The sequence below is a fragment of the Streptomyces curacoi genome, from assembly GCF_001513975.1.
GTDB classification, from domain to species: Bacteria; Actinomycetota; Actinomycetes; order Streptomycetales; family Streptomycetaceae; genus Streptomyces; species Streptomyces curacoi.
In genome coordinates this window covers 56,601-234,563 of the sequence record NZ_KQ947994.1, presented here as the reverse complement: position 1 = coordinate 234,563, position 177,963 = coordinate 56,601, and the positions used below count along the sequence as shown (strand labels likewise).

The 177,963-nt window shown below is 71.4% G+C and carries 158 protein-coding genes, 1 tRNA gene and 3 pseudogenes (1 of these 162 cut by a window edge); 92 read left to right on the top strand and 70 right to left on the bottom strand.

Annotated elements, in window-relative coordinates:
• Both AQI70_RS32500 and aroA (AQI70_RS32495) read right to left on the bottom strand, forming a co-directional pair.
• Positions 1-305: chorismate synthase (locus tag AQI70_RS32500; RefSeq protein WP_159042721.1), on the bottom strand; the 305-nt coding region annotated here is incomplete at its 3' end.
• Positions 302-1,564, bottom strand: a complete 1,263-nt coding sequence (gene aroA, locus AQI70_RS32495) for a 3-phosphoshikimate 1-carboxyvinyltransferase (RefSeq protein WP_062156029.1) — start codon at positions 1,562-1,564, stop codon at positions 302-304. The genes AQI70_RS32500 and aroA (AQI70_RS32495), both read right to left, overlap by 4 nt.
• A gap of 242 nt (positions 1,565-1,806) precedes the next feature.
• On the opposite strand from aroA (AQI70_RS32495), the gene AQI70_RS32490 reads away from it, so the two are divergent.
• From AQI70_RS32490 to AQI70_RS32465, 6 genes are all read left to right on the top strand, one after another.
• Entirely contained in the window at positions 1,807-2,082 is a 276-nt protein-coding gene (locus tag AQI70_RS32490) for a hypothetical protein (protein ID WP_062156028.1), read from the top strand.
• Between the two features lie 81 nt (positions 2,083-2,163).
• Complete coding sequence (locus AQI70_RS32485) at positions 2,164-3,654, top strand: multicopper oxidase family protein (RefSeq protein ID WP_062156027.1); 1,491 nt, start codon at positions 2,164-2,166, stop codon at positions 3,652-3,654.
• 123 nt (positions 3,655-3,777) lie between these two features.
• Complete coding sequence (gene wrbA, locus AQI70_RS32480; RefSeq protein ID WP_062156026.1) at positions 3,778-4,392, top strand: NAD(P)H:quinone oxidoreductase; 615 nt, start codon at positions 3,778-3,780, stop codon at positions 4,390-4,392.
• 7 nt (positions 4,393-4,399) lie between these two features.
• On the top strand, positions 4,400-5,485 hold the full coding sequence (locus tag AQI70_RS32475) for a DUF6081 family protein (protein ID WP_062156025.1): 1,086 nt from the start codon (positions 4,400-4,402) through the stop codon (positions 5,483-5,485).
• Positions 5,486-5,690: 205 nt separating this feature from the next.
• Complete coding sequence (locus AQI70_RS32470) at positions 5,691-6,908, top strand: 3-hydroxybenzoate 6-monooxygenase (protein WP_062156024.1); 1,218 nt, start codon at positions 5,691-5,693, stop codon at positions 6,906-6,908.
• 86 nt (positions 6,909-6,994) lie between these two features.
• Positions 6,995-8,050 carry a ketoacyl-ACP synthase III family protein gene (locus AQI70_RS32465; protein WP_062156023.1) on the top strand — a complete coding sequence of 352 codons (1,056 nt, stop codon included), beginning with the start codon at positions 6,995-6,997 and terminating at the stop codon, positions 8,048-8,050.
• Between the two features lie 63 nt (positions 8,051-8,113).
• Here the strand turns inward: AQI70_RS32465 and AQI70_RS32460 are convergent, their stop codons facing one another.
• Together AQI70_RS32460 and AQI70_RS32455 are read right to left on the bottom strand one after the other, a co-directional pair.
• Positions 8,114-9,058 carry an oxidoreductase gene (locus AQI70_RS32460; RefSeq protein ID WP_062156022.1) on the bottom strand — a complete coding sequence of 315 codons (945 nt, stop codon included), beginning with the start codon at positions 9,056-9,058 and terminating at the stop codon, positions 8,114-8,116.
• A gap of 55 nt (positions 9,059-9,113) precedes the next feature.
• Positions 9,114-10,556: an MFS transporter gene (locus tag AQI70_RS32455; RefSeq protein WP_062156056.1), complete on the bottom strand. Its 1,443-nt coding sequence runs from the start codon at positions 10,554-10,556 to the stop codon at positions 9,114-9,116.
• 214 nt (positions 10,557-10,770) lie between these two features.
• Here AQI70_RS32455 and AQI70_RS32450 point away from each other — a divergent pair, with 214 nt between their 5' ends.
• From AQI70_RS32450 to AQI70_RS39295, 6 genes are all read left to right on the top strand, one after another.
• Positions 10,771-11,511 (top strand): DsbA family oxidoreductase, encoded by a 741-nt coding sequence (locus AQI70_RS32450; protein ID WP_062156021.1) that lies wholly within the window; start codon positions 10,771-10,773, stop codon positions 11,509-11,511.
• Between the two features lie 32 nt (positions 11,512-11,543).
• Complete coding sequence (locus tag AQI70_RS32445; RefSeq protein WP_062156020.1) at positions 11,544-12,641, top strand: acyl-CoA synthetase family protein; 1,098 nt, start codon at positions 11,544-11,546, stop codon at positions 12,639-12,641.
• Positions 12,641-14,041, top strand: coding sequence for an aldehyde dehydrogenase family protein (locus AQI70_RS32440; protein ID WP_167358929.1), 1,401 nt, complete (start codon positions 12,641-12,643; stop codon positions 14,039-14,041). Before AQI70_RS32445 ends, AQI70_RS32440 begins: the two co-directional genes overlap by 1 nt.
• Positions 14,042-14,061: 20 nt before the next feature.
• A complete protein-coding gene (locus AQI70_RS32435) occupies positions 14,062-15,072 on the top strand; it encodes a beta-ketoacyl-ACP synthase III (RefSeq protein ID WP_062156019.1) in 1,011 nt (336 codons plus the stop codon).
• Between the two features lie 45 nt (positions 15,073-15,117).
• A complete protein-coding gene (locus tag AQI70_RS32430; protein WP_062156018.1) occupies positions 15,118-15,375 on the top strand; it encodes an acyl carrier protein in 258 nt (85 codons plus the stop codon).
• Positions 15,376-15,589: 214 nt separating this feature from the next.
• Positions 15,590-15,736 carry a hypothetical protein gene (locus tag AQI70_RS39295; RefSeq protein ID WP_159042715.1) on the top strand — a complete coding sequence of 49 codons (147 nt, stop codon included), beginning with the start codon at positions 15,590-15,592 and terminating at the stop codon, positions 15,734-15,736.
• 412 nt (positions 15,737-16,148) lie between these two features.
• Here the strand turns inward: AQI70_RS39295 and AQI70_RS32425 are convergent, their stop codons facing one another.
• Positions 16,149-16,841 (bottom strand): SDR family NAD(P)-dependent oxidoreductase, encoded by a 693-nt coding sequence (locus tag AQI70_RS32425; RefSeq protein WP_004001150.1) that lies wholly within the window; start codon positions 16,839-16,841, stop codon positions 16,149-16,151.
• 216 nt (positions 16,842-17,057) lie between these two features.
• Here AQI70_RS32425 and AQI70_RS32420 point away from each other — a divergent pair, with 216 nt between their 5' ends.
• Positions 17,058-17,540: an AtaL-like protein gene (locus AQI70_RS32420; RefSeq protein WP_062156017.1), complete on the top strand. Its 483-nt coding sequence runs from the start codon at positions 17,058-17,060 to the stop codon at positions 17,538-17,540.
• A 55-nt stretch (positions 17,541-17,595) separates the two neighbouring features.
• Here the strand turns inward: AQI70_RS32420 and AQI70_RS32415 are convergent, their stop codons facing one another.
• The 5 genes from AQI70_RS32415 to AQI70_RS32395 form a co-directional block, all read right to left on the bottom strand.
• Entirely contained in the window at positions 17,596-17,976 is a 381-nt protein-coding gene (locus tag AQI70_RS32415; RefSeq protein ID WP_062156016.1) for a hypothetical protein, read from the bottom strand.
• Positions 17,973-19,895 (bottom strand): anthranilate synthase family protein, encoded by a 1,923-nt coding sequence (locus AQI70_RS32410; RefSeq protein WP_062156015.1) that lies wholly within the window; start codon positions 19,893-19,895, stop codon positions 17,973-17,975. The genes AQI70_RS32415 and AQI70_RS32410 overlap by 4 nt, the downstream gene beginning before the upstream one ends.
• The gene (locus AQI70_RS32405; protein WP_062156014.1) at positions 19,895-20,575 is read right to left on the bottom strand and encodes an isochorismatase family protein; all 681 of its coding nucleotides are present in this window, start codon (positions 20,573-20,575) and stop codon (positions 19,895-19,897) included. The genes AQI70_RS32410 and AQI70_RS32405 overlap by 1 nt, the downstream gene beginning before the upstream one ends.
• 63 nt (positions 20,576-20,638) lie before the next feature.
• A complete protein-coding gene (locus tag AQI70_RS32400; RefSeq protein WP_004001145.1) occupies positions 20,639-21,409 on the bottom strand; it encodes a 2,3-dihydro-2,3-dihydroxybenzoate dehydrogenase in 771 nt (256 codons plus the stop codon).
• A gap of 41 nt (positions 21,410-21,450) precedes the next feature.
• Positions 21,451-22,656 (bottom strand): 3-deoxy-7-phosphoheptulonate synthase, encoded by a 1,206-nt coding sequence (locus AQI70_RS32395; RefSeq protein ID WP_079051562.1) that lies wholly within the window; start codon positions 22,654-22,656, stop codon positions 21,451-21,453.
• A gap of 265 nt (positions 22,657-22,921) precedes the next feature.
• Here AQI70_RS32395 and AQI70_RS32390 point away from each other — a divergent pair, with 265 nt between their 5' ends.
• Positions 22,922-23,863, top strand: coding sequence for a transaldolase family protein (locus AQI70_RS32390; RefSeq protein WP_159042714.1), 942 nt, complete (start codon positions 22,922-22,924; stop codon positions 23,861-23,863).
• Between the two features lie 82 nt (positions 23,864-23,945).
• Here the strand turns inward: AQI70_RS32390 and pabB are convergent, their stop codons facing one another.
• Both pabB and AQI70_RS32380 read right to left on the bottom strand, forming a co-directional pair.
• On the bottom strand, positions 23,946-26,075 hold the full coding sequence (gene pabB / locus AQI70_RS32385; protein WP_062156011.1) for an aminodeoxychorismate synthase component I: 2,130 nt from the start codon (positions 26,073-26,075) through the stop codon (positions 23,946-23,948).
• A gap of 42 nt (positions 26,076-26,117) precedes the next feature.
• The gene (locus AQI70_RS32380; RefSeq protein ID WP_062156010.1) at positions 26,118-26,900 is read right to left on the bottom strand and encodes a methyltransferase domain-containing protein; all 783 of its coding nucleotides are present in this window, start codon (positions 26,898-26,900) and stop codon (positions 26,118-26,120) included.
• 309 nt (positions 26,901-27,209) lie between these two features.
• On the opposite strand from AQI70_RS32380, the gene AQI70_RS32375 reads away from it, so the two are divergent.
• A complete protein-coding gene (locus tag AQI70_RS32375) occupies positions 27,210-29,117 on the top strand; it encodes a helix-turn-helix domain-containing protein (RefSeq protein WP_062156009.1) in 1,908 nt (635 codons plus the stop codon).
• Positions 29,118-29,155: 38 nt separating this feature from the next.
• On the opposite strand, the gene AQI70_RS32370 is transcribed toward AQI70_RS32375, so the two are convergent.
• The 3 genes from AQI70_RS32370 to AQI70_RS32360 all read right to left on the bottom strand — a co-directional run bounded on the left by AQI70_RS32370 (position 29,156) and on the right by AQI70_RS32360 (position 32,331).
• Positions 29,156-30,343 (bottom strand): IS701 family transposase, encoded by a 1,188-nt coding sequence (locus AQI70_RS32370; protein ID WP_062156008.1) that lies wholly within the window; start codon positions 30,341-30,343, stop codon positions 29,156-29,158.
• 170 nt (positions 30,344-30,513) lie between these two features.
• A complete protein-coding gene (locus AQI70_RS32365; protein WP_062156007.1) occupies positions 30,514-31,302 on the bottom strand; it encodes an SDR family oxidoreductase in 789 nt (262 codons plus the stop codon).
• A 60-nt stretch (positions 31,303-31,362) separates the two neighbouring features.
• A complete protein-coding gene (locus AQI70_RS32360) occupies positions 31,363-32,331 on the bottom strand; it encodes an NAD-dependent epimerase/dehydratase family protein (RefSeq protein ID WP_062156006.1) in 969 nt (322 codons plus the stop codon).
• A 272-nt stretch (positions 32,332-32,603) separates the two neighbouring features.
• Between AQI70_RS32360 and AQI70_RS32355 the strand changes: the two genes are divergently transcribed.
• On the top strand, positions 32,604-33,563 hold the full coding sequence (locus tag AQI70_RS32355; RefSeq protein ID WP_062156005.1) for a D-2-hydroxyacid dehydrogenase family protein: 960 nt from the start codon (positions 32,604-32,606) through the stop codon (positions 33,561-33,563).
• Positions 33,564-33,572: 9 nt separating this feature from the next.
• On the opposite strand, the gene AQI70_RS32350 is transcribed toward AQI70_RS32355, so the two are convergent.
• From AQI70_RS32350 to AQI70_RS32330, 5 genes are all read right to left on the bottom strand, one after another.
• On the bottom strand, positions 33,573-34,163 hold the full coding sequence (locus AQI70_RS32350; RefSeq protein ID WP_062156004.1) for a DUF2087 domain-containing protein: 591 nt from the start codon (positions 34,161-34,163) through the stop codon (positions 33,573-33,575).
• 61 nt (positions 34,164-34,224) lie between these two features.
• Positions 34,225-35,085 carry a tyrosinase family protein gene (locus tag AQI70_RS32345; RefSeq protein WP_062156003.1) on the bottom strand — a complete coding sequence of 287 codons (861 nt, stop codon included), beginning with the start codon at positions 35,083-35,085 and terminating at the stop codon, positions 34,225-34,227.
• A complete protein-coding gene (locus tag AQI70_RS32340) occupies positions 35,069-35,566 on the bottom strand; it encodes a tyrosinase family oxidase copper chaperone (RefSeq protein WP_062156002.1) in 498 nt (165 codons plus the stop codon). Before AQI70_RS32340 ends, AQI70_RS32345 begins: the two co-directional genes overlap by 17 nt.
• A gap of 90 nt (positions 35,567-35,656) precedes the next feature.
• Positions 35,657-36,259 carry a vitamin K epoxide reductase family protein gene (locus AQI70_RS32335; protein ID WP_062156001.1) on the bottom strand — a complete coding sequence of 201 codons (603 nt, stop codon included), beginning with the start codon at positions 36,257-36,259 and terminating at the stop codon, positions 35,657-35,659.
• On the bottom strand, positions 36,256-36,966 hold the full coding sequence (locus AQI70_RS32330) for a glycoside hydrolase family 16 protein (RefSeq protein WP_062156000.1): 711 nt from the start codon (positions 36,964-36,966) through the stop codon (positions 36,256-36,258). The genes AQI70_RS32335 and AQI70_RS32330 overlap by 4 nt, the downstream gene beginning before the upstream one ends.
• A 248-nt stretch (positions 36,967-37,214) precedes the next feature.
• Between AQI70_RS32330 and AQI70_RS32325 the strand changes: the two genes are divergently transcribed.
• The 4 genes from AQI70_RS32325 (at position 37,215) to AQI70_RS32310 (ending at position 39,159) form a co-directional block, all read left to right on the top strand.
• Positions 37,215-37,604: a hypothetical protein gene (locus tag AQI70_RS32325; RefSeq protein ID WP_244181921.1), complete on the top strand. Its 390-nt coding sequence runs from the start codon at positions 37,215-37,217 to the stop codon at positions 37,602-37,604.
• A gap of 459 nt (positions 37,605-38,063) precedes the next feature.
• Positions 38,064-38,399 (top strand): hypothetical protein, encoded by a 336-nt coding sequence (locus AQI70_RS32320; RefSeq protein WP_004001127.1) that lies wholly within the window; start codon positions 38,064-38,066, stop codon positions 38,397-38,399.
• Positions 38,400-38,459: 60 nt separating this feature from the next.
• Positions 38,460-38,780 carry a hypothetical protein gene (locus AQI70_RS32315; RefSeq protein WP_062155998.1) on the top strand — a complete coding sequence of 107 codons (321 nt, stop codon included), beginning with the start codon at positions 38,460-38,462 and terminating at the stop codon, positions 38,778-38,780.
• A 58-nt stretch (positions 38,781-38,838) separates the two neighbouring features.
• Positions 38,839-39,159, top strand: a complete 321-nt coding sequence (locus tag AQI70_RS32310; protein ID WP_062155997.1) for a hypothetical protein — start codon at positions 38,839-38,841, stop codon at positions 39,157-39,159.
• A 385-nt stretch (positions 39,160-39,544) separates the two neighbouring features.
• Here AQI70_RS32310 and AQI70_RS32305 read toward each other — a convergent pair whose 3' ends face one another.
• On the bottom strand, positions 39,545-39,862 hold the full coding sequence (locus AQI70_RS32305) for a hypothetical protein (RefSeq protein ID WP_004001124.1): 318 nt from the start codon (positions 39,860-39,862) through the stop codon (positions 39,545-39,547).
• 621 nt (positions 39,863-40,483) lie between these two features.
• Here AQI70_RS32305 and AQI70_RS32300 point away from each other — a divergent pair.
• From AQI70_RS32300 to AQI70_RS32265, 8 genes are read left to right on the top strand one after another with little or no spacing between them, the layout of a single operon-like run.
• Positions 40,484-41,623, top strand: a complete 1,140-nt coding sequence (locus AQI70_RS32300; RefSeq protein WP_107117125.1) for a glycosyltransferase — start codon at positions 40,484-40,486, stop codon at positions 41,621-41,623.
• Positions 41,620-43,089 (top strand): exopolysaccharide biosynthesis polyprenyl glycosylphosphotransferase, encoded by a 1,470-nt coding sequence (locus AQI70_RS32295; protein WP_062155995.1) that lies wholly within the window; start codon positions 41,620-41,622, stop codon positions 43,087-43,089. The genes AQI70_RS32300 and AQI70_RS32295 overlap by 4 nt, the downstream gene beginning before the upstream one ends.
• Before the next feature lie 39 nt (positions 43,090-43,128).
• Positions 43,129-44,442, top strand: coding sequence for an O-antigen ligase family protein (locus tag AQI70_RS32290; RefSeq protein WP_062156054.1), 1,314 nt, complete (start codon positions 43,129-43,131; stop codon positions 44,440-44,442).
• Positions 44,439-46,160, top strand: coding sequence for a murein biosynthesis integral membrane protein MurJ (gene murJ, locus AQI70_RS32285; protein WP_062155994.1), 1,722 nt, complete (start codon positions 44,439-44,441; stop codon positions 46,158-46,160). The genes AQI70_RS32290 and murJ overlap by 4 nt, the downstream gene beginning before the upstream one ends.
• Positions 46,150-46,941 carry a polysaccharide deacetylase family protein gene (locus tag AQI70_RS32280; protein ID WP_062155993.1) on the top strand — a complete coding sequence of 264 codons (792 nt, stop codon included), beginning with the start codon at positions 46,150-46,152 and terminating at the stop codon, positions 46,939-46,941. Before murJ ends, AQI70_RS32280 begins: the two co-directional genes overlap by 11 nt.
• Positions 46,938-48,095 (top strand): glycosyltransferase, encoded by a 1,158-nt coding sequence (locus AQI70_RS32275; RefSeq protein ID WP_062155992.1) that lies wholly within the window; start codon positions 46,938-46,940, stop codon positions 48,093-48,095. The genes AQI70_RS32280 and AQI70_RS32275 overlap by 4 nt, the downstream gene beginning before the upstream one ends.
• Positions 48,076-48,750: a YveK family protein gene (locus tag AQI70_RS32270; protein WP_062155991.1), complete on the top strand. Its 675-nt coding sequence runs from the start codon at positions 48,076-48,078 to the stop codon at positions 48,748-48,750. Before AQI70_RS32275 ends, AQI70_RS32270 begins: the two co-directional genes overlap by 20 nt.
• A complete protein-coding gene (locus tag AQI70_RS32265) occupies positions 48,747-49,859 on the top strand; it encodes a GNAT family N-acetyltransferase (RefSeq protein WP_062155990.1) in 1,113 nt (370 codons plus the stop codon). Before AQI70_RS32270 ends, AQI70_RS32265 begins: the two co-directional genes overlap by 4 nt.
• Here AQI70_RS32265 and AQI70_RS32260 read toward each other — a convergent pair.
• The 11 genes from AQI70_RS32260 to iolC all read right to left on the bottom strand — a co-directional run bounded on the left by AQI70_RS32260 (position 49,856) and on the right by iolC (position 66,243).
• On the bottom strand, positions 49,856-51,166 hold the full coding sequence (locus AQI70_RS32260) for a glycoside hydrolase family 26 protein (protein WP_062155989.1): 1,311 nt from the start codon (positions 51,164-51,166) through the stop codon (positions 49,856-49,858). The genes AQI70_RS32265 and AQI70_RS32260 overlap by 4 nt on opposite strands.
• A 121-nt stretch (positions 51,167-51,287) precedes the next feature.
• Positions 51,288-53,207: an AMP-dependent synthetase/ligase gene (locus AQI70_RS32255; RefSeq protein ID WP_062155988.1), complete on the bottom strand. Its 1,920-nt coding sequence runs from the start codon at positions 53,205-53,207 to the stop codon at positions 51,288-51,290.
• 456 nt (positions 53,208-53,663) lie between these two features.
• A complete protein-coding gene (locus tag AQI70_RS32250) occupies positions 53,664-55,208 on the bottom strand; it encodes a vWA domain-containing protein (protein ID WP_062156053.1) in 1,545 nt (514 codons plus the stop codon).
• 147 nt (positions 55,209-55,355) lie between these two features.
• Entirely contained in the window at positions 55,356-56,222 is an 867-nt protein-coding gene (locus AQI70_RS32245; RefSeq protein WP_062155987.1) for an ABC transporter permease, read from the bottom strand.
• Positions 56,219-58,873 carry a CocE/NonD family hydrolase gene (locus tag AQI70_RS32240; RefSeq protein WP_062155986.1) on the bottom strand — a complete coding sequence of 885 codons (2,655 nt, stop codon included), beginning with the start codon at positions 58,871-58,873 and terminating at the stop codon, positions 56,219-56,221. Before AQI70_RS32240 ends, AQI70_RS32245 begins: the two co-directional genes overlap by 4 nt.
• Before the next feature lie 130 nt (positions 58,874-59,003).
• A complete protein-coding gene (locus AQI70_RS32235; protein WP_062155985.1) occupies positions 59,004-60,392 on the bottom strand; it encodes an APC family permease in 1,389 nt (462 codons plus the stop codon).
• Between the two features lie 193 nt (positions 60,393-60,585).
• A complete protein-coding gene (gene mmsA / locus AQI70_RS32230; RefSeq protein ID WP_062155984.1) occupies positions 60,586-62,088 on the bottom strand; it encodes a CoA-acylating methylmalonate-semialdehyde dehydrogenase in 1,503 nt (500 codons plus the stop codon).
• A 14-nt stretch (positions 62,089-62,102) separates the two neighbouring features.
• Complete coding sequence (iolD, locus tag AQI70_RS32225) at positions 62,103-63,995, bottom strand: 3D-(3,5/4)-trihydroxycyclohexane-1,2-dione acylhydrolase (decyclizing) (RefSeq protein WP_062155983.1); 1,893 nt, start codon at positions 63,993-63,995, stop codon at positions 62,103-62,105.
• A 73-nt stretch (positions 63,996-64,068) separates the two neighbouring features.
• Complete coding sequence (locus tag AQI70_RS37985; RefSeq protein WP_425264647.1) at positions 64,069-64,407, bottom strand: 5-deoxy-glucuronate isomerase; 339 nt, start codon at positions 64,405-64,407, stop codon at positions 64,069-64,071.
• A 7-nt stretch (positions 64,408-64,414) separates the two neighbouring features.
• Complete coding sequence (locus tag AQI70_RS32220; RefSeq protein WP_062155982.1) at positions 64,415-65,296, bottom strand: Cgl0159 family (beta/alpha)8-fold protein; 882 nt, start codon at positions 65,294-65,296, stop codon at positions 64,415-64,417.
• Positions 65,293-66,243 (bottom strand): 5-dehydro-2-deoxygluconokinase, encoded by a 951-nt coding sequence (gene iolC, locus AQI70_RS32215; RefSeq protein ID WP_062155981.1) that lies wholly within the window; start codon positions 66,241-66,243, stop codon positions 65,293-65,295. Before iolC ends, AQI70_RS32220 begins: the two co-directional genes overlap by 4 nt.
• A gap of 124 nt (positions 66,244-66,367) precedes the next feature.
• Here iolC and AQI70_RS32210 point away from each other — a divergent pair, with 124 nt between their 5' ends.
• The 4 genes from AQI70_RS32210 to AQI70_RS32195 all read left to right on the top strand — a co-directional run bounded on the left by AQI70_RS32210 (position 66,368) and on the right by AQI70_RS32195 (position 69,849).
• On the top strand, positions 66,368-67,285 hold the full coding sequence (locus AQI70_RS32210) for a sugar phosphate isomerase/epimerase family protein (RefSeq protein WP_037888725.1): 918 nt from the start codon (positions 66,368-66,370) through the stop codon (positions 67,283-67,285).
• A gap of 106 nt (positions 67,286-67,391) precedes the next feature.
• Positions 67,392-68,327 (top strand): helix-turn-helix domain-containing protein, encoded by a 936-nt coding sequence (locus AQI70_RS32205; protein ID WP_079051560.1) that lies wholly within the window; start codon positions 67,392-67,394, stop codon positions 68,325-68,327.
• A 674-nt stretch (positions 68,328-69,001) separates the two neighbouring features.
• A complete protein-coding gene (locus AQI70_RS32200; protein WP_062155980.1) occupies positions 69,002-69,202 on the top strand; it encodes a helix-turn-helix transcriptional regulator in 201 nt (66 codons plus the stop codon).
• A 53-nt stretch (positions 69,203-69,255) separates the two neighbouring features.
• Positions 69,256-69,849: a GNAT family N-acetyltransferase gene (locus AQI70_RS32195; RefSeq protein WP_062155979.1), complete on the top strand. Its 594-nt coding sequence runs from the start codon at positions 69,256-69,258 to the stop codon at positions 69,847-69,849.
• Here AQI70_RS32195 and AQI70_RS32190 read toward each other — a convergent pair.
• Positions 69,830-70,873: a zinc-dependent alcohol dehydrogenase family protein gene (locus AQI70_RS32190; RefSeq protein WP_062155978.1), complete on the bottom strand. Its 1,044-nt coding sequence runs from the start codon at positions 70,871-70,873 to the stop codon at positions 69,830-69,832. The two genes, AQI70_RS32195 and AQI70_RS32190, sit on opposite strands and share 20 nt — an antisense overlap.
• Before the next feature lie 104 nt (positions 70,874-70,977).
• On the bottom strand, positions 70,978-73,203 hold the full coding sequence (locus tag AQI70_RS32185; protein ID WP_062155977.1) for an MMPL family transporter: 2,226 nt from the start codon (positions 73,201-73,203) through the stop codon (positions 70,978-70,980).
• A 161-nt stretch (positions 73,204-73,364) separates the two neighbouring features.
• Here AQI70_RS32185 and AQI70_RS32180 point away from each other — a divergent pair, with 161 nt between their 5' ends.
• The 3 genes from AQI70_RS32180 to AQI70_RS32170 all read left to right on the top strand — a co-directional run bounded on the left by AQI70_RS32180 (position 73,365) and on the right by AQI70_RS32170 (position 76,804).
• On the top strand, positions 73,365-74,015 hold the full coding sequence (locus AQI70_RS32180; RefSeq protein ID WP_062155976.1) for a TetR family transcriptional regulator: 651 nt from the start codon (positions 73,365-73,367) through the stop codon (positions 74,013-74,015).
• Positions 74,016-74,147: 132 nt separating this feature from the next.
• Positions 74,148-74,387 carry a heavy-metal-associated domain-containing protein gene (locus AQI70_RS32175; protein WP_037888722.1) on the top strand — a complete coding sequence of 80 codons (240 nt, stop codon included), beginning with the start codon at positions 74,148-74,150 and terminating at the stop codon, positions 74,385-74,387.
• A gap of 8 nt (positions 74,388-74,395) precedes the next feature.
• Positions 74,396-76,804 carry a heavy metal translocating P-type ATPase gene (locus AQI70_RS32170; RefSeq protein WP_062155975.1) on the top strand — a complete coding sequence of 803 codons (2,409 nt, stop codon included), beginning with the start codon at positions 74,396-74,398 and terminating at the stop codon, positions 76,802-76,804.
• Between the two features lie 677 nt (positions 76,805-77,481).
• Here AQI70_RS32170 and AQI70_RS32165 read toward each other — a convergent pair.
• Complete coding sequence (locus AQI70_RS32165) at positions 77,482-78,771, bottom strand: citrate synthase (protein ID WP_004001096.1); 1,290 nt, start codon at positions 78,769-78,771, stop codon at positions 77,482-77,484.
• A gap of 265 nt (positions 78,772-79,036) precedes the next feature.
• Positions 79,037-81,298, bottom strand: a complete 2,262-nt coding sequence (gene recD2, locus AQI70_RS32160; RefSeq protein WP_062155974.1) for an SF1B family DNA helicase RecD2 — start codon at positions 81,296-81,298, stop codon at positions 79,037-79,039.
• A 69-nt stretch (positions 81,299-81,367) separates the two neighbouring features.
• Between recD2 and AQI70_RS32155 the strand changes: the two genes are divergently transcribed.
• On the top strand, positions 81,368-81,802 hold the full coding sequence (locus AQI70_RS32155; RefSeq protein WP_063801633.1) for a hypothetical protein: 435 nt from the start codon (positions 81,368-81,370) through the stop codon (positions 81,800-81,802).
• On the opposite strand, the gene AQI70_RS32150 is transcribed toward AQI70_RS32155, so the two are convergent.
• A complete protein-coding gene (locus tag AQI70_RS32150; protein WP_037888683.1) occupies positions 81,771-82,136 on the bottom strand; it encodes a cupin domain-containing protein in 366 nt (121 codons plus the stop codon). The two genes, AQI70_RS32155 and AQI70_RS32150, sit on opposite strands and share 32 nt — an antisense overlap.
• A 223-nt stretch (positions 82,137-82,359) precedes the next feature.
• Between AQI70_RS32150 and AQI70_RS32145 the strand changes: the two genes are divergently transcribed.
• The 16 genes from AQI70_RS32145 to AQI70_RS32070 all read left to right on the top strand — a co-directional run bounded on the left by AQI70_RS32145 (position 82,360) and on the right by AQI70_RS32070 (position 94,804).
• On the top strand, positions 82,360-83,427 hold the full coding sequence (locus AQI70_RS32145) for a LacI family DNA-binding transcriptional regulator (protein ID WP_062155973.1): 1,068 nt from the start codon (positions 82,360-82,362) through the stop codon (positions 83,425-83,427).
• A complete protein-coding gene (locus tag AQI70_RS32140; protein ID WP_062155972.1) occupies positions 83,424-84,968 on the top strand; it encodes a sugar ABC transporter ATP-binding protein in 1,545 nt (514 codons plus the stop codon). Before AQI70_RS32145 ends, AQI70_RS32140 begins: the two co-directional genes overlap by 4 nt.
• Positions 84,958-86,913, top strand: coding sequence for an ABC transporter permease/substrate-binding protein (locus AQI70_RS32135; protein ID WP_062155971.1), 1,956 nt, complete (start codon positions 84,958-84,960; stop codon positions 86,911-86,913). Before AQI70_RS32140 ends, AQI70_RS32135 begins: the two co-directional genes overlap by 11 nt.
• 115 nt (positions 86,914-87,028) lie before the next feature.
• Complete coding sequence (locus tag AQI70_RS32130; protein ID WP_062156051.1) at positions 87,029-87,931, top strand: ribokinase; 903 nt, start codon at positions 87,029-87,031, stop codon at positions 87,929-87,931.
• Positions 87,928-88,317, top strand: a complete 390-nt coding sequence (gene rbsD, locus AQI70_RS32125; protein WP_062155970.1) for a D-ribose pyranase — start codon at positions 87,928-87,930, stop codon at positions 88,315-88,317. Before AQI70_RS32130 ends, rbsD begins: the two co-directional genes overlap by 4 nt.
• Positions 88,318-88,575: 258 nt before the next feature.
• Positions 88,576-88,962 carry a DUF937 domain-containing protein gene (locus tag AQI70_RS32120; RefSeq protein WP_062155969.1) on the top strand — a complete coding sequence of 129 codons (387 nt, stop codon included), beginning with the start codon at positions 88,576-88,578 and terminating at the stop codon, positions 88,960-88,962.
• Between the two features lie 73 nt (positions 88,963-89,035).
• Positions 89,036-89,368, top strand: a complete 333-nt coding sequence (locus AQI70_RS32115; protein WP_107117122.1) for a gas vesicle protein GvpO — start codon at positions 89,036-89,038, stop codon at positions 89,366-89,368.
• Between the two features lie 51 nt (positions 89,369-89,419).
• Positions 89,420-89,887, top strand: coding sequence for a gas vesicle protein GvpJ (gene gvpJ, locus AQI70_RS32110; protein ID WP_107117121.1), 468 nt, complete (start codon positions 89,420-89,422; stop codon positions 89,885-89,887).
• An 8-nt stretch (positions 89,888-89,895) separates the two neighbouring features.
• A complete protein-coding gene (locus tag AQI70_RS32105) occupies positions 89,896-90,609 on the top strand; it encodes a GvpL/GvpF family gas vesicle protein (protein ID WP_063801631.1) in 714 nt (237 codons plus the stop codon).
• A 48-nt stretch (positions 90,610-90,657) separates the two neighbouring features.
• A complete protein-coding gene (locus AQI70_RS32100) occupies positions 90,658-90,921 on the top strand; it encodes a gas vesicle protein GvpG (protein WP_062155966.1) in 264 nt (87 codons plus the stop codon).
• A 26-nt stretch (positions 90,922-90,947) separates the two neighbouring features.
• Positions 90,948-91,544: a hypothetical protein gene (locus AQI70_RS32095; RefSeq protein ID WP_062155965.1), complete on the top strand. Its 597-nt coding sequence runs from the start codon at positions 90,948-90,950 to the stop codon at positions 91,542-91,544.
• Positions 91,537-92,757: an SRPBCC family protein gene (locus tag AQI70_RS32090; RefSeq protein WP_062155964.1), complete on the top strand. Its 1,221-nt coding sequence runs from the start codon at positions 91,537-91,539 to the stop codon at positions 92,755-92,757. The genes AQI70_RS32095 and AQI70_RS32090 overlap by 8 nt, the downstream gene beginning before the upstream one ends.
• On the top strand, positions 92,754-93,257 hold the full coding sequence (locus tag AQI70_RS32085; RefSeq protein ID WP_062155963.1) for a gas vesicle protein: 504 nt from the start codon (positions 92,754-92,756) through the stop codon (positions 93,255-93,257). Before AQI70_RS32090 ends, AQI70_RS32085 begins: the two co-directional genes overlap by 4 nt.
• Positions 93,254-94,090 carry a GvpL/GvpF family gas vesicle protein gene (locus tag AQI70_RS32080; protein WP_062155962.1) on the top strand — a complete coding sequence of 279 codons (837 nt, stop codon included), beginning with the start codon at positions 93,254-93,256 and terminating at the stop codon, positions 94,088-94,090. Before AQI70_RS32085 ends, AQI70_RS32080 begins: the two co-directional genes overlap by 4 nt.
• Positions 94,087-94,422, top strand: a complete 336-nt coding sequence (locus AQI70_RS32075) for a gas vesicle protein (protein WP_079051559.1) — start codon at positions 94,087-94,089, stop codon at positions 94,420-94,422. Before AQI70_RS32080 ends, AQI70_RS32075 begins: the two co-directional genes overlap by 4 nt.
• Complete coding sequence (locus AQI70_RS32070; RefSeq protein WP_062155961.1) at positions 94,406-94,804, top strand: gas vesicle protein K; 399 nt, start codon at positions 94,406-94,408, stop codon at positions 94,802-94,804. The genes AQI70_RS32075 and AQI70_RS32070 overlap by 17 nt, the downstream gene beginning before the upstream one ends.
• A gap of 29 nt (positions 94,805-94,833) precedes the next feature.
• Here the strand turns inward: AQI70_RS32070 and AQI70_RS32065 are convergent, their stop codons facing one another.
• The gene (locus AQI70_RS32065; protein ID WP_244181919.1) at positions 94,834-96,258 is read right to left on the bottom strand and encodes a hypothetical protein; all 1,425 of its coding nucleotides are present in this window, start codon (positions 96,256-96,258) and stop codon (positions 94,834-94,836) included.
• A gap of 50 nt (positions 96,259-96,308) precedes the next feature.
• Complete coding sequence (locus AQI70_RS32060) at positions 96,309-96,779, bottom strand: GtrA family protein (RefSeq protein WP_244181918.1); 471 nt, start codon at positions 96,777-96,779, stop codon at positions 96,309-96,311.
• A 107-nt stretch (positions 96,780-96,886) separates the two neighbouring features.
• Between AQI70_RS32060 and AQI70_RS32055 the strand changes: the two genes are divergently transcribed.
• Positions 96,887-97,858: a glycosyltransferase family 2 protein gene (locus tag AQI70_RS32055; RefSeq protein ID WP_062155959.1), complete on the top strand. Its 972-nt coding sequence runs from the start codon at positions 96,887-96,889 to the stop codon at positions 97,856-97,858.
• 84 nt (positions 97,859-97,942) lie between these two features.
• Here the strand turns inward: AQI70_RS32055 and AQI70_RS32050 are convergent, their stop codons facing one another.
• From AQI70_RS32050 to AQI70_RS32040, 3 genes are read right to left on the bottom strand one after another with little or no spacing between them, the layout of a single operon-like run.
• Positions 97,943-98,740, bottom strand: coding sequence for a sugar phosphate isomerase/epimerase family protein (locus tag AQI70_RS32050; RefSeq protein ID WP_062156048.1), 798 nt, complete (start codon positions 98,738-98,740; stop codon positions 97,943-97,945).
• A 32-nt stretch (positions 98,741-98,772) separates the two neighbouring features.
• Positions 98,773-99,924, bottom strand: a complete 1,152-nt coding sequence (locus AQI70_RS32045) for a dihydrodipicolinate synthase family protein (protein WP_062155958.1) — start codon at positions 99,922-99,924, stop codon at positions 98,773-98,775.
• Positions 99,921-101,078 (bottom strand): Gfo/Idh/MocA family protein, encoded by a 1,158-nt coding sequence (locus AQI70_RS32040; protein WP_062155957.1) that lies wholly within the window; start codon positions 101,076-101,078, stop codon positions 99,921-99,923. Before AQI70_RS32040 ends, AQI70_RS32045 begins: the two co-directional genes overlap by 4 nt.
• 271 nt (positions 101,079-101,349) lie before the next feature.
• Between AQI70_RS32040 and AQI70_RS32035 the strand changes: the two genes are divergently transcribed.
• Complete coding sequence (locus tag AQI70_RS32035) at positions 101,350-102,399, top strand: LacI family DNA-binding transcriptional regulator (protein ID WP_062155956.1); 1,050 nt, start codon at positions 101,350-101,352, stop codon at positions 102,397-102,399.
• A 360-nt stretch (positions 102,400-102,759) separates the two neighbouring features.
• Here AQI70_RS32035 and AQI70_RS32030 read toward each other — a convergent pair whose 3' ends face one another.
• A complete protein-coding gene (locus AQI70_RS32030) occupies positions 102,760-103,359 on the bottom strand; it encodes a DinB family protein (RefSeq protein ID WP_062155955.1) in 600 nt (199 codons plus the stop codon).
• Between the two features lie 238 nt (positions 103,360-103,597).
• Between AQI70_RS32030 and AQI70_RS32025 the strand changes: the two genes are divergently transcribed.
• The 4 genes from AQI70_RS32025 to AQI70_RS32010 all read left to right on the top strand — a co-directional run bounded on the left by AQI70_RS32025 (position 103,598) and on the right by AQI70_RS32010 (position 107,521).
• Positions 103,598-104,194, top strand: coding sequence for a dihydrofolate reductase family protein (locus AQI70_RS32025; protein WP_004001079.1), 597 nt, complete (start codon positions 103,598-103,600; stop codon positions 104,192-104,194).
• Positions 104,195-104,282: 88 nt separating this feature from the next.
• Positions 104,283-105,215 (top strand): bifunctional helix-turn-helix transcriptional regulator/GNAT family N-acetyltransferase, encoded by a 933-nt coding sequence (locus tag AQI70_RS32020; RefSeq protein WP_062155954.1) that lies wholly within the window; start codon positions 104,283-104,285, stop codon positions 105,213-105,215.
• 148 nt (positions 105,216-105,363) lie between these two features.
• Positions 105,364-106,164: a sugar phosphate isomerase/epimerase family protein gene (locus AQI70_RS32015; RefSeq protein ID WP_062155953.1), complete on the top strand. Its 801-nt coding sequence runs from the start codon at positions 105,364-105,366 to the stop codon at positions 106,162-106,164.
• A 118-nt stretch (positions 106,165-106,282) separates the two neighbouring features.
• Complete coding sequence (locus AQI70_RS32010; RefSeq protein WP_062155952.1) at positions 106,283-107,521, top strand: MFS transporter; 1,239 nt, start codon at positions 106,283-106,285, stop codon at positions 107,519-107,521.
• On the opposite strand, the gene AQI70_RS40965 is transcribed toward AQI70_RS32010, so the two are convergent.
• Together AQI70_RS40965 and aroA (AQI70_RS32000) are read right to left on the bottom strand one after the other, a co-directional pair.
• On the bottom strand, positions 107,486-107,872 hold the full coding sequence (locus AQI70_RS40965) for a GNAT family N-acetyltransferase (RefSeq protein ID WP_063801628.1): 387 nt from the start codon (positions 107,870-107,872) through the stop codon (positions 107,486-107,488). The two genes, AQI70_RS32010 and AQI70_RS40965, sit on opposite strands and share 36 nt — an antisense overlap.
• Before the next feature lie 289 nt (positions 107,873-108,161).
• Positions 108,162-109,397 (bottom strand): 3-phosphoshikimate 1-carboxyvinyltransferase, encoded by a 1,236-nt coding sequence (aroA, locus tag AQI70_RS32000; protein WP_062155951.1) that lies wholly within the window; start codon positions 109,395-109,397, stop codon positions 108,162-108,164.
• 406 nt (positions 109,398-109,803) lie between these two features.
• Here aroA (AQI70_RS32000) and AQI70_RS31995 point away from each other — a divergent pair, with 406 nt between their 5' ends.
• From AQI70_RS31995 to AQI70_RS40835, 3 genes and pseudogenes are all read left to right on the top strand, one after another.
• A complete protein-coding gene (locus AQI70_RS31995) occupies positions 109,804-111,666 on the top strand; it encodes a glycoside hydrolase family 3 protein (protein WP_062155950.1) in 1,863 nt (620 codons plus the stop codon).
• Between the two features lie 149 nt (positions 111,667-111,815).
• Positions 111,816-112,478: a hypothetical protein gene (locus AQI70_RS31990; protein ID WP_062155949.1), complete on the top strand. Its 663-nt coding sequence runs from the start codon at positions 111,816-111,818 to the stop codon at positions 112,476-112,478.
• A gap of 395 nt (positions 112,479-112,873) precedes the next feature.
• Positions 112,874-113,103: pseudogene (locus AQI70_RS40835) on the top strand (nSTAND1 domain-containing NTPase); the annotation flags it as partial.
• A 166-nt stretch (positions 113,104-113,269) separates the two neighbouring features.
• On the opposite strand, the gene AQI70_RS31985 reads toward AQI70_RS40835, so the two are convergent.
• The 5 genes from AQI70_RS31985 to AQI70_RS31965 form a co-directional block, all read right to left on the bottom strand.
• Positions 113,270-114,676 carry a S28 family serine protease gene (locus tag AQI70_RS31985; protein WP_062156047.1) on the bottom strand — a complete coding sequence of 469 codons (1,407 nt, stop codon included), beginning with the start codon at positions 114,674-114,676 and terminating at the stop codon, positions 113,270-113,272.
• Positions 114,677-114,798: 122 nt separating this feature from the next.
• A complete protein-coding gene (locus AQI70_RS31980) occupies positions 114,799-115,191 on the bottom strand; it encodes a cupredoxin domain-containing protein (RefSeq protein WP_062155948.1) in 393 nt (130 codons plus the stop codon).
• Between the two features lie 93 nt (positions 115,192-115,284).
• Entirely contained in the window at positions 115,285-119,013 is a 3,729-nt protein-coding gene (locus AQI70_RS31975) for an ABC transporter ATP-binding protein (protein WP_062155947.1), read from the bottom strand.
• A gap of 154 nt (positions 119,014-119,167) precedes the next feature.
• The gene (locus tag AQI70_RS31970) at positions 119,168-120,199 is read right to left on the bottom strand and encodes an esterase-like activity of phytase family protein (protein WP_062155946.1); all 1,032 of its coding nucleotides are present in this window, start codon (positions 120,197-120,199) and stop codon (positions 119,168-119,170) included.
• A 53-nt stretch (positions 120,200-120,252) separates the two neighbouring features.
• A complete protein-coding gene (locus tag AQI70_RS31965; RefSeq protein ID WP_062155945.1) occupies positions 120,253-121,134 on the bottom strand; it encodes a serine hydrolase in 882 nt (293 codons plus the stop codon).
• A 51-nt stretch (positions 121,135-121,185) separates the two neighbouring features.
• On the opposite strand from AQI70_RS31965, the gene AQI70_RS31960 reads away from it, so the two are divergent.
• Positions 121,186-121,677 (top strand): nucleotidyltransferase domain-containing protein, encoded by a 492-nt coding sequence (locus tag AQI70_RS31960; protein ID WP_062156046.1) that lies wholly within the window; start codon positions 121,186-121,188, stop codon positions 121,675-121,677.
• A 19-nt stretch (positions 121,678-121,696) separates the two neighbouring features.
• On the opposite strand, the gene AQI70_RS31955 is transcribed toward AQI70_RS31960, so the two are convergent.
• Together AQI70_RS31955 and AQI70_RS31950 are read right to left on the bottom strand one after the other, a co-directional pair.
• Positions 121,697-121,993, bottom strand: a complete 297-nt coding sequence (locus AQI70_RS31955) for a hypothetical protein (protein ID WP_062155944.1) — start codon at positions 121,991-121,993, stop codon at positions 121,697-121,699.
• Positions 121,990-122,199, bottom strand: coding sequence for a hypothetical protein (locus tag AQI70_RS31950; RefSeq protein WP_062155943.1), 210 nt, complete (start codon positions 122,197-122,199; stop codon positions 121,990-121,992). Before AQI70_RS31950 ends, AQI70_RS31955 begins: the two co-directional genes overlap by 4 nt.
• 162 nt (positions 122,200-122,361) lie before the next feature.
• Between AQI70_RS31950 and AQI70_RS31945 the strand changes: the two are divergent.
• The 5 genes and pseudogenes from AQI70_RS31945 to AQI70_RS31925 all read left to right on the top strand — a co-directional run bounded on the left by AQI70_RS31945 (position 122,362) and on the right by AQI70_RS31925 (position 127,638).
• Positions 122,362-123,156, top strand: a pseudogene (locus AQI70_RS31945) (helix-turn-helix domain-containing protein).
• Positions 123,149-123,364 (top strand): DUF397 domain-containing protein, encoded by a 216-nt coding sequence (locus tag AQI70_RS31940; protein WP_062155942.1) that lies wholly within the window; start codon positions 123,149-123,151, stop codon positions 123,362-123,364. The pseudogene AQI70_RS31945 and the gene AQI70_RS31940 overlap by 8 nt, the downstream one beginning before the upstream one ends.
• Before the next feature lie 680 nt (positions 123,365-124,044).
• Positions 124,045-126,267 (top strand): ArnT family glycosyltransferase, encoded by a 2,223-nt coding sequence (locus AQI70_RS31935; protein WP_062155941.1) that lies wholly within the window; start codon positions 124,045-124,047, stop codon positions 126,265-126,267.
• A 197-nt stretch (positions 126,268-126,464) separates the two neighbouring features.
• Positions 126,465-127,271 carry an endonuclease I family protein gene (locus tag AQI70_RS31930; protein ID WP_062155940.1) on the top strand — a complete coding sequence of 269 codons (807 nt, stop codon included), beginning with the start codon at positions 126,465-126,467 and terminating at the stop codon, positions 127,269-127,271.
• Between the two features lie 121 nt (positions 127,272-127,392).
• A complete protein-coding gene (locus tag AQI70_RS31925) occupies positions 127,393-127,638 on the top strand; it encodes a hypothetical protein (RefSeq protein WP_062155939.1) in 246 nt (81 codons plus the stop codon).
• A 130-nt stretch (positions 127,639-127,768) separates the two neighbouring features.
• Here the strand turns inward: AQI70_RS31925 and AQI70_RS31920 are convergent, their stop codons facing one another.
• The 4 genes from AQI70_RS31920 to AQI70_RS31905 form a co-directional block, all read right to left on the bottom strand.
• Positions 127,769-129,193 carry a Gfo/Idh/MocA family protein gene (locus AQI70_RS31920; protein WP_062155938.1) on the bottom strand — a complete coding sequence of 475 codons (1,425 nt, stop codon included), beginning with the start codon at positions 129,191-129,193 and terminating at the stop codon, positions 127,769-127,771.
• A gap of 319 nt (positions 129,194-129,512) precedes the next feature.
• The gene (locus tag AQI70_RS31915; protein ID WP_062155937.1) at positions 129,513-131,201 is read right to left on the bottom strand and encodes a thiamine pyrophosphate-binding protein; all 1,689 of its coding nucleotides are present in this window, start codon (positions 131,199-131,201) and stop codon (positions 129,513-129,515) included.
• Complete coding sequence (gene speB, locus AQI70_RS31910; protein WP_004001058.1) at positions 131,198-132,178, bottom strand: agmatinase; 981 nt, start codon at positions 132,176-132,178, stop codon at positions 131,198-131,200. Before speB ends, AQI70_RS31915 begins: the two co-directional genes overlap by 4 nt.
• Positions 132,179-132,235: 57 nt before the next feature.
• On the bottom strand, positions 132,236-132,448 hold the full coding sequence (locus AQI70_RS31905) for a hypothetical protein (RefSeq protein ID WP_062155936.1): 213 nt from the start codon (positions 132,446-132,448) through the stop codon (positions 132,236-132,238).
• Between the two features lie 120 nt (positions 132,449-132,568).
• Here AQI70_RS31905 and AQI70_RS31900 point away from each other — a divergent pair, with 120 nt between their 5' ends.
• Entirely contained in the window at positions 132,569-134,026 is a 1,458-nt protein-coding gene (locus AQI70_RS31900) for a PucR family transcriptional regulator (protein ID WP_062155935.1), read from the top strand.
• A 74-nt stretch (positions 134,027-134,100) separates the two neighbouring features.
• Positions 134,101-134,889 carry a phosphatase gene (locus AQI70_RS31895; RefSeq protein ID WP_037888706.1) on the top strand — a complete coding sequence of 263 codons (789 nt, stop codon included), beginning with the start codon at positions 134,101-134,103 and terminating at the stop codon, positions 134,887-134,889.
• A gap of 16 nt (positions 134,890-134,905) precedes the next feature.
• Here the strand turns inward: AQI70_RS31895 and AQI70_RS31890 are convergent.
• Positions 134,906-135,265: pseudogene (locus tag AQI70_RS31890) on the bottom strand (response regulator transcription factor); the annotation flags it as partial.
• Between the two features lie 739 nt (positions 135,266-136,004).
• On the opposite strand from AQI70_RS31890, the gene AQI70_RS31880 reads away from it, so the two are divergent.
• Entirely contained in the window at positions 136,005-136,610 is a 606-nt protein-coding gene (locus tag AQI70_RS31880; RefSeq protein WP_062155934.1) for a DedA family protein, read from the top strand.
• A 31-nt stretch (positions 136,611-136,641) separates the two neighbouring features.
• On the opposite strand, the gene AQI70_RS31875 is transcribed toward AQI70_RS31880, so the two are convergent.
• The 4 genes from AQI70_RS31875 to AQI70_RS31860 all read right to left on the bottom strand — a co-directional run bounded on the left by AQI70_RS31875 (position 136,642) and on the right by AQI70_RS31860 (position 140,021).
• Positions 136,642-137,508: an acyl-CoA thioesterase gene (locus AQI70_RS31875; RefSeq protein ID WP_062155933.1), complete on the bottom strand. Its 867-nt coding sequence runs from the start codon at positions 137,506-137,508 to the stop codon at positions 136,642-136,644.
• Positions 137,509-137,540: 32 nt separating this feature from the next.
• Complete coding sequence (locus tag AQI70_RS31870; RefSeq protein WP_062156045.1) at positions 137,541-138,698, bottom strand: acyl-CoA dehydrogenase family protein; 1,158 nt, start codon at positions 138,696-138,698, stop codon at positions 137,541-137,543.
• Between the two features lie 97 nt (positions 138,699-138,795).
• Positions 138,796-139,371 carry a Uma2 family endonuclease gene (locus AQI70_RS31865; protein ID WP_079051556.1) on the bottom strand — a complete coding sequence of 192 codons (576 nt, stop codon included), beginning with the start codon at positions 139,369-139,371 and terminating at the stop codon, positions 138,796-138,798.
• 56 nt (positions 139,372-139,427) lie between these two features.
• The gene (locus tag AQI70_RS31860; RefSeq protein ID WP_062155931.1) at positions 139,428-140,021 is read right to left on the bottom strand and encodes an SACE_7040 family transcriptional regulator; all 594 of its coding nucleotides are present in this window, start codon (positions 140,019-140,021) and stop codon (positions 139,428-139,430) included.
• Positions 140,022-140,107: 86 nt separating this feature from the next.
• Here AQI70_RS31860 and AQI70_RS31855 point away from each other — a divergent pair, with 86 nt between their 5' ends.
• The 10 genes from AQI70_RS31855 (at position 140,108) to AQI70_RS31810 (ending at position 153,028) form a co-directional block, all read left to right on the top strand.
• Positions 140,108-141,724 carry a carboxyl transferase domain-containing protein gene (locus tag AQI70_RS31855; RefSeq protein WP_062155930.1) on the top strand — a complete coding sequence of 539 codons (1,617 nt, stop codon included), beginning with the start codon at positions 140,108-140,110 and terminating at the stop codon, positions 141,722-141,724.
• A 14-nt stretch (positions 141,725-141,738) separates the two neighbouring features.
• Positions 141,739-143,670 carry an acetyl/propionyl/methylcrotonyl-CoA carboxylase subunit alpha gene (locus AQI70_RS31850; protein WP_062155929.1) on the top strand — a complete coding sequence of 644 codons (1,932 nt, stop codon included), beginning with the start codon at positions 141,739-141,741 and terminating at the stop codon, positions 143,668-143,670.
• Positions 143,667-144,599, top strand: a complete 933-nt coding sequence (locus AQI70_RS31845; protein ID WP_062155928.1) for a hydroxymethylglutaryl-CoA lyase — start codon at positions 143,667-143,669, stop codon at positions 144,597-144,599. Before AQI70_RS31850 ends, AQI70_RS31845 begins: the two co-directional genes overlap by 4 nt.
• A 6-nt stretch (positions 144,600-144,605) precedes the next feature.
• Positions 144,606-145,766 carry an acyl-CoA dehydrogenase family protein gene (locus AQI70_RS31840; protein ID WP_062155927.1) on the top strand — a complete coding sequence of 387 codons (1,161 nt, stop codon included), beginning with the start codon at positions 144,606-144,608 and terminating at the stop codon, positions 145,764-145,766.
• Positions 145,767-145,898: 132 nt separating this feature from the next.
• Positions 145,899-146,945: an ABC transporter substrate-binding protein gene (locus tag AQI70_RS31835; protein WP_062155926.1), complete on the top strand. Its 1,047-nt coding sequence runs from the start codon at positions 145,899-145,901 to the stop codon at positions 146,943-146,945.
• Positions 146,946-147,005: 60 nt separating this feature from the next.
• Positions 147,006-147,860 (top strand): siderophore-interacting protein, encoded by an 855-nt coding sequence (locus AQI70_RS31830; RefSeq protein WP_062155925.1) that lies wholly within the window; start codon positions 147,006-147,008, stop codon positions 147,858-147,860.
• A 150-nt stretch (positions 147,861-148,010) separates the two neighbouring features.
• Complete coding sequence (gene desA / locus AQI70_RS31825; RefSeq protein ID WP_062155924.1) at positions 148,011-149,453, top strand: lysine decarboxylase DesA; 1,443 nt, start codon at positions 148,011-148,013, stop codon at positions 149,451-149,453.
• Complete coding sequence (locus AQI70_RS31820) at positions 149,437-150,714, top strand: lysine N(6)-hydroxylase/L-ornithine N(5)-oxygenase family protein (RefSeq protein WP_062155923.1); 1,278 nt, start codon at positions 149,437-149,439, stop codon at positions 150,712-150,714. The genes desA and AQI70_RS31820 overlap by 17 nt, the downstream gene beginning before the upstream one ends.
• Complete coding sequence (locus tag AQI70_RS31815; RefSeq protein WP_062155922.1) at positions 150,711-151,259, top strand: GNAT family N-acetyltransferase; 549 nt, start codon at positions 150,711-150,713, stop codon at positions 151,257-151,259. Before AQI70_RS31820 ends, AQI70_RS31815 begins: the two co-directional genes overlap by 4 nt.
• A complete protein-coding gene (locus AQI70_RS31810; protein WP_062155921.1) occupies positions 151,256-153,028 on the top strand; it encodes an IucA/IucC family protein in 1,773 nt (590 codons plus the stop codon). Before AQI70_RS31815 ends, AQI70_RS31810 begins: the two co-directional genes overlap by 4 nt.
• A 65-nt stretch (positions 153,029-153,093) precedes the next feature.
• On the opposite strand, the gene AQI70_RS31805 is transcribed toward AQI70_RS31810, so the two are convergent.
• A complete protein-coding gene (locus tag AQI70_RS31805; protein WP_425264648.1) occupies positions 153,094-154,626 on the bottom strand; it encodes a beta-N-acetylhexosaminidase in 1,533 nt (510 codons plus the stop codon).
• Between the two features lie 125 nt (positions 154,627-154,751).
• Between AQI70_RS31805 and AQI70_RS31800 the strand changes: the two genes are divergently transcribed.
• Positions 154,752-155,636 carry a DUF4429 domain-containing protein gene (locus tag AQI70_RS31800; RefSeq protein WP_062155919.1) on the top strand — a complete coding sequence of 295 codons (885 nt, stop codon included), beginning with the start codon at positions 154,752-154,754 and terminating at the stop codon, positions 155,634-155,636.
• 14 nt (positions 155,637-155,650) lie between these two features.
• Here the strand turns inward: AQI70_RS31800 and AQI70_RS31795 are convergent, their stop codons facing one another.
• A complete protein-coding gene (locus AQI70_RS31795; protein ID WP_062155918.1) occupies positions 155,651-157,216 on the bottom strand; it encodes a purple acid phosphatase family protein in 1,566 nt (521 codons plus the stop codon).
• A gap of 185 nt (positions 157,217-157,401) precedes the next feature.
• Between AQI70_RS31795 and AQI70_RS31790 the strand changes: the two genes are divergently transcribed.
• Positions 157,402-157,659 (top strand): hypothetical protein, encoded by a 258-nt coding sequence (locus tag AQI70_RS31790; RefSeq protein WP_062155917.1) that lies wholly within the window; start codon positions 157,402-157,404, stop codon positions 157,657-157,659.
• A gap of 13 nt (positions 157,660-157,672) precedes the next feature.
• Positions 157,673-159,490 (top strand): glutamine--fructose-6-phosphate transaminase (isomerizing), encoded by a 1,818-nt coding sequence (glmS, locus tag AQI70_RS31785; protein ID WP_004001033.1) that lies wholly within the window; start codon positions 157,673-157,675, stop codon positions 159,488-159,490.
• A 149-nt stretch (positions 159,491-159,639) separates the two neighbouring features.
• On the opposite strand, the gene AQI70_RS31780 is transcribed toward glmS, so the two are convergent.
• Both AQI70_RS31780 and AQI70_RS31775 read right to left on the bottom strand, forming a co-directional pair.
• Positions 159,640-160,206 (bottom strand): GPR1/FUN34/YaaH family transporter, encoded by a 567-nt coding sequence (locus tag AQI70_RS31780; RefSeq protein ID WP_062155916.1) that lies wholly within the window; start codon positions 160,204-160,206, stop codon positions 159,640-159,642.
• Between the two features lie 150 nt (positions 160,207-160,356).
• Positions 160,357-160,884 carry a universal stress protein gene (locus tag AQI70_RS31775; RefSeq protein WP_062155915.1) on the bottom strand — a complete coding sequence of 176 codons (528 nt, stop codon included), beginning with the start codon at positions 160,882-160,884 and terminating at the stop codon, positions 160,357-160,359.
• Between the two features lie 320 nt (positions 160,885-161,204).
• Here AQI70_RS31775 and AQI70_RS40435 point away from each other — a divergent pair, with 320 nt between their 5' ends.
• The 5 genes from AQI70_RS40435 to AQI70_RS31750 all read left to right on the top strand — a co-directional run bounded on the left by AQI70_RS40435 (position 161,205) and on the right by AQI70_RS31750 (position 164,865).
• The gene (locus tag AQI70_RS40435; RefSeq protein ID WP_004001030.1) at positions 161,205-161,522 is read left to right on the top strand and encodes a hypothetical protein; all 318 of its coding nucleotides are present in this window, start codon (positions 161,205-161,207) and stop codon (positions 161,520-161,522) included.
• Positions 161,523-161,899: 377 nt separating this feature from the next.
• Positions 161,900-163,144, top strand: coding sequence for a helix-turn-helix domain-containing protein (locus AQI70_RS31765; RefSeq protein ID WP_062155914.1), 1,245 nt, complete (start codon positions 161,900-161,902; stop codon positions 163,142-163,144).
• A 338-nt stretch (positions 163,145-163,482) separates the two neighbouring features.
• Positions 163,483-164,085 carry an oligoribonuclease gene (orn, locus tag AQI70_RS31760; protein ID WP_004001028.1) on the top strand — a complete coding sequence of 201 codons (603 nt, stop codon included), beginning with the start codon at positions 163,483-163,485 and terminating at the stop codon, positions 164,083-164,085.
• A gap of 116 nt (positions 164,086-164,201) precedes the next feature.
• A tRNA-His gene (locus tag AQI70_RS31755) sits at positions 164,202-164,274 on the top strand.
• A 66-nt stretch (positions 164,275-164,340) separates the two neighbouring features.
• Positions 164,341-164,865, top strand: a complete 525-nt coding sequence (locus tag AQI70_RS31750; protein ID WP_244181916.1) for a GNAT family N-acetyltransferase — start codon at positions 164,341-164,343, stop codon at positions 164,863-164,865.
• Positions 164,866-165,130: 265 nt separating this feature from the next.
• Here AQI70_RS31750 and AQI70_RS31745 read toward each other — a convergent pair whose 3' ends face one another.
• On the bottom strand, positions 165,131-166,186 hold the full coding sequence (locus tag AQI70_RS31745; RefSeq protein WP_062155913.1) for a LacI family DNA-binding transcriptional regulator: 1,056 nt from the start codon (positions 166,184-166,186) through the stop codon (positions 165,131-165,133).
• Positions 166,187-166,565: 379 nt separating this feature from the next.
• On the opposite strand from AQI70_RS31745, the gene AQI70_RS31740 reads away from it, so the two are divergent.
• The 4 genes from AQI70_RS31740 (at position 166,566) to AQI70_RS31725 (ending at position 171,407) form a co-directional block, all read left to right on the top strand.
• A complete protein-coding gene (locus AQI70_RS31740; protein ID WP_062155912.1) occupies positions 166,566-167,891 on the top strand; it encodes an ABC transporter substrate-binding protein in 1,326 nt (441 codons plus the stop codon).
• On the top strand, positions 167,888-168,916 hold the full coding sequence (locus tag AQI70_RS31735; protein ID WP_062155911.1) for a carbohydrate ABC transporter permease: 1,029 nt from the start codon (positions 167,888-167,890) through the stop codon (positions 168,914-168,916). The genes AQI70_RS31740 and AQI70_RS31735 overlap by 4 nt, the downstream gene beginning before the upstream one ends.
• Positions 168,913-169,806 (top strand): carbohydrate ABC transporter permease, encoded by an 894-nt coding sequence (locus AQI70_RS31730; protein ID WP_208607487.1) that lies wholly within the window; start codon positions 168,913-168,915, stop codon positions 169,804-169,806. Before AQI70_RS31735 ends, AQI70_RS31730 begins: the two co-directional genes overlap by 4 nt.
• 182 nt (positions 169,807-169,988) lie before the next feature.
• Complete coding sequence (locus AQI70_RS31725) at positions 169,989-171,407, top strand: GH1 family beta-glucosidase (protein WP_063801626.1); 1,419 nt, start codon at positions 169,989-169,991, stop codon at positions 171,405-171,407.
• Positions 171,408-171,597: 190 nt separating this feature from the next.
• Here AQI70_RS31725 and AQI70_RS31720 read toward each other — a convergent pair whose 3' ends face one another.
• The 4 genes from AQI70_RS31720 to AQI70_RS31705 all read right to left on the bottom strand — a co-directional run.
• On the bottom strand, positions 171,598-175,755 hold the full coding sequence (locus tag AQI70_RS31720) for a trypsin-like peptidase domain-containing protein (RefSeq protein WP_062155908.1): 4,158 nt from the start codon (positions 175,753-175,755) through the stop codon (positions 171,598-171,600).
• On the bottom strand, positions 175,739-176,050 hold the full coding sequence (locus tag AQI70_RS31715) for a trypco2 family protein (RefSeq protein WP_062155907.1): 312 nt from the start codon (positions 176,048-176,050) through the stop codon (positions 175,739-175,741). The genes AQI70_RS31720 and AQI70_RS31715 overlap by 17 nt, the downstream gene beginning before the upstream one ends.
• An 82-nt stretch (positions 176,051-176,132) precedes the next feature.
• On the bottom strand, positions 176,133-177,599 hold the full coding sequence (locus tag AQI70_RS31710) for a glycoside hydrolase family 18 protein (protein WP_062155906.1): 1,467 nt from the start codon (positions 177,597-177,599) through the stop codon (positions 176,133-176,135).
• Positions 177,600-177,720: 121 nt separating this feature from the next.
• Positions 177,721-177,963 carry the end of a sensor histidine kinase gene (locus AQI70_RS31705; RefSeq protein ID WP_062155905.1) on the bottom strand. It continues 1,161 nt past the right edge of the window, so only the last 243 of its 1,404 coding nucleotides appear in the window; its start codon lies off the right edge, out of view; its stop codon occupies positions 177,721-177,723.

Sequence of the window (177,963 nt, the reverse complement as noted above, 5' to 3'; positions counted from 1 at the left end):
GCCAGGACGTCCTCATCCACCGGGTCGGCGGCCATGACCTGCTCCCACTTCGGCCACTCCGTGTTGCCGACCATGATCGCGACCGGTGAGCCGAGCGTCAGACCGTGCCGGACGCCGCCGAGGAAGGTGACCTCGTCGCCCTCGAACTTCATCCGCGCACCGCGTCCATAACCGAGCCGGCGCCGGGCCAGGTGGTCCGCCACCATCTCCGTGGTGACCGGGACTCCGGCGGGAAGGCCCTCCAGCGTCGCGACGAGTGCGGGGCCGTGGGACTCCCCCGCGGTCAGCCAGCGCAACCTGCTCAACGGTGCTCCTCAAAGTCATCGGTAGGGGCGAACGGGGTCGGAAAGAGCCTGCTCAGCTCGGCGTGGAAGCCGGGGAAGGTCTTGGCGACGCAGTCGGGGTCGTCGAGGGTGATGCCGGGGGCGCGCAGGCCGAGGACGGAGAACGCCATCGCGATGCGGTGGTCGCGGTGGCAGGCGATCCGTGCGGGCCGGGTGGGGCCGGGGACGACGGTGATGCGGTCGGGGCCGACCTCCGTCGTGACACCCAGCTCCCCCAGGTTCTCGGCGACCGCGGCGATGCGGTCGGACTCCTTCAGGCGGGCGTGGGCGATGCCCCGGATCGTGATGGGCGCGTCGGCGAGCGGGGCGATGGCTGCGAGGGTCATGAACGTGTCGGAGATGTTCCCCATGTCGACGTCGAAGCCGCCGCGCAGCGCCGGGCCGCCGATGACGGTGGTCTCGTCGTCGGTCACGCGTACCGTCGCGCCGGCCTTGCGGAGGACGTCGACGAAGCCGAGGTCGCCCTGGAGGCTGCCGAGTCCCAGGCCGGGGACGGTGATCTCACGGACCGTGACCGCCGCGGCCGCGAAGAAGTACGAGGCGGTGGACGCGTCCGGTTCCACGGCGAGGTCGGTCGCCCGGTAGGGCGCCGGGTCCACCGAGAGGTCGTTGCCGGATTCTTCGGTGCGCGCCCCGAAGCGGGTCATCAGCGCGAGTGTCATGTCGATGTAGGGGCGGCTGACGAGGTCGTGGACCCGCACCCGCAGCGGAGCCCGCATCAGGGGTGCCGCCATCAGCAGGCCGGACAGGAACTGGCTCGACAGCCCCGAGGGCAGGGCGAGTTCACCGCCCGTCAGTCCGTCGGCGTCGACGGTCAGGGGGAGCGCGGCAGCCGGGTCGGCGGTGATCCGGGCGCCCAGGCGGGTGAGTGCCCGGGTGAGGGGGTGCAGGGGGCGGGCCTTGAGCTGGTCGGTGCCGTCGAAGACGTAGCTGCCCTCGCCGGTCGCCACGAAGGGCGGGAGGAAGCGCGCGGCCGTGCCGGCGTCCGCGCACCAGATACGGCCGCCGCCGCGCGGTCCGCGCCCGAGGCCGGTCACCGTCCAGCTCGCGTCGTCGGCAGCCGTCGTCACCCGCACGCCGAGCGCGGTCAGCGCCTCGCGGAAGGCGACGGTGTCGTCACTGACGAGCGGTGCGGTCAGCCGGCTCGTACCGTGCGCGGAGGCGGCGAGGACGAGGGCCCGGTTGGTGATGCTCTTCGACCCCGGGATGCGTGCCTTCATCGGAGTCCTCTCGTGCGGCGATTCCTGCGGTGGGCCCAGGACGGCCCGGGCTCCGACAGGCTGACCGCCGTCGGGAGCGGGGGACAACCGACGCCCGGCCACTGTGTCAGTTCCGGCCGGGCTGCGATGCGGGCGGTTGACGTAGTCCCGGTGACCTGACACAGACGGCACCGGCCCCGGCTCCCCTCCCCCGCGCGCTGCCTAGCGTCGACAGATCCCGAAAGGAACGGAAGGAGTCGATCGTGCCCCACGCGTCCTTCATCCACGCCCATCACGACGTCGCCGAGCCCCCGCCGCACGGCAGCGGGAAGGGGAACGGCGGAGACGGCAAAGAGGGCGGGAGCACCCTGCTCGCCCACATCCCCCGTTCCACCCCGGAAGTGATGGAGAGCATCGCCGTCGCCCTGATCTCGCTGACCGCGCCGGGGGTGTGTCTGCGCGCCGGAAGCGGAATCCAGCCAGAGCTCTCGGGCGCACCCCACGAGTCCTCGCAGGTGGGGCTCGACGTGACAGAGTAAACCGATTGAATCGGCCAGATTTCCCTTACTGCGTCTTTGATGTGCCGCGCACGGCCAGACGCGTATCTCTTGGGGGGAATCGTGATAGCACGCCGTTCGTTTCTCGTGTCCGGTGCCGCCGTCAGCGGCGGCCTCGGACTGGCGGGGCTCGGAATCTCGGCCCTGCGCCCGGCGACCGCCGACGCGGTCGAGGGGGGTGGGGCGGCCGTCGAGGGAGGGACGGCCGACCTGGATCCGGGCAGCATCGCCAAGTTCGCGGTCCGGATGCCGCTTCCGCCGGTGCTGGCGCCGTACTCGGTGTCGGGCACGACCAGTTACTACCGGATGACCATGAAGGAGGTCGCCGCGGCGATCCTGCCCGGCATGCCCACCACCAAGGTGCGGACGTACAACGGCAAGTTCCCGGGCCCGCTCATCAAGGCGAGATCCGGCCAGCGGGTGGTCGTCGAGCAGACCAACGGCCTCGGTCAGCCGGTCTCCGTGCATCTGCACGGCGCGCATGTCCCCGAGTCCAGTGACGGCGGGCCGATGGACCTGATCCAGCCCGGCGGCTCGAAGACGTACACGTACCCGAACCAGCAGCCGCACGCCAACCTGTGGTTCCACGACCACGCCCACCACCAGGAGTCCGAGCACGTCTACCGCGGACTGTCCGGCTACTACCTGCTCACCGACGACACCGAGCAGCAACTCCCGCTGCCGTCCGGGCAGTTCGATGTCTCGATCGCGTTGCGCGAGGCCCGCTTCGACCAGGCGGGGCAGCTCGTGTACGCCATGGACGACTGGCCCAACCGCAATGTCATCCTCGTCAACGGCAAGCCCTGGCCGTACTTCGAGGTCGCCGCCCGCAAGTACCGGCTGCGGGTCTTCAACCAGAGCAACGGGCGCTTCTTCGACCTGAAGCTGTCCGACGGCTCGGAGTTCACGCTGATCGGCGGTGACGGCGGGCTGCTCGCCAAGCCCTACCGGGCGACGGTGGTGCGGCTGTCGCCCGGCGAACGGGCCGATATCGTCGTCGACTTCTCACGGTATCCGGTGGGCAGCAAGGTGGTGCTGGAGAACGGGCTGGGTCCCGGGCCGGTCGAGCATGTCGGCAAGGTCATGCGCTTCGACGTCACCCGCACCGCCACCGACAACAGCTCCGTGCCGAGCACCCTGCGCACCCTGCCGGACCTGCCGCCGGCCACGGTGAACCGCCGCTTCGACCTGAGCATGGACGAGGACGGCAGGCCCGACCCGGTGGGCTACATCAACGGCCGGACGTACGACCACCACCGCGTCGACACCGAGATCGCCTACGGCTCCACCGAGGTCTGGACGGTCACCAACACCAACCAGCTCGCCCCGCACAACTTCCATATGCACCTGGTGATGTTCCGGGTCCTGGAACGCAACGGACAGCCGGTCACCGAGGGGTTCGAGACGGGCCTCAAGGACACCGTGAGCATCCTGGCCGGCGAGACCGTGAAACTCCAGGCCACCTTCACCGGGTACCGGGGCACCTACGTCTACCACTGCCATCTCTTCGACCACTCGGCGATGGGCATGATGGGCAATTTCCGCGTCTCCTGACGGCCGTATCTGACGGAGTCCCGGCACATCTGACGAAGTAACCCGGCCTCGATTGCCGCCTTTCCGGTGACTGCGGAAATGTTTTCCGCGGTCACCGGATCCATACCAGAAAGGGACGCTCGAATGACGAACGTCGCCGTCATCTACTACTCCTCCACCGGCCATGTCCACACCCTGGCCGCGGCCGCCGCCGAGGCCGCGAAGAAGGCCGATGCCGAGGTCCGTCTGCGCAAGGTGGCCGAGCTGGCTCCGCAGGCCGCCATCGACTCCAACCCGGCGTGGGCCGCGCACCACGCGGAGACCAAGGACAACGAGGTCGCCTCGCTGGACGACCTGGACTGGGCCGATGTCATCCTGTTCGGCACGCCGACCCGCTTCGGTCTGCCGGCCGCGCAGCTCAAGCAGTTCATCGACACCGCGGGCGGCCTGTGGGCGCAGGGCAAGCTGGCGAACAAGGTCGTCACCTCGTTCACGTCCACGTCGCAGACGCACGGCGGCCAGGAGAGCACGCTGCTCGCCCTGAACAACACCTTCTACCACTGGGGCGCGATCATCGTGCCGCCCGGCTACACCGACGCCGTCCAGTTCCACATCAAGACCGGCAACCCGTACGGCACCGGTCATGTCTCGTACGACAACGCGACCGCCGACGAGGCCACCCTCGCCTCGATCGAGCACCAGACGCGCCGCGCCGTCGAGATCGCCGGGGCGCTCAAGCGCGGCTTCACGGTGGCGTGAGCCTGCCATGCGGCGTTCCGCGATGCGCAGACGCTCGGTCCTCCTCGGGCTGCTGGCGGCCGCGTCCGTGCCGGGAACACCGGTGACGGCGGCGGCCGCGTCCGGCGCCGCCGGCCCGGTCGCCGCCGATGGCGACCGGGTCGTCTGGGACGACTTCCAAGGCGGCTTCGACCACAGCGGGGACGGGTCCAAGTGGACCCTCACCCCGGCCGGTGACGCGCTGCCGGACGGCGACGGCATCGCCACCACCTCGGCCGCCGGGCTGCGGGTGGTGCCCACCGGCGTCAACCCGCGCACCGGTGAGCCGGCCTTCGCCTTCACCACCGGCAGGGAGAGCGAGGGCGGCGGCGGGGCGGCCGACCATCTGAAGTTCTTCGCGCTGGCCCGGCACACCTCGAAGGCCGGCATCCTCGGCTTCGACGCCGAGCCGGGCCGGGTGCTCACCATCGACGTGACGATGTCCGCCCGGACCTTCGGCACCGAGCGGCACCCGTTCGGCGCCGCGGTCGCCAACCCGCGCACCGACCTCAGGCTCGCGGCGGGCGCGATGAACACGGCCGATCCCGAGACGTTGATGGTCTTCGACTTCTTCGTCACCAACGGCTTCATCTACGCCTTCTACGAGCGGCTGCCCCGGCCCGGCGCCGACTACGCCGCCTTCTCCTACGCGCTGCCAGTGGCCCGCCGGGCCACGGTCGACCAGGTGAACAACCTGGCGGTCGCGTACGACAGGTCGGCGGGCACCGTGGAGTGGAAGCTCGACGGCCGTACGGTCCTGTCCGTCGACCGGATCGGGTACAAGCCGGCCGACCGCAAGCATCTGATCCTCGATCTCGGCGGCCGTGAGGAACTGGTCCAGCCCCGGCAACTCGCCGGCGGCTTCGGCATGTTCACACTGCTGGACGCCGAGATGCCGGGCGCGGAGGGCGGCCTGGTCCGCCTCAGCGACGACCTGCGGTACTACGACCCGGATCGCGGCGCACCGGCCCAGCAGGGGTTCGCCGACCCGGCGGGCCTTCCGCAGCACCGGCTGTGGGGCCAGGGCGCGCGGCTCGACGTCTGCCAGATCGGCGTGACGTCGGCCCCACGCTGACCTCACGGACCACAACCAGCGGCTCCGGCCCGGACGTTCACCCCCCGCCCGTCCGGCCGGAGCCGCTTCATTTCTTTTTCCGGTTCTTTTTTCGACCCTTTCTCTTTTTCGGCCAGCTGACGAAGTCAACCGCCTTTCATTGCCCCTCGGCATACCGCGCCGACACATTTGTTGGGTCTCCCGACAACAGGAAAGGGACTCGGAAATGCCGAAGACAGCAATCGCCGGCGGCGGAATAGGCGGCCTGGCGACCGCGCTGAGCCTCGCCCGGCGCGGGCACGACGTGGTGGTGCTCGAACGCCGGGACTGCTTCACCGAGATCGGCGCCGGGATCCAGCTGGGGCCGAACGCCTTCCAGGCGCTGGACCGGCTGGGCGTCGGCGACCCGGTCCGGGACCGCGCGGTGCACATCGACGAGCTCCGCTTCATGGACGGCACGACCGACGAGAAGGTCGTCTCGATGCCGCTCACCGGCACCTACCGGGCCCGCTTCGGCAACCCGTACGCCGTGGTGCACCGCATCGACCTGTACGAGCCGCTGCTTCAGGCCTGCCGGGCCGAGCCGTCCGTGGAGCTGCGCGTCGACTGCTCGGTGGAGCGCTACGAGCAGGACGCCGACGGGGTGACCGTGCAGCTGGCCAATGGCGAGCGGGTCCGCGCGGACGCGCTGATCGGCGCCGACGGCATCAACTCCTTCGTCCGCAAGCAGCTCGTGGGCGACGGCTACCCGAAGGTGTCCGGGCACACCATCTACCGCTCGGTGATCCCCATGGAGGAGGTCCCCGAGGAGCTGCGCTGGAACACCGTCACGCTGTGGGCGGGGCCCAAGTGGCACTTCGTGCACTACCCGATCGGCAGCGGGGAGTTCCTGAACCTCGCCGCCACCCGCGACGACGGCGCCACCGAGGCGGTGCTCGGCCTGCCGGTGGAGCGCGCGCACGTCCTCGGCGAGTTCCCCGGCCTCGGCGGCACCGCCCGGCGCCTGCTGGAGCTGGGCCGGGACTGGAAGTCCTGGGTGCTGTGCGACCGCGACCCGGTGGACCGCTGGACCGACGGCCGGGTCGTCCTGGTCGGCGACGCCGCCCACCCGATGCTCCAGTACGCCGCCCAGGGCGCCTGCCAGGCCCTGGAGGACGCCGTGGTGCTCGGTGAGCTGATCGGCACCGAGCCGGCCGACTTCGCCCAGCGCTTCGAGAAGTTCAACGCGGAGCGCCGTGAGCGCACCGCCGCCACCCAGCTGCTGGCCCGCGAGATGGGGCGTCAGCTGTACCACCCGGCGGGCGAGGCGGCCAACGCCCGTAACGCCATGCTGCGGTCGCTGTCGGAGGAGGACCTCTACGAGAAGGTCCAGTGGCTGCACGGCGGCGAGGTCGGCACCGGCCGCGCCCCCGCCCCGGTCCCGGACATCCGGCGCACGGTCTGACTTTGCCGCGGGCCTGCCCCGGTGATTCCCGCACGCCCTTGTGACCGCGATTCCCGCATGCCCATGTGAGAGGAGTACGTCCACCCATGCGTCACGACAACCTGTACATAGCGGGCGTGGGGGCCTGGTACCCCAAGCCGCTCCCCGTCGACGAGGCCATCGAGGCCGGCTGGTACGACGACGACACCCAGCGCCGCACCGGCCAGCTGAGCGTGTCCGTCGCCGGCGACGACGACAACCCGCCGGAGATGGCGGCGCGCGCCGGATCCCTGGCGGTGCGCCACTCCGGCCTGGACCCGGCCGAGTTCGGGCTGCTGCTGCACGCCACCGGCGGGTTCTGCGGCCTGGACGGCTGGAACGTCGGCTCCTACCTCCAGCACCACGTGCTGGCCGGCAACGGGCTGTCCTTCGAGGTGAAGCAGCAGTCCAACGGCGCCATGGCGGCGATCGAACTGGCCGCCGCCTTCCTCGCCGCGGGCACGGACCGGCAGGCGGCCCTGATCACCGCCGCCGACCGCTTCGTGATGCCGGTGTGGAACCGCTGGCGTACCCATCCGGGCCTGGTGTTCGGCGACGGCGCGAGCGCCGCGGTGCTCTCCCGCACCGGCGGGTTCGCCCGCGTGGTGTCCGTCGTCACCGAGAGCCGGCCCGAGCTGGAGGGCGCCCAGCGCGCCGGGCTGTCGTTCATGGGGTACGCCGACACCTCCGATGCCGAGGCGTATCCGATCGACCTCATCAAGCGGATGCAGGCCTTCGCCGACGAGCAGCACGGCGGCCGGATCACCGAGATCTTCAAGGTCATGAACCAGGCCCTGATCCGGTCGGTCGAGGGTGCCGCCGAGGAGGCCGGGATCCGGCCCGCCGACGCCGACCACCTCGTCTTCCCCAACTTCGGCCGCACGATGCTGCGTCAGGAGGTGCTGACGCCGCTGCGGCTGGGCCCGGAGAAGACGGTGTTCGACTGGGCCCGGGAGACCGGCCACGTCGGCGCCACCGACCAGTTCGGCGGCCTGGAGTACCTGGTGCGCGAGGGCCGTCTGGAGCCGGGCCGGCGGGTGCTGCTGACCGGCATCGGGCTGGGCTTCAACTGGACGACGGCGGTCCTGGAGATCACCGAGCGGCCGGTTCCCGTGGCGGACTGAGACGGCCGTACGACAGCGAAGGGCCCGGACGCCGAAGCGTCCGGGCCCTTGGCCGTCCGGGGATCAGGCGGCGCGCATGGTGTCCAGCTCCGCGAGGTCCTCCTCGGTCAGCCGCAGCCCGGCCGCGGCGATGTTCTCCTCCAGGTGCGCCACCGACGACGTACCGGGAATGCACACCAGGTTGGGCGAGCGGTGCAGCAGCCAGGCGAGGGCGACCTGGTACGCGGTGACACCGTGCCGCTCGGCCACCAGGTCGACGGGCTTGGCCTCCAGCGGCACGTTCAGCGGGACCTTGGCGTCCTTGCCCGGCGTCTTCTCGGCGCCCAGCAGCGTGTACGTGCCGAGCGGGAAGAAGGACATGTAGGCGATGCCGGCCTCCTCGCAGGCCCGCAGGGTGGCCTCGTCGTCGCGGCGGACGACGTTGTACTCGTTCTGCACGCACACCACGGGCGCGATGGACCGTGCCTCGGCGAACTGCGCCGGGGTGACGTTGCTGACGCCCAGGTGCCGGATCAGGCCCTGCTCGCGCAGCTCGGCGAGCGCGCCGAAGGGTTCGGCGATCGACTCGTCGGGGCCGATGCCGCCGGCCTCGGCGACGATGCGGAGGTTGACGACGTCGAGGTGGTCGCGGCCGAGGTGGCGCAGGTTGGAGTGGACGGCGTCGCGCAGTTCCTGCGGGGACAGGGCGGCCGGCCACTCCTTGTCCGGGGTGCGCTTGGCGCCGACCTTGGTGACGATCACCAGGTCGTCGTCGTAGGGGTGCAGGGCCTCGCGGATGAGCTCGTTCACCACGTAGGGGCCGTAGTAGTCGCTGGTGTCGATGTGGTTGACCCCGAGCTCGCGCGCCCGGCGCAGGACGGCGAGGGCCCTCGCGCGGTCCTTCGGGGGGCCGTAGACGCCCGGGCCCGCCAGCTGCATCGCGCCGTATCCCATGCGGTGGATGGTGAGGTCGCCGCCGAGGGTGAGGGAGCCCGCGGCGTCGGCGCGGACGGCGGAGTGCGTGGTCATGAGTGAACTCTCCTTATGGGGACGGGGGTTTATCAGGGACCGGACGGGACTTGGCTCAGGCCCGGCGCAGGGCCCGGCCGAGGCAGATCCAGACGAGCGCGGCGGCGGCCACGGTGATGAGCGTGTCGACGCCGAGGGCGAGACGGACTCCGGACAGGACGGCGTCGGCGTACTCGCCGTCCGCGGCGACCGCGTGGATGCGGCTGCTGGCGACGGCGCTCAGCACGGGGGTGCCCACGGCGAGCGCCACCTGCTGGGTCATGGTGGCGAGGCCGGTGGCCAGGCCCTGTTCGTCGTCGGGCAGGCCGTCGGTCGCGGTGACCATGTACGCCACCACGCCCATGACATGGCCGAAGGCGCCCACGGTGAGCGCGGCCAGCACGAGGGCGATCCCGCCGCCGCCCCCGGTGAACAGGAACACCCCGAGCGGGCCGACGAGTTGCAGCACCAGACCGGCGACCAGGGTGCGCAGATTGCCGTACCGGCCGATGACGCGGGGCGCGAAGGCGCCGCCGAGGAAGGCGGAGACGCCCAGCACCGAGAAGGCGACCCCGGTGGCGAGCGCCGAGTAGCCGTGCACCTCCTGGAGGTACAGGGTGACCAGGAAGATCACAGCGGTCTGCATGGTGATCAGGGCGAAGCCGCCCAGGTTGCCCCAGCGCACGCTCGGCCTGCGCAGGATCCCGACCGAGGCGAGCGGCGTCTCGGTGCGCAGCTCGATGCGGTAGAACGCGGCGAGCAGTACGGCGCCGGCGAGGACGCAGCCGAGCACCAGCGGGCTGTCCCAGCCCAGGTCGGGGCTGCGGGAGACGCCGTAGACCAGGGCGACCAGGCCCGCGCTCACCGTGATGGCGCCGGGGACGTCCATGCGGGGGCGGTCGGCGGACCGGCTCTCCTTCAGGAACACGGGCGAGAAGGCGATGATGGCGAGGCCGATCGGCACATTGATCAGGAACGACCAGCGCCAGCTGAGCAGGCCGGTGAGCAGGCCGCCGGCCACCGCGCCGACGGTGAAGCCGAGCGAGATCATCGTGCCGTTGACGCCCAGCGCCCGGGCGCGCAGCGGGCCTTCCGGGAACGACGTGGTGAGCAGGGCGAGCGCGGCCGGGGTGGCCATCGCGGTGGCGATGCCCTGGGCGACCCGGGCGGCGATCAGCACCGACGGGCTCTGGGCGATCGCGCCCAGCACGGACGAGGCGACCAGGAGCCCGATACCGCCCACGAACACCAGGCGGCGCCCGTAGAGGTCTGCGACGCGTCCGAACAGCAGCGTGAAACCCGCGGAGGTGAGGGCGAACGCGGTGGTGATCCAGTGCAGGTCCCCGACCGCGAAGCCGAGGCCCGAACCGATCACCGGGATCGCGACGTTGAGCAGCGGAAGGTCCGCGGCCAACAGGAACGTCGAGCTGAGCAGCAGCACCAGCACGGCCCGCTGGTGCGAGGTCATTCGGGGCGGGGCCGCGGAATCCGCGGCGTTTTCCGCGTCCAGCACGGACATCATGAAATCCCTTTCGTGCGAGTGTGAGTCATGCTCCGGCAGGACACAAAGGGCCGTCGATCGGCGGCGGTTCACTTCGTCAGGTAGCGGAAATCCGTCTGACGAAGTCCGTGGTGCCTGACAAAGTCCTCCGCGCGCCCTGCGGACGATCACGCGGCCGTGCCCAGAATTCGGCCAGATCCGTCCCGTACGCGCAGCCCGGAGGAACGTCGTGATGACCCAGCAGGCCGACCCGGAATCCCTGTACTCGTCCGACCCGGCCGTCGTGACCGTCTGGTCGGACATCGGCTGCCCGTGGGCGACCCTGGCCCTGCACACCCTGCACGCCGCCGCCCGTGAGCGCGGCCGGGACGTCCTGGTCGACCACCGGGTCTTCCCGCTGGAGCTGTTCAACTCCGAGCCCACGCCGAAGCCGATCATCGACGCCGAGACGGTGGCGATCGGCGCCAAGGTGCCGGAGCTGGGCTGGCGCATGTGGCCGGGCCCGGACTGGCGTTACCCGGTCACCACCCTGCCGGCGATGGAGGCGGTGCAGGCGGCGAAGGCGGAGGCGGTCGGCGGGCTGCCCGCGAGCGACCAGCTGGACGGCGCGCTGCGGCACGCCTTCTACGGGCAGGGCCGTTGCATCAGCATCACCTCGGAGATCCTCGCCGTCGCCGCCGAGTGCCCGCTGGTCGACGAGGCGGCGCTGGCCGCGGCCCTGGAGCGCGGCACCGCACGCGCGGCGATCCACCGCGACCTCGCCGTGGCCCGCGGGCCCCGGGTACAGGGCAGCCCGCACCTGTTCACCGCCGCCGGCACCGATGTGCACAACCCGGGAGCCGTCTTCCGGTGGACGGGCAATCCCTACGAGGGCGGATTCCCGAACTTCCTTTCCTATTCACGGGACTGGGCCGGGGAACTTCTCGACGTCCTCGACAAGGTGGCACCCGGCGCCGCTACCCAGGCCGGCTGATCCGTTTCGCATTCCCTGAAGGGAGCCCTCAGTTGTCCGCCACAGACCCGATTCTCGAACTTCCCTACGGTGTCACGCCGGACCCCGACGAATTCCTCCGTGCCGCGATCCGCTGGCACTTCTCCGAGGAGACCGGAGCGCCGTTCTGGCTGGAACGCGCCGACCGGCTGGAATTCGACCCGCTGGCCGACGTCCGCACCTTCGACGACCTGAAGCTCTTCCCGAACCTCGCCAACGAGCTCAGGGACGTGCGCGCCGAGGACCTGATCCCGCGCGGCTACGGGCCCCGCCCGAAGGTCGTCGGCGTCTTCGACAGCGGCGGCACCACCGGCGCGCCCAAGCGTGTCGTCATGCTCCAGGAGTGGCTCGACCTGCTGCTGGCCCACAGCAACGCCCAGCTCGACGCGCACGGGGTGCCGCGCGACGTGAACTGGCTGATGGCCATCCCGTCCGGGCCGCACATGGTCGGCGCGTCCTTCCAGCAGCTGGTGGCCGAGCGCGGCGGGCTGTCCTTCACGGTGGACGTCGACCCGCGCTGGGTGAAGAAGATCATCGCCCGGGGTGAGCAGACCGAGGCCGACCTGTACACCGAGCACCTCATCGACCAGCTCCAGCACCCGCTGCGCTCCCAGGACATCGGCGTCCTGATGCTCACGCCGCCGGTCCTGGAGCGGCTGTGCCGCCGGGACGAACTGGTCGACCTGGTGCGCAAGAAGGTCCGCGCGATCATGTGGGTGGGCACCCAGCTCGACCCGGACACCCGCAACCTCTACCGCACCGAGCTGTTCCCGGACGCCGTGCTGTGCAGCGGCTTCGGCAACACCATGACGCTCGGCCACGTCAGCGAGCGCCCCGGCCTCACCGACGACGAGCCGTGCGTCTACGACCCCTTCTCGCCGTACATGACGTACAACGTCATCGACCTGAAGGAGCGCAGGCCCGTCGAGTACGGCGAGCGCGGCCGGGTCGTCATGCACTACGTCGGCAAGAGCCTGTTCCTGCCGAACAACCTGGAGCGGGACTTCGCCACCCGCATCCGCCCGCTGCCGGGCCAGGTCGGCGACGCGGTCGCGGACATCGCGCCGGTGCCGGAGTTCGACGACGAGAAGGTCATCGAGGGGGTCTACTGATGACCGAGCGGATGACCGAGCCTCATCTCCTGGACGCGCTGGGGCCGTCGGGCCCGTACCGCGCCCGCAAGCGCGAGACCGTCACCGACACCACCGGCGCCCCGGTCGCCGAACTCAGCCTGACTCCCCGGCTGTTCGTCACCCGGGCGCTGGCAGCCCTGCACAAGGCGGCCCCGCTGCCGCTGGAGCGGCGGCTCGCCGCCCTCGCCGAGGCCGGGCGGGTGTTCCGCGAGGAGACCGTGGAGGGCCTGTCGTACGAGGAGTACGAGCGGACCGTGGCGCGGGTCTCCGGCATCCCGCTGCCGGCCGTACGATCCGCCGCCGACGAGATCGCCGACTCCGCGCGGCGCGCGCTGGCCGGCGCGTACGGCGCGCTGCCCGGCGGCGCGGTGCTCGACTGGCGGGACGCGCGCACCCGTACCGGCGCCGCGGTGTGGACCCGGCGCGGCGAGGTCCTCGCCGTGAACGCGGCGGGCAACCACCCCGCCCCGCACGCCCTGTGGCTGGAGGCGCTCGCCCTCGGCCACCGGGTCGCGATCCGGCCCTCGCGCCGGGAGCCGTTCACCCCGCACCGCCTGGTGGCGGCACTGCGCGCGACCGGGTTCGGCGACGACCACGTGGTGCTGCTGCCGACCGACCACGCGGTGGCCGACGAGGTGCTGCGGGGCGCCGACCTGTCCCTCGTCTACGGCGGTGACGACGTCGTACGCAAGTACGCCGCCGACCCGACCGTGCTGGTCCAGGGGCCCGGCCGGACGAAGGTCCTGGTCACGGAGGGCGCCGACTGGCGTGCGCACCTCGACCTGATCGTGGACTCGATCGCCCACCACGGCGGCGTCAAGTGCGTCGACGCGACCGCGGTCCTCGTCGAGGGCGACCCGGCGCCGCTGGCCCGCGCCCTCGCCGAGCGACTGGGCGCGCTGCCGAGCCTGCCCGCCGACGACGAGAAGGCCGCCCTGCCGGTCCAGCCGGTGGAGCGGGCGCGGGCGCTGGAGCGGCATCTGCTGGAGCGGGCCAAGGGCGCCACCGCCCACCTCGGCGGCGACGGCGTGGTGGAGGAACTCCCGGGCGGCGGCGCGGTGTTGCGTCCGGCCGTGTTCGAGGCGCCCGACCTGAAGGGCGGCTGGCACACCGCCGAACTGCCCTTCCCCTGTGTGTGGGTGGCGCCCTGGAGCCGCACGTCCGACGGGACGGCTCCGCTGGGCGACACCCTCGTCCTCGGCGTCCTCAGCGGCGACGAGGACCGGGACGCGGGCCTGGTGGACACGCTGGTCGCCGACCCGACCGTCGCCAACGTGTACCTCGGCGAGCACCCGACCCACTGGATGGACCGCGGTGTGCCGCACGACGGCTACCTCGGCGAGTTCCTGATGCGGACCAAGACCGTCATACGCGGCTGAGCGAAAGGCCAGGCATCGCCATGACCGACCCCCAGCGAACCGAAGCCGACGCGCGGCCCGCCGCCGTCCTCAAGGGCCTCGGCACCTATCTGCCGCCGCGCGCGGTCAGCAACGACGAGCTGTCCGAGCGGCTCGACACCAGCGACGAGTGGATCCGCACCCGCACCGGGATCCGGCAGCGGTTCTGGGCCGACCCCGGCACCGCCACCGGTGACCTCGCCGTGGAGGCGGGCGCCCGGGCGCTGAAGTCGGCGGGCGTGGACGGCGTGGACGCGGTCGTCCTCGCCACCACCACGCCGGACCACCCCTGCCCGGGGACCGCGCCCTGGGTGGCGGCCCGGCTGGGCCTGGGCCCGGTGCCCGCGTACGACGTGGCCGCCGTGTGCGCCGGGTTCGTGTACGCCCTGGCCAGCGCGGCGGGGCTGATCCTCACCGGGGTCGCCGAGCGGGTGCTCGTGATCGGCGCCGAGACCTACTCCGGCATCCTCGACCCGGCGGACCGCAACACCGCGGTGATCTTCGGGGACGGGGCCGGCGCCGTCGTCCTGGAGGCGGGACGCGCCGACGAGCCCGGCGCGCTGCTCGGCTTCGACCTGGGCAGCGACGGCGAGCAGCACGACCTGATCGCCATCCCGGGCGGCGGCTCCCGGCAGCGGGCCGCGAGCCCGTACTTCACCATGCAGGGCAAGAAGGTCTTCGCCCAGGCGGTGACCCGTATGGGCCAGTCGTCCACCGCCCTGCTGGAGCGGCTGGGCTGGCCCAAGTCGTCCGTCGACCGGCTGGTCGGCCACCAGGCCAACGTCCGCATCCTGCACGCCGTCGCCGACCTGCTCGACATCGACCGCGAGCGGGCCGTGGTGAACCTGGACCGCGTCGGCAACACCTCCGCCGCGTCCATCCCCCTCGCCCTCGCCGACGCGGCCGGCTCCGGTGAACTCCGGCCGGGTGAGCGCGTGGTGCTCACCGCGTTCGGGGGCGGGCTGGCCTGGGGCTCGACGGCGCTGGTGTGGCCGGACGTCACCCCCAACTGACCTCACCCACCTGTGTACCAACCCTTCGAACGAAAGGCAGAGCCCATGACCGCCCTCGCCGAGAGCGCCGTCACCGAGCGCATCACCGAGATCATGGCCGAGAAGTTCTCGGTGCCCGCGAGCGACATCGACGTCACCGCCGAGTTCAGCACGATGAAGCTCGACTCCCTCGACCTCGTCGAACTCGCCGTGATCCTCTCCGACCAGTACGGAGTCGCCCTGGAGGACGAGGAGATAGTCGAGGCCGGAAACATCGAGAACACCGTCGCGCTGCTGCGGGACAAGGGCGTCCCGATCGCCTGAGCCGAGGCGACGGCCGCCGAAGGGCCCGGGACGCGGACGGCGCGCCCCGGGCCCTTCCGCATGCCGTCGCACGGCCGACCGGAACGGACGTACGCCACCGCGCACCCCGAACACGCCGACCGACGGGTCGCTCCGACATGTGTCGTCCGCCGCCGGGACCACACCGAAGACCCCCGCACCACCACCGCCCACCACACGCCTCCGGCGCGCGCCGATGACGACGAAGACCACCACCGCCCCGGCCGCACATCCGCGCCACACCACCCCCGACGAGTTCCCGGCCGCCCCCAGGCCCGGGCAGGACCACATCGAAGACCCCCGCACCACCACCGCCCACCACACGACTCCGGCGCGACGATGACGACGAGGCCACCACCACCCCGGTGACACGCCCGCGCGCCACACCAGCCCGACGAGTTCTCGGCCGCCGCCAGGTCCGGGCGGGACCACACCGAAAACCCCCGCGCCACCACCGCCCACCACACGGCTCCGGCGCGGCAGTGACGGCGAAGGCCACCACCACCCCGGTGACACGCCCGCGCGCCACACCACCCCCGACAAGTTCCCGGCGACACACCCCCGCGCCACCACCCTCGGCGAGTTCCCGGCCGCCGCTATCTGCCGGCGGCACGGGGCAGGGCCGCCGAGTTGGCGCGCGGCCCGGGCGCCACCGGACGGGAGGGTGCCGTCCGCTGTCGGGCCCGGGGCGTTCGCGTACACATGCCAGTGCCCCGGCCTCCATCTGGCCGGGGCACTGGGGGACGTGCGCGCGCTCATACCGTCGTCTTGCGGTCCAGGACGAGGTCGTGGCCCACGATGTACGACGCCTCCTCGGACGCCAGCCAGACGACCGTGTCGGCGATCTGCTCGACGCTCGCCCCGCGGCCCAGCGGGCAGGGGCTGATGGCGTTGATGCGGATGCCGCGGTCGGCGTACTCGCGGGCGGCGGTCTGGGTGAGCGCGCTGACCGCGGCCTTGGACGCGGCGTACGCGCCGAGCCCGGGCAGCATGCCCTGCGCGCCGATGTTGCTGGCCGTGTTGACGATGACGCCGCGGCCCGCCTTCTCCATGTGCGCTATCTCGTGCTTCATGGCCAGCCAGACGCCGGTGAGATTGGCGGTGAGGGTCTCGGCCCATACCTTTTCGCAGATTTCCCCGACGGGCTGGTTCGGGCCGAGTTCGGTCACATTGTTGAAGGCCACGTCCAGCGCGCCGTGCCGCCGTACGGTCTCCGCGACGATGTATTCCGCGCCGTCGTCGCCCAGGCCCGACGGGTCGGCCACGACAAGGTCGGCCTTTCCGCCCCGACGGGCGATCAGTTCACAGGTGCTGTCCAGGGTTTCCAGGTGTCGTCCGGCCACCACCACGGTGGCGCCCTCACCGGCGAAGGCGACGGACGCGGCCCGCCCGATCCCCTCTCCGCCTCCCGTGACGAGGACGATCTGGCCGGCGAATCGTGCCGACATCGACGTTCACCTCTCTATTGCTCTCGACTTTTTTTCGCTCCGTCGCCTTTCGCACCCGAGCCTGCCGTCGAAGTCCCGCACCGGCAACGAAACGCGATGTTTCCTGTCAGGTCACCCTGTGCATGTGACGAAGTTCTACCGGCCCGATTGCCACTCGTCGTAAAGCTCTTCGACACTCCCTTTCGGCAGGTACCGCGCAGACCGAAGGGAATTCCATTGCTGACGATTTCATGGACCCGGGTCATCGACGGGGTGGACGAGGAGGCGCGCCGGGCCCCGACCCGGGACGGGCTGTGGCAGGCCATGCTGCACAAGGCGGAGAACCCCGTCCTGTACGTGCCCGCCATCACGTCCTCCCGGATCGTGGAGCGGTACCCCGACGGCTTCCTGCGCGAGTCGCACCGCGGCGAGCGCTTCCTCGTCCAGCGGGTCACCCCCGACGAGGCGGCCGGCGTCATCACGTTCCGCAACCAGGACGAGACGGACCTCTCGCTGATCCGCAACGAGATCGGCACCGACGACGAGGGCCGGCTCACCCTCACCCTGAGCATCACGCTGGACGAGGGCCCGACGGAGACCGCCCTGTCGCAGAGCGAGTATCTGCGCGACCTGGACTGCGACTTCTGCGGCACGCTCAAGGCCATGACCGCGGTCCTGCGCCGTACGGCACTGCACGGCCGCCCCGTCGCCCACCACTGACAACCGCCCGGCAGGCCCACGACGGTGGGGGCCTGCCGGGCGGTCGGCGTGGGGGTCACGGCGCCGGGGACTCCAGGGGCTCCAGGGCCAGTCCGTGCCCGGCCAGGCCAGGCAGCGTGTGCAGGCCCTCGACGGTCGCCTCGACGTCGAAGAGCGTCCGCTGCACCGGCGGCCCCCCGATCAGCTCGGCGGCTCGCGCGGGCAGCGGTGCGGCGGCGGCCTCGGCCGACTCCCACAGCAGCACCGCGCCCCACCGCTCGGTGGCGGGATCCGAGATCCAGAACTTCAGCCGGAGCCCCTCGACCTGGGCGAACCGGTCGACGGCCTCCTCGCGCAGGAACTCCCGCAGCGACTCGATCGTCCGGCCCGTCCCGGCCAGATCCCACCAGACCACGGCCGCCTTGAGCCCCGTACCCGCGACCGGAACCGCGCTCATACGGCCTGCTCCAGCCGGCCCTGCCGCCCGAGGAGACCGGACCGCTCCTCGACCAGCCCGCCCAGCGCCTCGCCGAGGATGCGCACCCCGTCCTCGGTGAGCACCGACTCCGCGTGGAACTGCATGGAGCGGAATCCGGGCCCGCGCAGGGCGTGCACCTCCCGGGTGACCGGGTCGCGGCTGACCTCGACGGTGCCGATGCCGGCGACGTCGAACCGGGCCTCGGCGCTGCGGGCCGCGAACGTGTTGTAGAAGCCGACCCGCTCCCGGCGCCCGAACAGGTCGATCTCCCGCTGCACGCCCTGGTTCGGCTGGTCGCGGCGCACCAGCGGCAGCCCGAGCCGCAGGCTGAGCACCTGGTGGCTCAGGCACACCGCCGCGAACGGCCGCCGCTCGGCCAGCAAGGTGTCGATCGCTGTCCGCAGGTGTGCGATCTTCGGGTGGTCGGTCTCCCGCGGATCGCCCGGACCCGGTCCCATCACGACCAGGTCGTGCGCGTCGAAGGCGTACGGCTGGTCGAACCGACGCACCGTCACCTCCGCGCCCAGCGCCCGCAGCTGATGCCCGATCATCGCCGTGAACGTGTCCTCGGCGTCGACCACGAGCACCCGCCGCCCGTCGAGCAGCCCCGCACCGCGCTGCCGTTCGGCGTCCGGCGCCAGCCAGAAGCCGGCGAGACCGGAGTTGCGCCCGTCCAGCGCCGCCCGCACCGAGGGATGGGAGCCGAACCTACGGGGTCCCGTCTCGCCGAGCACGGCCAGCAGACCGGCCGCCTTGGCGCGGGTCTCGGCGACCTCGGACAGCGGGTCGGAGTGGCGTACCAGGGTCGCCCCGACGCCGATGCGCATCCGGCCGCCGGCGTCGATGTCGGCGGTGCGGATGAGGATCGCCGAGTCGAGGGTGCGCCCGCCCTGTTCGTCGTGGCCGATGAGCGCCAGGACGCCGCTGTAGTAGCCGCGGCCCTCGGGCTCGTACCGCTCAATCACCTTGCAGGCGCTCTCCAGCGGGGAGCCGGTGACGGTCGGCGCGAACAGGGTCTCGTGCAGCACCTCGCGCGGGTCGCGGGTGGTGTGGCCCTCGATGAAGTACTCGGTGTGCGCGAGCCGCGCCATCTCCTTCAGGTACGGGCCGACGACGCTGCCGCCGTTCTCACAGACCCGCGCCATCATCTTCAGTTCCTCGTCGACGACCATGTACAGCTCGTCGGCCTCCTTGCGGTCGGCGAGGAAGTCCATGACGCCGGGCAGCGTCGGCCCCGAGTCGGGGTAGCGGTAGGTGCCGCTGATGGGGTTCATCACGGCCCGGCCGCCGGCCACGCTCACATGCCGCTCGGGCGAGGCCCCGACGAGCGTGCGCTCCCCGGTGTGCACGATGAACGTCCAGTACGCGCCCGACTCGCGCTCCAGCAGCCGCCGGAACAGGCGCAGCGCGGCACCGACCGAGTACTCGCCGATGTCGGCGACGAACGTCCGCTTCACGACGAAGTTGGCGCCCTCGCCGGTGCCGATCTCGTCCTTGATGATCCGCCGCACGATCTCGGCGTAGGCGTCGTCGTCGACGTCGAAGGCACCGCCCGCGGCGAGCCGCACGGGCGCGTCGGGTATGCGGCGCCGCACCTCGTCGACGTCCACCACTTCCTGGGCCTCGACGGTCATCGCGAGCAGCGGCGTCCCGTCGTCGCGGGCCGCGTAGCCGCGCTCGGCGATCTGCCGGTACGGGACGAGCGCCAGCACCTCCTGGTGCGGCCCGTCACCGGCCGGAGCGGTGTCGTCGAGGGGGATGTCGGCCAGCGCGCCGATCTCGCCGACCGCGCCGAGCAGGACGTCGAGGCGGTCCGGGCCGGTGGTGTCGGGGCGGTGCAGCAGGGCGAACGGGCCGGGCTCGGGGGCGAGGACGAGGGCGAGCAGGTCGTCCGCCATCACAGCTCACCTCCCGAGTACGCCAGTTCCCGCCCGGCGGGCAGGGGCAGCGCGGCCAGCAAGTCGTCCGTGACGGTCAGGGAGGCGCAGCGCGCGGCGGCGTACTCCAGGGTCATCCGGTGGTGGCGGCGGCCGAAGTCGGCGATCGCGTCGGCCACCACGAAGGGCTGGATGTCGTGGCTGAACGCGTCCAGGGCGGTCATCAGGACGCCGACGTGTGCGTACACCCCGCAGATGATCAGCTGGTCGCGGCCGCTGGCGCGCATCCGCTGGAGCAGCTCGGTGTTGTGGAAGGCGCTGTAGCGCCACTTGGTGAACACCCAGTCGCCCGCCACGGGCGCCACCGGCTCGACGACCTGGCGGTCCTCGGGGCTGGTCGTCATGCCGGGGCCCCAGATGTCCTTGAGCAGCCCGCGCTGGCCCTCGGTCATCCCGCCGGGCTGTGCGGTGTAGGCGACGGGCACGCCGAGGGCGGCGAGGCGCTCGCGCAGCCGGGCGGCGTTGCGCACCAGCGACTCGACGGGCTCCTGGCCGGCCGGGAACGGGGCGAGGAAGTACTTCTGCAGATCGTGCACGAGCAGCACGGCACGCTCGGGATCGACCGTCCAGCTCACCGTGTTGGCGGGCAGGTCGGCGGCGGTGGGCAGCGGATAGGGGCGGATGGGCGGTATGCCTGGCACAGGTGTGCTCCTTACTGGGACTGGGGGTTTCGGGCGTACGGGCCGCGGGGCGGACCGCAGGGCTCAGACACCGAGGGCCGCACCCCCGTCCACCGTCAGGTCGTGCATGGTGATGTGGGACGCCTTGTCGGACAGCAGGAACGCCACCGCGTTGGCGACGTCCGTGGGCCGGGCGAGCTTGCCCAGCGGAATGCCCACCCGGTACGCCTCCGGGACGCCCTCGATGGAGGCCCGCGCGCTGCCCTGGTCGGTCCACATGGCCGTGAGCATCGGGGTGTCGGTGGAGCCGGGGGCGACGATGTTGGCGCGGATGCCGAACTTCGCCACCTCCAGGCCCAGGCACTTGGTGAACATCGTCGCGGCGGCCTTGGACGCGGCGTACGCCGACATCTCGGTGCGTGCCGTGCCCGCCGAGTTGGAGGCGATGGTGACGATCGCGCCCCGGCGCCGGGCGACCATACGGTTCACCACGGCGCGGGAGACGAAGAAGACGCCGGTGGTGTTGACGGCGAAGGTGACGCTCCACTCCTCGTCGGTCAGGGCGCGTGCCTCGGCGAGCCGGAGCACGCCGGCGGCGTTTACCAGGAAGTCGATCGGCCCCAGCCGCTCCTCGACGTCGCCCACCAGCTCCTCGACCAGCGCGCTGGACGTCACGTCCCCGACGAACGCCTCGACGTCCTCGTCCCGCTCGGCGGCCTCCTTGACGAGGACGTCCAGCAGGTCGCCGTCCCGGTCGACGGCGGCCACCGTGATCCCCTGGCCCGCGAGCGTCTCCACCACCGCCGCTCCTATGCCACCGGCCGCGCCGGTGACCAGGGCTATTTTCTTCTGCATGACGGTTGGCTCCTTATTCGGCCGCTGTCACGGCCGGTCGTTCAGGCACGCCAGGCGGAAACGACGTCGACCGCCTGTCGTGGATTCAGCCGGGGATCGCAGTAACTGGTGTACTTCTCCCCGATCTCACCGACCCCGGAGGCGTCGTTCACGCATTCGTGGACCTCGTCCGGGGTGGTCTCCAAATGCAGCCCAGCGGCCACACCGCCGTTCTCCAGAACCGCCGTCTGGAATTCCTCGACCTCGCGTACGACAGTTTCGACGTACCGCGTCTTGAATCCCTGCGGAGTGGACACGGTGTTGCCGTGCATCGGGTCGCACAGCCAGAGCACCGGATGCCGCGCCTCGCGGACCGCGCGCACCAGGGCGGGCAGCCGCTCGGCCGCCTTGCCGGCGCCCATGCGGGAGATGAGCGTGAGCCTCCCCGCCTCCCGCTCCGGGTCCAGCTGCCCGCACAGCGCGAGGAGTTCCTCGGGCGTCATGGTGGGCCCGACCTTGACCGCGACCGGGTTGGCGAGCGCGGCGAAGAAGGCCACGTGCGCCCCGTCGAGGCGCCGGGTGCGCTCGCCGATCCACGGCCAGTGCGTCGAGGTCAGCAGCAGCGAGCCGTCCGGTTCGGGGCGCAGCATGGCCGCCTCGTAGTCGAGCAGCAGCGCCTCGTGGCTGGTCCACACGGGGGCCTCGACGGGCGGCGGGCCGGCGTCACCGAACCAGCCGAGCAGTTCCACCACGTCGGCGGCGGCCCGGTAGCCGGTGACCAGCCGCTTGGGGTCGGGGCGGCGCAACTCCGGGTCGGGCTCGGGCGAGTTGACCATGTGCCCCCGGTACACCGGCAGTTCCACACCGTCGACGACCTCGGTGGGGCTGGAGCGGGGCTTGCCGAACTGTCCGGCGAGCCGACCCACCCGGATGACGGGTTTGTGCGAGCGGGCCTTCATCACCCCCGCGAGGACGTCGAGGAGCGCCGTCTTGCGCGCCACGTGACCGGCCGTCGCCTCGGCCGGGTCCTCGGCGCAGTCACCCGTCTGTATCACCTGCAGTTCGCCCGCCGCGGCGCGGCCGAGCAGTGTGCGCAGCGAACGCACGTCGGCCCCGCGCACCAGGGCCGGGGATTCCCTCAATTCCTCGTGGACCTGCCGCAGAACCTGCTTGTCCGGCCAGGCCGGCTGTTGGTCGGCAGGCCGCGATTTCCATTGCGCGACTTTATGCACGTGGCACCTCCAGTGCTCTCGTGGTCGCCCGGGCATGGCTGCGCCGTCGAGTCTGCGAAAGCGTGAACACCGCGCTCCATCGACATATCCGAACTTCGTCAGGTGGCGCTTTTTCAGTCAGGTTTTCCCGGGAATTACGCCAGCACGTGACGAAGTACCGGAAACGGAAAGGCGGGAGGGAATAGGTGGGCCGCTGGATGACAGAGCCGGGCGGTCGACCGGTTCGGTACAAGGGGCAACTTGACAGATTCGAATCATGGGATATGCACAGAGTCGCCTGGTCGCCCTAGGCTTGACTCTTATGATCAGCCGGTCAGCCAGTGCCATGCTTCAGCAGCTGGCAGCCGAGGGAGTCGCCCCATGGCTGTCGGCGGACACCACCGCGGACTTCGACGTCGATGTCCTCAGCCATCTGGGCCGTCGTGAGCTCGTCGCGGGCGCCGTGCTCACCGGGGGGCCGCCCGCCGCTCTGCACCGGGTCTGCGACGCCCTGCTCCCGGTGTTCCTGGCGAGCGAGGGGCGGGCCGGACATGTGTCGCTGGCCCTCACCCACGGGCGTGGGACGAGCGCCGAGGACCTGCTGGAGGAGGCCCGCGCCCTGCACGAGCGGGTGGGCCGCGCCAACTTCCTGGTGCGGCTGCCGGTGGACGCGGGCGGCCTCATGGCGCTGCGCGACTGTCTCGCCCAGGGCATCGGGGTGCAGGCCGGCCCGGTGTACTCGGAGCAGCGCTACGGCCAGCTCCTCGACGCCTTCTTCGCCGGCATGGAACGGGCGCTCGCGTCCGGGCTGCCGCTGCACGAGATCACCCTGGTCGCCGGGGTCCCGGTCGGCACGCTGGACGACGCGGTCAACGCGCGGCTGGACGCGGTGCCCGGCCCACGGGCCGCCGCCGCCCGCGACACCGCGGCCGTCGCGCTGGCCCGCACTCTCTACGGGCTGCGCGAGGACCGGCTCAGCAGCGACTGGTGGCGGGTCATCAGGACCGGCGGGGCCCAGCTCCCGCTGCTGCTGTGGGCCGACCCGACCCCGCCGCAGGTGGCCGCCCTGGTGGGCGCCAACACCGCGCACATCCTGACCGTGGAGCGGCTGGAAAAGGCCGCGGCGGAGGCGGAGTTGGCGGGCGAGGCGCTGATGGGCGCGGCCTCCGCGGGCAGACGGGCGCTGAAGGAACTGGCCGAGCTGGGCGTCGACATGGAGGCCGTGGCCTGTGAGCTGGAGCGGTCGGGGCAAGGGGACGGGTAGAGGCGGCTGTCCGGCCGCGTGGGGCGGTGCGCCGACAGACGTACGGCGGTGCCCCGCCACCGGGACACCGCCGTACGGACTCTCAGAGCTTGACGCCGTCCTGCTGCCGCTCCGGGAACGCGGCCCCCGTCAGCTGCAGCAGCGGCGCGGCCTTCACCGCCGTCTCCTCGAACTCGGCGGCCGGGTCGGACAAGGCGATGACGGCGCCGCCGATGCCGTAGCGCACCCGGTCCTCGGTGACCAGCGCCGTGCGGATGACGATGCTGAAGTCCGCGGCACCGGTCAGCGAGAGGTAGCCGATGGCGCCCGAGTAGACGCCGCGTGCCCCGCCCTCCAGACGGTCGATGATCTTCATGGTGCGCACCTTGGGCGCTCCCGTCATCGAACCCCCGGGAAAGGCCGCGCGGACACAGTCCACCGCGCCGAGGCCGGGCCGCAGCCGCGCCCGCACGGTGCTCACCAGCTGGTGGACCGTCGCGTAGGTCTCCACTCGGAAGATGTCGTCGGCCTCGACCGACCCGGGCACGGCGCACCGCCCCAGGTCGTTGCGGACCAGGTCGACGATCATCAGGTTCTCGGCGCGGTCCTTCTCCTCGCTGCGCAGCCCGGCGACCAGGGCCGCGTCCTCGGCCGGGCTCGCGCCCCGCGGCCGGGTGCCCTTGATCGGCTCGGACTCGATCACCCCGTCCGCGCCGACCCGCAGGAACCGCTCCGGCGAGGTGCTCAGTACGTGCAGCCCGCCGAACTGCAGCAGGGCGGCGAAGGGTGCGGGGTGCTCGCGGCGCAGCCGCAGATAGCTCTGCCAGGGGTCGTAACGGCCGCGTACTTCGGCCATGTTGGTCAGGCAGACCTCGTACGTCTCCCCCGCGGCGATCTCCTCCTGGCAGGCCTCGACCAGCGCCAGGTACGCCGCCCGGTCGTGCCGCAGTGTGACCGTGCCCTCCGCCCCTGCGGGCGGGGCGGCACTCCGGGGCCCGGCGCCGGAGGCCGGCTCGGGGCGGCACCCCGCCGCCTCCCGCTCCAGCCGCCCGCGCGCCCGTCCGAGCCACGCGTGCGCCGCCTCGGTGCTGAACGCGGCGCCGTCCTCGGCCAGCGCCAGCAGATAGGTGGTCCCGGTGGCGTGGTCGAGGACCAGGCCCCGGCCCGCGAACACCATCGTGGCGTCCGGGTCCGGCGAGCGGTGCACGGCGTCGCCGCCGCACTCGGCCTTGAGTTCGTAGCCGAGGTAGCCGACCCAGCCGAGCGCGAAGTCGAAGGGCAGCGGCGGCACTTCGGTGCGCATGCCGCGCAGGTCCCGGTCGAGCCAGTCGAGGAAGGGGCCCGCGGACATCTCGGTGCCGGTCGCCGACCGCACGCTCACGGTCGCGCTGGAGACGTCGGCCGTGGCCACCCGGCCCAGCGGCCCGGAGGCGTCCCCCATCACGGAGAACCGTCCGCGCCGTTCGTCGGGCCTGCTGCTGTCCAGCCAGAAGGCGTGGTCGCCGCCCTTGAACAGCACGGCGTACGCGGCCTCGTCCGTCCAGCGCGTCGGCATCCGCTCGACCAGCACCCGCAGCCGCCGGGCCGGCCGGTCCGGGGCGGGCCGCACCGGCGGCGCGGTCTGGGACCGGCGCCGGCGCAGCGGGTGCCGCTTGCGGTAGGGGCGGCTCAACTCGGCGAAGTTGCGCAGGAGTTGCGTGCCGTCCCGGGTGCAGATGGACTCCGGGTGGAACTGGATCCCCCACATCGGGCGCAGCCGGTGCCGCAGCCCCATCAGTACGCCGTCCGGCGTCCAGGCGGTGGCCTCCAGCTCCGGGGGCAGCGCGCTCACCGCGAGCGAGTGGTAGCGGACCACCTCCATCGGGGAGGGCACCCGGCAGAACAGGCCCGTGCCGGAGTGCAGCACGGGCGAGGTCCGTCCGTGCCGCGGCTCGGGCGCCCGGTGCACCTCGGCGCCGTGCAGCAGCCCGATCGCCTGGTGCCCGAGGCACACGCCGAGCAGCGGCAGCCGGCCCTGCGCCACGACCTCGCGGGAGATGCCCAGGTCACTGGCGCGGTGCGGGGTGCCGGGCCCGGGCGATACCACCACGTTGTCGAAGTCGTCGAGCAGTTCCGCCCGCCATGCCGGGTCGTCGTTCCTGACGACCTCCGGCTCCCGGCCGTTCACCTCGGTCAGCTGGTGGAAGAGGTTGTACGTGAACGAGTCGTAGTTGTCGATGAGAAGCGTGCGCACGTCGGTCCTCGGGTTCCTCGTCGGCAGCCGTGTCGATGCGTGTCAGGCGGTCCGCGGCACGATCTCGAACAGCAGGTGCTCGACCATGTCGTCGCCGTACTCGCACTCGCGGACCCGGTGGGCGTCCACCAGACGCAGCTCGCGTCCGCACTCGTCCGCGATCCGGTACAGCGCCGGCACGTCGCCGCGGTCGCTGAAATGCAGCAGGGCGGAGCCGGTCGGGGTGACCCGCAGCGGGGCTTCGGTCAGGTACCGGCGGTGCGTGCGGTAGCCGGGGTCGACGTAGGCCTGCTCGTGCGGGGAGCGGTAGCTGTAGTCGGCGGGGGCGAGTACGTAGTTGGAGCTCCAGAAGACGACGTCGAACCGCTCGCCGGGCTCCAGGCCCGCGAACAGGTCGCTGTGCACGGCGCGCAACCGGTCTCCGAGGCCGTGCCGTTCGGCGTTGGCCGCCGCGTTCGCCACCGCCATCCGGTTGATGTCCGAGGCCACCACGCGGTCGTAGCCGGCGAACACGGCCATCGCGGCCACCAGGCCGGTGCCGCAGCCCATTTCGAGGAACGAGCCGCCGTCGTGGGTACCGGGCCGGGCGAGGTCCAGGAAGTCGACCGCGACTTGGGTCGACGGCGAGTAGACCGGCGCGAACACCTCCGGGAACAGGTCCCATTCGTGGCCGAACATCGTGAAGACGCGGGGCCGGTCCTTGCGCATGAGCGACTCACGGCTGCGCCCCAGCGACCGCTCGTAGCTGCTGAGCCGGCCGGCTTCCGGTGCGGCCGCGCCCCGCGGCCTGGGCGCGACAACCGGTTCCAGCTGTGCCTGCGACATCTCTCTCCCCCATCTCGTCGGCTGCTGCCGCCTCACGCGGCCCGCGGTGCCACGGCCGTGGCACTGAGCGTCAGCCTTGCTGGTGGAGCGTGTTCATCAGAAGGTGCTCAGGCGACACCATCGGTGACGGGGGGTGGTGGCCGGCCCACCGCCCGTGGTGTTCACCTGCACCTTGGGCTCGGGTTCCGGTTGACCACTGGCTCCGGGCCAACCTAGATTTTGCGGGCGGGTGTGCTCGTATCTATGGGGGGAACGAACACGGTGGGGGATTTCGCAGCAGCAGGTGAATCGCGTTCGAGTGCGCTCGACATGCTCGAACTGCTGGTGGCGGAAGCCCCCGCGGACCGGTACGAGAAGGTCGTCAGCGACGCCCGAGCCGACGGCGCCGGCCCGGAGCGACTGGCCGAACTGGAGCGGGCCCGGGATCTCAGCCTGCGCATCCGGGACCTCTTCGAGCGCCGCCGGCAGCGCGAGGCGGGGCTGGTGGCACTGGTCGACACCGTGCGCGACCTGACGCTGCCGTACACGCTCGACACCCTGCTGAAGGTGATCGTCCGCCGCACCAGGCTGCTGTTCGGCGTCGACATGTCCTGGGTCGCGCTGTACGACCCCCAGCAGGACGGCTCGGTGGTGCGCGCGGCGGACGGCCAGGCATCGGCCATCACCGTCGGCTTCCGGGTGCCCATGGTGGGCGGGCTGGGGCTGCGCGCGATGAAGGAGGCCGGGCCCTTCTCGACGTCCGACTATCTGGTCGATGAAACGTTCACTCACTCCGAGGAGATCGACGCGGTCGTCCGCGCCGAGGGTCTGCGCTCCATGATGGCGGTGCCGCTCCAGCGCGACAACGAGGTCTCGGGTGTCCTGTACGCGGCCGGCCGCTCCGTACGGCATTTCGGGCCCGACGAGATCTCGCTGATGGTGTCGCTCGCGGACCTGGTCTCCGTCGCCATCGAGAAGGCCCGCCTGCTCGACGGCACCCGCCGGGAGATCGCCGAACTGGCCGAGGACACCCTGCGCGAGCGGGGCTCCTCACAGCTGGCCCAGCAGCTGCGCAGCATCCACAGCCGGCTGATCGACCTGGTGCTGGCGGGCAGCGACCTTCAGGTGCTCACCGCCGAGGCGGCCGAGCTCCTCGGCGGCCCGCTGAGCGTACGGGACCCGGCCGGCCGGGAGTTGGCGGCGGCGGGTGTGTTACCGCAGTCGACGGTCGCGGACGACGTCGCCGCCGCCGCGCTCGACGCGCACGCCGAACGGCGCCCGGTGCGCGCGGCCGGCGGACTGTGGGTGGCCCCGGCGGCCGCCGGCGAGGAGATGCTCGGCACGCTGGTGCTGGCTCCGCCCGAGGAGACCGAGGAGCACCATGTCCAGCTGCTCGGCATGGTCGCGCAGTGCATCGCCATCCTGCTGCTGATGCAGCGCAGCGCGGCCGTCGCCGACGGTCAGGCCCGCGACGAGCTGCTGCGGGACCTGATCACCGGCTCGCCGTCGGCCCTGGAGCAGGTCGCCGAGCGCGCCCGCCGGCTCTCCCTCGACCTGGACGAACCCCATGTCGTGGTGGCCGTGCGGCCCGAGGGCGGCATCCAGGGCCGGGCCCTGGTGTGGGCGTCGGCGTACGCGCACCGGCACCGCGGTCTGCGGACCCTGGCCGGGGACTGCCTGGTGTTCCTGCTGCCCGGCACCGACCCGGGCGCCGCCTCGGCCGCCCTGTCGAAGGAGCTGTCGTCGGTGCTGGGCCGCCGGGTGACGGCGGGCAGTTCGGGCCCGGCCGAGTGCCCGGCGGCCGTCGTCACCACGTACCAGGAGGCCAGACGCTGTCTGGACGCCGTGGTCGCGCTGGGCGGCATCGGCAGCACCGCCTCGCCGCAGGAACTCGGTTTCCTCGGGCTGCTGTTGTCGGAGAACCCCAACACGGGCGACTTCATCAGCCACACCATCGGCGCGGTGCTCGACTACGACAACCTCCAACGCACCGAACTGGCGAGAACACTGGAGGAGTACTTCGCCTCCGGCGGCAGCCCCACCTACGCGGCGGAGCGGCTCCACGTCCACCCCAACACCGTGTCACGGCGGCTGGAACGCATCACCGAACTCCTCGGCGAGAAGTGGCAGGAACCGGCCCAGGCGCTGGAGGTCCAGCTGGCCCTCCAGCTGCACCGCACCCGCCGCGTCCTGCAACGCGGCCCGGACCGCCGCCGGGCGGACCGCACGAGCGGCTGACGGCGACGGTGTCCGGGGACGGGCGCGGCCCACCCGGGTCAGGCGGTCCGCAGGCCGCTGTCGTCGTGTGCCGGTTCGTTCATCCCCGGGGCCGCCGTGAGAGCGCGTACGGCGTGGGCGGCCGAGGCCAGGGTGATGTGCCGGTGCCAGCCGTTGAAGGAACGGCCCTCGAAGTCGACGAGTCCGACCGGCACCGAGATCCGGTTGAAGTCGGTCTCGGCACGCAGCGCCAGCTTCGTCAGCCGCAGCAGCGCACCCGCGGGACCCGCGGTCAGATTGCTGATCCAGTACCGCTGCGGCCAGCCGTGCGGATCGCTCCACTCGCCGATCAGCAGCACCCGCTCCGACGACGGCGCCAGGGTGACCTGGACGGTGGCCACCAGGCTCGTACGGGTCACGCCGTGCTCCGGGTCCCGCCAGCTGACCGGCCGGCGCATGGCCCGGATCATCTTCAGCAGCTGCTGCGCGGAGACCTCCCGGTCGGTGTCGCCGGGCAGTCGGCCGCGATCGGCGATCGTCACCCGGGTGGCTCCGCTGACGGCGGCCAGCAGCGGCATCCGCTCCTCGGCGAAGAGGCGTACGAGAGCACGCGGATCGCAGTCCGGAAGGTCCACCACAACGGGGCGGGGTGTGCCCAGACCCCACTCGCGCACCTCCAGAGCGGTGGCCGCGACACACTCCGCGTCCGTGACCGTGGGATGTTCGGCGCCGGCCCGCAGCCGCCCGAGGACGGTGCCGGCACTGCGGCGCTCCTCGTGGCACATCAGCCGCCAGTGCACCGGCGCGCTCCCCTCCTCATGGACGGCCCAGATGCCCAGCGCCTCCTGGCTGTTGACGACCTGCCCGAGGCTGGGCACGAACCGCCGGGCCACACCGACCGAGTGCCGTCCCGCCTTCGGGATGACGAGCGGCCGGGCCACGAAGGCGCGTGGCCGCAGCACCCGCTCCAGATACCGGCACAGCGCGGCCCGCACGGGCATCCAGTCCCAGGTGGACGCGGACACGAAGTGATGCAGGCTCTGCTCGGCCGAACCGCCCCCGACATGGGCGGCGATGTTGCGCACGGTCTTGCGTCCGTCGGCCGTCAGCAGGCCGTACAGATACTGCGCCCCCTTCTCCCGCTGGTCCGCACGCGGCAGCAGGGCGAACAGTTCGGCGCACAGCTCGGCGACGGTGGCGTCCGGCACCTCCGGTTGAAGGCGTCGTACGGCGTTCACGGCAGTCATCTCCAGGACCCCCTAACTCGGCACCCCCGCTGTTCTCCAGAGCGGAGGGGGTGCTTTCACGGTGCGGTCGGGGGGTCCGCCGACAACAGGTGAGCCGGCCACACACATCCGCCCGGCCACGCTGGTCCGACCACCGCGCACCGGCCGGGGCAGGAGAAACGCCGGTCAGGTCACAGGTCCGTGCCCCCGCTGACGTCGAGGTACTGGCCGGTGACCCAGCGGGCGTCGTCGGAGGCGAGGAACGCCACCACGTCGGCCACGTCGGAAGGCCTGCCGATGCGGTCGAAGACGGAGCGCGCGGCCAGCGCGGCGCGCGCCTCGGGGGTCGCCCTGCGCCGGGCGTTCATGTCCGTCTCGATGAAGCCGGGCGCGACCGTGTTGACGGTGATGCCACGGGCGCCGAGTTCCTTCGCCAGGCACAGCGTCATCGTGTCCAGCGCCCCTTTGGACATGGCGTACGCGAGGGACTCGGGGAACGCGTGCCGTGAGGCGAGCGAGGAGATGTTGATGATGCGCCCGCCGTCCCGCATCCGCGGCAGCGCGCTCTGCACCAGGAAGAACGGGGCCTTGGCGTTGACGGCGATCATCCGGTCGAAGACCTCGGGAACCGCCTCCCCCACCGGCCCCGAGCCGCTCACCCCCGCGTTGTTCACCAGGATGTCGAGCGAGCCCTCGGCGTCCGCCGCCGCGTCCGTCCGCTCGCCCAGACCGGCGTCGAAGGCCTCGAAGACCGCGGCGGCGTCGCCGGGCACCCCGAGCTCCGCTCCCACGGGGAAGGCCCGCCCACCGTTCTTCCGTATCTCCGCCACCACCTCATGGGCGGCGGCCTCGCTGCGGCCGTAGTGGACGGCGACCAGAGCCCCGTCCCGGGCGAGCCGCGCCGCGATGGCTCTGCCGATGCCCCGCCCGGCCCCGGTGACCAGTGCGACCTTGCCCGTCAATGCGCGTTGGGTATCCATGACACTGCTGTATCACCTCGCCACCGCGTCACCGCATCACCTCGTCACCGCATCACCTCGTCACCGCTGCCCGAGGAACTCCCGGTACCACGCGGCGTGTTCAGCCAGCGACTTTGCGAACCCCGCCCCGGGACCGACCCCGACACCGCTCCAGAAGCCGTCGTCCGCGAACCAGTGGTCCACGGCGAGCATGCCGAGGTGATGCAGCCCCCGCGGCTGCCCGGCGAGCCGTGCGCGGGCCTCGTCGACGGTCGGCGGCGCACCCGGCAGACGCAGGCCGAGCAGGTCGGCCACGGTGTCGAGCAGCTCCGAAGTGCCCACCGGATCCGGGTGGTTGACGTGATGCGCGCCCGCGAGGTCCCGGTCCGAGAGCCCCGCGGCGACCACCGCGCGCCCCAACGCCCGGACGTCGACGACGGAGTGCCGGGCGGTGCCTCCCCTCAGACCCGCCGAGAGCAGCCCCAGCAGGGTGACCAGGCCGGGCACCACCCACCGGTCCCCCGGCCCGAGCACCAGGTGCGGGCGCAGGACGACCCCGCCCGCGTCCAGCACATGCCGCTCGGCGGCGGCGCGGGAGCGGCTGGTCGGTGACGCCGGAGCGGGCGGCAACCGGTCCGGGAGCGCGGCGCGGAACGGCCCTCTCCCGTAGACCGCGGCCGTGCTCACATAGACCACGCGTCCCACACCCGCGCGCGCCGCCTCCGCCACGAGGGCACGCGTCCCGTGATCGTTGACGGTGACGGCGGCGCGTTCGTCGCCGCCGATGTACGAGGCACAGTGCAGGACGACGTCGACGCCGTCGCAGATCCCGCGCAGGGACCCGGGATCGGCCAGGTCGCCCCGCACGACGTCCACCGCGCGGGAGCCGGCGCCGGGACCGCTGCCCCAAGTCCCCGCCCCCGCATCGGGGTTGCGCAGCATGAGGCGGATCGAGGACGGCGTGGCGCCATCGAGGGTCCCGAGGGCCGCGGCGGCCGTATGGCCCCCGATGAAACCACTGGCCCCGGTGATGAGGATGCGCGGTGACAAGGCGGGTCCCTCCCTCTCGGCCGGCGGTCCGCAGCGAGGCGACGCCGCCCGCGAGTAAGTTACGTGCGATCCACAAGGGTTCTCAACACGCGACGTGAGGGTGCGCGCACCCGGCAGAGGAAGCTCTCTGACCAGGCAGGACAGCACGTCTTCCGCGAGTACGCGGTGAACGCCTCCGCGACCACCTCGCCCCGCATCTCGCCGCCCGGCATCCCGTCCGGCCCGGCGCGTTGGCGACAATGCCCCTGACACCCCACGAAAGGACCCCCACCGTGCGGCTGCGCTGTGCTGTGCTCGACGACTTCCAGAACGTGGCGACCGAGGTCGCCGACTGGTCCCCGCTCGCGGACGACGTGGAGGTCGTCCCCTTCACCACCCACTTCCCCGACGAGGACACCCTGGCCGCGGCCCTCGCCGACTTCGACATCGTCGTCACCCTGCGCGAACGCGTCCCCTTCCCCGCCTCCCTGATCGCCCGTCTGCCCCGGCTGAAGCTGCTGATCGCCTCCGGCATGCGCAACTCGGTCATCGACTACGCCGCCGCCGAGGCGCACGGCGTCACCGTCTGCGGTACGGCCAGCTCCTCGACCCCGCCCGTCGAACTCACCTGGGCCCTGCTGCTGGGCCTCGCCCGCGGCATCGTCCAGGAGAACGGCGCCCTGCGCTCCGGCGGTCCTTGGCAGAGCACGGTAGGCGCCGATCTGCACGGCCGCCGCCTCGGGCTGCTGGGCCTGGGCAAGATCGGCAGCCGGGTGGCCCAGGTCGGCCTCGCCTTCGGCATGCACGTCAGCGCCTGGAGCCAGAACCTCACCAAGGAGTACGCCGACGAGGTCGGCGTCCACCTGGCCGCCTCCAAGGAGGAGCTGCTCGCCGAGAGCGACTTCGTCTCCGTCCACCTGGCCCTCAGCGACCGCACCCGCGGCCTGCTCGGCGCGCCCGAACTCGCCCTCCTCAAGCCGGCGGCGTATCTGATCAACACCTCACGCGCGGCGATCGTCGACCAGGACGCCCTGCTCGCCGCCTTGCACGAGGGCCGCATCGCCGGCGCCGGCATCGACGTCTTCGACGTCGAGCCCCTCCCCACCGACCACCCGATGCGCACCGCCCCCCGCCTGCTCGCCACACCCCACCTGGGCTATGTCTCCCAGGCCAACTACGCCACGTACTACGGTCAGGCCGTCGAGGACATCCAGGCCTACCTGGCGGGCACACCGGTACGCCGGCTGCCCTGACGGCGGCGGTCAGGCGATACCGGCGGACTCGGTCTCCCCGCCCGGCCGTCGGTAGACGCCCTCGCTCCGGTGCAGATGGTGCAGGTCCACCAGGTAGCGCCGGAGTGTCACATGGTCTATGTCGTCGCTGTCCTCGCACCAGGCGCGCAGCTTGTCGTCGACGGTCCGCTCCGGGTACTCGACGCCCGGCTCGAAGGTCCGATCGGCGATGTACCGCAGTACCAGCTTCTTGCGGGCCCACTGCGCGGGCAGCCGGACCAGCCGGCCGTCCCGGACGAAGGTCCGTACGACCATGTCGGTCCGCTCGTCCCCGGAGGCGGGGCTCTCGGCGGCCTCGGAGTCGTTCTCCCGTTGCGCCGCCGATCGCGCGTACTGCTTGAACAGGCCGTAGGCGACGCCCAGCTCCCCGTCGTCCGCCGCCGTCACCACGCCCTGCTCCCGCAGCCGCCGCAGCGCCGTCGCGGTCTCCTTCGGCGACAGCCCCGCCGCCCGGGCGACCTGCTCGGCACTGCCCGCGCCCAGCGCGACCGCGGCGAAGGCGCGCACCCGGCTCTCCTCGGCGAACAGCCGGACCAGTTGTTCCGTCGGATCGGTTGCCATGCCGGGAGGCTAGTGGACGCCCGCCGCGGGGCTGAGGGATTTTTTTTCCGCGCGCCGGGTCTCAGGCGTACCGGTAGATCTCGGACATGTCCTCCAGCTCGTCCGGGGTCACGTCCCACGGCGGCAGCGGCTCGTGCCGGGCGACGATCCGGCCGTAGTGGCGGCTGCCCCGGCCGGGCGGCTTGGCGGGCAGATAGCGGTGTTTGCGGTGGCGCCGCTGCCAGCGGGTCCACTGCATGTCCATGAAGGAGTGGACCAGCCAGAAGACGGGATCGTTGACGGACGCGCCGCCGAGCATGACGCCCCCGACCCAGCGATGCACCCGGTTGTGGTTGCGCCAGGGGTTGCTGTCGCTGCCCCACCCCTCCATCTTGTTGCGGAAGCCCTTGGTGACCGTGGAGTTCCAGGGGGCGACGTCGTACACCGGGTCCTTCAGCGCCCAGTTCAGATCGGCCCGGGTGGGCAGGTCGATCGGGTTACGGGAGCGGCCCAGGTCCCGGGTGAGGTACTCGACGTTGGTGATGTTCTCCGTGATGGTCCAGTTGCCCGTCACGTAGGCGAACGGCCCGGTCATCACCTGCCGGTCCCGCGGCCGCCCGTTGCCGCCGAGCAGATCGTCGGTCCACGGCACGGCGGTGGTCGAACGGTCCCGGGTCCAGTCCCAGTACGGCACCGTCACCGAGTCGTCGACACTCTGCAGGGCGCTCTCCAGGTCCAGCACGAACCTGCGGTGCCAGGGCAGGAAGGAGGGCGTCATATGGGCCGCGCGCAGACCCGTGTCACCGTCCCCGCGGAAGAAGGCGATGTGCAGCCGTACGAACTCGTCGTACTCACCGCGCCGCTTGAGTTCGAGCAGCGCCTCGACGAACCGCCGCCTCTCACTGCGCGTCAGCTTCCGCACGTTCTTACGCACGTACACCATGTGCTGCCTCCCTGTGCGCGTGCCCGCCGCCGAACGGCCCGGGGGCCAGGTCGCGCAGCCGCCGGCTGGGCCCGAGTTCGTCGACGGCCGCGCGGGTCGCCTCCAGCGGGGTCCGGTACCAGCTGTAGTGGTCGATCATGCTCAGCCAGGTGCCGTCGGCCCGGCGCATCAGGTGCAGCGGGCGGCCGTCCACGGTGACGCGCCATTCGAGCCCGAGCACACTGAGACCCGCGGCGGGAAGCGGGAAGCCCTGGATCCGGCGGCCGCGGTAGGTCTCGTCGAAGGCGGTGCCGGTGTCCCGCTGTTCGTCCGCGGACCGCGAGGGCCGGGAGGCGGCGAGCACCGGCGTGCACGCCACGGCGGCGGAGCCGAGCAGCAGCCGCGCCACCTCCCGCCGTGTCCGCCCCGCCGGCGCGCCGCTCGCCCGGGGACCCGCCCCCTGCACCGCACCCACCGACACTCCGTCTGCACTGACGGCCATCGCTCACTCCTCGTACGGTTCGGCTGTTCGTACGAGTAACCGACGGGGACGCTCCACGGTCACCACCGAAGCGCCCATACGGTGCAATGGTCAGCTCGTCCAGAAGTCCCACCAGCGGGTCAGGATCAGCATCCCGACGATGCCGATGTGCAGCAGCGGAGGCACCCAGCCGAACTCCGCGAGGAAGTTCCGCACCGGGCCCGGTGCGGGCAGCAGGCCGTGCCGCACGAGGAAGGACGTCAGGGACCAGAACAGCAGGATGGTCGCGAGCCAGGCCAGGCAGCACCACAGGCACAGGGCGTTGATCCGGTACAGGGACTCGAACTGCAGCCAGGAGACGAACCCGATGCCGAACAGGCATCCGGCCTCGAAGGCCAGCCAGTACCAGCGCGGGAAGGCGGCTCCGGCGAGCAGGCTCGCGCCGACGCAGATCACGATGCCGTAGGCGACCAGGCCCAGCATCGGGTTGGGGAACCCGAAGGCCGAGGCTTGTTCGCTCTTCATCACGCTGCCGCAGGTCAGCACCGGGTTCAGGCTGCAGCCGGGGGTGAAGTCCGGGTCCTGAAGCAGCTTGAACTTGTCGAGGGTGATGACCCAGGAGGCCAGCAGCCCGGCCGCCCCGGTGAGCACCAGCAGCACGGCGAACGCACGGCCGCCGCCCACGGTCCGTCGCGGGCCCGGAGCGGAGGTCACCGCGCGGCCTCGCGGTAGACGCGCAGGTAGTCGACGGCGAAGGTGAGGGGAGCCGGGCCGCAGGGGGCCGGGTGGTACCGGCCGGCGCACACCGACAGGTTCAGGATGAGATACGCCGACCAGTCGGCGCCGACACCGGCGCCGTCGCAGAAGACGCTCTCGCCGTTGACGTACCACTCGACGGAACGCGCGCCGTAGCGGGTGCCGATGGTCACCCACCGGTCCGGGGCGACCGCGTCGGGGTCGGTGTGGTACGTCGACGCACCGTTGACCTGGTTGGACAGCTCCAGCAGGTGCGGGTTGTCCGGGTGGTACTCGAAGGAGTCGACCTCGTTCTCGCCGTCCTTCCAGGTCCACAGCGCCGGCCAGGCTCCGGCCCCGTGGGGCAGTCTGACCCGGGTCTCGATCTGGTCGCCGGTGCGCACCTGGAAGCCCTCGTCGGAGTATTCGGTGGTGAGCAGGCCGGTGTGCCAGGCCTGCAGACCGTTCTCCAGGGTGCGGCCGGCCGGTGCCGCGGTGAAGGTGGCCACACCGTCGCGGACGGTCACACAGCCGGGGTCGAGCCAGTCGAGCTTGTTGTCGTCGGGGTTGTGATCGCCGTAGCGGTAGGCGCTCGATCTGTCGCCGACCCATTTGGCGCCCCAGGCGATCGGGCGGTCGAACTCCTCGGACCAGGTCGGCGTGAACGTGGCGGTGTCGATGGTCATGGCGGCGAGGGTAGGCCACCTGCCCCTTTTCCCATTCCACGTCGCGCAGGCGCTCGAATTAGGCCGGACGCACCATAGGATCAATCGATTCGCCGACCAGATGCCCATCCCTCCGAATGCCTCTGTGCATTCCATTCTTCACCCCTGCGACTTTCACGCGTATGGAGCAACGCGTCGCTTTTGCACGGCCGCTGGACTGCTATGTTCTCCAACCGTCGGATCAGAGGTACTTTCTAGCGAGGTGAATCATGAAGAAGGCAGTTTTCACCACTGCGGCGTTGGCCATCGGTGCGGGTCTTGTGGGTGGCTCCGCCGCCGCGGCAGCGGCCGCCGGGGGCTCGGGAATCTCCACCAGCCCGCTCGGGCTCATGTCCCCGACCAAGGTGACCCCGGCGGTCGTGCCCGCGGCCGACGTCGTGACGCGGCTGGCTCGTGACGGCGGGATCGCGAAGGGCAGCGCGTTCGACAAGAAGAAGAACTCGGTGGGAATGTCCGGCGTTTACCTGGACGGAATGGACCCGGAGGCTGCCAAGCGGCCCACGATTCCGGTGAAGAACCCGGCCGGAAGCGGCTCTGTACAGGTCCGCCCGCTGCAGGCACCGACCGCCTCGGGGCTCGGCACCCTCCTTCCCAAGTGACAATCGGCGGGACAGAGCTGGGCCCGGAATTCTGAGACTCTGATCCGGTTCTCGGCGGCTGGAAACCGCAGCCAGGCCCAGGCGCTGGATCCGGACCCACAGCTCCACCTCCGCATATGGCGGGCCCGAAAGCCCACTGACCCGCGAACCGTCTGTCCGGCCCACCGGCCCGCACCTTGCCGGTGGGCCGGACGCACGTCCGCGTCCGGCCGGGCCGGCTCATTCGGCTCAACCGCCCCTAAATTTCCCGGAAGACCGCACGGATTCCACCTCCGCGTCCGCCTTCGGCAGGGCGTTCCGCATGAGTGAACGTAAAGCCGGAGGCACCTGCGAGCCCGCTTGGTTGCGCCATCCGATGGAATCTGCCCACGTTTGAATGTTCCCACCGTGACTTATGCGTGCATATACGGGTTTCCTTTTCGTAAGCGTGCGCAACCGTGAATTCAGGAAGGAACCGAGTTGCCCAAGAAGTTCGCGGTCATCACGGCCCTCGCCCTCAGCACTGTCGTCGCCGGAGCCGGCGTTGCCACCGCTGGTGAATACGACGGCAACGGCAAGAACACCACTGTCAAGGGGGGTAGTGGCTTCTCGTCGTCCCCTGTCGTCGTGAACGCGCCCCAGCAGGGCGTTCTCATCGTCAACGGCACCCTCGTCGACGGTCGTTGCCTTGCCCCGTGGTCCAACGGAGCCGTACTCGGTGGTGTCGTCCCGCCGAACTCGCATTACGCCGCCTGCAACACGGCCAAGGTGGACCAGACGCAGAACGCCCCGTACGCGGGCGGCCTGCTGTTCTGACCCCTGTCCCGAGCGATTCGGAGCAGGTACTCCCACACGCAGCCCGGAAAGGCTCAAATCATGCGTAACAAGGTTACGGCCATTTCCGCCGTGGCAGCAGGCATCGTCCTTGCGACCGGCGGCACCGCCACGGCCGACAGCGACACCACCACCGTCAAGGGCGGTAGTGGTTTCTCGGCTTCCCCGGTCGTCGTCAACGCGCCTCAGCAGGGTATTGCCGTCGTCAACGGCAGCGTCGTCGATCTCCGCTGTGCCGTGCCGTGGTCGAACGGAGCCGTCCTCGGCGGCGTAGTCGCACCGAACTCGCACTATGCCGCCTGCAACACGGCCCCGATCGACCAGTCGCAGAACGCCGCCTACAGGGGCGGTCTGCTGTTCTGACCCCTGCTCCGAGCAATTCGGAGCAGGTAAACCCACACGCAGCCCGGAGGCTCAACTCATGCGTAACAAGGTTACGGCCATTTCCGCCATCGCGGCAGGCATCGTCCTTGCGACCGGCGGCACCGCCACGGCCGACAGCGACACCACCACTGTCAAGGGCGGTAGCGGATTCTCGGCTTCCCCGGTCGTCGTCAACGAACCGCAGCAGGGTGTCGCTGTAGTGAACGGCACTCTTATCGACGCTCGCTGCCTTGCCCCGTGGTCCAACGGAGCCGTCCTCGGTGGCGTCGCCGCGCCGAACTCGCACTACGCCGCCTGCAACACGGCGAGGATCAACCAGGCGCAGAACGCCCCGTACGTGGGCGGCCTGCTGTTCTGAGCAGTCCTTCGCCCGATGGCGGTCCGCCGGAAGCCGGTGGACCGCCATCGGCATTTTCGCGCCCTCGGCGAGTTCCCGCCGGAGCAGTGGGTTCCCCACCAAACCCGTGGGCCCTGTCCGCGTCGTAACGCAGACAGGGCCCACGGTCAGGAGGCGACCGGCAAAAACGCCGACAGGCGGATCACCGGTCCATGAGGGAGCGCCAGCAAGGAGGAAGAGCGCCCATTCAGTTGGTCCAACGAAGCTGTTGTGCCAGGGGTCACCCTGAATCGTCCGTTCGGCCCAACGGGGCGATAGGACAATTGCACTTCGCCCCACATGCCGAAGGGCCGGCTCCGAAGGACTCGGAGCCGGCCCGGAACATCGAGCCGAGGAACGAAATCGCCTACTTGATCGCCGGCTTGCCGACCGGAAGTCCACCGAGCAGCTGGCCGTCGATGGGGTTCGGCAGGGTGCCGCCGAAGACGGGGGTCTTCACCACGCTCGAGTTCCGCACGCCCTGCTTCACGCCGTCCGCCGTGCGCTTCACGTTGTTGCCCACGTAGCCCGTCGGCAGCTTGGCGGCCGCGGGGAGGCTGCGGGCGACCGTCTTCCCGTTGTCGACAAGGCCGGGCGCCGACAGGTCCACCGCGGCGGCGGGCCCAGCGGTACCGGCAACGGCGAGGGAGCCGACGACAACGGCAGCAGCCTTCAGGTTCTTCATCGTGTTCCTTTCCTGGAAACTTGTCTTCCGTAACTCGCGCTCCCCGCAGGGGATTTCATCGCTCAGGCGTCGCGAGTGACTCGGTCTCAGTTCTCCTGGGCTAACGACAGGGGGCCCCTCGGGAAACTCTGCTGCCGACAAGTTCCAGGTAACTCATACGAAAAGACCCGTCGTGCCGACCGTGATCGGCACAACGGGTCTGGAGGATCGGCGGCTGCTTCGCCTCAGGCGCCGGTCCTGCATCAGAGAGCCGGACAATCGTGTGATCACCGTTAAACCGGTCCGCCGCGTCCGCAACCGGTGGCCCCCGGCCATGTGACGAACTGTCAGGGGTGAACGGCCCGTCCGCCCTGATGAGAGGCCTTTTTCGCGCCGGCCACCCCGGGGCTCCAAATGGGTGGTCCCGCACGGGAAACAACTCGGAAAACGCTGCCGTTCCCACCTGGCCGACCGCTTCTCAGATAAGTATGGATAAGTGGCTGGTGCTGCTCACCCTCGGAATCCAGGAAGCCGATTGAACCACAGACCCTCTCGAACAGGTGCGGGATCTTATATCGGGAACGCGGGCCGCACATCGTGTTGCTGGTTGGGACTCATTTCTTCGGAAGGGCAGCATCGGTCATGCGCATCTCCCCGCACATCCTGCATGTCGCCCAGCCCGTCGACGGCGGTGTCGCGCGGGTCGTGACGGACCTGGTGGCGGCACAGCTCGCCGCCGGGCTGCGGGTGACCGTGGCCTGTCCCGAGGGCGGCATGCTGGCCGACGCCCTGCGCGCGCTGGGCTGCACCGTGCGCCGCTGGGACGCGACCCGCTCACCGGGGCACCGGCTCCCCGCGGAAGTACGGCAGTTGGCGCGGCTGGTCGGGGATGTGGGACCGGACCTGGTGCACGCGCACAGCGCGAAGGCCGGGCTCGCGGCCAGGCTCGCGGTGCACGGCCGGCTGCCGACCGTCTTCCAGCCGCACGCCTGGTCGTTCGAGGCCGTGGGCGGAGCCGTCGCGCGGCTGGCGCTGGCCTGGGAGCGGTTCGGGGCGCGGTGGGCGACGCGGGTGCTGTGCGTGAGCGAGGCCGAGCGGCGGACCGGGGAGCGGTGCGCGATCCCCGCCGTGTGGGGTGTCGTCCCCAACGGTGTCGACACCGACAGGTTCCGGCCGGACGGGGACAGCGCGCGGTCCGGGGCGGGTCCGCTCGTCGTGTGCGTGGGCCGGCTGTGCCGCCAGAAGGGGCAGGACGTGCTCCTTCGGGCCTGGCCCGAGGTGGTGCGGCGGGTGCCCGGCGCGCGGCTGGTGCTGGTCGGCGACGGACCGGACGCGGACCGGCTGCGCGCCGGGGCGCCGGAGTCGGTGGAGTTCGCGGGCGGCGTGCCCGACACCGCCCCCTGGTACCGGGCCGCCGACGTCGTGGTCCTGCCGTCCCGTTGGGAGGGTATGGCGCTCGCCCCGCTGGAGGCCATGGCCTGCGCCCGGCCGGTCGTCGTCACGGACGTGGACGGGGCCCGCGAGAGCCTGCCGCAGGGCCATCCGCCGTCCTGCCTGGTGCCGCCGGAGGACCCCGACGCGCTGGCCCGGGCGCTCACGGCGCTGCTGCGGGACGAGCCGCTGCGCACCTCGCTGGGCGCACTGGGCCGCGCGCATGTGCTCGTCGCCCACGACCTGCGGCACGCCACGGCCGCGGTGACCGATGTGTACCGCGAACTGCTCGGCACCGCCGCCACGCCGGTCGTCGGACCCAACGAGGGCAGGAAGTGCATCACCACATGACCGCGGAAAGCACCGTCGCCTCGCCCGCGGGGAAGCAGCGGGAGCCAGAGGGCGCCCTCTATGTCCTTCCCCCGGGCGGCAGCGCCGCCGGACGCCGGGTGCCCGCCGGGCGGGGAGCACGCCGGCCCCGGCGGGACTCCCCGGTGTTCCTGTGGCTCGTGGACGGCGGCGCCGCCCTGCTGGGCGCCCTGGTCCTGCCCGCCGCCCACCGGTACCCCCTGGTCGTCGCCGTGCTGGCTCTCGCCGTGATCGGTCTGAACCGGCGGGCCGCGCTGTACGACACGTTCGCCGTCCCCCGCGTACTGGACGAACTGCCCGCCGTCTGCGGACGGATCGCCGTCGTCTGGGCGGCTGCCGCGGCGCTCTCCCCGCTGCGGTCGCTCCCGCCGGCCGTGCTGGCCGGCGTCGTCGCCGTGCACTGTGCGGCGGCCTGCGCGGGCCGCGCGGCGGTGCACGCCGGCCGGCGGCGGGCACTGCGGCGCCGGCCGCGTCCCGCCCTGGTGGTCGGCCCGGTCTCGGTGGCCCGGCGGGTCGCGGCGGCGTTGCTGCGCCAACCGGGCTGCGAAGTACGGCCCGTGGGTCTCGTCGCCGACGGCCTGGAAGTCCTCGGCGACACCGACGAGGAGCCCGGACTGCCGGTGCTCACCACGGCGCAGGACGCGTGTCGGGCGCTCATCCAGAACGGGGTGGAGACGGTGCTCGTCGTGGGGGCCGCCACCCGGGTGGAGAAGGCCGCCGTGCTGCGGGGGTTGGCCGGATACGGCTGTGTGCTGTGGGAGCTGGACGCGGACCCGCCGTCGTACGGGCTCGGCGGGTGCTGCTGGAGCGACGCGGGGCATCTGGCCGGTTTCTCGCGCAGGCTGCTGTGGCCGGCGTGCGCACGGCGGCGTGGCAGCGTGGGCAAGCGGGTGCTCGACGTGGTGCTCTCGGGTTCGCTGCTGGTGCTGGCCGGGCCGGTTCTGCTCGGGTGCGCGCTGGTGCTGTGGGCCATGGACGGGCCGGGCGTGGTGTTCCGGCAGGAGCGGATCGGCAGGGACGGACGGCCGTTCACGATGCTGAAGCTGCGCACCCACCGGCCCGCCAGCGCGCACGAGGCGGCGACCCGCTGGAGCGTGGCGAACGAGCAGGACATGAGCCGCTTCTGCCAGTTTTTGCGCCGTACCTCGCTGGACGAGCTGCTGCAGCTGTGGAACGTCTTCCGCGGCGACATGAGCCTGGTCGGACCCCGGCCCGAACGGCCCTACTTCGTCGCCCGGTTCAGCCGGGCCCATCCGGGCTATCCGGCGCGCCACCGGATGCGCACCGGGATCACCGGGCTCGCCCAGATCCACGGGCTGCGCGGCGACACCTCGATCGAGGACCGGTGCCGCTACGACAACGCCTACATCGACAACTGGTCGCTGTGGCAGGACGTCTGCATCCTGCTGCGCACAGCGGCCCAGTTCGTACGGCCGACGGGGAGCTGAGCACCGGTGACCGCTCCCTCGGTGGCCTCGCCCCCGCTCGTGCGGGCGCAGCCCGCGCCGCGCCGGGCCGGCTCCGCCCTGTCGGTTCTGTCCGTACTGCCCGTCGTGGCGGTCGTCGTCCTGCTGGGGCTGCCGGTCGCACCGGACAGCGGCGCCACGCCCGCCGACGCGGCCTCCGCGGTCCTGGTGCTGTGGGCCGTCGTGGACAGCGCACGGCGGGCGCGGCGCCCGCTGACACGGACGGCGGCGGGCGTGCTCGGGCTGCCGGTGGTGGGCATCGCGGTCGCCGCGGCGGGGGCGGCGACCACCAGCGACGCGATCACCGGGCTGGCACGGTACCTGCAGGTGTTCGTGCTCGTCCCGGTCGCCGTGGTGCTGCTGGTGCGGGACCGGAGGAGGGCCCGGCTGGTGCTGTGGTCCCTGGTCGGCCTCGCGCTGTGGCAGGGCGCGATCGGCGTGCACCAGAACCTCACCGGGACCGGGGCCCTGTATCAGGGGGCCGACATCCGGGCGGTGGGCACGTTCGGGCCGTCCGATGTGATGGGGATGGCGTCCGTCGTCGCGTACGGGGTGGTGGCCGCGACCGGTCTCGCGCTCGGGGCGCGGGCGCGCCGGCAGCGGGTCGTGGCGGCCGGATGTGCGCTGGCCCTGCTGGTGCCGCTCGCGCTGTCCTTCAGCCGGGGCGCCTGGATCGCCACGGCGGTGGCGTGCGGGGCGCAGTTGCTGCTGGTCGGGGTGCGGCGGGCGGTGCAGGTGTGCGCGGCGGCGGCCGCGGCCTGCGTGGTGCTGGTGGGCGGGCTCGGCGTGGGCGCCGCGGCGGTGCAGGCGCGGCTGACCAGCATCACCCAGGTCGCCGACGCGCCGGACCAGTCGGTCGTGGACCGATACACCATGTGGGCGGCCGCGGCCGGTATGTGGCGCGAGCATCCGGTGACGGGCGTGGGACTGAAGGCCTTTCCGGCACACCGGGACGGCCATGCCTCGCTCGCCCTGTCGTCGGGCAGCGACACGGCGGGAGCGGGCCAGGCCTTCCGGCGCCAGCCGCTGCTCTCCCCGCACAACATGTACCTGCTGCTGCTGAGCGAACAGGGCCTGCTGGGCCTGCTCACGGTGGCGGGCAGCTGGCTGGCGCTGCTGGTGTGCGCACTGCGCCGGCTGCGACGGGGCGGAGGCGTCCGCGACTGCGCGCTGCCGGCCTGCGGACTGCTGCTGTGGCAGCTCGTGAACTTCCTGTACGCCGACATCGGCGGCCCCTCCACCGTCCTGACGGCCCTCTGCTTCGGCCTCGCCGCCTGGTGGGCGCTGGGACACGACGAGGCGTCGGCCCCGGCGGCGGAATCGGGCCCGCGATGAGCTCCCGGCCGGCGACGACCGGCGACGCCCCCGAGCACACGCCCGGCAGAGACGGCCCACCGCTCATCGAAAGCGTGCCCGCGGCGGGCCCTCTCCCCGGCCCGGCGTCCACCCGGCGGCCGGGTGCTCCCTCGCGGCGCTTTCTCGCCAGGGCGACGTTGCTGACCGCCGCGCTGTCCATGGCCGGGGCGCTCCTCGGGCTCGGCCGGGACCAGGCGCTCGCGCACCTCTTCGGGGCCGGGGCGGCCAGCGACGCGTTCCTGGTGGCCTGGACGGTGCCCGAGATGGCGTCGACGCTGCTGATCGAGGACGGCATGGCGTTCCTGCTCGTGCCCGCGTTCAGCGTGGCGCTGGCCCGGCGGGCGAACGGGTCCGGCACCCCCGACCCCGTGCACGCCCTGGTCGCCGCCACGCTGCCGCGGCTGTGCCTCGCCCTCGCCGCGACGGCCGCCGTGCTCGCGGCCGGGGCGCCGCTGCTGGTCTCCGTCCTCGCGCCCGGCCTGCCCGACCCGTCCCTGGCCGTGTCCTGCACCCGGCTGACCGCGACCTGCGTGCTGAGCTTCGGGCTGGCCGGGTACTGCGGTGCGGCGCTGCGGGCCCACGGCAGCTATCTCGCGCCGGGCACCATCTACATCGCGTACAACGCCGCGATCATCGCCGCGATGCTCGTTCTCAGCGAGCACTGGGGCGTACGGTCCGCGGCTCTCGGCGTCGCCGTGGGCGGGTGCCTCATGGCCGCCGTACAGGCACCGTCCCTGTGGCGGCGGATCGCCGGGCGGCCCGGCCGGCCGGCTGCGGCGTACGAGGGGGGCGGGGGCGAGGGGGACGGCGGCCGGACGCTCGCGCTGGGCCTCGTCTGCGCGGTCCTGCTGTTCACCCTGTGCCGGCAGTCGCAGGTCCTCATCGAGCGGTACTTCGCGTCCGGGCTGCCCTCCGGTGCCATCTCGCATCTCAACTACGCCCAGAAGGTCGCCCAGTTGCCGATGTCGCTGGCGCTGATGGTGTGTGTCGTCACCTTCCCGGTGGTGGCGCGGGCCATCGCCGAGGGCGACACGCGGCGGGCCAGGGACCGGGTCGAGCGGGACCTGGTGCTGACGGCCTGTCTGGTCCTGCTCGGCGCCGCCGTGGTCGTGGCCTGCGCGCCGCAGATCGTCCAGCTGCTGTTCCAGCGCGGCGCGTTCACGGCCGAGGACACCGCCGCGACCGCCGCCGTGATGCGGGTGTACGCGGCGGGACTGCTCGGGCACACGCTGGTGGGGGCGCTCGTGCAGTCGTACTTCTCGGCCGGCCGGACCACCTGGTTCCCGCTGGGCGCGATGGGCGTGGGCACGCTGGCCACCGTCGTCGTCAGCGCCTGGGCCGTGGGTCCCTGGGGCGCGCGCGGCATCGCCGCGGCCAACGCGGCCGGGATCACCCTCACGGCACTGCTCCTGCTGCACGGGCTGGGGCCGCGCACCGTGCCCGTGCGCGTCCGCCGGGTCGTCGCCGGACTGGCCGGGCCGGTGTACGCGGCCGTGTGCGCCACCGGAGCCGGGCTGGTCTGTGCGGGGCTGTTCGCCTCGCCCCTGGCGGCCGTCGCCGCCTGCTGCGGGTGCGTGAGCGCCGTCTTCCTGCTGCTGGTCCGGATCCTCGACGCGGCGGACGCCCGGTCCCTGCTGCTCTCCGTCGCGCACTCCCTCAGTCGCTCCGTCACACGAAAGCCTCGCCATGGTCGCTGACACCTCCGCCGCGCCGAGCACGGCCGAACCCGATCCCCGACCGGCCGCGGCGGGACGCCCGAAGCGGCGTTCCCCCGCCTGGGTGGCCATGTACCACTCCGTCTCCGACTGCCCGGACGACCCGTACAACGTCACCGTCACGCCCGCGCGCCTCGACCGGCAGCTCGCCTGGCTGGCCGGCCGCGGTCTGCGCGGGGTGAGCGTGCGGGAGCTGCTCGCGGCGCGGGCCCGGGGCGCGGAGCGCGGCCTGGTCGGGCTCACCTTCGACGACGGGTACACCGACTTCGTCACCACCGCGCTGCCGGTGCTGCGCCGCCGGGGTTTCACGGCGACCGTGTTCGTGCTGCCCGGGCTGCTCGGCGGCGAGAACACATGGGAGCCGACCGGCCCGCGCAAGCCGCTGCTCGACGTGGACGGCATCCGCCGTGCCGTGGCCGCGGGCATGGAGGTCGCCTCGCACGGCCTGACCCACCTCGATCTGACCCGGGCCACGGACCAGGTGCTGCACACCGAGGTCGACGACAGCCGGCACCGGCTCGCCGGGATCACCGGCGGCGACGTCGAGGGCTTCTGCTACCCGTACGGCCGTCTCGACGAGCGCGCGGCCGACGCCGTGCGCCGGGCCGGTTACCGCTACGCGTGCGCGATCGGCCCCGGCCCGGTCGGCGCCGGCGACTTCGCGCTGCCCCGCATCCACCTCGGGAGGGCGGACACCTCGGTGCGGCTGGAGCTGAAGCGACGGCTGGCCCGGGTCTGGGGCCGTGCCGTGGAGGCCGTGTGAGGGCCCTGCACATCATCACCGGGCTCGGTGTCGGCGGAGCGGAACAGCAGCTCCGGCTGCTGCTGCGCCACCTCGCCGCGGAGTGCGACGTGGTGGCCCTGACCAACCCCGGCCCGGTCGCCGCGGGCCTGGCCGCCGACGGTGTCCGCGTCATCCACCTCGGGATGGGCGGCAACCGCGACCTCGGCGCGCTGCCGCGCCTCACCCGGCTGATCCGCGCCGGCCGCTACGACCTGGTGCACACCCACCTGTACCGGGCCTGCCTCTACGGCCGGATCGCGGCGCGGCTCGCGGGAGTCGGGGCCGTCGTGGCCACCGAGCACTCCATCGGCGTCGACCGGCTGGAGGGCCGGCCGCTGACCGCGGGTGTCCGCGCGCTGTACCTGGCCGGTGAGCGCCTGGGCCGCGCCACGGTCGCCGTCTCGCCGACGGTGGCCGCCCGGCTGCGGCGGTGGGGCGTGCCCGGGCAGCGCATCCGGGTCATCCCGAACGGCATCGACGCGCCCCGGTTCCGCTTCGACGAGGCGCGCCGCACCCGGGCCCGGGCGTTCTTCGGGCTGCCGCAGGACGCGTACGTCGTCGGCGGTGTGGGGCGCCTCGCCCCTGGCAAGCGCTTCGGCCTGCTCGTGCGGGCCTTGGCCGAACTGCCCGGCGACGTACGCCTGTTGCTGGTCGGCGGCGGCCCCGAGGAGGCGGCGCTGCGGCGCACCGCCCGGGCGCTGGGCGTCGCGGACCGGGTGGTGCTGACGGGCGAGCGGCCGTATCCGCCCGTCCCCTGCGACGACGCACCCGATCTGGCCGCCCTGCTGTCCGCGATGGACGTGCTCGCCTCGCCGTCGGCACAGGAGTCCTTCGGCCTGGCCGTGGTGGAGGCGCTGGCGGCGGGCCTGCCCGTGCTCTACACGAGCTGCCCCGCCGTCGAGGACCTGCCGCCGGGCGCGGCACCCGGTGCCCGGCGCGTCACGGGCGGCGCCGCGGCGTACGCGCGCGAACTGCTGCGGCTGCGTACGGCGGGACCGGGCGAGCGGACCGTCCCGGACATCATCCACCGCTACGACATCGCGTGCACCGCCCGGCAGCTGATGGACCTGTACACGGCCGCTCTGTCCGGCTCGACCCTGGAAGTGAGTTCTCATGACAGACAATCCCGCTGAGCGTGACCGGCTGTTCGGCCCCGCGCCGCGCGCACGCACGAAGCGGCTGCCCTCGTGGTGGCTGCTGCCCGCCGGCGCGCTGCTCGGTGCCGTGGCCGGCGGCGCCTACGGCCAGCTGAAGCCGCCGGAGTACACGGCGACGAGTTCCGTCGTCGCCGTGCCGACCGGCGAGACCGACGCCGACTGCACCGACGCGCTCGGCTTCGCGCAGGCGTACGGCCGTGTCGCCCCGCAGCTCGCGGTGCTCGGGGACGCGCAGGTGTGGGCGGGCGTGCCGGTCGCGACGCTGCGCGAGAGCGTGCAGGTGGCGACCTCGCCGGACGCGCCGATGGTCGCGGTCTCGGCGACCGCGTCGAGCCCCGGCCAGGCCGTCGACATCGCCAACGCCGTGTCCCACGCGCTGATCACACAGGCCGACCACACCAAGGACCGGACCGGCGTCCGGCTCGAACGCCTCGCCCGTGCCCTGAAACCGACGGAACCGTCGTCCGCGTCACCGGCGCTGGCCGCGCTCGTGGGTGCGAGCGCCGGAGGTCTGCTGGGCGGGCTCGCCCTGCTGGCCCGGCCGCGGCGGACCGCGGACGACGACGAGCGCAGCCGGGCCTCGGTACCCGGCCCGGCAGGCGCCGCCGACGCCCGCGGGACCCGGGGATGACCGCGTCCGGCCGCGCGCTGTCGGTGGAGGTGTGCACCGACGAGCGCGCCTTCGCCGAGCTGGCCGGGGAGTGGGAACGCCTGTACGGGGCGTGCCGGTCGGCGACGCCCTTCCAGAGCCATGCCTGGCTGCACTCGTGGTGGCTGTCCTACGGCGGGCCGGGCCGGCTGCGGCTCGTCCTGGTGCGCAGGGGCGGGGAACTGGTGGCGGCGGCGCCGCTGATGCGGGTGCGCCACCCGCTGCCGGCGCTGGTGCCGATCGGCGGCGCCATCACCGACTTCTGCGATGTGCTCATCGACGAGGCGGTGGCCGCGCCGGGTGCCGGGGCGCTGGCGGACGCCCTGGCGGACCTGGGCCGCACCGCCCTGGTCGACTTCCGTGAGGTGCGGCCGGGCGGCGCGATGGAGCGGGTGTATCTCTGCTGGCGGGGCCCGCGTCACCGGGTCCGTGACTCCATGTGCCTGCAGTTGCCCGCCGTGCCCATGGACGAGTTGGTCGGGCGGCTGTCGTCGCGGCACGCCCAGCGGGTCCGCAACAAGGTGAAGCGGCTCGCCCGGCTCGGCGTCGAGTGGCGGGTGGTGCGCCACGACGAGACGGAGGCCGCACTGCGCCGGCTCCTCGAACTGCACCGGCTGCAGTGGCAGGGCAGGAAGATGTCGGCGGAGCACGTACGGCCGCGGTTCCTGGAGCATCTGGTCCGGTCGGTGGTGCCCATGGCCCGGTCCGGCCAGGCCGCGGTGATGGAGTTCCTGCTCGACGGGACGGTGGTGGCGGTCAATCTCAACCTGCTGTCGGGAGGGATGGCGGGCACGTATCTGTACGGCTTCCACCCGCGGCTGCGGGAGCGGAAGGTGGACGTGGCGGCGATGCTGCTGCACGCCTCCACCGAGCACCTGGCGCCCGGCGGCGGGCCCCGGGTGCTGAGCCTGCTGCGCGGCGACGAGCCGTACAAGTACCGCTGGCACCCCGACACGGTCGCCAACCAGCGTTTCCTGCTGGCCCGGCGCCGCACCGTCCCGCTCCTGGCCGCCGCGGCCGGCGAGGCGGCGGCGCGTCGTACGGCCAAGAAGATCCTGCGCGGGAGCCCGGGAGCTGCGGATCACCGCTAGCGCTTCTCCTGGTGGAGGCAGAGGGAGAGCTCGTCGCCGACCCGGTGCTCGAACCATGGCGGGAGGTCCAGTGCCGTGCAGTCGGGCAGCTCGGACGGCAGGGCCGTCGGTGTCCGTGTCGATGCCGGCAGCGGTGTCGCGTCCGGCTCGGCGGCGGCCGTCGGTGCGGTCGGGGCGGGGACCGACGGCCCCGGTTTCGGCCGCGGCAGCAGGGGCGTGGACAGCAGCAGGCGGTACAGGGCGGAGGCACGGGGGTTGTCGGGGCACAGCCACACGCCGTGCGGGCAGTAGTCGGTGATGGTGTTGTACAGCGGCTGGTGCTCGTCCATCCAGGCGAGCATCCGCAGCATCCACCTGATGTTGTCGCCGTTGCGGAACAGACCCCATTCCGGATACGAGATCGGCTTGCCGTGCGCCCGCGCGAAGTCCACGTGGTGCTGCAGGCCGTAGGGCTCGGACACCTGCTCGTCGAAGCTCAGGCCCCGCGGCTGGTCGTACGCGTCCATGCCGACGATGTCGACGAAGTCGTCGCCGGGATAGCACTCCGGCCAGGGGATCGCGTCCATGCCGCGGCTCGGGGCGAAGTCGAACCTGAACCTCTGGCCGGGAACCTTGCGCATGACGGTGACGATGCGCCTCCAGTACCGCTTCCAGCTCTCCGGGTCGGGGGCGCAGCGATGGGTGTAGGTGACGCCGTTCATCTCCCAGCCGAGCACGATGACCGTGTCCGGCACCCCCAGGTCGACCAGCCGCTCGGCCAGCACCTCGAAGTGGTCGTCGAACGCGCCGTCCTCGGCACGTCGCAGCAGCTGTCTGACCTCTGCGTCGGGGACGTTCTCCTCGTTGCGTTCCATCATCGGCACGTTGAGGACGAACAGCCGGTCGGCCCTGGCCCGCCGCCACTCGGCCCAGCTGTCGAGGAAGCCGTGCCCGCCCTCGATGTTGCGCCACAGGTCGCCCGGCAGATACGTGTGCCCCACGCGCGGTTCCTGGCCGCCCAGCCAGCGGGTGAGCTCCTTCATGCGCCGCACTCCGGCCGGCCCGTAGTGCAGGAACGCGCCGAACGCGGGCCCGCTCGCGGCGATTCCCGTGGGCGCGTGCGTGCCGCCGGTGGGAGAGGGGGACGAGGCCGGGGGTTCCGGGCGGGGGTGGGGTTCGGCCCCCGGTGCCGAGTGCTGCGGGCCGGGACGGGATGCGGCGTCGGCCGAGAAGGCCGGGCCCGGAACGAGAGCCGCCGACACGACGACTCCGGCGGTCAGGAGCGCCAGTCCCCTAGGGGTGGACCGGCGGTGTTCAGGGGCGGCCATGCATCCTCCTTCTGGGCGACACCTCCCGCTTGGTGATACATGGTCATATATGCGCTTATTGCCCCAATTGAGTCACAGGGTCTGACAGGGATCGCCCGCACGAGTGACCTCGCACGGGCCCTCACCTGCGGTACAGCGCCTCGATCTCCTGCGCGTACGCCGTCGTCACCGCGTGCCGCTTGACCTTCAGGGACGGGGTGAGCATGCCGTTGTCCTCGTTGAACTCGCCCTCGACCAGGACGAACGCGCGGATCGACTCGGCCCGGGAGACGGCCTCGTTGGCGTAGTCCACGGCCTTCTGGACGTCGGCGCGCATCCGGGGGTCCCGGACCACCTCGGACATCGGGGTGTCGGCGGACAGTTTCCGTACGGCGAGCCAGTGGGCCACCGCGTCGGGGTCGAGGGTGATCAGAGCGCCGACGAAGGGGCGGTTGTCGCCGACGACGAGGCACTGACCGATCGGCGGGCGGCTGCGCAGGCGGTCCTCCAGGACGGCCGGGGAGACGTTCTTGCCGCCGGAGGTGACGATGATGTCCTTCTTGCGGCCGGTGATGGTGAGGTAGCCGTCCTCGTCGAGGGAGCCGAGGTCACCGGTGGCGAACCAGTCGTCCCGGAGTACGGCGTCGGTGGCGGCCGGGTTGTTCCAGTACGAGCCGAAGACGATGCCGCCCCTGATGAGGACCTCGCCGTCGTCGGCGATGCGGACCGCGGTGCCGGGGACGGGCTGGCCGACCGTGCCCGGGCGGGGTTTCAGGGGCGGCACGATGGTGGCGGCGGCCGTCGTCTCCGTCAGGCCGTAGCCCTCGTAGACGATGATTCCGGCGGCGTAGAAGAACAGGTTGAGGTCGCGGTCGAGCGGGGAGCCGCCGCTGATGGCGTAGCGCATGCGGCCGCCGAGTTCCTTGCGGACACGGCGGTAGACCAGCAGGTCGTACAGGGCCCAGGCGGCGTAGAGGGCGGGGCCGGGCCCCTTGCCCTGGTTCAGGAACTTGTTCAGATACGCCTCGCCGAAGCGGACGGCGATGCGGTGGGCGCGGTCGAAGGACGCGCCGCGGCCCATCTTCTCGGCCGTCGCGCGGCCGGTGTCGTGGATCTTCTCGAAGAGGTACGGGACGCCGACGAGGAAGGTCGGGCGGAACTCCTTGAGGGCCGGGCGGAGTTCGTCGGGCTTGATGCTGGGGCAGTGGCCGATCTCTATGCGGGCCATCAGGCAGGCGATCTGGAGGGTGCGGCCGAGGATGTGGGCGAGGGGGAGGAAGAGGAGGGTGGAGGCTGTCTGGCGGGTGACCTCCTTGAAGATGGGGTGGAGCAGTTCGACCGTGTTGGCGGCCTCGGCGTGGAGGTTGGCGTGGGTGAGGACGCAGCCCTTCGGTTTGCCGGTGGTGCCCGAGGTGTAGCAGACGGTGGCCACGGTGTCGGGGGTGAGGGCCGTGCGGCGCTTGGTGACCTCGTCGTCGGGGATGTCCTGGCCGAGGGCGGTGAGGGTGGTCAGGGCGTCGGCGTCCAACTGCCATACGTGCGGCGGCTGTCGGTGACCGGCCGTGCCTGACGTCACCGTTTCGGTGTTCTCCTCCGTCTCGGTCACGACGTGGCGGGCGCCCGAGTCACGGACGATCCACTCCACCTGTTCCGCGGAGGAGGTGGCGTAGACGGGGACGGTCTGGCCGCCCGCGGCCCAGATCGCCAAGTCGAGGACCGTCCACTCGTAACGGGTGCGGGACATCACGGCCACGCGGCCGCCCGGTTCCAGGCCCGCCGCTATCAGCCCCTTGGCGACGGCCGTGACTTCCCGCGCGAAGGCCGCGGTGGTCACCGGGTGCCAGGTGCCGTTCTGTTTGCGCCGCAGGGCCACCGCGTCGGGGGCCTCGGCGGCGTTGGTGAAGGGCAGGTCGGCGATGCTGCCGGTGGTGGCCTGCGGTGCGAGGGGTGGGGTGCGGGCCTCGCGGACCACACCCTCGGCGTCCCTGACGACCTCGACCCTGGTGCGGTCCATCAGGTCGGTGCGCTGCTTCGCCCGCTTCAGATCCTTGCGTACGCCCATGACCGCTCCCGATGCCAGTCGGACTTACCGGAGAGTCAACTTACTCGCGCGTAGCTGTAGGTCAATGCCTGCGGCGGCCTGTGGGGGCAGGGTGGGGGTGCGCGTAGCGCCTTGGGTTGCGTCGTGGGTCGGGGCCGCGCCGGGGGGTGTCCGTCCTCGGACCGGCGGCCCCCTTAGGCCAAGAGGTGCCGCGTGTTGACGCCGGCCACTGCGGGCGGACACCCCCCGACACGTCCCCTTCCCGCCGTACGCGACTGCGGCGCCACGGGGGTACGCCGCCGCCCCTCTGCACGCCGGTCGTGTCTTTCAGCCCGTCCGGCGTTTGAGGACGAGGCCCGTTCAGGGCCGAAGCGGGGGTCCAGGGGGCGGCAGCCCCCTGGTGGGGTCGAAGGGGCGGAGCCCCTGGAGGTGGGACGGGTAGGGGCGGCGGGGGCGAGGAAAGGCCGGGGGCCGGCGTCAGGCTGACAGGCGGTCGGCCCAGCCGATGGCCTCGGCCAGCTGCCACACCTCCCGGTCCTCCGTCTCCTTCGCCAGGTCCTCGGCGATCTCCTGGAGGTCGTCGAGGGCCGGGGCACCGGGCAGGGAGTTCCAGCGGTCGTCCCCGTCGCGCAGGGCGTCGGCGAAGTAGGCGGCGGTCGCCGCCACCTGCAACCGCGGCGAGGCGTCGTCCAGGGAGTCGTGCAGGGCGTCGGCCTCCAGGCGCCCCGACTCCTCGTGCGGCGCACGCGTCTTCGGGTCGAGCCAGCGGACGCTCGCCGTGGCCAGATGCCCCTCGGCGCCGGGCCTGGTGCGGACGGCGTAGAGGGCGGTGACGGTGTGGCCGGGGCCGATCTCGCCACCGTCGACGCTGTCGTCGCGGAAGTCCTCGTCGGCGACCTGCCGGTTGTCGTAGCCGATGAGGCGGAAGTCGGAGACCGTCGCCGGATCGAAGGCGACCTGGGCCTTCGCGTCACGGGCGGTCAGGTCGATGTTGCGGGGAAGGTCGTCGCAGAAGACCTTCCGGGCGTCGTCGGCGTCGGAGACGTACGCCGTGTGGCCGTCGCCCTTGTCGGCCAGGCGCTCCATCAGGGCGTCGCCGTAGTCGCTGCCGACGCCCACGCCGAAGAGGGTGATCCCGTGTTCGCGGCGTTCGGAGGAGATGCGTTCGAGGATGGTGTCCGCGTCGGTGTCGCCCGTGTTGGCCAGGGCGTCGGAGACCAGGACGACGCGGTTGGTGGCGCCCTCGCGGAGGCCTTCCACGGCCGTTTCGTAGCCGGTCTCCACGCCCGCTGCGAGGTTGGTGGAGTCGGTGGGCTCCAGGCTGTCGATCGCGTCGTGGACGTCCTCGCGGTTGCCGTCGAGGCGGGTCATCGGCAGGACCGTCTCGGCCTCGTCGCTGAAGGTGACGATGGCCACCGAGTCGTCGTCGCGCAGCCGGTTCGTCATGACGCCGAGGGAGTCCTTGGCGAGGTCGAGGCGGCCCGGTTCGGCCATGGAGCCGGAGATGTCGATGACGAAGGTGAGGGCGGCGGGCGGACGCTCGCCGGCGTCGGGGGCGGGGCGGGTGGCCAGGCCCACGCGGACCAGGGACCAGTCCTCGCGGTCGGTGCGGGCGCCGTCGACGGTGACCGTGAAGCCGTTGCCGTCGGGGCGGTCGTAGTCCTGGCGGAAGCTGTTGACGAACTCCTCGGGGCGGACCGTCGACGGGTCGGGCAGCCGGCCCTCGTCGAGGGTGCGGCGGGCGTACCCGTAGGAGGCGGTGTCGACGTCGAGGGCGAAGGTGGAGAGGTGGTCGGGGGCGGGCGCGAACTCGCGGGAGTCGGAGTCGCCGGTGCCGCCCTGCTCGCCCGTTCCGCCGCCGTGCCGGGAGTCGGGGGCCGGGAAGCGGTCGCCGTTCTTGCCGCCGTCCGCGGTGCTGCTGCCCTGGCTCTCCCCGCCGCTGCATCCGGTGAGCAGCAGGCCGCCCGCCGCGGTGAGTGCGAGGAGGGCGGCGCTCAGCCGTCGTGTGCGGTACCGCTCCATCATCCGTTCCCCCTGGGTCCGTTGACGTCGACTTCTGTGACTGTGACGGGCCAGGGGGCCGGAACGTGCGCTACGGAGCGTTGCGGATGAGTCTCGAAGAGGGCACGAAGGCCGCTTGCCGAGACCGGTGGGTGATCCTCCGTTGACCTACGACACGATGTCCTTGCGGGCGAAACCGCGGAAGGCCAGGGCGAACAGCACGACGGCGTACGTTACCGACAGCGACGTGCCCTGGATCATGTCGGACCACTCCAGTTGTGGCCGTACGGCGTCGAGCCAGGCGTACTGCCAGTGCGCGGGCAGGAAGTGGCGCCAGTCGCCGAGGGCGGTCACCTCGTCGAGGACGTTGCCGATGATGGTCAGGAACACCGCGCCGCCGACCGCGCCGAGCGGTGCGTCCGTCCGGGTCGACAGCCAGAACGCGAGGGCCGCGGTGACCAGTTGGGACACCATGATGTACGCCACGACGATCAGCAGGCGCTGAGCCGCCGTACCGGTGTCCAGGGCGCCGCCGGTGGGCAACTGGAGCGGGCCCCAGCCGTAGGCCGCCGTGCCGACGGCGAGGGCGACCACCGGGAGCAGGACGAGCGCGGCCAGGCTGAGGCTCAGTCCGACGGCGAGCTTGGACCACAGCAGCCGGCCCCGGGGCACGGGCGCCGCGAGCAGATAGCGCAGGGACGACCAGCTCGCCTCCGAGGCGACCGTGTCCCCGCAGAACAGCGCCACGGGGATGACGAGCAGGAAGCCCGCGGAGGCGAACAGGTTGACGGCCGCGAAGTTGGCCCCGGACACGGTGGCCGTGTCCATGAGGTTCATGCGGTCGTTGGCCTCGCCCGGCTCGCCGCCCACCTGGAAGGCGACGAGCAGCACGATCGGCAGGGCGAACAGGATGCCGCCCATGACGAGCGTGCGGCGCCGCTTCAGCTGCCGGACCAGCTCGACCCGGAAGGGCAGGGTGCGGCCCGCGCGGTAGCCGTCGGCGACCTCGACGGGCGGCTCGGCGAGCTTGCTCATGCTTCGGCTCCGATCAGGGTGAGGAAGGCGTCCTCCAGGCGGCGGTGCGGGCCGACCGACTGCACGGGCACGTCCAGTCGTACGAGTTCGGCGACCAGGCGCTGCGGGGTGCCGTCGGCGTCGAGCTGGACCAGCAGGCCCTCGTCGGCGCGTACGGCCGAGGCGACGCCCGGCAGGGCGGCGACCTTCTCGACGACGGGCTCGTCCACGGGCGTGGCCGTGCCCACCAGGAGGGTGTCGCCCGAGCCGACGATGTCCTCGACCGGGCCCGCCTGGACGAGCTGCCCGTGGTCCATGACCACCAGGTGGGTGCAGGTCTGCTCGACCTCCGCGAGGAGGTGGCTGGAGACGATGACCGTGCGCCCGGCGGCGGCGTAGCGGATCATCACCTCGCGCATCTCGCGGATCTGGGGCGGGTCGAGGCCGTTGGTCGGTTCGTCGAGGATGAGCAGGTCCGGCAGGCCGAGCATGGCCTGGGCGATGGCGAGGCGCTGGCGCATGCCCTGGGAGTAGGTGCGCACCGCCCGGGCGAGCGCGTCGCCGAGCCCCGCGATCTGCAGGGCCTCGTCCATGTGGGCGTCCTCGGGCGGGCGCCCGGTGGCGCGCCAGTACAGCTCCAGGTTCTCCCGGCCGGACAGGTGCGGCAGGAAGCCCGCGCCCTCGACGAAGGCGCCGACGCGGGAGAGCACGGGGGCGCCCGGCGCGATGGCGTGGCCGAAGACGCGGATCTCGCCGCCGTCCGGCTTGATCAGGCCCATCAGCATGCGCAGGGTCGTGGTCTTGCCCGCGCCGTTCGGACCGAGCAGACCGAGCACCTGGCCCTTCTCCACCCGGAAGGACAGGTCCTTGACGGCGTAACGGTCGGCGGACTTCGCGTAGCGCTTGCTCAGGTCCGTGATCTGGAGCGGCACTTCGGCAAGGGCGGGGTCGGGGGCGGCGGGTGCCGCCGTACGGCGCCGTCCGGTCACCACCAGCGCGAGCGCGACCAGCGCGCCGGCGAGCGGCAGCCACCACACCCAGGCGGGCAGCGACGGCGGTGCGTTCGTGTCACCGAGCGCCGTCGGCACCTTGAGGTCGCCCTTCAGGGAGACGGTGTACGTCGCGGGGGCCGTCGGGGAGGCGTAGCCGAGGTCGGTGGAGGCGAGGACCAGGCGCAGGCGGTGGCCGTCGTCGATCTCGTGGTCGATCGCCGGGAGGGTGATCGTGACGTCCTTGCCGGCCTTCGCGCCCTCGACCCTGAGGGGCTCGATCAGCTGCGAGGGCAGCACCTGGCCGGTCGCGCCGCCCGGGCCGACGTCGTACAGCTTGGCGAAGAGCACGGCGTCGTCGCTCGTGGCCTTCACATGGACGGTGACCTTCGGCGACCCGGTGATCTGGAGGTCGTCCCGGACGAGGGCCGACTCGAACGCGGCGTACTGTCCCGGGAAGTCGAGGGACACACCGACCCCGAGCGAGGACAGCTGGGCGAGGCCCCCGGCGTTGCCCAGGCCGGGCAGCGCGGACACGGCGGGCGGGTTGGCGCCGGCCGGGTTGGCGAAGCTCTGCTCCCGCCCGGTGAGGGCGATCGAGCGCTGGTCGCCCTCCAGGCCGGGGTACTTGTCCGCGCTGACACCGCTCAGCCGGGGTTCGCCGTCCCCGGTGCCGGTGCCGAGGGTGCGGGTGACGCGGAACGCGGAGCCGGTGTCGGCGCTCTTGTCGTCCTTGAGGTAGCGGTCGAACCAGGACCGCACGCGCTCCTGGATCCGGCCCGTCTCCATGTCGCCGCCGTCATGGCCGCCCGCGATCCAGTCGACATCGACGGGCGCCCCGTTGGCGCGGATCGCCTTCGCGGCGGCGTCGGCCTGGTCCAGCGGGAACAGGGAGTCGGACTGGCCCTGCACCAGCAGCGTGGGCACCTTGATGCGGTCGCCGACCGCGGACGGCGAGCGCTCCTCCAGCATGGCGCGGGCCTGCGCGTCCGGGGTGCCGGACTCGGCGACCCGGTCGTACATCGCGCAGATCTGCTTCTCGAACCTGCCGCAGCCGCCGCCGGTGTTGACGAAGATGCCGGCCCAGAGCTTCTTGAACACGCCGTTCGGGAACAGGGCGTCGGCGAGGTTCCAGTACGTGATCGCCGGGGCGATGGCGTCCACCCGGTCGTCGTACCCGGCGGCGAGCAGGGCGATGGCTCCGCCGTAGGAGCCGCCCGCCATGCCGACCCGCGGGTCACCGGCCTTGTCGAGCTCGACCTGGGGCTGCTTCGCCAGCCAGTCGAGCAGCTTGGAGACGTCGGCGACCTCGCCCTTCGGGTCGTTCAGCCCGATCTTGCCGGTCGACCTGCCGAAGCCGCGGGCCGACCAGGTCAGGACGGCGTAACCGTCCCGGGCGAGGTCCTCGGCCTGCTGGCGGACGTCGTTCTTGCTGCCGCCGAAGCCGTGTCCCAGCAGGACGGCCGGCCGGCGTCCCGAGGTGCCGGAGGTGAAGTACGAGGTGTCGATGCGTACCCCGTCGCCCATGTCCACGACCCGGTCGGCGCGCCGTACCGAAGGCGCGTCGTCGTCGGCGACGGCCGTCCATGTTCCGGCACCGGCGATGACGACGACAGCGGCCGCGGCGGCCATGAGCCGCCGCGGCCTCCGTAGCCCACCCAGTCCGGGCAGTCGAAGATTCATGCGTCAACGGTACGGGGCCAACCTGTCGGCAAGTTATCGACCGAAGGCCGAATCCCGGCCCCTTCCGTGGAGGTACAGGGCCGCTCTCGTGTACCGCGTTCGTGGTACGGCGGGCGCCCCTGCGGGGCGCTCACGCCTCCGGGATCGACACCAGCCAGCGGGTTTCCCTGCGGGGGCGCAGGTACAGCGCCCAGTACAGGGTCGCCACCGCCGTGATGCCGCCCGTCCACAGCAGGTGTCCCGTCTCCTGCTGGCTGAGGATGTACACGAGGACCACGATCAGCAGGACCGGCATCGCGGGCCACAGCGGCATCCGCCAGGCCGGCGTGTGCTGGTGGGCGCCGCGGCGGGCCAGCAGCGCGGCGATCGCGACGAGGAGGTACATGCCGGTCACCGAGACGCCCGTGACGCCGTACAGGGTGTCGAGGTCGACGAAGCACAGGGCGGCGCCGGGCACGCCCACCGCCAGGGTCGCGACCCACGGGGAGCCGAAGCGGCCGAGCTTGGCGAGGACGTGGTTCACCGGCTCGGGCCAGGCCTTGTCACGGGCCGAGGCGAACAGGACGCGGGAGTTCTGGATGACCATGACGATGCCCGCGTTGATGATCGCGAGGGCCACGCAGAGGCTGACGAAGGTGCCGACGGCGGAGTTGGACCAGGCGGTGACCATGGTGCTCAGATCGCCGCCGGTCAGTGCCTCGATGTCCGATGCGCCCAGAGTGATGGCGACGACCGGGACCAGGATGATCGCGGCGGAGATGCCGAGGGTGGCCAGGACCGTGCGGGCGACGTTGCGGCGGGGGTTCTCCATCTCCTCGGAGAGGTAGACGGCGGTCGAGAAGCCCTGGGTGACGAAGAGGGCGATCGCGAGCCCGGAGACGATCAGGATGGCCGTCACCGTGTCGGTGCCGCCGTCGGCGCCGGCCACCCGCATCGACAGCAGGCTGTCGGGGCCGCGCTCGGCGTGGGCGAAGCCCAGCACCGCCACCACGGCCGCGGCGACGACCTCCAGGACCAGGAAGACGCCGGTGATCCAGGCGTTGGCGCGCAGGTCGAGCAGGCCGGCGAGGGTGGCGAGCAGCATGACCCCGGCGGCGGTCATGGACGGGTCGAGGTCGGCGATCGGGGCGAGGTAGTCGGCCGTGCCCATCGCGATCACCGGCGGGACGACCATGACGACCAGGAGTGACAGTACGAAGACCAGCCAGCCCGCCAGCCGGCCGGCCAGCGTGGACACCATCGCGTACTCGCCGCCCGCGCTGGGGATGAGGGTGCCCAGCTCCGAGTAGCAGAACGCCACGGCGATGCAGAGGAGCGAGCCGATGGCGATCGTGAGCGCGGTGGCCGTGCCGAGCGAGCCGAACAGGTCGGGGACGACCACGAAGAGGGTCGAGGCGGGCGTCACGCAGGAGATGGTCAGCAGGGTGCCGCCGACGACCCCGATGGAGCGCTTGAGCTTCTGGGGGCTGTCGGGCGCCTCGACGACGGCGGTCTCGACAGGGCGGAGCGTGTCGGTCATACGGCGGTTCCGATCGACTCGGGCAGCGGATTGGCTGCATGGAACCCCGACGAAAACCGTCACGTCAATGTCTGTTTACCTACGGAATCCGTAGCTACGGAGTGCTCTGGCTGATCATCTGAGCATCACAGGTCAGTCAGAAGAGGTTTCTTGGCGCCCTACGGGAACCGCAGGGCGCCGAGCGAAAAAACCCTCAGTGGTTGCGCGGGAAGCCCAGGTCGACGCCGGACGGGGCGTCGGCCGGGTCGGGCCAGCGGGTGGTGACGACCTTGCCGCGGGTGTAGAAGTGCGTGCCGTCGTTGCCGTAGATGTGGTGGTCGCCGAAGAGGGAGTCCTTCCAGCCGCCGAAGCTGTGGTAGCCGACGGGGACCGGGATCGGGACGTTCACGCCGACCATGCCGGCCTCGATCTCCAGCTGGAAGCGGCGGGCGGCGCCGCCGTCCCGGGTGAAGATCGCGGTGCCGTTGCCGAACGGCGAGGCGTTGATGAGAGCCACGCCCTCCTCGTACGTCTCGGCGCGCAGCACGCACAGGACCGGGCCGAAGATCTCGTCCTGGTAGGCCTTCGCGCTGGTCGGCACCTTGTCCAGCAGCGAGATGCCGATCCAGTGGCCGTCCTCGAAGCCCTCGACCGTGTAGCCGGTGCCGTCCAGGACCACCTCGGCGCCCTCGGCCGCGGCGCCCGTCACGTAGGAGGCCACCTTGTCGCGGTGCGCGGCGGTGATCAGGGGGCCCATCTCGGAGGTCGGGTCGTTGCCGGGCCCGATCTTGATCTTCTCGGCGCGCTCGCGGATCTTCTCCACCAGCTCGTCGCCGATCGAGCCGACCGCGACGACGGCGGAGATGGCCATGCAGCGCTCGCCCGCGGAGCCGTACGCCGCTGAGACGGCCGCGTCCGCCGCCGCGTCCAGGTCGGCGTCCGGCAGGACCAGCATGTGGTTCTTGGCGCCGCCGAGAGCCTGGACGCGCTTGCCGTTGGCGGAGGCGGTGGTGTGGATGTAGCGGGCGATCGGGGTCGAGCCGACGAAGGAGACGGCCTTGACGTCCGGGTGCTCCAGGAGGCGGTCGACGGCCACCTTGTCGCCGTGGACGACGTTGAAGACGCCGTCCGGCAGACCCGCCTCGGCGAGCAGCTCGGCGATCTTCAGCGATGCCGACGGGTCCTTCTCCGACGGCTTCAGCACGAAGGTGTTGCCGCACGCGATGGCGATGGGGAACATCCACATCGGCACCATCGCCGGGAAGTTGAACGGCGTGATGCCCGCGACGACACCGAGCGGCTGCCGGATCGAGGCCACGTCGACACGGCTCGCGACCTGCGTGGACAGCTCGCCCTTCAGCTGCACGTTGATACCGCACGCGAGGTCGACGATCTCCAGACCGCGCGCCACCTCACCGAGGGCGTCGGAGTGCACCTTGCCGTGCTCGGCGGTGATCAGCCCGGCGATCTCGTCGCGGTGGGCGTCCAGCAGCGCCCGGAACTTGAACAGGATCGAGGTCCGCTGGGCCAGCGAGGACTGGCCCCAGGTCACGAAGGCCTCCTTGGCGGCCGCGACCGCCGCGTCCACCTCGTCCACCGTGGCGAACGCGACCTTCGTGGTGACCGCGCCGGTGGCCGGGTCGGTGACCGGCCCGAACGTGCCCGACGCGCCTTCGACGGTCTTGCCGCCGATCCAGTGGTTGACGATCTTCGTCATGCCCAGTTACTCCTTCACAGATGGCGGCGTCGGGTCGAGACGTGCCGTTCGTACAGCTCACGTGCCTTGACCGCCGACGGCCGTGTCGCGGTCTCGGCCACAGGAACATCCCACCAGGCCTGCGCGGGCGGCGCGCCCGACACTGTGTCTGCCGTTTCGGTCTCGACGTAGACACATGTGGGAGTGTCGGCCGCGCGGGCCTCGGCGAGCGCCTCGCGCAGGTCCCGTACGGTCTTCGCGCGCAGCACCCGCATCCCGAGGCTCGCGGCGTTGGCGGCGAGATCCACCGGCAGCGGCGCGCCGGTGTGCGTACCGTCGTCCGACGGGAACCGGTACGCCGTGCCGAACCGCTCGCCGCCCACCGTCTCCGACAGGCCACCGATGGACGCGTACCCGTGGTTCTGCACGAGTACCACCTTGATCGCGACGCCCTCCTGCACGGCGGTCACGAGCTCCGTCGGCATCATCAGATAGGTGCCGTCACCGACCAGCGCCCACACGGGCCGGTCCGGGGCCGCCAGCTTCACGCCGATCGCGGCCGGGATCTCGTAGCCCATGCAGGAGTAGCCGTACTCCACGTGGTACTGGTCGCGCGAGCGCGCCCGCCACAGCTTGTGCAGATCGCCGGGGAGGGAGCCGGCCGCGTTGATGATCACGTCCGACTCGTCGACGATCGCGTCCAGCGCGCCCAGCACCTGCGGCTGCGTCGGCCGTACGTCCGGCTCGTCGGCCTCGTAGCAGGCGTCGACGCGCTGCTCCCAGCGCTCCTTGTCCTCGGTGTACTCGGTGACGTACGACGGCGCGACCCGGTGTTGGTGCATCTCCAGCCTCTCGGTCAGCTCCTCCAGGCCGGTGCGGGCGTCCGCGATCAGCGGCATCCCGGCGAGCTTGTGGCCGTCGAAGGGCGCGATGTTGAGGTTGAGGAAGCGGACGCCCGCGCCGGCGAAGAGGGTGCCGGAGGCGGTGGTGAAGTCGGTGTAGCGGGTGCCGACGCCGATCACCAGGTCGGCGGTGCGGGCGAGTTCGTCGGCGGTGGCGGTGCCGGTGTGGCCGACTCCGCCGACGTCCTGGGGGTGGTCCCAGCGCAGGGAGCCCTTGCCGGCCTGGGTGGCGGCGACCGGGATGCGGGTGACCTCCGCGAACTCCGCGAGGGCCGCCTCGGCGCGGCTGTGGTGGACGCCGCCGCCCGCGACGACCAGGGGCCTCTTCGCTGCCCGGATCGCCCGCACGGCCTCGGCGAGTTCGGTCGGGTCGGCGCCCGGGCGGCGGACCACCCAGGTGCGCTCGGCGAAGAAGTCGTCGGGCCAGTCGTAGGCCTCGGCCTGCACGTCCTGCGGAAGCGCCAGCGTCACGGCGCCGGTCTCGACGGGGTCCGTCAGCACCCGCATGGCGTTGAGGGCGGAGGGGATCAGGGCCTGCGGCCGGGTGATCCGGTCGAAGTACTTCGACACCGGGCGCAGACAGTCGTTGACCGAGACATCGCCGGCGTACGGCACCTCCAGCTGCTGGAGGACCGGGTCGGCGGGGCGGGTGGCGAAGATGTCGCCGGGGAGGAGCAGCACCGGGAGGTGGTTGACGGTGGCGAGGGCGGCGCCGGTGACGAGGTTGGTGGCGCCCGGGCCGATGGAGGTGGTCACCGCATGGGTGGACAGGCGGTTCGACTGCCTGGCGTAACCGACCGCCGCGTGCACCATCGCCTGTTCGTTGCGGCCCTGGTGGTACGGCATGACGTCGGCGTGCTCGATGAGCGCCTGGCCGATCCCGGCCACGTTGCCATGGCCGAAGATGCCCCAGGTGGCGCCGATCAGGCGCTGCCGTACGCCGTCGCGCTCGGTGTACTGGGCGGACAGGAAGCGGACGAGCGCCTGCGCGACCGTGAGCCTCGTCGTCGAGGTCTGCACCGTCATCGGTAACCCTCCGTACGGTCCGGCTGGAAACAGATCCGCCACTCCCGAGTCTCCCCCGGGCCGGGCATCACGTTCAGGGGGATCTCCGCCGGCTGGGATTCCTCGCCGGGCGGACGACGGGGGTACCCCCGCGCGAGTTTGTTCGAGCGTGGGGGCGTGTGCGGGTGCCGCTGCCACGCTGTTCGACGGGGACCTCCGGCGCGGGGCCGTAGCGGGCGGGGAGTCTTCGCTCGCACTTCGCTCCTGCCAAAGCAAAGCGGCCACCCGCGCCGGAGGCGATCTGAGCCCGGGCGTCCCGGGGAACGTACGCGAAGTCGGTGACTCCACTGAATACGTTTTCCCGGCCCAGGAGTTGGAACTCTTCGTTCCCGTTGTCGTGCTGGACGTGAACTGTGCGTCCGTTGCTGGTCATACGGCCCTCACAGCAGTCCTACGGCGGTGTCGACAGCGGCGGCCACGTCCCCGTCCGCCGGATAGAGCAACGAGCGGCCCACCACCAGGCCCCGCACGGTGGGCAGCTGGAGCGCGCCCCGCCACTTCTCGTACGCCCCGTCCTGGTCGTCCCCGACCTCGCCGCCGAGCAGCACGGCGGGCAGCGTGGAGGTCGCCATGACCTCGGCCATGTCGTCGGGGTTGTCGGTGACCGGCACCTTCAGCCAGGTGTAGGCCGACGTACCGCCCAGACCGGAGGCGATGGCGATGGACTTGGTGACGGCCTCGGCGGACAGGTCGTTGCCGACCTTGCCCTCGGGGGTGCGGTGGCTGAGGAACGGCTCGACGAAGACGGGGAGTTGCCGCGCCGCCATCTCGTCGATGGCGCGGGCGGTGGACTCCATGGTGGTGAGGGAGCCCGGGTCGTCGTAGTCGATACGAAGGAGCAGCTTGCCGGCGTCGAAGCCGAGGCGCTGGATGTCCTCGGGGCGGTGGCCGGTGAAGCGGTCGTCGAGTTCGAAGCCGGCGCCCTGGAGGCCGCCGCGGTTCATCGAGCCCATGACGACCTTGCCGTCGAGAGCCCCGAGGAGGAGCAGGTCGTCGAGGATGTCGGCGGTGGCGAGGACGCCGTCGACGCCGGGGCGGGACAGCGCCAGGCAGAGGCGTTCGAGGAGGTCGGCGCGGTTGGCCATGGCCATCTTGCGGTCGCCGACGCCGAGCGCGCCGCGGGCCGGGTGGTCGGCGGCGACGATCATCAGCCGGCCGGAGTCGCCGAGGAGGGGCCGGCGCTCGCGCCGGGCGGCGGCCTCCGCGATCGCCTCGGGGCGCAGGGTGCGCAGGCGGACGAGTTCCGCGATGTCGACGGTCACTTGACGGCCCCCGCGGCGATCGCGGCGTCGATCTCGTCCGGCGTCGGCATGGCGGAGGAGCACTCCAGGCGGGAGGCGACGATGGCGCCGGCGGCGTTGGCGTGCCGCATGATCTTCTCCAGGTCCCAGCCGGCGAGCAGGCCGTGGCAGAGGGAGCCGCCGAAGGCGTCACCGGCGCCGAGGCCGTTGAGGACGTTCACCGGGAGGGGCGGGACCTCGGCCTGGTCGCCCTTGCTGTTGACGGCGAGGACGCCCTTCGGGCCCTGCTTGACGACCGCGATCTCGACACCGGCGTCCAGGAGCGCGCGGGCGGCTTCGTGCGGGTCGCGGACGCCGGTCGCGACCTCCACCTCGTCGAGGTTGCCGACGGCGACGGTGGCGTGCTTGAGGGCCTCGGCGTAGAAGGGGCGGGCCGCGGCCGGGTCCTTCCAGAACATGGGGCGCCAGTCGAGGTCGAAGACCGTCGTGCCGGCCTTCGCGCGATGGGCGAGGGCCGCGAGCGTCGCCGTACGGCTCGGCTCCTCGCTCAGACCGGTGCCGGTGATCCAGAAGATACGGGCGTCGCGGATGGCGTCGAGGTCGAGCTCGTGGGCGTCGATCTCCAGGTCGGGGGCCTTGGGCTGCCGGTAGAAGTACAGCGGGAAATCGTCCGGCGGGAAGACCTCGCAGAAGGTGACCGGGGTGGGCAGGCCCGGGACAGGGGTGACCCAGCGGTCGTCGACGCCGAAGCCCTGGAGGGCCTCGTGGAGGTAGGCGCCGAAGGGGTCGTCGCCGGTGCGGGTGATCACCGCGGTGCGCCGTCCCAGCCGGGCCGCGGCGACCGCGACGTTCGTCGCCGAGCCGCCGAGGAACTTGCCGAAGGACGTGACCTGCGGCAGCGGGACGCCGGTCTGCAGCGGGTAGAGGTCCACTCCGATCCGCCCCATGGTGATCAGGTCGTGCGCCATCGCGTTCCCTTCGTATCGGCTCTCCCGGCTTTGTAGTCCGCCGCACGCGGCCCTGTCAATGTTTTGTCCAGACATTCGGACCAGACCTTGACAGCGCTTGCCGTGCGCGCTGAAGCTGACCGCCATGGCGTCGTTGTCACCTCAGTCCTCACTGTCCCGCATCCGCATCGGGTCGGCTCCCGACTCGTGGGGTGTGTGGTTCCCCGACGATCCTCAGCAGGTCCCCTGGCAGCGCTTCCTCGACGAGGTCGCCGAGTCCGGTTACGAGTGGATCGAGCTGGGGCCGTACGGGTATCTGCCGACCGATCCCGCCGTCCTCACCGAGGAGACCTCGCGGCGTGGCCTGAAGGTGTCCGCGGGCACGGTCTTCACCGGGCTGCACCATGGCGAGGCGGTGTGGGAGAAGACGTGGGCGCACGTCGCGGACAACGCGGTGCTCGCGCAGGCGATGGGGGCGAAGCACCTGGTCGTCATCCCGTCCTTCTGGCGGGACGACAAGACCGGCGAGGTGCTGGAGCCGGACACCCTGACGCCGGAGCAGTGGCGGAATCTGACCTCGCTCACCGAGCGGCTGGGCAGCCGGGTGCGGGAGGAGTACGGGCTCCGGATCGTCGTCCACCCGCATGCCGACACGCACATCGACAGCGAGGAGAACGTCGTCCGGTTCCTCGACGGCACGGACTCCGACCTGGTGTCGCTGTGCCTGGACACCGGGCACTACGCGTACTGCGGCGGGGACAGCGTCAAGCTGATCGAGACGTACGGCGAGCGCATCGGGTACCTGCATCTGAAGCAGGTCGATCCCGAGATCTTGGCCGACGTGCGGGCCAAGGGGACGCCGTTCGGGCCGGCCGTGGCGCAGGGAGTGATGTGCGAGCCGCCGGGCGGCGTGCCTGCGCTGGGGCCGGTGCTGGAGGCCGCGGGGAAGCTGGATGTGGAGCTGTTCGCGATTGTCGAGCAGGACATGTATCCCTGCGCACCGGACGCTCCGCTGCCGATTGCGCGGCGGACGCGGGCGTTTCTGCGAAGCTGCGGGGCGTGACGGGCGCCTACTCGTCTGCCGGGTTCTCCTGTTCCGCGGGTGCGGGTCGTGTGTGGCTTGGCACGCAGTTCCCCGCGCCCCTTGGGGGGCGTTGCACCATGGGTGGATGACAAGTGCCGTGCGTGTTCGGTCGGGGCAAGGGCCCAGCGGCTCCTGGGAGACCGCCCTCGCCCTTCCCCATCCGCGGCTCCGGCCCGGCGTGATCAGTTACCGCGGGATGCGGCTTGCGCTGGATCGGCCGCGGCGGCGGCTGGAGGCGCCGATCGGGGCGGCGACGCTGCTGCTGGGGTTCGATCAGCCCATACGGATCTCGCGTGCGGGTCGGCCGACCGACACCCTCGTCTCCGTCTACTGCGGGCCCACGACCACCCCCGCCGTCGGGGAGCACAGTGGTCGACTGGCCGGGATCGAGGTGCTGTTGATGCCCTGGGCGGCGTTCACGCTGTTCGGGACGCCGCAGCACGAACTCGCCAATCGCACCGTCGACCCCGACGACCTGCCGCACTCCCTCCACACCCGCATCGGTGAACTCGCCGCCGCCCTGGCCGCGTTACCGACCTGGGCGGACCGGTTCGGGCTGCTCGACGACGTGTTCGCGCGGTGGTCGGACGCCGGTACGCCGTGTTCGGCCCGGGTGGTGCGGGCCTGGGCGGAGCTGGTGCGCACGGGAGGCGCCATGCCGGTACGGCGGCTCGCCGACGAGGTGGGGTGGAGCGTACGGCACCTGGAGAACCGTTTCCGGGAGCAGATCGGGCTGGGGCCGAAGGCGGCGGCCCGCGTACTGCGGCTGCAACGGGCGCGCAGGCTGCTCGCGGCGGGGCGGGGGCAGGCCGAGACGGCGGCGGCGTGCGGGTTCTACGACCAGGCGCATCTGAGCGGCGAGTTCAAGGCGATGACGGGGTTTACTCCGCGGGAGTTCACGGCGGCGCGACGGGCACCGGTCGGGACGCCGGCGTCGGACCGGCTGGCGGGTGAGGCGACGAGTCTCGTCCTCGCCTCCGACCGCAGTGCGCTTTTCTCCAAGACCCGCGAGCTTGGCTGAATGCAGTCTGTGGCCCGCGGCAACTGAGCCGCGGCAGGCGGGGGAACTGGTGGGCCGGGCCCGGCGCAGCGGGTCCGGCCCACCGTCTGCCGACGACTTGGGCCTTCGGCTGGTGGCGGTGGGGATCCCGGCTGATTGCGGTGGGGCTCCCGGCTGGTGGCGGTCGGCGGGTGGCTGGTGTGGGCAGCGGCAGGACTGGCCAGCGGTCGGCGTACGGTTGGTCTGCGGTCGGCGTGCGGCCGGTGTGGCCAACGGTCGGCGTCGGACCGGTGCGGCCAACAGCCGGCGTCCGGCCCAGCCGGCCAGCGCTCAGTACTCGGCGCTCGGCGCTCGGCACTCGGCACTCGGCACTCGGCACTCGGCGCTCGGCGGTGATGGTCGGCACTCGGCACTCGGCGCTCGGCGCTCGGCGGTGATGGTCGGCGCACGATGGTCAACGCGCCGCGCCCTTGTGACCGCGTGCGTCTTTGCCGCACCTGTGTCACAAAGTCACCTTTCCTGTCACACATGTCGCATGTACGCCGCTCCTGCGTCACACCCGGCGCACAGGCCCTGCCCCCTGCTCACTCTGCGTCGTTCACGGAGCACAGGCTGTGTGATCGCCAGCGCAGCGCGCGGTACCCCCGACGACCGCTCCCGGTCGCCACCGCGGCGCGCGCAGGGAGGTGCAACTGATGACCGACCGAGAGCTCTGGTCGTACAAGGAGATCGCGGCGCACATCAAGGTGCAGCCGGACACCGTGCGGTCGTACCGCAAGCACGGGCTGCTGCCCCCGCCCGACCAGGTGGAGGGCGGCAAGCCCTTCTGGTATCCCGACACCGTCCGGGCCTGGGTGGCGTCCCGTCCGGGGAATCGGGGGCGCAGGCCGGAGTGACCTCCCGGGAAAACCACCTGTGCCCCGCCGGTCGTGTGGGGCACAGTCGCTCCATGAGCGACTTCTCCGTCAAACCCACTCTCACCGGCGACAAGACCGTGCTCCGGCCGTTCACCGCGGCCGACGCCGACCTGATGTGGGAGATCATCGAGGACCCCGAGGTCGAGCGCTTCACCTACGCCCCGGACAACGAACTCACCCTGGAGCGGGTGCGTTCCTGGTACGCCTCGCTGTCCGACCGGCCCGACCGCCTCGACCTCGCCGTCACCGACCGGGTCACCGGTGAACTGGTCGGCGAGGTCGTCCTGTACGAGTGGGAGCGGCATGCCCGCAGCTGCACCTTCCGCACGCTGATCGGCCCGCGCGGCCGTGACCGCGGTATAGGCACCGAGGCCACCCGGCTCATCGTCGGCTACGGCTTCGAGCAACTCGGACTGCACCGGATCCAGTTGGAGGCCTACCGCCACAACCACCGGGCCCTGCGCGTGTACGAGAAGGTCGGGTTCGTGACAGAAGGGATCCGCAGGGAGGCCCAGTCGAGGGACGGTGAGTGGCTGGACGAGGTGATCATGGCTATCCTCGACCGCGAGTGGGCAATCCATCACGGCCGCCCCGACCCCACCACTCTCACCTCCACGGCTCGATGACCGTCACCCCCGCCCCCGGCGCCGTCCCCATCGCCTCCAGCGCGGCCGGCACCGCGTCCAGCCCGATCGTCGACGTCACCAGCAGATCCGGCCGCAGCACACCCGCCCGTACCAGCTCCAGCATCGGCGGGTAGGTGTGCGCCGCCATGCCGTGGCTGCCGAGGAGTTCGAGCTCCAGGGCGATCGCGCGGGCCATGGGGACCGGGGTGGTGCCGGAGGCAGAGGGCAGCAGGCCGACCTGGATGTGCCGGCCGCGGCGGCGCAGGCTGTCGACGGAGGCGGCGCAGGTGGCGGGGGAACCCAGGGCGTCCAGGGAGAGGTGGGCGCCGCCGCCGGTCAGCTGGTGGATCGCCGCCGCGGTGTCCGGTGTGCTCGACGCGTCCACGCACTCCGCCGCCCCGAACTTCCGCGCCAGCCCCAGGGCCTGCGGTGAGACGTCCACCGCGACGACCCGCGCGCCCGACGCCGCCGCGATCATCACCGCCGACAGACCCACCCCGCCGCAGCCGTGCACCGCGACCCACTCCCCCGCGGCCACCCTGCCCTGCTGCACCACCGCCCGGAACGCCGTGGCGAACCGGCAGCCGAGCGAGGCCGCCGTCGCGAAGGACATCTCCTCGGGTACGGCGACGAGATTGACGTCGGCGTGGTCCAGCGCCACGTACTGGGCGAAGGAGCCCCAGTGGGTGAAGCCGGGCTGGGTCTGGCGTTCGCACACCTGCTGGTCGCCCGCCGCGCACGCCCCGCAGCTGCCGCAGGCGCACACGAACGGAACGGTGACCCGGTCCCCGGGACGCCAGCCGGTCACCCGGTCGCCCACGGCCTCGACGACACCGGCGAGTTCATGGCCCGGTACATGCGGCAGCGCGATGTCCGGGTCGTGGCCCTGCCAGCCGTGCCAGTCGCTGCGGCACAGCCCCGTCGCCTCGACGCGCACCGTCACTCCGTCAGGGGTGGGGTGCGGGTCGGGCACCTCACGCACCTCGGCCGCTTCCCCGTACCGCTCGAACACCACAGCCCGCATCCCCGTCTCCTTTCGGCCGCGCCCCTTGCACGGAGATCATCGCGAACGCTAGACGCTCCGCCGGCGTCGCTGCAGGGCACCCCCGTCCGCTCGGCCGGCCGGGGTCAGCCGTGCGCGCTCACCTTGTCCCGCTCCCGCGCGGGCTCGGTCGCCGGGGCCGCCGTCGGCTCCCCCTCGCTCAGCCCGAACCGCTCGTGGAAGCGCCTCAGCGCCCCTGGTGCCCACCAGGTCGCCCGCCCCGTGAGCCGCATGACCGCCGGGACCAGGAGGCTGCGGACGATCATCGCGTCCATCAGCACCGCCAGGGCGATGCCGAGGCCGAGCATCTTGGTGTTGGTCACCCGGGAGGTGCCTATCGCGACCATCACCACCGCGAGGATGACGGCGGCCGCGGTGATCAGCCCGCCCGTGCGCTGAAGGCCGTGCAGAACCGCCTGGTCGTGGTCGCCCGTCTCGTCGTACTCCTCCTTGATCCGGGACAGCAGGAACACGCCGTAGTCCATGGACAGGCCGAAGGCGACGCAGAACATCAGCACCGGCAGGGTCGTCTCGATCGAGCCGGGGCTGGTGAAGCCGAGCAGCCCGGACAGATGGCCGTCCTGGAAGACCCAGACCACCGCGCCGAACATCGCCGTCAGGCTGAGCGCGTTGAGCACCACCGCCTGGACGGGGATCAGCACGCTGCCCGTCAGCAGGAACACCAGCAGCAGGGTGACGACGGCGATGAACGCGGCCGCCAGAGGCAGGCGTTCGGCTATCGCGTCCTTGGAGTCGACCAGGACCGCCGCGGCTCCGGTCACCTTGGTGTCGAACGGTGCCTGTGTGGCGCGCAGTTCGTCCACCAGCCGCTGGGCCGGGTCGTCCACCGCCTCGCCCTTCGGCAGCACCGTGAAGTAGGCCGACTCGCCCTTCACCAGAGGTCCGTCGACCCGCAGCACCTCCGGCAGACCGGCGATCCGCTCCTTGTACGCGGCGTACTGCGCCGGTGTCGCCCGTCCCTCGGCGAGCACCTCCAGACCGCCGCCGGGGCTGCCGGGGAAGCCGTCGCGGATGTGCTGCTGCACGACATGGGACTCGGCGCTCGACGGCAGCTGGCGGTCGTCGGCGGTGCCGAACTTCACGCCCAGGAAGGGCAGTCCGAGCAGGACCAGGACGGCGGTGGTGCCCAGTGCGAAGAAGGGGGCGCGGCGCATGACGAGGTTCGCCGTGCGGGTCCAGGCTCCGCCCGTCGCCGTACCGGTTGCCTGACCGGACGCCTCGGGCCGTCCGCGCCTGAGCAGCCGGCGCAGGTCCAGGGAGTCGACCCGGTGGCCGAGCAGGACCAGTGCCGCCGGGAGCAGGATCAGCGCGGCCGCCGCGGCCAGCAGCACCACCGCGATCCCGGCGTAGGCGAAGGAGCGCAGGAAGTACTGCGGGAAGAGCAGCATCGCCGCCAGGGACACCGCGACCGTGAGGGCGGAGAAGAGGACGGTGCGCCCGGCCGTGCGCAGGGTGGTGCCGACCGCCGTCAAGGGCTCGGCCCCGGCGGCGAGCTCCTCGCGGAAGCGGCGGACGATGAACAGGGCGTAGTCGATGGCCAGGCCCAGCCCCAGGGCTGTCGTGAGGTTCATCGCGAAGACCGAGACATCGGTGAACTCGGTCAGGCCCCGCAACACCGCGTTGGTGCCGAGGATCGCGACGATGCCGATACCGAGCGGCAGCAGGGCGGCGACCGCGCTGCCGAAGACCATCACCAGCAGCACCAGGGTGACCGGCAGGGCGATCACCTCTGCACGGAGCAGGTCCTCCTGGATGATCGTCTGCATCTCGTGCCGCACGGCGACCGGACCGCCGACGCTCACCTCCACCGGGCCGTGCGCGCCCCGGAACTCGGGGGCGATACGGTCCAGGGTCTCCCCCGCCTCTTTCTCCTCGCCCGTGATGCGGGCGGCGATCAGCGCCTCATGGCCGTCCTCCGCGCGCAGGGCGGGCGAGGGCGACTGCCAGTAGGAGCCGACTCCGGTGACGCCCTTCTCGGCGGCCAGGCGGGCGGCGAGGCGCCGGGCCTCGGCGGCGACCCCGGGATCGTCCACGGAGGCGCTGCCCGCGTCCACGAGGAGCAGGAGGTTGGGCTGGGAGGCGGGGAACTCGCGCTCCAGCGCCCTGGTCGCATAGGTCGACTCGGCGTCCGGGTCCTCCCAGCCGCCGCTGCCCAGCCGGTCGGCGACCCCGCTGCCGGCCAGCACGGCGAGCGCGGTGAGCACCAAGGCCACGAGCAGGGACAACCGAGGCCGGGCCGTGACGAAGCGGGTCCAGCCTCGGACGCGGGGCGGCCTGTTGACTTCGGTCATTGTGCGGTGTCCCCTTCACCCTGATCCATGCTGTGTGCAGCCAGGCAGCATGGAGCCGTCACTGCCATAGACTGGCAAACACGAGAGATCGCTCGCGTTTCTCCAGAATGCGAGCGACCGCTCGCGTTTGTCAATCGCGTTCGGAGAACTGGGGATAACGCGTGTCCGCCAACCAGGAGAAGGAACAGCCGCGCCGCCGTCAGGCCCGCGGCGAGCGCCGTATCGCCCAGCTGCTCGAGGCCGCGGCCACCGTCTTCACCACCACGGGCTACACGGCGGCCAGCACCAACGCCATCGCCCGCGAGGCGGGCGTCTCACCGGGCACGCTGTACCAGTTCTTCCCCAACAAGGAGGCGATCGCCATCGAGCTGGGCGACCGGCTCATGCACGAGATGCGCGAGACGTACGGCGAGGCACTCGCCCCGGTCGATCCCGCGACCCCGCTGGAGGAGGCCGTCGGGGCGGCCGTCGACCGGTTCATCGCCTTCAACTGCGAGCACCCGGTGTTCTTCGCGCTGATGCACGGCCCCGACATCCCCGGCCGCATCGCCGAGGAACACGACGCCCTGCACGCGACCCTGCTGTCCCGGATCGAGGGCCTGCTCTCCTCGCTCCTGCCCGACACCGCTCCGGCCGACCTCACCCGGACCGCCCACATGTGCCTGGGGCTGTACAAGGCGGGCCTGGAGCTGGTCCTCGCCCACGAGGCAGCCGAGCGCGACGCCTACATTCAGGAGCTGAAGAACGCCCTGGTGCGCTACCTCGATCCGCTGGTGGGCGCCACGCTCGGCCACCACAAGCCGAGGCCGTGAAGCCGGAAAAGCGCCCCGCGGCGCGTCGCCGCCCCTTGGAGAAATACCCCATAGGGGTATACCGTGGAGAGGGAGGGGCCCCGTGGGTCCCCTCAGCCCCCTCAACCCCACAGCCTCGATGAGGAGAACGACATGACCGCCCAGACCGACAGCCCGGGCTCCGTCACCGCCGTCTACAAGGTGAGCGGAATGAGCTGTGGACACTGCGAGGGAGCCGTTTCCGGCGAGATCTCCGAGCTCCCCGGCGTCAGCTCGGTGAAGGCCGTCGCCTCGACCGGCGAGGTCACCGTGGTCTCCGCGGCACCGCTGGACGAGGAGGCCGTACGCGCGGCCGTCGACGAGGCGGGCTTCGAACTGGTCGGCAAGGCCTGAGTCTGGCCATGCCCCGCACCACGGACCAGCCGCCGATAGCCGGACCGGACGACACCACCGGACCCACCGGACCGGCCGGCACCACCGGCACGGCCGCCACGCCAGACACCAGCGGCACGGCCGCCACCCCAGACACCGCTGCCACGGCCGCCACGCCAGACACGGCTGCCACGCCCGCCACCCGCGAGGTAGAGCTGCTCATCGGCGGTATGACCTGCGCCTCCTGCGCGGCCCGCGTCGAGAAGAAGCTCAACCGTATGGACGGGGTCACCGCCACGGTGAACTTCGCGACGGAGAAGGCGAAGGTCAGCTGTCCGGCGGGCATCGAGGTCGCCGACCTGATCGCCACCGTCGAGAGAACGGGGTACACGGCCGAGGAGCCGGCTCCCCCGGAACCCGAACCCGCGCCCCAGGAAGCACCGGAAGCGGGGGCACCGGGAGCGGGGGCACCGGAAGACCCCGAACTGGCCTCCTACCGCCACCGCTTCACCGTCTCCGCACTGCTCGCCGCCCCGGTCGTCCTGCTGTCGATGATCCCGGCCCTGCAGTTCGACAACTGGCAGTGGCTCGCGCTCACCCTCGCCTCACCGGTGGTCGTCTGGGGCGCGCTGCCCTTCCACCGGGCCGCGTTCACCAACGCCCGGCACGGCGCCGCCACCATGGACACGCTGGTCTCCCTGGGCACACTGGCCGCCTTCGCCTGGTCGCTGTGGGCGCTGTTCTTCGGTGACGCCGGCATGCCCGGCATGCGCCACGACTTCGAGTTCACCGTCGCCCGCGTCGACGGCGCCTCGCAGATCTACCTCGAAGTGGCCTCCGGGGTCGTCGCCTTCATCCTCCTCGGCCGCTATCTGGAGGCGCGCTCCAAGCGCCGTGCGGGGGCGGCGCTGCGCGCCCTGATGCAGCTCGGCGCGAAGGACGTCGCCGTACTGCGCGACGGGCGCGAGGTCCGCGTCCCGGTCGACCGGCTGGCCGTCGGCGACCGGTTCGTCGTACGGCCCGGCGAGAAGATCGCCACCGACGGCACCGTCGTCGAGGGCGCCTCCGCCGTGGACGCCGCCATGCTGACCGGCGAGTCGGTGCCGGTGGACGTGACGGTCGGCGACGCGGTCACCGGTGCGACGGTCAACGCGGGCGGGCGGCTCGTCGTCGAGGCGACCCGGGTCGGCGCCGACACTCAGCTCGCGCGGATGGCGAAGCTGGTGGAGGACGCGCAGAACGGCAAGGCCGAGGTGCAGCGGCTCGCCGACCGGATCTCCGCGGTCTTCGTACCGGCGGTCATCGTCCTCGCGGTCGCCACCTTCGGAGCGTGGCTCGGCGTCACCGACGACACGGTGGCCGCCTTCACCGCGGCCGTCGCGGTGCTGATCATCGCCTGCCCGTGCGCCCTGGGACTGGCCACTCCCACGGCCCTCATGGTCGGCACCGGCCGCGGGGCGCAGCTCGGCATCCTCATCAAGGGCCCCGAGGTGCTGGAGTCCACGCGCCGGGTCGACACCGTCGTCCTGGACAAGACCGGCACGGTCACCACCGGCCGGATGACCCTGCAGCGGGTGTACGCCGCCGCAGGCGTCGACGAGGAGCGGGTGCTGCGGCTCGCGGGCGCCGTGGAGCACGCCTCCGAGCACCCCGTCGCCCGGGCGGTGGCCCTGGGGGCCGAGGAGCGCCTCGGACGGCTGCCGGAGGTCGAAGGGTTCCAGAACGTGCCCGGACGGGGCGTACGGGGGCGTGTGGAGGGCCACGACGTGGTCGTGGGGCGGCTCGCCGAGCACACCGCCGCGCTGCCTACCGAGCTAGTCCGCGCCAGAGAAGAGGCCGAGCGGGACGGTCGTACGGCCGTCGTGGTCGGGTGGGACGGGGCGGCACGCGGTGTCGTCGCCGTCGCGGACGCGGTGAAGGAGACCAGCGCCGAGGCGGTGCGCGAGCTGCGGGCGCTGGGACTCACGCCGGTGCTGCTGACCGGGGACAACCGGGCGGTCGCGCAGGCGGTGGGGCGCGCGGTCGGTATCGATCGGGTGATCGCGGAGGTCCTGCCCGAGGAGAAGGTCGAAGCCGTACGACGGCTGCAGCGCGAGGGCCGGTGCGTCGCCATGGTCGGCGACGGCGTCAACGACGCGGCCGCGCTTGCCACCGCCGATCTGGGTCTTGCCATGGGGACGGGGACGGACGCGGCGATCGAGGCGGGCGATCTGACGCTGGTGCGCGGGGATCTGCGGGTGGCGGCGGACGCGATCCGGCTGTCCCGGAAGACGCTGGGCACCATCAAGGGCAACCTGGTGTGGGCCTTCGGGTACAACGTCGCCGCGTTGCCGCTGGCCGCGGCGGGGTTGCTGAACCCGATGATCGCCGGGGCCGCGATGGCGTTCTCGTCGGTGTTCGTGGTGACCAACAGTCTGCGACTGCGGACTTTCCGGTGAAGTCGGAGTAAGAACCCCTCTAGAGTCCGGCGCCCGGCTCACATAAGCTCTTCACAAGGCTCGCGCATCATCCTTACGCTTGGGTCCCGATCGACGTATCGGGCCTCTTGCGCATCTAACGGACATATGCAAGAGACGCAGATCACAGTGATGTGAAGGTAACCATCGAAGGGGTTCGAAGGTCTAAGTTGACGATGTCAGGCAGCGTCTTGGGGGGCGCTTACTGGCATCTGGGGATGTCTTGGGGGACTTCCTCAGAGTTGCGTTGCCGGGGCACGCACTTCGGGAAGCTTTGAGCGGCCCTCCCGAGCGTGCGCTGTCCCGGCAGACCGCACACCACATCAGTACGGCGAGTTCTGCTCGTTCAGCTCAACAGCGATTCAGGCGCTGTCCTCACAGACGCCCGGCCGGATCCCGTGGGGGGAATCCGCACCGGGACATGGGAAGGCGCCCTGGTCGTCGGCCCGTGGGGGGACCGACGCCGGGGCGCCTTCTGCTTTTCGTTTTCTGGAGCACACGCTCAGCTCTGGGCCGACGGCGCGGCCGCCCACTGAAGGGGCGCGGGGAACTGCGCGACCGACCACAACGGCCCGCAGTCGCTCCCCGCTCTTTCAGTGGCAAGCACTTGGGCCCCGTCGTAACAGGGCCTAGGCGAACGGCACCCCCACCGGCAGGTGTCAGCGCTCCTCGACCGGCACGAAGTCGCGCTCCACGACGCCCGTGTAGATCTGGCGCGGGCGGCCGATGCGGGAGCCCGGCTCCTTGATCATCTCGTGCCACTGGGCGATCCAGCCCGGCAGGCGGCCGAGGGCGAACAGGACCGTGAACATCTCGGTCGGGAAGCCCATGGCGCGGTAGATCAGGCCGGTGTAGAAGTCGACGTTCGGGTAGAGGCTGCGCGAGACGAAGTAGTCGTCGGAGAGCGCGTGCTCCTCCAGCTTCAGCGCGATGTCCAGCAGCTCGTCGGACTTGCCGAGGGCCGAGAGGACGTCGTGCGCGGCGGCCTTGATGATCTTGGCGCGCGGGTCGAAGTTCTTGTAGACCCGGTGGCCGAAGCCCATCAGACGGACGCCGTCCTCCTTGTTCTTCACCTTGCGGATGAAGGAGTCGACGTCGCCGCCCGCGTCGCGGATGCCTTCCAGCATCTCCAGCACGGACTGGTTGGCACCGCCGTGCAGCGGGCCCCACAGGGCGTTGATGCCGGCCGAGATCGACGCGAACATGTTGGCCTGGGAGGACCCCACCAGGCGGACCGTCGACGTCGAACAGTTCTGCTCGTGGTCCGCGTGCAGGATCAGGAGCTTGTCCAGCGCGGAGACGACGATCGGGTCGAGCTCGTACTCCTGCGCGGGCACCGAGAAGGTCATGCGCAGGAAGTTCTCGACGTAGCCGAGGTCGTTGCGCGGGTAGACGAACGGGTGGCCGATCGACTTCTTGTACGCGTACGCCGCGATCGTCGGAAGCTTGGCGAGCAGGCGGATCGTCGAGAGGTTGCGCTGCGTCTCGTCGAACGGGTTGTGGCTGTCCTGGTAGAAGGTGGACAGCGCGGAGACGACCGAGGACAGCATGGCCATCGGGTGGGCGTCGCGCGGAAAGCCCTTGTAGAAGTTCTTGACGTCCTCGTGCAGCAGGGTGTGCTGCGTGATGTCGTTCTTGAACGTCGAGAGCTCGTCGACGGTCGGCAGCTCACCGTTGATCAGCAGGTAGGCCACCTCCAGGAAGGTGGAGCGCTCGGCCAGCTGCTCGATCGGGTAGCCGCGGTACCGGAGGATGCCCGCCTCGCCGTCGAGGTAGGTGATGGCGGATTTATAGGCGGCGGTGTTGCCGTAACCGCTGTCCAGCGTCACCAGACCGGTCTGGGCGCGGAGTTTGCCGATGTCGAAGCCCTTGTCGCCGACGGTGCTGTCAATCACCGGGTAGGTGTACTCGCCGTCGCCGTACCGCAGTACTACAGAGTTGTCGCTCACGTCTTCCCTCACCGACGTTGTGCCTCATCTTCGAGGTTGCCCTGACTGTCTCTACCCTCCCCCATTTGGCTCAGGAGAGTGCACTCGGGGTCGACCATTGGGCCTATCGGCGGCACTCAGTGCCGCCAACCTGCCATCCTGCCCCCTGTTTTCCCCATCTGGAAGTGCTCTGTGACCTTCACGACTCGTTTGATCGATCATTTTTTTCGATGCCTCACGAAAGGCCAGGTCAGGAGGCGGGCCCAGTGCGAACCGGAAAGCGGTTTCAGGAGCCCGCCAGCCGGAAGTCGAGCGCGGTGCAGCGCCGCCCGGCCGACACGGTGCGCACCGCCTGGCCGATCGCCTTGCGTGAGCCCACGAGCACGACCAGTTGCTTGGCGCGGGTCACCGCCGTGTACAGCAGGTTCCGCTGGAGCATCATCCATGCTCCGGTGGTGACGGGGATCACCACAGCGGGATATTCACTGCCCTGTGAACGGTGGATGGTCACCGCGTACGCGTGGGCCAGTTCGTCCAGTTCGTCGAATTCGTACGGCACCTCCTCGTCCTCGTCCGTCAGCACCGTCAGGCGCTGGTCGACCGGGTCGAGCGAGGTCACCACGCCCACGGTGCCGTTGAAGACGCCGTTCTTCCCCTTCTCGTAATTGTTGCGAATCTGGGTGACCTTGTCGCCGACGCGGAAGACCCGGCCGCCGAACCGCTTCTCCGGCAGATCGGGCCGCCCGGGCGTGATGGCCTGCTGGAGCAGGCCGTTCAGGGTGCCCGCGCCGGCGGGGCCGCGGTGCATGGGGGCCAGGACCTGGACGTCCCGGCGCGGGTCGAGGCCGAACTTGGCCGGGATGCGGCGGGCCGCCACATCCACCGTGAGCCGCCCGGCCGCCTCCGTGTCGTCCTCGACGAAGAGGAAGAAGTCCTTCATGCCGTCCGTGACGGGGTGTTGCCCGGCGTTGATCCGGTGCGCGTTGGTCACCACGCCGGACTGCTGGGCCTGCCGGAAGACCCGGGTCAGCCGCACGGCCGGGATCGGACTGCCGTCCGCCAGAAGGTCCCTGAGCACCTCCCCCGCGCCGACGCTCGGCAGCTGGTCGACGTCCCCGACGAAGAGCAGATGGGCGCCCGGCGGTACGGCCTTCACCAGCTTGTTGGCGAGCAACAGGTCCAGCATGGACGCCTCGTCGACCACCACCAGGTCGGCCTGGAGCGGGCGGTCCTTGTCGTACGCCGCGTCGCCGCCGGGCTTGAGCTCCAGGAGGCGGTGAACGGTGGAGGCCTCGGCGCCGGTGAGCTCGGCGAGGCGCTTGGCGGCCCGGCCGGTGGGGGCGGCCAGCACGACCCTGGCCTTCTTGGCGCGGGCCAGCTCCACGATCGAGCGCACGGTGAAGGACTTGCCGCAGCCGGGACCCCCGGTGAGGACGGCGACCTTCTCCGTCAGCGCCAGCTTGACGGCGGCCTCCTGCTCGGGGGCGAGGTCCACGCCCGTACGGCCCTTGAGCCAGCCGAGGGCCTTGTCCCAGGCCACGTCGGCGAAGCCCGGCATCCGGTCCTCGTCGGTGCGCAGGAGGCGCAACAGCTGGGCGGAGAGGGAGAGTTCGGCGCGATGGAAGGGGACGAGGTAGACGGCGGTGACGGGATCGCCCGAGCCGCCGTCGGGACCGGGGACCTTCTCCCGTACGACACCGGGGTCGCCGCCGTCCTCCGGGACCTGCGCCAGCTCCGCGAGGCACTCGATGACGAGCCCGGTGTCGACCTGGAGGAGCTTCACCGCGTCCGCGATCAGCCGCTCCTCGGGGAGGTAGCAGTTGCCCTGGTCGGTGGCCTGCGACAGCGCGTACTGCAGGCCCGCCTTCACGCGCTCCGGGCTGTCGTGCGGGATGCCGACGGACTGGGCGATCTTGTCGGCGGTGAGGAAGCCGATGCCCCAGACGTCGGCCGCCAGCCGGTACGGCTGGTTCTTGACGACCGAGATCGAGGCGTCGCCGTACTTCTTGTAGATGCGCACCGCGATCGACGTCGACACCTCGACCGTCTGGAGGAAGAGCATGACCTCCTTGATCGCCTTCTGCTCCTCCCAGGCGTCGGCGATCTTCTTGGTGCGCTTGGGGCCGAGGCCGGGCACCTCGATGAGCCGCTTGGGCTCGTCCTCGATGATCTTCAGGGTGTCCAGGCCGAAGTGCTGGGTGATGCGGTCGGCGAAGACCGGGCCGATGCCCTTGACCAGGCCGGAGCCGAGGTAGCGGCGGATGCCCTGGACGGTCGCGGGCAGGACGGTGGTGTAGTTCTCCACCGTGAACTGCTTGCCGTACTGCGGGTGGGAGCCCCAGCGGCCCTCCATCCGCAGCGACTCGCCGACCTGGGCGCCCAGCAGCGCGCCGACGACCGTGAGGAGGTCGCCGCCGCCTCGGCCCGTGTCGACGCGGGCGACCGTGTAGCCGTTCTCCTCGTTGGCGTACGTGATGCGTTCGAGCACGCCTTCCAGCGTGGCCAGTCGTCGCTCGCCCGTCTGGGAGGCCCCCGCCTGATCGGTCATGATCCGACGGTACCGCCCGGCACCGACAAGCCCCCGGGTCTCTGTCGTCGGCGGGCGTAAGGTGGCCAGGTGTTCGATCGACTTGAGATCGGGGTGCTGCCTCCGGGGCCCCGGTGGGGTGCCCAGCTTCGGTTCTGGGTCAACGGCGAGGACGTGGTGGCGGCCGCGACCGGACCAGAGGGCCGCGGCGGGCCGCTCGTGGCGGACGTGCTGTCCGCCGGCGCTCCCAGCCCCCTGCGGGGGGCTGGCAGGGCCGTCCGTGTGGAGCTGGGCGAACCCGAGTGCACAGGTGGCTGCTGCGGCTTCCTGTCCGTGGTCGTACAGCGCGTCGGGGACACCGTGCAGTGGACGGACTGGCAGGTTCCGCACCGGGAGACCGCTCCGCCCGAGTTTCTCTTCGAAGCCCGCCAGTACGACGCCGAACTGGCGCGCGTGGAGAGGGCTCAGGGCGGGCGCAGCCACCCGTCGGCCGTCACCTCGCCTGCGCCGCCACGTGGTCGATGACCTTCTGGAAGTCCTCCGTCGGCGAGAACTCCACGAACTCGCAGTCCTCCAGGGCGACGGGCACATGGCCGGGCGCCCAGTAGTAGGCCTGTCCCGCCTCGTACGTGTGCTCGCCCTCGGCCGTGTGCATCACCAGCCGCCCTTTGAGCAGATAGCCCCAGTGCGGGCACTGGCACGCGTCGTCGGGCATGCCCTTCAGGGCCGGGCCCATGTCCGTGCCCTGCGGCAGGCGTATGTAACCGACCGACATCCCGCCGCCGATGGGCTTGATGCGCAACTCCACGCCGTCGCCTTCCATCGCGACAGGGACGTCATTCCGAGCCGCCGCCGTCATGGCTCCTCCGCTCCGGCCCGCAAGGGCCCCGAGGAAACGACCCCCCGCACTTCCAGACTGGACCGCCCCGGGCCGCCCCGCGACATCACGATCCGGTCTCGGGATGTGGTTGAGGGCTTGATTAACGGCCGTGTAATCGATTCCAATCCTCCGTACACGTCGATGTAATCGATTCCACGAGCATCGGTCCCCCCTGCACGATCCACGAGGAGGTGGAGCGGCGATGGCGAGCATCAAGGACGTCGCTGCCGAGGCGGGCGTCTCCGTCGCCACGGTCTCACGCGTCCTGAACGACCATCCGTCGGTCAGCGCCGAGGCACGCACGCGCGTGCTGGCCGCCGTCGAGACCCTGGGCTACCGCCCGAACGCCGTCGCCCGCTCCCTGCGCACCGACCAGACCCACACCCTCGGCCTGGTCATCAGCGACGTGCTGAACCCCTACTTCACCGAGCTGGCCCGCTCGGTCGAGGAGGAGGCCCGCGCGCTCGGCTACAGCGTCATCATCGGCAACGCCGACGAGCGGCCCGACCTCCAGGACCACCACGTACGGAATCTGCTGGACCGCCGTATCGACGGCCTGCTGGTCTCCCCCACCGACGGCGGCTCGCCGCTGATGCTGGACGCCGCGCGCGCGGGAACGCCGATGGTCTTCGTGGACCGGTGGATCCCGGGCGTGGAGGTGCCGGTGGTGCGGGCGGACGGTCGGGGCGCCGTACGGGATCTCGTGGCGCATCTGCACGGGCTGGGGCATCGCAGGCTCGCCATCATCGCGGGCCCCGCGGCCACCACGACCGGACGGGAGCGTGTCGAGGCCTTCCGGGAGGCGCTCGGCGCGTACGGCCTCGAACTCCCCGACGCCTACATAGGGCAGGGCGACTTCCAGGCCGACAGTGGGCGCCGGGTCACCGAGGGCTTCCTCGACCTGCCCGAGCCGCCCGAGGTGGTCTTCGCGGCCGACAACCTGATGGCGCTCGGCGCGCTGGACGCCGTACGCGCGCGTGGGCTGCGCGTGCCGGACGACCTCGCGCTGGCCGCGTTCGACGACATCCGGTGGTTCGTGCACACCGATCCGCCGATCACCGCGATCGCCCAGCCCACGGGCGAGCTGGGCCGGGCCGCCGTACGGGCCCTGGTGGACCGTATCGAGGGACGGCCCGGCGAGTCCGTCACCCTCCCCGCACGTCTCGTCGTACGCCGCTCGTGCGGCGAGCCGGTACCGGCTTCCCCGGAGCCGGACCCTGCACAGGCCCCCGCTGTGCAGCCCCCCGTAACGAACAGGAGCCATTCGTGAGCAACCAGGACGAGTTGCTGCGCATCGAGGGCATACGGAAGACCTTCCCGGGCGTGGTCGCGCTGGACGGCGTCGACTTCGATCTGCGCCGGGGCGAGGTGCATGTGCTGCTCGGTGAGAACGGCGCGGGCAAGAGCACCCTCATCAAGATGCTCTCCGGTGCCTACACGCCCGACGCCGGGCGGATCCTGGTCGGCGGCGAGGAGACGCGCATCCAGGGTGCGCAGGACTCCGAGCGCCTCGGGATCGCCACCATCTACCAGGAGTTCAACCTCGTCCCCGATCTGACGGTCGCCGAGAACATCTTCCTGGGGCGCCAGCCGCGCCGCTTCGGGATGATCGACCGGAAGCGGATGGAGGCGGACGCCGAGGTCCTGCTGAAGCGCGTCGGCGTCCAGGTGTCCCCACGCGCGCGTGTCCGTGAACTCGGCATCGCGCGCCTGCAGATGGTGGAGATCGCGAAGGCGCTCAGCCTGAACGCGCGCGTGCTGATCATGGACGAGCCGACGGCCGTGCTCACCTCCGAGGAGGTCGACAAGCTCTTCGCGATCGTGCGCAAGCTGCGCGAGGACGGCGTCGGGATCGTCTTCATCACGCATCACCTGGAGGAGATCGCCGCCCTCGGGGACCGGGTCACGGTCATCCGGGACGGAAAGAGCGTCGGGCAGGTCCCCGCCTCCACGCCCGAGGACGAGCTCGTGCGGCTCATGGTGGGGCGCTCCATCGAGCAGCAGTACCCGCGCGAACGGGCCGATCGCGGTGCCGCGTTGCTGTCCGTCGAGGGCCTGACCCGGGACGGTGTCTTCCACGACGTCAGCTTCGAGGTGCACGCCGGTGAGGTGGTCGGCATCGCGGGGCTGGTCGGCGCCGGGCGTACGGAGGTCGTGCGGGCGGTCTTCGGGGCCGATCCGTACGACAAGGGCAGCGTGAAGGTCGCCGGCAGCTCGGTCGCCAGGTACGACGTCAACGCGGCGATGACCGCGGGCATCGGCCTGATCCCCGAGGACCGCAAGGGCCAGGGCCTAGCGCTGGACGCATCGGTGGAGGAGAACCTCGGGCTGGTGACGCTGCGGTCGGCCACGCGCGCGGGGCTCGTCGATCTGAAGGGACAGCGTGAGGCCGCCGCGCGGATCGCCGGGCAGCTCGGCGTGCGGATGGCGGGCCTCGGGCAGCACGTGCGCACGCTCTCCGGCGGCAACCAGCAGAAGGTCGTCATCGGCAAGTGGCTGCTCGCCGACACCAAGGTCCTGATTCTCGACGAGCCCACACGCGGCATCGATGTCGGCGCCAAGGTCGAGATCTACCAGCTGATCAACGAACTCACCGCTCAGGGCGCCGCCGTGCTCATGATCTCCAGCGATCTGCCGGAGGTCCTCGGCATGAGCGACCGGGTCCTGGTGATGGCCCAGGGCCGGATCGCGGGTGAACTCGCGGCCGACGAGGCGACGCAGGACGCCGTGATGGCACTCGCCGTCAGCACCCCCACCACCGGAACCACGACCGAAACCACGACCGAAGTGGAGGCCACCCGTGGCCACTGACACGCTCAAGAGCTCGACGGGCGCGGGTGGCGCCTCGGGCGGCCTGCGCCGCCTCCTGCTCGACAACGGCGCGCTCACCGCGCTGATCGTCCTCGTCATCGCGATGTCGGCGCTGTCCGGCGACTTCCTGACGGCCGACAACCTCCTCAACGTCGGCGTCCAGGCGGCCGTGACCGCCATCCTCGCCTTCGGCGTCACCTTCGTCATCGTCTCGGCGGGCATCGACCTGTCGGTCGGCTCGGTCGCCGCCCTGTCGGCCACCGTCCTCGCCTGGAGCGCCACTTCGGAGGGCGTGCCGGTCTTCCTCGCCGTACTGCTCGCCATCGCCACCGGCATAGCGTGCGGCCTGGTCAACGGCTTTCTGATCTCGTACGGCAAACTGCCGCCGTTCATCGCGACGCTCGCCATGCTGTCGGTGGGCCGCGGCCTGTCCCTGGTCATCTCGCAGGGCTCCCCCATCGCCTTCCCGGACTCGGTCTCGCAGCTCGGTGACGCGCTCGGCGGGTGGCTGCCGGTGCCGGTGCTGGTGATGGTCGTCATGGGGCTCATCACGGCGTTCGTGCTGGGCCGGACGTACATCGGCCGCTCCATGTACGCCATCGGCGGCAACGAGGAGGCGGCCCGCCTCTCCGGCCTCCGGGTGAAGAGGCAGAAGCTCGCCATCTACGCACTGTCGGGCCTGTTCGCGGCGGCCGCGGGCATCGTGCTCGCCGCCCGCCTGTCCTCCGCGCAGCCGCAGGCCGCGCAGGGCTACGAGCTCGACGCCATCGCGGCGGTCGTCATCGGCGGCGCCTCGCTCGCGGGCGGCACCGGCAAGGCGTCCGGCACGCTGATCGGCGCGCTGATCCTGGCGGTGCTCAGGAACGGCCTCAACCTCCTGTCCGTCTCCGCCTTCTGGCAGCAGGTCGTGATCGGCGTCGTCATCGCGCTGGCGGTGCTGCTGGACACGGTGCGCCGCAAGGCGGGGGCCACTGCGGCGCCGGCGGGTGCCGGTGCGCCGGGCAACCGGGGCAGGCAGGCGGCGACGTACGTCCTCGCGGCCGTGGTCGCGGCGGCGATCGTGGGTGCCACGTCCTTCCTGCACGGCGGCTCGTCGTCGGCGACGACGCAGAAGGTCGGTCTGTCGCTGTCGACCCTCAACAACCCGTTCTTCGTGCAGATCCGGGCCGGCGCGGAGGCGGAGGCGAAGAAGCTGGGCGTCGACCTGACGGTCACCGACGCGCAGAACGACGCCTCCCAGCAGGCCAACCAGCTGCAGAACTTCACGTCCGAGGGCGTCGGTTCGATCATCGTCAACCCGGTCGACTCGGACGCGGCGGGCCCGTCGGTGCGGGCCGCGAACAAGGCCGACATCCCCGTCGTGGGCGTCGACCGGGGCGTGAACGAGGCCGACACGGCGGCTCTGGTCGCCTCCGACAACGTCGAGGGCGGCAAGCTGGGCGCCCAGGCGCTCGCCGAGAAGCTGGGCGGCAAGGGCACCATCGTGATCCTGCAGGGCCAGGCCGGCACGTCCGCCAGCCGGGAGCGCGGCGCGGGCTTCGCCGAGGGCCTCAAGGCCTACCCGGGCATCAAGGTCGTCGCCAAGCAGCCGGCCGACTTCGACCGCACCAAGGGCCTCGACGTCATGACCAACCTCCTGCAGGCCCACCCGGACATCGACGGCGTCTTCGCCGAGAACGACGAGATGGCGCTGGGCGCGATCAAGGCGCTCGGCGCCAAGGCCGGAAAGTCCGTCCAGGTCGTCGGCTTCGACGGCACCCCGGACGGTCTGAAGGCGGTCGAGGCGGGCACGCTGTACGCGTCCGTCGCGCAGCAGCCCAAGGAGCTCGGCAAGATCGCGGTCGACAACGCGGTGCGCGCGGCCGAGGGCAAGAAGACCGAGGAGATGGTGAAGGTGCCGGTGAAGGTGGTCACGAAGGAGAACGTGGCCGGCTTCGGCGGCTGAGATCGGCGAACGGCGGACGGGCGGGCGGTCGTTGCAGGAGCATGGGGCCGCCCGCCGCCCGCCGCCCATCATCACGGGGAACGTCACCACGGGGATCTATCAGGGGAGCAACCTCATGTACGACTACGACCTCCTGGTCGTAGGGTCGGCCAACGCCGACCTGGTGATCGGTGTCGAGCGCCGGCCGGGTGCCGGCGAGACCGTGCTCGGCTCCGATCTGGCCGTCCACCCGGGCGGCAAGGGCGCGAACCAGGCGGTCGCCGCCGCCCGGCTCGGAGCCCGTACGGCCCTGCTGGCCCGGGTCGGCGACGACGCCCACGGCCGGCTGCTGCTCGACTCGCAGCGGGCGGCCGGCGTCGACACGGTGGGCGTCCTGGTGGGCGGCGCGCCGACCGGCGTCGCGCTGATCACGGTGGACCCGTCGGGGGACAACAGCATCGTGGTCTCGCCGGGGGCCAATGGACGGCTCACTCCACAGGACGTACGGGCCGCCGCGAGCCTCTTCCAGGCGTCGCGGGTGGTGTCGGCCCAGCTGGAGATCCCGCTGGAGACGGTCGTGGAGGTCGTCCGCAGCCTGGCGGGCGGCAGCCGCTTCGTCCTGAACCCCTCCCCGCCCCGCCCGCTGCCGGGCGAGGTGCTGGCGGCCTGCGACCCGCTGATCGTGAACGAGCACGAGGCCAGGGTGATCCTCGGCGAGTCCGCGGTGGGCGACAGCCCCGAGGACTGGGCGCGGGTCCTGCTGGCCAAGGGCCCGCGCTCGGTGGTCGTGACCCTGGGTGCTCAGGGGGCGCTGGTGGCCTCGGCGGAGGGCATGGCCCGGGTTTCGTCCGTGAAGGTGGCGGCGGTCGACACCACGGGTGCGGGCGACGCGTTCACCGCCGCACTGGCCTGGAAGCTCGGCACCGGCTCATCCCTGGCCGACGCGGCGGCGTACGCGGCCCGGGTCGGGGCGGCGGCCGTCACGAAGGAGGGCGCGCAGGAGTCCTTCCCGACGGCGGCGGAGGTCGAGGAGCTGTGAAGAAGGCGGGAATCCTGAACCGTCATCTCTCCGGCGCGCTCGCCGAGCTGGGCCACGGTGACGGGGTGCTGGTGTGCGACGCGGGCATGCCGATACCCGACGGGCCGCGGGTGGTGGACCTGGCGTTCCGGGCCGGGGTGCCGTCGTTCGCCGAGGTGCTGGACGGACTGCTGGCGGAGCTGGTGGTGGAGGGCGCGACGGCGGCGCGGGAGGTGCGCGCGGCCAATCCGGCGGCGGCCGCGCTGCTGGACGACCGCTTCCCCGAGCTGGGCCTCGTCTCCCACGACGAGCTGAAGGCCCGGTCGGCAGGCGCGCGTCTGGTCGTACGGACCGGGGAGGCACGGCCGTACGCGAATGTGCTGCTGCGCTGCGGAGTGTTCTTCTGACCGCAAGGTCTGACCGCAAGATCTGACGGCATGTTCTGACCGCATGTTTCGAGGGGCCCGGTCCGTCGACCGGGCCCCTCGCGTTTCCCCTCCCATCAGAACCCCCGCGATCCCCCCAGATCCCCCTCCAAGAGTCCTGATGCCAAGTACGACCCACCGGGTGCGGGAAGGGTTGCACGGTCTCCGCGGATTTTTTTCGGCTCTTCGCGGCGGGCGTTCGGCGTGCCGGGGAATCGGGGCGGACGTAGCGTTTCAGACATGTCAGAGGTAGACGAGAACCCCCTCACGTCCCTCCAGGACGATGTGCTGGACGAGCTCGGCGATGACCGGATCGGTGACATCGCGGGGCTGCTGGGCACGGACGAGGCAGGTGCCCGGCAGATGGTCGGTACGACGGTGGCGGCGCTGTCCGGCGAGGCGGAGGCCGTCGCCACTCCGCACGACGCCCCGCTCACGGGCGTGGCCACGCTGGGCGGCTTCGCGACGGGCGGCCTCATGGCCGGGCTGCTGGCCGAGGAGGCCAGGCCGGTCGCGGACGCGGTGGCCCGCAAGACGGGGCTGCCGCCGGGTGCCGTGTCCCGGGTGGTGGAGATGGTGATCCCGGTGGTGCTGGCGGTGCTCACGAAACGGGCGGCCCGGAAATAGCGGTCCGTCGCGCCCGGTGCGGTGGCGGGAGCTGTGCGAGAGGTCGATGATTGAGGGAAGAACAAGAAGGTGAATGATCACGAGCGATCGTGAGCCGCGCAAGGCACATCCCTCAGAACGGCAGACGCCCGCCGGGTCGCGGGTGTCCGCCACGGATGCGCTGCGGTCCGCGATCGAGCAGCTCAGTGAGCTGCTGGGGAGGGCTCCGGAGTCGGTTTCCTCACTGAGGCCGACGGATCAGGGCTGGGAAGCCGAGGTCGAAGTCGTGGAGCTGGAACGCATTCCCGAGACGACCAGCGTGATGGCCAGCTACCAGGTGGTTCTGGACCCGGAGGGGAAGCTGCTGGCGTACGAGCGCGGGCGTCGTTACACGCGCGCGCAGGTGGACAGGAGGGACGGCCGGTAGGCCGGCTCACCTTTCGCCGGGCCGGGATGTCGGGCCGGAAGGGAAGTCACCGTGACTGTGGTGCCACAGGGCAACGGTGGTGTTGGTGGTGTCCCCGCGCCCGCGGGCGGTTCGGGGAATCTTTACGACGTGCTGGAGCTCGTCCTCGACCGGGGCCTGGTCATCGACGCGTTCGCGCGGGTGTCCCTGGTGGGCATCGAGCTGGTGAAGATCGACGCGCGGGTGGTCGTGGCCAGCGTGGACACGTATCTGCGCTTCGCCGAGGCGGCCAACCGGCTGGATCTGGAGTCGGGCCGCAAGGCGCCCGCACAGCTGTCCGACATCGTCGAGGGATCCGTCGAGAGCGGCGCCAAGGGCAAGAGCAAAGGGGCGCTGACCGGCGCGGTCGAGGCGGTCACCGAGTCGTTCAAGGGACGCCGCGGCGAGGAGGACGACGAGCGTGAGCGCACGCGCGAGAAACGGCGCGAGCGCACAGAACACGGCTCGGAACGCCGCTCCGCACGGGACCGGGAGGAGTGAGCGAGCCGATGTCCGTGTATGTGTACGCGATCACCAAGGACTCGCATCCACTGGACTTGGGCGGCACCAAGGGCGTGGGCGAGCCGCCGGGCGAGGTGCGCGTGGTGCGCGGCGACTCCCTGTGCGCCGTCGTCAGCGAGGCCCCCGACGATCTCTCGGTGGCCCGCCGGGACCTGGAGGCCCACCACCAGGTCCAGGAGCGGTTGTGGGCCGAGGGCCCCACGCTGCCGATCGGCTTCGGGTTCGTCGCCGCCGACGAGGACGCCGTGCGCGCTGTCCTGGCGGAGCGGGCCCAGCTGTTCGCGCAGCGCCTGGACGAGCTGGCCGGGCGGGCCGAGTTCAACGTCAAGGGAGTCCTCGACGAGGAGGCGGCGGTGCGGGCCGTCCTGGAGCAGAACACGCAGGCCCGTGAGCTGAACGAGCGGACCCGTGAGGGCGTCGGGACGTACGAGGACCGGCTGGCGCTGGGGCAGCTGATCTCCCAGGAGGTGCAGGGCCGCCAGGAGGCGCTGGCCGCGGAGGTCCTCACCGCGCTGCGGCCGCTCGCCGTGGCCGAGAAGGTCGCGCCGCCGTCGCACCAGTACTTCGTGAGCGCCTCGTTCCTCGTGGACGAGGACCGGTCCGAGGAGTTCGGCCGGACCGGGCAGGAGCTGGCCGAAGGCTACGGCGAGGGCGTGGAGTTGCGGCTGCGGGGGCCCCTGCCGCCGTACAGCTTCGCCTGAACGGGGCCGGGACGGGCCGGGGCCGCCCGGCGAGCGTGAGGAGGTGCTGTGGGACTTGTCACCGGGATTCTGACGCTGCCGTTCGCTCCCGTCCGGGGCATCGGCTGGGTGCTCGACAAGGTCGTCCGGACCGCCGAGGAGGAGTTCTACGATCCCGCTCCCGTGCAGGAGGCGCTCGTGAACCTGGAGCGGGCGCGGGACGAGGGCCGCGTCGACGACGAGGAGTTCGCGCGGCAGGAGGAGTCGCTGCTGCACCGACTTGAGGAGATCAGGGCCTACCAGCTGCGCCGGGGCGGACAGCGTGGGCTGTGAGGCGTGAGGGAGGAAGAAGACAGGTCATGAACAACGCCAAGATCGGCGCGGCCCTGCTGGGCGGCTATGTACTGGGCCGGACGAAGAAGGCGAAGGCCGCCATCGGCCTCGGCGCGCTGCTGGCCGGATCACGGATCAAGCCCGGGCAGGTCGGCAAGACCCTCCAGCAGTCCCCGTTCGTGCACACCCTCACCGACCAGGTGCGTACCGAACTGGCGGACGCGGGGAAGGCCGCGGCGACCTCCGTCCTGACGGCGAAGGCCGACAGCCTGGCCGACGCCCTGCACGAACGCACCGCCGGACTGCGCGAGAAGGCGCACGGACGGCCCGAGCGGGACACGGGGCGGAGCGAGGAGTCGGAGGACGAGCCCGAAGAGGAGGAGGTGACGGACGAGGACGTGACGGACGAGGAGCAGCCGGACAAGGGTGAGAAGGACAAGGCTGAGACGGACGAGGACGAGGAGCCCCGGGAGGAAGCGCCCCGGAGGGCTGGGCGTGCCCGGGCGCGGGGCGGCAGGTCCGGGCCGGACGAGGAGCAGCCCCGCAAGAGGAAGACCTCCACCTCACAGAGCCGGTCGCGCGGCACCGGCGCCACGCGGTCGAGGAGGCAGGACGATGGCTGAGCGCAAAGCGGCGGGACACGGCTCGGGCGGCGCCGGGACGCTGGCGAAGGCCGGTGAGCGGGTGCCGGGCGCGGACCGGCTGAAGGAGGAGCTGGAGAGCTATGTCCAGGCCCGGCTCCAGCTGATGCTGGAGGGCATGGGCCACCGGATGGGCGAGGGCGCGCGCCGGCTGGCCGAGACCCGCCTCGGTCCGCGCGGGCTGGCCACCGCCGTGGCCCGGCGCGGCAAGAGGCTCGGTCAGCACCTGCCGTCCGGGGCGGAGGCGCTGACCTCGACGGCCTCGCACGCGAAGGAGACCGCCTCGCACACCAAGGACCGGGTGCTGAGCGCCAAGGACACGGTCCTGGACAAGGCCAGGGACGTCGCCGCGAAACGGCCGGGGCAGGGCCACGACGAAGGCCGCGACGAGAGCCACGCCAAGAGCTCCGACCTGCGCCCGGACAGCCTGGGCAAGGGGCTGACCATCATCGAGGACATCGACGTCGGCGTGCCCGTGCGCGAGGCGTACGACCAGTGGACGCAGTTCCAGGACTTCGACCGGTTCGCCAAGGGCGTGGTCGGCATCGAGCAGGAGGACGACACCACCACCAAGTGGCATGTGAAGATCGCCAAGGCGAAGCGGCGCTGGCGGGGCATCATCACCGAGCAGGTGCCCGACGAGCGGATCGCCTGGACGTCCGAGGGCGACCACGCCACCACCAGGGGCGTCGTGACCTTCCATCCGCTCGCGGAGAACCTCACCAAAGTGCTGCTCGTCCTGCGGTACTTCCCGAAGGGGCCGGTCGAGCGGGTCGGCAGCCTGGTGCGGGCCCAGGGCCGCCGCGCCCGGCTCGACCTGAAGAACTTCCGCACCTTCGTGATGATGCGCGGCGAGGCCACCGGGGGCTGGCGCGGGGAGATCCGCGAGGGCGAGGTGGTCCGCACACCGGAGGAGGCCGAGAAGGCGGAGAAGGCCGAGAAGGCCCGGGCCGAGCACGAAGAGGAGGAGGACGAGGGGCGGCAGGAGCGGTACGACGAGGACGAGGGGCCCGAGGAGCAGTACGACGACGAGGACGAGGAGCCCGAGGAGCGGTACGAGGACGAAGGGCCCGAGGAGCGCTACGACGAGGAGGAGGACGACGACGAGGACGACTGGGCGGGCGAGGACGAGGACCGAGGGCCTGACGACCGCTACGACGACACCGAGGAGGAACCGAGGTCGAGTTCGCCGTGACCGAGCCCGTCCCCACCGGCTCCACGCCGTCACGGTCGCTGTATCCGTACGGCGAGCAGTCCGGCGCGAACCTCGCCGACATCCTTGAACGCGTGCTCGACAAGGGCATCGTCATCGTCGGCGACATCAAGATCAATCTGCTCGACATCGAACTGCTCACCATCAAACTCCGTCTCCTGGTGGCCTCGGTCGACAAGGCGAAGGAGATCGGCATCGACTGGTGGGAGCACGACCCCGCCCTGTCCTCGCGCGCCGATCACCGCCACTCCCTGGAGGAGCAGAACGAACGGCTGCGCGCCGAGGTGAGGGAGCTGCGCCGGCGGGTCGAGCAGGCCGAGAAGGTCGAGCGGGGCGAACGGACGGCGTCCGCGGGCGAGCTGCCCGCACGCGGCTCGGGCACGCGCCGCCGGTCGCCCGAGACGGAGCGCGAGCCCGGCGCGGAGCCGCGGCGTCCCCGGCGCAAGAGGGACGACGCCGAGGACCGGGGCCGAGAGCCATGAACGCGCGGCGGTTGAGCTACGCGTACGCAGTCGTCAGGTCGTCCGACGCGGTGACACAGGCGGCGCGGGAGGCACTGGCCGACATCCGCGGTGTGGCGGGAGCACCCGTCACCCTCGTCCGCTCGGGCCCGGTGGCCGCCGCGGTCAGCGCGGTGCCCGGGGAGGAGTTCTCGGAGGCCGCCCTGAGAGCGCGGCTGGAGGACCTCGCCTGGCTGGAGTCGACGGCCCGGGCCCATCACCTCGTCATCGAGACGCTGGCCGCCCGCACCACCGTCCTGCCCCTGCGGCTGGCCACCGTGTACCTCGACGAGAGCCGGGTGGAGCGGATGCTGGGCGAGCGGCAGGAGGCCTTCGCCGCGCTGCTGGACCGGTTCGACGACCACGTGGAGTGGGGCGTGAAGGTCTACGCCGAGCTCCCGACCGTATCCGAGCCCTCACCCGCACCCGCACCCACGCCCTCACCCGCAGCGCACGCCGCCTCCCCCGCCGAACCGGACCCCGGACGCGCGTATCTGCGCCGCCGCAGGCAGCACCACCAGGCCCGCGAGGACACCCGGCGGGCCGCGGAGGAGGCCGTGCGGCGCACGGAGGAACGGGCGCGCGGACTGGCGGTGGAGCGCGCCCGGCACCGCCCCCAGCAGGGCACCCTGGCCCGCGTCCCCGGCGAGAACGTCGCCAACGACGCCTACCTCGTACCGCGCGCCCTGGCCGAGGAGTTCCGCGCCCGCATGCTGCACGCCGCGGACGACCTGCCCGGCGTACGGGTGGAGGTCACCGGCCCCTGGGCGCCGTACTCCTTCACCGCACCCCCGGAAGGGGCGCGACCACGGTGACCGCATACGACGCGTACGGCGCGTACGACGACGACCGCCCCCTCAGCGGGACCCAGGTCGCGCTGGTCGACCTGCTCGACCGGCTGCTGAGCGGCGGCGTGGTGCTCACCGGCGATCTCGTCCTGTCGGTCGCCGACATCGACCTGGTGCGGATCTCGCTGCGCGCGGTGGTGGTCGCCATCCGCGAGCAGATGGAGGAGCAGTGGGCACCCATCCTGCCGGAGCGAACGCCCACGGGGCCGGACCGAACGCCCACGGGGCCGGACCGGACACCCACAGGACCGCACCAAACACCCACGGGATACGGCGGCTACGGTGACGACCCCGGCTGACCGCCCACCCCCCGACCGGCTGCGGGAGGTCGCCCAGGCCGCACACCGCGCGTTCTCCCTGCTGCCCGCCCGGCCCGACGACATGGCCCCGCCGGCCCCCGGGCGGGCCGCCGCACGCCGGCTGCGCACCGACCCCGACACCGTGGAGCGGGATCTGGTCCGGCTGGTCCTCACCGTCGTCGAGCTGCTGCGCCAGCTGATGGAACGGCAGGCCCTGCACCGTGTCGACCAGGGCGATCTGACCGAGGAGCAGGAGGAACGGCTCGGGCTGACCCTGATGATCCTGCACGACCGCATGGCCGAGCTGTGCGACCGCTACGGGCTCACCCTGGAGGACCTCAACCTGGACCTGGGGCCGCTGGGGACGCTGCTGCCGCCGTGATGCCGGGCGGACGTCGTCCGTGACCGCCGTCAGACGAGGGGCGCGTCGGTGGCCGAACCGGATGTGGCCTCGTACGGCCGGTGGCCGGTGGTGAGACGGCCGCTCGTGGTGGCGGCGCTGCCCGGTGGCCGGGGCGTGCCGCGGCCCAGCCAGGACAGGAGGAGGCCGAGCGTGCCGGCGAGGGCCGGCCAGTAGAGGTAGCGGAAGTCCGTCGTCGGCATGATCGGCAGGTAACCGAGCACGTAGGCCACCGAACTGACCCCCAGTGCGCGCACGGGCAGGGAAAAGCTCCCCCGGCCGGGCCGCACGGCGAGAAGGAGCCCGACGGTGAGCCAGAACCACCCTGCGAAGAGGAACGGCAGATCGTGGACCGCGCCCTTGACGTATGTGCCGAGGGCGGCCTCCAGTCGGGGGTGCGAGGTCCGGAGGCCGAGGGTGTTGGTGATGATCCCGCTCTGGTACTGGTAGCTGCCCTTGAACAACAGCCCCGAGAACAGCTGCAGTCGGTACTGCGCGTAGCCGGACAGGTGGTCCGGCATCTCACGGGCCCACAGGGAGGTGAGCTGGTCCGCGTAGGCGTTCAGGTCGTTGGCGCCGCGGTCCCAGCAGGTGAAGTACGAGTTCGACAGGGACCCGGTGCGCCGGCACTCCCGCGCCGCGGTGGCGAGGCGGTCGCGAAGCTCCGGTGACACGGGCGCCGACCGCAGTTCACGCTCGCTCACGACGTGGAGGAGGTCGTCCAGCACGATCTGCGCGTGTTGGCTCGTCGGTACCGGTCGCGCCAGGGAGGAGATGGCGACGCCGGGGACGAGGAGGGCGACGACGAGGGCGGCCGTGGAGACGAGCCAGATCCGGCGTCCGGGCCTGGGCCACAGCGCGAGGACGAGCATCACGAAGACCGGGACCGCCGCGAAGACCGCGTTCTTGCGGACCAGGATGGCGTAGCCGAGGAAGAGCAGACCGAGCCCCAGGAGGGCCCACCGCAGGGCGGAGCGGCCGGTTCCCAGGCGTCGGCCGATCAGCGCGAGCGCGGTGGTGGCGAGGAGGGCGAACGCCATGTGGACGTCCTTCCACACCACTCCCACGAACGTCAGGACGTGCGGGGCCAGTCCCAGACCGAGGACGGCGAGGGACCCGGCGCGGCTGGCGGTCCGTTCCCAGACGCACCAGGCGATCACCCAGAGCGCCGCCCACAGCACGGCGGCCTGCAGGACGGCCATCGTCGCGGGGGTGCCGGTCGCGGCGAGGAGGGCACGCCATACGAGGCTCATGACGGGCGGGTGCCAGTCGGTCAGCGGTTCCTCGCCCCTGGCCTGCTTGAGCTGGGTGACCGAGTCGGCGCTCAGGTACCCGGGGGAGAAGACGACGGTGGTGGCCAGGCAGCAGGCGGCGGCCATGGCGGCCAGTCCCCAGATCCAGCCCGACTCTCCCCGAAACCACCGGAAATCTCTCATATGCCGGGATGCTAACAGCGTGGCACGGCGAGCCGGCGCCCCTCGCCGGGTCAGGACGGGACGAAGACGTAGCGCCGGTAGGTGAAGAAGCGGAAGAGCGTGGCGACGGCCCAGCCGGAGATGCGGGCCGCGTTGTCACTGAGGGCCGAGTCGAGTCCGAACAGATGCCGCGACAGGAAGACACTGCCCGCCGTGATGGCCATGCCGATGACATTGACGAAGGCGAACAGGGCCAGCTCCCGGACCGCCTCCTTGCGATGCCGACGGCGGTAGACCCAGTAGCGGTTTCCCACCCAGCTGAAGCCCATGGCGAAACCCGTGGCGACGACGGACGCCTGGACGGGCGTCGAGTGCATCGGCCCGACGCCCGCACCGGGGAGGCCGAAGACCAGCAGGGTGTAGCCGCCGTTGTCCAGCACGAAGGCGAGTGCGCCGACGACTCCGAACCTGGCGGCCTCGCGCCAGACACCCCTGACGGCCTCCCGCATACGCAGCGTCAGATGCGCGATGAGGAACGACACGACGCAGAGAGTACCGGTCCGGCACGCCTTCACCGCATATGAGATGTGTGTCGCATCATGTAGTCATATGTTCCGCTTGGGACGAGTTCACCGGCTGAGGAGAGGCTGTGGAACCGACGATCGCCTGCGTCGTGCCGTGTCACAACGAGGAAGCAGCGGTCGGCAAGGTGGTGCGCGATCTGAGGTCGGCGCTCCCGGAGGCCGACATCTACGTCTACGACAACGCGTCGACCGACCGCACGGTGGAGGTCGCCCGCGAGGCGGGCGCCATCATCCGGCAGGAGCCCCACAAGGGAAAGGGCAACGTGATCCGGCGCGCCTTCGCCGATGTCGACGCCGATGCCCTGCTCATCATCGACGGTGACGACACCTACGACGCGTCCCGGGCGCGGGACATGGTGGACCTGCTGTTCGAGGGCCCCTACGACCAGGTCGTCGGCGCCCGCCACGAAACGGCCGACGGCGCCTACCGGGCCGGGCACGCCGTCGGCAACAAGGTGCTCAGCGGGGCCGTACGGTGCCTCTTCGGCAAGGAGGTGACCGACATGCTGAGCGGTTACCGCGTGTTCTCCCGGCGCTTCGTCAAATCCTTCCCGGCACTCTCCCGTCAGTTCGAGACCGAGACCGAGATGACGGTCCACGCGCTCAACCTGCGGCTCCCCACCGCGGAGATCCCGGTCGCCTACCGAACCCGGCCGGCCGGAAGCCAGAGCAAACTGCGCACCTACCGCGACGGCTGGCGCATCCTCGGAGTCATCCTCGATCTCGCGCGCCGCGAACGCCCTTCACTCGTGCACACCGTGGTGGCGGGCCTGCTCGCCGTCATCGCTCTCGTGCTCGGGGTCCCCGTCATCGTCGAGTTCGTCCGGACGGGCACCGTCCCGCGCTTCCCCACGGCGATCCTCGCGGCGGCGATCATGACCATCGCGGCCCTGGTGCTCCTCGTGGGCTATCTCCTCGAATCACTCATGCACATGCGCCAGGAACAGTCCCGGCTCGTCCACCTCACCTACCCGCCGCCGCTGCGCTCCCCGCGCCGCGCCGTCTCCGGGACCGCCGACTCCCTGACGACTCCCTGAGCGGGGTCCCGGCTCCGGCTCGTTCCGCAGAAAGAACCCGACAGAAAGAACCCGACCCGGGACCCGTCACCGCCTGGGTGGCCGTCAGGCCGCGTGCTCCACGAACCGCCGCGCGGTCTCGGCCAGCACCTCCCGACCGTCCCGAGCCCACAACTGCGCGTTGAACAGCTCGACTTCGATGGCCCCGGTGTATCCGGCCGCCTCCACGTAGCCCTTCCACTCCCGCATGTCGATCGCCCCGTCCCCGATCTGCCCGCGCCCCGTGAGCACGCCCTCCGGCAACGGCGTCGTCCAGTCGGCGAGCTGGAAGGTGTGGATACGGCCGCCCGCACCCGCCCGGGCGATCTGCTCCGGCGCGGTGTCGTCCCACCAGATGTGGTACGTGTCCACCGTGACGCCGACCTGCTGGGCCGGGAAGCGCTCCGCGAGGTCCAGGGCCTGGCCGAGGGTCGACACCACACAGCGGTCGGAGGCGTACATCGGGTGCAGCGGCTCGATGGCCAGCTTCACTCCGCGCTCCTCGGCGTAGGGGCCCAGCTCGCCCAGCGCGTCGGCGATCCGCTCCCGCGCCCCGTGCAGGTCCTTCGAGCCGGCCGGCAGCCCGCCCGACACCAGCACCAGCACGTCCGTGCCCAGCGTCGCCGCCTCGTCGACCGCCCGGCGGTTGTCGTCCAGCGCCTGCGCCCGCTCCTTCGGGTCGATCGCGGTGAAGAAGCCGCCGCGGCACAGGGTGGTCACGGTCAGGCCGGCGTCGCGGACCAGCTTGGCCGTCGCCTCCAGGCCGTGGGACTGGACGGGCTCGCGCCACAGGCCGACGTTGGTGATGCCCAACTGGCCGCAGGCGTCCGCCAGTTCCGGCAGCGACAGCTGCTTGACCGTCATCTGGTTGATGGAGAAGCGTTCGAGTCCGGTGCTCACTGGGCCACTCCGTACAGGGCGAGCAGGTTCTTCATCCGCTCCTCGGCCAGCTTCGGGTCCGGGAACAGGCCGAGCCCGTCGGCGAGTTCGTAGGCGCGGGCGAAGTGGGGCAGGGAGCGGGCCGACTGCAGGCCGCCGACCATGGTGAAGTGCGACTGGTGGCCGGCCAGCCAGGCCAGGAAGACCACGCCCGTCTTGTAGAAGCGGGTCGGCGCCTGGAAGAGGTGGCGGGACAGCTCGACCGTGGGATCGAGCAGGTCACGGAAGCCGGGCACGTTCCCCGTGTCCAGCACCCGCACCGCCTCCGCCGCCAGCGGGCCCAGCGGGTCGAAGATGCCGAGCAGGGCGTGGCTGAAGCCCTGCTCGTCGCCCGCGATCAGCTCGGGGTAGTTGAAGTCGTCACCCGTGTAGCAGCGCACGCCCTGCGGCAGGCGGCGGCGCAGGTCGATCTCGCGCTGGGCGTCCAGCAGCGACACCTTGATGCCGTCGACCTTGTCCGGGTGGGCCGCGATCACCTCCAGGAAGGTGTCCGTGGCCGCGTCCAGGTCGCTCGACCCCCAGTAGCCCTCCAGCGCCGGGTCGAACATGGGGCCCAGCCAGTGCAGGATCACCGGCTCGGCGGCCTGGCGCAGGAGGTGGCCGTAGACCTCCAGGTAGTCCTCGGGGCCCTTGGCCGCGGCGGCCAGGGCGCGCGAGGCCATCAGGATCGCCTGCGCCCCGCTCTCCTCGACGACGGCGAGCTGCTCCTCGTAGGCCGCGCGGACCTCGGCGAGCAAACCGGCGGTGATCTGGTCGGTGCCCACACCGCAGGCGATACGGCCGCCGACCGATTCGGCCTCGGCGGCGGACCGGCGGATCAGCTCCGCCGCGCCCGCCCAGTCCAGGCCCATCCCGCGCTGGGCGGTGTCCATGGCCTCCGCGACGCCGAGCCCGTGGGACCACAGGTGACGGCGGAAGGCGAGGGTGGCGTCCCAGTCGACGGCGGCGGGCGAGTCGGGCGACACATCGGCGTACGGGTCGGCGACGACATGCGCCGCCGAGAAGACCGTACGGGAGGTCAGGGGCGCGCCCGGGGTGAGGGCGAGGGGCTCCTGGCGAGGCTCGTACGCCCGCAGGCCGCCCTTGAAGTCGGGCAGTCGGATCGTCACAGGGAGATCTCCGGAACGTCGAGACGGCGGCCCTCCGCCGAGGACTTCAGGCCCAGCTCGGCGAGCTGGACACCGCGGGCGCCGGCGAGGAGGTCCCAGTGGTAGGGGGCGTCGGCGTAGACGTGCTTGAGGAACAGCTCCCACTGGGCCTTGAAGCCGTTGTCGAACTCGTCGTTGTCCGGGACCTCCTGCCACTGGTCGCGGAAGGAGTAGGTGGCCGGGATGTCCGGGTTCCAGACCGGCTTGGGGGTGAGGGAGCGGTGCTGGACGCGGCAGTTGCGCAGACCGGCGACGGCGGAGCCCTCCGTGCCGTCGACCTGGAACTCGACCAGCTCGTCCCGGTTGACGCGCACGGCCCACGACGAGTTGATCTGGGCGATGGCGCCGCCGTCGAGCTCGAAGATGCCGTAGGCGGCGTCGTCGGCGGTGGCGTCGTAGGGCTTGCCGTTCTCGTCCCAGCGCTGCGGGATGTGGGTGGTGGCGATGGCCTGGACGGACTTCACGCGGCCGAACAGCTCGTGCAGCACGTACTCCCAGTGCGGGAACATGTCGACAACGATGCCACCGCCGTCCTCGGCCCGGTAGTTCCAGGACGGGCGCTGCGCGGCCTGCCAGTCGCCCTCGAAGACCCAGTAGCCGAACTCGCCGCGGATCGACAGGATGCGGCCGAAGAAGCCGCCGTCGATGAGCCGCTTCAGCTTGAGCAGCCCGGGGAGGAAGAGCTTGTCCTGGACGACGCCGTGCTTGATGCCGGCCTCGTTCGCCAGGCGGGCGAGCTCCAGTGCGCCCTCCAGGCCCGTGGCCGTCGGCTTCTCGGTGTAGATGTGCTTGCCCGCGGCGATCGCCTTCTTGATCGCCTCCTCGCGGGCGGAGGTGACCTGGGCGTCGAAGTAGATGTCCACGGTCGGGTCGGCGAGGACCGCGTCGACGTCGGTCGAGATGTTCTCCGGGGCCAGGCCGTGCTGCTCGGCGAGCGCCTTCAGGGCGTGCTCGCGGCGGCCGACCAGGACCGGCTCCGGCCACAGCACGGTGCCGTCGCCGAGGTCGAGGCCGCCCTGCTCACGGAGGGCCAGGATGGAGCGGACCAGGTGCTGGCGATAGCCCATGCGCCCGGTGACACCGTTCATGGCGATACGCACCGTCTTGCGTGTCACGTCGTTCCTTTCGTACGCGGGGTCTGCGCCGCGTACGCCCTGTCTTTCACTGGTGAGCGTCACAGCAAGCGCTTTCTATGAGATAAGAAGCTAGCCTCTGAGCAGCGGTCCGGACAAGACCGTGACGAGGTTGAGTTGTTCGAGGGGACGAACAACGGGGGTTTCTGGCCGTAAGGTCTGCTCGACACATTCGGAACCAACAGCCGCGGGCGGCCTGTCTACGAGCACGTATGCGGTGGTACGACGAGATGCGCGACCGGAGGACGACGACATGACGGTGACCCTGGCGGACGTGGCGGCCCGCGCCCAGGTCTCCCCCGCGACGGTGTCGCGCGTACTGAACGGGAACTACCCCGTGGCCGCCTCCACCCGGGAGCGGGTGCTGCGGGCGGTGGACGAGCTGGACTACGTGCTGAACGGCCCCGCGAGCTCGCTGGCCGCGGCCACGTCCGACCTGGTCGGCATCCTGGTCAACGACATCGCCGACCCCTTCTTCGGGATCATGGCGAGCGCGATCCAGTCCGAGATCGGGGGCCCGGGCGGCCGGGCGGGCGGTGAGCGCCTGGCGGTGGTGTGCAACACGGGCGGCTCCCCGGAGCGTGAGCTGACCTACCTGACCCTGCTCCAGCGGCAGCGGGCCGCCGCGGTCGTGCTGACCGGCGGCGCCGTCGAGGACGAGCCGCACGCGGCGGCCGTGGCGTCGAAGCTGCGCAAGCTGGCGGACGCCGGGACCCGGGTGGTCCTGTGCGGCCGTCCCCCCGCGTCGGACACCGGCGCGATCGCGCTGACCTTCGACAACCGCGGGGGCGGGCGTGAGCTGACCGAGCACCTGATCGGCCTGGGGCACCGGCGGCTCGGTTACATCGCGGGCCCGGAGGAGCGGACCACGACCCGGCACCGGCTGGAGGGCCACCGGGCCGCGCTGGAGGCGCACGGCATCGAGGAGGACGAGCGCTGGACCGTCCACGGCCGCTACGACCGGCAGTCCGGTTACGAGGCGACCCTGGAGCTGCTGCGGCGCGATCCGTCCCTGACCGCCGTGGTCGCCGCGAACGACTCCGTGGCGCTCGGGGCGTGCGCGGCGCTGCGGGATTCCGGGCTGCGGATCCCGGACGACGTCTCGGTGGCCGGGTTCGACGATCTGCCGTTCAGCATCGATGCGGTGCCCTCTCTCACGACGGTGAGGCTGCCGCTGGCGGAGGCGGGAGCGCGGGCCGGACGGATCGCGATGGGCCGGGAGGAGCCGCCGCCCGGGGGGATCGCGACGATCCGGGGGGAGCTGATGGTCCGGGGGTCCTCCGGGGGGCCTCGGGCGTCCTGAGACCCGAGGCGAGTACAAAACCGTGCTCGCCGTAAAGGAACCCGTACGCCGATGCCGCGCAGCTCGGCAACGTTGCGCTCGAACCGGCGGTGCTGCGGACCTCTCCTGGCACACGCGGGCAGGTTAGACCGGTGGAGGGCGAAGCCGGCCATGCCCCGCAGGCTGCGCGCGCCGGTGTCGGCGCCGGCCCCGCGTGGGCGCGGGACGGGCGCGGGACGGGCGCGGGACGGGCGCGGGACGGGCGCGGGACGGGCGCGGGACGGGCGCGGGACGGGCGCGGGACGGGCGCGGGACGGGCGCGGGACGGGCGCGGGACGGCGACAGGGCCGACAGGGCCCACAGGGCCCCGGCCCGGAGAACCTAGGCGTCCCGCGTGTTCCCCGCAGCCGCGCGAGCGGCCTGCTCCACGCGCTCCCGGTGCTGCTCCCACCAGCCCGCGTCACCCGGCGCCATATTGGCGTCCTTGGTACGCAAACCCGCGGCCCCGTCGACGAGTTCGCGCACGATGTCCGCGTGGCCGGCGTGCCGATGCGTCTCGCCGATCAGATGGGCGAGGACACGGTGGAGGGTGATGTCGACCGGCGGGTCCCCGGGGATCCGGCCGACCGCGTCGAGGGGCAGGGCCGCGATCGTCGCGTCGGCGTGGGCGCAGACCCGGCGGTAGTCGTCGACGATCCGCTCGCGTGTCTCGTCGGCGGTCGCCCACAGGTCGGCGTTCGGCTCGGCGGCGTCGCCGGTGATCCAGAGCGGGGGTGCCGGGCAGGGACGCCCGAAGGTCTCGCCCAGGTAGAACGCCTCCGCGCCGGTCAGATGCTTGACCAGGCCGAGCAGGTTGGTGCCGGTCGGCGTCATCGGGCGGCGGATGTCGTACTCCGAGAGCCCGTCGAGCTTCCACAGGAGGGCGTCGCGGGCGTCCTGGAGGCAGCGGCGGAGGTCTTCCCTGGGGTCGGTGGCGGTCATCGGGGCAGTCTGTCAGGCGCGTGATCTCCGGGCACCGGGGTTTTCCCGGTGGGACGCACCCGGTGGAACGCTCCCGGTGGGAAGCACCCGGTGGGCCGCACCCGGTGGGAAGTACCCGGTGGGCCGCAGCCCCTACTGAATCCCTCGTTCCGCGCATAGGACTCACCCAACGATGAGTTTCCGGTCGCGTTCCGGTCTCTCATGCCGTCACACCCGAGCAAGCAACAGGAGTACCTCCATGCGCATCGTCATCACCGAGTTCATCAGCCTCGACGGCGTCGTCCAGGCCCCCGGCGGCCCCGAGGAGGACACCGACGGCGGCTTCGCGCACGGTGGCTGGTCGAACCCGTACTTCGACCCGGAGGTGCTCGGCCCCGCGTTCACCGAGGGGCTGGAGAAGGCCGAGGCACTGCTGTACGGGCGTCGTACGTATCTGACGATGGCCGGTGCCTGGCCCGAGCGGGCCGGGGACCCCTTCGCCGACCGGCTGAACTCCCTCAAGAAGTACGTCGTCACCGACACGCTCGGCGACGACGAGCTGACCTGGAACAACACCACCCGCATCCCGGGCAGCGAGGCCGTCGCCCGGATCCGTGAGCTGCGTGAGCGCGAGGGCGGCGACCTGGCGATGATGGGCAGCCCGACCCTGGTCCGCACCCTCATCCAGGAGGGGCTGGTCGACGAGCTCCAGCTCGTCGTCATGCCGGTGCTGCTCGGCGGCGGCAAGTCGATCTTCCCGGAGGACGGCGGGAAGCGGCCGTTCGAGCTCGTGTCGACAGCCACCGGGAAGACGGGCGTGCAGGTGTGCGTCTACCGGCCGGCCGTCGAGGGGTAGCCGCGGGGGCGCGGACGTCCTAGGCTCGACCCGACGGCATCTCTGACTGAGTCAACAATCCGAGGCAGCCACCCGGGGGTCGACGATCATGACCGTCCAGGACATCCGCGCCTTCAACCGCTTCTACACGAACGTCATCGGCGCCCTCGACTACAGCCGCCACCTCTACGCCCCGTACACCCTCACCGAGTCCCGCGTCCTGTACGAGCTCGCCCATTCCCCGCGCACCGACGCGGCCGATCTGCGGGCCGAACTCTCCCTGGACGCGGGGTACTTGAGCCGTATCCTGAACAAGTTCGAGCAGGACGGGCTCATCGAGCGCACGGCCTCCCGGCGCGACCCCCGCCGCCGGAGCGTCACGCTCACCGCGCGTGGCCGCGAGACCGGCAAGCTGCTGGAGGAGCGGTCGAACGAAGCGGTCGGCGCACTGCTGTCGACCGTGCCGGCCGCCGAACGGCCACGCCTGGCCGAGGCGATGACGACCGTCCGCACGATCCTGTCCCACGGCCGCCCTCCCCGCCGCGAGGACGTGCTGCTGCGCGAGCCGGGCCCCGGCGACCTGGGCTGGATCGTGCAGCGCAACGCCGCCGTGTACGCCGCCGAGTACGGCTGGAACGCCGACTACGAGGGGCTGGTGGCGAGGATCGTCGCGGACTTCGCGCAGGACCACGATCCGCATCTGGAGCGGGTGTGGATCGCCGAGTTGGACGGACGGCCGGTGGGGTGCGTGATGTGCGTACGGGACGAGGCCCCCGCCACCGCCCGGCTGCGCCTGCTCCTCGTCGAGCCCGACGCCCGCGGCCTCGGCATCGGCGGCCGACTGGTCACCTCGGTCATCGACTTCGCGCGCGGCGCCGGGTACCGCGACCTCGTCCTGTGGACCAACGACGTCCTGGCCGACGCCCGCCGCGTCTACCGGCGCCAGGGCTTCGTGCTGGTCGCGGAGCGACCCCACCGCTCCTTCGGCAAGGACCTGATCGGGCAGGACTGGCGCCTGGATCTGCACGGCACGCCGGAGTGAGGCGCCAAGTGCGGGGCGCCCGGGCCCGCCTCGGGGCTCCGGGCCCGCGTCGCGGCTCCGGGCCTGCCTCGGGGCTCCCGGCCCGCCTCGGGCTCCGGGCCCGACTGCCGGATGTGCGCCGGGTGGATTCCCTGGCAAGGTGGGAGGCATGAAACTGGCGTTCTCCACCCTCGGCGTCCCCGGTCTCCCCCTCCCCGACGTGCTGCGGCTCGCGACCGCGCACGGCTATCACGGTGTCGAACTGCGCACGCACCCGGAGGAGCCGGTGCACCCGGGCCTCGGCCCCGACGAACGGGCGGACGTGGCGGCCGAGTTCAAGGCCGCCGGCATCGAGCTCCTGGGCCTGGCGGGGTATGCCCGGGTCGCCGCGCCCGGTGACGACGGGCCCGTGATCGAGGAGATCCGTACCCTCCTGGACCTCGCCCACGACCTCGGCGCCGGATTCGTCCGGGTGTTCCCCGGCGCCGACCCGGAGCAGAGCCGGGAGAGCGCGGACGCGATCGCCGCGCGGCGCCTGGGCACGGCCGCCCAGCACGCCGCCGATCTGGGCGTACGGATCCTGCTGGAGACCCACGACTCGCACCGCACCGGCGCCGACGCGATCCGCGTCCTCGGCCTGGTCGGCCACCGCCACGTCGGCTCGCTGTGGGACGTGATGCACACCTGGCTCGGCGGCGAGCAGCCCTCGGAGACCTACGCGGCCCTCGCCCCGTATCTCGGCTACGTCCAGGTCAAGGACATCGCCTCCGCCGACGACACGACCCCGCTGCCGCTCGGCGCCGGGGTGCTGCCGCTCGCCGAGTGCGTGGAGGTCCTCTCCCGGCACGGCTGGGACGGGTGGCTGTGCTGGGAGTACGAGAAGCGGTGGTACGAGTCCGCCGCCCCGCTCCCGGAGCTGCTCGGCGCGGGCCGGGACCACCTGTCGCGGCTGCTGAACGAGTCGGCCTAGGCGGGGCCTGGGCATTGGCCCAGCCAGGGCCTAGGAGAAATTCGGTGGCCCGGCGCCGAGGCCGCCGTATAGCGTCACCCCTCGTGCCCGAAACCGCCCCGCGCCCCGCCATGCCCTCATGAGCCTCGCCCGTACGTTGATCGACGTACGGCCGCTGCGCACCTCGCCCGTCTTCCGGCGGCTGCTGATCGGGCGGACGGTGTCCGTGCTCGGCAGCTTCATGACCATGGTGACCGTCATGTACCAGGTCTGGGACATGACGCACAGCACGGTCTGGAGCGGTGCGGTCGGTCTCGCGCAGGCGCTGCCCATGGTGTGTGTGGGCCTGTTCGCCGGGTCGTGGGTGGACCGGGGCGACCGGCGGCGGATATTCCTGGTCGCCACCGTCGGACAGGCGGTCTGCGTGCTGCTCCTCGCGGTGCAGGGCTTCACCGGAGGTGTGCCGGTGGCCGGGATCCTCGCCCTGGTGGCGGCCGGCTCCTGCTTCGGCGCGGTCGGCGGCCCGGCGGCGGGGGTGTTCGTACCGCGGCTGCTGCCCAAGGAACAGGTGGCGGCCGGGCTGGCCCTCAACCAGGTCACCGGCCAGGCGATGATGCTTCTCGGCCCGGCGCTGGGCGGTGTGTTCCTCGGCCTGTTCGGCATCGGCGTCTGCTATCTGCTGGACGCCCTGAGCTTCGGCCTCGCCTTCTACGGCGCCTTCGGCCTGCCCGCGCTGCCGCCCGAGGGCGAGCCGTCGCGGGCCGGCCTGCACGGCGTCCTGGACGGCCTGTGCTTCCTGGCCGGCCACCGGGTGGTGCGCGGCGCACTCATCACCGACCTCGCCGCGACCGTCCTCTCCATGCCGGTCAGCCTCTTCCCACTGATCAACGCCGAGCGCTTCGGCGACGACCCGCGCACCCTCGGCCTGTTCCTGTCGGCCCTCGCGGTGGGCGGCGTCACGGCCACGGCCCTGTCGGGTTCGGTCACCCGCCTGGGCCGCCCCGGCCTGGTGATGCTGTGCGGGGCGGGGGCCTGGGGCGCGGCGCTGGGGTTGTTCGGCCTGATGACCAACCCCTGGGCCGGGCTGGGGCTGTTGGTGGTGGCCGGTGCCGCCGACGCCCTGTCCGTCGTCTCCCGCAGCACGATCGTCCAGACCTGCACCCCTGACGCCCTGCTCGGCCGGGTGACGGCCGCCGAGCAGATCGTCGGCCAGGCCGGCCCGCACCTCGGCAATATGCGCGGCGGCCTGGTCGCCGGCTGGTCGTCCGGCGCGACCGCCCTGGTCACGGGCGGGCTGCTGTGTGTGCTGGCAGTGGCCTACGTCGGCACGAGCACGCCGGAACTACGGGACGGCGCGGTTGTGCCGGACGAGGCGTAACTTCCCGAGCCGGGCGGGGTCCCCGAGATGACCGTACGCACCCACGAACCCCGCCCCGGCCTGCCCCCTCCGCCCCGGCGCCGAGAGCTCTCCCCCCGGCGGCACCGGCTGGGCCACCGCCCGCGCCCGCGACAAGAACCCCGCCACCCGCTCCTCCAACCGCCCCCGCACCGGGGGCCACTCGCCCGCCGTGATCGAAAAGACCGCGGAGTCACGCAACCGCCTCTCCTCCCCCGGCACCCAGGAGCGGGACCAGTTCCTCAGCACCCCCTCGAAGCGGGCGCCGACGCTCGCGATGGCCGCGCGGGAGCGCTCGTCGCGGGCGTCCGTCTTCAGCTCCACCCGGGACACGCCCCACTCCTCGGAGGCGTGTACGAGGTGGCGCCGACCGCCCGGCCCGAGGCGACCGAGACCTGCGCTTACGGCGCCAGCCGCCCGGGCGACCTGCGCGTCGATGTAGTCGCCGACCTCCTGCGCCCGCGGCGCCCACGTGAACGCGTAGGACCCGCGGTCCTGGGCTCGGCCGCCACCGCCGGATCGGCCGCATGCCGATGCTCCAGCGGCTCCGGACGCACCAGCGCGCCCTCCAGCACCGGTCCTGCCAGCTTCAAGCCCACCCGTCGACCCCTGTCGACCCCCGTCACAGCCTCGCGCGCAGCGCCCCGAACTCCTCGTGGAAGCCGGGGAAGGTCTTCCGTACGCATCCGGGGTCGTCGAACGAGATTCCCGGCACCCGAAGCCCGGTCACCGCGAAGGACATGACGATGCGGTGGTCGCCGTACGACTTGATCTCCGTACCGTCCGCGACCGGCACACCCGGCTGGATCTCGATCCAGTCCGGCCCGGTGGTCACCCCCACCCCCAGCCGCCGCAGATTCTCCGCACACGCCTCCAGCCGGTCGCACTCCTTCACCCGCGTGTTCGCCACGTCCTCGATCCGCACCGGCCCGGAGGCGAACGGCGCGAGGGCCGCGAGGGTCGGCATGGTGTCGGAGATGTCCCGCATGTTGACCGTGACGCCGCGCAGTTCGCCGGTGCCACGGACCGTCGTCGCCCGCGCGCCCACCGACACCCGCGCGCCCATCCGCCGCAGTACGTCGACGAAGCCGAGGTCGCCCTGGAGCGCCCCCTCGCCCAGCCCCGGGACGGTCACCTCACCGCCCGTGACGGCCGCCGCCGCGAAGAAGTAGCTCGCGGTCGACGCGTCGGGCTCCACCGCGTACGTCGTGGCACGGTAGCCGCCGGGCGGGACGACGAAGACGTCCCCCTCCCGCCGTACCTCCACCCCGAAGGCCCGCATCATCGCGATCGTGATCTCGACGTACGGCACCGAGACCAGGTCGGTCACGGTGATCCGCAGACCCTTGCCGGTCAGCGGCCCGAGCAGCAGCAGCGCCGTCAGGTACTGCGACGACTGGCCCGCGTCCAGCGTCACCTCCCCACCCGCCACGCCGGCCGCCGTCACGGTCAGCGGATGGTGGCCCTCCCGCTCCTCGTGCCGCAGGTCCACGCCCAGGTCGCGCAGGGCCCGGGTCAGCGGCAGCAGGGGGCGGCGGCGCATCTGGGGCGAGGCGTCGAAGCGGTAGGTGCCGTGGCCCGCGGCGGCCAGGGTGGGCAGGAAGCGGGCCGTGGTGGCGCCGTCGCGGCAGTAGACGTCCGCCTCGGTGACCGCCGGGCCCTGCGGGCGGCCGTCGACCTGCCAGGTGTCCGGTGTCCGGCCCACCCGGTACCCGAGCCGGGTCAGCCCCTCGGCAAAGCCCTCGGTGTCGTCCGAGCGGAGCGGCCGTACGAGGGTGGTGACACCGTCGGCCGCCGCCGCCAGGAAGAGGGCACGGGCGGTGATGGACTTGGAACCGGGGATGTCGACTACGGGCATGGCCTCATGATCGCCCGACCGGCTGCTGCGCCGCCGGGACGTCCATGGGATGGACCCCGGCCCGACCACCGCACGTCGCCCACACGTCACGTCCGCCCCCGCCTTACCGACTTCGCGGATTCCGGCCATCGCCGGGAACCCGGCCCCTCCCCCACTCGTCCAACCCGCAAGCTGCCGGAGAGTCACCGTGGTGCGGTGTCGGCCCTCGCTGCTGGCTGCGATCGCTGACCACCCTCTCCGCCGTACCGCGGCCGGCAGCACGCCGTCATCGGCGCGCCCCCCTCCAACTGCGCCGATGGCGGCCCCTCTTGGATTACGGTTCGTTCCCTTGACCGGCAGAAACCTTCCGGTTATTGGTGACTTCTCGGAAGTTTCCTTCAGTGCACCACCTCCGGAAGGAGCGCACGTGCCCGACAGCAGCCCGGGAAGCACGGGAAACACCGCACCACCTTCAAGACGTACGGTCCTCGCGGCCACCGCCGGCCTCACCGCCGCCCTGGCCGCAGGCGGCACCGCCCACGCCGGCACCCCCGACGACCGCAGACTGCGCGCCCTCATCGCCCGGATGACGCTGCCGGAGAAGGTCGGCCAGCTCTTCGTCATGCGGGTCTACGGCCACTCCGCCACCGCCCCCGACCAGGCCGACATCGACGCCAACCTCAAGGAGATCGGCGTCCGCACGGCGGCCGAGCTGATCGCCAAGTACCGCGTGGGCGGCATCATCTACTTCACCTGGGCCCACAACACCCGCAACCCGCACCAGATCGCCGACCTGTCGAACGGTATCCAGAAAGCGTCCCTCGGCCGGCCCCGCGGCCTGCCCGTCCTGATCTCCACCGACCAGGAGCATGGCATCGTCTGCCGCGTCGGCAAGCCCGCCACCCTCTTCCCGGGCGCCATGGCCATCGGCGCCGGCGGCTCACGCGCCGACGCCCGCACGCTCGGCCGCCTCGCGGGCCAGGAACTGCGCGCGATGGGCATCCGGCAGAACTACTCCCCCGTGGCCGACGTGAACGTCAACCCGGCCAACCCGGTCATCGGCGTCCGCTCCTTCGGCGCCGAACCGGCCGCGGTGGCCGGCCTGGTCGCCGCCGAGGTGGCCGGATACCAGCGGCAGCGGCAAGTGGCCGCCACCGCCAAGCACTTCCCCGGGCACGGTGACACGGCCGTCGACAGCCACTACGGCTTCCCGGTCATCACCCACACCCGCGAGCAGTGGGAGACCCTGGACGCACCGCCCTTCCGGGCCGCCGTCCGCGCCGGCATCGACTCCATCATGACCGCCCACATCATGGTCCCGGCCCTCGACGACTCCGGCGACCCGGCCACCCTCTCCCGCCCGATCCTCACCGGCATCCTGCGCGAGGAACTGGGCTACGACGGCGTGGTGGTCACGGACTCCCTCGGGATGGAGGGCGTCCGGACGAAGTACGGCGACGACCGCGTCCCCGTCCTCGCCCTCAAGGCGGGCGTGGACCAGCTCCTCAACCCGCCCTCGCTGGAGGTGGCCTGGAACGCGGTCCTGAAGGCCGTCCGCGACGGCGAGTTGACCGAGGCCCGGCTCGACGAGTCGATCCTGCGGATCCTGCGGCTGAAGGCGAAACTGCGCCTGTTCGACGAGCCGTACGTCAGCCAGGGCGGCGTCGACCGGAACGTCGGCACCCCGTCCCACCTCGCGACGGCCGACCGCATCGCCGAGCGCACGACGACCCTGCTCGTCAACGAAGGGGCCCTGCTCCCCCTCTCCCACCGCACCCACCCCAGGCTGCTCGTCGTCGGCGCGGACCCGGCCTCCCCCTCCGGCACGACCGGCCCGCCGACCGGCGTGCTCGCCGCCGCCCTCACCGAGCTGGGCTTCACGGCGACCGCCCTGTCGACCGGTACGGCGCCCTCCGCCACCACGGTCGCCAGGGCGGTCGCGGCGGCGCGGGAGGCGGACGCGGTGGTGGTCGGGACGTACAACGTCACGGCGAGCAGTACACAGAAAACCCTGGTCGAACAGCTCCTCGCGACGGGAAAGCCGGTGGCGGCGGTCGCGATCCGCAACCCGTACGACGTGTCCCATCTGCCCGCCGTCCCCGCCTACCTGGCGTCCTACTCCTGGACCGACGTAGAACTGCGGGCGGCGGCACGGGTGATCGCCGGGCGGGTGGATCCGCGCGGGCGGCTGCCGGTGCCGGTGCAGCGGGCGGACGATCCGACGCGGGTGCTGTATCCGGTCGGCCACGGGTTGTCGTACGGGAGCGGCCAGTACGGCAGCGACCAGTAAGCCGTAGCCCCGTACATAGCACCCGTACGTAGCACCCGTACGCCATATACCACCCACACTCACCCCCAACCGGCGCAAACGACCCCACACATCTGGCGTGCGCCCGCCGCGGCGGGCCACGCTGGACGGGGGTATCCGGGGGGAGTGCGATGCGTGGGAGAAGTGCGGTGGGGGTGGCCTGTGCGCTGCTCGTGCTGCTCACGGCTCTGCTGACGGGATGTCAGAGTTCCTCGGGGGCGGCGGACGAGGCGGCGGAAGGCCGGCTCGGCGAGACCGAGACCGAGAGCACGAGCGAACAGCGGTTGCCGCCGACACGGCCCGCCGGATACGGGGCGGTCTTCCTCGGCGTCGACGAGTGCAGCTCCTTCGGGACGACGAGCTTCACCGAGGTGCCGTGCACCAGTGAACGTGCGGCGGCGCGGGTCGTGGCACGACACGACGGCAAGGTGGGCGAGGGACCGCTGTGCCCCGGCACCACGGACTTCGTCCTGCACATCAGCGAACAGAGCCGGACATCCGACGAGGACGGCGACGGCGCCGTCCCGCAGGGCTACGCCTGCATGCGCAACCTGACCCCGCCCCACCCCGGCGACCCCGGCGGCGGAGGCGGCCCCCGCACGATCGTCGGCGACTGCGTCTACGGCTCCGGCGACGGGCAGGTCCGCGAGACACCGTGCGACGGCGAGGGGAAGGAACAGCCGCAGTACAAGGTGACCAAGGCCGTGGACAAGAGGGCGAAGTGCCCGGTGTCGACGGCGCTCTACGTCCATCTGGGCGGGGAGAAGGCGGTGGGGTGTGCGCGGCCGGTGTGAGGCGTACGGCCCATTCCGACGTGCCGTCCTGGCCGGCTGAGGTGATGCCGGCCAGGGCGACGGCTGGAGGAGACGCCTTGGCCACCTGTGACCCGGATTCCGCTGGAAGGCGGTGGCTGCGTCCTGGTCGAGGCACCGGCCTCGTTCGACGGCCCGGTGAAGGCCGGCCGCGTCGGTGACGCCGTCCGCGAGATACCGGTGACCCTGCAAGGAGCTCTGGAACCGGTCCCGGAGGCGGCGCAGGCCACCCTCGTCCAGCTGCGCAAGGCTCGCCCCGACGAGATCACACTGACCGACGCCAACGACCTCACCACGGGGTTCAGCGGGGCCTGTCCTCGACGAGGTGACCGGCCTCGTCATCGGCATGCTCACCGAGATCACCGCACCTGCGGGAAGTGTGCCCCTATCGGGGGCTGGAGCCGTTCACCGCGGAGCAGGCCCGGTGGTTCAACGGCCGACAGGACGCGGTGCAGCAGGTGCTGTCGAACCTGGCCCGGCAGCGGCGGCTGACGCTGCTGCTCGGGCCGTCGGGTCGGGCAAGTCGTCGCTGATCCAGGCGGGCGTGCTGCAAGCGCTGGCGGAAGGGGAGTTGCGCGGAAGTGACCGGTGGCTGCCCATCCTCGCCCGTCCTCGGCAGGACATGCTGGCGGAGCTCGAGCGGGCCGGGCTGCCGGGGGCGAGCACGGACGGCATCACGACGGCGGTCAACCGCAGGCTGGCAGCCGATTTCCGACGAACTGACCTGACGGCGGGCCATCCCGCACCCGCCGTCAGTCACCTCTCAACGGACATCACGGACGCAGCACCAACCCCCGCTCCCCACCCCGCACATCCAGCTCCGCATCGAAAGCGGCCAACGGCTTCGGCCGGCCCGCGGCCGAGGCGACGCCCGCCCACTCCAGGATGCGGGCCGTGGCCAGCGTCCTGTCGGTGTCCCCAAGCCCGGCCACGCGCGCCCCATGGTTCGCCCCCGGCGCCGTGAAGACGTAGGAGTCACGCGCCCCCTTGCCCACCCGGAAACGCTCCGCGCTCCACGGGTCGTTCTGGCCGTAGACGAACATCATGTGCCGGGCGTTGTGCCGGACCCAGGTGTCCACGTCGCGCATGGCCCACGGCTGGAACCTCATCGGTATCTCGCGCGGGACGAAGTGCCGCGGAGGAAGGTAGCCGTAGCGGATCAACTCCCCCTCGATGTGCGGAAAGTGGATCGCCGGTGAGCCCAGCTGCGTACCCGCCTGGTAGTAGTACGGCGTGTACGGCTCCAGGCCCTGGTCCGTGTAGAAGGAGAACCCGGCGATCGTGTCGATGGAGTCCCAGATCGCCTCGTCGGTGGCGTGTGCCGCGTCCGCCGGGATCGAGTCGCAGTCGGACAGAAGGCTGTACTGCCAGAACCCCCAGACGTAGTCCAGGACGACCGCCTCGTACGCCTTGTCCAGGCTGCCGACCGTGTGGAAGGTGTAGCCGTTCTCGGCCGCGTACGCCGCGTACCGTTTCTTCAGCGGTTCCCGGCGCACCAGCGCCTCGCGCTGTACGGCGTTCAGCCGGTCGCGGCACTCCTTGGTGCCGACGCCCGCGAAGAAGCGCTCGTACGCCGAGTCCTCGTCGTTCACGGCGTCGTTGGGGGAGACGTAGGCGACGACGCCGTCCATGTCGCGGGGGTAGAAACGCTCGTAGTACGTGGCCGTCATGCCGCCCTTCGAGACGCCGGTGGAGATCCACTGCTTGTCGTAGATCGGCTCCAGCGCCTCGAAGATGCGGTGCTGGTCGGTCGCCGCCTGCCAGATGTCCAGCTTGGTCCAGTCGGCCGGGACGGGCCGGGACGGGGTGAAGAAGCGGTACTCCATGGAGATCTGGTTGCCGTCGACGATCTGCGTCGGCTCACGGCGGCTCGGCGTGGTGGAGAGCCCGTAGCCGCTGGTGTAGAAGACCGTCGGTCGGGAGACGTCCTTGTGCAGCACGGTGAGGCGCTGCTGGAAGGTACCCGCGGCCGGGTTCCGGTGGTCGACCGGCTGGGTGTGGGCGAGGACGAAGAAGCGGTAGCTGGGGTACGGCTTCTCCTCGATGAGGCTCATGCCCGGTATGGACAGCAGCCGTTCCCTGATGTCCGGCTCGGCGGCGGTGGCCGCCCCTGCCGTCGCCGTGCTGAGCGCACCTATGAGCAGCACCGATGCCAGCAGCCATCTGAGCGTCCCGCGCACCATGCACCCTCCCCTGGAAAGCGGATGTGCGGCGGAAGCTAGCGAGCAACTCGCCACAGCGCCAGGGGAGATGGAGGAGTCTTGGGAAGGGAGAGCTCAGCAGGGGCGGCGGAATGAGCCCGTCAGCACAGGATCCAGCCCTTGCTGACCGACCCCCGCCCCACCCGCCCCTTCACCCACACGCACCGCTGCCCGGCATGCACCGTCACCGGCCCGGCCTGGTAGCGGTAGTGCCATGCGTCGACGACGGGGTTGGCGCGGCGGGCCTGCACGCTGACCATCATCCACTGCTTGCGGCCGGGGTCCTTGGGCTTGGTGATGGCGCAGACGTAGCCGCCCCGCTTGTAGACGTACAGGGTGCCGGTGGAGAACGGGTACGTCTTGACCTTGCGCCCTTCGCAACGCGTGGGCGCGGCGGCCTGCGCCTGAGCCGGGGCCGCGACCGCGAGCAGTCCGGACGCGGTCAGCAACGCCAGACCGACCGCCAGTCGTCGGCGTATCGCACCTGTGTCCACTGTGTTGTCCTCCCCGTACACCGGCAATGAGCGTACTGGTGTACGGACGCACGACGTATGCCGGATGGTTGCACGGCCGTCACGAGGACAGCTCTAGCGGGACGCGCCGACCGGCTCCTCCGGCTCCGCCTGGCCGAGGAAGGTCCGCCACAACTCGGCGTAGCGGCCGCCGCGGGCCAGCAGCTCCTCGTGCGTGCCGTCCTCGGCGACCCGCCCGTGGTCCATCACCACGACGCGGTCGGCACGAGCGGCCGTGGTCAGGCGGTGGGCCACGACGAGGGTGGTGCGGCGGCCCGCGAGACGGTCCGTGGCCTGGTTGACCTGCGCCTCCGTGGCCAGGTCCAGGGCGGCCGTCGCCTCGTCGAGGAGCAGGACGTCGGGGTCGACCAGCTCGGCGCGGGCGAGGGCGATCAGCTGGCGCTGCCCGGCGGAGAGGTTGCGGCCACGCTCGGCCACCTCGTGGAGGTAGCCGCCGTCGAGGGTCGCGATCATCTCGTGGGCGCCCACCGCCCGGGCCGCGGCCTCGACCTCGGCATCCGTCGCGTCCGGGCGGCCGTAGGCGATGGCATCACGGACGGTGCCCTGGAAGAGGTACGCCTCCTGCGGGACGACGCCGAGGCGGTGCCGGTACGACGTGAGGTCGAGCGCGCGCAGGTCCGTGCCGTCGACCGTGACCCGGCCGCCGGTCGGGTCGTAGAACCGCGCCACCAGCTTCACGAGGGTCGACTTGCCGGCGCCGGTCTCGCCGACGAACGCGACCGTCTGCCCGGCGGGGATGCGCAGGTCGATCCCGGAGAGGGCCGCGTCCTCCTCGTCGGCACCGCCGTACTTGAAGCGCACGTCCTCGAAGGCGATCTCGCCCCGCAGCGACCGCACCTCCTGCGGTTCCTCGGCCGCCTTGGTCGACGTCGGCTCCCGGAGCAGCTCCTGGATGCGGCCGAGCGAGACCGTGGCCTGCTGGTAGCCGTCGAAGACCTGGGAGAGCTGCTGGACGGGAGCGAAGAACAGGTCGATGTAGAGCAGGTACGCCACCAGCGCGCCCGTCGTCAGCGTCCCGTCGTCGATCCGCATCCCGCCCACGATCAGCACCGCCGCCGCGGCCACCGACGACAGGAACTGCACGAAGGGGAAGTAGACCGAGATCAGCCACTGGCCCCGGATCCGCGCCCTGCGGTAGCTGTCGCTGCGCTCGGCGAACCGTGCGCCGCCGTCCCGCTCGCGGCGGAAGGCCTGCACGATCCGCAGCCCGGACACCGACTCCTGGAGGTCGGCGTTCACCAGGGACACGCGCTCGCGGGCGAGCTCGTACGCCTTCACGCTCGCCCGGCGGAAGAAGTACGTCGCGATGATCAGCGGCGGCAGGGTGGCGAAGACGACGAGCGCGAGCTGGAGGTCGATCACCAGCAGGACGACCATGATGCCGAAGAAGGTGACGACGGAGACGAAGGCCGTGACCAGGCCCGTCTGGAGGAAGGTCGACAGCGCGTCGACGTCCGTCGTCATCCTGGTCATGATCCGGCCGGTCAGCTCGCGCTCGTAGTAGTCGAGCCCGAGCCGCTGGAGCTGGGCGAAGATCTTCAGGCGCAGGGAGTACAGGACGCGTTCGCCGGTACGTCCGGTCATCCGAATCTCGCCGATCTGTGCCGCCCACTGGGCGATCACCGCGAGCAGGGCGAGCAGGGACGCCGCCCAGACCGCGCCGAGAGACGCAGCCGTGACGCCCTCGTCGATGCCGTGCCGGATCAGGACCGGCAGGAGCAGCCCCATGCCCGCGTCCACGGCGACGAGGCCGAGGCTGATCAGCAGCGGGAGCCCGAAGCCGCGGAGCAGGCGCCTGAGGCCGTACGACTCCTCCGGGCGGACCGCGCGGGCCTCGTCGATGTCGGGGGTGTCGGTCGCCGGGGGCAGCGCCTCGACCTGGGCGAGGAGTTCCGGGGTGGCCGGGGACTGCGAGAGGGCCAGGTCCTTGGGCTCGCGGTCGCCGGTCCACAGGCGTGGGGTCACTCCGCGTTCGGCGTCGAACTCCGCGTCGAGTTCGTCGCGTACGGAGGTGTCCTCCTGGGGGCAGGCGGGCTGGGCGTGACCGGGTGAGACGCCGCCGAGTTCGTCGGGGTCGGTGAGGAGGCGGCGGTAGAGGGCGGAGCGTTCCTGGAGTTCCTCGTGGGTGCCGATGTCGGCGAGACGGCCGGCGTCGAGGACGGCGATGCGGTCGGCGAGGTTGAGCGTGGAGCGCCGGTGGGCGATCAGCAGAGTGGTGCGGCCCTCCATGACGTGCTTCAGCGCCTCGTGGATCTCGTGCTCGACGCGTGCGTCCACCGCCGACGTCGCGTCGTCCAGGACGAGGAGCCGGGGGTCGGTGAGGATCGCGCGGGCGAGCGCGACGCGCTGGCGCTGGCCGCCGGAGAGGGTGAGGCCGTGCTCGCCGACTTTGGTGTCGTAGCCGTTGGGGAGCTCGGCGATGAAGCGGTCGGCCTGGGCGGCGCGGGCGGCTTTGCGGATCTCCTCGTCGGTCGCGTCGGGGCGGCCGTACGCGATGTTGTTGCGGACGGTGTCCGAGAAGAGGAAGGAGTCCTCGGGCACCAGCCCGATCGCGGCCCGCAGCGACTCGAAGGTCAGCTCGCGGACGTCGTGGCCGCCGACGAGGACGGCGCCGCGTGTGACGTCGTAGAAGCGCGGGAGGAGGAGGGAGACCGTGGACTTGCCGGAGCCGGAGGAGCCGACCACGGCGAGGGTCTCGCCCGGCCGGATCTCGAAGCTCAGCCCGTCGAGGACCGGCTGTCCGCCCTCGTACCCGAAGGACACGTCGTCGAACTCGACCGTCGCGGGGGCGTCGGCGGGCAGGGTCTTGGTGCCCTCCTCGATGGACGGCTCGGTGTCGATCAGCTCCAGCACACGCTCGGTGCCCGCCCGGGCCTGCTGCCCGACCGTGAGGACCATGGCGAGCATCCGGACCGGGCCGACGAGCTGGGCGAGGTAGGTGGAGAAGGCGACGAACGTACCGAGCGTGATGTGGCCGCGGACCGCCAGCCAGCCGCCCAGCGCGAGCATGGCGACCTGCCCGAGGGCCGGGACGGCCTGGAGCGCCGGGGTGTACCTGGAGTTGAACCGGATGGTGCGCAGCCGCCCGGCGAAGAGCCGTCGGCCGACCTCCCTGAGCTTCGCGGTCTCCTGGTCCTCCTGCCCGAACCCCTTCACCACGCGTACGCCGCTGACGGCACCGTCGACCACGCCCGCGACGGCGGCGGCCTGGGCCTGGGCGTACCAGGTGGCGGGGTGCAGCTTGGTGCGGCTGCGCCCCGCGATCCACCACAGGGCGGGCGCCACGGCGAGCGCGACCAGGGTGAGCGGGACGGACAGCCAGGCCATCACGACCAGGGAGATCAGGAAGAGCGCGAAGTTGCCGATGGTCATCGGCAGCATGAAGAGCAGGCCCTGGATCAGCTGGAGGTCGCTGGTGGCCCGGCCGACGACCTGCCCGGTGGACAGCTCGTCCTGCCGCCGCCCGTCGAGCCGGGTGATCGTCCCGAACATCTCCGTCCGCAGGTCGTGCTGGACGTCGAGGGCGAGGCGGCCGCCGTAGTAGCGGCGGACGTAGGTGAGGGCGTAGACGGCGAGCGCGGCGGCGATCAGCAGACCCGCCCATACGGCCATGCTGCGGCCGCCGTCACCGATCACATCGTCGATGATCACCTTGGTGATCAGCGGGACGATCGCCATGACCGCCATGCCGGCCAGCGAGGAGCCGAGGGCGAGGATCACATCCTTCGGGTAGCGCCAGGCGTAGCCCCACAGTCGCCTTGCCCACCCCTGCTGCGCTGCCACGCCGGCGCCCTCCGTTCGTCCTGATCTGCCGGAAGGCACCAACGCGGACAGATGCGGATTTCATCCCTCCGCAACAGTCGGTGAACGGTCGGATGCGGATCAGGCCCGCACGCGCAGGTAGTACGAGGGCATACGAGGGCAGGTGGTACGAGGATCAGATCCGCACACGCAGGTGGTAGAACCGCGTCGTCTGCACCGCGTTCTGGTTGTCGTCGCTGACCAGCAGCACCTTCAAGCGATCGCTCGTGCGGCCGGTGATCGCCATCCCCTCGATGTTGTCGAGCAGCGGGTTCGGCTGGGGCTGCTTGGCGGTGGCTCCCAGGGACGGGCAGTTCACGATGTCGGCGAGGAGCGTCTTCTTCGTCAGCCGCACGCCGTCCTGACCCGTCAGATTCCCGACGCCGCTCGTGTCCGTCGCGTGGCGCGGGTCGGCCAGGTAGAGGCGGACGGTGTTGCCGACGCCGGAGGTGAAGCCTCGTTCCAGGACGAGGAGGCGGCCGTCGGGGGTCGCCCGGACCTCGGGGACGCCCAGGCCGGTGTCGGTGCGGTAGGCGTACTGGCGGCCGAGCTCGAAGTCACCGCCCTTGGTCCGCTGCCAGGTCTGGAAGCGGACGATGCCCGCGCTGTCGCCCTGCAGCGCGTACTCCATCGACGCGAGCAGCGTACGGCCGCCGGGGAACAGGGTCAGTCCCTCGAAGGTGCCGTTGGAGACGGCACGGCCCGCCGGGGCGACCTGCAGCGCGTCCGGCACGGGGAGGCGGCCGAGGATCCTGCCGTCGCGGGAGTAGCGGCGTACGGACGGCTCGGTCTCGGAGGAGACCAGCCGCGTGCCGTCCCGGTCGATGACGAGGCCCTCGGAGTCGAGGGCGGCGCCGCTCTCGTCGGCGAGCGGGACGACGGACTCGGGTGCGAGGGTCTTCGCGTCCAGGGAGAAGAGCGAGGAGCGGTCGGAGAGGGCGGCCAGGGAGCCGTCGCCGTCCACCGCGAGGGCGGAGAAGTTGCCGACGAAGGTGCCCTCGTATGTCGTCTTGTCGAGCGCGTCGGAGAAGCGGTCGAGGGAGACGGAGGGCGAACAGGCGTGGCTGTCCTGCTGGTCGGTGCGGGCGTTCGCCGGGCCGGCGGCGGTCAGACAGGTGGTCGCCGCCAGGCCCGCGGCGGCGGTCGCGAGTACGGTTCTCAGGCGCATGCGGGTCACCGTAGGGCGGGTGGGTGACGCGGGGTAGGCCGCCGCGTTAAGGGTCAGCTCGCCGCCAGGTCGCGGTGAATGACCTTGGCGACGCCCTGAATGGTCGCGATGCCGTAGTTCATGGTGCTGTTGCCGTGCGTGAGCACCGTGATCATGTAGTCGTGGCCGCCGCCCTTGAACGCACCGACGCTGTGCACCCGCCAGCCGTGGGTGGACCGTGACAGCCAGCCGTTCTTGACGGCCACGGAGACACCGGCCGGCACTCCGTACGGCGTCCCCCAGCGCTGCGAGGAGATGACCTGGCCCATCAGCTTCAGGATGTAGGCGCGGGAGTTGTCGCTGAGCACCGTGTTCTTGGCGGTGATGAGCTTGAGCAGCTTCTGTTCGTCGGTGACGGTGATCTGGGTCAGGCCCCAGTAGCCGTTCGCGCCGGGCACGGTCTGCGTCATGCCGGCGGCGGCCAGGAACCCCTTGATCTTCGTCAGCCCGAGCTGCCTCCAGAGCGTGCTGGTCGCGGCGTTGTCCGACTTGGTGATCATGGCCTTGGCGAGGGAGACCTCACGGTCGGTCAGATACCGGTCGTGCTTCTTCGCGTCCCACAGCAGCGTGGCCAGCACGGTGACCTTGACGACACTGGCGGAGTCGTAGGCGCTGGAGGCCCTGAGCGAGCAGGTGGTGTTCGTGGCACGGTCGTGGAGGCCGACCGCGACAGTGCCCCTGCGGTTGGCCAGCGCGGCGGTGATGTCCCTCTTCAGCTTGTCGGCGAGGCCCGCCTTGGCGGACGTACAGCTGACGGTGGGGGCGGTCGCCGCGGCGGCGGGGGCGGCGCCGGCGACGGCCGCTATGAGGACCCCCGCGCCCACACCCGCCGCGCCCAGCGCTCGCGCACGTCCATAAACGCCTCTTGACTTGTCGCTCGATCTCCCGTGAGTCATGCCCTCTTGACTCATGGGCTCCGGGGAAAGGTTGTACGCGTGACGACCGGTATGACTGCGGACACGGTGCTGTCCGTCCTGTCCCTGCTGCGGGAAGCGGGCACCGACATCTGGATCGGCGGCGGCTGGGGCATCGACGCCCTGGTCGGCGCACAGACCCGCGACCATCGTGACCTGGACCTGATGCACCGCCAGGACCAGGAGGAAGCGGTGATGACAGTCCTCGCGGACGCGGGTTTCGTGGAGACGTCGGACTGGCGACCCGTCCGGTTCGTGGTCACGGCCCCGGACGGGCGGGAGATCGACCTGCATCCGCTGGTGTTCGCGGAAGACGGCTCCGCGATCCAGGCGTCACTGGAGCCGTCGCGCCCTTTCCGCTATCCCTCCTCCTGCTTCGTGACAGGCACCATCGGCGGCACGACGGTCCCGTGCCTGTCCGCCGAGCAGCAGGTCTACTTCCACCAGGGATACGAGCCGTCGGACCGGGACCGGCACGACATGGCTCAGCTCCGGCGGGTCTTCGGGATCGCGACCCACTTCTGATCCCTGCTCGCCGGAAGGGTCAGGCCTGCGGCTCCGCACAGGCGGCTGCGGCAAGCCGGGCGCCCCGGCTCTCCGCGATGCGACGCACATCGGTCAGCGCCTCGCTCGTCCGGGCCAGCAGGAACCGGAGCTGTGCGGGCGTCGTGCGCTGGTCCGCGAGCATGTCGGCCACGTGGTCGAGGAGGCCGTCGGCCATCCCGAGCTGGACGCGCTCGACGGTGTCGGCCATGCGGGACAGACGGCCGGTTCCGTCAGTGTCGAGGTAGCACGGTTTGCCGCCTTCCCCGGCCCAGGGAAGCAGGCGTACGTCCTTCATCGGGTGACCACCATGCACGACGCGGGGATGCCGCAGGACCCGATGCCGACGCCGGGCACGGTGAGCAGAGGCGCTGTCTCCTGCGGCGCGTGGACACCGGTTCGGTGGACGGTCGGGCCGTTGACACCGGCACGGCTCCTCTTCCGGGCGGGGCGGCGCAGACGATGCAGCAGCGACGCGAAGGCAAGGGCGATACGGTGACTCATGTCGTCGGCTCTCCTTGGGTGTTGATGGCCACGCCCCCGGACCGGTCGCGCGGTCGCGGGGGTCTCGCTTTGTGTAGCGATCTACTCACAGACTGAGACGAGCCGGGCTGGCCTCGCCAGAGGGTTGCGTGTGACCAGGCATTTGTCGCAAGGGAGTTGGCCATGAGCAACACGTACGGTGACTGGCTCAAGCAGCAGCGCGAGACGACGGGGCTGACGCAGCAGCAGTTGGCGGACCGGGCGATCATGACGCGGTCGCACATCGCGCATATCGAGGCGGGGCGGCGGGTGCCGTCGAAGGAGGATGCTCGGCGGCTGGACATGGCTTTGGGCACGGGGGATGTGCTGAGCAGTTTTCTGCCGCAGGAGGATGCGGCGGTCGCCGACTACTTCGAGGCGGCGCTGCTACTCGAACAACAGGCGGTGATGATCCGGGAGTCCGCTGTGACCTTCGTACCTGGAGTCCTGCAGACAAGGAGGTATGCGCAAGCTGTCCTGGGCACGACGTTTCCTCCCCTGAGCGCCGAGGAACGTGACAGGCGCCTCGTCACACGCCTTGAACGCGCGAAGATCCTCGACGATCCGGTGACGCCGGTGTTCTGGGCGCTACTCGACGAGGGCCTGCTGCATCGCGTGGTGGGCGGCGAAGACGTCATGGCGGAACAGCTCATGCACCTCGTGCATCTCGCCGAGACCGGTCGTGTCCGCGTACACGTGATGCCGCGCGGCACGGGCGCCTACCCCGTCATGCAGGGCATGCTGAGCCTGATGTGGTTCGAGGACCAGCCTCCAGTGGCCTATTCCTAGGGCATTCAGGTGGCCAAAATTCACGACACCCCGGCCATCGTCGACCGGTTGCAGGGCGCCTACCATCTCGCACTGAGCGACGCACTTCCGCTGCGCGAGTCGCTTGCCCTACTGAAGGCCACAGCGAAGGACTACGGACACCATGCCTGAGTACGTCATCTCGAACTCCGCCATGCTCAGCGGCTGGCGCAAGTCGTCGTACAGCGGCAACGAAGCCGGCAGCTGCCTCGAAGTCCTCGACAACCACCCCTCCGGCGTCCCCGTCCGCGACTCCAAGTACCCCCACGGCCCGGCACTGCTCTTCTCCGCTGCCAACTGGTCTGCCTTCGTCTCGGCCATCAAAGAATCACAGCCCTGAGAAGGCGACAACCTCAACTGTGCATCCAGGCCTTCACGACCACGCGACCTGTGCTGAAGTGTGTCCGGAGGAGATGGGCGGCCAGGGCGGGTGCGGGAGCGCGAGTACACGCGGCTGACCGGTCCTTCGGAGCCGGGGAGCCGCCGGGCGGAGCCGTGTCGAGCGCAGCCCGCACCGGCCCGCCCAAGTCACGACCGTTCTTGTCCGCCCCCGCGCAAGCCTCGATAAGCCGAACCTAAAGCTCAATGGGGCGGTAGGCGAGAGCCCTGTCCACCACTTCTTCGGCCGTCAATTTCGGAGTGTTGTAGTAGATCAGGTCTGTAATGCGCGGATGCAGGACACTGGTTTTCAACATTGAAGCAGAACGCAACCCAACCCCCGTCAACCTCCCCCTGAACGGTGCGCACCAGGTGGCTCCGTTGATCACTGCTTGTGCGAATCCGACCGTAACTGATCGCACTGACAGCGAACGAGGATTCCCCACAGTGACTGCCGGGCATGACGCGAATTCGTTTCCCTGTCTGCCAACTTGGCTGCCCCCAGGAGTACGAGGGCTCGTCACGGCCATCAAGGACAGCGCCCCCACCTGAGCACGTCCTTTGCGGACTCCTTGGAGATTTCACAGCCGACCGCCAGGTCCGGCACAGCCCGCACCCACCCCCACCGCACACGATGCCCGGGTGACATCAGCCACCGATCCCCATCCCCACACGACCGTGACCCCCGATGTGCCACCGCAGACCCCACCCGCGGCCCCACCCGCCGCATCCCCGGACAAGGCGCCCCGCTGGTCGCTCTCCGCACTGATCGCGATCCTGGTCCTGGCGGCGGTGCTGTACTCCTGGAACCTGTCCGGCTCCAGCCTCAACAGCTTCTACAGCGCGGCCGTACTGAGCGGCACGCAGAGCTGGAAGGCGTGGTTCTTCGGCTCGCTGGACGCGGGGAACTTCCTCACCGTCGACAAGCCGCCGTTGGCCCTGATGGTCATGGGCCTGTCGTGCCGGGTCTTCGGCTACGGCACCTGGCAGATGATGCTGCCGATGATCCTGGTCGCGCTGGCGACGATCTGGATCGTGCACGCCTCGGTGAAGCGGGTGTGGGGACACGGCGCGGCGGCGGTCGCCGCGCTGGTGCTGGCGCTGACCCCGATCACGGTCGCCATCAACCGTGAGAACAACCCGGACACACTGCTGGTGTTCCTGATGGCCGGCGGCGCGGCGCTCGCCCTGCGGGCCGTCCACAACGGCAAGTTGCCGCCGCTGGTGGGCTCCGCGGTGTGCTTCGGACTCGCGTTCAACACGAAGATGCTTCAGGGCTACATCGCGCTGCCCGCCGTCTTCGCGGTCTACCTGTACGCCGCCAAGCCGAAGCTCGTGAAGCGGATCGTCAACCTGCTCGTCGCGGGCGTTACTCTCGCCGTCTCCAGCTTCTGGTGGGCGGCGGCCGTCTCGCTCGTGCCCGCCGACGAGCGCCCTTACATCGGCGGCTCCACGGACGGCACGGCCTGGGACCTGATCATGGGCTACAACGGCCTGGGCCGGATCCTCGGCGGCGAGGGCAACGGCGGAGGCGGCGGTGGCGCGGGCGGCGGCTTCTCCGGGACCGCCGGGATCGGGCGTCTGTTCAACGACATCCTCGGTGGCCAGATCTCCTGGCTGATCCCCTTCGCCGCGATCGCGTGCATCGGCGGCCTCGTGCTCTGCGGGCGCGCCCCGCGCACCGACCTCACCCGCGCCGCGCTGCTGCTGTGGGGCGGCTGGACCGCGCTGCACTACCTGACCTTCGCCCTGGCCGAGGGCACCATGCACCCGTACTACACGACCGCGCTCGCTCCCGGCATCGCGGCCCTGTGCGGAGGCGGCGGCGTGATGCTGCTGCGTGCCCTCCGCGCCGACAAGCGGTGGGCGTGGGTGTTGCCGGCCGGGCTGGCCGTCACGGCCGTGTGGGCGGTCGTACTGCTGCGGCGGGCCTCCGGCTGGAACACCCGGCTGTGGCCGGCGATCGCCGTCGTCATGGCGCTGGCGATCGTGGGGCTGCTCCTCTTCCGGTCCGCGTCCGGGAACCGGCTGCGGCTGCTGGCGGCTTCCGTGACGGCGGCGATCGTCGCGGCGGTGGCGGGTCCGGCGGCGTACGCCTGGTCGGTGCCGTCCGGTTCGGGCGGTGGTGGCATGGGCGGTACGAATCCGACGGCCGGGCCTTCTACGGGGAGCGGCTTCGGTGGTGGTCCCGGTGGGGGCGGCGCGAGCCGGGGTGGCTTCGGCGGTCAGATGCCGGGCGGCACCCCCCAGCAGGACGGCCAGAGCGGGCAGGCTCCCGACGGCAACGGCGAGTTGGGCGGTACGCCTCCGAACGGCACGGGCAACACCGGCACCGGCACCGGCACCGGCAACAGCGGCACGGCCCCCGGCGGAACAGCCGCCGGCAACGGCACCAGCAGCCGCCCCGGCGGCATGGGCGGCGTGGGCGGCGGCGCGAGCAGCGAGCTCATCGCCTACCTGAAGAAGCACCAGGATGGCGCCAAGTGGCTGCTGGCCGTGGCCAGTTCACAGAGTGCCGCGCAGCTGATCCTGAGCAGCGGCGAGCCCGTCATCTCCATGTGGGGCTGGTCCGGCTCCGACAAGGCGATGACGCCGGCCAGGCTCAAGGAGCTGGTGAAGAAGGGCGAGCTGCACTACGTCCAACTCGGTGGCGGCGGCATGGGCGGCGGTCCCGGCGGCGGCAGCAGCGTCAGCTCCGAGGTCACGGCGTGGGTGCAGGAGCACGGGACGGCGGTGAAGGAGAGCGATTACAGCGGCACCTCGCAGTCCTCCAGCTCCTCCAAGTCCTCAGACTCCGCCAGCTCCACCGACTCCCAGTCCACGACGTCCACCGTCTACCGCCTGGATCCGTCCGACGTGAGCTGAACCGGCCAGGTCCCGGCACCGCGAAGGCCCCGACTGTCGAGTCGGGGCCTTCGCGGCATGTCAACTCGCATGGACAAGCCCCGATTTGCCGCTTCACGTCACCTGATCGACACATTCAAGCCATCGACATTGCCGCATGTCCATGCCACTCTCCCGTTTGCCGCCTCCATTCAACCCGCGTAGATGGGACACCCCACATGCTGGCGACACGCATACGCAGCAGCTGGAAGTCAGTGGCACTGACGACCGCCGCCGTCCTCATCGGCGTCACCACCCCCGCGCTCACCGCGGCCCCGGCCGCTGCGACGACGACGGCGTACGACGACACGTACTACGCCGATGCGATCGGCAAGACCGGCACGGCGCTGAAGGACTCGCTGCACACGATCATCAGCGACCAGACGGCGATCTCGTACTCCGCCGTCTGGAACGCCCTGAAGGTCACCGACCAGGACCCGAACAACAGCAACAACGTGAAGCTGCTGTACTCGGGCATCTCCCGCAGCAAGTCCCTCAACGGCGGCAACACCGGCAACTGGAACCGCGAGCACGTGTGGGCCCAGTCCCATGGCGAGTTCGGCACCTCCACCGGCCCGGGCACCGACCTGCACCACCTGCGCCCCGAGGACGTCCAGGTCAACGCCATCCGCGGCAACCTGGACTTCGACAACGGCGGCAGCAGCTTCACCAACAGCGGCGGCAGCCTCGTCGACTCCAACTCCTTCGAGCCGCGCGACGCCGTCAAGGGCGACGTGGCCCGCATGATCCTCTACATGGCCGTCCGTTACGAGGGCGACGACAGCTGGGTCGACCTGGAGCCCAACGACTCGGTCAGCAACGGCGGCACCCGCTTCCACGGCCGCCTCTCGGTCCTGAAGGCCTGGAACGACGAGGACCCGCCGGACGCCTTCGAGGAGCGCCGCAACGAGGTCATCTACGACAACTACCAGGGCAACCGCAACCCGTTCATCGACCACCCGGAGTGGGTCGAGGCGATCTGGTAGGCGACCGGGCCTGTCCAGTCGCCGTGGGCGCGTGCCGGGGGCCTCGTCGGGCCCCTGGCACGCGCGGTCACCACCTGTGCAGCGGAGTGACCTGCGCCGATCCGATGCCGTTGACCGGGCTATGAAGAAGATCAGCGCGCTCGCCGCGTTCACCATGGCAGCCCTCGTACTCGCCACCCCCGCCCACGCCGACGACGGCAACCGGGGCCGCATCGTCATCGCCGGCTACCGGGACTTCTCCACCGCCAACCTCTGCAGGCAGGCACTCGGGCTCGTCCCAGTGGTCACACCGTGGACCGGCGCCGCCTTGGACGACGCCTGCTACAACCGCGACCACGGCGACGACAGCGACGACACGCGCGGCTAGGCCCCGTCGTTCGGACCCCCATCGCGTCGACGCCCTCCTCCGCCGCGCGGCTGCACGCACCGGGCCCCGCTCGGGTCGGCTGGAGGGCGTCGAGGACTTGATGGAAGAGCGGGTCGCTGCGCGGTCCAGGTCATCCGGTGGGTGGCATGTCCGTGGGGGTGGAGTCGAGTCCGGGCCGTTTGCCGGCCCAGGAGCCGCGAGTGAAGTCCGGGATGTCGACCGGGCGCCCCTGGTTCGCCAGGGACGCGGCGCTGAGCGGGATGGCCGCGCACCAGGCGGCCGAGTCGTATACGTCGATGTCGGGCACCAGCCCGGCGCGCATCAGCTGGATCGTGCGCCATTGCAGGACGTAGTCCATGCCGCCGTGGCCGCCGTTGTTCGCGGCGTCGTCGCCGACCTTCCGCCACAGCCAGTGGTCGAATTCCTTGCGGTAGTCGGCGAAGTCGCGCCAGGTGTGGCCGGCGTGGTCCGGTTCGAGGTAGACGCGTGCGCCGGTCGGGGCGGGCCCGGCGTAGTCCTCGACGATCCCGCGGCTGCCGGCGAGGGTGTTGATCCTGCTGTACGGCCGGGGTGAGCTCACGTCGTGCTCGGCTCGGATGATCCTGCCCTGCTCCGTCTCGATGAGGCAGGTGACCAGGTCACCGTTGATGTATGTCTCTTTCCAGGACGGGTGGTCGCGGGGGACGAAGCGCTTGCGGTAGTCGGCGAGTCCCTTCGGGGCGGTCGCGGTGGCGCGCAGGGTGGCCATCCGGTCGCCGCGGTTGATGTCCATGGCTGCCGCGATCGGGGCGAGTCCGTGCATGGGGTAGAGGGACGCGGTGCTGCGGGTGTGCCACAGCCGCCGCCAGGAGTCGGTGTAGTAGGTGTCGGAGAAGAGGAGTTCACGCAGGTCGTGGAGGTAGCCGCCATGGCCGTTGGTGATGTCGCCGAACAGGCCGGCGTGCGCCATCCTCAGCATGGCCAGTTCGTTGCGGCCGTAAGAGCAGTTCTCGGCGAGGAACAGGTGCCTGCGGGTGCGCTCGGAGGTGTCCACCAGGTCCCACAGCTGGCGCAGTTCGGTCGCGACGGGGAGTTCCACCACGGCGTGTCTGCCGCTTTGCAGCGCGGCCCTGCCGTGCTCGTAGTGGAACTCCCACGGTGTGGCGACGTAGACCAGATCGATGTCGTCGCGCTGGAGCATGCGGGCGTAGGAGTCGGCTGATCCGCCGTATTCGGCGGGGCGGGGCTCGCCCTTGGCGGCCAGCCGGTCGGCGGCGCGTCGCGCGCGGTCGGCGCGGATGTCGCAGACGGCGGTCACGGTGCAGCCGGGTACCGCCGCCCAGCCGGTGATCATGCCTGAGCCACGGTTGCCCAGGCCGATGACACCGACGCGGACGGTTCTGTGGATCTCGAACGGCACGCCGATCATCGACTTCTGTCCGGGACGGCGGCGGGGCACCTGTTCGGTCGTGGCGGACGCGGCCGGGGCCGCGGCGGTCATGCCGACCGCGAGGGCGCTGGTGGCGACGGCTCCGCCGAGGAGCAGTCGGCGTGAGACAGCGGGTGTTTCGGACATGACGGCAACACTCCTCGGTGGGGTGGCTTGCATCACTGCCGGGGCACTGTCGGTGCATGACTCTGACGGGCTTTGACGGTGCATGTCAATACGTGCTCGATAGAGGGAAGTTTCGAGCACGATCAATCACCCGCGCACGGTCGCCGGTCGGCCGGTTCAGTCGCCGCCGACCGGTGCCGTGATCACGCGCGGGGTCAACGGGGGCCCGACGCGGACACCTCGTCCTGCTGTGCCGTCAAGTCGAAGCCGACCAACGGGGAATGCCGACCACAAGGGGAGCTCGCCCGACGTGACGAAGCGCTGCCAGGCCGCTGAGGCATCACACCGTGAGGTGCGTCGGCGCGAACATCCGCAGCACGGCCGGGAGTACGACCACCGACGGACCTGATGACGTCAGCGCCTTCGCCAGGTCCGCCTCCAGCGCCTGAGGCGTCGTACGCACGCCCGGAACCCCGAACGACTCCGCGAGCGCCACATAGTCCGGCCGTGTCAGCTCCGTCCCCGTCGCCGCCCCGAACGCGTCCGTCATGTACTCGCGCAGGATGCCGTAACCGCCGTCGTCGACGATCAGCCAGGTGACGTTCAGGTCGTGCTGCCGGGCCGTGGCCAGCTCGGCGATCGAGTACAGCGCCCCGCCGTCGCCGGAGACCGCCAGGACCGGACGGGTCGGATCCGCGACCGCCGCGCCCAGCGCCGCCGGGAAGGCGTAGCCGAGGCCGCCGGCGCCCTGGGCTGAGTGCATGTGGTTGGGGCCCTTGGCGTCGAAGGCCGACCAGGCCCAGTAGGCCAGGATGGTCATGTCCCAGAAGGACGGGGAGTCGGCGGGGAGCGCCCTGCGGACCGATGCCAGAACCTGCTGTTCCAGGGTGAGTTCCTGGGCGGCGATGCGTTCGGCGACCTTCGCGAGCAGCGCACGGACGCGTTCTGACGCCTGCGCGTCCTCCCGCTTGCGCACGGTCTCCAACAGCGCCTGCAACGCCGGCCGCGCATCCGCGTGGATGCCGAGCGCCGGGTGGTTGGACTCCAGCTTGCCGAGGTCGGCCTCGATCTGGATGACCCGGCCGCGGGGCTTGAACGTGTGGTAGTTCGAGGAGAGTTCGCCGAGGCCCGAGCCGACCACCAGCAGGACGTCCGCGTCCTCCAGGAAGTCCGTGGTGTGACGGTCCTCCAGCCAGGACTGGAGTGACAGGGGGTGCTTCCAGGGGAACGCGCCCTTGCCGCCGGGGGTCGTGACGACCGGCGCCTGGAGCCTCTCCGCCAGCTGCTTCAGCTTGCCCGACGCGTCCGCCCGTACCACTCCCCCGCCCGCGATGATTGCCGGACGGGCCGCCTTCGACAGCAGGTCGGCCGCCACGGCGGTCAGTTCGGGGCGCGGCGGCAGCTCGTCGGGGAAGGCGTCGCCGCCCGTCACGACCGGGATGAGGGTCTCGGCGAGCAGCACATCCTGCGGGATCTCCACCCACACCGGGCCGTGCGGGGCAGTCAGCGCCGACTTCCAGGCCGCCTCGATCGCCGAGGGGATCTGGGACTGGGTGCGTACGGTGTGGACGGACTTCACCACGCCCCGGAACGAGGCCGCCTGGTCGGGGAGTTCGTGCAGGTATCCGTGCCTTGCGCCGCCCAGTCCCGCCGTCGGGATCTGACTGCTGATCGCCAGCACGGGGGCGGAGGCCGACGCGGCCTCCTGGAGTGCGGCCAGCGACGTCAGCGCCCCCGGCCCGGTCGACAGCAGCAGCGGGGCCGCCTCGCCGGTGATACGGCCGTAGGCGTCCGCCGCGAACCCGGCGTTGTTCTCCACCCGCAGGCCCACATACCTGAGGTCCGAGCGGCGCAGCGCGTCGAACATGCCAAGCGCGTGCTGGCCGGGCAGCCCGAAGACCGTCGTCGCGCCGAGCCCGGCCAGCGTCTCCACGACCAGGTCTCCGCCGGTGCGGCCGGGGGGAGGGTTCAGCGCGGCCTCCGTCTGGGCGGCGGTGGGGCGGAGCACCAGGTCGTGGTCGTGGGTCACTTGCCCTCGTTCTCCTTACGGGCCTCGGCGATCTGGCGGGACATGATCGTGGTCAGTTCGTACGCCGTGTGGGAGGCGGCCACCGACGTGATCTCGGCGTGATCGTACGCGGGCGCCACCTCGACGACGTCCGCCGAGACCAGGTTGCAGGAGGCCAGGCCGCGCAGGATCTCCAGCAGCTCGCGCGAGGTCATGCCACCCGCCTCGGGGGTGCCGGTGCCGGGCGCGTGCGCCGGGTCGAGGCAGTCGATGTCGATGGAGATGTAGAGGGGCCGGTCGCCGATGCGCTGGCGCAGCTGGTCGGCCACCTCGTCGGCGCCGCGGCGGTAGACGTCCGCCGACGTGACGATGCCGAAGCCCATCTTCTCGTCGTCGGTCAGGTCCTGCTTGCCGTACAGCGGGCCGCGGATGCCGACGTGGGAGAGCGCCTCGGTGTCGAGGATGCCCTCCTCGACCGCGCGCCGGAAGGGCGTGCCGTGGGTGTACTCGGCGCCGAAGTAGGTGTCCCAGGTGTCGAGGTGGGCGTCGAAGTGGAGCAGGGCGACCGGGCCGTGCTTCTTGGCGACCGAGCGCAGCAGCGGGAGGGCGATGGTGTGGTCGCCGCCCAGGGTCATCAGGCGGGCGCCGGTGCCGAGCAGTTCGTCGGCGGCGGCCTCGACGGTCTCCACGGCCTCGTTGATGTTGAACGGGTTCACGGCGATGTCGCCGCCGTCCGCGACCTGGGCGAGCGCGAAGGGCGAGGCGTCCTGCGCCGGGTTGTACGGGCGCAGCAGCCGGGACGCCTCGCGGATGGCGTTGCCGCCGAAGCGGGCGCCCGGCCGGTACGAGACGCCCGAGTCGAACGGCACGCCGACCACGGCGACATCGGCGCGGCCGACCTCGTCCAGGCGCGGGAGCCGGGCGAAGGTGGCGGGTCCGGCGTACCGCGGGATGCGGGAGGAGTCGACGGGGCCGCGGGGCGTCTCGTTGCCAGTCATTGTGAAATGCCTTCTTTCCTACGCTTCGTCGCGTATGCGGGTTTTACGACTACGACTCTACTGGCGAGCCGGCGTCGGTTCGGACGCGAGTTCGAGAGCCCGCCCGGCGAGGCGCTCACGCCAGGCGGCGAGTACGGCCGCGCCGGCCGGCCTCGTCATCAAGGAGACGGCGATGCACGCGGCGAGGGAAGACAGCAATCCGTACAAGACGGGCTCGTGGGCGAGGACGCCCGCCAGACAGGCAACGATCACTGTGTGGTCGACGGCCACAGGGCCTCCTTCGCTCGGTCTCGCCGGCGGGTGACGAGGACTGACCCTAGGCGGCCGGAAAGCGACTGCGAAGTGTACGTTTCATCCATCCCATGGATGCCGGATGGAGGGAACGCACATATGCCGGAGCCGACCGTTCCGCCGACCCCGCCGGTACCGCTCTCGGCCCTCCTGGCCCGCGAGGACCTGGGCCTGCGCCGGATCGCCGGGCCGACGGACACGGACCCGGTGATCCACTGGGCCCACACCTCGGAGATGGCCGACCCGTACCCGTACCTCCTGGGCGGCGAGCTGCTCCTGACGGCCGGCGTCCACATCCCGGAGGCGGCGGGCTCGGACTACTTCGACGCCTACGTCTCCCGGATCGTCGCGGCGGGCGGCGCCGCACTCGGCTTCGGCCTCGCCCCCCTGCACGACACGGTGCCGCCCGCCCTGGTGGCGGCGTGCGACACGCACGGCCTCCCGCTCCTGGAGGTGCCGCCCCGGACCACCTTCTCGGGGGTGGCCCGCGCGGTCTGGCAGCTCATGGCCCAGGCCCGGCACGCCGAACTCCGCCGGGTGACGCAGGCCCAGCAGAGCCTGGCGGCGGCTGCCTCGCACCCGGATCCGGTGCGTGCGGTGCTGCGGCAGCTGGCCCGGCGGGTCGAGGGCTGGGCGGTGCTGTACGGGCCGGAGGGTGCGCTGCTCGGGGAGGCGGGGCGAGGGCCGGAGGAAGGGGTGCGGGAGCGGCTGGCCGAGCTGACGGGCGTCGTCACCAGCCGGTCCTCCGCCACCGCCAGCGACACCACCGCCTCCGGCGTCCACCTCGCCGCCTACGCCCTGGGCACCGGTCACGGCTTCGTGCTCGGTGTCGCCGCCCGGCACCGCGAGCCCGGCGACCACACCATCGCCTCCGTCGCCGCCGTGCTCCTCTCCCTCCTCACCGGCGAGCACCAGAGCGGCTCGGGAGCGGCCCGCTCCTCGGCACTCGTACGGCTGCTGCTGGGCGCCGAGCCGCCGACGGTGGCCCCGCTCCTGGGCGCCGACCACTGGCTCGTCGTGCACGCCCGCCCCGACGCCCAGCCCTGCGATCCGGTGGCGGCCTCGGCGCTGGGCGCGGCGCTCGGCTCCCCGCTGGTCGACCTGGCGCGGGACGTCGTACGCGTCCTCGTCCCGGCGGACCGCGAACCGTCCCCGCAGCCCGGCTGGACCCTGGGCGTGAGCGCCCCCGCGACCGCGCGGGACTGGCCCGCGGCCGACACCCAGGCGGCCCGGGCCCTGTCCCGGGCGCGGGCCACCCGCACCGCCCTGGTCCGCCACGGCACCCACCGCCCGGCCCTGACCGACCTGCTCTCCCCCGAGGATGCGGAGGCCCACGCCCGCGCCCTCCTCGCGCCCCTCACCGGCCCCCTCACCGAGACCCTGCGCACCTGGCTGTCCCTGCACGGCAGCTGGGACCGCACGGCGGTCGCCCTGTCCGTCCACCGCAACACCGTCCGCCAGCGGATCGCCCGGTGCGCGGCGCTCCTGGAGACCGACCTGGACGACCCGGACGTCCGCATGGAGCTGTGGTTCGCGCTGCGGCACAGCGAGCGGTGATCCGCACAGTGACCCGCGTCGCACGCGAGGCGGACTCCGGCGTTCCCTCAGTTGTCTGCCTCACAATGGGGTCCATGCCGATACCCGGGACACCCAGCCGCGCCGAGCTCGTCGACCACCTCGTCAGAACCCGTATCGCGGGCGATGTCGCCACTCCCCGCGAGAACAACCTCTCCCACTACCGCAAGCTGGCGAACGGCGACCGCCACTACTGGCTCGGCCTGGAGCTCGGCGACCGCTGGACCGACGAGCAGGACGTCCTCGCGGTGATGGCGGAGCGCGTCGGCGTGAACGACGACCCGGAGCACCGCCACGGCCAGGACACCATCGACCCCGAACTGACGGTGGCCGCGCTGGAGCGCATGGCGGGCCGGCTGCGCAAGGCGGCGGACGGCGGACAGCGCGTCCTGTTCGCGACGGGCCACCCGGGCGGCCTGCTGGACGTGCACCACGCGACGGCGGCGGCCCTGCGCGCGGCGGGCTGCGAGATCGTCGTCATCCCGGACGGCCTGCAGACGGACGAGGGTTATGTCATGCAGTTCGCGGACGTCGCCGTCCTGGAGCACGGCGCCACCCTCTGGCACACCCACTCCGGCGAACCGATGAAGGCCATCCTGACGGGCCTTGAGCGCGAGGGGCGTCCGCTGCCGGACCTGGTCGTCGCCGACCACGGCTGGGCGGGCTACGCCGGGCAGCACGGAGTCGACTCGGTGGGCTACGCCGACTGCAACGACCCCGCGCTGTTCCTCGCGGAGTCGGAGGGGACCGTGCAGGTGGTGGTGCCGCTGGACGACCACGTGGTGAGCCCGCGGTACTACGACCCGATGACGGCGTTCCTGCTGGCGGAGGCGGGGCTGGCCTAGGTCTTTCGGACGGGCGCTAGGTGTGCTGTTCGGACAGGCCCTGGGTGCCGGCGGCGCCCAGGTGGCGCAGTACCGCCAGGACGCGGCGGCTGTAGCCGGTGGTGCCGGTCAGGCCGAGCTTGTCGAAGATCGCGTTGGTGTGTTTCTCCACCGCGCTCTGTGAGACGTAGAGCTGCTTGGCGATGGCCGCGTTGATGTAGCCCTGCGCCATCAGCCCCAGCACGTCCCGCTCGCGCGGGGTCAGCCGGTGCAGCGGGTCGGTGCGGGCGCTGCGGGCGAGGAGCCGCCGTACCACCTCGGGGTCGAAGGCGGTGCCGCCGGCGCCCACCCGCTCCAGGGCATCGAGGAACTCCGCCACCTGCATGACCCGGTCCTCACCCCGGCCCGGGTCTCGGCCAGTTCGCCGACCCGGCGCCGCAGCAGCTCCGTCTCGCTGGGGCCCAGGTGGCGCCGGGCCAGCTGTTCGTCCAGCTGTGCCAGCCCCCGCCCGCCCTGCGCGCACAGGAACAGCAGGAACAGCCCGCCCAGCCCGGACAGCGCGACGGTGCCCGGATGGGTGAGGTCCGGCACGAACCATGCCCACACCAGCGTGGAGGAGTAGAGGAGGGCGATCAGCGAGGTCAGCAGCACCAGCAGCCCGAACAGGCCGAGTGGCCAGCGCGCCGCCAGATACCCGAACGCGGCCTGCCCGCTGCGCGGCGGGTCCAGCTCGACGGCGTGGCACACCGCGAGGCGGCGCCGCTCCAGCGCGGCCAGGCGCAGCGCGCCCGCGGGGACGGCAGGCGGGCGCCGGTTCGCCGGCCTCCACATCCTCCGCGCCCCGCCGACGGCGACGCAGACCAGTTCGGCCAGCGCCGTCAGGCCGCCCAGCAGCAGTCCGGCGGCGAGGCGGAGCCAGCGCTCGGTGAATTCGGTCACGACGGGTCAGGCTAGCCAAGGGCCCCGGGGCGGCGCCCTGCGGAAAACCGCACACTTCCCGTGCGGGTCTCCGCAGCCGGCTGTGCGGCCTTCCTCATACCGCCTTTAGGTCAAGACTTCGTAAAGTAGCCCGCATGATCTTTGCTGCTGCGTCCGAGGCACCTGTCGGCGGAGTCGCCGGCTGGGCCGCCGACCTGATGGAGAAGCTGGGCGGGCCGGGTGCCGGGCTGGCCATCGCTCTGGAGAACCTGTTCCCGCCGCTGCCGAGCGAGGTGATCCTGCCGCTTGCGGGGTTCACGGCGAGCCAGGGCCGCATGGACGTCGTCGCCGCCGTGGCCTGGACGACGGCGGGTTCGGTGGCGGGCGCACTCGCCCTCTACCTGCTCGGCGCGCTCTTCGGCCGGGAACGGCTGATGGCGGTGGCGGCGCGGCTGCCGCTGGTGAAGGTCGCGGACGTGGAACGGACCGAGGCGTGGTTCGTCCGGCACGGCACCAAGGCCGTGTTCTTCGGCCGCTTCGTGCCCATCTTCCGCAGCCTGATCTCGATACCCGCCGGCGTGGAACGCATGCCGCTCCCCGTGTTCCTCACGCTCACCGCGGCGGGCAGCCTGATCTGGAACACCGCCTTCATCTCCGGCGGTTACGCCCTCGGCGCCCGCTGGCACGAGGTCACCGACGTGGTCGGGCTCTACTCCAAGGTGATTCTGGTGCTCGTGGCCGTGGCGGGCCTGGCGTTCGTGGGCGTACGGCTGCTGCGGGCGGGGCGCGGCCGGCGGAGGCGCACGGGAGCGGGGGTGAGGTGAGCCGGGGCCTGAACGGCCGCGCGGTGAGCGGTCACCGCGGAACCCGGACCACGCCCTCCTGGATCACCGACACCGCCAGCCGCCCGTCCTGGGTGTAGATCCGCGCCTGGCCGAGCCCCCGCCCCCCGTACGCCGACGGCGACTCCTGGTCGTACAGCAGCCACTCGTCCGCACGGAACGGGCGGTGGAACCACATCGCGTGGTCCAGCGAGGCGCCGACCACATCACCCACGGCCCAGCCGCCGCGCCCGTGCGCGAGCAGCACCGAGTCCAGGAGCGTCATGTCCGAGACGTAGGTGGCGAGTACGACGTGCAGGAGGGGGTCGTCGGCCAGCTTGCCGTTGGTGCGGAACCAGACCTGGGAGTGCGGTGCGCGGGGCTCGCCGAACCTGCCGTACGGCGGCTCGTCGACGTACCGCAGGTCGACCGCCTGGCGGGCCTCCAGGAACCTCTCCACCACCGCCGGATCGAGGTGGTCGTAGGCGCGCAGCCGCTCCTCGGAGGTGGGGAGCGTCGCCGGATCCGGGGCGGGCGGCATGGGCGTCTGGTGGTCCATGCCCTCCTCGTGCACCTGGAAGGAGGCGGACAGCGCGAAGATCGGCTTGCCGTGCTGGACCGCGACGACGCGCCGGGTGGTGAAGGAGCGGCCGTCGCGCATGCGGTCGACGTTGTAGACGATGGGCGCGCCGGGGTCCCCCATGCGCAGGAAGTACGCGTGCAGGGAGTGGGCGGGACGGTCCGCGGGGACCGTGCGCCCCGCGGCGACCAGCGCCTGGGCCGCGACCTGCCCGCCGAAGACCCGCGGGACGACGGCGGAGCGGGACTGGCCGCGGAAGATGTTCTCCTCGATCTGCTCCAGGTCGAGCAGATCGAGGAGATCCTCAAGTGCCTGGTTCATGGCACCTTTTCTAGGCGAGTGGTTGCAGGGCCTTACAGGCCCATGTCCTTGGCGATGATCGACTTCATGATCTCGCTGGTGCCGCCGTAGATGCGGTTGACGCGGTTGTCCGCGTACAGGCGGGCGATCGGGTACTCGTTCATGAAGCCGTAGCCGCCGTGCAGCTGGAGGCAGCGGTCGATCACGCGGTGCGCGACCTCGGTGCAGAACAGCTTCGCGGAGGCGGCCTCGGCCGGGGTCAGCTCGCCCGCGTCCAGGGCCTCAAGCGCGCGGTCGGCGACGGCCTCGGCCGCGTCCACCTCGGCTTGGCAGGCGGCCAGCTCGAACTTGGTGTTCTGGAAGGCGGCGACCGGCTTGCCGAAGACGGTGCGCTCCTGGACGTACTGCTTGGCGAACCGTACGGCGGCCTTGGCCTGGGCGTAGGCACCGAAGGCGATGCCCCAGCGCTCGGAGGCCAGGTTGTGACCCAGGTAGTAGAAGCCCTTGTTCTCCTCGCCGAGCAGGTCCTCGACCGGGACCTTCACGTCGACGAACGCCAGCTCGGCGGTGTCGGAGGTGCGCAGACCCAGCTTGTCCAGCTTGCGGCCGACGGAGTAGCCCTCGGACTTGGTGTCCACGGCGAACAGGGAGATGCCGTGGCGGCGATCCTCGGCCGTCGGGGCGGCGGTGCGGGCGCAGACGATCACGCGGTCGGCGTGGACGCCGCCGGTGATGAAGGTCTTGGCGCCGTTGAGGACGTAGTGGGTGCCGTCCTCGGAGAGCTTGGCGGTGGTCTTCATGCCTGCGAGGTCGGAGCCGGTGCCCGGCTCGGTCATCGCCAGGGCCCACATCTCCTCACCGGAGACGAACTTCGGCAGGTACCGCTTCTTCTGCTCGTCGGTGGCCAGCATCTTGATGTACGGCAGACCGAGCAGCACATGCACGCCGGAGCCGCCGAACTGGACGCCCGCGCGGGCGGTCTCCTCGTACATGACGGCTTCGAACTTGTACGAGTCGATGCCGGCGCCGCCGTACTCCTCGTCCACGCGGATACCGAAGACGCCGAGCTCGGCGAGCTTGTAGTAGAAGTCGCGCGGCGCCTGGCCGGCCGCGAACCACTCGTCGTAGACCGGGACGACCTCGGCCTCGATGAAGGCGCGGATGGTCTCCCGGAACGCCTCGTGATCCTCGTTGAACACCGTACGGCGCACGCCGTCCACCTCCACCGGTACATGTCTAAGCGCTTGCTCAGATCAAGGTACCGGCGAGTAGTGAATGACGTCCAGAGTGGAAGAGCCGTAACGCTCGTCACTCCCCGGCTCTGCCGTAACGGCGGAACTCGGATGTCGCGACCGTCCAGGGGCCGAACGGCACCGCGTCGCCGTAGATGTAGGCGTCCTTGCGGGTGTAGCACCCCTTGCAGGGGTCGGAATGCACTTCGATCGTGCCGGTGCGCGGGTCGACGATCATGTAGTGGGGGATGCCCATGGCCGGGTAGTCGGCGAGCTTCTCGATGTAGTCGTTGTGAGGGTTGGACGGCGAGACGATCTCGACGACCGCCAGCACCTGCGTCGCGTCGACGGCGAAGCCTTCCTCGTCGAGGGCCGCCTCCGGGATGACGATCGCGTCGGGGAGGCGCATACGGCCGATCGCCGGCTGCTCGATCTCAGGGCCGCCGGCACAGATATAGCCGGGGTGCATGCCGAGAAGCTGATCGCCCAGCTGACTGCAGATACGGCGAACCGTCCCCGCGTGGCGCTTCGGCGGGCGAGTCATGGCCAGTACCGGACCGGACGGCCCGATCTCGACGCTCCACGATCCTTCGAGCTGCTCGGCGTAGGCATCGAGCTGCTCGGCGATCGCGCGCATCTTCACGTAGTCCATGCCCACGGACGCAGACTACCGAGCCCAAGGCCCGCAGACGGGCGCGTCGACGCAGCTCAGCCCCCCGCCGCCCCGAACGCCCCCCGAGCCATCCGGTGCAGCAGCTCCGCCATGCCCCCCCGCCCCGGCAGCGCCCCCGGCCGCCCCAGATGCGGCGTCGAGTTCAGCAGCCCGAAGACGGAGTGCACCGCCGAGCGGGCCGTCGGCTCGGTCAGCTCCGGGTACACCTTCCGGACCACCTCCACCCACAGCTCGACGTACTGCCGCTGCAACTGCCGTACGAGCTTGCGGTCGCTGTCCCGGAGGCGGTCCAGCTCGCGGTCGTGCAGGGTGATCAGGGGACGGTCGTCGAGGGCGAAGTCGATGTGGCCCTCGATGAGGGAGTCGAGGACCGCCTCGGGCGGCACGCCGTCGGCCTCCGCGAGGCGCCGCTTCGCACCCTTCAGCAACTGGCCGCTGATGCCGACCAGCAGCTCGGCGAGCATGGCGTCCTTTCCGGCGAAGTGCCGGTAGAGACCGGGGCCGCTGATGCCCACGGCGGCGCCTATCTCGTCGACACCGACGCCGTGGAAACCACGCTCGGCGAAGAGCCGCGCGGCCTCCTTGAGGATCTGTTCGCGGCGGGTGGGGGCGTCGGTTCTGGTGGCCATGGAAGCAATTCTAGACAGGGAGGTTAGCGGTCGTTAACCTGAAGGAAATGCGTTAACGCTCATTAACAAGGTGAGGGGACCGCAGGATGCACGAGGCACCGGAGCTTCAGAGCGCGGCCGATCCCGCGTCGGAGGCCTGGCGGGCCAACGAGGAAGCCCATCGGGCGCTGGTGGAGGAGCTGCGCGGCAAGCTCGCCGCCGCCCGGCTGGGAGGCGGCGAGAAGGCGCGCGCCCGGCACACCGCGCGCGGCAAGCTGCTGCCCCGGGACCGGGTCGACACCCTCCTGGACCCCGGCTCCCCCTTCCTGGAGCTCGCTCCCCTCGCCGCCGACGGGATGTACGACGGCCAGGCCCCGGCCGCCGGTGTCATCGCCGGGATCGGGCGGGTCAGCGGGCACGAGTGCGTGATCGTCGCCAACGACGCCACGGTCAAGGGCGGCACGTACTACCCGATGACCGTGAAGAAGCACCTGCGCGCGCAGGAGGTGGCCCTGGAGAACCGGCTGCCGTGCCTGTATCTCGTCGACTCCGGTGGGGCCTTCCTGCCGATGCAGGACGAGGTGTTCCCGGACCGCGAGCACTTCGGGCGGATCTTCTACAACCAGGCCCGGATGTCGGGCGCCGGGATCCCGCAGATCGCGGCCGTGCTCGGCTCGTGCACCGCCGGCGGCGCGTATGTCCCGGCCATGAGCGACGAGGCCGTCATCGTCCGCAACCAGGGCACGATCTTCCTCGGCGGTCCCCCGCTCGTGAAGGCCGCCACCGGTGAGGTCGTCACGGCCGAGGAACTCGGCGGTGGTGACGTCCACGCGCGCGTGTCGGGTGTCACCGACCATCTCGCCGAGGACGACGCGCACGCGCTGCGGACCGTGCGGAACATCGTCGCCACGCTCCCCGCGCGCGGGCCCCTGCCGTGGGAGGTCCGGCCCGCCGTCGAGCCCAAGGTCGACCCCTACGGCCTCTACGGCGCCGTCCCCGTCGACTCCCGCACCCCCTACGACGTGCGCGAGATCATCGCGCGCGTGGTCGACGGCTCCCGGTTCGCGGAGTTCAAGGCCGAGTTCGGGCAGACCCTCGTCACCGGCTTCGCCCGCATCCACGGCCACCCGGTCGGCATCGTCGCCAACAACGGCATCCTGTTCTCCGAGTCCGCCCAGAAGGGCGCCCATTTCATCGAGCTGTGCGACCAGCGCGGGATCCCGCTGGTGTTCCTCCAGAACATCTCCGGCTTCATGGTCGGCAAGGACTACGAGGCCGGCGGCATCGCCAAGCACGGCGCCAAGATGGTGACGGCGGTGGCGTGCACGCGTGTGCCGAAGCTGACGGTCGTGGTCGGCGGTTCGTACGGCGCCGGGAACTACTCCATGTGCGGGCGCGCCTACTCCCCCCGCTTCCTGTGGATGTGGCCAAACGCCAAGATCTCCGTCATGGGCGGCGAGCAGGCCGCGTCCGTCCTCGCGACCGTCAAGCGGGACCAGCTGGAGGCGCGTGGCGAGTCCTGGCCGGTGGAGGACGAGGAGGCCTTCAAGGCGCCGATCCGGGAGCAGTACGAGCGCCAGGGCAACGCCTACTACGCCACCGCCCGGCTCTGGGACGACGGGGTCATCGACCCGCTGGAGACCCGTCAGGTGCTGGGCCTCGCCCTGACCGCCTGTGCCAACGCGCCGCTGGGTGAGCCCCAGTTCGGCGTCTTCCGGATGTGAGGGGGACGGAACCCATGTTCGACACAGTGCTCGTGGCCAACCGGGGCGAGATCGCCGTACGGGTCATCCGTACGCTCCGCTCGATGGGCGTCCGCTCGGTGGCCGTCTTCTCCGACGCGGACGCCGACGCGCGGCACGTCCGCGAGGCCGACACGGCGGTACGGATCGGTCCGGCTCCGGCGGCCGAGAGCTATCTGTCCGTGGAGCGGCTGCTGGCGGCCGCCGCCCGCACCGGCGCGCAGGCTGTCCACCCCGGCTACGGCTTCCTCGCCGAGAACGCCGAGTTCGCGCGGGCGTGCACCGGCGCCGGGCTCGTCTTCATCGGGCCGCCGGCGGACGCCATCTCCCTCATGGGCGACAAGATCCGCGCCAAGGAGACGGTGAAGGCGGCCGGAGTGCCGGTGGTGCCCGGCTCCAGCGGCAGCGGGCTGACGGACGCCGAACTGGCCGACGCCGCCCGCGAGATCGGCATGCCGGTGCTGCTGAAGCCGTCGGCCGGCGGTGGCGGCAAGGGCATGCGGCTGGTGCGGGACGCGGAGCGGCTGGCGGACGAGATCGCCGCCGCTCGCCGTGAGGCCCGCGCCTCCTTCGGTGACGACACGCTCCTCGTCGAGCGGTGGATCGACCGGCCCCGGCACATCGAGATCCAGGTGCTGGCGGACGGCCACGGCAGCGTCGTCCACCTCGGCGAGCGCGAGTGCTCCCTCCAGCGGCGGCACCAGAAGATCATCGAAGAGGCGCCGAGTGTGCTGCTCGACGAGGAGACCCGGGCGGCGATGGGCGAGGCGGCCGTGCAGGCGGCGCGCTCCTGCGGCTACCGGGGCGCGGGCACGGTGGAGTTCATCGTGCCGGGCGGCGACCCGTCGTCGTACTACTTCATGGAGATGAACACCCGCCTCCAGGTGGAGCACCCGGTCACCGAGCTGATCACGGGCCTGGATCTGGTGGAGTGGCAGCTGCGGGTCGCGGCGGGCGAGCGACTGCCGTACCGGCAGGCCGACATCACGCTCACCGGCCACGCGATCGAGGCGCGGGTGTGTGCCGAGGACCCGGCGCGCGGCTTCCTCCCGTCCGGCGGCACCGTCCTCAAACTGCGCGAGCCCCAGGGCGACGGCATCCGCACCGACTCCGGGCTCAGCGAGGGCACCGAGGTCGGCAGCCTGTACGACCCGATGCTGTCCAAGGTGATCGCGTACGGGCCGGATCGCGAGACGGCGATCAGGAAGCTGCGGGCGGCCCTCGCGGAGACGGTCACGCTGGGGGTGCAGACGAACGCCGGGTTCCTGCGGCGGCTGCTCGCGCATCCGGCGGTCGTGGCGGGCGAGTTGGACACCGGCCTGGTGGAGCGCGAGGCGTCCGACCTGGTCGCCACGGACGTACCCGACGAGGTGTACGAGGCGGCGGCGGCCGTACGGCTGGAGGCGCTGCGGCCCACGGGCGACGGCTGGACGGACCCGTTCTCGGTGCCGAGCGGCTGGCGGCTCGGCGGGGCGGCGCAGCCCGTCGGCTTCCACCTGCGCGTACAGGACCCGGTGGAGTACGCCCCGCGCGGCTCCGCCACCGTCACGGACGACCGCGTGTCCGTGACCCTCGACGGCGTACGCCACACCTTCCACCGCGCCGCCGACTGGCTCGGCCGCGACGGCGACGCCTGGCACGTGCGCGACCACGACCCGGTGGCCGCGTCCCTGACCCGCGCGGCCCACTCGGGCGCCGACTCCCTCACCGCGCCCATGCCGGGGACGGTGACGGTGGTGAAGGTCGCCGTCGGGGACGAAGTGACGGCGGGACAGAGCCTGCTGGTGGTGGAGGCGATGAAGATGGAGCACGTCATCTCCGCCCCGCACGCCGGCACCGTCACCGGCCTCGACGTCGCACCGGGCACGACGGTCGCCATGGACCAGGTGCTCGCGGTGATCGCACCCCACGAGGAGGTGGCGGAATGACACTGCCCATGGTCGTGCCGGCACCGGGCCTGCCCGCGCGGGTGCGCATCCACGAGGTCGGCGCACGCGACGGCCTGCAGAACGAGAAGGGCACGGTCCCGACACAGGTCAAGGCGGAGTTCGTCCGCCGCCTCGCCGACGCGGGCCTGACGACGATCGAGGCGACCAGCTTCGTCCACCCCAAGTGGGTGCCCCAACTGGCCGACGCCGAGCAGCTGTTCCCGCTGGTCAGCGACCTTCCGGTGGCGCTGCCGGTGCTCGTGCCGAACGAGCGCGGACTGGACCGGGCGCTCGCCCTCGGCGCCCGGCGCGTGGCCGTGTTCGCCAGCGCCACCGAGTCCTTCGCCAAGGCCAACCTCAACCGCACGGTCGACGAGGCGCTCGCGATGTTCGAGCCGGTGGTGGCCCGGGCGAAGGCCGCCGGCGTGCATGTCCGCGGCTATCTGTCGATGTGCTTCGGCGACCCGTGGGAGGGCGCGGTTCCGGTCCCGCAGGTGGTGAAGGTCTGCAAGGCGCTGCTGGACATGGGCTGCGACGAGCTGAGCCTGGGCGACACGATCGGGGTGGCGACGCCGGGCCACGTACGGCAGTTGCTGACGGCCCTCACCGACGAGGGCGCCGACGTGGAAGCGCTGGGCGTCCACTTCCACGACACCTACGGCCAGGCCCTCGCCAACACCCTGGCCGCCCTCCAGCACGGCGTCACCACCGTCGACGCCTCCGCGGGTGGCCTCGGCGGCTGCCCGTACGCGAAATCGGCCACCGGGAACCTGGCCACCGAAGACCTCGTGTGGATGCTGCGGGGCCTTGGCATCGACACCGGAGTCGACCTCGACCGTCTCGTCGCCACGAGCGCCTGGATGGCCGAACAACTGGGCCGACCCAGCCCGTCCCGCACCGTCCGAGCCCTCTCCCACAAGGAGCGCTGAACAGCCATGGACCACCGTCTCTCCCCCGAACTGGAGGAACTCCGCCGCACGGTGGAGGAGTTCGCCCACGATGTCGTGGCCCCCAAGATCGGCGAGTACTACGAGCACCACGAGTTCCCCTACGAGATCGTGCGGGAGATGGGCCGCATGGGCCTGTTCGGCCTGCCGTTCCCGGAGGAGTACGGCGGCATGGGCGGCGACTACCTGGCCCTCGGCGTGGCGCTCGAAGAGCTGGCCCGCGTGGACTCCTCGGTCGCCATCACCCTGGAGGCGGGCGTCTCCCTCGGCGCGATGCCGATCCATCTCTTCGGTACCGAGGAGCAGAAGCAGCAGTGGCTGCCGCGGCTGTGCTCCGGCGAGATCCTCGGCGCGTTCGGCCTCACGGAACCGGACGGCGGCAGCGACGCGGGCGCGACCCGTACGACCGCCCGGCTCGACCCGGAGACGGACGAATGGGTGATCAACGGCACCAAGTGCTTCATCACCAACTCGGGCACGGACATCACCGGCCTGGTCACCGTCACGGCGGTCACCGGCCGCAAGACCGACGGCAAGCCGCGGATCTCCGCGATCATCGTCCCGTCCGGCACCCGGGGCTTCACCGTCGCCGCCCCGTACTCCAAGGTCGGCTGGAACGCCTCCGACACCCGCGAGCTGTCCTTCGCCGACGTGCGCGTCCCGGCGGCCAACCTCCTCGGCGAGGAGGGCCGCGGCTACGCCCAGTTCCTGCGGATCCTGGACGAGGGCCGTATCGCCATCGCCGCGCTGGCGACGGGGCTCGCGCAGGGCTGTGTGGACGAGTCCGTGAAGTACGCCAAGGAACGCCACGCCTTCGGCCGCCCGATCGGCGCCAACCAGGCCATCCAGTTCAAGATCGCCGACATGGAGATGAAGGCGCACACGGCCCGGCTCGCCTGGCGCGACGCGGCCTCCCGTCTGGTGGCCGGGGAGCCGTTCAAGAAGGAGGCGGCGCTGGCGAAGCTGTACTCCTCGACGGTCGCCGTCGACAACGCCCGCGACGCCACCCAGATCCATGGCGGCTACGGCTTCATGAACGAGTATCCGGTGGCCCGGATGTGGCGGGACTCCAAGATCCTGGAGATCGGCGAGGGCACGAGCGAGGTGCAACGGATGCTGATTGCAAGGGAGTTGGGGCTCGCAGGCTAAGAGCACACGATCCACAGGGTACGCACAGCTTCGATCACAAGGGGCCCCGCCCCTGGACATCAGATCAGGTTAGGCTAACCTACCTTCGAATTGTCCGGCGGGCGATCCGCCCTGTTCGAAAGCAGCGTAGCCATGCCCAACGCCCCAGTCAGCCACCTCACCCGCCGCGGCATCCTCGCCGCGGGCGGCGCCCTCGGCCTCGGTGCCGCGCTCGCAGCCTGTGGGGACGAAGACGCGAAAAGCGGGGGTTCGAGCGAGGCCACGACCGCTGCCAAGTCCGGCCCCTGGACGTTCAAGGACGACCGCGGCACCACCGTGAAGCTCGACAAGGTCCCCACGAAGATCGTCGCCTTCGTGGGTGTCGCGGCCGCCCTGTACGACTACGGCATCGAGGTCAAGGGCGTCTTCGGCCCCACCAAGACCCAGGACGGCAAGGCCGACGTCCAGGCCGGCGACATGGACGTCAGCAAGCTGACGGTCTTCGGCAACGTCTGGGACCAGTTCAACGTCGAGAAGTACGCGGCGTTCGCCCCCGAGGTCCTCATCTCCACGACCTTCGACAACGCCGGCACCCTCTGGTACGTCCCGCAGGCCTCCAAGGACAAGATCGCCAAGCTCGCCCCGAGCGTCGCCATCTCCGTCTACGACCGCCAGCTGACCCAGCCGCTGGAGCGGATGTGGGAGCTCGCCGAGTCCCTCGGCGCGGACATGAAGGCCGACAAGGTCGTCCAGGCCAAGAAGGACTTCGAGGCCGCCGCCGAGCGGCTGCGCAAGGCCGCGAAGGCCCGTCCCGAGATCAAGGTGATGGCCGGTTCCGCCAGCCAGGACCTCTTCTACGTCTCCGGCACCAACCTCTCCATCGACCTTGAGTACTTCAAGGCCCTCGGCGTGAACTTCGTCGAGCCCTCGGAGCGGGCCAAGAAGGCCACCGGCGGCTGGTACGAGTCGCTGAGCTGGGAGAACGTCGACAAGTACCCGGCCGACATCATCGTGATGGACGACCGCTCCTCGACGATCCAGCCGGCCGACATCGCCGAGGCGACCTGGAAGAAGCTGCCTGCGGTCAAGGCCGGGCAGGTCATCTCCCGTTCGCCCGAGCCGATCCTTTCCTACGACAAGTGCACGCCGCTTCTCACCAGCCTCGCCGAGGCCATCGAGAAGGCGAAGAAGGTCGCCTGAGAAAGGGCCACCCGAGGTCCCCGAGGTTGGCATCCCTGACGTCGATTCAGGAGTTACCCCATGACTACGGCCGTCGCCGCCCCGTTCCGTTTCTTCTCCCTGCACGTCGTACGGACGAGGCGGCTCGGCCCGTCCATGGTCCGGGTCACCTTCTCCGGCGAGGACCTGCAGTACTTCTTCTCCGACGGGCGCGACCAGTCCCTGTCGTTGTTCCTGCCGCACCCCGGCCAGAGCGAGCCGCAGGTCCCGATCGAGCTCGGCGACGGCTGGTGGCAGGGCTGGCGTGAACTGCCGGACGACGTGCGGGCCGTGATGCGCTCGTACACCCTGCGCGCCCTGCGCCGGAACCCCGACGAGATCGACATCGACTTCGTCCTGCACGGCATCGCCGCATCCGACAGCCGCTGCGCGACGGGCGGCGCCGCCACCCCGGCCGGCCCCGCCTCCCGCTGGGCCTCCCACGCCGCCCCCGGCGACCGCGTCCTGCTGCTCGGCCCCGCGATCGCCGACAACCGTGCGATCCGGTTCCGGCCGCCGCAGGACACCGATCTGGTGGTGATCTGGGGCGACGAGACCGCCGTACCCGCGGTCTCCGCCGTCCTCGAGTCCCTGCCCGCCGGCACCCGGGCCCGGGTCTGGCTGGAGGTGCACGACGCGGGGGACATCCAGGACCTGGCGAGCGAGGCGGACGCCGAGCTCACCTGGCTGGTCCGGGAGAACGGACTCGACGCCATCCGCGCCGCCCAACTCCCGCCCGCCGAGCGCCCGTACGTCTGGATCGCCGGTGAGTCCGGCTGCGTCAAGGAGCTGCGCCGGCACTTCGTCGGTGAGCGCGGCATCGACCGCCGCCGGGTCACCTTCGTGGGGTACTGGAGGCAGGGGCTGACCGAGGAGCAGCTGCGCGAGCAGGAGTAACTGCCCCTGAAACCAAGGCGATCGGGCGACTGCTGCGACACAAGTGATCGTAGTCACCCTTGTTGCCGCCCTGATTCCAAGATACTTAGGTTAGGCTAACCTAAGTCGCACTCCGCACTTCACGGCCCGTCCCCACCGGAGGACCTCCCCATGCGCTCGCACCTGCTCAATGACACGACCGCGGAGCAGTACCGCCGCTCCGTGACCGAAGGAATCGAGCGGGTGGCCGCCAAACTCGCCGCCACCGACCGTCCGTTCACCGGTGTCACCGTCGACGCCCTCGCTCCCGCCATCGACGCGATCGACCTCGACAAGCCGCTGCGCGACACCGCGGCGGTCCTCGACGAGTTGGAGGACGTGTACCTCCGGGACGCGATCTACTTCCACCACCCCCGCTATCTCGCCCACCTCAACTGCCCGGTCGTCATCCCGGCCGTGCTCGGCGAGGCGATCCTCTCCGCGGTCAACTCCTCCCTCGACACCTGGGACCAGTCGGCCGGCGGCACCCTCATCGAGCGCAAGCTCATCGACTGGACGACGGCCCGAATAGGCCTCGGCCCGGCCGCCGACGGCGTGTTCACCTCCGGCGGCACCCAGTCCAACCTCCAGGCGCTGCTGCTGGCCCGGGAGGAGTCGAAGACGGACTCCCTCGCGAAACTGCGCATCTTCGCCTCCGAGGTCAGCCACTTCAGCGTGAAGAAGTCCGCGAAACTGCTCGGCCTGGGCCAGGACTCCGTGGTCTCCATCCCCGTCGACCACGACAAGCGCATGCAGACCGTCGCCCTCGCCCATGAGCTGGAGCGCTGTAAGAAGGACGGCCTGGTCCCGATGGCCGTCGTCGCCACCGCCGGGACCACCGACTTCGGCTCCATCGACCCGCTGCCGGAGATCGCGGAGCTGTGCGAGCAGTTCGGCGCCTGGATGCACGTCGACGCCGCCTACGGCTGCGGCCTGCTCGCCTCCCTGAAGTACCGGCACCGCATCGACGGCATCGAGCGCGCCGACTCGGTCACCGTCGACTACCACAAGTCCTTCTTCCAGCCGGTGAGCTCCTCCGCCGTGCTGGTCCGCGACGCCTCGACCCTGCGCCACGCCACCTATCACGCGGAGTACCTCAACCCGCGCCGCATGGTGCAGGAGCGCATCCCCAACCAGGTCGACAAGTCCCTGCAGACCACCCGCCGCTTCGACGCCCTCAAGCTGTGGGTGACCCTGCGCACCATGGGCGCCGACGGCATCGGGCAGCTCTTCGACGAGGTCTGCGACCTGGCCGTGGAGGGCTGGAAGCTGCTGGCCGCCGACCCGCGCTTCGACGTCGTGGTCGAGCCGGCCCTCTCCACCCTGGTCTTCCGCTACATCCCGGCGGCTGTCACCGACCCCGCCGAGATCGACCGCGCCAACCTGTACGCCCGCAAGGCCCTGTTCGCCTCCGGCGACGCCGTGGTCGCGGGCACCAAGGTGGGCGCCCGCCACTACCTGAAGTTCACCCTGCTCAACCCCGAGACGAAGGCGGCCGACATCGCCGCCGTCCTCGACCTGATCGCCGGCCACGCCGAGCAGTACCTGGGAGAGTCCCTTGACCGCGCGTCCTGAAAACCCGACCAAGACCCATGACTTCGTGGGGATCGGGCTCGGCCCCTTCAACCTCGGCCTGGCCTGCCTGACCGAACCCATCGCCGAACTCGACGGTGTCTTCCTGGAGTCGAAGCCCGACTTCGAGTGGCACGCCGGGATGTTCCTGGACGGCGCCCACCTGCAGACCCCGTTCATGTCGGACCTGGTCACGCTGGCCGACCCGACCTCGCCGTACTCCTTCCTCAACTATCTGAAGGAGAAGGGCCGACTGTACTCGTTCTACATCCGTGAGAACTTCTACCCGCTGCGGGTCGAGTACGACGACTACTGCCGCTGGGCCGCGAACAAGCTGAGCAGCGTCCGCTTCAACACGACCGTGACGGAAGTCCGCTACGAGGACGAGCTGTACGTCGTGACGACGGCCGCCGGTGACACCTACCGCGCCCGCCACCTCGTCCTCGGCACGGGCACCCCGCCCCACATCCCCGAGGCCTGCCAGGGTCTGGGCGGCGACTTCATCCACAACTCCCGCTATCTGCAGCACAAGGCGGAGCTGCAGCAGAAGGAGTCGATCACCCTGGTCGGCTCCGGCCAGTCCGCGGCCGAGATCTACTACGACCTGCTCAGCGAGATCGACGTCCACGGCTACCGGCTGAACTGGGTCACCCGCTCCCCGCGCTTCTTCCCGCTGGAGTACACCAAGCTCACGCTGGAGATGACCTCGCCGGAGTACATCGACTACTACCGCGAGCTCCCGGAGGCCACCCGCTACCGCCTCACCGCCGAGCAGAAGGGCCTGTTCAAGGGCATCGACGGCGACCTCATCAACGAGATCTTCGACCTGCTCTACCAGAAGAACCTCGGCGGCCCGGTCCCCACCCGGCTGCTCACCAACTCGGCGCTCACCAGCGCGGCGTACGAGAACGGCACGTACACCCTCGGCTTCCGCCAGGAGGAGCAGGGCAAGGACTTCGAGCTGAACTCCCAGGGCCTGATCCTGGCCACCGGCTACAGGTACGCCGAGCCGGAGTTCCTCGCCCCCGTCAAGGACCGCCTGGTCTACGACTCCCACGGCAACTTCGACGTCGCCCGCAACTACGCCATCGACGTCACCGGCCGCGGTGTCTTCCTGCAGAACGCCGGCGTGCACACGCACAGCATCACCAGCCCGGACCTGGGCATGGGCCCGTACCGCAACGCGTACATCATCCGCGAGTTGCTCGGCACCGAGTACTACCCGGTCGAGAAGACCATCGCTTTCCAGGAGTTCACCGTATGAGCATCGGAAGCATCGGGACGTTCACCTTCCGCCCCCTCGATCCCCTGAAGGACGCCGAGCTGCTGCACGGCTGGGTCACCGACCCCAAGGCGGCCTTCTGGATGATGCAGGACGCCAGGCTCCAGGACGTCGAGCGCGAGTACATGCGCATCGCGGCCCACGAGCACCACCACGCCTACCTCGGTCTGCACGACGGCGTACCGGCCTTCCTGATGGAGAAGTACGACCCCCGCTACGTCGAGCTGGTCGGCCTGTACGACCCCGAGCCCGGCGATGTCGGCATGCACTTCCTGGTCGCCCCCACCGACCGGCCCATCCACGGCTTCACCAAGGCCGTCATCACCGCCGTCATGGACGAACTGTTCGCCGACCCGCGCACCCGCCGCGTCGTCGTCGAGCCCGACGTCGGCAACAAGGCCGTGCACGCGCTCAACAAGGCCGTCGGCTTCGTGCCCGAACGTGAGATCGACAAGCCGGAGAAGCGGGCGCTGCTCAGCTTCTGCACGCGCGAACAGTTCTTGGCCGCCCGAGGAGTAGCCGTATGACCCTGTCCGACGCCGTAGCGCATCTGTCCCCCCACCGCTGGGCGCGGGCCAACCGCCTCCTGATCCGCAAGGCGCTCGCCGAGTTCGCCCACGAGCGCCTCATCACCCCGGAGGCCACCGGCGACGGCACCTACGTCGTCCGCAGCGACGACGGCCTGACCCGGTACACCTTCACGGCCGTGCTCCGCGCCCTCGACCACTGGCAGATCGACGCCGACTCGATCACCCGCCACCGCGACGGCGCCGAACTCCCGCTCGCCGCCCTGGACTTCTTCATCGAGCTGCAGAAGTCCCTGGGCCTGAGCGAGGAGATCCTCCCCGTCTACCTGGAGGAGATCTCCTCCACCCTCTCCGGCACCTGCTACAAGCTCACCAAGCCGCAGATCCCGGTCGCCGAGCTCGCCCGCTCCGGCTTCCAGGCCATCGAGACCGGCATGACCGAGGGCCACCCCTGCTTCGTGGCCAACAACGGGCGGCTCGGCTTCGGCATCCACGAGTACCTGTCGTACGCCCCCGAGACCGCGAGCCCCATCCGGCTGGTCTGGCTCGCGGCCCACCGCTCGCGCGCCGCGTTCACGGCCGGTGTCGGCATCGAGTACGAGTCCTTCGTACGGCAGGAGCTGGGCGAGGAGACCGTCGAGCGCTTCTACGGCGTCCTGCGCGAGCAGGGCCTCGACCCCGCCGACTACCTCCTCATCCCCGTCCACCCCTGGCAGTGGTGGAACAAGCTCACCGTCACCTTCGCCGCCGAGGTCGCCCAGCAGCACCTCGTCTGCCTGGGCGAGGGCGACGACGAGTACCTGGCCCAGCAGTCCATCCGGACCTTCTTCAACCGGTCCAGCCCCGAGAAGCACTACGTCAAGACGGCCCTGTCCGTCCTCAACATGGGCTTCATGCGCGGACTGTCGGCCGCCTACATGGAGGCCACCCCGGCCATCAACGACTGGCTGGCCCAGCTCATCGAGGGCGACCCGGTCCTGAAGTCCACCGGCCTGTCGATCATCCGCGAGCGCGCCGCCGTCGGCTACCGGCACCTGGAGTACGAGAAGGCCACCGACCGCTACTCGCCGTACCGCAAGATGCTGGCCGCGCTGTGGCGCGAGAGCCCGGTCGCCTCCCTCCAGGACGGCGAGTCACTGGCCACCATGGCCTCCCTCGTCCACGTCGACCACGAGGGCGCGTCCTTCGCGGGCGCGCTGATCGAGCAGTCGGGCCTGACGCCGACCGAGTGGCTGCGCCGCTACCTGCGCGCGTACTTCACCCCGCTGCTGCACAGCTTCTACGCCTACGACCTGGTGTTCATGCCGCACGGCGAGAACGTCATCCTGGTCCTCAAGGACGGCGTCGTCGAGCGCGCGATCTACAAGGACATCGCCGAGGAGATCGCCGTCATGGACCCGGACGCGGTACTGCCGCCGACGGTCGAGCGGCTGCGCGTGGACGTCCCTGAGGACAAGAAGCTCCTGTCCATCTTCACGGACGTCTTCGACTGCTTCTTCCGCTTCCTCGCCGCGAACCTCGCCGCCGAGGGGATCCTGGAGGAGGACGACTTCTGGCGGACGGTCGCGGACGTCACCCGCGAGTACCAGGAGTCGGTGCCGGAACTCGCCGCGAAGTTCGAGCAGTACGACATGTTCGCGCCCGAGTTCGCGCTGTCCTGCCTCAACCGCCTCCAGCTGCGCAACAACAAGCAGATGGTCGACCTCGCGGACCCGGCCGGCGCCCTCCAGCTCGTGGGCAACCTGAAGAACCCCATCGCAGGGCTGTAAGGCCCCTCTGGACAGGCGGGCACCCCGGAGTACGGTCCTCCGGGGTGCCCGTCAGCTTCTTCGGACTACCGCGCAGGCCACGGAACCTGCGGCGACTGGTAGTACCCGATCCCCAGCGCGTCCCATCGGGGCCCCTGCGCCGCGAGCCGCACCTTGTAGTCCTCCCAGTCGTGCGTGGAAGCCGGCGACCAGCCCAGCTCAGCCACGCCCGCCAGCCTCGGGAAGGCCATGTACTCGATGTCGGCCGACTTCGTGATCGTCTCCGTCCACAGCGGCGCCTCGACGCCCCGGATCGCCGAAGAAGGAGCACCGGCAAGGTAGTTGCCCGGGTCCCAGTCGTACGACCGCTTCACTTCCACGAGGCCCGCCCAGTCCAGGCCCAGCGGGGTGTCCGCCGTGTACTTCATGTCGAGGTAGATCCGGTCGGCGGGCGAGAGGATGAGTCCCGTCCCGTTCTGCGCGGCCTTGGCGACCTGCGCCTTCTCCTCGTCACTCGTACCGTCCAGCCCCCAGTACTGCGCCAGCGCCCCCTTCGCCGGAGTCGCCCCGGTCAGCTGATGCCAGCCGACCACCGTCTTGCCGTACTCGGCGACGATCGGCTGCACCCGGTCCATGAACTTCACATAGTCCTCGTGGCTGGTGGAGTGCGCCTCGTCGCCGCCGATGTGGAGGTACTCGCCCGGCGTGAGCGCGGCGAGCTCACGGATCACGTCGTCCACGAAGTCGTACGTGATCTCCTTGCCGACGCACAGCGAGCTGAAGCCGACGTCGGTGCCGGTGTAGAGCGGGGGTGCCACGCCGTCGCAGTTCAGCTCGGCGTACGAGGCCAGCGCCGCGTTCGTGTGGCCCGGCATGTCGATCTCGGGGACGACCTCAAGGTAGCGGGAGGCGGCGTACCGGACGATCTCCTGGTAGTCGGCCTTGGTGTAGTGGCCGCCGGGGCCGCCGCCGACCTGGGTGGAGCCGCCGTAGGCCGCCAGGCGCGGCCAGGAGTCGATGGCGATGCGCCAGCCCTGGTCGTCGCTGAGGTGCAGGTGCAGCTTGTTGATCTTGTAGAGGGCGAGTTGGTCGATATAGCGCTTGACCTGGTCGACGGTGAAGAAGTGCCGGGAGACATCGAGCATCGCGCCGCGCCAGCCGTAGCGCGGGGTGTCCGTGATGGTGCCGCCCGCGACCAGCCAGGGACCGGGCTGGACGGAGTCCTTCTCGACGGCCGCCGGGAGGAGCTGACGCAGGGTCTGGACGCCGTGGAAGAGGCCGGCGGGCCGGGCGGCCGTGATGGTGACGCCACTGCGGCCGCTGTCGAGGCGGTAGCCCTCCGCGCCGAACGGGCCCTGGGCGAGGCGCAGTCGGATGCCGCCGCGGCCCTGCGAGGTGACGGTCAGCGGGTAGCCGGTGGAGGGCCGCAGGACACCCGCGAGGTACTCGCCGACGCGCCGGGCCTCGCGGGAGTCGTCGACGCGGATGCGGGTGGCGTCGGTGATGCGGTACGGGGATCCGCCCGCCGCCACCGACGCGGGCGCCGGTACCACCTGGGCGAGGGGTATCGCCTCGCCGGACGCCGGTGCCGCGCCGAGCGTGAAGGCGCCGGCCGCCATCACCAGCAGCAGGGATCCGAGGATCCGGGTCGTACGGGGAGTCGTTCTGTGGTGCCGTCTCACATGCGCTCCCTTCGGGATTGGTAGAGACCACTCTCCCGCAGATCCGGTGAAACAATCCCCTCATGGCGGAAATCATCCAGAAGGACGGCACGTGGGTCTTCGACGGCGACGCCCTGCGACTGACCCCCGGACGGGACAAGAACGTCAGCCTCTTCCGCAAGACCCTGGGTGAACTGGTCGTCCCCCTGGGGGCGTTGGCCGGTGTCTCCTTCGAACAGGGGAAGAAGACCGGACGCCTGCGCCTGCGCCTGCGCGACGGCGCCGACCCGCTGCTGCACGCCACCGGAGGCCGGCTCACCGAGCCCAACGACCCGTACCAGCTGATCGTCGAGTCCGACCGGTACGGCGTCGCCGAGTACTTCGTGGACGAGGTGCGCAACGCCCTGCTGCTGGACCAGGTTCCCGCCGACCCGGTCGACGAGTACCTGCTGCCTGGCCCCTCCGTCCCCCTGTCGGTCTCCGCCGGGGACGGCACCGCGAGCTTCGACGGCGAGCACGTCCGTCTGGAGTGGAACTGGAAGACGGAGGACGCCAAGGCCGCCGCCGGCAGCCGCTCCCTCGCGCTCGCCGACATCGCGGCCGTGGAGTGGCATCCGGCGGTGGGCCTGGAGAACGGCTACCTCCGCTTCACCGCCAAGAGCGCGCCCACCAAGGCCCCGCCCAAGTACGACCCCAACTCCGTGGAGCTGTGGGGCTTCAAGAAGGACCCGCTGATGGCCCTGGTGGCGGCGGCGGTCCAGGCCCGCCTGCCGCATCCGGCCAGGGCCGCCGTCCCGGACGTACCGGACGCACGGCCGGAACTGCCGTCCCCGCGGGCCGCGTCCGTCGAGGACGACCACGACGCCCTGCTGCGCCGCCTGCGCGAACTCGGCGAGCTGCACCGCACGGGCGTGCTGACGGACGAGGAGTTCACGATGGCCAAGCAGGCGGTGCTCAAACGGATGTAGCGCGCGTACGGCGGCTACTTGGCCCGGCGGGCCACCGTGAAGTGGTCGATCCGGTCACCCGTCTCGGCGATGCCCTGCACCTTCAGCGTGGCGTAGCGGCCCTTCGGTGCGGGGTTCACGTCCACGCGCAGGAAGGAGTAGTCGAGGTAGCGCACCCGGGACCAGGTGACCGTCTCGTTCTGCTTGCCGCCCTCGACGTTGACGAACGAGGCCACCGAGTCCACCTCGTGCTCGTGTCCCTCGTAGGAGTCCGGCGCGCTGAACGCGTACAGGCTGCGGCCCGCCGCACCCGCCGTCACGTACACCACGCCCTCCGACTCGGGGTAGGCCGTACCGCCGATCGGCAGCTTCTTGGTGACCGCGCCGGCCTTGATGACGTCGGTGCGCTCGTACTGGTGGTTGTGGCCGTTGATCACGAGGTCGACCGTGTACTTCTCGAACAGCGGCACCCACTCCTCGCGCACGCCGCCTTCCGAGGCGTGCGCCGTGGAGGTGCAGTACGCGCAGTGATGGAAGAACGCGACGATGAAGTCGATGTCCTCGGCGGCCCGGAACCTCTTCAGCTGCGCCTCCAGCCACTTGGTCTGGGTGCCGCCGGAGAGGCCGAGGTTGGCCGGGATCTCGAAGGAGATGTCGTTGGGGTCGAGGGAGATGACCGCCGTGTTGCCGTGGACGAAGGAGTAGACGCCCGGCAGGTGCTTCTTGTCGGGTCCGTTGTCGGGGAGCGTGAAGCGGGCCTCCTCGCCGCCGTAGCCGTTGGGCGAGTACCAGGCCTCCATGTCGTGGTTGCCGTACGACACCATCCAAGGGACGGATTTGGCGACCGACTCGGTCTGGGCGAGGAACTGGTCCCAGGTGCGTGAGTCGAAGCCGGTGTCGGAGGCCTTGCCCTGGCCGGCCGGGTCGCCGTACGCGATGTCACCGGCGTGCAGATGGAAGGCCGGGTTCTGGCCGAGGATCAGGCTGTCGTTGGCGAGCGCGTGATAGCTGACGCCCTGGTCGCCGAAGGCGGTGAAGGTGAAGGGCCGCTTGTGGGCGGGGGCGGTGGTGAAGGTGCCGAGGGTGCCGAGGAGGTGCGGCGCGGCGGGGTCGAAGCCCTGGTGGCCGACGCCGTAGTAGTACGTCCGGCCCGGGCGCAGGTGGGTCAGCTCGGCGTGCACGTAGTACTGCGTGTGGTCGCCGCTCGCGCCGACGCCGGCCGGGGTGTACAGGGTGCGCACTTCGGCCTCGATCCGGCGGGAGAGGTCCCACGGGTGGGCGCCGATGCGGACGAAGGGCTTCTTCACCGCGACCGGGACCTGCCAGGAGATCGTCATCTGGGTACGCGGGTCGTTGCCGTAGGCGAGGTGGCGGCCGAAGGGGGCGACCAGGGCGCCGTCGACGGCCTCGGCGGCCGGGGCGGTGAGCTGGGTCGGTACGGTCGCCTGGGCGGTGGCGCCCGGCACGAACGCGCCACCCGCGACGGCGCCCAGGGTGACGGCGCCGCCCCTGATCATCGTGCGCCGGGAGAATCTGGCGCGCAGGTACTCGTGCTGCTCGGCCATGCTCATGCGCTCGGCCAGGTGCTGGGGTACTCCCATGCGAGGAATGTCCATGGCGTCCGAAAGTCGTCTCCTCAGGCAACGGGATGCGGGCCGAGACATGGACAGCTCCGGAACAGGCTGCCATGAGAGCCCCAATGTTGCGCCAAGACTTTCCACAGCCAGTTGCCCGAAATCGGGCAGGATTCTTGCGAAAGCGTCGCCGGTACCCCAGGATCTACCGGGTGCACGAGGAACTTGTCGATCACCTGACGCGATCCACGCCCCTGAGCAGGGGCGAGGCGCTGCGGGTGATCCAGGACGTGCTCGCCTATTTCGACGAGACGACCGAGGACTACGTCCGTCGCCGCCACCGCGAGCTGCAGGCCCAGGGCCTGGTCAACGCGACGATCTTCGAGCGGATCGAGGCGGACCTGAAATACCGGGCGGTGACGCCACCGGAGCTTACGCTCCGGCAGCTGCGCCGCATCGTCTACGGCTGAGGGACCTATCTGTATGTGCGGAATTGTCGGATACATCGGGAAGCGTGACGTGGCTCCCCTGCTGCTGGAAGGCCTCCAGCGGCTGGAGTACCGCGGCTACGACTCGGCGGGCATCGCCGTCACCTCCCCGAAGGCCTCGGGCCTGAAGACGGTGAAGGCCAAGGGCCGGGTCCGCGACCTGGAGGCCAAGGTCCCGGCGCGCTTCAAGGGCACCACCGGCATCGCCCACACCCGCTGGGCCACCCACGGCGCCCCGTCCGACGTGAACGCCCACCCGCACCTGGACGCCGAGGGCAAGGTCGCCGTCGTCCACAACGGCATCATCGACAACGCCTCCGACCTGCGCCGCAAGCTGGAGGCGGACGGCGTCGAGTTCCTCTCCGAGACCGACACCGAGGTCCTCGTCCACCTCATCGCCCGCTCACAGGCCGAGAAGCTGGAGGACAAGGTCCGCGAGACCCTGCGCCTCATCGAGGGCACGTACGGCATCGCCGTGCTGCACGCCGACTTCCCGGACCGCATCGTCGTCGCCCGCAACGGCTCCCCGGTCGTCCTCGGCATCGGCGAGAAGGAGATGTTCGTCGCCTCGGACATCGCCGCGCTGGTCGCCCACACGCGGCAGATAGTGACCCTCGACGACGGCGAGATGGCCACTCTCAAGGCCGACGACTTCCGCACCTACACGACCGAGGGCACCCGCACCACGGCCGAGCCCACCACCGTCGAGTGGGAAGCCGCCTCGTACGACATGGGCGGCCACGACACCTACATGCACAAGGAGATCCACGAGCAGGCCGACGCCGTGGACCGCGTCCTGCGCGGCCGCATCGACGACCGCTTCTCCACCGTGCACCTCGGCGGCCTCAACCTGGACGCCCGCGAGGCCCGCCGGATCCGCCGCGTGAAGATCCTCGGCTGCGGCACCTCGTACCACGCGGGCATGATCGGCGCCCAGATGATCGAGGAGCTCGCCCGCATCCCCGCGGACGCCGAGCCGGCCTCGGAGTTCCGCTACCGCAACGCGGTCGTGGACCCCGACACCCTCTACATCGCCGTCTCCCAGTCCGGTGAGACCTACGACGTCCTCGCCGCCGTCCAGGAGCTGAAGCGCAAGGGCGCGCGGGTGCTGGGCATCGTGAACGTCGTCGGCTCGGCGATCGCCCGCGAGGCCGACGGCGGCATCTACGTCCACGCCGGCCCCGAGGTCTGCGTGGTCTCCACGAAGTGCTTCACGAACACCACGGTCGCCTTCGCCCTCCTCGCCCTCCACCTCGGCCGCACCCGCGACCTCTCGGTCCGCGACGGCAAGCGGATCATCGAGGGCCTGCGCAAGCTGCCCGCCCAGATCGCCGAGATCATGGAGCAGGAGGCGGAGATCGAGAAGCTGGCCCAGCAGTACGCCGACGCCCGCTCGATGCTCTTCATCGGCCGTGTCCGGGGCTACCCCGTGGCCCGTGAGGCCTCCCTGAAGCTCAAGGAGGTCTCCTACATCCACGCCGAGGCCTACCCGGCCTCCGAGCTCAAGCACGGCCCGCTGGCCCTGATCGAGCCCGCCCTCCCCACGGTCGCGATCGTCCCCGACGACGACCTGCTGGAGAAGAACCGCGCCGCCATGGAGGAGATCAAGGCCCGCAGCGGCAAGATCCTCGCGGTGGCCCACCAGGACCAGGAGAAGGCCGACCAGACCATCGTCGTCCCGAAGAACGAGGACGAACTGGACCCCATCCTGATGGGCATCCCCCTCCAACTCCTCGCCTACCACACGGCCTTGGCCCTGGGCAGGGACATCGACAAGCCCAGGAACCTCGCCAAGTCGGTAACGGTGGAGTAAGCGCCCCGACAGGGGCGCGGGGAACTGCGCGAGCAACCCCCACAAACCCGCAGAGGCCGAACAAGAGAACGGACCCCCACGTGATGCCACCATTCACGGGGGGTCCGTCCATGTCGCCGGGGAGCCGCCCAACCCCCCGGCCTGCGCAGCTAACCGGTGGCCGTCACCCCCCGGCCCGCAGCGCGTCGCGGAAGCGCGGTCGGCCAGTGGGCCAGAGCCGCAGTCGCCGCATACCAGGCCACCGCACCCGCGGCGACGGCGAACCAGCCACCCACCTTGGTGAGCCCGTCATTGCCGGCGAAGTGGGCGATCGCCATGAGCAGCAGGGCGACGAAGAACAACCCGTGGGCACCCTGGCCGAGTTGGTCACCGCCCGCGAGGGTGAGGGACAGCGCCACGAGGGCGAACAGCAGCAGGAACAGCCCGGCCGCGTTGTCGGAGACAGCCGCGTCGGCGGAGACGGCCCAGGTGAACCACAGGGCCCCGAGCGCGACGAACGCGGTCCCGTTCGCGCTGTCACGATCCCGGAGCGCCACCAGACCGGCGACGAAGAGGGCAATGCCGCCCACGTACTGGGCGATTGATACGGCGTCAGCAGCCGACACACCGTCGATCACATCGGTGTACCCGAGGCCGAAGGCCAACAGGGTGATACCGAGGGCGAGTCGGCCGACCACGGTGGTGGTTCCGCTTCCCGCAGAGACGTCGTTGTCCACGGCGGGCTCCCTTCATGCATGTGCAGTTGTGCGGTGTGCCTTATATGCCCTTCACAAAGGCACAAACACCTCTACGCGCCAGTAGATTTATGCGCTGCACAAAGGAGGCCGCCCCTTCCCAGGCGCCATCTCGCCTGGGCCAACGGCGAGTTACGGAATGACAACGACAGGCCGCTTGGCCCGCTTGGCGAGCCGGCCCGCGACGGAACCGAAGATCCGGCCCACGATGCCGTGCGTGGAACCGACGACGATCGCGTCCGCCTCGTACTCCCGCCCGACCTCTTCGAGCTCGTGGCAGATGTCACCGCCGCGCTCGACCAGGATCCAGGGCACCTCGGCGAGATAGTCGGCGCAGGCGAGCTCCAGGCCGAGCACCTCGGTGCGGTGGTCCGGCACGTCGACGAAGACCGGCGGCTCGCAGCCGGCCCACACCGTGGTGGGCAGCCGGTTGGCGACGTGGACGATGATCAGGCCCGACCCGGAGCGATGAGCCATGCCGATGGCGTACGCAAGGGCGCGCTCACTGGAGGTGGAGCCGTCGAAGCCGACGACGACGCCGTGCTTGAAGGCGGGGTCGCAGGCGTGGCGTGGCTCTTCCGCCGCCAGGGGATCGGCCGCCGTCGGGTCGGCGACCGACCGCTTGCGGTCCGCGGGTTCGAAGAATTCGTGACCGGCCATGGCTGTCTCGGCGTTGTGATCCTTTATGGGTGGGACATCAGTGTGCGGCGGAGCTGTGTCCGGGAATGGTCTTCCCAACCCCATACCCCCAAGGGTACGGCGGCACGCCTCCTTAGCCCAGATCCCCGCTCGGGTCGCTGCGGGTTCCAGGGAGCATGCACGAGGGGACGCCCGTAACGCAATGGTTGCTGCGGTGTACAGGCGGTTTGCACAGGATTCACGCGCGTCCGCGGTCGGGTGGCCGCGCACCAGTGACCGACTGCCCGGGCACGCGTTGATCTCCGTGAGCCATCGCCAGGGAACCCAGGGAGCCCACACCCATGTCCGGACCACGCACGCCCTCCGAGGACAGCGCCACCGACGTGGTCCGGTGGGCGGCCTTCAGCTGCGTCCTGGTTCCCGTGGTCCTGCTCTGGTACGGCACCTCGCTCGCCGGCGCCGCCGGCACGGCCCTCGGCCTCGCCGCCGTGACGGCGGTCTGCCGCCTGCTCCTCCGCCACTCGGAACGCGGCGCGGCGCGCCTGCGGGACGCGGAACGCACCGGCCAGTCACTCCCCCGTCGCGGACGCCATCACAAGCCCCGCAGCGGGGGCCGTAGAGGCGGACGTCACAGTGGGGGAAATACACCGGTCGGCTGACCGGTTTCCGCGCACAGGAACGCTGCTTTTCAGCCAACTTCTGGCGCGCATGCATCCCCCGCCCAGAACACCCCCCAACCCCCGTTCCACCTGCACGGAAAGGGCCTCAGGGGCCCTGCGCACCCTACGTGGATTGGCCACCGCGACAAGGCGCACTTCCCTGCACGCTCCACGAGTGCAACGCTTCGTGATCGAATGCTTCACGCCAAGTTGCCAAGTCGACAATGTGCCGAGTGCCGAACCGGCCACTGAGGCACGACGCGACACAGTAGATTCGATCTTGACTGTCTACGGCGGGGGACTCGTGCAGGACCGAGGGGAAACGTGCAGGAGCGACACAACCGAGGAGCCGCGACCACCGAGGGGGGCTTAGCAGTATGAGCCACGACTCCACTGCCGCGCCGGAGGGCGCAGTCCGGAAACTGTCCGGGCGACGCCGCAAGGAGATCGTCGCGGTGCTGCTGTTCAGCGGCGGCCCCATCTTCGAGAGTTCCATACCGTTGTCGGTGTTCGGAATCGACCGCCAGGACGCCGGCGTGCCGCGCTACCGCCTATTGGTGTGCGCAGGCGAGGACGGCCCGCTGCGGACCACAGGGGGCCTGGAACTCTCCGCGCCACATGGCCTGGAAGCGATCTCGCGGGCGGGCACGGTCGTCGTGCCGGCCTGGCGCTCGATCACTTCGCCACCGCCCGAGGACGCACTCGACGCACTGCGTCGGGCGCACGAGGAAGGCGCCCGCATAGTCGGGCTGTGCACCGGCGCCTTCGTCCTCGCCGCGGCGGGCCTGCTGGACGGCCGCCCCGCGACGACGCACTGGATGTACGCACCGACGCTGGCCAAGCGCTACCCGTCGGTGCACGTGGATCCACGAGAACTCTTCGTGGACGACGGCGACGTACTCACCTCGGCGGGTACGGCGGCCGGAATCGATCTCTGTCTCCACATCGTGCGGACGGACCACGGCAACGAGGCGGCAGGGGCCCTGGCCCGCCGTCTGGTGGTCCCCCCGCGCCGCTCCGGCGGTCAGGAGCGCTATCTCGATCGGTCTTTACCGGAGGAGATCGGCGCCGACCCGCTGGCCGAGGTCGTCGCCTGGGCGCTGGAACACCTCCACGAACAGTTCGACGTGGAGACGCTGGCCGCGCGCGCGTACATGTCGCGCCGCACGTTCGACCGCCGCTTCCGCTCCCTGACCGGGAGCGCGCCGCTGCAGTGGTTGATCACCCAGCGGGTCCTGCAGGCACAGCGTCTGCTGGAGACGTCGGACTACTCGGTGGACGAGGTGGCGGGCCGCTGCGGCTTCCGCTCGCCGGTGGCGCTGCGCGGTCACTTCCGCCGTCAGCTCGGCTCGTCGCCGGCCGCGTACCGGGCGGCGTACCGGGCGCGGCGCCCACAGGGCGACAAGCCGGCGGACCCGGAAGCCACGACGGGCCCCGCCGCCCCGCCGGGCCCACCGCCCGCCCAGTACCCGGAGCACGGCCCGGTCCCGCCGCAGTCCCGCCGCACGGCGGCGCCGAGCACGCTGGGGACGTCCGCGTCGCTGTCGGTGCCGTCGGACCACGGCCGCGAGGCGTACGCCGGGAGCCGCGCGAGCCTGCCGGGGCAGCGCAGCGGGTCGTGACCTCGTGACGCCGGGCGGGCTGCTCAACACAGCCCGCCCGGCGTTCGCGTCCCGAGGCCGGCACGCGCCACCTCTTCCCGGCGTCCCAGCGGTACGACTTCCCGTTCACGCGGAGCCTGTCCCGCTCCGGTGTGCGGAGGTAGGCGCCGACGAATGGAACCGCGGCCGAACGTGCCACCTGGCGGGTCGTTCGGCACTCCGTCCCACCAGGGCAGTCAATCCCGCGCGCGCTGCGCCGGCCCGGTGAACCCGGCCCGCCCCAGGGCGGCAGCCCCCGGTGGAGGTCCGGCTGCACCGCCGGGCATCCCAAAAGGCGACGTCAGCTTTAGGGTGGTCGCATGAACGATCGCATGGTGTGGATCGACTGCGAGATGACCGGCCTCTCGCTGTCCGACGACGCGCTCATCGAGGTTGCCGCCCTCGTCACCGACTCCGAGCTGAACGTCCTCGGCGAGGGCGTGGACATCGTCATCCGCCCGCCGGACTCGGCGCTGGAGACGATGCCGGAGGTGGTGCGTCAGATGCACACCGCGTCCGGACTGCTCGCCGAGCTCCCCGGCGGTACGACGCTGGCGGACGCCGAGGAGCAGGTCCTGGCGTATGTACGCGAGCACGTGAAGGAACCCGGCAAGGCCCCGCTGTGCGGCAACTCCGTCGGCACCGACCGCGGCTTCCTGCTGCGCGACATGCCGACGCTGGAGGACTACCTCCACTACCGGATCGTCGACGTCTCGTCGATCAAGGAGCTGGCCCGCCGCTGGTACCCGCGCGCCTACTTCAACAGCCCCGAGAAGAACGGCAACCACCGCGCCCTCGCCGACATCCGCGAGTCCATCGCGGAACTGCGCTACTACCGCGAGGCCGTCTTCGTACCGCAGCCCGGCCCGGACTCGGACACCGCGAAGGCGATCGCGGCGAAGCACGTTCTGCCTGCTCAGTAGGCATTCGGGGGGTTCCCGCAAGGCCGCCGGGAAAGCCGTGCGCGAGCACCCCTTCGGACCCTGTACACTTTTTCTCGGCCGGTCGGGGACTCCGCGGAAGTCAACCGCCGGTCATGGTGGGTGTAGCTCAGCTGGTAGAGCACCTGGTTGTGGTCCAGGATGTCGCGGGTTCGAGTCCCGTCACTCACCCTCGGTGATCAGCCGGTGACTTCACGAGAAGTCACCGGCTGAGTCCTTTTTCAGGAGGGCATCACGGTGTCGAGCCGCGCCGACCAGCGCGTGTACGCCGAGCCCGTCCCCACCGCCCGCCTCGACCTCTTCCCGCTGCGCGTCGAGCACGCCGAGGAGATGGCCGGCGCCCTTTCCGATCCGGCGCTGCACACCTTCATCGGCGGTACCCCCTACTCCCCCGACGGCCTGCGCGCCCGTTACGAGCGGCTCGTCGCCGGATCTCCCGACCCGGCCGTCTCCTGGTGCAACTGGGTGCTGCGGCTGCGCACCCGGTCATGTCTCGTGGGCACCGTCCAGGCCACGGTCACCGAGGACCGCACCGCCGAGATCGCCTGGGTGGTCGGCACGCCGTGGCAGGGGCGCGGGTTGGCGTCCGAGGCGGCGCGCGGACTCGTCGCCTGGCTCGGGCGGCAGTCGGTCCGTACGGTCGTCGCCCACATCCACCCCGACCACCCGGCCTCGGCGGCCGTCGCCGCGGCGGCCGGCCTCACCCCGACCGACGAGGAGCAGGACGGCGAGACCCGGTGGCGGCTGCCGCTACAGCCCTGACATGGCCGCCCGCCATGCCGCCGCCAAGTCCCGCCCACTCCCGAAGCGTTCGCCAGGCTCGTTCCTCGTCACCCGGGAGCCGGTCCGCCGTGAGGGAGAACGGACCCGGGCGGTACTCGTCGAGGTCGATCAGATGCCTCGCGTGCCCTCGAAGTCGTACAGGAACGCGCCGCCGTAGAGGTCGACGGCCGCGTGGCCCGACGCCTCGACCACCACGTGGGCGTCCAGGACGCGAGCGAGGGCGCGCAGGATCCGGGGTGGCCGCTCATGACGACGTGCGCGGCACCAGTTCCGTCGCCAGGACCACCTGCCGCCGCTCCAGGCCCCGGGACACCGACGGGCGGCGGTCGGCGATCTCGGCGAGGAGGAGGTCCAGCATCCGGCGGCCCATGTCCTCTATGGGCTGGCGGACGCTGGTGAGCGGCGGGTCCATGTGGCGGGCTATGGCGGAGTCGTCGTAGCCGACGAGGGCCACGTCGTCGGGGATGCGACGGCCCGCCTCGCGCAGGACCTGGCGGGCACCCGCCGCCGTCACGTCGGAGCCCGCGAAGACCGCGTCCAGGTCGGGGCAGCGCTCCAGGAGTGCCTCCATCGCCCGGCGGCCCCCCTCCTCGGTGAAGTCGCCCGGCTCGATCAGCCGCTCGTCCACCCCGTACCCGGCGTCGCTCAGGGCGTCGCGGTAGCCGTCGACGCGGCGCTGGGCGCCGTAGACGTCGAGGCGGCCGGTGATGTGGGCGATCCGGGTACGGCCGCGGGCCACCAGGTGCTCCACGGCCGAACGGCCGCCGCCGTAGTTGTCCGAGTCCACCGAGGTCAGGGTCTCCGCGGCCGACCTCGGGCCGCTGATCACCGCCGGGATCTCCAGCTGGGCCAGCAGATCGGGCAGGGGGTCGTCCGCGTGGACCGAGACCAGGAGGACGCCGTCCACCCGGTGGGCCGCCAGGTACTGGGCCAGCCTGCGCCGCTCCCGGTCACTGCCCGCGAAGATCAGCAGCAGCTGCATCTCGGTGTCGGAGAGCCCGGCGCCCACACCCTTGAGCATGTCCGAGAAGTACGGCTCCGCGAAGAAACGCGTCTCCGGCTCGGGCACGACCAGCGCGATCGCGTCCGTGCGGTTCGCCGCCAGGGCGCGGGCCGCCGTGTTGGGGACGTAGCCGAGCTCGGCCACCGCCGCTTCCACCGCCGCGCGGGTCGCGTCGCTGACCCGGGGCGAGCCGTTGATCACCCGGGAGACGGTGCCGCGGCCGACACCCGCGCGGGCCGCCACCTCTTCGAGGGTCGGCCGGCCGCCGCTCCGGCCCCGCGTTCCGTGGGTTGCCATGGGCTCCGCCTCCCGTTGACCATTTCGTTGGCCTGGAATTTAACAGCACCTGTCGGTGCGGTGAGCGTCCGTGGGGGCCGTCGATCAAGACCGCCACTTCAGCCAACCGGTGCCGATCTTGGCCGACTTCGCACCCCCGTCGCCGGCTCTGGCGAGTTAGCTAACGGGCCGATAACTGAACACATAACTCCGCGCCCGCTCCCTTGACACCCCCGGCCGGACCGACGAACCTTCAACACATCACATGTGGGAGCGCTCCCACACTACCTGACACATACATGTCCCGCACGTTCCCCGCCCGAGCCGCAGCGAGAACAACGAACGGGCCCAACAGTGCAGTTGGCCGGGGGGTCGGCAGGTCAGGCAACAGGAGGACGCAATGCGCACGAGTACCCGCGGGTCCCGCCGGCTGATGGCCCTCGCGGCCGTCGCCGCGCTGACGACAGGGCTGCTCGCCGGCTGCGCCGAGGACTCGGACGACGGCTCCACGAACGAGGGCGGGGGCAACGGCGGCGGTGGCAGGACCACCCTCACCGTCGGCACCTTCGGCACCTTCGGCTACAAGCAGGCCGGCCTCTACGACGAGTACATGAAGCTCAACCCCGACATCACCATCAAGGAGAACGTCACCACCCGTACCGACGTCTACTGGCCCAAGGTCCTCACCCGCCTGCAGGCCGGCGCCGGTACCGACGACATCCAGGCCATCGAGGTCATGAACATCACCGAGGCCGTGCAGACGCAGGCCGACAAGTTCGTGGACCTCGGCAAGGAGGTCGACAAGTCGCAGTGGCTGGACTGGAAGAACGCCCAGGCCACCACCGAGGACGGCAAGCTGATCGGACTCGGCACCGACATCGGCCCGATGGCGATCTGCTACCGCAAGGACCTGTTCGAGAAGGCCGGCCTGGAGACCGACCGCGCCAAGCTCGCCGAGCAGTGGAAGGGCGACTGGGGCAAGTACGTCGACCTCGGCAAGCAGTACATGAAGAAGGCGCCCAGCGGCACCAAGTTCGTGGACTCGGCGTCCTCGGTCTACAACGCGGCCCTCGGCGGCGGGACCGAGCGCTACTACGAGAAGGACGGCACCGTCGTCTGGGACGAGTCGGACGGCGTCAAGAAGGCCTGGGACGTCGCCATGGAGGTGGCGACCAGCGACATGTCGGCGAAGCTGAAGCAGTTCGACAAACCGTGGGACCAGGGCTACGCGAACGGCACCTTCGCCACGGTGGCCTGCCCGGCCTGGATGATCGGCTACATCCTGGAGAAGTCCGGTGACTCCGGCAAGGGCAAGTGGGACGTGGCCGCCGCGCCCACCGCGGCCAACTGGGGCGGCTCCTTCCTCGGTGTGCCGACGGCGAGCAAGCACCAGAAGGAGGCCATCGCCCTGGCGAAGTGGCTGACCGCGCCCGAGCAGCAGGCGAAGGTCTTCGCCAAGCAGGCCAGCTTCCCGTCGACCCCGTCGGCGTACTCGACCCTGAAGCCGGCGGCCGCCACCACCGAGTACTTCTCGAACGCGCCGATCACCCAGATCTTCTCCGACTCGGCGAAGACCATCCCGACCCAGTACTTCGGCATCAAGGACCAGGCGATCAACACCGCGCTGACCGACATCGGCATCCTCCAGGTCGAGCAGAAGGGCAAGAGCCCTGACCAGGGCTGGGACGCGGCGGCCAAGGAGATCAAGGACGTGCTCGGCCAGTGAGCAGCCCCAAGCAGGCTCTCGCGCAACCCGCGTCGAGCGCCGACGCCGCGCCCGGTGAGCAGCCGGGCGCGGCCGGCCGCGCTCACGGTCGCGGTACGCCGGACCCCGGCCGCAGTTCCTGGCGGAGCCGGCTGTACCGCTGGGACATGAAGGCGTCGCCGTACGCGTTCATCTCCCCCTTCTTCATCGTCTTCGGGGCGTTCTCGCTGGTCCCGCTGCTGTACACGGCCTGGTACTCGCTGCACAACGTGCAGCTGGCGAACCTGGACAGCCAGACCTGGGCCGGCCTGGACAACTACCGGAACCTGCTGTCCTCGGACTTCTTCTGGAACTCCCTGTGGGTCACCTTCACCGTCGGTGTGATCTCGACCGTGCCACAGCTGCTGATGGCACTGGGGCTCGCCCACCTGCTCAACTACAAGCTGCGCGGCTCGACCGTGTGGCGGGTCGTGATGCTCACCCCGTACGCCACCTCGGTGGCGGCGGCGACGCTGGTGTTCGTGCTGCTGTACTCCTGGGACGGCGGCATGATCAACTGGATCCTCGACTTCTTCGGGATCGACCCGGTCAACTGGCGGGAGTCCGACTGGGGTTCCAAGTTCGCCGTCTCCTCGATCGTGATCTGGCGCTGGACCGGCTACAACGCGCTGATCTACCTGGCCGCCATGCAGGCGATCCCCTCCGATCTGTACGAGTCGGCGTCGCTCGACGGGGCGAACCGCTGGCAGCAGTTCCGCCATGTGACGATCCCGCAGCTGCGCCCGACGATCCTGTTCACGGTGGTCGTCTCGACGATCGGCGCGACCCAGCTCTTCGGTGAGCCGTTGCTGTTCGGCGGGGTGAGCGGGTCCAAGGGCGGTTCCGAGCACCAGTACCAGACGCTCGGTCTGTACATGTACGACCAGGGCTGGATCATCGGCAACCTCGGCAAGGCGTCCGCGATCGCCTGGACGATGTTCCTGATCCTGCTGATCATCGGCGTGATCCAGATGCTGATCTCGCGACGGCTGAGGAAGTCCCAATGACGGCAAGTGATGTGACCCTCCCTCGGGCGGACCGGCCCAGGCGCGAGCGCCGTCGGGTGATGGGCGCCGGCAAGCAGCTGCACGCCGGTCCGGTCACCTACCTGGTGCTGACCCTGTTCGCGCTGGTCTCGCTGGCCCCGCTGGTGTGGACGGCGATCGCGGCCTCGCGCACCGACCGGCGGCTCGCCGAGACCCCGCCGCCGCTGTGGTTCGGCGGGAACCTGTTCAAGAACATGCAGACCGCGTGGGACGAGGCCGGGCTCGGCACCGCGATGTTCAACACCACGTTCGTCGCGGCCACGATCACGGTGAGCACGGTGCTGTTCTCCACGCTCGCCGGATTCGCCTTCGCCAAGCTGCGGTTCAGGTTCTCGGGCGTGCTGCTGATGCTCACGATCGGCACGATGATGGTGCCGCCGCAGCTGGCCGTCGTACCGCTGTATCTGTGGATGGCGGACCTCGGCTGGTCCAACCAGCTCCAGACGGTCATCCTGCCGACGCTGGTCACCGCCTTCGGCACGTTCTTCATGCGGCAGTACCTGGTGCAGGCGCTGCCGACCGAGCTGATCGAGGCGGCGCGGGTGGACGGCGCGAGCAGCCTGCGCATCGTCTGGCACGTGGTCTTTCCGGCCGCCCGGCCCGCGATGGCCGTACTGGGCCTGCTGACCTTCGTGTTCGCCTGGAACGACTTCCTGTGGCCGATCATCGCCCTGAACCAGGAGAACCCGACCGTGCAGGTCGCCCTCAACTCCCTCGGTACCGGCTATGTTCCCGACCAAGCGGTGATCATGGCGGGTGCCCTGCTCGGTACGCTGCCGCTGCTGATCGCCTTCCTGCTGTTCGGCAAGCAGATCGTGGGCGGCATCATGCAGGGCGCGATCAAGGGCTGACGCCCGGTCGCCCCGCTTCAGCTGTACGGCCTTCCGGGACGTACGCCCCCGGACCGTACGGCCTCCGGGGGCCGGGTCAACGCCGCCTCGGCCCTCGGGATCCTTCCCCCCTCTCCTCCTACTCCCCTCCTACCTCGTCGGTCTCCACGACCCCCTATGGGAGCGCTTCCATGCCTGAGCCCATGACCTCCGTGTCCTTTCCCCCCGCCTTCCTCTGGGGCGCCGCGACCTCGGCGTACCAGATCGAGGGGGCGGTGCGGGAAGACGGTCGCACCCCCTCGATCTGGGACACCTTCAGCCATACGCCGGGCAGGACGGCCGGCGGCGAGCACGGTGACATCGCTGTCGACCACTACCACCGCTACCGCGAGGACGTGGCGCTGATGGCCGAGCTCGGCCTGACCGCGTACCGCTTCTCGGTCTCCTGGTCGCGCGTACAGCCGACGGGCCGGGGCCCGGCGGTGCAGGTGGGCCTGGACTTCTACCGCCGGCTGGTGGACGAGCTGCTGGCGCACGGCATCAAGCCCGCCGTCACCCTCTACCACTGGGACCTGCCGCAGGAGCTGGAGGACGCGGGCGGCTGGCCGGAGCGCGACACGGCGTACCGGTTCGCGGAGTACGCGCAGATCGTCGGCGAGGCGCTGGGCGACCGCGTGGAGCAGTGGATCACCCTCAACGAGCCGTGGTGCAGCGCGTTCCTGGGCTACGGGTCGGGTGTGCACGCGCCGGGCCGCACCGAGCCGGCGGCCTCGCTGCGGGCCGCCCATCACCTCAACCTGGCGCACGGCCTGGGCACTTCGGCCCTGCGCTCGGTGATGCCGGCCCGCAACTCGGTGGCGCTCAGCCTCAACTCCTCGGTGGTGCGCCCGCTGTCGCAGGACCCGGCGGACCTGGCGGCGGCCCGGAAGATCGACGACCTGGCCAACGGCGTCTTCCACGGTCCGATCCTGCACGGCGCGTACCCGGAGACGCTGTTCGCGGCGACGGAGCTGGTGACGGACTGGTCGTACGTCCTGGACGGCGACCTGGCGGCGATCAACCAGCCGCTGGACGCCCTGGGGTTGAACTACTACACCCCGACGCTGGTCTCGGCCGCGGAGCCCGACGTGGCCGGCCCGCGGGCGGACGGGCACGGGCAGAGCACCCACTCCCCCTGGCCGGGCGCGGACGACGTCGCCTTCCACCAGACCCCCGGTGACCGCACCGAGATGGGCTGGACGATCGACCCGACCGGTCTGCACGAGCTGATCATGCGCTATACCCGGGAGGCGCCGGGCCTGCCGCTGTACATCACCGAGAACGGGGCGGCGTACGACGACAAGCCGGACCCGGACGGCCGCGTCCACGACCCGGAGCGCATCGCCTATCTGCACGGCCATCTGTCCGCGGTCCGCCGCGCGATCACGGACGGCGCCGATGTCCGGGGCTACTACCTGTGGTCCCTGATGGACAACTTCGAGTGGGCGTACGGGTACGGCAAGCGGTTCGGGGCGGTGTACGTCGACTACTCGACCCTGGCCCGGACGCCGAAGTCGAGCGCGTACTGGTACGGGAAGGCGGCGCGGACGGGGACGTTGCCGGAGGTGGAGCAGGAGCTCTAGCGGACGGCACTCGGCCGGGGACGGGGCGCGGCACGCGGAGGGGACGTGCCGCGCCCCGGCGTGGTGCGCCCCGGTGGCCGGACGTACGCCGCCTCGGCCGGTTCAGGCCTTGCCCGGGCCTGACCCTGACCCTGACCCTGCGCCTGCGCCCGCCCCTGCCCCTGCCCCTGCCTCGGCCTCTGCCTCGGCTCTAGTCGTCGGCGAGTCCGATATGTGCGCTGACCACGTCCCCCGCACGGCGGACGGCCTCGGGGGCGAGCGCGGCGAGAACGGGGACGGCGTGGTGCCAGCCGTCCGGGGTGAGGGCCTCGGCGAGGAGAGCTCTGGCCCGGGCCAGGTCCGGGCCGGCGGCGGGCGGGTGCAGGAGTGCGGCGAGGCGGCGGGCGAGTGAGACGCGGATGCCGCCACCACCGCCGATCAGCCCGCCGGGATCGACGGGTGCGCAGGCGGCGTGCCCGGCGAGGGCGGCGAAGGCGGCCGACGTGAGTTCCTCGTCGAGCCCCGAGCCGCGGCTGACCGCATGAGCCGCGGCATGGTCGCCCAGCACCGTGTACGCGAGGGCTGCCATGACCGCCGACCGGTAGGAACGGGAGTGTCTGTCCTCCGAGGCGAGCCGGTCGAGGTGGCGCCGGGCGCTGTCGGGGTCGGTCGCGGCGGTCCGCAGGGCGAGCAGGGCCCGGTCCTCATGGTCACGCTCCGCGAGGTCGTTCCCGTCGAAGCCGTCCAGCAGGGCACGGACCCGGGCGGCGCGTCCGGCGTCGTGGGGAACCGTCGCGGCCAGCAGCCCGAGAAGCGCCCGTACGAAGTCCGAGGAGGTGTCCCGGGAGTCCCCGAGCAGGTCGTCGACCAGGCGTTCCGCCGTGCCGGGGTCGTACGGCCACACGGACGCGGCCACCAGTGCGTGGGCCTGGTCGAGGTGGAACGTGTCCCCCCACCCCTTGTGCAGCCGTCGCGCCACCTGCAGCGCGCGCTGCCCCTGCCCGGTGCTCGCCAGGGCCTGGACGACGGCCATCAGCACTCCCGCTCGCACGACGTCGTCCCAGCCGCCGGAGAGTTCGGCCGTGCGGTCGGCCTGTCGCGCGAACCGCAGCGCCCGGGAGGTGTCCGTGCCCACGAGGGCCAGGGACGCGGCGGCGTAGGCGAAGGCGCGCATGTCGTGCGTACGGATCGCCTCGACGAGACGCTCGGCGTCATCGGGTGCGCCCGCGGCGGCCAGTGCTCCCGCGAGGGCGGCGAGGCGCTCGTCCTGGGGGAGGTCGTCCATCCAGCCGTAGGCCTGGTCCGTGCCGCCTCTGAGGTGGTTGCCCCACTCGGCCCGGTGGAGCAGTCGCAGCGCCCGGGCGGGATCGGAGTCGGCGAAGTGGTCGGCCAGCGCGGTGAGCGCTCCGGCGACTCCCCACCACCACCAGGTGTCCGTGCCCGTGAGCAGCAGGGTCTCCAGGTCGTCGGCGGCGCCGGCGGCGACGAGCAGTTCGACGACCCGGGCCGAGAAGTCGTCCTCCTCGGCGGGCTCCTGGAGCTCCCAGAAGTGCTGGAGTTCCTGCCATGCCTCGGCGGCCCGGCCCTCGCGGGCCCGCACCGCGGCCATGGCCGGCCTGGTGTCCCGCGACGGCTCGGCCCACCGCCGCAGTCCCTGCCTGAGCTCCTCCGCCTCGGACGCGCGACCGGTCGCGGCGAGCGCGGCCACCGCCTCGTAGGCCGCCTCCCGATCGTCGGGACGGCTCCGGCCGACGTCGTCCGTGACTTCGAGGGCGAGCCGGACCATGGTCCGCGCCTGATGCGGGCGGACGGGGTGCAGGACCTCCGCGGCGGCCGCCGGGACGCTTCCGAGGTCGTGCGCGTGTTCCTCGGCGAGGGCGACGACGGCGTCGTACAGGACCGCGGCACGGCTCGTGTCCCCGTGGGCCGTCCATGCCCCGGCCGTGAGCCCGAGGGCGTGGACTCGGTCGGGCACCTCGGTGATCCGCCGGGCCAGTTCCTCCGCGCGGCCCAGCAGCCGGGCCGCGCACCGTGGATCCCGGGCGGCGCGGGCGGCCATGGTGTGGGCCGCGACGCCCGGCAGGGTGTCCGGCAGCCGCAACTCGCCGAGCCGGCGCAGTGCCTGGGCTTCGTCCCCGGTCCTCATCAGCAGGACGGCCAGCCGGCCCAGGGCCGCGTCGAGGATCTCCTCGCCATGGGGCCACCGGTACCTCTCCACCGACTTCCGCGTCAGTTCCAGCGCCTCCCGCGCCAGCCCCACGGCCCGCCGGTCACCCGTCCCGGCCAGCACGCCCGCCACCCCGGCCAGCGCGCGTGCGCGGTTGAGCGGGTCGAAGACGCTGCGGGCCAGCCCGATGGCGTGGCGCACCCGGCCAAGTCGGGCGTAGACCGCCGGGATGTCCGGGTGCAGTGACTCGTTGCGCCGGGAGATCAGATCCGCCACGGCCGCGAGGGCCGCCAGCTGTCCGAGGTCGTCGGGGGCGGTGCGGTGCACGACCCGGCGGGCCGCCGCGATCTCCGCGAGGCAGGCCGCGTCGCTGCCGGTGACCTCCCGCAGCCGGTCGCGCCGACGGGCGTCCGTGGCGAGGGCACAGGTGCGGCGGGTGTCCTGGAGCTGTGCGGCCAGACGGCCGTACGGCTGGAGCAGATACAGCGGGGTGTCGGCGGGCCAGCCCTTCTCCGCGTAGGCCTCCGCCCAGGTGTGCAGCCGGCCGGCGTAGGTGTCCAGGTCGGGGCCGAGTTCCTCCTGGGCGGCGGCGAGCAGGGTCTCGTGGGCGAAGAGGAAGCCACGGCCGGAGACGTACAGCGACACATCGCCGCCGCTGTCATCGAAGCCACCGCGCTCACGCAGGATCCGGCCGAAGGCGCTGCCGAGCCGCCGGCGCAGTTCGTGGGCCTGGGCGCCGGTCAGTTCGCGCAGGTCGTCGACCGTGAGGGTGCCACGGGCCGCGGTGAGCAGGCCGACCAGGTCGATCTGCAGCCGGTCGCCGGACAGGGCCCGCCGCAGGTCGAGCTCGGCCTGGTACTCGATGTGCCGTGCCGCCGCCGTCGCGGTGAGTTCGAGGACCCGGCAGTGACGGAGGGGGTGTTCGTCCCGCACGTCCAGCGGGAGGCCGGGGCTCGGTCGGCCGGTCACCAGGACACGGACGTTCGGGGGAGGCCGCCGGGGCAGCAGCGAGGCGATGCTCGGGCCGTTCCCGTCCGCTGTCAGGGACTGGTCCTCGTCGAGCCCGTCCACCACGAGGAGCAGTGTGCCCCCGTACTGCGCGACGCGTTCGGCGGCCTTGCGCAGGAGCAGGCCGCGCAGTCCGTCGCGGGCGGCGGGCGAGTGGTGGCCGGCCGGTTCGTGGCCCGCGATGGCGGCGAGCTGGTCGATGAGGGCGCCGGTGAAGGCGTCGCTGTCCGACTGGCGCGCGTTGCGGGAGGTGACGAAGAACCACACCGGGACGACTCCGCGGGGCGGGTGCAGTGCGAACCACGCGGCCAGCGACGTCTTGCCCGCCCACGGCCGCCCCTGAAGCCTCAGATACTGTTCGGGGCCGCTGCAGAAGGCGACGAGTTCGCGAAGTTCGGCCGCCCGGTCCTTGAGTTCCTCGGGGGCGAAGTCATCGGCGAGCTGGGTGCGGTAGGCCTCCTGGATCAGGTCGAACGTGGTGGCCGGTATCGCGTCGGGCAGTGCCTCGGGGGTCAGGCCGCAGCCCAATGCCCGTTCGAGTGCGGCCAGTTCCGCTTCGGGCAGGGCCTCGGCCCAGCGGTCGACCCGGTGCGCCGCGACCCGGCCGGGGCCGTCGCCGCGGTGCCGGCGGGTGACGATCCCGACGAGCCGGCCATTGCCGAAGACGGCCGCGCCGGACATGCCTTCCCAGGGGTCCCGTTCGGGATCCGGGTCCTCGGCGGGCGGCGAGGGGACGGTGAGGTCGAGGGTGCCCTCGCGCCCGTTGGAGAGAACGGCACAGCTCGTGCGGATGTGCTCCGCATCGCGGAAGCGCGAACCGTCGTCGTCCGTACGGAGCTTGAAGCGTGGGTAGCCCATGGTGGTGCAGGGCAGCACCGCGTCCTGGTCGCCGATTCGGCCGAAGCCGGCGGGCACGACGTCCGTGACCGGCTCGGCCGGGAGGGCGAGGACCGCGACGTCGACGGCGTCGTGCCGGTAGAGCACCTCGGCCGCGACGGTCCGCTCGCCCGGCCGGTCGGCCTGGAAACGGACCCGGACGTCGCTCGCGCCGTCGACGACATGGGCGGCGGTGAGCACCTTGCCGGGCGCGAAGAGGTAGCCCGTGCCACGCCTGGCCGCACCACGGTCCGGCGGCGCGACGATGATCTCGGCGACCCGCTCCGGCCGCAGCCCCCGCTCAGCGCTCGCCGTCAACCTCGCCGCCCGCGATCAGCACCGGCCGGGCCGCGCTTCCGTCCGCCGGAACGGCCCTGGGCGTGAGGGTGACCGTGACCCGCTGCGTCTGCGCCTGCGTGTACTTGCCGTTCGCCCCGGCGTCGACGACCCACAGCCGCACCTTGCCGTCCGCACTCGCCTCCCGGCTGACGGCGACGGTCGCCTCGACCTCCACGGGACCGAGCTCGAACCGCAGGGGCTCGCCCTGCCCATCGGCCAGGGCCGTGGCCAGCTGCTGCCGCAACTCACGGATCATGTCGGCCAGTTCGATCACGCTTCCCCCTTGTGCCACGGAGCTCAGATGCTACAAGTCACCGTCCCGCACAAGGGTTCCGTTCCGCGATCGGTCCCACCGGTCAGTTGTAGGCCGCGAACGCCTTCGAGAACGCGAACTTCTCCTGCCGGATCGAGCTGCACGTCGCGTCCGCCGCCGGCTTCTCGCCGCCCGCGCACTGCTGGTCGCGGGTCGCCGACCACATCGACAGCCAGCCCAGGCCCTTGGACTTGGCGAAGTCGACCAGCTGGGTGGCGTCGTCGACCTTGAAGATCTCCGTGGTGACGTCGTTGACGCCGATCATCGGGGTGACGGCGACCGTCTTCCACGCCGCGCTGTCGGAGAGGCCGAGCACGCCCTTGATCTGGGCCTGGGTGGCGGTGGCCGCCTGCTCGGCGTAGGTGCCCATGTCGCCGCTGTAGGCGGGGCCGTAGTCCATCGCCATGATGTTGACGGTGTTGATCTCGACGCCGTTCCGCCTGGCGTCGGACAGGAGGTCGACGCCCGGCTGGGTCAGGCCCTCCGGCATGACGGGGAGGGTGAAGGAGACGTCCAGCTCCGGGTGCTGTTGCTGGAGCTTGGCTATCGCCTGGGCGCGGCGCGTGTTGGCCGCCGTGTCCGGCAGCGCGCCGCCCTCGACGTCGAAGTCGACCTTGGTCAGCTTGTACGCGTCCACGACCTTGCCGTACGCCGCCGCCAGCGCGTCGGCCGAGGAGCACGTCGTCGCCAGCTCGCTGCCGGCCGCGCCGCCGAAGGAGACGCGGACGTCGCCGCCCTTGGCGCGCAGGTCACCGATCTGCGCGGCCACCGCGTCGTCGGCGAGGCCGGTGACGCCGCCCCACTTCGGGGTGCAGCCGCCGCCGTCGGTGACGAAGGCGAGGTTGTAGTCCTTCACGCCGGTCGCCTCGACGCTCGCCGACAGGTCGAAGGCCGGGTGGAGGGAGGTGTCTATGTAGGGGGCGAAGCCGGCGGTGCTCCCCGTTCCGGTGCCGGGGCTCTGCGAGGGCTTGGCGGTGGGCGTCGCGCTCTGGGTGGGGGTGGTGCTCCGGGTGGGGGTGGCCGTCGGCTTCGGGGTGGCGGATTCGGTGGCGGTCGGGCGGCCGCTCGGCTCCGGCGTCGCTCCGTCGTCCGTGGCGCACTTCGCGTCGTCGATCAGACAGCCCGTCGGGGCACCCGTGCCGTTGACGACGAATCCGACCGTCACCGACTCCCCGGCCGCCAGCCCGTCCGTGTCCCACTTCGGCGGGGTCACGGTGACATGCTGCCCGCTCACGCTCGACTCGGCGTTCCAAAGAGAGCTCAGCTTGGACCCCGACGGCAGGTCGAACTCCAGCGTCCAGTCCTTCTTCGCCCGGCCGCTGTCGTTCGTGACGACGTACTGCGCGGTGTAACCCGTCGACCATGCGCTGGTCTTCGTGTACGCGGCGCCGACGCCGGCCGCCTGCGCGGTGCCGGTGAACACGAGCGCGCCGCCACCGGCCACGGCCGCGGCCACGAGACCGCCGATCGCCTTGTTCCTGCCACTGACCTTGCGCCGGTGGGTCCTCATAGCGTGCCTGCCTTCGCTGTTCACGGGGGAATCACGGGGGTGGGGATGCGGCAGCACGCTAGCGATCAGGAATCGGGCAAAAGCCCTGACCCGGACCGGTGTTGAGGATCTTAGGGTGCGCTTAAGGGAGGGATCGGGGACGGTTAAAGGCAGCGACCAGTCGGCCGGGGCGGCGTCTGCGCACCGACCCCCGATGGCCCCTGCGCACGGGCGCCCGCCCGTCCAGCTGGATCCAGATCCGCACCTCGGTCCCGCCGAGCACCGACGACCCGATCCGCACATCCCCGCCGGTCGACTCCGCGAGCCGCCGCACGATGTCCAGCCCGAGCCCGGTCGACCCGGCACTGCCCGAGCCCCGCCCGCG

Bases quoted from the DNA above. Each gene is read 5' to 3' on its own strand.
- aroA (WP_062156029.1), bottom strand. From the start codon at position 1,564: ATGAAGGCACGCATCCCGGGGTCGAAGAGCATCACCAACCGGGCCCTC.
- wrbA (WP_062156026.1), top strand. From the start codon at position 3,778: ATGACGAACGTCGCCGTCATCTACTACTCCTCCACCGGCCATGTCCAC.
- AQI70_RS32475 (WP_062156025.1), top strand. From the start codon at position 4,400: ATGCGGCGTTCCGCGATGCGCAGACGCTCGGTCCTCCTCGGGCTGCTG.
- AQI70_RS32470 (WP_062156024.1), top strand. From the start codon at position 5,691: ATGCCGAAGACAGCAATCGCCGGCGGCGGAATAGGCGGCCTGGCGACC.
- AQI70_RS32465 (WP_062156023.1), top strand. From the start codon at position 6,995: ATGCGTCACGACAACCTGTACATAGCGGGCGTGGGGGCCTGGTACCCC.
- AQI70_RS32460 (WP_062156022.1), bottom strand. From the start codon at position 9,058: ATGACCACGCACTCCGCCGTCCGCGCCGACGCCGCGGGCTCCCTCACC.
- AQI70_RS32455 (WP_062156056.1), bottom strand. From the start codon at position 10,556: ATGTCCGTGCTGGACGCGGAAAACGCCGCGGATTCCGCGGCCCCGCCC.
- AQI70_RS32450 (WP_062156021.1), top strand. From the start codon at position 10,771: ATGACCCAGCAGGCCGACCCGGAATCCCTGTACTCGTCCGACCCGGCC.
- AQI70_RS32440 (WP_167358929.1), top strand. From the start codon at position 12,641: ATGACCGAGCGGATGACCGAGCCTCATCTCCTGGACGCGCTGGGGCCG.
- AQI70_RS32435 (WP_062156019.1), top strand. From the start codon at position 14,062: ATGACCGACCCCCAGCGAACCGAAGCCGACGCGCGGCCCGCCGCCGTC.
- AQI70_RS32430 (WP_062156018.1), top strand. From the start codon at position 15,118: ATGACCGCCCTCGCCGAGAGCGCCGTCACCGAGCGCATCACCGAGATC.
- AQI70_RS39295 (WP_159042715.1), top strand. From the start codon at position 15,590: ATGACGACGAAGACCACCACCGCCCCGGCCGCACATCCGCGCCACACC.
- AQI70_RS32425 (WP_004001150.1), bottom strand. From the start codon at position 16,841: ATGTCGGCACGATTCGCCGGCCAGATCGTCCTCGTCACGGGAGGCGGA.
- AQI70_RS32415 (WP_062156016.1), bottom strand. From the start codon at position 17,976: ATGAGCGCGGTTCCGGTCGCGGGTACGGGGCTCAAGGCGGCCGTGGTC.
- AQI70_RS32410 (WP_062156015.1), bottom strand. From the start codon at position 19,895: ATGGCGGACGACCTGCTCGCCCTCGTCCTCGCCCCCGAGCCCGGCCCG.
- AQI70_RS32400 (WP_004001145.1), bottom strand. From the start codon at position 21,409: ATGCAGAAGAAAATAGCCCTGGTCACCGGCGCGGCCGGTGGCATAGGA.
- AQI70_RS32395 (WP_079051562.1), bottom strand. From the start codon at position 22,656: ATGCCCGGGCGACCACGAGAGCACTGGAGGTGCCACGTGCATAAAGTC.
- AQI70_RS32390 (WP_159042714.1), top strand. From the start codon at position 22,922: ATGATCAGCCGGTCAGCCAGTGCCATGCTTCAGCAGCTGGCAGCCGAG.
- AQI70_RS32380 (WP_062156010.1), bottom strand. From the start codon at position 26,900: ATGTCGCAGGCACAGCTGGAACCGGTTGTCGCGCCCAGGCCGCGGGGC.
- AQI70_RS32375 (WP_062156009.1), top strand. From the start codon at position 27,210: ATGCTCGAACTGCTGGTGGCGGAAGCCCCCGCGGACCGGTACGAGAAG.
- AQI70_RS32370 (WP_062156008.1), bottom strand. From the start codon at position 30,343: ATGACTGCCGTGAACGCCGTACGACGCCTTCAACCGGAGGTGCCGGAC.
- AQI70_RS32365 (WP_062156007.1), bottom strand. From the start codon at position 31,302: ATGGATACCCAACGCGCATTGACGGGCAAGGTCGCACTGGTCACCGGG.
- AQI70_RS32350 (WP_062156004.1), bottom strand. From the start codon at position 34,163: ATGGCAACCGATCCGACGGAACAACTGGTCCGGCTGTTCGCCGAGGAG.
- AQI70_RS32345 (WP_062156003.1), bottom strand. From the start codon at position 35,085: ATGGTGTACGTGCGTAAGAACGTGCGGAAGCTGACGCGCAGTGAGAGG.
- AQI70_RS32340 (WP_062156002.1), bottom strand. From the start codon at position 35,566: ATGGCCGTCAGTGCAGACGGAGTGTCGGTGGGTGCGGTGCAGGGGGCG.
- AQI70_RS32330 (WP_062156000.1), bottom strand. From the start codon at position 36,966: ATGACCATCGACACCGCCACGTTCACGCCGACCTGGTCCGAGGAGTTC.
- AQI70_RS32325 (WP_244181921.1), top strand. From the start codon at position 37,215: ATGAAGAAGGCAGTTTTCACCACTGCGGCGTTGGCCATCGGTGCGGGT.
- AQI70_RS32315 (WP_062155998.1), top strand. From the start codon at position 38,460: ATGCGTAACAAGGTTACGGCCATTTCCGCCGTGGCAGCAGGCATCGTC.
- AQI70_RS32310 (WP_062155997.1), top strand. From the start codon at position 38,839: ATGCGTAACAAGGTTACGGCCATTTCCGCCATCGCGGCAGGCATCGTC.
- AQI70_RS32305 (WP_004001124.1), bottom strand. From the start codon at position 39,862: ATGAAGAACCTGAAGGCTGCTGCCGTTGTCGTCGGCTCCCTCGCCGTT.
- AQI70_RS32300 (WP_107117125.1), top strand. From the start codon at position 40,484: ATGCGCATCTCCCCGCACATCCTGCATGTCGCCCAGCCCGTCGACGGC.
- AQI70_RS32295 (WP_062155995.1), top strand. From the start codon at position 41,620: ATGACCGCGGAAAGCACCGTCGCCTCGCCCGCGGGGAAGCAGCGGGAG.
- murJ (WP_062155994.1), top strand. From the start codon at position 44,439: ATGAGCTCCCGGCCGGCGACGACCGGCGACGCCCCCGAGCACACGCCC.
- AQI70_RS32280 (WP_062155993.1), top strand. From the start codon at position 46,150: ATGGTCGCTGACACCTCCGCCGCGCCGAGCACGGCCGAACCCGATCCC.
- AQI70_RS32270 (WP_062155991.1), top strand. From the start codon at position 48,076: ATGACAGACAATCCCGCTGAGCGTGACCGGCTGTTCGGCCCCGCGCCG.
- AQI70_RS32265 (WP_062155990.1), top strand. From the start codon at position 48,747: ATGACCGCGTCCGGCCGCGCGCTGTCGGTGGAGGTGTGCACCGACGAG.
- AQI70_RS32260 (WP_062155989.1), bottom strand. From the start codon at position 51,166: ATGGCCGCCCCTGAACACCGCCGGTCCACCCCTAGGGGACTGGCGCTC.
- AQI70_RS32255 (WP_062155988.1), bottom strand. From the start codon at position 53,207: ATGGGCGTACGCAAGGATCTGAAGCGGGCGAAGCAGCGCACCGACCTG.
- AQI70_RS32250 (WP_062156053.1), bottom strand. From the start codon at position 55,208: ATGGAGCGGTACCGCACACGACGGCTGAGCGCCGCCCTCCTCGCACTC.
- AQI70_RS32245 (WP_062155987.1), bottom strand. From the start codon at position 56,222: ATGAGCAAGCTCGCCGAGCCGCCCGTCGAGGTCGCCGACGGCTACCGC.
- AQI70_RS32240 (WP_062155986.1), bottom strand. From the start codon at position 58,873: ATGAATCTTCGACTGCCCGGACTGGGTGGGCTACGGAGGCCGCGGCGG.
- AQI70_RS32235 (WP_062155985.1), bottom strand. From the start codon at position 60,392: ATGACCGACACGCTCCGCCCTGTCGAGACCGCCGTCGTCGAGGCGCCC.
- mmsA (WP_062155984.1), bottom strand. From the start codon at position 62,088: ATGACGAAGATCGTCAACCACTGGATCGGCGGCAAGACCGTCGAAGGC.
- iolD (WP_062155983.1), bottom strand. From the start codon at position 63,995: ATGACGGTGCAGACCTCGACGACGAGGCTCACGGTCGCGCAGGCGCTC.
- AQI70_RS37985 (WP_425264647.1), bottom strand. From the start codon at position 64,407: ATGACCAGCAACGGACGCACAGTTCACGTCCAGCACGACAACGGGAAC.
- iolC (WP_062155981.1), bottom strand. From the start codon at position 66,243: ATGGCGCACGACCTGATCACCATGGGGCGGATCGGAGTGGACCTCTAC.
- AQI70_RS32210 (WP_037888725.1), top strand. From the start codon at position 66,368: ATGGCGTCGTTGTCACCTCAGTCCTCACTGTCCCGCATCCGCATCGGG.
- AQI70_RS32205 (WP_079051560.1), top strand. From the start codon at position 67,392: ATGACAAGTGCCGTGCGTGTTCGGTCGGGGCAAGGGCCCAGCGGCTCC.
- AQI70_RS32200 (WP_062155980.1), top strand. From the start codon at position 69,002: ATGACCGACCGAGAGCTCTGGTCGTACAAGGAGATCGCGGCGCACATC.
- AQI70_RS32195 (WP_062155979.1), top strand. From the start codon at position 69,256: ATGAGCGACTTCTCCGTCAAACCCACTCTCACCGGCGACAAGACCGTG.
- AQI70_RS32190 (WP_062155978.1), bottom strand. From the start codon at position 70,873: ATGCGGGCTGTGGTGTTCGAGCGGTACGGGGAAGCGGCCGAGGTGCGT.
- AQI70_RS32185 (WP_062155977.1), bottom strand. From the start codon at position 73,203: ATGACCGAAGTCAACAGGCCGCCCCGCGTCCGAGGCTGGACCCGCTTC.
- AQI70_RS32175 (WP_037888722.1), top strand. From the start codon at position 74,148: ATGACCGCCCAGACCGACAGCCCGGGCTCCGTCACCGCCGTCTACAAG.
- AQI70_RS32170 (WP_062155975.1), top strand. From the start codon at position 74,396: ATGCCCCGCACCACGGACCAGCCGCCGATAGCCGGACCGGACGACACC.
- recD2 (WP_062155974.1), bottom strand. From the start codon at position 81,298: ATGACCGATCAGGCGGGGGCCTCCCAGACGGGCGAGCGACGACTGGCC.
- AQI70_RS32150 (WP_037888683.1), bottom strand. From the start codon at position 82,136: ATGACGGCGGCGGCTCGGAATGACGTCCCTGTCGCGATGGAAGGCGAC.
- AQI70_RS32145 (WP_062155973.1), top strand. From the start codon at position 82,360: ATGGCGAGCATCAAGGACGTCGCTGCCGAGGCGGGCGTCTCCGTCGCC.
- AQI70_RS32130 (WP_062156051.1), top strand. From the start codon at position 87,029: ATGTACGACTACGACCTCCTGGTCGTAGGGTCGGCCAACGCCGACCTG.
- AQI70_RS32120 (WP_062155969.1), top strand. From the start codon at position 88,576: ATGTCAGAGGTAGACGAGAACCCCCTCACGTCCCTCCAGGACGATGTG.
- AQI70_RS32115 (WP_107117122.1), top strand. From the start codon at position 89,036: ATGATCACGAGCGATCGTGAGCCGCGCAAGGCACATCCCTCAGAACGG.
- AQI70_RS32105 (WP_063801631.1), top strand. From the start codon at position 89,896: ATGTCCGTGTATGTGTACGCGATCACCAAGGACTCGCATCCACTGGAC.
- AQI70_RS32095 (WP_062155965.1), top strand. From the start codon at position 90,948: ATGAACAACGCCAAGATCGGCGCGGCCCTGCTGGGCGGCTATGTACTG.
- AQI70_RS32090 (WP_062155964.1), top strand. From the start codon at position 91,537: ATGGCTGAGCGCAAAGCGGCGGGACACGGCTCGGGCGGCGCCGGGACG.
- AQI70_RS32080 (WP_062155962.1), top strand. From the start codon at position 93,254: ATGAACGCGCGGCGGTTGAGCTACGCGTACGCAGTCGTCAGGTCGTCC.
- AQI70_RS32065 (WP_244181919.1), bottom strand. From the start codon at position 96,258: ATGAGAGATTTCCGGTGGTTTCGGGGAGAGTCGGGCTGGATCTGGGGA.
- AQI70_RS32050 (WP_062156048.1), bottom strand. From the start codon at position 98,740: ATGACGGTCAAGCAGCTGTCGCTGCCGGAACTGGCGGACGCCTGCGGC.
- AQI70_RS32035 (WP_062155956.1), top strand. From the start codon at position 101,350: ATGACGGTGACCCTGGCGGACGTGGCGGCCCGCGCCCAGGTCTCCCCC.
- AQI70_RS32030 (WP_062155955.1), bottom strand. From the start codon at position 103,359: ATGACCGCCACCGACCCCAGGGAAGACCTCCGCCGCTGCCTCCAGGAC.
- AQI70_RS32025 (WP_004001079.1), top strand. From the start codon at position 103,598: ATGCGCATCGTCATCACCGAGTTCATCAGCCTCGACGGCGTCGTCCAG.
- AQI70_RS32020 (WP_062155954.1), top strand. From the start codon at position 104,283: ATGACCGTCCAGGACATCCGCGCCTTCAACCGCTTCTACACGAACGTC.
- AQI70_RS32015 (WP_062155953.1), top strand. From the start codon at position 105,364: ATGAAACTGGCGTTCTCCACCCTCGGCGTCCCCGGTCTCCCCCTCCCC.
- AQI70_RS32010 (WP_062155952.1), top strand. From the start codon at position 106,283: ATGAGCCTCGCCCGTACGTTGATCGACGTACGGCCGCTGCGCACCTCG.
- aroA (WP_062155951.1), bottom strand. From the start codon at position 109,397: ATGCCCGTAGTCGACATCCCCGGTTCCAAGTCCATCACCGCCCGTGCC.
- AQI70_RS31990 (WP_062155949.1), top strand. From the start codon at position 111,816: ATGCGTGGGAGAAGTGCGGTGGGGGTGGCCTGTGCGCTGCTCGTGCTG.
- AQI70_RS31970 (WP_062155946.1), bottom strand. From the start codon at position 120,199: ATGCGCCTGAGAACCGTACTCGCGACCGCCGCCGCGGGCCTGGCGGCG.
- AQI70_RS31965 (WP_062155945.1), bottom strand. From the start codon at position 121,134: ATGACTCACGGGAGATCGAGCGACAAGTCAAGAGGCGTTTATGGACGT.
- AQI70_RS31960 (WP_062156046.1), top strand. From the start codon at position 121,186: ATGACTGCGGACACGGTGCTGTCCGTCCTGTCCCTGCTGCGGGAAGCG.
- AQI70_RS31955 (WP_062155944.1), bottom strand. From the start codon at position 121,993: ATGAAGGACGTACGCCTGCTTCCCTGGGCCGGGGAAGGCGGCAAACCG.
- AQI70_RS31950 (WP_062155943.1), bottom strand. From the start codon at position 122,199: ATGAGTCACCGTATCGCCCTTGCCTTCGCGTCGCTGCTGCATCGTCTG.
- AQI70_RS31940 (WP_062155942.1), top strand. From the start codon at position 123,149: ATGCCTGAGTACGTCATCTCGAACTCCGCCATGCTCAGCGGCTGGCGC.
- AQI70_RS31930 (WP_062155940.1), top strand. From the start codon at position 126,465: ATGCTGGCGACACGCATACGCAGCAGCTGGAAGTCAGTGGCACTGACG.
- AQI70_RS31925 (WP_062155939.1), top strand. From the start codon at position 127,393: ATGAAGAAGATCAGCGCGCTCGCCGCGTTCACCATGGCAGCCCTCGTA.
- AQI70_RS31920 (WP_062155938.1), bottom strand. From the start codon at position 129,193: ATGTCCGAAACACCCGCTGTCTCACGCCGACTGCTCCTCGGCGGAGCC.
- speB (WP_004001058.1), bottom strand. From the start codon at position 132,178: ATGACTGGCAACGAGACGCCCCGCGGCCCCGTCGACTCCTCCCGCATC.
- AQI70_RS31900 (WP_062155935.1), top strand. From the start codon at position 132,569: ATGCCGGAGCCGACCGTTCCGCCGACCCCGCCGGTACCGCTCTCGGCC.
- AQI70_RS31895 (WP_037888706.1), top strand. From the start codon at position 134,101: ATGCCGATACCCGGGACACCCAGCCGCGCCGAGCTCGTCGACCACCTC.
- AQI70_RS31880 (WP_062155934.1), top strand. From the start codon at position 136,005: ATGGAGAAGCTGGGCGGGCCGGGTGCCGGGCTGGCCATCGCTCTGGAG.
- AQI70_RS31875 (WP_062155933.1), bottom strand. From the start codon at position 137,508: ATGAACCAGGCACTTGAGGATCTCCTCGATCTGCTCGACCTGGAGCAG.
- AQI70_RS31865 (WP_079051556.1), bottom strand. From the start codon at position 139,371: ATGGACTACGTGAAGATGCGCGCGATCGCCGAGCAGCTCGATGCCTAC.
- AQI70_RS31860 (WP_062155931.1), bottom strand. From the start codon at position 140,021: ATGGCCACCAGAACCGACGCCCCCACCCGCCGCGAACAGATCCTCAAG.
- AQI70_RS31855 (WP_062155930.1), top strand. From the start codon at position 140,108: ATGCACGAGGCACCGGAGCTTCAGAGCGCGGCCGATCCCGCGTCGGAG.
- AQI70_RS31850 (WP_062155929.1), top strand. From the start codon at position 141,739: ATGTTCGACACAGTGCTCGTGGCCAACCGGGGCGAGATCGCCGTACGG.
- AQI70_RS31845 (WP_062155928.1), top strand. From the start codon at position 143,667: ATGACACTGCCCATGGTCGTGCCGGCACCGGGCCTGCCCGCGCGGGTG.
- AQI70_RS31840 (WP_062155927.1), top strand. From the start codon at position 144,606: ATGGACCACCGTCTCTCCCCCGAACTGGAGGAACTCCGCCGCACGGTG.
- AQI70_RS31835 (WP_062155926.1), top strand. From the start codon at position 145,899: ATGCCCAACGCCCCAGTCAGCCACCTCACCCGCCGCGGCATCCTCGCC.
- AQI70_RS31830 (WP_062155925.1), top strand. From the start codon at position 147,006: ATGACTACGGCCGTCGCCGCCCCGTTCCGTTTCTTCTCCCTGCACGTC.
- desA (WP_062155924.1), top strand. From the start codon at position 148,011: ATGCGCTCGCACCTGCTCAATGACACGACCGCGGAGCAGTACCGCCGC.
- AQI70_RS31815 (WP_062155922.1), top strand. From the start codon at position 150,711: ATGAGCATCGGAAGCATCGGGACGTTCACCTTCCGCCCCCTCGATCCC.
- AQI70_RS31810 (WP_062155921.1), top strand. From the start codon at position 151,256: ATGACCCTGTCCGACGCCGTAGCGCATCTGTCCCCCCACCGCTGGGCG.
- AQI70_RS31805 (WP_425264648.1), bottom strand. From the start codon at position 154,626: ATGGCGGCCGGCGCCTTCACGCTCGGCGCGGCACCGGCGTCCGGCGAG.
- AQI70_RS31800 (WP_062155919.1), top strand. From the start codon at position 154,752: ATGGCGGAAATCATCCAGAAGGACGGCACGTGGGTCTTCGACGGCGAC.
- AQI70_RS31795 (WP_062155918.1), bottom strand. From the start codon at position 157,216: ATGGGAGTACCCCAGCACCTGGCCGAGCGCATGAGCATGGCCGAGCAG.
- glmS (WP_004001033.1), top strand. From the start codon at position 157,673: ATGTGCGGAATTGTCGGATACATCGGGAAGCGTGACGTGGCTCCCCTG.
- AQI70_RS31775 (WP_062155915.1), bottom strand. From the start codon at position 160,884: ATGGCCGGTCACGAATTCTTCGAACCCGCGGACCGCAAGCGGTCGGTC.
- AQI70_RS40435 (WP_004001030.1), top strand. From the start codon at position 161,205: ATGTCCGGACCACGCACGCCCTCCGAGGACAGCGCCACCGACGTGGTC.
- AQI70_RS31765 (WP_062155914.1), top strand. From the start codon at position 161,900: ATGAGCCACGACTCCACTGCCGCGCCGGAGGGCGCAGTCCGGAAACTG.
- orn (WP_004001028.1), top strand. From the start codon at position 163,483: ATGAACGATCGCATGGTGTGGATCGACTGCGAGATGACCGGCCTCTCG.
- AQI70_RS31745 (WP_062155913.1), bottom strand. From the start codon at position 166,186: ATGGCAACCCACGGAACGCGGGGCCGGAGCGGCGGCCGGCCGACCCTC.
- AQI70_RS31740 (WP_062155912.1), top strand. From the start codon at position 166,566: ATGCGCACGAGTACCCGCGGGTCCCGCCGGCTGATGGCCCTCGCGGCC.
- AQI70_RS31730 (WP_208607487.1), top strand. From the start codon at position 168,913: ATGACGGCAAGTGATGTGACCCTCCCTCGGGCGGACCGGCCCAGGCGC.
- AQI70_RS31725 (WP_063801626.1), top strand. From the start codon at position 169,989: ATGACCTCCGTGTCCTTTCCCCCCGCCTTCCTCTGGGGCGCCGCGACC.
- AQI70_RS31710 (WP_062155906.1), bottom strand. From the start codon at position 177,599: ATGAGGACCCACCGGCGCAAGGTCAGTGGCAGGAACAAGGCGATCGGC.